The 224,519-nt window shown below is 71.9% G+C and carries 216 protein-coding genes and 1 pseudogene (2 of these 217 cut by a window edge); 88 read left to right on the top strand and 129 right to left on the bottom strand.

The genetic code is table 11. From position 1 onward, the window contains the following. The 4 genes from ACLJPY_RS14495 to ACLJPY_RS14480 all read left to right on the top strand — a co-directional run. Positions 1–1,600, top strand: the 3' portion of a protein-coding gene (locus tag ACLJPY_RS14495; protein ID WP_410588840.1) for an ATP-binding cassette domain-containing protein. It extends 782 nt beyond the left edge of the window; only the last 1,600 of its 2,382 coding nucleotides appear in the window; the start codon falls outside the window, past its left edge; it ends in the stop codon at positions 1,598–1,600. 100 nt (positions 1,601–1,700) lie between these two features. Then, positions 1,701–2,717 (top strand): fatty acid desaturase family protein, encoded by a 1,017-nt coding sequence (locus tag ACLJPY_RS14490; protein ID WP_410588839.1) that lies wholly within the window; start codon positions 1,701–1,703, stop codon positions 2,715–2,717. Positions 2,718–2,726: 9 nt separating this feature from the next. Beyond that, entirely contained in the window at positions 2,727–3,788 is a 1,062-nt protein-coding gene (locus ACLJPY_RS14485; protein WP_410588838.1) for an MBL fold metallo-hydrolase, read from the top strand. Beyond that, positions 3,785–4,039 carry a Smr/MutS family protein gene (locus tag ACLJPY_RS14480; RefSeq protein ID WP_003092780.1) on the top strand — a complete coding sequence of 85 codons (255 nt, stop codon included), beginning with the start codon at positions 3,785–3,787 and terminating at the stop codon, positions 4,037–4,039. Before ACLJPY_RS14485 ends, ACLJPY_RS14480 begins: the two co-directional genes overlap by 4 nt. Before the next feature lies 1 nt (position 4,040). On the opposite strand, the gene ACLJPY_RS14475 is transcribed toward ACLJPY_RS14480, so the two are convergent. From ACLJPY_RS14475 to ACLJPY_RS14445, 7 genes are all read right to left on the bottom strand, one after another. After that, positions 4,041–4,739: a hypothetical protein gene (locus ACLJPY_RS14475; RefSeq protein WP_410588836.1), complete on the bottom strand. Its 699-nt coding sequence runs from the start codon at positions 4,737–4,739 to the stop codon at positions 4,041–4,043. A 121-nt stretch (positions 4,740–4,860) separates the two neighbouring features. Further along, the gene (locus ACLJPY_RS14470; RefSeq protein WP_410588835.1) at positions 4,861–5,451 is read right to left on the bottom strand and encodes a hypothetical protein; all 591 of its coding nucleotides are present in this window, start codon (positions 5,449–5,451) and stop codon (positions 4,861–4,863) included. Positions 5,452–5,580: 129 nt separating this feature from the next. Then, on the bottom strand, positions 5,581–6,120 hold the full coding sequence (gene hsaB, locus ACLJPY_RS14465) for a 3-hydroxy-9,10-secoandrosta-1,3,5(10)-triene-9,17-dione monooxygenase reductase subunit (protein ID WP_410588834.1): 540 nt from the start codon (positions 6,118–6,120) through the stop codon (positions 5,581–5,583). Continuing rightward, complete coding sequence (gene hsaC, locus ACLJPY_RS14460) at positions 6,117–7,031, bottom strand: iron-dependent extradiol dioxygenase HsaC (RefSeq protein ID WP_410588832.1); 915 nt, start codon at positions 7,029–7,031, stop codon at positions 6,117–6,119. The genes hsaB and hsaC overlap by 4 nt, the downstream gene beginning before the upstream one ends. Next, positions 7,031–7,876, bottom strand: coding sequence for a 4,5:9,10-diseco-3-hydroxy-5,9,17-trioxoandrosta-1(10),2-diene-4-oate hydrolase (gene hsaD / locus ACLJPY_RS14455; protein ID WP_410588831.1), 846 nt, complete (start codon positions 7,874–7,876; stop codon positions 7,031–7,033). The genes hsaC and hsaD overlap by 1 nt, the downstream gene beginning before the upstream one ends. Next, positions 7,876–9,039, bottom strand: a complete 1,164-nt coding sequence (gene hsaA / locus ACLJPY_RS14450; protein WP_410588830.1) for a 3-hydroxy-9,10-secoandrosta-1,3,5(10)-triene-9,17-dione monooxygenase oxygenase subunit — start codon at positions 9,037–9,039, stop codon at positions 7,876–7,878. The genes hsaD and hsaA overlap by 1 nt, the downstream gene beginning before the upstream one ends. A 28-nt stretch (positions 9,040–9,067) precedes the next feature. Beyond that, on the bottom strand, positions 9,068–10,669 hold the full coding sequence (locus ACLJPY_RS14445) for an FAD-binding protein (RefSeq protein ID WP_410588829.1): 1,602 nt from the start codon (positions 10,667–10,669) through the stop codon (positions 9,068–9,070). 100 nt (positions 10,670–10,769) lie between these two features. Between ACLJPY_RS14445 and kstD the strand changes: the two genes are divergently transcribed. Genes kstD through ACLJPY_RS14415 form a run of 6 tightly spaced genes read left to right on the top strand, consistent with a single transcriptional unit; the run spans position 10,770 to position 16,227 of the window. Next, complete coding sequence (gene kstD, locus ACLJPY_RS14440) at positions 10,770–12,434, top strand: 3-oxosteroid 1-dehydrogenase (protein WP_410588827.1); 1,665 nt, start codon at positions 10,770–10,772, stop codon at positions 12,432–12,434. Further along, positions 12,431–13,567, top strand: coding sequence for a Rieske 2Fe-2S domain-containing protein (locus ACLJPY_RS14435; RefSeq protein ID WP_410588826.1), 1,137 nt, complete (start codon positions 12,431–12,433; stop codon positions 13,565–13,567). The genes kstD and ACLJPY_RS14435 overlap by 4 nt, the downstream gene beginning before the upstream one ends. Continuing rightward, a complete protein-coding gene (locus tag ACLJPY_RS14430) occupies positions 13,564–13,839 on the top strand; it encodes a hypothetical protein (RefSeq protein WP_410588825.1) in 276 nt (91 codons plus the stop codon). Before ACLJPY_RS14435 ends, ACLJPY_RS14430 begins: the two co-directional genes overlap by 4 nt. After that, on the top strand, positions 13,832–14,863 hold the full coding sequence (locus ACLJPY_RS14425) for a 2Fe-2S iron-sulfur cluster-binding protein (protein ID WP_410588823.1): 1,032 nt from the start codon (positions 13,832–13,834) through the stop codon (positions 14,861–14,863). Before ACLJPY_RS14430 ends, ACLJPY_RS14425 begins: the two co-directional genes overlap by 8 nt. Positions 14,864–14,873: 10 nt before the next feature. Continuing rightward, on the top strand, positions 14,874–15,725 hold the full coding sequence (locus ACLJPY_RS14420; protein ID WP_410588821.1) for a MaoC/PaaZ C-terminal domain-containing protein: 852 nt from the start codon (positions 14,874–14,876) through the stop codon (positions 15,723–15,725). A gap of 49 nt (positions 15,726–15,774) precedes the next feature. Then, positions 15,775–16,227, top strand: a complete 453-nt coding sequence (locus ACLJPY_RS14415; RefSeq protein ID WP_410588820.1) for a riboflavin kinase — start codon at positions 15,775–15,777, stop codon at positions 16,225–16,227. A gap of 48 nt (positions 16,228–16,275) precedes the next feature. Here ACLJPY_RS14415 and ACLJPY_RS14410 read toward each other — a convergent pair whose 3' ends face one another. Next, positions 16,276–16,683: a MerR family transcriptional regulator gene (locus ACLJPY_RS14410; protein ID WP_410588819.1), complete on the bottom strand. Its 408-nt coding sequence runs from the start codon at positions 16,681–16,683 to the stop codon at positions 16,276–16,278. 86 nt (positions 16,684–16,769) lie between these two features. Between ACLJPY_RS14410 and ACLJPY_RS14405 the strand changes: the two genes are divergently transcribed. Then, entirely contained in the window at positions 16,770–17,498 is a 729-nt protein-coding gene (locus ACLJPY_RS14405) for an SDR family oxidoreductase (protein ID WP_410588818.1), read from the top strand. An 89-nt stretch (positions 17,499–17,587) separates the two neighbouring features. Here ACLJPY_RS14405 and ACLJPY_RS14400 read toward each other — a convergent pair whose 3' ends face one another. The 6 genes from ACLJPY_RS14400 to ACLJPY_RS14375 all read right to left on the bottom strand — a co-directional run bounded on the left by ACLJPY_RS14400 (position 17,588) and on the right by ACLJPY_RS14375 (position 22,880). Then, on the bottom strand, positions 17,588–18,136 hold the full coding sequence (locus tag ACLJPY_RS14400) for a DUF5134 domain-containing protein (RefSeq protein WP_410588817.1): 549 nt from the start codon (positions 18,134–18,136) through the stop codon (positions 17,588–17,590). A gap of 81 nt (positions 18,137–18,217) precedes the next feature. Further along, complete coding sequence (locus tag ACLJPY_RS14395) at positions 18,218–19,387, bottom strand: lipid-transfer protein (RefSeq protein WP_410588815.1); 1,170 nt, start codon at positions 19,385–19,387, stop codon at positions 18,218–18,220. Continuing rightward, positions 19,384–19,770 carry a MaoC family dehydratase gene (locus tag ACLJPY_RS14390; protein ID WP_410588814.1) on the bottom strand — a complete coding sequence of 129 codons (387 nt, stop codon included), beginning with the start codon at positions 19,768–19,770 and terminating at the stop codon, positions 19,384–19,386. The genes ACLJPY_RS14395 and ACLJPY_RS14390 overlap by 4 nt, the downstream gene beginning before the upstream one ends. After that, the gene (locus ACLJPY_RS14385) at positions 19,767–20,675 is read right to left on the bottom strand and encodes a bifunctional MaoC family dehydratase N-terminal/OB-fold nucleic acid binding domain-containing protein (RefSeq protein WP_410588812.1); all 909 of its coding nucleotides are present in this window, start codon (positions 20,673–20,675) and stop codon (positions 19,767–19,769) included. The genes ACLJPY_RS14390 and ACLJPY_RS14385 overlap by 4 nt, the downstream gene beginning before the upstream one ends. Continuing rightward, a complete protein-coding gene (locus tag ACLJPY_RS14380; RefSeq protein ID WP_410588810.1) occupies positions 20,672–21,826 on the bottom strand; it encodes an acyl-CoA dehydrogenase family protein in 1,155 nt (384 codons plus the stop codon). The genes ACLJPY_RS14385 and ACLJPY_RS14380 overlap by 4 nt, the downstream gene beginning before the upstream one ends. 4 nt (positions 21,827–21,830) lie before the next feature. Continuing rightward, positions 21,831–22,880: an acyl-CoA dehydrogenase family protein gene (locus ACLJPY_RS14375; protein WP_410588808.1), complete on the bottom strand. Its 1,050-nt coding sequence runs from the start codon at positions 22,878–22,880 to the stop codon at positions 21,831–21,833. Positions 22,881–22,967: 87 nt separating this feature from the next. Here ACLJPY_RS14375 and ACLJPY_RS14370 point away from each other — a divergent pair, with 87 nt between their 5' ends. Together ACLJPY_RS14370 and ACLJPY_RS14365 are read left to right on the top strand one after the other, a co-directional pair. Beyond that, on the top strand, positions 22,968–23,822 hold the full coding sequence (locus ACLJPY_RS14370; protein ID WP_410588806.1) for an alpha/beta fold hydrolase: 855 nt from the start codon (positions 22,968–22,970) through the stop codon (positions 23,820–23,822). Continuing rightward, on the top strand, positions 23,822–24,325 hold the full coding sequence (locus ACLJPY_RS14365) for a nitroreductase family deazaflavin-dependent oxidoreductase (protein WP_410588805.1): 504 nt from the start codon (positions 23,822–23,824) through the stop codon (positions 24,323–24,325). Before ACLJPY_RS14370 ends, ACLJPY_RS14365 begins: the two co-directional genes overlap by 1 nt. Here ACLJPY_RS14365 and ACLJPY_RS14360 read toward each other — a convergent pair. Next, a complete protein-coding gene (locus ACLJPY_RS14360) occupies positions 24,300–25,694 on the bottom strand; it encodes a WS/DGAT/MGAT family O-acyltransferase (RefSeq protein WP_410588804.1) in 1,395 nt (464 codons plus the stop codon). The two genes, ACLJPY_RS14365 and ACLJPY_RS14360, sit on opposite strands and share 26 nt — an antisense overlap. A 65-nt stretch (positions 25,695–25,759) precedes the next feature. Between ACLJPY_RS14360 and ACLJPY_RS14355 the strand changes: the two genes are divergently transcribed. Then, complete coding sequence (locus ACLJPY_RS14355; protein ID WP_410588802.1) at positions 25,760–26,995, top strand: alpha/beta hydrolase; 1,236 nt, start codon at positions 25,760–25,762, stop codon at positions 26,993–26,995. A 12-nt stretch (positions 26,996–27,007) separates the two neighbouring features. Here ACLJPY_RS14355 and ACLJPY_RS14350 read toward each other — a convergent pair whose 3' ends face one another. The 4 genes from ACLJPY_RS14350 to ACLJPY_RS14335 form a co-directional block, all read right to left on the bottom strand. After that, on the bottom strand, positions 27,008–27,868 hold the full coding sequence (locus ACLJPY_RS14350) for a PhzF family phenazine biosynthesis protein (protein WP_410588800.1): 861 nt from the start codon (positions 27,866–27,868) through the stop codon (positions 27,008–27,010). Beyond that, positions 27,868–29,028 (bottom strand): SWIM zinc finger family protein, encoded by a 1,161-nt coding sequence (locus tag ACLJPY_RS14345; RefSeq protein WP_410588799.1) that lies wholly within the window; start codon positions 29,026–29,028, stop codon positions 27,868–27,870. The genes ACLJPY_RS14350 and ACLJPY_RS14345 overlap by 1 nt, the downstream gene beginning before the upstream one ends. Next, positions 29,028–32,033 carry a DEAD/DEAH box helicase gene (locus tag ACLJPY_RS14340; RefSeq protein ID WP_410588797.1) on the bottom strand — a complete coding sequence of 1,002 codons (3,006 nt, stop codon included), beginning with the start codon at positions 32,031–32,033 and terminating at the stop codon, positions 29,028–29,030. The genes ACLJPY_RS14345 and ACLJPY_RS14340 overlap by 1 nt, the downstream gene beginning before the upstream one ends. Before the next feature lie 164 nt (positions 32,034–32,197). Beyond that, the gene (locus ACLJPY_RS14335) at positions 32,198–34,258 is read right to left on the bottom strand and encodes an acyl-CoA dehydrogenase family protein (RefSeq protein ID WP_410588795.1); all 2,061 of its coding nucleotides are present in this window, start codon (positions 34,256–34,258) and stop codon (positions 32,198–32,200) included. Positions 34,259–34,397: 139 nt separating this feature from the next. On the opposite strand from ACLJPY_RS14335, the gene kstR reads away from it, so the two are divergent. Then, complete coding sequence (gene kstR / locus ACLJPY_RS14330) at positions 34,398–35,024, top strand: cholesterol catabolism transcriptional regulator KstR (protein ID WP_084093608.1); 627 nt, start codon at positions 34,398–34,400, stop codon at positions 35,022–35,024. A gap of 8 nt (positions 35,025–35,032) precedes the next feature. Here kstR and ACLJPY_RS14325 read toward each other — a convergent pair whose 3' ends face one another. Further along, entirely contained in the window at positions 35,033–35,863 is an 831-nt protein-coding gene (locus ACLJPY_RS14325) for an LLM class F420-dependent oxidoreductase (protein ID WP_410588792.1), read from the bottom strand. 77 nt (positions 35,864–35,940) lie between these two features. Between ACLJPY_RS14325 and ACLJPY_RS14320 the strand changes: the two genes are divergently transcribed. Then, positions 35,941–36,636 (top strand): class I SAM-dependent methyltransferase, encoded by a 696-nt coding sequence (locus tag ACLJPY_RS14320; RefSeq protein WP_410588790.1) that lies wholly within the window; start codon positions 35,941–35,943, stop codon positions 36,634–36,636. Here the strand turns inward: ACLJPY_RS14320 and icmF are convergent. Then, on the bottom strand, positions 36,633–39,866 hold the full coding sequence (gene icmF / locus ACLJPY_RS14315; protein ID WP_410588788.1) for a fused isobutyryl-CoA mutase/GTPase IcmF: 3,234 nt from the start codon (positions 39,864–39,866) through the stop codon (positions 36,633–36,635). The genes ACLJPY_RS14320 and icmF overlap by 4 nt on opposite strands. A gap of 138 nt (positions 39,867–40,004) precedes the next feature. Here icmF and ACLJPY_RS14310 point away from each other — a divergent pair, with 138 nt between their 5' ends. Genes ACLJPY_RS14310 through ACLJPY_RS14300 form a run of 3 tightly spaced genes read left to right on the top strand, consistent with a single transcriptional unit; the run spans position 40,005 to position 41,411 of the window. Then, on the top strand, positions 40,005–40,331 hold the full coding sequence (locus ACLJPY_RS14310) for an ArsR/SmtB family transcription factor (RefSeq protein ID WP_410588787.1): 327 nt from the start codon (positions 40,005–40,007) through the stop codon (positions 40,329–40,331). After that, on the top strand, positions 40,324–40,764 hold the full coding sequence (locus tag ACLJPY_RS14305; RefSeq protein ID WP_410588786.1) for an SRPBCC family protein: 441 nt from the start codon (positions 40,324–40,326) through the stop codon (positions 40,762–40,764). The genes ACLJPY_RS14310 and ACLJPY_RS14305 overlap by 8 nt, the downstream gene beginning before the upstream one ends. Then, on the top strand, positions 40,761–41,411 hold the full coding sequence (locus ACLJPY_RS14300; RefSeq protein WP_410588784.1) for a DUF899 domain-containing protein: 651 nt from the start codon (positions 40,761–40,763) through the stop codon (positions 41,409–41,411). The genes ACLJPY_RS14305 and ACLJPY_RS14300 overlap by 4 nt, the downstream gene beginning before the upstream one ends. 51 nt (positions 41,412–41,462) lie before the next feature. On the opposite strand, the gene ACLJPY_RS14295 is transcribed toward ACLJPY_RS14300, so the two are convergent. The 4 genes from ACLJPY_RS14295 to ACLJPY_RS14280 are packed head-to-tail and all read right to left on the bottom strand — an operon-like array spanning position 41,463 to position 47,496. Next, the gene (locus ACLJPY_RS14295) at positions 41,463–42,026 is read right to left on the bottom strand and encodes a GTP-binding protein (RefSeq protein ID WP_004561255.1); all 564 of its coding nucleotides are present in this window, start codon (positions 42,024–42,026) and stop codon (positions 41,463–41,465) included. Between the two features lie 28 nt (positions 42,027–42,054). Continuing rightward, positions 42,055–42,771, bottom strand: coding sequence for a DUF742 domain-containing protein (locus tag ACLJPY_RS14290; protein ID WP_410588782.1), 717 nt, complete (start codon positions 42,769–42,771; stop codon positions 42,055–42,057). 7 nt (positions 42,772–42,778) lie between these two features. Then, positions 42,779–43,231 (bottom strand): roadblock/LC7 domain-containing protein, encoded by a 453-nt coding sequence (locus tag ACLJPY_RS14285; RefSeq protein WP_004561253.1) that lies wholly within the window; start codon positions 43,229–43,231, stop codon positions 42,779–42,781. Next, positions 43,228–47,496, bottom strand: coding sequence for a nitrate- and nitrite sensing domain-containing protein (locus ACLJPY_RS14280; protein WP_410589208.1), 4,269 nt, complete (start codon positions 47,494–47,496; stop codon positions 43,228–43,230). Before ACLJPY_RS14280 ends, ACLJPY_RS14285 begins: the two co-directional genes overlap by 4 nt. A 1,008-nt stretch (positions 47,497–48,504) precedes the next feature. On the opposite strand from ACLJPY_RS14280, the gene ACLJPY_RS14275 reads away from it, so the two are divergent. Both ACLJPY_RS14275 and ACLJPY_RS14270 read left to right on the top strand, forming a co-directional pair. Then, positions 48,505–48,933, top strand: coding sequence for a DUF485 domain-containing protein (locus ACLJPY_RS14275; protein WP_410588781.1), 429 nt, complete (start codon positions 48,505–48,507; stop codon positions 48,931–48,933). Continuing rightward, positions 48,930–50,522 carry a cation acetate symporter gene (locus tag ACLJPY_RS14270; RefSeq protein ID WP_410588780.1) on the top strand — a complete coding sequence of 531 codons (1,593 nt, stop codon included), beginning with the start codon at positions 48,930–48,932 and terminating at the stop codon, positions 50,520–50,522. Before ACLJPY_RS14275 ends, ACLJPY_RS14270 begins: the two co-directional genes overlap by 4 nt. Positions 50,523–50,541: 19 nt before the next feature. Here ACLJPY_RS14270 and ACLJPY_RS14265 read toward each other — a convergent pair whose 3' ends face one another. Next, positions 50,542–51,102, bottom strand: a complete 561-nt coding sequence (locus tag ACLJPY_RS14265; protein ID WP_410588779.1) for a TetR/AcrR family transcriptional regulator — start codon at positions 51,100–51,102, stop codon at positions 50,542–50,544. 133 nt (positions 51,103–51,235) lie between these two features. Here ACLJPY_RS14265 and ACLJPY_RS14260 point away from each other — a divergent pair, with 133 nt between their 5' ends. Further along, positions 51,236–52,660: an MFS transporter gene (locus tag ACLJPY_RS14260; RefSeq protein WP_410588778.1), complete on the top strand. Its 1,425-nt coding sequence runs from the start codon at positions 51,236–51,238 to the stop codon at positions 52,658–52,660. Here ACLJPY_RS14260 and ACLJPY_RS14255 read toward each other — a convergent pair. From ACLJPY_RS14255 to ACLJPY_RS14235, 5 genes are all read right to left on the bottom strand, one after another. Beyond that, complete coding sequence (locus ACLJPY_RS14255; RefSeq protein WP_410568490.1) at positions 52,638–52,979, bottom strand: DUF3817 domain-containing protein; 342 nt, start codon at positions 52,977–52,979, stop codon at positions 52,638–52,640. The genes ACLJPY_RS14260 and ACLJPY_RS14255 overlap by 23 nt on opposite strands. A 13-nt stretch (positions 52,980–52,992) precedes the next feature. After that, positions 52,993–53,406 (bottom strand): hypothetical protein, encoded by a 414-nt coding sequence (locus tag ACLJPY_RS14250; RefSeq protein WP_410588776.1) that lies wholly within the window; start codon positions 53,404–53,406, stop codon positions 52,993–52,995. Positions 53,407–53,471: 65 nt separating this feature from the next. Continuing rightward, complete coding sequence (locus ACLJPY_RS14245) at positions 53,472–54,386, bottom strand: lytic transglycosylase domain-containing protein (RefSeq protein ID WP_410588775.1); 915 nt, start codon at positions 54,384–54,386, stop codon at positions 53,472–53,474. A gap of 123 nt (positions 54,387–54,509) precedes the next feature. Then, complete coding sequence (locus ACLJPY_RS14240) at positions 54,510–54,992, bottom strand: helix-turn-helix transcriptional regulator (protein ID WP_410588773.1); 483 nt, start codon at positions 54,990–54,992, stop codon at positions 54,510–54,512. A 364-nt stretch (positions 54,993–55,356) separates the two neighbouring features. Further along, on the bottom strand, positions 55,357–55,524 hold the full coding sequence (locus tag ACLJPY_RS14235; protein ID WP_410588771.1) for a hypothetical protein: 168 nt from the start codon (positions 55,522–55,524) through the stop codon (positions 55,357–55,359). Positions 55,525–55,633: 109 nt separating this feature from the next. On the opposite strand from ACLJPY_RS14235, the gene ACLJPY_RS14230 reads away from it, so the two are divergent. After that, the gene (locus tag ACLJPY_RS14230; protein WP_410588770.1) at positions 55,634–56,407 is read left to right on the top strand and encodes a crotonase/enoyl-CoA hydratase family protein; all 774 of its coding nucleotides are present in this window, start codon (positions 55,634–55,636) and stop codon (positions 56,405–56,407) included. A gap of 129 nt (positions 56,408–56,536) precedes the next feature. After that, on the top strand, positions 56,537–57,079 hold the full coding sequence (locus ACLJPY_RS14225) for a GNAT family N-acetyltransferase (protein ID WP_410588768.1): 543 nt from the start codon (positions 56,537–56,539) through the stop codon (positions 57,077–57,079). Here ACLJPY_RS14225 and ACLJPY_RS14220 read toward each other — a convergent pair. Further along, positions 57,076–58,212, bottom strand: coding sequence for a CaiB/BaiF CoA transferase family protein (locus ACLJPY_RS14220; protein WP_410588766.1), 1,137 nt, complete (start codon positions 58,210–58,212; stop codon positions 57,076–57,078). The two genes, ACLJPY_RS14225 and ACLJPY_RS14220, sit on opposite strands and share 4 nt — an antisense overlap. A gap of 13 nt (positions 58,213–58,225) precedes the next feature. Further along, positions 58,226–59,377 (bottom strand): acyl-CoA dehydrogenase family protein, encoded by a 1,152-nt coding sequence (locus tag ACLJPY_RS14215; RefSeq protein WP_410588764.1) that lies wholly within the window; start codon positions 59,375–59,377, stop codon positions 58,226–58,228. A 94-nt stretch (positions 59,378–59,471) separates the two neighbouring features. Here ACLJPY_RS14215 and ACLJPY_RS14210 point away from each other — a divergent pair, with 94 nt between their 5' ends. The 3 genes from ACLJPY_RS14210 (at position 59,472) to ACLJPY_RS14200 (ending at position 62,794) form a co-directional block, all read left to right on the top strand. Then, positions 59,472–60,089 carry a TetR/AcrR family transcriptional regulator gene (locus ACLJPY_RS14210; protein WP_410588763.1) on the top strand — a complete coding sequence of 206 codons (618 nt, stop codon included), beginning with the start codon at positions 59,472–59,474 and terminating at the stop codon, positions 60,087–60,089. A gap of 85 nt (positions 60,090–60,174) precedes the next feature. After that, positions 60,175–61,080 (top strand): hypothetical protein, encoded by a 906-nt coding sequence (locus ACLJPY_RS14205; protein ID WP_410588761.1) that lies wholly within the window; start codon positions 60,175–60,177, stop codon positions 61,078–61,080. Between the two features lie 103 nt (positions 61,081–61,183). Further along, the gene (locus tag ACLJPY_RS14200) at positions 61,184–62,794 is read left to right on the top strand and encodes a succinic semialdehyde dehydrogenase (RefSeq protein WP_410588759.1); all 1,611 of its coding nucleotides are present in this window, start codon (positions 61,184–61,186) and stop codon (positions 62,792–62,794) included. 131 nt (positions 62,795–62,925) lie between these two features. Here ACLJPY_RS14200 and ACLJPY_RS14195 read toward each other — a convergent pair whose 3' ends face one another. The 7 genes from ACLJPY_RS14195 to ACLJPY_RS14165 all read right to left on the bottom strand — a co-directional run bounded on the left by ACLJPY_RS14195 (position 62,926) and on the right by ACLJPY_RS14165 (position 70,613). Next, entirely contained in the window at positions 62,926–65,940 is a 3,015-nt protein-coding gene (locus ACLJPY_RS14195) for a helix-turn-helix transcriptional regulator (RefSeq protein WP_410588757.1), read from the bottom strand. Positions 65,941–66,001: 61 nt separating this feature from the next. Then, positions 66,002–66,211 (bottom strand): hypothetical protein, encoded by a 210-nt coding sequence (locus ACLJPY_RS14190; protein ID WP_410588756.1) that lies wholly within the window; start codon positions 66,209–66,211, stop codon positions 66,002–66,004. Between the two features lie 153 nt (positions 66,212–66,364). Further along, the gene (locus ACLJPY_RS14185) at positions 66,365–66,568 is read right to left on the bottom strand and encodes a DUF397 domain-containing protein (protein ID WP_410568514.1); all 204 of its coding nucleotides are present in this window, start codon (positions 66,566–66,568) and stop codon (positions 66,365–66,367) included. A gap of 28 nt (positions 66,569–66,596) precedes the next feature. After that, positions 66,597–67,499, bottom strand: a complete 903-nt coding sequence (locus ACLJPY_RS14180) for a helix-turn-helix domain-containing protein (RefSeq protein WP_410588754.1) — start codon at positions 67,497–67,499, stop codon at positions 66,597–66,599. 345 nt (positions 67,500–67,844) lie between these two features. Beyond that, positions 67,845–68,741, bottom strand: coding sequence for an acyl-CoA thioesterase II (gene tesB, locus ACLJPY_RS14175; protein ID WP_410588753.1), 897 nt, complete (start codon positions 68,739–68,741; stop codon positions 67,845–67,847). A 36-nt stretch (positions 68,742–68,777) separates the two neighbouring features. Beyond that, entirely contained in the window at positions 68,778–70,202 is a 1,425-nt protein-coding gene (pyk, locus tag ACLJPY_RS14170) for a pyruvate kinase (protein ID WP_410568518.1), read from the bottom strand. A gap of 81 nt (positions 70,203–70,283) precedes the next feature. Further along, entirely contained in the window at positions 70,284–70,613 is a 330-nt protein-coding gene (locus ACLJPY_RS14165) for an ArsR/SmtB family transcription factor (protein WP_410588751.1), read from the bottom strand. Between the two features lie 83 nt (positions 70,614–70,696). Here ACLJPY_RS14165 and ACLJPY_RS14160 point away from each other — a divergent pair, with 83 nt between their 5' ends. Next, on the top strand, positions 70,697–72,109 hold the full coding sequence (locus ACLJPY_RS14160; protein ID WP_410588749.1) for a DHA2 family efflux MFS transporter permease subunit: 1,413 nt from the start codon (positions 70,697–70,699) through the stop codon (positions 72,107–72,109). On the opposite strand, the gene ACLJPY_RS14155 is transcribed toward ACLJPY_RS14160, so the two are convergent. Together ACLJPY_RS14155 and ACLJPY_RS14150 are read right to left on the bottom strand one after the other, a co-directional pair. Further along, complete coding sequence (locus ACLJPY_RS14155; RefSeq protein ID WP_410588747.1) at positions 72,057–72,719, bottom strand: DUF2461 domain-containing protein; 663 nt, start codon at positions 72,717–72,719, stop codon at positions 72,057–72,059. The two genes, ACLJPY_RS14160 and ACLJPY_RS14155, sit on opposite strands and share 53 nt — an antisense overlap. Before the next feature lie 54 nt (positions 72,720–72,773). Further along, entirely contained in the window at positions 72,774–73,997 is a 1,224-nt protein-coding gene (locus ACLJPY_RS14150) for a glycoside hydrolase family 18 protein (RefSeq protein ID WP_410588746.1), read from the bottom strand. Positions 73,998–74,154: 157 nt separating this feature from the next. Here ACLJPY_RS14150 and ACLJPY_RS14145 point away from each other — a divergent pair, with 157 nt between their 5' ends. Then, on the top strand, positions 74,155–74,454 hold the full coding sequence (locus tag ACLJPY_RS14145) for an ArsR/SmtB family transcription factor (protein ID WP_200876484.1): 300 nt from the start codon (positions 74,155–74,157) through the stop codon (positions 74,452–74,454). A 107-nt stretch (positions 74,455–74,561) separates the two neighbouring features. Here the strand turns inward: ACLJPY_RS14145 and ACLJPY_RS14140 are convergent, their stop codons facing one another. Continuing rightward, positions 74,562–74,894 carry a winged helix-turn-helix transcriptional regulator gene (locus ACLJPY_RS14140; RefSeq protein WP_410588744.1) on the bottom strand — a complete coding sequence of 111 codons (333 nt, stop codon included), beginning with the start codon at positions 74,892–74,894 and terminating at the stop codon, positions 74,562–74,564. Between the two features lie 68 nt (positions 74,895–74,962). Between ACLJPY_RS14140 and ACLJPY_RS14135 the strand changes: the two genes are divergently transcribed. Both ACLJPY_RS14135 and ACLJPY_RS14130 read left to right on the top strand, forming a co-directional pair. After that, entirely contained in the window at positions 74,963–75,439 is a 477-nt protein-coding gene (locus tag ACLJPY_RS14135) for a group II truncated hemoglobin (protein ID WP_410588743.1), read from the top strand. Positions 75,440–75,474: 35 nt separating this feature from the next. Then, positions 75,475–76,911, top strand: coding sequence for an aromatic amino acid ammonia-lyase (locus ACLJPY_RS14130; RefSeq protein ID WP_410588742.1), 1,437 nt, complete (start codon positions 75,475–75,477; stop codon positions 76,909–76,911). Positions 76,912–76,982: 71 nt separating this feature from the next. Here the strand turns inward: ACLJPY_RS14130 and ACLJPY_RS14125 are convergent, their stop codons facing one another. Then, a complete protein-coding gene (locus ACLJPY_RS14125) occupies positions 76,983–77,114 on the bottom strand; it encodes a hypothetical protein (protein WP_410589235.1) in 132 nt (43 codons plus the stop codon). Here ACLJPY_RS14125 and ACLJPY_RS14120 point away from each other — a divergent pair. Beyond that, a pseudogene (locus tag ACLJPY_RS14120) lies at positions 77,052–77,553 on the top strand (RNA polymerase sigma factor). The gene ACLJPY_RS14125 and the pseudogene ACLJPY_RS14120 sit on opposite strands and share 63 nt — an antisense overlap. A gap of 1 nt (position 77,554) precedes the next feature. Next, entirely contained in the window at positions 77,555–78,403 is an 849-nt protein-coding gene (locus tag ACLJPY_RS14115) for a CU044_5270 family protein (protein ID WP_410589207.1), read from the top strand. 51 nt (positions 78,404–78,454) lie between these two features. On the opposite strand, the gene ACLJPY_RS14110 is transcribed toward ACLJPY_RS14115, so the two are convergent. Beyond that, positions 78,455–79,480, bottom strand: coding sequence for a 6-phosphofructokinase (locus ACLJPY_RS14110; protein WP_410588740.1), 1,026 nt, complete (start codon positions 79,478–79,480; stop codon positions 78,455–78,457). Between the two features lie 282 nt (positions 79,481–79,762). On the opposite strand from ACLJPY_RS14110, the gene ACLJPY_RS14105 reads away from it, so the two are divergent. After that, positions 79,763–80,845 (top strand): 3-deoxy-7-phosphoheptulonate synthase, encoded by a 1,083-nt coding sequence (locus ACLJPY_RS14105; RefSeq protein ID WP_410588739.1) that lies wholly within the window; start codon positions 79,763–79,765, stop codon positions 80,843–80,845. Between the two features lie 286 nt (positions 80,846–81,131). Here ACLJPY_RS14105 and ACLJPY_RS14100 read toward each other — a convergent pair whose 3' ends face one another. Together ACLJPY_RS14100 and ACLJPY_RS14095 are read right to left on the bottom strand one after the other, a co-directional pair. Next, the gene (locus tag ACLJPY_RS14100; protein WP_410588737.1) at positions 81,132–81,620 is read right to left on the bottom strand and encodes a polyadenylate-specific 3'-exoribonuclease AS; all 489 of its coding nucleotides are present in this window, start codon (positions 81,618–81,620) and stop codon (positions 81,132–81,134) included. 20 nt (positions 81,621–81,640) lie between these two features. Further along, complete coding sequence (locus tag ACLJPY_RS14095; RefSeq protein WP_410588736.1) at positions 81,641–82,402, bottom strand: lysophospholipid acyltransferase family protein; 762 nt, start codon at positions 82,400–82,402, stop codon at positions 81,641–81,643. Between the two features lie 304 nt (positions 82,403–82,706). Between ACLJPY_RS14095 and ACLJPY_RS14090 the strand changes: the two genes are divergently transcribed. Genes ACLJPY_RS14090 through ACLJPY_RS14080 form a run of 3 tightly spaced genes read left to right on the top strand, consistent with a single transcriptional unit; the run spans position 82,707 to position 85,150 of the window. Continuing rightward, positions 82,707–83,474, top strand: a complete 768-nt coding sequence (locus ACLJPY_RS14090; RefSeq protein WP_410588735.1) for an alpha/beta hydrolase — start codon at positions 82,707–82,709, stop codon at positions 83,472–83,474. Further along, positions 83,471–84,001, top strand: a complete 531-nt coding sequence (locus ACLJPY_RS14085) for a hypothetical protein (RefSeq protein WP_410588734.1) — start codon at positions 83,471–83,473, stop codon at positions 83,999–84,001. The genes ACLJPY_RS14090 and ACLJPY_RS14085 overlap by 4 nt, the downstream gene beginning before the upstream one ends. A gap of 9 nt (positions 84,002–84,010) precedes the next feature. Continuing rightward, the gene (locus tag ACLJPY_RS14080) at positions 84,011–85,150 is read left to right on the top strand and encodes a glutamate--cysteine ligase (RefSeq protein WP_410588732.1); all 1,140 of its coding nucleotides are present in this window, start codon (positions 84,011–84,013) and stop codon (positions 85,148–85,150) included. On the opposite strand, the gene ACLJPY_RS14075 is transcribed toward ACLJPY_RS14080, so the two are convergent. Then, positions 85,147–85,989, bottom strand: a complete 843-nt coding sequence (locus ACLJPY_RS14075; RefSeq protein WP_410588731.1) for an NUDIX hydrolase — start codon at positions 85,987–85,989, stop codon at positions 85,147–85,149. The two genes, ACLJPY_RS14080 and ACLJPY_RS14075, sit on opposite strands and share 4 nt — an antisense overlap. A 26-nt stretch (positions 85,990–86,015) precedes the next feature. Between ACLJPY_RS14075 and ACLJPY_RS14070 the strand changes: the two genes are divergently transcribed. Then, positions 86,016–86,492: an SMI1/KNR4 family protein gene (locus ACLJPY_RS14070; RefSeq protein WP_410588729.1), complete on the top strand. Its 477-nt coding sequence runs from the start codon at positions 86,016–86,018 to the stop codon at positions 86,490–86,492. Next, the gene (locus ACLJPY_RS14065; protein WP_410588728.1) at positions 86,489–86,725 is read left to right on the top strand and encodes a hypothetical protein; all 237 of its coding nucleotides are present in this window, start codon (positions 86,489–86,491) and stop codon (positions 86,723–86,725) included. The genes ACLJPY_RS14070 and ACLJPY_RS14065 overlap by 4 nt, the downstream gene beginning before the upstream one ends. Positions 86,726–87,036: 311 nt before the next feature. On the opposite strand, the gene ACLJPY_RS14060 is transcribed toward ACLJPY_RS14065, so the two are convergent. From ACLJPY_RS14060 to ACLJPY_RS14035, 6 genes are read right to left on the bottom strand one after another with little or no spacing between them, the layout of a single operon-like run. Then, the gene (locus ACLJPY_RS14060) at positions 87,037–87,975 is read right to left on the bottom strand and encodes an ROK family protein (RefSeq protein WP_410589206.1); all 939 of its coding nucleotides are present in this window, start codon (positions 87,973–87,975) and stop codon (positions 87,037–87,039) included. A gap of 15 nt (positions 87,976–87,990) precedes the next feature. Continuing rightward, entirely contained in the window at positions 87,991–88,389 is a 399-nt protein-coding gene (locus tag ACLJPY_RS14055) for a hypothetical protein (RefSeq protein ID WP_410588727.1), read from the bottom strand. Then, positions 88,386–89,519: an ArsA family ATPase gene (locus tag ACLJPY_RS14050; RefSeq protein ID WP_410588726.1), complete on the bottom strand. Its 1,134-nt coding sequence runs from the start codon at positions 89,517–89,519 to the stop codon at positions 88,386–88,388. Before ACLJPY_RS14050 ends, ACLJPY_RS14055 begins: the two co-directional genes overlap by 4 nt. Positions 89,520–89,522: 3 nt before the next feature. Further along, entirely contained in the window at positions 89,523–89,957 is a 435-nt protein-coding gene (locus ACLJPY_RS14045; RefSeq protein ID WP_410588725.1) for an SRPBCC family protein, read from the bottom strand. 27 nt (positions 89,958–89,984) lie between these two features. Continuing rightward, a complete protein-coding gene (locus ACLJPY_RS14040) occupies positions 89,985–90,779 on the bottom strand; it encodes a metallophosphoesterase family protein (protein WP_410588724.1) in 795 nt (264 codons plus the stop codon). Positions 90,780–90,800: 21 nt separating this feature from the next. Then, positions 90,801–91,211: a polyketide cyclase / dehydrase and lipid transport gene (locus ACLJPY_RS14035; RefSeq protein WP_410588723.1), complete on the bottom strand. Its 411-nt coding sequence runs from the start codon at positions 91,209–91,211 to the stop codon at positions 90,801–90,803. 127 nt (positions 91,212–91,338) lie between these two features. Between ACLJPY_RS14035 and ACLJPY_RS14030 the strand changes: the two genes are divergently transcribed. Beyond that, positions 91,339–93,135, top strand: a complete 1,797-nt coding sequence (locus tag ACLJPY_RS14030) for an AMP-dependent synthetase/ligase (protein WP_410588722.1) — start codon at positions 91,339–91,341, stop codon at positions 93,133–93,135. Between the two features lie 63 nt (positions 93,136–93,198). Here ACLJPY_RS14030 and ACLJPY_RS14025 read toward each other — a convergent pair whose 3' ends face one another. Genes ACLJPY_RS14025 through ACLJPY_RS14010 form a run of 4 tightly spaced genes read right to left on the bottom strand, consistent with a single transcriptional unit; the run spans position 93,199 to position 97,679 of the window. Further along, positions 93,199–94,557: a GH1 family beta-glucosidase gene (locus ACLJPY_RS14025; protein ID WP_410588720.1), complete on the bottom strand. Its 1,359-nt coding sequence runs from the start codon at positions 94,555–94,557 to the stop codon at positions 93,199–93,201. Between the two features lie 16 nt (positions 94,558–94,573). After that, a complete protein-coding gene (locus ACLJPY_RS14020; RefSeq protein WP_410588719.1) occupies positions 94,574–95,461 on the bottom strand; it encodes a carbohydrate ABC transporter permease in 888 nt (295 codons plus the stop codon). Between the two features lie 8 nt (positions 95,462–95,469). After that, a complete protein-coding gene (locus ACLJPY_RS14015; protein WP_410588718.1) occupies positions 95,470–96,399 on the bottom strand; it encodes a carbohydrate ABC transporter permease in 930 nt (309 codons plus the stop codon). Further along, the gene (locus ACLJPY_RS14010) at positions 96,399–97,679 is read right to left on the bottom strand and encodes an extracellular solute-binding protein (protein ID WP_410588716.1); all 1,281 of its coding nucleotides are present in this window, start codon (positions 97,677–97,679) and stop codon (positions 96,399–96,401) included. The genes ACLJPY_RS14015 and ACLJPY_RS14010 overlap by 1 nt, the downstream gene beginning before the upstream one ends. Before the next feature lie 161 nt (positions 97,680–97,840). Here ACLJPY_RS14010 and ACLJPY_RS14005 point away from each other — a divergent pair, with 161 nt between their 5' ends. Then, complete coding sequence (locus ACLJPY_RS14005; protein WP_410588714.1) at positions 97,841–98,890, top strand: LacI family DNA-binding transcriptional regulator; 1,050 nt, start codon at positions 97,841–97,843, stop codon at positions 98,888–98,890. 165 nt (positions 98,891–99,055) lie between these two features. Here ACLJPY_RS14005 and ACLJPY_RS14000 read toward each other — a convergent pair whose 3' ends face one another. The 3 genes from ACLJPY_RS14000 to ACLJPY_RS13990 all read right to left on the bottom strand — a co-directional run bounded on the left by ACLJPY_RS14000 (position 99,056) and on the right by ACLJPY_RS13990 (position 102,560). Beyond that, positions 99,056–100,162, bottom strand: coding sequence for an FAD-dependent oxidoreductase (locus tag ACLJPY_RS14000; RefSeq protein ID WP_410588713.1), 1,107 nt, complete (start codon positions 100,160–100,162; stop codon positions 99,056–99,058). Positions 100,163–100,227: 65 nt separating this feature from the next. Next, positions 100,228–101,202: a ferritin-like domain-containing protein gene (locus ACLJPY_RS13995; protein ID WP_410588712.1), complete on the bottom strand. Its 975-nt coding sequence runs from the start codon at positions 101,200–101,202 to the stop codon at positions 100,228–100,230. 116 nt (positions 101,203–101,318) lie between these two features. Further along, the gene (locus ACLJPY_RS13990) at positions 101,319–102,560 is read right to left on the bottom strand and encodes an aminotransferase class I/II-fold pyridoxal phosphate-dependent enzyme (RefSeq protein WP_410588710.1); all 1,242 of its coding nucleotides are present in this window, start codon (positions 102,558–102,560) and stop codon (positions 101,319–101,321) included. 63 nt (positions 102,561–102,623) lie between these two features. On the opposite strand from ACLJPY_RS13990, the gene ACLJPY_RS13985 reads away from it, so the two are divergent. Then, the gene (locus ACLJPY_RS13985; protein ID WP_410588709.1) at positions 102,624–103,103 is read left to right on the top strand and encodes a hypothetical protein; all 480 of its coding nucleotides are present in this window, start codon (positions 102,624–102,626) and stop codon (positions 103,101–103,103) included. A 6-nt stretch (positions 103,104–103,109) separates the two neighbouring features. Here ACLJPY_RS13985 and ACLJPY_RS13980 read toward each other — a convergent pair whose 3' ends face one another. From ACLJPY_RS13980 to ACLJPY_RS13915, 14 genes are all read right to left on the bottom strand, one after another. Beyond that, positions 103,110–103,904, bottom strand: coding sequence for a hypothetical protein (locus tag ACLJPY_RS13980; protein WP_410588708.1), 795 nt, complete (start codon positions 103,902–103,904; stop codon positions 103,110–103,112). A gap of 38 nt (positions 103,905–103,942) precedes the next feature. Then, on the bottom strand, positions 103,943–104,425 hold the full coding sequence (locus tag ACLJPY_RS13975; protein WP_410588706.1) for a hypothetical protein: 483 nt from the start codon (positions 104,423–104,425) through the stop codon (positions 103,943–103,945). Next, positions 104,422–104,904, bottom strand: a complete 483-nt coding sequence (locus tag ACLJPY_RS13970) for a hypothetical protein (protein ID WP_410588705.1) — start codon at positions 104,902–104,904, stop codon at positions 104,422–104,424. The genes ACLJPY_RS13975 and ACLJPY_RS13970 overlap by 4 nt, the downstream gene beginning before the upstream one ends. Then, positions 104,901–106,130 carry an MCE family protein gene (locus ACLJPY_RS13965; RefSeq protein WP_410588703.1) on the bottom strand — a complete coding sequence of 410 codons (1,230 nt, stop codon included), beginning with the start codon at positions 106,128–106,130 and terminating at the stop codon, positions 104,901–104,903. Before ACLJPY_RS13965 ends, ACLJPY_RS13970 begins: the two co-directional genes overlap by 4 nt. Beyond that, the gene (locus tag ACLJPY_RS13960) at positions 106,127–107,272 is read right to left on the bottom strand and encodes an MCE family protein (protein ID WP_410588701.1); all 1,146 of its coding nucleotides are present in this window, start codon (positions 107,270–107,272) and stop codon (positions 106,127–106,129) included. Before ACLJPY_RS13960 ends, ACLJPY_RS13965 begins: the two co-directional genes overlap by 4 nt. Then, positions 107,269–108,462, bottom strand: a complete 1,194-nt coding sequence (locus ACLJPY_RS13955; RefSeq protein WP_410588699.1) for an MCE family protein — start codon at positions 108,460–108,462, stop codon at positions 107,269–107,271. Before ACLJPY_RS13955 ends, ACLJPY_RS13960 begins: the two co-directional genes overlap by 4 nt. Beyond that, positions 108,459–109,490, bottom strand: coding sequence for an MlaD family protein (locus tag ACLJPY_RS13950; protein ID WP_410588697.1), 1,032 nt, complete (start codon positions 109,488–109,490; stop codon positions 108,459–108,461). Before ACLJPY_RS13950 ends, ACLJPY_RS13955 begins: the two co-directional genes overlap by 4 nt. Further along, complete coding sequence (locus ACLJPY_RS13945; RefSeq protein ID WP_410588695.1) at positions 109,487–110,524, bottom strand: MCE family protein; 1,038 nt, start codon at positions 110,522–110,524, stop codon at positions 109,487–109,489. Before ACLJPY_RS13945 ends, ACLJPY_RS13950 begins: the two co-directional genes overlap by 4 nt. Further along, a complete protein-coding gene (locus ACLJPY_RS13940; protein ID WP_410588693.1) occupies positions 110,521–111,843 on the bottom strand; it encodes an MCE family protein in 1,323 nt (440 codons plus the stop codon). Before ACLJPY_RS13940 ends, ACLJPY_RS13945 begins: the two co-directional genes overlap by 4 nt. Then, positions 111,840–112,688, bottom strand: a complete 849-nt coding sequence (locus ACLJPY_RS13935; protein ID WP_410588691.1) for an MlaE family ABC transporter permease — start codon at positions 112,686–112,688, stop codon at positions 111,840–111,842. Before ACLJPY_RS13935 ends, ACLJPY_RS13940 begins: the two co-directional genes overlap by 4 nt. Beyond that, the gene (locus tag ACLJPY_RS13930) at positions 112,688–113,476 is read right to left on the bottom strand and encodes an MlaE family ABC transporter permease (protein ID WP_410588689.1); all 789 of its coding nucleotides are present in this window, start codon (positions 113,474–113,476) and stop codon (positions 112,688–112,690) included. The genes ACLJPY_RS13935 and ACLJPY_RS13930 overlap by 1 nt, the downstream gene beginning before the upstream one ends. Before the next feature lie 95 nt (positions 113,477–113,571). After that, a complete protein-coding gene (locus ACLJPY_RS13925; RefSeq protein ID WP_410588687.1) occupies positions 113,572–114,330 on the bottom strand; it encodes a glucose 1-dehydrogenase in 759 nt (252 codons plus the stop codon). Next, the gene (locus ACLJPY_RS13920) at positions 114,327–115,184 is read right to left on the bottom strand and encodes a 3-oxoacyl-ACP reductase (protein WP_410588686.1); all 858 of its coding nucleotides are present in this window, start codon (positions 115,182–115,184) and stop codon (positions 114,327–114,329) included. Before ACLJPY_RS13920 ends, ACLJPY_RS13925 begins: the two co-directional genes overlap by 4 nt. An 82-nt stretch (positions 115,185–115,266) precedes the next feature. After that, on the bottom strand, positions 115,267–115,458 hold the full coding sequence (locus tag ACLJPY_RS13915) for a ferredoxin (protein WP_410588684.1): 192 nt from the start codon (positions 115,456–115,458) through the stop codon (positions 115,267–115,269). 103 nt (positions 115,459–115,561) lie between these two features. On the opposite strand from ACLJPY_RS13915, the gene ACLJPY_RS13910 reads away from it, so the two are divergent. After that, the gene (locus ACLJPY_RS13910; RefSeq protein WP_410588682.1) at positions 115,562–116,725 is read left to right on the top strand and encodes an acyl-CoA dehydrogenase family protein; all 1,164 of its coding nucleotides are present in this window, start codon (positions 115,562–115,564) and stop codon (positions 116,723–116,725) included. Between the two features lie 11 nt (positions 116,726–116,736). After that, on the top strand, positions 116,737–117,759 hold the full coding sequence (locus ACLJPY_RS13905; RefSeq protein ID WP_410588681.1) for an acyl-CoA dehydrogenase family protein: 1,023 nt from the start codon (positions 116,737–116,739) through the stop codon (positions 117,757–117,759). 162 nt (positions 117,760–117,921) lie between these two features. Here ACLJPY_RS13905 and ACLJPY_RS13900 read toward each other — a convergent pair whose 3' ends face one another. From ACLJPY_RS13900 to ACLJPY_RS13885, 4 genes are all read right to left on the bottom strand, one after another. Continuing rightward, complete coding sequence (locus tag ACLJPY_RS13900) at positions 117,922–119,055, bottom strand: serine hydrolase domain-containing protein (protein ID WP_410588679.1); 1,134 nt, start codon at positions 119,053–119,055, stop codon at positions 117,922–117,924. A gap of 2 nt (positions 119,056–119,057) precedes the next feature. Then, a complete protein-coding gene (locus tag ACLJPY_RS13895) occupies positions 119,058–121,739 on the bottom strand; it encodes a GNAT family N-acetyltransferase (protein ID WP_410588677.1) in 2,682 nt (893 codons plus the stop codon). A 2-nt stretch (positions 121,740–121,741) separates the two neighbouring features. After that, positions 121,742–122,911: an acetoin utilization protein AcuC gene (locus ACLJPY_RS13890; protein ID WP_410588675.1), complete on the bottom strand. Its 1,170-nt coding sequence runs from the start codon at positions 122,909–122,911 to the stop codon at positions 121,742–121,744. 117 nt (positions 122,912–123,028) lie between these two features. Next, positions 123,029–123,874: a sulfurtransferase gene (locus ACLJPY_RS13885; protein ID WP_410588674.1), complete on the bottom strand. Its 846-nt coding sequence runs from the start codon at positions 123,872–123,874 to the stop codon at positions 123,029–123,031. A gap of 214 nt (positions 123,875–124,088) precedes the next feature. Here ACLJPY_RS13885 and ACLJPY_RS13880 point away from each other — a divergent pair, with 214 nt between their 5' ends. The 3 genes from ACLJPY_RS13880 (at position 124,089) to galE (ending at position 127,066) form a co-directional block, all read left to right on the top strand. Then, on the top strand, positions 124,089–124,805 hold the full coding sequence (locus tag ACLJPY_RS13880) for an iron dependent repressor, metal binding and dimerization domain protein (protein WP_410568618.1): 717 nt from the start codon (positions 124,089–124,091) through the stop codon (positions 124,803–124,805). Next, the gene (gene galK, locus ACLJPY_RS13875) at positions 124,802–125,986 is read left to right on the top strand and encodes a galactokinase (protein ID WP_410588672.1); all 1,185 of its coding nucleotides are present in this window, start codon (positions 124,802–124,804) and stop codon (positions 125,984–125,986) included. Before ACLJPY_RS13880 ends, galK begins: the two co-directional genes overlap by 4 nt. Positions 125,987–126,085: 99 nt before the next feature. After that, entirely contained in the window at positions 126,086–127,066 is a 981-nt protein-coding gene (gene galE / locus ACLJPY_RS13870) for a UDP-glucose 4-epimerase GalE (protein ID WP_410588670.1), read from the top strand. Between the two features lie 489 nt (positions 127,067–127,555). Here the strand turns inward: galE and ACLJPY_RS13865 are convergent, their stop codons facing one another. Continuing rightward, on the bottom strand, positions 127,556–128,830 hold the full coding sequence (locus ACLJPY_RS13865) for a DUF4192 domain-containing protein (protein ID WP_410588668.1): 1,275 nt from the start codon (positions 128,828–128,830) through the stop codon (positions 127,556–127,558). Between the two features lie 239 nt (positions 128,831–129,069). After that, positions 129,070–129,924, bottom strand: coding sequence for a M23 family metallopeptidase (locus ACLJPY_RS13860; protein WP_410588666.1), 855 nt, complete (start codon positions 129,922–129,924; stop codon positions 129,070–129,072). A 94-nt stretch (positions 129,925–130,018) separates the two neighbouring features. Here ACLJPY_RS13860 and ACLJPY_RS13855 point away from each other — a divergent pair, with 94 nt between their 5' ends. Together ACLJPY_RS13855 and ACLJPY_RS13850 are read left to right on the top strand one after the other, a co-directional pair. Continuing rightward, positions 130,019–131,122 carry a sensor histidine kinase gene (locus tag ACLJPY_RS13855; RefSeq protein WP_410588665.1) on the top strand — a complete coding sequence of 368 codons (1,104 nt, stop codon included), beginning with the start codon at positions 130,019–130,021 and terminating at the stop codon, positions 131,120–131,122. Then, positions 131,119–131,760 (top strand): response regulator, encoded by a 642-nt coding sequence (locus tag ACLJPY_RS13850; RefSeq protein ID WP_410589205.1) that lies wholly within the window; start codon positions 131,119–131,121, stop codon positions 131,758–131,760. The genes ACLJPY_RS13855 and ACLJPY_RS13850 overlap by 4 nt, the downstream gene beginning before the upstream one ends. 4 nt (positions 131,761–131,764) lie before the next feature. Here the strand turns inward: ACLJPY_RS13850 and ACLJPY_RS13845 are convergent, their stop codons facing one another. After that, positions 131,765–132,442 (bottom strand): YdcF family protein, encoded by a 678-nt coding sequence (locus tag ACLJPY_RS13845; protein WP_410588663.1) that lies wholly within the window; start codon positions 132,440–132,442, stop codon positions 131,765–131,767. Further along, positions 132,442–134,238 carry a Xaa-Pro dipeptidyl-peptidase gene (locus tag ACLJPY_RS13840; RefSeq protein WP_410588662.1) on the bottom strand — a complete coding sequence of 599 codons (1,797 nt, stop codon included), beginning with the start codon at positions 134,236–134,238 and terminating at the stop codon, positions 132,442–132,444. The genes ACLJPY_RS13845 and ACLJPY_RS13840 overlap by 1 nt, the downstream gene beginning before the upstream one ends. Before the next feature lie 84 nt (positions 134,239–134,322). On the opposite strand from ACLJPY_RS13840, the gene ACLJPY_RS13835 reads away from it, so the two are divergent. Further along, entirely contained in the window at positions 134,323–135,876 is a 1,554-nt protein-coding gene (locus tag ACLJPY_RS13835; RefSeq protein WP_410588661.1) for a DUF4139 domain-containing protein, read from the top strand. A gap of 34 nt (positions 135,877–135,910) precedes the next feature. Here the strand turns inward: ACLJPY_RS13835 and ACLJPY_RS13830 are convergent, their stop codons facing one another. The 3 genes from ACLJPY_RS13830 to ACLJPY_RS13820 all read right to left on the bottom strand — a co-directional run bounded on the left by ACLJPY_RS13830 (position 135,911) and on the right by ACLJPY_RS13820 (position 138,303). Next, entirely contained in the window at positions 135,911–136,342 is a 432-nt protein-coding gene (locus ACLJPY_RS13830; protein ID WP_410588659.1) for a CBS domain-containing protein, read from the bottom strand. A gap of 102 nt (positions 136,343–136,444) precedes the next feature. Then, on the bottom strand, positions 136,445–136,891 hold the full coding sequence (locus ACLJPY_RS13825) for a hypothetical protein (RefSeq protein WP_410588657.1): 447 nt from the start codon (positions 136,889–136,891) through the stop codon (positions 136,445–136,447). Further along, on the bottom strand, positions 136,888–138,303 hold the full coding sequence (locus ACLJPY_RS13820) for a PLP-dependent aminotransferase family protein (RefSeq protein WP_410588655.1): 1,416 nt from the start codon (positions 138,301–138,303) through the stop codon (positions 136,888–136,890). The genes ACLJPY_RS13825 and ACLJPY_RS13820 overlap by 4 nt, the downstream gene beginning before the upstream one ends. 77 nt (positions 138,304–138,380) lie before the next feature. Between ACLJPY_RS13820 and ACLJPY_RS13815 the strand changes: the two genes are divergently transcribed. Next, positions 138,381–138,953: a TIGR03086 family metal-binding protein gene (locus tag ACLJPY_RS13815; protein ID WP_410588654.1), complete on the top strand. Its 573-nt coding sequence runs from the start codon at positions 138,381–138,383 to the stop codon at positions 138,951–138,953. Here the strand turns inward: ACLJPY_RS13815 and ACLJPY_RS13810 are convergent. Beyond that, on the bottom strand, positions 138,946–139,923 hold the full coding sequence (locus ACLJPY_RS13810; RefSeq protein WP_410588653.1) for a neutral zinc metallopeptidase: 978 nt from the start codon (positions 139,921–139,923) through the stop codon (positions 138,946–138,948). The genes ACLJPY_RS13815 and ACLJPY_RS13810 overlap by 8 nt on opposite strands. Before the next feature lie 113 nt (positions 139,924–140,036). On the opposite strand from ACLJPY_RS13810, the gene ACLJPY_RS13805 reads away from it, so the two are divergent. Next, positions 140,037–142,049, top strand: coding sequence for a prolyl oligopeptidase family serine peptidase (locus ACLJPY_RS13805; protein WP_410588651.1), 2,013 nt, complete (start codon positions 140,037–140,039; stop codon positions 142,047–142,049). On the opposite strand, the gene ACLJPY_RS13800 is transcribed toward ACLJPY_RS13805, so the two are convergent. Both ACLJPY_RS13800 and ACLJPY_RS13795 read right to left on the bottom strand, forming a co-directional pair. Next, positions 142,039–142,353: a DMT family transporter gene (locus tag ACLJPY_RS13800; RefSeq protein ID WP_410588649.1), complete on the bottom strand. Its 315-nt coding sequence runs from the start codon at positions 142,351–142,353 to the stop codon at positions 142,039–142,041. The two genes, ACLJPY_RS13805 and ACLJPY_RS13800, sit on opposite strands and share 11 nt — an antisense overlap. Continuing rightward, the gene (locus ACLJPY_RS13795) at positions 142,341–142,487 is read right to left on the bottom strand and encodes a hypothetical protein (protein WP_410588647.1); all 147 of its coding nucleotides are present in this window, start codon (positions 142,485–142,487) and stop codon (positions 142,341–142,343) included. The genes ACLJPY_RS13800 and ACLJPY_RS13795 overlap by 13 nt, the downstream gene beginning before the upstream one ends. Before the next feature lie 77 nt (positions 142,488–142,564). On the opposite strand from ACLJPY_RS13795, the gene ACLJPY_RS13790 reads away from it, so the two are divergent. After that, the gene (locus ACLJPY_RS13790; RefSeq protein ID WP_410588646.1) at positions 142,565–143,110 is read left to right on the top strand and encodes a TetR/AcrR family transcriptional regulator; all 546 of its coding nucleotides are present in this window, start codon (positions 142,565–142,567) and stop codon (positions 143,108–143,110) included. On the opposite strand, the gene ACLJPY_RS13785 is transcribed toward ACLJPY_RS13790, so the two are convergent. The 5 genes from ACLJPY_RS13785 to ACLJPY_RS13765 all read right to left on the bottom strand — a co-directional run bounded on the left by ACLJPY_RS13785 (position 143,107) and on the right by ACLJPY_RS13765 (position 149,844). Then, positions 143,107–143,847, bottom strand: a complete 741-nt coding sequence (locus ACLJPY_RS13785; protein ID WP_410588644.1) for a ferritin-like domain-containing protein — start codon at positions 143,845–143,847, stop codon at positions 143,107–143,109. The two genes, ACLJPY_RS13790 and ACLJPY_RS13785, sit on opposite strands and share 4 nt — an antisense overlap. Before the next feature lie 64 nt (positions 143,848–143,911). After that, the gene (locus ACLJPY_RS13780) at positions 143,912–144,571 is read right to left on the bottom strand and encodes a hypothetical protein (protein WP_410588642.1); all 660 of its coding nucleotides are present in this window, start codon (positions 144,569–144,571) and stop codon (positions 143,912–143,914) included. A 108-nt stretch (positions 144,572–144,679) separates the two neighbouring features. Next, positions 144,680–148,567: a vitamin B12-dependent ribonucleotide reductase gene (locus ACLJPY_RS13775; protein ID WP_410588640.1), complete on the bottom strand. Its 3,888-nt coding sequence runs from the start codon at positions 148,565–148,567 to the stop codon at positions 144,680–144,682. A 30-nt stretch (positions 148,568–148,597) separates the two neighbouring features. Then, complete coding sequence (gene nrdR, locus ACLJPY_RS13770; protein ID WP_103351568.1) at positions 148,598–149,092, bottom strand: transcriptional regulator NrdR; 495 nt, start codon at positions 149,090–149,092, stop codon at positions 148,598–148,600. Between the two features lie 278 nt (positions 149,093–149,370). Beyond that, complete coding sequence (locus tag ACLJPY_RS13765; protein ID WP_410588639.1) at positions 149,371–149,844, bottom strand: LysM peptidoglycan-binding domain-containing protein; 474 nt, start codon at positions 149,842–149,844, stop codon at positions 149,371–149,373. Positions 149,845–150,204: 360 nt separating this feature from the next. Here ACLJPY_RS13765 and lexA point away from each other — a divergent pair, with 360 nt between their 5' ends. After that, complete coding sequence (gene lexA / locus ACLJPY_RS13760; RefSeq protein WP_410589203.1) at positions 150,205–150,864, top strand: transcriptional repressor LexA; 660 nt, start codon at positions 150,205–150,207, stop codon at positions 150,862–150,864. A gap of 73 nt (positions 150,865–150,937) precedes the next feature. Here the strand turns inward: lexA and ACLJPY_RS13755 are convergent, their stop codons facing one another. From ACLJPY_RS13755 to ACLJPY_RS13745, 3 genes are read right to left on the bottom strand one after another with little or no spacing between them, the layout of a single operon-like run. Next, positions 150,938–151,957, bottom strand: a complete 1,020-nt coding sequence (locus ACLJPY_RS13755; protein WP_410588638.1) for a hypothetical protein — start codon at positions 151,955–151,957, stop codon at positions 150,938–150,940. Positions 151,958–152,009: 52 nt separating this feature from the next. Then, on the bottom strand, positions 152,010–153,452 hold the full coding sequence (gene hflX / locus ACLJPY_RS13750) for a GTPase HflX (RefSeq protein WP_410588636.1): 1,443 nt from the start codon (positions 153,450–153,452) through the stop codon (positions 152,010–152,012). Between the two features lie 42 nt (positions 153,453–153,494). Next, positions 153,495–153,998, bottom strand: coding sequence for an ArsR/SmtB family transcription factor (locus ACLJPY_RS13745; protein ID WP_410588635.1), 504 nt, complete (start codon positions 153,996–153,998; stop codon positions 153,495–153,497). Positions 153,999–154,061: 63 nt separating this feature from the next. Between ACLJPY_RS13745 and ACLJPY_RS13740 the strand changes: the two genes are divergently transcribed. Next, positions 154,062–155,315, top strand: a complete 1,254-nt coding sequence (locus tag ACLJPY_RS13740; protein WP_410588633.1) for an MFS transporter — start codon at positions 154,062–154,064, stop codon at positions 155,313–155,315. Positions 155,316–155,324: 9 nt separating this feature from the next. Further along, the gene (valS, locus tag ACLJPY_RS13735; RefSeq protein ID WP_410588632.1) at positions 155,325–157,838 is read left to right on the top strand and encodes a valine--tRNA ligase; all 2,514 of its coding nucleotides are present in this window, start codon (positions 155,325–155,327) and stop codon (positions 157,836–157,838) included. Positions 157,839–157,860: 22 nt separating this feature from the next. Here valS and dapF read toward each other — a convergent pair whose 3' ends face one another. Continuing rightward, positions 157,861–158,688: a diaminopimelate epimerase gene (gene dapF, locus ACLJPY_RS13730; protein WP_410588630.1), complete on the bottom strand. Its 828-nt coding sequence runs from the start codon at positions 158,686–158,688 to the stop codon at positions 157,861–157,863. A 9-nt stretch (positions 158,689–158,697) separates the two neighbouring features. Continuing rightward, a complete protein-coding gene (gene miaA / locus ACLJPY_RS13725) occupies positions 158,698–159,609 on the bottom strand; it encodes a tRNA (adenosine(37)-N6)-dimethylallyltransferase MiaA (RefSeq protein WP_410588628.1) in 912 nt (303 codons plus the stop codon). Between the two features lie 218 nt (positions 159,610–159,827). Here miaA and ACLJPY_RS13720 point away from each other — a divergent pair, with 218 nt between their 5' ends. After that, positions 159,828–161,141, top strand: coding sequence for a DUF349 domain-containing protein (locus ACLJPY_RS13720; protein WP_410588626.1), 1,314 nt, complete (start codon positions 159,828–159,830; stop codon positions 161,139–161,141). 596 nt (positions 161,142–161,737) lie between these two features. Further along, positions 161,738–162,178 carry a hypothetical protein gene (locus tag ACLJPY_RS13715; RefSeq protein ID WP_410588625.1) on the top strand — a complete coding sequence of 147 codons (441 nt, stop codon included), beginning with the start codon at positions 161,738–161,740 and terminating at the stop codon, positions 162,176–162,178. A gap of 18 nt (positions 162,179–162,196) precedes the next feature. Here ACLJPY_RS13715 and ACLJPY_RS13710 read toward each other — a convergent pair whose 3' ends face one another. Together ACLJPY_RS13710 and miaB are read right to left on the bottom strand one after the other, a co-directional pair. Continuing rightward, a complete protein-coding gene (locus tag ACLJPY_RS13710) occupies positions 162,197–162,670 on the bottom strand; it encodes a hypothetical protein (protein ID WP_410588623.1) in 474 nt (157 codons plus the stop codon). Further along, entirely contained in the window at positions 162,667–164,160 is a 1,494-nt protein-coding gene (gene miaB / locus ACLJPY_RS13705) for a tRNA (N6-isopentenyl adenosine(37)-C2)-methylthiotransferase MiaB (RefSeq protein WP_410588622.1), read from the bottom strand. The genes ACLJPY_RS13710 and miaB overlap by 4 nt, the downstream gene beginning before the upstream one ends. Before the next feature lie 529 nt (positions 164,161–164,689). Here miaB and ACLJPY_RS13700 point away from each other — a divergent pair. After that, the gene (locus ACLJPY_RS13700; protein ID WP_410588621.1) at positions 164,690–164,980 is read left to right on the top strand and encodes a hypothetical protein; all 291 of its coding nucleotides are present in this window, start codon (positions 164,690–164,692) and stop codon (positions 164,978–164,980) included. 310 nt (positions 164,981–165,290) lie between these two features. Here ACLJPY_RS13700 and ACLJPY_RS13695 read toward each other — a convergent pair whose 3' ends face one another. Continuing rightward, positions 165,291–165,716 (bottom strand): hypothetical protein, encoded by a 426-nt coding sequence (locus tag ACLJPY_RS13695; protein ID WP_410588619.1) that lies wholly within the window; start codon positions 165,714–165,716, stop codon positions 165,291–165,293. Positions 165,717–165,726: 10 nt separating this feature from the next. After that, positions 165,727–166,836: an FAD-dependent oxidoreductase gene (locus tag ACLJPY_RS13690; RefSeq protein WP_410588617.1), complete on the bottom strand. Its 1,110-nt coding sequence runs from the start codon at positions 166,834–166,836 to the stop codon at positions 165,727–165,729. Between the two features lie 68 nt (positions 166,837–166,904). Between ACLJPY_RS13690 and ACLJPY_RS13685 the strand changes: the two genes are divergently transcribed. Further along, on the top strand, positions 166,905–167,582 hold the full coding sequence (locus ACLJPY_RS13685) for a TetR/AcrR family transcriptional regulator (protein WP_410588615.1): 678 nt from the start codon (positions 166,905–166,907) through the stop codon (positions 167,580–167,582). Here ACLJPY_RS13685 and ACLJPY_RS13680 read toward each other — a convergent pair whose 3' ends face one another. Further along, on the bottom strand, positions 167,583–168,692 hold the full coding sequence (locus tag ACLJPY_RS13680) for an FAD-dependent oxidoreductase (RefSeq protein ID WP_410588613.1): 1,110 nt from the start codon (positions 168,690–168,692) through the stop codon (positions 167,583–167,585). Between the two features lie 83 nt (positions 168,693–168,775). On the opposite strand from ACLJPY_RS13680, the gene ACLJPY_RS13675 reads away from it, so the two are divergent. Continuing rightward, positions 168,776–169,432: a TetR/AcrR family transcriptional regulator gene (locus ACLJPY_RS13675; RefSeq protein WP_410588612.1), complete on the top strand. Its 657-nt coding sequence runs from the start codon at positions 168,776–168,778 to the stop codon at positions 169,430–169,432. Here the strand turns inward: ACLJPY_RS13675 and ACLJPY_RS13670 are convergent. Then, positions 169,429–171,180 carry a cellulase family glycosylhydrolase gene (locus tag ACLJPY_RS13670; RefSeq protein WP_410588610.1) on the bottom strand — a complete coding sequence of 584 codons (1,752 nt, stop codon included), beginning with the start codon at positions 171,178–171,180 and terminating at the stop codon, positions 169,429–169,431. The genes ACLJPY_RS13675 and ACLJPY_RS13670 overlap by 4 nt on opposite strands. Positions 171,181–171,260: 80 nt before the next feature. Continuing rightward, positions 171,261–172,697, bottom strand: coding sequence for an RICIN domain-containing protein (locus ACLJPY_RS13665; RefSeq protein ID WP_410588609.1), 1,437 nt, complete (start codon positions 172,695–172,697; stop codon positions 171,261–171,263). 200 nt (positions 172,698–172,897) lie between these two features. Between ACLJPY_RS13665 and ACLJPY_RS13660 the strand changes: the two genes are divergently transcribed. Continuing rightward, on the top strand, positions 172,898–173,581 hold the full coding sequence (locus tag ACLJPY_RS13660) for a serine/threonine protein kinase (RefSeq protein WP_410588608.1): 684 nt from the start codon (positions 172,898–172,900) through the stop codon (positions 173,579–173,581). Here ACLJPY_RS13660 and ACLJPY_RS13655 read toward each other — a convergent pair. Together ACLJPY_RS13655 and ACLJPY_RS13650 are read right to left on the bottom strand one after the other, a co-directional pair. Next, complete coding sequence (locus ACLJPY_RS13655; RefSeq protein WP_410588607.1) at positions 173,566–174,888, bottom strand: jacalin-like lectin; 1,323 nt, start codon at positions 174,886–174,888, stop codon at positions 173,566–173,568. The genes ACLJPY_RS13660 and ACLJPY_RS13655 overlap by 16 nt on opposite strands. Then, positions 174,885–176,717, bottom strand: a complete 1,833-nt coding sequence (locus ACLJPY_RS13650; RefSeq protein WP_410588605.1) for a phosphatase PAP2 family protein — start codon at positions 176,715–176,717, stop codon at positions 174,885–174,887. Before ACLJPY_RS13650 ends, ACLJPY_RS13655 begins: the two co-directional genes overlap by 4 nt. Before the next feature lie 546 nt (positions 176,718–177,263). Here ACLJPY_RS13650 and ACLJPY_RS13645 point away from each other — a divergent pair. Further along, positions 177,264–177,416: a hypothetical protein gene (locus tag ACLJPY_RS13645; protein WP_410588603.1), complete on the top strand. Its 153-nt coding sequence runs from the start codon at positions 177,264–177,266 to the stop codon at positions 177,414–177,416. 1 nt (position 177,417) lies between these two features. Here ACLJPY_RS13645 and ACLJPY_RS13640 read toward each other — a convergent pair whose 3' ends face one another. Beyond that, on the bottom strand, positions 177,418–177,981 hold the full coding sequence (locus tag ACLJPY_RS13640; RefSeq protein WP_410588602.1) for a CGNR zinc finger domain-containing protein: 564 nt from the start codon (positions 177,979–177,981) through the stop codon (positions 177,418–177,420). A gap of 46 nt (positions 177,982–178,027) precedes the next feature. Here ACLJPY_RS13640 and ACLJPY_RS13635 point away from each other — a divergent pair, with 46 nt between their 5' ends. The 5 genes from ACLJPY_RS13635 (at position 178,028) to ACLJPY_RS13615 (ending at position 181,679) form a co-directional block, all read left to right on the top strand. Further along, on the top strand, positions 178,028–178,933 hold the full coding sequence (locus ACLJPY_RS13635) for a 2-dehydropantoate 2-reductase (protein WP_410588600.1): 906 nt from the start codon (positions 178,028–178,030) through the stop codon (positions 178,931–178,933). A gap of 45 nt (positions 178,934–178,978) precedes the next feature. Continuing rightward, a complete protein-coding gene (locus ACLJPY_RS13630; protein ID WP_410588599.1) occupies positions 178,979–179,905 on the top strand; it encodes a TAXI family TRAP transporter solute-binding subunit in 927 nt (308 codons plus the stop codon). A 3-nt stretch (positions 179,906–179,908) separates the two neighbouring features. Further along, positions 179,909–180,160: a hypothetical protein gene (locus tag ACLJPY_RS13625; protein ID WP_410588598.1), complete on the top strand. Its 252-nt coding sequence runs from the start codon at positions 179,909–179,911 to the stop codon at positions 180,158–180,160. Between the two features lie 18 nt (positions 180,161–180,178). Further along, entirely contained in the window at positions 180,179–180,655 is a 477-nt protein-coding gene (locus tag ACLJPY_RS13620; protein WP_410589201.1) for a hypothetical protein, read from the top strand. 146 nt (positions 180,656–180,801) lie between these two features. Beyond that, a protein-coding gene (locus ACLJPY_RS13615) for an IS5 family transposase (RefSeq protein WP_410589200.1) occupies positions 180,802–181,679 on the top strand; the annotation gives its coding sequence in 2 pieces (ribosomal slippage) (positions 180,802–181,195 and positions 181,195–181,679; 879 coding nt in all). Between the two features lie 507 nt (positions 181,680–182,186). Here ACLJPY_RS13615 and ACLJPY_RS13610 read toward each other — a convergent pair. Next, on the bottom strand, positions 182,187–183,584 hold the full coding sequence (locus tag ACLJPY_RS13610) for a sensor histidine kinase (protein WP_410588596.1): 1,398 nt from the start codon (positions 183,582–183,584) through the stop codon (positions 182,187–182,189). Positions 183,585–183,588: 4 nt separating this feature from the next. Continuing rightward, on the bottom strand, positions 183,589–184,263 hold the full coding sequence (locus ACLJPY_RS13605) for a response regulator transcription factor (RefSeq protein WP_410589198.1): 675 nt from the start codon (positions 184,261–184,263) through the stop codon (positions 183,589–183,591). A 278-nt stretch (positions 184,264–184,541) separates the two neighbouring features. Between ACLJPY_RS13605 and ACLJPY_RS13600 the strand changes: the two genes are divergently transcribed. The 6 genes from ACLJPY_RS13600 (at position 184,542) to ACLJPY_RS13575 (ending at position 189,051) form a co-directional block, all read left to right on the top strand. Next, positions 184,542–185,270 (top strand): amino acid ABC transporter ATP-binding protein, encoded by a 729-nt coding sequence (locus ACLJPY_RS13600; RefSeq protein WP_410589197.1) that lies wholly within the window; start codon positions 184,542–184,544, stop codon positions 185,268–185,270. A gap of 56 nt (positions 185,271–185,326) precedes the next feature. Next, positions 185,327–186,253, top strand: coding sequence for a glutamate ABC transporter substrate-binding protein (locus ACLJPY_RS13595; RefSeq protein WP_410588594.1), 927 nt, complete (start codon positions 185,327–185,329; stop codon positions 186,251–186,253). 92 nt (positions 186,254–186,345) lie between these two features. After that, on the top strand, positions 186,346–186,993 hold the full coding sequence (locus ACLJPY_RS13590) for an amino acid ABC transporter permease (protein ID WP_410588592.1): 648 nt from the start codon (positions 186,346–186,348) through the stop codon (positions 186,991–186,993). Then, the gene (locus ACLJPY_RS13585) at positions 186,990–187,850 is read left to right on the top strand and encodes an amino acid ABC transporter permease (protein ID WP_410588590.1); all 861 of its coding nucleotides are present in this window, start codon (positions 186,990–186,992) and stop codon (positions 187,848–187,850) included. Before ACLJPY_RS13590 ends, ACLJPY_RS13585 begins: the two co-directional genes overlap by 4 nt. A 75-nt stretch (positions 187,851–187,925) precedes the next feature. Next, the gene (locus tag ACLJPY_RS13580; RefSeq protein ID WP_410588589.1) at positions 187,926–188,663 is read left to right on the top strand and encodes an SDR family NAD(P)-dependent oxidoreductase; all 738 of its coding nucleotides are present in this window, start codon (positions 187,926–187,928) and stop codon (positions 188,661–188,663) included. 64 nt (positions 188,664–188,727) lie between these two features. Further along, on the top strand, positions 188,728–189,051 hold the full coding sequence (locus ACLJPY_RS13575; RefSeq protein WP_410588588.1) for a DUF6204 family protein: 324 nt from the start codon (positions 188,728–188,730) through the stop codon (positions 189,049–189,051). On the opposite strand, the gene ACLJPY_RS13570 is transcribed toward ACLJPY_RS13575, so the two are convergent. Further along, positions 189,032–189,712, bottom strand: coding sequence for a YoaK family protein (locus ACLJPY_RS13570; RefSeq protein ID WP_410588586.1), 681 nt, complete (start codon positions 189,710–189,712; stop codon positions 189,032–189,034). The two genes, ACLJPY_RS13575 and ACLJPY_RS13570, sit on opposite strands and share 20 nt — an antisense overlap. Before the next feature lie 211 nt (positions 189,713–189,923). Here ACLJPY_RS13570 and ACLJPY_RS13565 point away from each other — a divergent pair, with 211 nt between their 5' ends. Together ACLJPY_RS13565 and ACLJPY_RS13560 are read left to right on the top strand one after the other, a co-directional pair. Next, the gene (locus ACLJPY_RS13565; protein WP_410588585.1) at positions 189,924–190,775 is read left to right on the top strand and encodes a helix-turn-helix domain-containing protein; all 852 of its coding nucleotides are present in this window, start codon (positions 189,924–189,926) and stop codon (positions 190,773–190,775) included. Between the two features lie 69 nt (positions 190,776–190,844). Further along, positions 190,845–190,961: a DUF397 domain-containing protein gene (locus tag ACLJPY_RS13560; protein ID WP_410588584.1), complete on the top strand. Its 117-nt coding sequence runs from the start codon at positions 190,845–190,847 to the stop codon at positions 190,959–190,961. Here the strand turns inward: ACLJPY_RS13560 and ACLJPY_RS13555 are convergent. The 6 genes from ACLJPY_RS13555 to ACLJPY_RS13530 all read right to left on the bottom strand — a co-directional run bounded on the left by ACLJPY_RS13555 (position 190,945) and on the right by ACLJPY_RS13530 (position 196,479). Next, a complete protein-coding gene (locus ACLJPY_RS13555) occupies positions 190,945–192,060 on the bottom strand; it encodes an amidohydrolase family protein (RefSeq protein ID WP_410588583.1) in 1,116 nt (371 codons plus the stop codon). The two genes, ACLJPY_RS13560 and ACLJPY_RS13555, sit on opposite strands and share 17 nt — an antisense overlap. Then, entirely contained in the window at positions 192,057–192,581 is a 525-nt protein-coding gene (locus ACLJPY_RS13550; RefSeq protein ID WP_410588582.1) for a GNAT family N-acetyltransferase, read from the bottom strand. The genes ACLJPY_RS13555 and ACLJPY_RS13550 overlap by 4 nt, the downstream gene beginning before the upstream one ends. Positions 192,582–192,658: 77 nt before the next feature. Next, positions 192,659–193,411 (bottom strand): succinate dehydrogenase/fumarate reductase iron-sulfur subunit, encoded by a 753-nt coding sequence (locus tag ACLJPY_RS13545; protein ID WP_043783250.1) that lies wholly within the window; start codon positions 193,409–193,411, stop codon positions 192,659–192,661. Continuing rightward, positions 193,408–195,324: a fumarate reductase/succinate dehydrogenase flavoprotein subunit gene (locus ACLJPY_RS13540; RefSeq protein ID WP_410588581.1), complete on the bottom strand. Its 1,917-nt coding sequence runs from the start codon at positions 195,322–195,324 to the stop codon at positions 193,408–193,410. The genes ACLJPY_RS13545 and ACLJPY_RS13540 overlap by 4 nt, the downstream gene beginning before the upstream one ends. A gap of 46 nt (positions 195,325–195,370) precedes the next feature. Further along, complete coding sequence (locus tag ACLJPY_RS13535) at positions 195,371–196,195, bottom strand: hypothetical protein (protein ID WP_410588579.1); 825 nt, start codon at positions 196,193–196,195, stop codon at positions 195,371–195,373. Continuing rightward, positions 196,192–196,479 (bottom strand): hypothetical protein, encoded by a 288-nt coding sequence (locus ACLJPY_RS13530; RefSeq protein WP_043783673.1) that lies wholly within the window; start codon positions 196,477–196,479, stop codon positions 196,192–196,194. Before ACLJPY_RS13530 ends, ACLJPY_RS13535 begins: the two co-directional genes overlap by 4 nt. A 246-nt stretch (positions 196,480–196,725) precedes the next feature. Between ACLJPY_RS13530 and edd the strand changes: the two genes are divergently transcribed. Together edd and eda are read left to right on the top strand one after the other, a co-directional pair. Beyond that, positions 196,726–198,615 carry a phosphogluconate dehydratase gene (gene edd, locus ACLJPY_RS13525; protein WP_410588577.1) on the top strand — a complete coding sequence of 630 codons (1,890 nt, stop codon included), beginning with the start codon at positions 196,726–196,728 and terminating at the stop codon, positions 198,613–198,615. Next, a complete protein-coding gene (gene eda / locus ACLJPY_RS13520; RefSeq protein WP_410588575.1) occupies positions 198,612–199,217 on the top strand; it encodes a bifunctional 4-hydroxy-2-oxoglutarate aldolase/2-dehydro-3-deoxy-phosphogluconate aldolase in 606 nt (201 codons plus the stop codon). Before edd ends, eda begins: the two co-directional genes overlap by 4 nt. A gap of 155 nt (positions 199,218–199,372) precedes the next feature. Here the strand turns inward: eda and ACLJPY_RS13515 are convergent, their stop codons facing one another. From ACLJPY_RS13515 to ACLJPY_RS13500, 4 genes are all read right to left on the bottom strand, one after another. After that, positions 199,373–199,900: a regulatory protein RecX gene (locus ACLJPY_RS13515; protein ID WP_410589195.1), complete on the bottom strand. Its 528-nt coding sequence runs from the start codon at positions 199,898–199,900 to the stop codon at positions 199,373–199,375. Positions 199,901–200,168: 268 nt separating this feature from the next. After that, on the bottom strand, positions 200,169–201,215 hold the full coding sequence (recA, locus tag ACLJPY_RS13510; RefSeq protein ID WP_410588573.1) for a recombinase RecA: 1,047 nt from the start codon (positions 201,213–201,215) through the stop codon (positions 200,169–200,171). A gap of 238 nt (positions 201,216–201,453) precedes the next feature. Further along, positions 201,454–201,648 carry a DUF3046 domain-containing protein gene (locus tag ACLJPY_RS13505; protein WP_103351528.1) on the bottom strand — a complete coding sequence of 65 codons (195 nt, stop codon included), beginning with the start codon at positions 201,646–201,648 and terminating at the stop codon, positions 201,454–201,456. A gap of 69 nt (positions 201,649–201,717) precedes the next feature. Next, positions 201,718–203,547, bottom strand: coding sequence for an Hsp70 family protein (locus ACLJPY_RS13500; protein ID WP_410588571.1), 1,830 nt, complete (start codon positions 203,545–203,547; stop codon positions 201,718–201,720). A gap of 333 nt (positions 203,548–203,880) precedes the next feature. Here ACLJPY_RS13500 and pdxA point away from each other — a divergent pair, with 333 nt between their 5' ends. From pdxA to def, 5 genes are all read left to right on the top strand, one after another. Beyond that, positions 203,881–204,909 carry a 4-hydroxythreonine-4-phosphate dehydrogenase PdxA gene (gene pdxA / locus ACLJPY_RS13495; RefSeq protein ID WP_410588570.1) on the top strand — a complete coding sequence of 343 codons (1,029 nt, stop codon included), beginning with the start codon at positions 203,881–203,883 and terminating at the stop codon, positions 204,907–204,909. Then, positions 204,906–206,183, top strand: a complete 1,278-nt coding sequence (locus ACLJPY_RS13490) for an MFS transporter (protein ID WP_410588569.1) — start codon at positions 204,906–204,908, stop codon at positions 206,181–206,183. Before pdxA ends, ACLJPY_RS13490 begins: the two co-directional genes overlap by 4 nt. Beyond that, positions 206,155–206,943, top strand: coding sequence for a DeoR/GlpR family DNA-binding transcription regulator (locus ACLJPY_RS13485; protein WP_410588568.1), 789 nt, complete (start codon positions 206,155–206,157; stop codon positions 206,941–206,943). Before ACLJPY_RS13490 ends, ACLJPY_RS13485 begins: the two co-directional genes overlap by 29 nt. Beyond that, positions 206,936–211,633 (top strand): DEAD/DEAH box helicase, encoded by a 4,698-nt coding sequence (locus ACLJPY_RS13480; RefSeq protein ID WP_410588566.1) that lies wholly within the window; start codon positions 206,936–206,938, stop codon positions 211,631–211,633. Before ACLJPY_RS13485 ends, ACLJPY_RS13480 begins: the two co-directional genes overlap by 8 nt. A gap of 391 nt (positions 211,634–212,024) precedes the next feature. Further along, positions 212,025–212,525 carry a peptide deformylase gene (gene def / locus ACLJPY_RS13475; protein WP_410588565.1) on the top strand — a complete coding sequence of 167 codons (501 nt, stop codon included), beginning with the start codon at positions 212,025–212,027 and terminating at the stop codon, positions 212,523–212,525. A 3-nt stretch (positions 212,526–212,528) separates the two neighbouring features. Here def and ACLJPY_RS13470 read toward each other — a convergent pair whose 3' ends face one another. From ACLJPY_RS13470 to ACLJPY_RS13455, 4 genes are all read right to left on the bottom strand, one after another. Further along, positions 212,529–213,590: a GNAT family N-acetyltransferase gene (locus ACLJPY_RS13470; RefSeq protein WP_410589193.1), complete on the bottom strand. Its 1,062-nt coding sequence runs from the start codon at positions 213,588–213,590 to the stop codon at positions 212,529–212,531. Between the two features lie 148 nt (positions 213,591–213,738). Continuing rightward, complete coding sequence (locus ACLJPY_RS13465; RefSeq protein WP_410588564.1) at positions 213,739–214,470, bottom strand: VOC family protein; 732 nt, start codon at positions 214,468–214,470, stop codon at positions 213,739–213,741. Between the two features lie 58 nt (positions 214,471–214,528). Further along, complete coding sequence (locus ACLJPY_RS13460; protein ID WP_410588562.1) at positions 214,529–215,296, bottom strand: maleylpyruvate isomerase family mycothiol-dependent enzyme; 768 nt, start codon at positions 215,294–215,296, stop codon at positions 214,529–214,531. Then, positions 215,286–216,329 carry an SAV_6107 family HEPN domain-containing protein gene (locus ACLJPY_RS13455; protein WP_410588561.1) on the bottom strand — a complete coding sequence of 348 codons (1,044 nt, stop codon included), beginning with the start codon at positions 216,327–216,329 and terminating at the stop codon, positions 215,286–215,288. The genes ACLJPY_RS13460 and ACLJPY_RS13455 overlap by 11 nt, the downstream gene beginning before the upstream one ends. A gap of 214 nt (positions 216,330–216,543) precedes the next feature. Here ACLJPY_RS13455 and ACLJPY_RS13450 point away from each other — a divergent pair, with 214 nt between their 5' ends. Further along, the gene (locus ACLJPY_RS13450; protein WP_410588559.1) at positions 216,544–217,056 is read left to right on the top strand and encodes a YbaK/EbsC family protein; all 513 of its coding nucleotides are present in this window, start codon (positions 216,544–216,546) and stop codon (positions 217,054–217,056) included. Then, a complete protein-coding gene (locus tag ACLJPY_RS13445; RefSeq protein ID WP_410588557.1) occupies positions 217,053–217,625 on the top strand; it encodes a GNAT family N-acetyltransferase in 573 nt (190 codons plus the stop codon). Before ACLJPY_RS13450 ends, ACLJPY_RS13445 begins: the two co-directional genes overlap by 4 nt. A gap of 18 nt (positions 217,626–217,643) precedes the next feature. Here ACLJPY_RS13445 and ACLJPY_RS13440 read toward each other — a convergent pair whose 3' ends face one another. The 3 genes from ACLJPY_RS13440 to ACLJPY_RS13430 form a co-directional block, all read right to left on the bottom strand. Continuing rightward, the gene (locus ACLJPY_RS13440) at positions 217,644–218,507 is read right to left on the bottom strand and encodes a DMT family transporter (protein ID WP_410588555.1); all 864 of its coding nucleotides are present in this window, start codon (positions 218,505–218,507) and stop codon (positions 217,644–217,646) included. Positions 218,508–218,724: 217 nt separating this feature from the next. After that, positions 218,725–220,407 carry a DUF885 domain-containing protein gene (locus ACLJPY_RS13435; RefSeq protein ID WP_410588554.1) on the bottom strand — a complete coding sequence of 561 codons (1,683 nt, stop codon included), beginning with the start codon at positions 220,405–220,407 and terminating at the stop codon, positions 218,725–218,727. Between the two features lie 42 nt (positions 220,408–220,449). Further along, a complete protein-coding gene (locus tag ACLJPY_RS13430) occupies positions 220,450–221,334 on the bottom strand; it encodes a methylenetetrahydrofolate reductase (protein ID WP_410588552.1) in 885 nt (294 codons plus the stop codon). Positions 221,335–221,383: 49 nt separating this feature from the next. Here ACLJPY_RS13430 and merB point away from each other — a divergent pair, with 49 nt between their 5' ends. The 3 genes in view from merB to crtI are tightly spaced (at most 60 nt apart) and all read left to right on the top strand, a layout consistent with a single transcriptional unit that may run on beyond the window. Then, a complete protein-coding gene (gene merB / locus ACLJPY_RS13425; RefSeq protein WP_410588550.1) occupies positions 221,384–222,073 on the top strand; it encodes an organomercurial lyase in 690 nt (229 codons plus the stop codon). Positions 222,074–222,133: 60 nt separating this feature from the next. After that, positions 222,134–223,225 (top strand): polyprenyl synthetase family protein, encoded by a 1,092-nt coding sequence (locus ACLJPY_RS13420; RefSeq protein WP_410588549.1) that lies wholly within the window; start codon positions 222,134–222,136, stop codon positions 223,223–223,225. Between the two features lies 1 nt (position 223,226). After that, positions 223,227–224,519, top strand: the 5' portion of a protein-coding gene (gene crtI, locus ACLJPY_RS13415; protein WP_410588547.1) for a phytoene desaturase family protein. It continues 180 nt past the right edge of the window; 1,293 of the gene's 1,473 nt are visible here — the first part of the coding sequence; the start codon lies at positions 223,227–223,229; its stop codon lies off the right edge, out of view.

The following is a 224,519-nucleotide window of genomic DNA, read 5'->3' as shown; positions in this document are numbered from 1 at the left end:
GGGGCTGGTGCCGGCAATCCAGAAGTCGTTCCTGTCCAAGGACGTCGACGCGATGCAGCCGCACATCCGCGCGTTCGTCGAGCGGGCGGTGACGTTCCAGACGTGCCCGGACTGCGACGGCACGCGGCTGTCGGCGGAAGCGCGGTCGTCGAAGATCGGCGGGATCAGCATCGCCGACGCGTGCGCGATGCAGATCAGCGACCTCGCCGCGTGGGTCGGGAAGCTGTCCGAGCCGTCAGTGGCGCCGCTGCTGGACGCGCTGAAGCACACGCTCGACTCGTTCGTCGAGATCGGGCTCGGCTACCTCTCGCTCGACCGTCCCTCCGGGACGCTCTCGGGCGGGGAAGCCCAGCGCACCAAGATGATCCGGCACCTCGGGTCGTCGCTCACCGACGTCACGTACGTCTTCGACGAGCCGACGATCGGCCTGCACCCGCACGACATCCGGCGCATGAACGAGCTGCTGCTGCAGCTGCGCGACAAGGGCAACACGGTGCTGGTCGTGGAGCACAAGCCGGAGGCGATCGCGATCGCCGACCACGTCGTCGACCTCGGCCCGCGCGCCGGCACCGACGGCGGCGAGATCGTCTTCGAGGGCACTGTGGACGGTCTCAGGAAGAGCAAGACGCTGACCGGGCGGCACCTGGACGACCGGGCGTCGCTGAAGCCGTCGGTGCGTGAGCCGTCGGGGTTCCTCGAGGTGCGCGGCGCGTCGACGCACAACCTGCAGGACGTCGACGTCGACATCCCGCTCGGGGTGCTGGTGGTGGTGACCGGGGTGGCGGGTTCGGGCAAGAGCTCGCTGATCCACGGTTCGGTGTCCGGCGGCGAGGGCGTGGTGACGGTCGACCAGACCGGCATCCGCGGCTCGCGCCGGAGCAACCCGGCGACGTACACGGGCCTGCTGGAGCCGATCCGTAAGGCGTTCGCCAAGGCCAACGGCGTGAAGCCGGCGCTGTTCAGCGCGAATTCCGAAGGCGCGTGCCCGAACTGCAACGGCGCCGGAGTCGTGTACACGGACCTGGGGATCATGGCGGGCACCGCGACGCCGTGCGAGGTGTGCGAGGGCAAGCGGTTCAACGCCGACGTGCTGGAGTACACCTTCGGCGGGAAGGACATCAGCGAGGTACTCGCGATGCCGGTGTCTTCGGCATTGGAATTCTTCTCGTCCGGTGACGCGGCACTGCCGGCGGCGCACAAGATCCTGACCCACCTGTCCGACGTCGGCCTCGGTTACCTGACGCTGGGCCAGCCGTTGACGACGCTGTCCGGCGGCGAGCGGCAGCGGATCAAGCTGGCGACGCACATGGCGGAGCAGGGCGGGGTGTACGTGCTGGACGAGCCGACGGCGGGCCTGCACCTGGCGGACGTCGAGCAGCTGCTCGGCCTGCTGGACCGGCTGGTCGACGCGGGCAAGTCGGTGATCGTGATCGAGCACCACCAGGCGGTGATGGCGCACGCGGACTGGATCGTCGACCTGGGACCGGGCGCGGGCCACGACGGCGGGCGGGTCGTGTTCGAGGGGACGCCGGCGCAGCTGGTGAAGGCGCGGAAGAAGACGTTGACGGGGAAGCACCTCGCGGAGTACATCGCGTCCTGACCGAGCGCTGTATACCAGCGCGGCCGGTAGGGCTGGCCCCCGGAAAGTCCGTCGAGCGCACCGGATTCCCGCCGACGCCCGACCCGCGAAGACTCGGGGTGTGACCACCACAGAGCACCACGTCGGCAGCGACTTCGCCCGGCTGAGCCACCGCATCGCCGCCGCCGGCCTCATGGCCCGGCGGCCCGGGTACTACACCCTCCGGATCGCCGTCGTCGCCGGGTTGTTCGCCGCGGGCTGGGTGGCCTTCGGCCTCCTCGGGAACTCCTGGTGGCAGCTCGCCGTCGCGGGGTTCATGGCCGTCATGTTCGGGCAGATCGCGTTGCTCTCGCACGATCTCGCGCACAAGCAGGTCTTCCGGCGACGGCGGCCCGCCGAAATCGCCGGGATGGCCGCCGGGAACCTCGGGATCGGGATGAGCTACGGCTGGTGGATGGACAAGCACACCCGCCACCACGCCAACCCCAACCACGAGGAACTCGACCCCGACGTCGATCCGGACATCCTCGTCTGGTCGAAGGACCAGGCGCGCGCCAGCCGCGGGGTGCCGCGGTTCATCGGGCGGTACCAGGCGTTCCTCTTCTTCCCGCTGCTCACCCTCGAAGGCCTGAACCTGCACTGGTCGGGCCTGCGCGCGGTCCGCAGGCCGGGGCTGCGGTACCGGAAGACCGAAGCCGCGCTGCTCGCCGCGCACTTCGTCCTCTACTCCGGTGCGCTGTTCACCGTGCTCTCCCCCGGCATGGCCCTGCTGTTCTTCGCCGTCCACCAAGGACTGTGGGGTGTCTACATGGGATCGATCTTCGCGCCCAACCACAAGGGCATGCCGACGCTCACCGGGCGCCCCGAGCTCGACTTCCTCCGCAAGCAGGTGCTCACCTCGCGCAACGTCCGCGGCGGCCTCGTCACCGACGTCGCCCTCGGCGGGCTCAACTACCAGATCGAACACCACCTGTTCCCGAGCATGCCGTCGCCGCACCTGCGGCGGGCGCAGCCGATCGTCCAGGCCTACTGCGCCGAGCTGGGCGTCCCGTACCTGCAGACGAGCCTCGTCGAGTCCTACCGGCAGGCGCTCACCCACCTGCATGAAGCTGGGGCGCCTCTCAGGAACCGTTCGTAGACTCGGGGCATGAGGAAGACGATCGCGGCCCTGCGCGACCTGCCGGCGGCGTTCGGCGCGAAGGCCACCGGCGCGCGGGCCGAGCGGGTGCGCTCCTCGCCGCAGTTCGACGGCAAGGTGTTCCGCAACGCGGCGCCGCGGCTCCCGATGACAGCGGCGTCGATGCGGACCATCTTCCGCGAGATGTTCTTCGGCGAGCACCGTGAGCTGCGCAAACCGGCCGGCGCGGTGCCGCTGGTCGCGGCCGCGCCCGCCGAGTCGGCGGACGGCCTGCACCTGACCTGGTACGGCCACGCGTCGGTGCTGGTGGAGCTGGACGGCGCCCGCGTGCTGCTCGACCCGGTGTGGAGCGACCGCGTCTCCCCCGCGGCGTTCGCCGGCCCGCGGCGGCTGCACGAGCCGCCGGTGCCGCTGTCGGCGCTGGGCCGGATCGACGCGGTGGTGATCTCGCACGACCACTACGACCACCTGGACCTGGCCACGGTCCGCGCGCTCGTCAGCTCCTCCGATGCGCCGTTCCTCGTCCCGCTCGGGGTGGGCGCGCACCTCGAACGCTGGCACGTCCCGGCGGGCCGGATCATCGAGCTCGACTGGCACGAGGAGGCAACGGTGGCCGGCGTCCGGTTCGTCGCGACGCCCGCCCAGCACTTCTCCGGCCGCGGCATCACGAACGACGACACGCTGTGGACGTCGTGGGCGCTGCTGGGGCCGGAGCACCGGGTGTTCTACAGCGGCGACACGGGCTACTTCGACGGGTTCGCGGCGATCGGCGCGGCGCACGGCCCGTTCGACGCGGCCCTGATCCAGATCGGCGCGTACGCCCCGCACTGGCCGGACATCCACATGACGCCGGAGGAGGGCGTCGCGGCGGGTCTGGACGTCCGGGCGAAGCTGCTGGTCCCGGTGCACTGGGCGACGTTCCAGCTGGCGATGCACCCGTGGGGCGAGCCGGCCGACCGGGTGTGGAGCGAGGCGAAGGAGGCGGACCTCCCGCTGGCGATCCCGCGCCCCGGCGAGCGCATCGACGTCGCCGAGCCCCCGGCGGTGGACGGCTGGTGGCAGGCGCTGTGAAGCTGAAACTGGACCTGCACGACATCTACAACCGCGGCGGCGAGATCGACCGGGCCCTGCGCGCGATCATCGACGAGGCCGTCGCCAAGAAGGCGCCGCTCGTCGAGATCATCCCCGGCAAGGGCTCGGGCCAGCTCAAGAAGCACGTGCTGCGGTTCCTCGAGCGCAAGGACGTCAAGGCGCTGTACCACCGGGTGGAGAAGGACAAGGACAACTTCGGCCGGGTGTTCGTGCACTTCCGCTGGAAGTGAGTCAGCCCGGTTCGGGTGGCTGAGCCGTGCTTTCCAGGCACTTCTGGATCGGCGTCGCGTTCGACCACAGGTGGTCGTAGTAGTGCTCGAAGCAGTCACGAACGACCTCGCGACTGCGGATGCCGAGGCCGACGATCCGGTCGCGGCCGCTGGCGTAGGAGATGAAGACCTGCTCGTCGTCGTAGATCCCGAGGCTGATGGCGCCCACGTCTTGAGCCACGTCGTTCAGAACGCTGATGTTGTAATGCCGTTTGATCGCCTGCGCTCGAGTGACAGCCACGAGTTCCTGGCGGAGGTGATCGATCATCGACGGATTGTCGGAATTCAGCAGCACACGCCGGAAGACGTGGTTCGGCGAGCTTCGTGCCCATCTCCGGCACGCCTCGAAGTGCTGCTCGACCGCGGCATCCAGTTCGGTCGGGCTGGTCGACCGGAAGTAGGTCACGTAGATCCGCCTGCGGGCGTTCTCGGTGGCCTTGCGAGTGGCCTGGTAGAAGAGTATCCGGTCGGAGTACACCTTCACCGTCGCGCCGGCTCGCTCCGCGAGCAGCCGCTCGATCCGGGCGAGGATGGTCAGGATGAACAGCAGCGCCGTGAGGATCAGGGGGCGTTCGAGTTTCTCGACGAACCCCAGCTCCCGGTTCACGAAGATCGCGACGACGTAGAAGACGGTCAGCCCGCTGAGTGCCGCCTGCAGCAACCGCAGGATTCCTCGTCTGGCGCGGTGCTCGACTTCGGTGGCCAGCCTCGACACAACCGCGCCCTCCCCGACGAATCGACTCGACACACGAAGTCGTCCGGGGTGGTGGCGACGTTACGGGTCAGTACCGGCTGTCGTGGCGGGCCTGCGCCCACGCGCGGTCCCAGGCCGCCGCGTGCAAGCGTGACAGGACGAACCGCACCGCCGCGTACAACCCCACCAAACCGCCCGTGACCGCCGCCCACAGCAGGATGGCCGCGAATACCCCGTCCGCGGCCGACGTCGAGGCGGTCAGGGGCTCGGTCGTCAGCTCGCCGTGCTGGTCCAGCCAGACCGGCACCCGGGTGCCGGCCGGGCTGCCCGCGTCCGTGAGGACGTCGCCGGTGTGGCGGGTGCCGCGGGCGTCGAACCAGGCCGCCGGGACCGTGGTCTGGTCGACCGGGGCGCCCGCGCCGTCCGTGCCGTAGGACTGGCCGGACGCCGCCGCGAGCGAGACGGCCGTGGCCGGGTGGCGGGTCGTGCGCTCCTGCGACGCGCGGGCCGTCTGGGCCGCGTACGTCTCGGAGCCGACCGCCGCCGCGAACGGGATCGCGAGGATCGCGCCCGCGATGGCCAGGAGCAGCAGGAGGGCTTCGACGCGGTCGCCCACCCGGGCCAGCGGGTTGCGGCCCGGCAGCAACCGGCGCCGGAAGCGGGCGATCCGTCCGCGCATGCGCGACTCACTCCTCCCGGGAAGGTGTCTTCTCGGTAACAGTGTGCGCGCCGGGGGTCGACTTTCTCTTGGGAATGGGATGCGGCCCACCTGTGAACCGGTGCACAACCACCCGCTCGTGGGAGCCGGTCACAGCCAGTCGTCGGGGCGGGGCCAGGGCAGCATGGCCGAGAACGCGTCCCGGACCGGTTCGGTGACCGAGTAGCGGCCGCGGTGGAACAGCAGCGGGCGCGCGTCCGACGGCGCGCCGAGCGCGGTGACCCGGCCGATGACGACGTAGTGGTCACCGGCTTCGTGCACGGCTTCCAAAGAACAGTCGATCCAGGTCAGGGCGCCGTCGAGCAGAGGTGCGCCGGACGGCGCGGGCGTCCAGCCGAACCGGGCGAACTTGTCCTCGCCGCGGGCGCCGAAGACCGCGCTGACCTCCTGCTGGTCCTCGGCCAGCACGTTCACCGCGAACCGGCCCGCCGCGGCCAGCACCGGCCACGTCCGCGAGGTGCGGGCCGGGCAGAACAGCACCAGCGGCGGGTCGAGCGACAGCGCCGCGAACGACTGGCAGGCGAACCCGGCGAGCGTGTCGCCGTCCCGGCCGGTGACGACCGTGACGCCGGTGCAGAAGTGCCCGAGCACGCTGCGGAACTCGGTCCGGTCGACCGCCACGGAGGTCATGCGCGGCCTTGACCCAGTGCGCCGACCGAGAAGTCGTGGCCCCACAGCGACACCGCGGTGCTCTCGCGGGCGATCCAGTTGTCGTCGTCGACCTGACGGCCTTCGCAGCCGAACTCGACGTCGAAGCCGCCCGGGGTCTTCATGTAGAACGACAGCATCAGGTCGTTGACGTGCCGGCCGAGCGTGGCCGACATCGGCACCTTGCGCCGGATCGCGCGGTCGAGGCACAGCCCGACGTCGTCGGTGTTCTCCACCTCGACCATCAGGTGCACGATCCCCGACGGCGTCGGCATCGGCAGGAACGCCAGGCTGTGGTGGCGCGGGTTGCAGCCGAAGAACCGCAGCCACGCGGGCGGGCCGTCGGCGGGCCGCCCGACCAGCTGCGGCGGCAGGCGCATCGAGTCGCGCAGCCGGAAGCCGAGGACGTCCCGGTAGAACCGCAGCGACGCCTCGTCGTCCGTTGTGGACAGAACGACGTGGCCGAGCCCCTGTTCACCGGTGACGAACTTGTGGCCGTACGGGCTCACCACCCGCCGGTGCTGCAGCGCGACGCCGTGGAACACCTCCTGGGTGTTGCCGGACGGGTCGTCGAAGCTGATCAGCTCGTCGACGCGGCGGTCGGCCAGCTCGTCCGGCGTGCCCTCCTTGTACGGCACCGACGCACTGTCCAACCGCGACCGCAGCTCGGCCAGCTCGGCGGCGTGCGCGACCTCCCAGCCGGTGATCGCGAGGCGGTCCGCGGAGCCGGGCGAGATGACCAGCCGCGCCGGGAAGTCGTCCATCCGCAGGTAGAGCGCGTCCGGGTTCGTGCCGCTGCCTTCCACCATGCCGAGCACCTTGAGCCCGTACTCGCGCCACGCGGCCATGTCGGTGGCTTCGATGCGGAGGTAGCCCAGTGACCGGATGCCCATCAGGAACTCCCGAGGAAATCGAGGGCCAGCCGGTTGAACTCGTCGAACTTCTCCAGCTGGGCCCAGTGCCCGCAGCCGCCGAACACGTGCAGCTGCGCGCGCGGAATCGTCTTCAACGCCACCAGAGCGCCGTCCAAGGGGTTGACGCGGTCTTCGCGGCCCCAGATCAGCAGCACGCGCTGGCGGAGGCGGTGTGCTTCGCGCCAGAGCATCCCTTCTTCGTAGGTGTCCGGCTGCGCGAACGACTTCCCCATCGCGCGCATCGCGGCCAGCGACTCCGGGGTGTTCGCGGCGGCGAAGCGTTCGTCGATCAGCTCGTCGGTGACCAGGCTCTGGTCGTGGACCATGATCCGCAGGAAGGCTTCCATCCGCTCGCGCGACGGCTTCCCGGCGAACCGGCCGAGGTTCTTGACGCCCTCGGTCGGGTCCGGCGCGAACAGGTTGACGCTCAGCCCGCCCGGCCCCATCAGCACCAGCCGCCCGGCCCGCTTCCCGTGGTTCAACGCCAGCCTGACCGCCGCTCCGCCGCCCAGCGAGTTGCCGACGAAGTGAGCGCGTTCGATCCCGAGAGCGTCCATCAGGCCAGCGACGGCGTCCGCGCTGTGCCGGAAGTACTGCGGGTGCTCGGTCGGCTTGTCCGACCGCCCGAAGCCGGGCTGGTCGACGGCGATCGTCCGGTAGTGCTTGGCGAACTCCGGCAGGTTGCGGCCGAAGTTGCTCCACGCCGACGCGCCGGGGCCGCCGCCATGCAGCAGGATCACCGTCTCGGCGTGCTCGGCGCCGGCCTCGTGGTAGTGCAGCTTCAGCGGACCGGCCTGGACGTACTTGCCTTCGGGAGCCGCCATCAGTACATCGCGTTTTCGACGGGGAGCCCGAAGGCGCCGGTGCCGTACATGACGTACGCGCGTTCGGCGTCGTTGGCCGCGTGGACCCGGCCCGCGTGCGCGTCTCGCCAGAAGCGCTGGATCGGCGTCCCGCGCTGGATCGCGCGGCCGCCGGAGTTCTCGAAGAGCCGGTCGATCGCCGCGATCGCGCGTTCCGTGCCGCGCACCTGGTCGCGGCGGACGCGCAGCCGCAGGTCCGCGGGCAGCCGCTGCTCGCGCTTGGCGAGTTCGTACAGCTCCTCGATGTTGCGGGTCAGCTGCAGCCACGCCGCGTCGATCTCGCTGGCCGCCTCGGCGATCCGCACCTTGGCGAACGGGTCCTCTTTGGACTGCTCACCGGCGTACGCGGCCCGGACGCGCTTGCGCTGGTGCTCGACGTGCGCGTCGTACGCGCCCTGGGCCATGCCGATGATCGGCGCGGTGATCGTGGTCGGGTGCACCGAACCGTACGGCAGGCGGTACAGCGGGCCGGGGTTGACGGCCTGGCCCGGCACCTTGCACTTCGACGTCGCGATGAAGCTCAGCGCCCGGTGCTGCGGCACGAAGACGTCTTCGACGACGATGTCGTTCGAGCCGGTGCCGCGCAGGCCGATCGTGTCCCAGACGTCCACAATGGAGTAGTCGGCGATGGGCAGCAGATAAGTGCAGAAGTCGACGGGCTTGCCATCGGAGAACGCGGGTCCCCCGAGGAGCACCCACGTGCAGTGGTCGCTGCCGGACGAGAAGCTCCACCGGCCTGAAAGCCGGTAGCCGCCCTCGACGACCTCGGCCTTGCCCATCGGCGCGTACGACGAGGAGATCCGCACGTCCTGGTCCTCGCCCCAGACCTCCTGCTGCGCCTGCGCGTCGAACAGCGCCACGTGCCACGGGTGGACGCCGAGGATGGAGGCGACCCAGCCGGTGGACCCGCACGCGCTCGCGATCAGCTTGACCGCGGTGTAGAAGCTCACCGGGTCGGCCTCGAAGCCGCCGTGGAGCTTCGGCTGCAGCAGCTTGAAGAACCCGGTCTCCTGCAGGGCCTTGACGGACTCCTCGGGAACGCGGCGCGCGTCCTCGGTGTCCTGGGCCCGTTCCCGCAGGACCGGCAGGAGGTCCCGGACCCCGGCGATCACCTGCTCGCTCATGCGTACTCCTTCTCTCGCTGCCGCAAGACTAGAACACGTTCTCGTTTTTGTCGAGAACGCCCTGCGCCAGCGCACTGTTGATCCCCGCTCTGCGGCCGGAAAACACGCAGTCGGCCAGCGAGAGGCCGCTCACGTAGGACCTGGAACAGATTCCCACGGCGGTGCGGCCGGCGGCGTACAGCCCGGGGATCGGCGCTCCCGCCGCGCTCCGCACCGCGCCGGTGTCCTCGTCGACGAGAAGGCCGCCGAGGGTCAGCATCGGCGTCGGGTACCCGAGGTTCGGCCGCACCGAGATGTCGATGAGCGAGTACGGCGGGTTGTCCAGGCGCCGGGCGAACTCGGCGGGCTTGCCGACCGGGTCCCGGTCGCCGTGGTAGGCCTCGACGCTCGCCCGCAACCCCCGCGGGTCGACGCCGGCCCTGCGGGCCACCTCTTCCACGGTCGTCCCGGTGACGCGGCCGCGCCGCAGCAGGTACCGCAGCTGCAGCCCCTGGAACCACTGGCTCTGCGCCTTCGTGTCCCGCCGCGCCTCGGCGACGATCGGCGCGTCGACGAGCAGCCAGCCCTTGCCCCTGTGCTCCTCGATGAGCTTCTCGCCGACCGCGGCGCCGTACCGGGATTCGTCGATGACCCGCCGGCCCGCGGCGTCGACGATGATCCCGCCGAGGAACGCGCTCGGCGGCGTGATGAACCGCCACGCCGAGATCCGGCCGAGCTCGCCGGTCGCGCCGCCGGCCTCGACGCCCAGGCGGATGCCCGAACCGTCGTCGGCGGACGTGCCGAGCGGGAGGCCGCCGCGGTAGGCCGGGGCGTGCTCCCGGACCATCTCGCGGTTAGCGATGAACCCGCCCGCGGCCAGCACCACCCCGCACCGGGCGGAAATCCGCAGCTCACGGCCGTGTGCGCGTTCGAACCGCTCGACCCGCCGGTGCAGCGACTTGCGCAGCGAAGGCACGTAGATCCCGGGCTTCGCGGCGTACTGCGCGAAGCGCTGGTGCCGTGCCTTGATCGACGCCGGGGCCTCACTGAGGGTGTCGGCGACGAGCCCGGTGACGCGGCCTTCGTCGTCGCGGATCAGGCTGCGGGCGGTCGTCTGCGTCAGCACCCGGATGCCGCGGGCGCGCACGGCCGCCTTGAGCCGGGCCATCAGCGTCTTCCCCGACGTACCGGGCCCTTTGACGCGGTGGCCGCGCGGCGCCGGTTTCGCCGCGTCGCGGAAGCCCCCGGCGGCCTCGCTGCCGGAGTAGTACAGGTAGTGGGCGTCGCTCGGGTACGACGTCTTGTACGGGCACAGGCTGCCTTCGAACGGCACGCCGTTGCCCTCGAGCCAGGTGATCATCTCGCGACTGCCCTCGCAGAACCGCCGCAGCGTCCGTTCCGAGACGACGTCCCCGGTCTCCATCCGCAGGTAGGCGTACATCGCGTCGACGGAGTCGTCGACACCCGCGTCGAGCTGCTGGCCGGTCCCGCCGCCGGCGTAGACCACCCCACCGCTGACCGCGCTGGCCCCTCCCCCGGCGAAGCGCTCGACGATGACGACGTCGGCGCCCGCGTCGGCCGCTTCGAGGGCGGCGCAGGCGCCGGCCGCCCCGAACCCCACGATGACCACGTCCGCGACGAGTGCGTCCATGGGCGCTACCCTAGAACTGAAACACGTTCTCGTCTATGGTGGCCGAAAGCGGCCCTCAACTGGATACTCTTTCCATGGAACACGTTACAGGCGAGGTGACATGACGGAGCAGTTCGACGTCGTCGTGGTCGGCAGCGGCGCCGCCGGGATGACCGCCGCGCTGGCTGCGGCCCACCGCGGCCTGAGCGTCGTCGTCCTGGAGAAGGCCGCCTGCTTCGGCGGCTCGACCGCCCGCTCCGGCGGCGGCGTCTGGCTGCCCGGCAACCACGCCCTGCGCGCCGCCGGGATCGAGGAACCACCCGAACGGGCACGCGAATACCTGGCGGCGATCGTCGGCGACGTCGTCCCGGCCGTCCGGCGCGACACGTTCCTCGCGCACGGCCCCGAAGTGCTGCGGTTCGTCTGCGACCACACGCCGCTGGAGTTCCGCTGGGTCCGCGACTACAGCGACTACCACCCCGAAGCCCCCGGCGGACGGCCCGGCGGCCGGTCGGTCGAGCCGGTCGCCCTCGACGGCAAGCTGCTCGGGCCCGAGCTGGCCCACCTCGAACCGCCGTACAGCGCGCCCCCGCTCGGCGTCCCGATCACCCAGGCCGACTACCGCTGGCTGAGCCTCCTGGCCCGGCACCCGCGCGGCGCCGTCCGGTTGCTGTCGCTCGGCCGCCAGTGGCTCGTCGGGAAGCTCCGCGGGCAGCAGCTGCTGAGCATGGGCCAAGCGCTTGCGGCCGGGCTGCGGGTGGGCCTGGCCCGGGCCGGGGTCGACGTCCGGCTGAACACGCCCCTGCTCGACCTGCAGGTCGAAGGGGATCGCGTCACCGGCGTCGTCACGTCGCAAGGTGTCATCGGCGCGCGGCGAGGCGTGATCCTCGCCAGCGGCGGCTTCGAACGGAACCTCGAGATGCGCGAGAAGTACCAGCGCGCGCCGATCGGCGTCGACTGGACCGTCGGCGCGGCCGCCAACACCGGCGACGGCATCACCGCCGGCCTCAAGCTCGGCGCGGCACTCGACCTGATGGACGACGCCTGGTGGGGGCCGTCGCTGCCGCTCACCGGCGGCCCGTGGTTCGCCCTGGCCGAGCGGTCGCGGCCGCGGAGCATCATGGTCGACGCGCGCGGGCAGCGGTTCGTCAACGAATCGGCGCCGTACGTCGAGGCCGTGCACGCGATGTACGGCGACGGGGACGGGCCGGGTGAGCACATCCCGACCTGGCTGCTGTTCGACCAGCGCTACAAGGACCGGTACATGTTCACCGGCATCGGGCCGCGCCAGCCGCTGCCCGGCCGCTGGTTCAAGGCCGGGATCGCGGCGAAGTCGTCGACGCTGGCCGGGCTGGCTTCGAAGATCGACGTCCCGGTTTCCGCGTTGGAAGCCACCGTCCAGCGCTTCAATGGCTTCGCGCGCAACGGCGTCGACGAGGACTTCCACCGCGGGGTCAGCAAGTACGACCACTACTACGGCGACCCGCGCAACAAACCGAACCCCAGCCTCGGCCCGCTGGACAAGGCGCCGTACTACGCGGTGAAGATCGTGCCAGGCGACCTGGGCACCAAGGGCGGCCTGCGCACCGACGAGCACGCGCAGGTCCTGCGCGAAGACGGCTCGGCCGTGCCGGGTCTGTTCGCCGCGGGCAACGCCGGTGCCGCCGTGATGGGCCGGACGTACGCCGGGCCCGGCGCGACCATCGGCCCCGCCATGGTGTTCGGCTACCTTGCGGCGACGCGGCTGGCGAACGAAGATCAGGGGACCACGGGAGGGCAGCGATGACGCAGGAATCGGTACGCACCATCTACGCCGGCGAGCCGCCGACCCGGTTCGCCCGCGGCTGGCACTGCCTGGGCCTGGCGGAGAACTTCCGCGACGGGAAACCCCATTCCGTCACGGCGTTCGGCACGAAGCTCGTGGTGTGGGCGGACTCGGCCGGGCAGCTGCACGTGCTCGACGGCTACTGCCGCCACATGGGCGGCGACCTCACCCAGGGCAGCGTCAAGGGCGACGAGGTGGCCTGCCCGTTCCACGACTGGCGCTGGAACGGCACGGGCAAGTGCGTCTCGATCCCCTACGCCAAGAGGGTTCCGCTGCGCGCGCGGACGCGGTCGTGGACGTCGGAGGAGCAGAACGGGCAGCTGCTGGTGTGGCACGACCCCGAGGGCAACCCGCCGCCCGAAGAGCTGGCCATCCCGCGGATCGAAGCCGCCCACAGCGCCGAGTGGAGCCACTGGACCTGGGACGAGATCTTCATCGACGGCTCCAACTGCCGGGAGATCATCGACAACGTCGTGGACATGGCGCACTTCTTCTACATCCACTACGCCTACCCGACGTACTTCAAGAACGTCTTCGAAGGCCACATCGCCACGCAGTACCTCAACACGAAGGGCCGCCCGGACATGGGCATGGCGTCCAACTACGGCGGCGAGGACAACCTGCTGCGGTCGGAGGCGTCCTACTTCGGCCCGTCCTACATGATCAACAAACTGGTGAACTCGTTCCAGGGCTACGAAATCGAGAGCGTCCTCATCAACTGCCACTACCCGGTGACGCCGACGTCGTTCGTGCTGCAGTACGGCATGAAGGTCAAGAAGCTGCCGGGGATCTCCGACGAGCACGCGGACAAGATCGCCGCGAAGCTGGCCCGCGGGATCGGCGCCGGCTTTCTGCAGGACGTCGAAATCTGGAAGCACAAGACTCAGATCGACAACCCGCTGCTGTGCGAAGAGGACGGTCCGGTCTACCAGCTCCGCCGCTGGTACCAGCAGTTCTACGTCGACGCGGCCGACGTCACCGAGGACATGACCCGGCGGTTCGAGTTCGAAGTGGACACGACGAAGGCGAACGAGGCGTGGGCGGCGGAGGTCGCGGAGAACCTGGCGCGGCAGAAGACCGAGGCGGAAGTGTGACCACCGCCGAGCAGGCTGCGTTCTCGGATGCGGCGGAGTTCCTGTCGGGCGGACTGCGGCCGCACGAGTGCCGCAGCTGCGGCACGTGCGTGCTGGTGAAGAAGAACAGCATCCAGCACACGAGCATCCAGTGGACTTCCCGGCCCGCCGACACCTGCCCGGTCTTCGCGGACGCCGACGGTCCGTCGGCGTTGCTCGACACGTGCCCGAAGCTGGCCGACAGCATCGGCGACGCCGTGCGCGAAGGCACGCTGGCGGTGGCCGATGGCTGAGCGGGTCTACACGCTGACCGTCGCCGACGTCGTCGTCGAGACGCCGGACGCGCGGTCGGTGGTCTTCGAGGTCCCGCCCGAGCACGCCGAAGCGTTCCGCTATTCCGCCGGGCAGTTCCTGACCTTGAAGATCCCCAGCGAGCGGACCGGTTCGGTGGCGCGGTGCTACTCGCTGTCGAGCGCACCGCACGAGAACCGCGTCCAGGTCACGGTCAAGCGCACCGACGGCGGCTACGGGTCCGGCTGGATCTGCTCGTCGTTGCGGCCGGGCATGCAGCTCGACGTGCTGGCGCCGGCCGGGGTGTTCTGCCCGGCGTCGGCGGACGAGGACTTCCTGCTGTTCGCCGCCGGCAGCGGCATCACGCCGGTGATGGCCATCCTGAAGACGGCCCTGGAGACCGGGTCCGGGCGGGTCGTGCTGGTCTACGCGAACCGCGACGAGCGTTCGGTGATCTTCGCGGGCGAACTGGCGTCACTGGCGAAGCGGTACGGCGACCGGCTGGTGGTCGTGCACTGGCTGGAGAGCGTCCAGGGCCTGCCGGACGTCCCGCAGCTGCGCGGGCTGGCGTCGGCGTACCCCTCGCACGAGGCGTTCCTGTGCGGTCCGGCGCCGTTCATGGCGGCCGTGCGGGAAGCGCTCGGACAGCTCGGCCTGCCGCGGGAGCGGGTGCACGTCGAGAAGTTCACGTCACTGACCGGGAACCCGTTCGAAGAGGCCGTCTCCGAGGAAGCCCCGGCTTCGGACGAAGCACCGGCGTCGCTGACGGTGACCCTCGACGGACAGACGCGGTCGATGGCGTGGCCGCGGCAGCGGAAGCTGCTGGACCGGCTCCTGGACGACGGCATGGACGCGCCGTACTCGTGCCGCGAAGGGCAGTGCAGCGCCTGCGCTTGCCGGGTCGTGTCCGGTGAGGTGAAGATGCTGCACAACGAGGTCCTCGACGCCGAAGACCTGGCGGACGGCATCGTGCTGGCCTGCCAGTCGCTGCCGGTCACCGACGAGGTCTCGATCAGCTACGAATAGGAGTCCCCGCGTGCCCATCGATCCCGCGGCTGCCATCGGTGCCGAGATCGGCGAGGTGAGCTTCGCCTGGACGTCGTCGGACGTGCTGCTGTACCACCTGGCGCTCGGCGCGGGCCCGGACGAGCTGCACTACACCTACGAGCAGGATCTGGTGGTGCTGCCGACGTTCGCCACGGTCGCGGCCAACCTGCGCGTGTTCGACCCGCCGGCGGTGTCGTTCCCCGGGATCGAGATCGACCTGGCGAAGGTGCTGCACGGCAAGCAGGAGATCACGCTGCACCAGCCGATTCCGGCCTCGGGGAAGGCGGTGGCGCGGTCGCGGGTCGCCGACGTGTACGACAAGGGCAAGGCGGCGGTCGTGGTCCAGGAGGTCGCGGTCACGTCGTCGACCGGCGATCCACTGTGGACGGCCCGGTCGAGCATCTTCGCCCGCGGCGAGGGCGGGTTCGGCGGCTCACGCGGTCCTTCGGACCGGATCGAGTGGCCGACGCGGTCGCCGGATCTCGTGGTCAAGACGCCGACGCTGCCACAGCAAGCGCTGCTGTACCGGCTCTGCGGCGACCGGAACCCGCTGCACGCGGACCCGGCGTTCGCCCGGGCGGCGGGCTTCGACCGGCCGATCCTGCACGGGCTGTGCACGTACGGGATCGTCGCGCGGGTCCTGGTGAACGCGTTCCTGGACGGCGACCCGGCCCGGGTGGCGTCGTTCGCGGCGAAGTTCGCCGGCGTCGTGTTCCCGGGCGAGACGCTGCGGATCCGGGCGTGGCGCACCGGCGACGACCGCGTGCTGGTGACGACGTCGGCGGTCGAGCGCGACGACGCGCCGGTGCTGGCGGACACGGTGCTCGTGTCCACTCCGTGAGCGCCGCTCGTCCGCCCGCTACCGTGGAAGGGGAACCTCGGGAGGACGAATGCCGGAATACTTCGTGGTGCGGGGAACGGTCGAACCGGGCGACCAGCGCGGCCGCGAGCTGGGCTTCCCCACGGCCAACATCGCGCTGCGCGACCAGGACGGCTCCTTGGGCGACGGCGTGTGGGCGGGCTGGATCGGCCGCCCGGACGGCACGCGCCTGCCGGCGGCGATCTCGGTCGGCCGCCGCCCGACGTACTACGGCGCGGACGGCTACCGCCTGCTGGAGGCCCACGTCCTGGACTTCAGCGGTGACCTCTACGGCGAGACGCTGGTGGTGTGGCTCGGGTCCCACCTGCGCGCGCAGGAGAAGTACAACTCGGCGGAAGACCTGATCACGGCGCTGAAGAACGACATCGCCGCGGCCGGCCAGTGGACGTCGGAACACCCGGCGGCTTCGCTCCCGGAGCCGGGCGAAAGCGGGCTCGGCGAGGTGCGGCGAGTCGCGGGGTGAGTTCGACCGCGTCGCGGGTCGAGGCTCGTCGCGTCGCGGGGTGCTCGCTCAGGCCGTGGGGACGAGTGCGTCGTCACGCTGGCGGGCGAGGTGGGCCGCCGCCCCGGCCATCAGTGCGTCGAGGTGGTCGCGAGTGGTGAGCAGGGCGGCGATCTGCGCGTCGATCCGCTTGCGCTCACGCCGCATCACTTCCAGCGTCCGCACGGTGATGTCGCCCGAGGGGGTGTCGACGCACGGCAGCAGCGCGGCGATCGTCTCGCTCGACAGGCCGCCGTCGAACAGCCGGCGCAGCAGGTGCACGCGGTCCACCGCGTCTTCCGGGTAAAGCCGCTGCGCTCCCGTCGTCCGGGTGGCGGTAAGCAGACCGCGCTGCTCGTAGTAGCGGAGCGAGCGAACGCTGACGCCCGTGCGGGCGGACAGCTCGCCGATGCGCATCCGCCGACCTTCTTCGCCCACTGTAACCTCCGCCACTCTTCGTGGAACCTGACATCCGTGTCAGATTTTACCCTGCGATCGGAACCGCAACGGGAAAGGACACCATCGTGGAGATCGCGGGATCGGTCGCTTTGGTCACCGGGGCCAATCGCGGCCTCGGCCGGGAGTTCGTCGAGCAACTGAAGGAGCGGGGCGCCGAGAAGGTGTACGCCGCCGCGCGCGACACCAGCACCATCACGACGCCGGGCGTCGTGCCCGTGGCACTGGACGTGCTCGACCCGGAGAGCGTCGAGCGGGCCGCCCGGCAGGCGGGGGACGTGACCCTGCTCGTCAACAACGCCGGGATCGCGACCGGCCAGAACCTCATCCGCGGCGACCTGGCGCAGGTCCGCCGGGAGATGGAGGTCCACTTCTTCGGCACGCTGGCGGTCACCCGCGCCTTCGCCGACATCCTCGGCGGCAACGGTGGCGGGGCCATCATCAACGTCTTGTCGGTGCTGTCCTGGTTTTCCTGGGACGGAGCCACGTCGTACTCGGCCGCGAAGGCGGCGGAGTGGAGCCTGACCGCCGGCACGCGCGTCGAACTCGCCGGACAGGGCACGCAGGTGCTGGGCGTGCACCTCGGGTCCGCCGCCACCGACATGACGAGCGGCTACGACGGGCCCAAGCTCAAGCCGAGCGAGGTCATCGGGGCCACGCTGGACGGCCTGGCCGGCGGCGCCGTCGAGGTCCTCGCCGACGAGTGGAGCCGGACCACGAAGGCCGGCCTCGCCCAGGACCCGGCGGAGTTCTACGCCGCGGCCGCCCGCCCGATCCGGCGGCGCACGGCCGGGTGACCGGCCGGGTCGGTCACCGCGCGGGGTAGCCGCGGCTTCGCCCGACGCGGCGGGTCACTACCCGGAGCCCGCGCTCACCCACCCGACGCTCACAACGCCGAGGCCAGCAGCATGTAACCCATCCCGGCGCCCATCACCGCCCGGCACACCGCGCGCGACGCCTGGCCCGCGTCCGCCCGCACGACCGCCGCGCCGCGGGCCACCAGCACTCCCGACCACGCCGCGTCGACCACGAAATACCCCGCCGCCACCACCGCGATCAGCGGCAACGCCAGCCGGGAATCCATTGTGGACATCGTCAGCCACGGGCCGTGGTCCATGCCGGCGTGCGGCATCGCCGTCACCATGTACAGCATCGCCGCCGCCGAAAGGGCGTGGTGGGCGCAGGTCCGGTTCCGCCACCAGGCCGCCGCGAACCAGCCCGTCGTCAGCACGAGCACGGCCTGCCAGCCCGCCGTCGGGATCGGGCCGCCGACCGGCGAAAACATCGCCACCATCGCCACCACCAGGAGCAGCTCCGCCAGGTCTCCGTGGCGGACGCCGTGGCCCAGCCGCGCGTAGTCGAGGCGGGTCAGGCGCAGCACGCACGGCAGCACCAGCGCCGCGAACACCGCCGTGAGCGCCCAGTCGACCGCCATCGGTCTCACTCTCCGTCGTGGGATGGTGTCTCCACCGTGACACCCACGCCGGTCGCGCACCAGCCGTCATTGAGGTGACACTCAGTCACCCGTCAGGATGAGCCCGCTCGTCGGCACGCCGGTACCCGCTGTGACCAGCACCCGGGCCGCGCCGGCGACCTGGTTGACCGCCGTGCCGCGGATCTGGCGGACGCCCTCGGCGATGCCGTTCATGCCGTGGATGTAGGCCTCGCCGAGCTGGCCGCCGTGCGGGTTGAGCGGCAACGCCCCGTCGAGTTCCAGCGCCCCGTCGGCGATGAAGTCCTTCGCCTCGCCGCGGCCGCAGAACCCGAGCTCCTCCAGCTGCATCAGCACGTACGGCGTGAAGTGGTCGTACAGCACGGCGACGTCCACATCGGATGGTCCCAGCCCGGACTGGCCCCACAGCTGCCTGCCGACGACGCCCATTTCCGGCAGCGCGGCCAGGTCGTCGCGGTAGTAGCTGGTCATCACGTACTGGTCCGGCCCGCTGCCCTGCGCCGCCGCGGCGATCACCGCCGGCGGCCGCGCCAGATCGCGGGCCCGCGAAACGCTCGTGACGACCAGCGCGACCCCGCCGTCACTTTCCTGGCAGCAGTCGAGCAGGTGCAGCGGCTCCGCCACCCAGCGCGACGCCTGGTGCTCTGCCAGGGTGATGGGCCGCCCGTGGAACCACGCGTCCGGGTTCGTCGCCGCGTGCTTGCGGTCGATCACGGCGACCCGGCCGAAGTCCTCGCTCGTCGCGCCGTAGTCGTGCAGGTAGCGCTGCGCCACCATGGCCACCGTCGCCGCCGGGGTCGCGATGCCCATCGGGTAGTGGAACGCGTTGTCCACCCCCGAGGAGTTGACCTGCCCGGCCGCCGCGGCCGACACCTGGCCGAAGCGGTGCCCGGACCGCTCGTTGAACGCCCGGTAGGCGACGACGACGTCCGCGACGCCGGTCGCCACCGCCATCGCGGCCTGCTGCACGGTCGCCGCCGCGGCCCCGCCGCCGTAGTGGATCCGGCTGAAGAACTTCAGTTCGGGGATCCCGAGTTCCCGTGCGACCGCGATCTCCGCGTTGCCGTCCATCGTGAACGACACGAGGCCGTCCACATCGGACGGCTTCAGGCCCGCGTCCGCCAGCGCGTGGGAGATGCATTCGGCCGCCAGCCGCAGTTCGCTGCGGCCGGAGTCCTTGGAGAACTCCGTCGCGCCGATCCCCGCGATCGCCGCCTTCCCGGAAAGCGTCACGGCAGGGTCACCTCCACGGTGCCGGCGACGTGCTCGCCGAGACTGTCCACACCGGACACCGACACGACGACGTCGTTGCCCGCAGCCGAGACCACCCGCCCGGTGAACGTCAGCGTGTCGTAGGCGTAGCAGGGCACGCCGAGCCGGATCTTGATCGACCGGATCAGCGCCTCGGGCCCGGCCCACTCCGAGACGAACCGCTGGACCAGGCCGGTGTCGGTGAGGATGTTGAGGAAGATGTCCTTCGAGCCGCGGGCCACGGCCGAATCGCGGTCGTGGTGGACGTCCTGGAAGTCCCGGGTGGCCAGCGCGGTGCTGACGACGAACGTCGGGGTCGCCTCGATGGTCAGCGGCGGCAGCTCGGTCCCCTCGGCGACGGTCATCGCGCCACCTTCCACGCGGGCAGGGTCAGGTCTTCGTCGACGCGGATGAACGCCGCGACCACCGGCAGTCCGATGTGGACCTCGTCCGGAGCCGCGTCCAGCAGCTCGCCCAGCACGCGGACCCCTTCTTCCAGTTCCACCAGGGCCACCACGAACGGGAGGTCCTTGCCCGGCACCGGCGGGTGGTGGTGCACGACGTAGGAGAACACCGTCCCGCGCCCACTGGCGACGACGTGGTCGGGCTTGGTGTCGAGCGAGCCGTCGGGCGGCATCGGCCCCGGCGGGTGCCGCAGCGTTTCGCCCCAGCGCTGGATCCGCAACTCGCCCTCGCGAAGGCCCTCCCAGAAGAACTCCGTGTCCCGGCTGAGCACCGGCCGCAGCACCGGCGACGGCGGCGGGTCCGGGGCCGGCGGGCGGAACTTCAGGACCCGGAACACCATCTCGGCGACGGACTCGTCGCCGACGGACCACGTCGTCCGCGTCGTCACGAACCAGCCTTCGCCCAAGGCGGTCTTCTTCGGCCCGGAGACGTTCTCCAGCCGGGTGGCCGCGGAGACGTGCTCGCCCGGGCGGAGGTAGCGGTGGTAGGTCTGCTCCGAGTTCGTGGCCACCACGGAGGTGAACCCGGCTTCGTCGAGCACCGCCATCATCGCGCCGAGCGGGTCGTCCTCGGCCCGCGCGCCGTGCAGGCCCTTCATCGTCCACACCTGCGCCATCGCCGGTGGCGCGACCAGTCCCTTGTGGACGCTCGCGGCGGCGAACTCCGGATCGGTGTAGACCGGGTTGGCGTCCCCGATCGCCTCGACCCAGTTGTTGACCATGGCCTGGTTGACGGGGTCCCGCGCCGGGCCCGGCGCGCATTCCCCGCGTGCGGCGATCTCCGCGGCGGCCTCTTCGACGTTCATCGCGGCACCCTCGGCAGGCCCAGGCCGATCGAGGCGATCAGCTCCCGTTGGATTTCGCTGACGCCTCCGCCGAAGGTCAGCACGATGTTGCGCTTCGCCGTGAGGTCCAGCCATTCGGCGAGCTCCGCGGTGTCCGGATCGGCGAGGTCACCGTGGCGGGCGACGACTTCCTCGAGGTTGCGGCCGATCCGCTGGATGGCCTCGGAGCTGAACACCTTGGTCGCCGACGCGTCGGCCACGCCCACCGGCGCACTGGCCGAGGACACCGCGACCTGCCAGTTCAGCAGCTCGTTCACCCGCGTCACGGCCAGCGCCTCGGCGAGCACGGCCCGCACGTCGGCGAGGTCGAGCAGGCCGTGGGCGCTCGCCCAGGCGCGCACGCGGTCGTACAGCCCGCCGATCCGCCCGGCCGGCCCGAGCATGACGCGCTCGTGGTTGAGCTGCGTCGTGATCAGGCGCCACCCCGCGTTTTCCTGCCCCACCAAGCGGTCCACCGGTACGCGGACGTCCGAGTAGTACGTCGCGTTGACGTGGTGGGCGCCGTCGCAGGTGATGATCGGTGTCCAGGAGTAGCCGGGGTCGCCCGTGTCGACGATCAGGATCGAGATGCCCTTGTGCTTCGGCGCGTCCGGCGCGGTCCGCACGGCGAGCCAGACGTAGTCGGCGTCGTGCCCGCCGGTGGTGAAGATCTTCTGGCCGTTGACGACGTATTCGTCGCCGTCGCGCACCGCCGTCGTCCGCAGCGCCGCGAGGTCGGTACCCGCTTCCGGTTCGCTGTACCCGATCGCGAAGTGGATCTCGCCGGCCAGGATCTTCGGCAGGAAGAAGGACTTCTGCTCGTCGGTGCCGAATTCCTGCAGGGTCGGCCCGACCGTCTGCAGCGTCACCGACGGCAGCTGGACGTCGGCACGCGCGGCCTCGTCGACGAACAGGTGCTGTTCGATCCCGCCGAAGCCCTGGCCGCCGTATTCGGCCGGCCAGCCGACGCCGAGCCGGCCGTCGCGGCCCATCCGGCGGACGATCTCGCGGAACACCGGCCCGTGCCGCTCGCGCCGCATGGCCCGGCGCTCCTCGGGGCTGATCAGCCCGGCGAAGTATTCGCGCAGTTCGGCGCGCAGCCGGCGTTGCGCGCTGGTCAGTTCGACGTGCATCCGCTCACCCCGCCACTCGTTCGCCGAGCCGGCCGAGCCGGTGCGCGGCCCCGCCGAGCGCCCGGCCGAGATCCTTCACCGCCGACGAATACCGGTGCAGCGGATAGGTTTCGTCGACGCCGACGCCGCCGTGCAGGTGGTGGCAGGTGGCCAGCGCGGCCGGGGCCTGCGAGGCGAACCAGTACGCGGCGACGTCCAGTTCGGCGTCCGCGTCGAGGCCCGAAGCCAGCCGCCACACCGCCGACGACACGGCCAGGTGCACGGTCCGCGCGGCCACGTAGACGTCGGCGATCTGACCCGCCACCGCCTGGAAGGCGGCCAGCGGCCGGCCGAACTGGGTGCGCTCGCCGACGTGCTTCACGGTGAGCGCCAGTGCTCCGGCCAGGAGGCCGTCGCCGAGGGACAGGGCACCGGCCAGCGCGAACCGGTGCAGCGCCGCGACCGCGCCCCGGTCGAACAGCAGATCGCTCTCCTCGACGGCGACGTCGTCGAGCCGGACGGTGTACTCCGGCGCCCCGGCGGAGGTCGGTGCCGGGACGAGCGTGACGCCCTCGGCGTGCGGGTCGACGAGGTAGACGGCGCTCCCGTGCCCGGTGCTGACCGGCGTGAGGATCCGGGTGGCTTCGGCGGCGTACGGGACCGCCGTCTTCACGCCGCTGATCAGCCACTTCCCGTCGCCGGCCCGCGCGGTCGCGGCGGGCTCGGCGGCCAGTGGCGCGGACGGTTCGTTCAGGGCCGCGGTGAGCAGCGCGTCCCCGGCCGCGACCGGCGGCAGGAACTGCGCGCGCTGGGCCGGGGTGCCGAGCGCCTCGATCGGCAGGACTCCCAGGGCGAGCGCGGCATACGCGGGCACAGGGGCCGCGGCCCGGCCGACCTCGGTCAGGACCTGGGCCACCTCCGCGACGCCCAGGCCGTCGCCTTCCAGCTCCGGGGGCAGCGCCAGGGCGAGCAGGCCCGCCGAGGCGAGCGCGCGCCAGGGATCGTCGGTCGAGCCGAGCACTTTCGCGGCGAGGGCGGCGATCTCGGTCTGCGTATCGTCAAGGGCGAAGTCCACGCCTGTCCTCCGGATCGGGCGCAATAGTGAAACCTGTTCTAGTCTTAACCGGAAAGGGTGGGCACGGCAACCCCCGGGGGTGGCGGAATGGCGCGGACGCGGCGGCTGCTGCTCACCGTGCCGCCGACCGCCGGCGTGCCCGAGCCGGTCCCGGTGGAGCTGCCGGGGCGCGGGCACACGGTGGTGACCGACGTCGGCCCCCGTGACGCACCCGCCGTCCTCCTGCTGCATTCGGTGGCCTGCACCGGCCTGCTGACCTGGTACCCGGCGCTGACGCGGCTGGCGCGGCACCACCGCGTCGTCGTGTTCGACCAGCGCTGGCACGGCCGGGGCATCCGCTCGCCGGAGTTCCGCCTCGCCGACTGCGCCGCCGACGTCACCGCCGTCGCGGACGCCCTCGGCGTCGGCCGGTTCGCCGTCGCCGGGTACTCCATGGGCGGGCTCGTCGCGCAGCTCGTCGCCCGCGCGGAACCAGAACGTGTTACCGGAATCGTGCTGTGTTCGACCGCGGCCTCCTTCGGCCGCGGGCTGCGCCGGCGCGCCGCCCTCGAGGTCTTCGGCCGGACGCTGCGGCGGCTGCGCGAGCACGTGCCACCACCGGTCCTGCCCGCCGCGCTCCCCCGCGAACGCCTCGCGGACCACCGGTGGGGGCTGCGGGAGTTCCGCTCGACCACGCCGTGGGCGATCGCGGTCGCCGTCGACGAGATCGGGCGGTTCGACTCGACGCCGTGGCTCGGGTCCCTCCGCCTGCCCGCGGCCGTCGTCGTCACCGCGAAAGACCGGTTCATCGCCCCCGCCCACCAGCGCTCGCTGGCCCGCCGGATCCCGGGCGCGGCCACCTACGAGGTCGCCGCCGGGCACGCCGCCTGCGTGCTGGCCGCCGACCGCTGGGTGCCCGCCCTGCTCGCCGCGGTCTGCTCCCTCCGAGGAAGGAAACCATGATGGGACGCTTCAGCCTGCCCGATGCCAAGCCCGGAGGCCTCGACTCGCCGGTGACGGCGAAGGTCATGAAGTACGCGGCGAAGGCGCAGGTGGCGGTCTTCCGGTGGACCGGCGGCCGCCTCGGCAGCACGTGGCGGATCGGCGCCGGGTTCCGCAAGCCGGTGCCGACGCTGCTGGAGCACCGCGGCCGCCGGTCCGGGCGGCTGTTCACCACCCCGCTGCTCTACCTGCGCTCGGGCGGCGACTTCGTCGTCGCCGCGTCGCAGGGCGGGCTGCCGCGGCACCCGCAGTGGCACTTCAACCTGCAGGCGAACCCCGAAACCCGCGTGCACCTCAAGGGCCGTCGCGGTGTCCCGGTCACTGCCCGGGTCGCCGGGCCCGAGGAACGCGCGGAACTGTGGCCACGGCTGGTCGAGCTCTACGCGGACTTCGCGAAGTACCAGGCCTGGACCGACCGGGAGATCCCGGTCGTGGTGCTCAGCCCGCGTTCGGCGCGGCCTTGAGCAGCTCGGCGAGCGCGTCCGGCAGCGCGTCGGCCAGCGGCCACAGGTCCTTGACCAGCTCCCGCGCGCCGAGCAGGCCGACGTGCACCTTCCCGGCGTTGGACAGGACCGTGACGTTCAGCCCGGCGCCGTGGAAGACCGGCCCGAGCGGGTAGAAGCCGGTGATCCGCGCGCCCAGGAAGTACAGCGGCATCGGCGGCCCGGGCACGTTCGAGACGACCAGGTTGTGCACCACCGGGTGCTTCTCGGCCAGGCGCAGCGCCGAGTACGCGCGCACGGCGAGCCCGAACGCCGACGCGACCGAAAACTGCGCCCAGTCCTGCAGCATGTCGGCGTCGATGTCGTGGTGGTGGTCCTTCGAGCGCCGGTTGGCCTCGGCGAGGAAGAACACCCGGGCGGCCGGATCGGCCAGGTGCGTCGGCAGGGAGGCGAAGAACGCCGAAACCTTGTTGCTGCCCTGCTCGCGTTCGGTCCGGTCGTGCACCGAGACCGGGACCGTGGCCACCAGGGGGTCCTCGGGCAGCTCACCGCGGCCGGAGAGGAACTCCCGCAGCGCGCCGGCGACGAGCGCGAGCACGACGTCGTTCACCGTGACCCCGAAGGCGTTCTTGACGTCCTTGACGTCGGCGAGGTCGAGCTGGGCGAAGGCGACGCTGCGGTGGCCGGTGATCGTGCCGTTCAGCGACGTCCTCGGCGCGGTGAACGGGATCGGCATCCCTTTGCCGCGCAACGCCCGCCCGACCCACCGCGGCATCAGGCCGAGCAGGTCGGGCAGCAGCCGCGCGACCTCGGCGGGCCGCCGCACGACGCTTTCGACCCCGGAGCGGACCAGGTCCAGCGGCGACGGCATCCCGGCGTTCCGGCGCTCCTCGACCTCGGGCATCGGCCCGTCCGGCTCGAGCGCGGCCAGGTAGGTGATCAGGCTGGCGCCGCTCACGCCGTCGACGCTGGCGTGGTGCATCTTCAGCAGCACGGCGAGCCGGCCGTCGGCCAGGCCTTCGATGACGTAGAGCTGCCACAGCGGGTGCGCGCGGTCGAGCTGCTGCCCGGCGATGTGCGCGCACAGCCCGGCCAGCTCGGTGCGGTCGCCGGGGGCCGGCACGCCGATGCGGTGCACGTGGTGGTCGAGGTCGAACTCCTCGTCCTCCACCCACACGGGGTGGCTGAGGTTCCAGAGCGGGTTGTGCAGTTTGCGGCGGAACGCCGGGATCAGCCGGACGCGTTCCTCGAGCTTTTCGTGCAGCTTCGCGAACGTGTAGCCGCCGGGGACGGTCGAGCCGTCGAGGATGAGCAGCCCGCAGACGTGCAGGACCTGCGACGACGTCTCGAGGTAGAGGAAGCTCGCGTCGAGGCCGCTCAATCTCTGCATGGCGCCCAGGGTAGGACACATCCGGTGAGCGGCGCGTCACCCTACTCGCCGGTATCATCGCGGTGGTGCAGCCGAATTTCCTGATCCGCCGTGCGGTCCAGCTCGGTCTCACCGCCAACGCGCTCCGCCCGCTGCGGGCCCGCTCGACGACGATCCCGGTGTTCTTCGCCGGGTGGCTGACCGGCGAGCTGGCCCCGCAGCTGCTGGCCCTGACCGCGGCGGACGCCCTGGTCCACGTGGCCCGCCACGGCACCGGCGACCGGTCGACGAAGGCGGGGCTGGCGATGGCGGCCGCGTCCGCCGCCGGCCTGGCCGCGCTGGTCCGGACCGGCCACGGCGCCCGCGAGGAGATCGAGAAGGCGCTGACCGAGGCGCTGGGCGAGGACTACGCGCAGGAGCTGGGCCGGTCGGACCTGGGCCTGCCGTGGGGCGAGCTGGCGCTGCCGTTCCGGATGGGCGCCCCCGACGTGCGCGTCGACCGCAACATCGCCTACGCCCCGGGCGGCAAGCGCTTCCTGCTGGACGTCTACCGCCCGTCGACGCCGGTTTCGGGCGCCCCGGTGCTGCTGCAGGTCCACGGCGGCGCGTGGGTGATCGGCAACAAGGAGGAGCAGGGCCGGCCGCTGATGCGCTACCTGGCCCGCCGCGGCTGGGTGTGCGTCGCGATCAACTACCCGCTGGCCCCGGCCCACCGCTGGCCGGCGCACATCATCGCGGCCAAGCAGGCCCTGGCCTGGATCCGCTCGTCGATCGCCGAGTACGGCGGCGACCCCCGGTTCGTGGCGGTGACGGGCGGATCGGCGGGCGGCCACCTGTCGGCGTTGCTGGCGTTGTCCCAGAACGACCCGGCGCTGCAACCGGGCTTCGAGGACGCGGACACGAGCATCCAGGCCTGCGCCCCCCACTACGGCGTGTACGACTTCGCGGCGACGTCCGGCGCCCCGGCGAGCAAGTACCGCCTGGAGACCCTGCTCGCCCGCCGCGTGTTCGCCCCGGACCGCGACCCGCTGTCCCATTTGGACGACTACATCGCGGCATCGCCACTGGACCGGATCACCTCGGAAGCCCCGCCGTTCTTCGTGATCCACGGCCGGGACGATTCGCTGGTCCCGGTCCGGGAGGCCCGCGAGTTCGTCGCCCGCCTGCGGGAGAAGTCCCGCCGGCCGGTGGCGTACGCGGAACTGGCGGGGGCACAGCACGCGTTCGACGTGTTCACGTCGGTGCGCTCGGCCCACGTGGTCCGCGGCGTGGCGCGGTTCCTGGACTTCACCTACCACGCCTGGAAAGCCGAGCACCGCTGAGGCGCCGCGCGTTCAGAGCGGGACTGCGGTACCGGTGACGGAAATCCCGCTGTCCGGCTCGGCCGGAACCGAGACCAGGATGCGCCCCGGCCTCCCCATGTCACTTCCTTGCAGCACGGTGAACGCGCGGCCCGGCGGAATCCGGTCCAGTTCGCGCAGGTAGCCGCCCAGCGCGGCGGCTGCGGCTCCGGTGGCGGGATCTTCGACGATCCCGCCCGGCGGGAACGGGTTCCTGGCGTGGTAGACCGTCGGCGACTCGCGCCAGATCAGGTCGACGGTGGTCCAGTCGTTGCGCCGCATGAGGGCGGCGAGCCGCGGGAAGTCGTAGTCGAGCCGGGCCAGCCGTTCCCGGGACGACGCCGCAACCACCGGGTGCCACGCGCCCGCGAAAGCGGCACGCAACGGCAGCTCCGGGTCGAGGTCGTCGGCGGACCAGCCCAGCGCGCCCAGCAGCTCGGCGGCGTCGTCCGGGGAAACGTCGGCGGTTCGCGGCCGCACGCTGACCAGGGTCGCGACGATCGAACCGTCCGCCGACCTGTTGGTGGTGACCGGCACCTCCCCCGCCTTCGTGCGGAACCGCAGCAACCCGGTCCCGTGCCGGTGGGCGTACGCGACCGCCGTCGCGATCGTCGCGTGTCCGCAGAACGGCACCTCCGCGCCGGGACTGAAGTACCGCACCGCGACGAAGCCGTCCGGCTGGGGCACCGCGAACGCGGTCTCGGAGAACCCCACCTCGGCGGCGGTTTTCAGCATCACGGCGTCGTCGAGCCCCGCAGCGTCCAGCACGACACCGGCGGGATTGCCGCCGGACTGCTCCGAACTGAACGCCGTGTAGCGCAGGATTTCCATGCTGTCCTCCGTGTTGTTGGGCATCAGTAGACGAGGTCCACCGGACTCGCCGACGGCGGGCCGTCGAGGCGCCACTCGGGCCCTTCGCGGACGAAGCGGTACCAGCGTCCGTCGCGGCCGTAGCGCAGTTGGAGCTCGCCCTGGGTTATGCGGTTGCGCCAGGTTTTGGGCGGGCCGGGGATGCCGGCCTCGGCCAGGACTGCCTGGGCTTCGGCGAGCGGACCCGGGCCCGGCTGCCAGCTTTCCCGCAGCGCCGACAGGCCGCTGCGACCTGCTTCACGCCAGGCCTCGGCCCAGCGGGTCAGGTCGCGGGGCGGAACCTGCGCCGCGGCGGCCAAAGTCGTGATCTCCGGGGCCGCACGGCCGGCCGCGCGGCGGGCGAGGTCTTCCTCGAACGTCAGCTCCGCCGCGGCCGGGCCGCTGGTCAGCAGGTCGCGGGCGAGGGCGGCGGCGTCCGCGGCGAGGGCCGAGAGCGCCGCCGCCGTCCAGCCGGTGCCGGGAGGTGGGTCGAGGTCGAGGACCGCCGGGGGCCCCGGCACCCGCGGGGGTGGCGGCAGGGCGGGGAGCGCGCCCGGCCGCCGGGCGTAGGCGGCCCGTGGGGTCAGGCCCTCGTCGGCGGGCTTCGGCAGCTTCGGTTTCTCGCTGCGGGCCGGGGACCGGCGGGCGCGGAGCTCGGCCAGCACGTCCGCGCGCGGGCGGCCGCGCAGCAGGAAGAGCGTGAACGGGTCGCGGTCCACCTCGTCGGCGACCAGGTAGTACACCGCGGCGACGTGCTTGCACGGGTTCGCCGAGTCCGGGCACGAGCACCGCGGCCGCAGGTCGCCCGGGCCCGGCAGCAGGTCGACCCCCGCCTCGCGGGCCTGTTCGGTGAGCGCGCCCGGGAGCTCGCCGTCGAGCAGGGCGGCCGCGTGGCCGAGCCGGGTGCCGACCACGCCGAGCAACGTGTCCCATTCGCCGTCGGTGAAGGTGCGCATGGTGATGGTCACCCGGTAGGGCTCCGGCCGGCTGCCACGCACCCGGGCGCTGACCACGCCCGCGCCGACGTCCAGCCCGCTGACCGTGCCTTTGCGCGCGTACGTCCGCCCGCGGGGCAGCCGGTTCGGGTCGAGTTTCGCGCGCTGCTCCAGCGCCTCGACCCAGGCCCGGCCCCACCACGTCGTGCCGAAGGTCCGCCGCGGTGGCATCACCCGCCCCCGAGCCGGACGAGGTCGGCGAGCTCGTCGTCGGACAGTTCGGTGATCCAGTCCTCCCCGGCCCCGACGATCGACTCGGCGAGACCGCGTTTCTTTTCCAGCACCTGCGCAATCCGCTCTTCCAGGGTGCCCTCGGCGATCAGCCGGTGCACCTGGACGGGCCTGTCCTGCCCGATCCGGTAGGCGCGGTCGGTGGCCTGGTCTTCGACCGCGGGGTTCCACCAGCGGTCGTAGTGGATGACGTGGGTGGCCCGGGTCAGGTTGAGACCGACGCCACCCGCCTTGAGGGAGAGCAGGAACACCGGGATCTCGCCGGCCTGGAAGCGGTCGACCATGTCCTGCCGCTTCGACGGCGAACTTTCGCCCGAAAGCAGTTCGGTGGGCAGGCCCCGCTCGGTGAGGCGCCGCTGGAGCAGGCGGCAGAGCTGGACGTACTGGCTGAACACCAGGACGCTTTCGCCTTCGTCGAGGATGACGTCGAGGAGTTCTTCGAAGGCCGCGAGCTTGCCGGAGCGCCCGGTGAGCGCGCCGTGCGGTTCTTTGAGGAACTGGGCGGGGTGGTTGCAGATCTGCTTGAGTTCGGTGAGCAGCTGCAGCACCTGCCCGCGCCGCTTGATGCCCTGCGTTTCCCGGATCTCCGCGAGGTTTTCGCGCACGACGGCCTCGTAGAGCGTGGTCTGCTCGGCGGTGAGCGGGACGAACCGGTCGGTCTCGGTCTTGCGCGGCAGCTCCGGCGCGATGTCGGGGTCGGACTTGCGGCGCCGCAGCAGGAACGGCCGCACGGTGGCGGCCAGCCGTTCGGTGACCTCCTGGTCGCGGTCGCGTTCGATCGGCTTCGCCACGGTGCGGCGGAAGCGGTCGAGCGGCCCGAGCAGCCCGGGCGTGGTCCAGTCCACAATGGACCACAGCTCGGTGAGCCGGTTTTCGACCGGGGTGCCGGTGAGCGCGACCTTGGCTTGCGCGGGCACCTTGCGCAGTTCCTTGGCCGTGGCGGAGAGCGGGTTCTTGACGTGCTGGGCCTCGTCGGCCGCGACGAGCCCCCAGTCCACTTCGGACAGCGTCTCGCGGTCCCGCCGGAGGACGCCGTAGGTGGCGAGGACGACCTCGTCGGAGGCGAGGTCGTCGAGGTGGCGGCCGCCGCCGTGGAACCGCCGGACGGGGATTTCGGGGGCGAAGCGGGCGAACTCGCGCTCCCAGTTGCCGAGGAGGGAGGTGGGGCAGAGGACAAGGGTCGGGCCACCGGCTCGCGGGGGCTCGGTGCCGCCCGGGAAAACCGCAGCGGACGACACCTCGGCATCAGCCTCACCGACGGCAGGCACTCCCGAGCCGCGTGCCACCGAGTGCGCATCGGCCGACAGCGGCTCGGCTCCCGAACTCCCGGCCTCACCGAGCGGGCCTGACAGTGGCTCGGCGGCCACCCCACTAACCTCGCCCGGCGCCGATGGCACCTCGGCCGCCACCTCATCCACCTCGGCGCCCTGCACCGGGCCGGGAAGCGCCCCGCTCCTCGCCAGCTCGCGCCGGTGCAGGTGGAGGGCGATCAACTGGATCGTCTTGCCGAGCCCCATGTCGTCCGCCAGGCACGCGCCCAGCCCCAAGCCCGTCATCGTCGCCAGCCAGGACAGCCCCGCCTGCTGGTACGGCCGCAGCGTCGCCCGCAACCCCGGGGGCGGTGCCACCGTCGCCTCCGCCCGGTCGCGGATGCGCGAAGCCAACCCGCCCAGGGCCGGGGGTGCCGCGAACTCGACGCGTTCGCCGTCCACCTCCAGTTCACCCGTCAACGCCGCCGCCAGTGCCTCGCCCGCGTCCAGCTTGCGGGTCCGGCTCCGCACGCGGGCCAGCAGCTGCGGGTCGACCCGGACCCACTGGCCGCGCAGGCGGACCAGCGGGCGCTTGGCTTCGGCCAGCGCCGCCACCTCCGCCTCGGTCAACTGCTCGCCGCCCAGGCTGAGCTGCCAGCGGAACTCCAGCAGGCTCCGCAGGGCGAACTCCGCGTCCGTCACGCTCGCCGGCGCCTGGGTCGCGCTCGCATTCGCCTTCACCTCGGCGGCGAACAAGCCCTTCGACCACAGCACCTCGATGCCGGCACCGCCGAGTTCGCGGGCACCGTCGGTGAGCAGGTCGACGACCTCGTCGTCGGACAGCGCCAGCGAAGCGGGGGTCGCCTGGCTCAGCACCCGGCCCAGCGGCGCCCAGGCCCGCGCACCGCGGCGCAGGCCCAGCAGCAGCTGGGTCTCGACCTGGTCGCCGAGGCGGTTCAGCACCGCGTCCGGCGCGTCCCACAGCGTCGCCGCCTCCACCACCAGGCTCGGCTCCGCCATGCTGCGGACCGCCAGCACCCCGGCGAACGAATCGTCCTCCCGGCCCTCGACCCGCAGGAGCACCTGCACCCCGCGGGGTTCGCGGGCCTCCAGCTCCGCGAGCCACGCGGCGCCGTCCGGGCCCAGCAACGCCGGTTCGCGCGCCGCGAACGCCGGATCGCCCGCGCCGACGGGCGCCGCCGGGCTGCGCACCAGCAGGTCGGCTGTCGCGTCCCAGAGCGCGCGGACCAGGGAATCCGGCGAGTGCAGGCGGATGCGTTTCAGCCCGGTCAGCGGCAGCGCGTACGCCTCCGGTGGCAGGGCGCCGGCCAGCCCCCGCAGCAGCTCTTCGTCGGCGGCGTCCAGCGGGCCGATCCGCCACGCCGCCGCCCCGCCCGGCGAGGCGGCCGGCCGCAGCCGCCCCCGCGCGACGAGGTTCACCCCCGCGTTGACCGCCGCCGACCACGCCGCGACGGCCGGGCTGGCCTCCTCCCCCACCGTCAGGAGCCGGGGCAGCGCCCGCTCCAGGGACACCAGCTCCGCCGCCACCTTCGTCCGCGCGAACTTGGCGCCCCGGGGCAGCACGAGCTCGATCGTGGTCCCGCCGGCCACGTCTTCGCCCCACAGGGCCAGCACCCCGTCCCGCGGGGGATCCGCGGGGAGGTACGTGGCCTGGGTGTCTGCGCTGAACTCCACGACCGCCACGCTAGAACACGACCCCGACAGTTTTGCCCTCGGCGGCGCGAACGGTCCGTTCGCACCGTTGCACAACGCAACCCACCGTGCGCCGAGAGGCATCACGCGTGACCCGAGAGGCATCGCGCGTGATCAGCGGGGCATCACGCGTGATGGGAGGGGCATCAGCGGGGCAGGCCCAGGAGGCGCTCGGCCGTGAGGGACCGCAGGACCTGCGTCGTGCCGCCCGCGATGGACAGGCACCGCGTCAGGAGGAATTCGTGCTGGGCCGGGCCGTCGGCGCGCAACGCGGCCGAGCCGGCCAGCTCCAGCGCGAACTCCGCCACGTCCTGGCGGTGCTGGACGCCGAGCAGCTTCCGGACGCCCGACTCCGCGCCCGGGTCCTGCCCCTCCAGCCGGCGCAGGGCCGCCCGCAGGTCCAGGACGGACCCGGCCACCCCGTCGGCCACCAGCGAGCCGAGCCGCTCCAGCGCGACGTCGTCCAGCGCTGACGCGTCCACTGTGGACACCAGTGACTGCACGCTCTCCCCGACCGCCGAGCCGCTCCCGATGGCGACCCGCTCGTTGGCCAGCGTCGTGCGCGCCAGCCGCCAGCCGCCGCCCGGCGGGCCGACGACGTCGGCGTCCGGCACGAACACGTCGTCGAGGAACACCTCGTTGAACACCGCCTCGCCGGTGATCTCGCGCAACGGCCGCGTCGTGATGCCGGGAGCGCGCATGTCGACCAGGAAGTACGTGATGCCCTTGTGCTTCGGGACGGCCGGGTCGGTGCGGGCCAGGCAGATGCCCCAGTCGGCTTCACGAGCCAGCGACGTCCAGACTTTCTGCCCGGACAGCCGCCAGCCGCCGTCGACCCGCCGGGCCGCCGTCCGCAGCGCCGCCAGGTCGGACCCCGCGCCGGGCTCGCTGAACAGCTGGCACCACGTGATCTCGCCCCGCAGGGTGGGCCGGGCGAACCGGGCGCGCTGCTCCTCGCTGCCGTGCTCGAGGATCGTCGGCACCGCCCACGCCCCGATCACCAGGTCCGGGCGGCGGACTCCGGCAGCGCTCAACGCGGCGTCGATCCGCAGCTGCTCGGCGGCATCGGCGCCCCGGCCGTACGGCGCCGGCCAGTGCGGCGTCAGCAACCCCGCGTCGGCCAGGGCGGCCCGCTGGCCGGCCACGGGCAGTTCGGCGATCCGCGCGACCTCGTCCCGCAGCGAAGGATCGTCTCCGACGTCGACGCCCAGGGTCCGTTCGGTCCCGGACAGCGCCAGCGAGGCCGCCCGCCGCCGCCACGAGCCGCCCAGCCACTGCCGCAGGGCCACGGCCCGGCGCAGGTACAGGTGCGCGTCGTGCTCCCAGGTGAAGCCGATCCCGCCGAGGACCTGGACGCAGTCCTTGGCGTTGGCGACGGCGGCGTCGAGGGCGACGACGGCCGCGCTCGCCACCGAAAGCGGGTGCTGCCCGGAGGCCGCGTCCCAGGCCAGCGCTTCGGCGGCTTCGGCGCGGCACAGCATCTCGGCGCACAGGTGCTTGACCGCCTGGAAGGCCCCGATCGGACGGCCGAACTGCTCCCGGACCTTGGCGTGCTCGACAGCGATGGTCAGGCACCGCCGGGCCACGCCCGCCGCTTCGGCCGCGGCCAGCGTCGCCGCCAATGGGGTCACGGGCGGCAAGGTGAGCAGGTCGCCACGGGCTCCCGCGAACCGGACGCGCGCCAGCGGGCGCGAGAAGTCGAACGCCTCCAGTGGTTCGACGGTCACCCCGGGCGCGCCGGGCGCGAGCAGGACGTGGCCGCCTTCGACCGGCACGAGCAGCCAGGCGTCCGGGTGCGCCCCGGGCACGGGCCCGCTGAGACCGTCCTCGAGGGACACGGCGTCCAGCAGGACCGCGACCGTGGCCTGTCCCTCGGCCAGGCTCGGAAGCAGTTCCTTGACTTCGGGGACTTCGGCGACTTCGGCGAGCAGGAGCCCGGCGAGCGCAGTGCCGAGCACCGGGCCGGGAACGAGTTCTTCCGCCGCCGCGGCGAGGCCGGCGGCGAGGTCGGCGACGCTGCCGTCGGCCCCGCCCGCCGCCGCGGGCAGTGCGACACCGAACAGGCCGAGCGCGGCGAAGCCGGCGGGAATTCCCGCGGCGGTCCCGGCTTCCGCCGCGCGCACCGCCGCCCGCGGGTGGTGCGCGGCGGACCAGGCGTGGATCGCCTCGGCCAGCGCGGCCTGTTCCTCGGTGAGCGCGACCGGCATGGGGCCTCCTCGCAGGCGTGACACTACTCGCAAGTGTAGAACGTGTTACAGTTTTTCGGCCAGTGGGTCAATTGTCGCGAGGTTCGCCAGGCCAGGTAATCTACGTCGTGAACTGGAACAAGTTCCGAAGGACGGGGGAATGCCGATGCCAGGCAAGACCAAGGCCCGCGGCAACGGCCTGGGCGCGATCGGCGCGGACGAGCTCGGCTCGGCCGCCCAGCGCGACCGCCGCCGCCGGATCATCGACGCCACCCTCGCGCTGGCCTCGAAGGGCGGCTACGACGCCGTCCAGATGCGCGCGGTCGCCGAGAAGGCCGACGTCGCCCTCGGCACGCTGTACCGGTACTTCCCCTCGAAGATTCACCTGCTCGTGTCCGGGCTGGCCCGCGAGTTCGAGCGCGCGCAGGAGAAGCTGGAACGCCAGGCCATCCCGGGCGACACACCCGCCGAGCGGCTGATGTTCGTGCTCGGCCGCAACACGCGCCTGATGCAGCGCGACCCGCACCTGACCGAGGCGATGGTGCGCGCGTTCATGTTCGCCGACACCTCCGCCGCGGCCGAGGTCGAGCAGGTCGGGCGGCTGATGGAGAACATGTTCGCCAAGGCGATGGGCATCGCCGAGCCGACCGAGGCCGACCGCGACATCTTCCACGTCGTCGCGGACGTCTGGATGGCGAACCTGGTCGCCTGGGTGACCCGCCGGGCCTCCGCCGCCGACGTCGCCAACCGCCTCGAACTGTCGGTGCACCTGCTGCTGGACAAGTAGCAAGCGGGTCAGCGGTGCGCGGCGGCGACCTCCGCCAGCTCGTCGAGGGCCTTGAGCGTCTCCGCTTCCGGCAGCGTGTCCAGCAGGAACGTGTACCGCTCGACGCCGGCCTCGCGGAAGCCGTCGATCACCTTCGGCGCCGTCGGGCCGCCGAAGACCGCGAACTGCACGTCTTCGCGCCCCTGGTCGGCCAGCCAGCGGCGGACCCGCTGAGCCTCCTGGTACTTCGTGTAGCCGCGAAGAAGCCAGCCGTCGCCGTACTTGGCCAGCCGGTTCAGGGCGGCCTCGCTCTCGCCGCCGATGTAGATCGGGACGTGCGGCTTCTGCACCGGCTTCGGCCAGCTGAAGATCGGGTCCAGGTCGATGTGCTCGCCGTGGAACTCCGCCTGCTCGGAAGTCCAGATCTCCTTGAGCGCGGCCAGCTGCTCATCCATCAGCGCGCCGCGCGTCTTCGGGTCCGTGCCGTGGTTGCGCATCTCCTCCCGGTTCCAGCCGACGCCCACGCCGAACAGCGCCCGCCCGTCGGAGATCAGGTCCAGTGACGCGACCTCCTTGGCCGTGTGGATGAGGTCGCGCTGGATCAGCAGCGCGATGCCGGTGCCGAGCCGCAGCTCCGAGGTCGCGGTGGCCGCCGCGGTGAGCGCCACGAACGGGTCGAGCGTGCGGTAGTAGACGCGTGGCAGCTCTCCCCCGCCCGGGTAGGGCGTTTCCCGGCTCACCGGGATGTGCGAGTGCTCGGCCAGCCACAGCGACTCGAAGCCGCGTTCTTCCAGGGCCGCGCCCAGCACGTCCGGGCGGATGCCCTCGTCGGTCACGAACGTCGAAATCCCGAATTCCATGCCTCCAGGACTACCACCGGGTCAGCAACGGGTGCAGGATGGAGTCATCTCATCATACGTTGAATAAAGGGGTGGTCATGGACGTGCAGGACGTCGACTTCGAGGAGCTCTACCGAGGCGCCGCGCCGATGGGCCGCAAGATGCCGTGGGACCTCGGGGCCCCGCAACCCGCGGTCGTCGCGCTGGCCGACGCCGGCGAGTTCGGCGGCGACGTCCTCGACATCGGCTGCGGCCTCGGGGACAACTCCGCGTTCCTCGCCTCCCGCGGCCTGCGCGTCACCGGCTTGGACGGCGCGCCCTCGGCGATCGAGCAGGCGCGCGCCCGCGCCGCGGAGAAGGGCCTCGACATCGAGTTCGCCGTCGCCGACGCGACGAAGCTGACGGGCTACGAAGGCCGCTTCGACACGGTCCTCGACAGCGCGCTCTACCACTGCCTGAACGAGGATGAGCGCCGCGCGTACGTGGCGGCACTGACCCGCGCGACGCGGCCGGGCGCGCGGCTGCACCTGTTCGCCTTCTCCCCGGCGGTACCGGCGGGTTTCCCGGCCCCGTACCTGATCAGCGAGGCCAACCTGCGGGAGACGGTCGGCGAGGACTGGACGATCGAGCGCCTCGAGCCGACGGTGTACACGACGTCGATGACACCGGAGGAGCTGCGGCACAGCGTCCGGGTGGTGCTCGGCGAGGAGCCCGCCGCCCTGACCGGGATGGACACCGACTCCGACGGCCGTGTCCTGGTCCCGGTCTGGCAGCTGAAAGCCGTCCGCCGTTAGACGTTGCGGCGGTACTGCCCACCCACCTCGAAGAACGCCTCCGTGATCTGGCCCAGTGAGCACACCCGCGCGGCGTCCACCAGCACCCCGAACAGGTTGCCGCCGCGGGTGGCCGCTTCGCGCAGGGCCTTCAGCGCCTGCTGGGCCTCCTCGTGGTGGCGGCGCTGGAAGTCGGCGAGGCGGTCCAGCTGGGACTTCTTCTCGTCCTCGGTCGCGCGGGCCAGCTCGACCTCGACCTCGTCCTCGCCCGACCGCGGGTTGCGGAAGGTGTTGACGCCGATGATCGGCAGCGAGCCGTCGTGCTTCTTGCGCTCGTACAGGATCGATTCGTCCTGGATCTTGCCGCGCTGGTAGCCGGTCTCCATCGCGCCGAGGACGCCGCCGCGCTCGCTGATCCGGTCGAACTCGGCCAGCACGGCCTCCTCGACCAGGTCGGTCAGCTCGTCGATGACGAACGAGCCCTGCAGCGGGTTCTCGTTCTTCGACAGGCCCCACTCCTTGTTGATGATCATCTGGATGGCCATCGCGCGGCGCACCGACGACTCCGACGGCGTCGTGATCGCTTCGTCGAACGCGTTGGTGTGCAAGGAGTTCGCGTTGTCGTACAGCGCGCACAGCGCCTGCAGGGTCGTGCGGATGTCGTTGAAGCTCATCTCCTGCGCGTGCAGCGACCGCCCGGACGTCTGCACGTGGTACTTGAGCTTCTGCGACCGCTCGTTCGCGCCGTACCGCTCGCGCATCGCCACGGCCCAGATCCGGCGCGCCACCCGGCCGAGCACGGAGTACTCGGCGTCCATGCCGTTGGAGAAGAAGAACGACAGGTTCGGCGCGAAGTCGTCGATGTCCATGCCGCGCGCGAGGTACGACTCGACGTAGGTGAACCCGTTGGACAGCGTGAACGCCAGCTGCGAGATCGGGTTCGCCCCCGCCTCGGCGATGTGGTAGCCGGAAATGGACACGGAGTAGAAGTTCCGGACGCCGTGCTCGATGAACCACTCCTGGATGTCGGCCATCATCCGGAGGCTGAACTCGGTCGAGAAGATGCAGGTGTTCTGGCCCTGGTCCTCCTTGAGGATGTCGGCCTGCACCGTGCCGCGGACCGTGCGCAGCACCCACTCGCGCAGCTCGGCGGCCTCGGCGTCGGACGGCTCGCGGCCGTGCTCGTCGCGGAACGCCGTCAGCTTCTGGTCGATCGCCGTGTTGAGGAAGAACGCGAGGATCGTCGGCGCCGGGCCGTTGATCGTCATCGACACCGACGTGTTCGGCGCGGTGAGGTCGAAGCCGTCGTAGAGCGCCTTCATGTCGTCGAGCGTCGCGATGGACACGCCCGACGTGCCGACCTTGCCGTAGATGTCGGGACGCGTGTCGGGGTCGTGGCCGTAGAGCGTCACCGAGTCGAACGCGGTGGAGAGCCGCTTGGCTTCGGAGTCGGCCGACAGCAGCTTGAACCGCCGGTTGGTGCGGAACGCGTCGCCCTCGCCGGCGAACATCCGCGCCGGGTCCTCCCCGTCACGCTTGAACGGGAATACGCCGGCGGTGTACGGGAAGTAGCCCGGCAGGTTCTCGCGCCGCAGGAACGACAGCAGCTCGCCGGATTCGGCGTACCGTGGCAGGGCCACCCGCGGGATCCGGTTGCCGGACAGCGTGTCGCGCCACAGTTGCGTGCGCAGTTCCTTGTCGCGGATCTTCACGACGAGCTCGTCCTGGCGGTACTCCTCGGCCAGCGACCGGAACCGCTCCAGCAGCTTCGTGGATTCACCGTCTACATCGGACTCAGCCGCCGCGAGCAGCCCGTCCAGCGCGTCGGTCGAGGCGTCCACCTTGGCCAGCTCTTCGCGCGCGACGGCCAGCGCGTCACGCTTGCGGATCGCGGCGACCTGCGCTTGCGTCTTCGCGTGGTAGCCGCGCACGGTCTCGGAGATCTCGGCCAGGTACCGGGACCGGGTGCCCGGGATGATCGTCGACGCGTCCGTCGAGACCTTGACCTCGACCTGCGGCAGCGTGCCCGCGGAGACGCCGAGGCCCCGCTCGGCGAGCAGCCCGCGCAGGTGCTGGTACAGCGCGGTGACGCCGTCGTCGTTGAACTTCGCCGCGCTCGTGCCGTACACCGGCATGTCGTCCGGCGCCGACGAGAAGGCCTCGCGGTTGCGCACCAGCTGCCGCGCGACGTCGCGGCGGGCGTCCTCGGCGCCGCGGCGCTCGAACTTGTTGATCGCGACGACGTCGGCGAAGTCGAGCATGTCGATCTTCTCCAGCTGCGACGCGGCGCCGAACTCCGGCGTCATCACGTACAGCGAGTTGTCGACGAAGTCGACGATGCCGGCGTCACCCTGGCCGATGCCCGGGGTTTCGACGATCACCAGGTCGAACCCGGCCGCCTTGCAGGCGAGGATCGATTCGCTGAGCCCGGCCGGGATCTCGCCCGACGTCGTGCGGGTGGCCAGCGAGCGGAAGTACACCGGCGAGCCGTCGAGGCAGTTCATCCGGATGCGGTCGCCGAGCAGCGCGCCGCCGCCCTTGCGCCGCGACGGGTCGACGGCGAGCACCGCGATCCGCAGCTTGTCCTCCTGGTCGAGGCGGAAGCGGCGGATCAGCTCGTCGGTGAGCGAGGACTTGCCCGAGCCACCGGTGCCGGTGATGCCGAGCACCGGCACCTCCCGCTTGCCGGCGGCTTCGGTGAGGCCGCCCAGCAGGTCGCCGGGCAGCTTCCCGGCCTGCAGCTGGGTGATGACGCGCGAGAGCGCGGCGACGTCGCCGGAGAGCACCTTGTCGAGCGAGGGAGCTTCGGCCGTGAGGTCGACGTCGCAGGCCTTGATCATCAGGTTGATCATGCCCGGGAGGCCCATTTCGTAGCCGTCCTCGGGCGAGAAGATGCGGGCGACGCCGCGCGAGTGCAGCAGCTCGATCTCCTCGCGCACGATCACCCCGCCTCCGCCGCCGAAGACCTTGATGTGGCCGGCGCCGCGCTCGCGCAGCAGCTCGACCAGGTAGGAGAAGTACTCGACGTGCCCGCCCTGGTAGGCGGAGATGGCGACCCCCTGGACGTCCTCGGCGATGGCCGCGGTGGCCACCTCGTCGACCGACCGGTTGTGGCCGAGGTGGACGACCTCGGCGCCCTGCGACTGCAGGATCCGCCGCATGATGTTGATCGACGCGTCGTGGCCGTCGAACAGACTCGACGCCGTGACGAAGCGGACCGGGTGCACGGGACGGTACAGCTCGCTGCTCATCCTTCCAAAATACTTTGGCTTCCTACTATTGGAAACCCGAGGACCAGTGACGCGGCTCTCAGCGCAACCGGGGAGAGTCTTGACAACGGCCAGCTCGGACCTATATTTAACGAGTACGTTAATTAACAGGGTGGTGAAATGACCGACACGCTGAGCCGGACGTTTTCCGCCCTCGCCGACCCGACGCGGCGCGCCATCCTCGCGCGCCTCTCGACCGGCGAGGCGACGGTGAACGAGCTCGCCGAGCCGCTCCCGATGAGCCTGCCCGCGGTGTCCCGGCACCTGAAGGTCCTCGAGGAGGCCGGGCTGATCACCCGGGGCCGGACGCGCCAGTGGCGGCCGTGCCGGCTCGAGGCGAAACCCCTGGAGGACGTCGCGGACTGGGTGGCCACCTACCGCCGGTTCTGGGACGACGGGTTCGACCGTCTCGAGGACCACCTGCGGAGGCTGACCGGCGATGCCTGACCTCACCACCACCCGCGTGTTCGACGCCCGGCGCGAGCTGGTCTTCGCCGCGTGGACCGACCCCGACCAGCTGGCGAGCTGGCTCGGCCCGCACGGCTACACCGGCTCGGCCGTCACCCTCGCCACCCGCCCCGGGGGCGCCTGGCGGGCGTGCATCCGGTCTCCCGAGGGCGACGAGCACTGGATGCACGGCGTCTACCGGGAGATCACCGCCCCCGAACGGCTCGTGTTCACCTTCGCCTGGGACACCGAAGGCGACCTGCGCACCGAGACGCTGGTGACGATCGGCTTCGCCGACCTCGGCGGCAAGACCGAGATGACCTTCGTCCAGACCGGCTTCCCGACCGCCGCCGACCGCGACGGCCACGGCGAGGGCTGGGCCTCCACCTTCGAGGACCTGACCGGCTTCATCCGAGGAAAGGACGTCCGATGACCGCCACCCTGCCCGAGATCGTCTCGCCGGAGGAATGGCAGGCCGCCCGCGACGCGCTGCTCGTCAAGGAGAAGGAGCTGATGAAGGCGGCCGACCACCTCGCCGCCGAACGCCGCCGGCTCCCGATGGTGCCCTTCACCAAGGCCTACGAGTTCGAGTCGGCCGAGGGGAAGCAGAGCCTGCTCGACCTGTTCGACGGCCGCCGCCAGCTGATCGTCTACCACTTCATGCTGCACCCGGGCGACGAGGCGGGCTGCCCCGGCTGCTCACTGGTCGTGGACAACCTGCCGCACCTGGCGCACCTGCACGCCCGCGACGTCACGCTCACGGTCGTCGCGCCGGCGACCCTGCCCGAGATCGAGCGGTACAAGACCCGCATGGGCTGGGACGTGCCGTGGGTGTCCGCGCACGGCACCACCTTCCCCGACGACTGCGGGGTCGGCAGGGGCTTCGGCGTCAGCGTGTTCCTGCGCGACGGCGACGCCGTCTACCGGACCTACTTCACCTCCGGCCGGGGCGGCGAGGCGTTCCTGTCGTCGCACCGGTACCTCGACATCACACCGCTGGGGCGGCAGGAGGCGTGGGAGGAGGAGAGCCGCGGCGACGACGCGCCCAGCTCGTGGTGGCGCCGGCACGACGAGTACTGACCGTCCCGCGAACGGCGCCCGGGCCCGGGGCATCCCCCGGGCCCGCCGGCGTCAGCGGGCGTTGGCCGCCCGCAGGGCGATCCACTGCCGCATGGCGTACTCGACCAGCGTGATCAGCGTCTGCTTCGTCGACTCGCGGTCCCGGGCGTCGCAGCGGACGATCGGGATGTTCGGGTCGATCGACAGCGCCTCGCGGACGTCGTTGATGTCGTGCTCCAGCACGCCGTCGAACGTGTTGATGCCGACGATGTACGGCAGCCCGCGGTCCTCGAAGAAGTCGATCGGCGCGAACGAGTCGGCCAGCCGGCGCGTGTCGGCCAGCACCACCGCGCCGATGGCGCCGCGGACCAGGTCGTCCCACATGAACCAGAACCGCTGCTGCCCGGGCGTGCCGAACAGGTACAGGATCAGGTCCGCGTCCAGCGAGACGCGGCCGAAGTCCATCGCCACCGTGGTCGTCGACTTGCCCGGCGTGTGGTCGAGGTTGTCCACCCCGACGCTGGCGTCGGTCATCATCGCCTCGGTGGTCAGCGGCACGATCTCCGACACCGACCCGACGAAGGTCGTCTTCCCCGCACCGAAGCCGCCGGCCACCACGATCTTGGCGGATGTCATGGTCGGGGGCGCGGTGTCCCGCGGTGCCTTAAAGCCGACGGAGTCCACTCAAAACCCTTTCCATCAACACCAGATGTGCCTCGGCGCCGTCATTGCCCGTAATCGTCTTGTGCACCGTGACCAGCCCCGCGTCGGCCGCGTCGCTGATCAGCACCCGGGCCACGCCCAGTGGCACCCGCAGCGCCGAAACGATCTCGGCGACCGAACGGGGGGTCCGGCACTCTTCCATGATCGAGATGCACTCGATCTGCTCCGCGGCCACCTCGGGGAAGCCACCGGTGGCAGCGTAGTCCTTCGCGGAGATCAGTGTCTCCAGCTCCAGGGCATAATTGGCCCGGGTGCGGCCGCCGGTCAGCGCGTACGGCCGGACGATCGCCGTCAGCTCCTCGGGCGCGGGCGGCTGCTCGAACACCGCGGGCATGACGAACTCGCCGCTGGGCGGGCCCGGGTCGAACAAACCGCCTGGTCTGGGGCTGTCCCCGTCGGTACTGCCGGGTGGAGAGACTAAAGAGGTCACATGATCTCCTTGGTCGGCCGACGGCGCGGGGGCCGTCGGATCCGCGGCCGCGTGCGCACCGGCGGCCGGCGGTTGCGGGGACTCCTTGCTCTTCTTGCGCTTCCGGCGGGCACGGCCGGAATCCAGCGTGAACCCGTTGAGGACGTCGGCGAACGTGCCGTCGTCCCCACGCCCGCCGGGGTTGCGCCCCGCGGGTGGTTCGCCGTCGAATCCGGACCCCGTGCTCATCGCGCCATCATCCCACCGGTTCGCCGATCAGCGACCCCCCGGAGCCCTGAAGCTGAGCGCGCAGCTCCGGGGTGAGGATCTGGCCGACGCGGTCGACGAGCATCGTCATCTCGTAGGCGACCTGGCCGATGTCGCAGTTGGGGGCGGCCAGCACGGCCAGGCACGAGCCGTCGCTGATCGACATCAGCACCATGATCCCGAGCTCCATCTCGACGACGGTCTCGTTCACGGCACCGGCTTCGAAGCAGCGGGCGGCCCCCTGGGTCAGGCTGACCAGGCCCGATGCGACGGCGGCGAGCTGGTCGGCCCGGTCGAGCGGGAGCCGGTTCGACGCGGTCAGCAGCAAGCCGTCCGCCGAGACGACCACGGCGTGCGCCACGCCGGGCACCCGTTCCGCGAAGTCGTTCACCAGCCAGCCGAACTGGTTCTGCGTCGGCTGAGCGCTACTCGGCGAGGTCATTCACCCTCCAAGGTCTCGTGGTTGGTCTCGGCCGCCTGTGCGGTGCGGTGGCGTCCGCGCTCGATGCCCTGCTGGAAGCTCCGCAGGCGGCCCCGCACGTCGTGTGCGTCCCGTTGTGGTCGGGGGGCCGTGGCCCCGGTGGACGGTCCGGCGCTGCCGGGGAGCAGCTGCTCCCCGCGACGGCGCCGGGGCAATCCTGCCGAAGTGAACGTGGAGGGTGCCGACTGGGACACCGCTTGCACGGCGCGCCAGCCGTCGTCCGTGCCGAAGTCCCACTCGGTGGTGACCTCCACCGCGAACTCTTCCCGGCTCTCGGTGGACATCCGCCCGTCGGCGACGGGCAGCCGGCCGGAGTCCTGGTGCCGCCCGTTGAGCGGCGGAAGAATACCCGAGGTGGACCCGCCGGCCGCCGGACGGCGGCTCGGCAGCGCGCCACCGGCGGGGGGCCGCTGGGGGTCTTGGTCTGCGTGCGGGGCGGCTGCGGGTGCTGAGGAGGCCGCCGCCGACTGAGGGGCTGCGGGCTGCGGTGCGGCCGCGCCGGGCTGCGGTGCGGTGGTGGGGGCGTGCGGCTCCGCGCCCGGGTGGGGGGTGGCTTGCCCAGCGGTGCCCGGGTGGGCAGCTTGTCCAGCGGTGCCGAGGTGGAGGGTGGCTTGCCCGGCAGTGCCCGAGTGAGCGGGTTGTCCAGCGGTGCCCGAGTCTGCGAGTTGTCCGGCAGCGACCGAGTGGGCGGCGGCTTGCCCAGCGACGCCCGGCTGGGGCCCGGCGGTGCCCGGGAGCGCGACGGCTTGCTCGGCAGCGCCCGAGTGGCGGGCGGATTGCCCGGCGGCCGCCGGCTGCGCGAGCGCGGCCGCCTCGTGCTGCGCCGATGAGGGTTCCTGCCCGGCCGCGGGCACCTGCCCGTCGGGGGCCGAGCTCGCCGCGGCAGCCTGCTGCCCCGCCTGCCCCGAGCCCTCCGGCGTGGCATGCGCCGCACCGGTCGGCTCCTGCACCGGCTCCACCGAACCCGCGGTCTGCGACACCGGCTCCTGCCCCGGCGCAAACGCTTCCGGCACGGCCCGCGCCGCACCCGCCGCCGGCTCCTGGCCTTCTGCCTGTCCCGCGGATCGCTTCGGCTGCTGCCCGAACGCCTGCGGCTCAACCTGCGCCGAACCCGCGGCTTGGCCGGCCGCCCGCTCCTGGCCCGGCTCCCCCGAACCCGCGGTCGGCACCACCGGCTCCTGCCCCGGCGCAAGCGCTTCCGCGATGCCCCGCGCCGAACCCTCCGCGTGCCCAGCCGTCGGCTCCTGACCGGGCACGAACGCCTGCGCCGAACCCTGCGTGGCCGCGGCGCCCTCCGGCGCCACCCCCGCCTGCGGTCCCGTCCCTACACCCTGCTCGCCGGCCGATCGGCCCGCCGACTGGGCCGTTCCCAGTCCCGGTCCCGTCGGCGTGCCCGGCTGGGAAGCCGGCCGGGAACGCTGGGCCGCGGCCTGGCGGGCCTGGCGGCGGCCGCGGGTCACGCCCTGCTGGAAGCTGCTCAAGCGGCCGCGGACGTCCGCCGGGTCGCGGACCGGGAGGTCCGGGCGGGGCGGAGCCGGCTGGGGGAGCTGGGCCGCGGCCGGGGTGGCGCTGCCCGGCAGGAGCTGCTCGCCGCGGCGGCGGCGCGGGAGGCCCGCCTCCGTGAACGCCGTCGGCTCGGCCTTCGTGCGCTCCTGGACCGTGCGGAAGTTCTCGTCGCTCGCGAAGTCCCAGCTGCGGCGCTCCTCCGGCGAGACCTGCTCGGCGGCCGCCGGCTCTTCCTCCGAACCGGCGGGCGAACCGGCAGGCGAACCGGCCGGCTTGTCCTCGCGGAACCACGCCGACAGCATCTCGTCGAAGATCGGTGTCGTCTCCGAACGGTCCGCCGCCGGGGCCGGCGGGGGCGGTTCCGACCCCGCCGTCGCCTCCTGCCACCAGTCGCTCAGCGTCGTCTCGTTGGCCGTGAACAGGTCCCGGCCCGCCGGCAGGTCGTCCGCGCGCGGCGGCTGCGGCACCGGCAGCACCGCCGGCAGCGTCGGCCGCGGCGGGACGTCCTCGTCCTTCTCGATCGGGGCGAACAGCGCCGTCCCGGAAATCTCCAGGTCCGAGGGCGGGCGGCCGCCCGACAGCCCGGCGAGATCGCTCGCCGACGGCCAGCGCTCTTCGCCCATCGCCGGCTGCTGCGGCACCACCGGCCGCGGGCGGGTCGTGCCGTTGACCGGGCGCCGCGGCAGCCGGTTTCCCGCCGCCGGGCTCGCCGGGTGCGGCTGCAGGGCGCCGATCGGGCCGGTCGCCGGGCCGTCGGTCAGCGGCATCACCAGCTCCGCCGGGACCACGACCGTGGCGCGGACGCCGACGATGTCCTTGCCGCCGTGCAGCGACACCCCGATCCGGTGCCTGCTGGCGAGCCGGCCGACGACGAACAGGCCCATCCGGCGGGACGTCACCAGGTCGACCGACCCGGCCTCGGTCAGCCGGGTGTTCGCCTCGGCGACCTCGGCCTCGTTCATGCCGATGCCCTTGTCGAGGATGTCGATCTCGAGCGAGCCGTGCTCCCCCAGCCGCGAAGCCACGGTCACCGTGGTCTCCGGCGCGGAGAACGCCGTGGCGTTGTCCAGCAGCTCGGCGACCAGGCGCATCAGGTCGCTCGCGGCGTAGCCGACGATCCGGGCGGGCGGCGGCGGCTGCACCTGGACCCGCTGGTACTGCTCGATTTCCGACACCGCGGCGCGCAGCATGTCGGTGGTGCCGACCGGCTTGCCGGACCGGCGGCCCGGTTCGGCGCCCGAGAGCACCATCAGGTTCTCGTTGTTGCGCCGCATCCGGGTGGCGAGGTGGTCGAGCTGGAACAGCGTCGCCAGCTGGTCGGCGTCCTCTTCGTCCCGCTCCAGCTGCTCGATCAGCTGCAGCTGCCGCTGCACGAGGCTCTGGCTGCGCCGCGACAGGTTGACGAAGACGCTGCCGTAGCCGGTGCGCATCGCGGCCTGCTCGGTCGCCAGCCGCAGCGCCTGGTGGTGCACCTTGTCGAACGCCCGCGCCACCTCGCCGACCTCGTCGTCGGTGTGCACCGGGACCGGCCGGACGTCGGTGCCCTGCGCGCGGCCCTCCTGGATGTTGCGGACGGCTTCCGGCAACGCGGTTTCGGCGACGTCGAGGGCGCTGCGGCGCAGCACCTTCAGCGAGCGCAGCAGCTGGCGGGTGATGAGGAAGACCACCGCGACGGCCAGCACCATCGCGGCGAACAGCAGCACCGCGAGCAGGCCGGCGCCGCTGCTGGAGTCGTCGACGAGCTCCGCCGCCGTCTGCGACGCCGACGCGCCGAGCCGGTCGGCGATCCGGCCGATCTGCGTGCGCATCGCCGCCGAGGCGTTGTTCCACTCCGCGGCGGGCAGCGCGCGGAACGCGTCGTCCACCGCGCTGCTCTGGGCGTTCAGCACCGTCTCGACCATCCGGGCCCGGCTCTGCGCCTCGGTGCCCTCGGCGATCGCGGCGAAGTCGCGCTGCAGCGTGTCGCCCGACGCCGAGCGGAAGTCCACCAGCCGGTCGGCGAGGCGCAGCTCGGCGGCCCGCAGGATGGCCAGCTCGCTGGGGGTCAGCCCCGCCCGCCCGATGCCGTAGGAGACGAGGGCCTGGCTCAGCGACACCTGCTCGCCCGCGACCAGCAGTTCGTGCAGGCCCGCGGGCATGCCGCCGAGGGTGCCGTCGCCGGCGCCCGCGGTGGCCGCGGTGTCGAGGCTGATCAGCGACCCGGTGAGCGCGGAGTACGCCGTGATGGCCTGCGCGGGGTCGAGCTGGCCGCCGTCGACCTGGCGACGCAGGAACGCGAGGTTGCCGACCTGCGCCGACGCCGCGCCCGCGGCACCGGACACGCCGGGCTCGGCTTCGGCGGCGCGGGTCTGCTCCGCGGTGAACGGGCCGATCGCGGCGTCGGTGGCCTTGCGCGCCGCGGCCAGGTCGGGGGTGCCGCCGACGGTGCCCGCGGTCAGCATCGCCGACGTGACCGTGCGCTCCTGCTGGAGGACGGCGGTCAGCGTGCGGATGCCGCCGCCGAGGGCGACGAGCCGGTCGAGCCGCTGGTACTCGTCCGAGCGGCCGACCTGCGCGGCGATCGTGGCCACGCCCAGCACCAGCGCGAGGACGATCGGCACGACCGTGACGGCCGAGAGCTTGACGGGCAGGCTCCAGTCGCGCCACTGCACGAGCGCGCGCCACCGGATCTTCCCCTTCGGCGGCCGGGGCGCTCGGCCGAGCAGTTCCCCGACGGGCACCTGGCCTTCTCCTGCAACGGTCACGTGAGTGACTCCCTGTCCGGCGTCATGGATCCGCGTCGGCGGCGCGGCGCTCCGGCTCGCAGCGGGCCGCCGGACGGCCGTGCCGTCCCCGCCCTGCCGCTCGCCCGGCGCCCTCGCTCGGCCCCGGCTGCCCCGCCGTCCGCGCGCCCGTCGGGCAGGCACCGTCCCGCCGTCCCGTGCCCGGGACTCTGCACGTGCATGTCGCAAGTTGCGTTGTGCACGGTGATCGAGATCAACTTTATCGGTGCCAATCGATCGCTGCGGTCAGCTGGGCCAAGAAATCGTACCCCCGATGCCGTGCCGGTCAATTGTGTTCCCCGTTCGGGCGCTGACCTGCGAAAAGTGCTTTCGGGACCGGATGCGGGCCACACCATTCCGCGACACCGCCCCCGAAAGCGGGAATTCCGGTTACCGGACTGCGGGCCGGTCGCATCCGGCGGTCACCCGATTAGCCCATGCAGGGTAGCAGTATCCCTCGGTCGATCTACACTCCGTACCACCAACGGGTGGGTCAAGGCCCAAGGTGTGCCCGATGTTGTGGCGTTCCGCGTTCTCCCGCCCCGACCTGGTGATTTCTGACAGAACCCTACCCTGACCAGTGGATCTTCGCCCTACGCCCGGCCGCCGACGCCACCCGCGGGCAGGATCAAGTCCGCTTTTTGCTTACTGACGGTGACCAGCGCCGCGAAGGACGCTCGCTCGTTAGCCCGTTCGCCGCAACCGTCTTCGACCGCGACAACGTGCCGTCACAATTCTTTTCGGCATTGCGGACGTTCTCCACGCCCCTTGCCGGGCGCCACCCATTCGACACCACCGCGCGCAATACGAATACCGCCACGCGGACCGGCCGGAGCATCCGGCCGCCTTCGGCCGCCGCCGGACGGCGTAGTTACGATGTGCCCTCGCAGTCCGCAAGGGCGGCCCGGTGCCCTCCCGCAGGGCGCCCGGGGCCCGCCGCCACGGAGGCACTCTGCCGGAGGCACCATGTACGACGTAGCGCGACCCTCGCCGGGCAACGCCCTCGAGGAGACGAGCCGGATGCCGGTCCTGCCCGCCGGGCCCGGCCCGGCCGTCGGGCCGCCGCAGCGCCCGGCCGCCCCCGACTACCTCGCGATCCAGGCCAGTCCCGGGTTCCGCTCGCTGCGCCGCCGGTTCCGCGGGTTCGTCTTCCCGCTGAGCTTCGCGTTCTTCGCCTGGTACATGACCTACGTGCTGCTGGCCGCGTACGCGCACGACTTCATGAGCCGCAAGGTGTTCGGCCAGGTCAACGTGGCCATCCTGCTCGGGCTGGGCCAGTTCGCCAGCACCGCGCTCGTCACCTGGCTCTACCTGCGCTACGCCCGCCGCCGGCTCGACCCGCAGGTCGCCGAGCTGCGGGCGGCCGCGGGCCTCACGGAAGAGAAGCACCGATGACCGCACTCGCCGCGGGCGGCTCCGCCACCAGCGATCCCGTCGTCAACACCGTCGTGTTCGCCCTCTTCGTGGCGATCACCCTGTACGTCGTCTACCGGGCCGGCAGCCGGACCTCCTCGACGTCGGACTACTACGCCGCGGGCAGCGCCTTCACCGGCCGCCAGAACGGCATCGCGCTTTCGGGCGACTTCCTGTCGGCGGCGTCCTTCCTCGGCATCGCGGGCGCGATCGCCGTCCACGGTTACGACGGCTTCCTGTACTCGATCGGCTTCCTCGTCGCCTGGCTGGTCGACCTGCTGCTGATCGCCGAGCTGCTGCGCAACACCGGCCGGTTCACGATGGGCGACGTCATCAGCTTCCGGATGAAGCAGCGCCCGGTCCGGGCCGCGGCGGCGACGTCGACCCTGGTGATCTCGCTGTTCTACATGCTGGCGCAGATGGCGGGCGCCGGCGGCCTGGTCGCCCTGCTGCTCGACATCCACACCCGGCTCGGGCAGGCGCTGGTGATCGGCGTGGTCGGCCTGGTCATGGTCGTGTACGTGCTGGTCGGCGGGATGAAGGGCACCACGTGGGTGCAGATCATCAAGGCCGGCGTGCTGATGCTGGCCGTGGTGCTGATGGCGGTGTTCCTGTTCGGCAAGTACGGCTTCAGCTTCTCCAACCTGCTCTCAGCCGCGACCGAGAAGAGCCCGCTGGGCGAGCACCTGCTCGAACCGGGCGGGTCCTACGGCACGAACGGCACCACCAAGCTCGACTTCGTGTCACTCGCACTGGCCCTGGTGCTCGGCCTGTCCTCGCTACCCCACCTGCTGATGCGCTTCTACACGGTGCCGAACTCCTTCGAAGCGCGCCGCTCGGTCGTCTGGGCGACGGTGTGCATGCTCATCTTCTACGTCTGCACGCTGGTGATCGGCTTCGGCGCGGCCGCGCTGGTCGGCTCGGACGAGATCAAGAACGCCCCGGGCGGGGAGAACTCGGCGGCGCCACTGCTGGCGCTGCACATCGGCGGCACGCTGCTGCTGGGCGTCATCGCCGCGGTGGCGTTCGCGACGATCCTCGCGGTCGTCGCCGGGCTGACGATCACCGCGTCGGCGTCCTTCGCCCACGACGTGTACGCGAACATCTTCAAGCGCGGCAAGGCCGAGCCGGCGGACGAGGTCCGGGTCGCGCGGCTGACCGCGATCGTGGTCGGTGTCCTCGCGATCGTCGGCGGGGTGCTGGCCAACGGGCAGAACGTCGCGTTCCTGGTGGCGCTGGCGTTCGCGGTGGCGGCGTCGGCCAACCTGTCGACGCTGCTGTATTCGTTGTTCTGGAAGCGGTTCAACACCACCGGCACCCTGTGGGGCATGTACGGCGGCCTGATCGCGTGCCTGCTCCTGGTGCTCTTCTCACCGGTCGTCTCCGGCGCCCCGGACTCGATCCTCAAGAGCATCGACTTCGCCTGGTTCCCGCTGAAGAACCCGGGCCTGGTGTCGATCCCGTTCTCGTTCCTGTGCGGGTTCGCCGGCACCCTCGTGGGCCGCTCGAAGGCGGACGCGGAGAAGCAGGCGGAAATGGAAGTCCGCGCGATGACGGGCATCGGCAGCTGACCGCGCCGGACGGCCTGCGTCAGGCGCGCAGGCCGTCCAGGATCACGGTCAGCACGCGCTTGCCGTCCTCCGGGCTGCAGTTGCGCACGGCCATCCCGGCGCCGTGCCCGAGCCGGAGGAGGTCCACACCGACGACGTCCGGCCGGACGAGCCCGGCTTCCTGCGCCGCCTCGACGAGCACGCCGGTGGCCTCGCGAAGCCGCTTCTGGCAGTACAAGAAGGTCTCCGAGCCGGAGTCGATCGACTCCTTGAGGACCGTCGCCAGCTTGTGCCGCTCGACGACCCAGGTGACCTGCGCGAGCAGCCACGCTTCCAGGGCTTCCCACGGCGGCAGCTCGTCGTGCAGGACGAACGCGCGGTCGGCGAGCACCGTGATCTCGTCGCGGTAGACCGCTTCGAACAGCTTCTCCCGCGTCGGGAAGTGCCGGTACAGGGTGCCCGCGCCGACGCCCGCCTTCTTCGCGATGTCGTCCAGCGGCACGTCGGCGCCGTGGGCGGTGAAGAGGTCCTTCGCCGTCGCGACGATGCGCTCGTAGTTGCGCCGCGCGTCCGCGCGCATCGGACGCTCGGTCTCGGGCATCCCGGCCTCCTCGCCATCAACCGGAGAGATTCTCCGAATTCACTTGCGCATCCGGAGACACTCTCCATATTATCGGATCATCGTCAAGTGGAGAACGTCTCCGCTTCTCTCTTGCTCCTTGGGGGAGTATCCCTTGCCGCACCAAACGCTCGACCGCGCGCCCGCACCGGCGCGTCCCCACCGCAGCGGGCTGGTCCTCGCGATCATCCTGACCTGCCAGCTCATGCTCGTGCTCGACGCGACCGTCATGAACGTCGCCCTCCCGCGCATCCAGGCCGACCTGGGGTTCTCCCCGACCGGGCTGTCGTGGGTGATGACGGCCTACAGCCTGGTCTTCGGCGGCCTGCTGCTGCTCGGCGGCCGCGCGGGCGACCTGTTCGGCCGACGGCGGATGTTCGTCGCGGGCACCACCCTGTTCACGCTCGCGTCGCTGGCCGGCGGGCTCGCCGGCTCCGCCGCGCTGCTCATCGCCGCCCGTGTCCTGCAGGGCGTCGGCGCCGCCATGGCGGGTCCGAGCACGCTGGCGCTGGTCACGACGACGTTCACCGAAGCCAAGGCCCGTGTCCGCGCGCTGGCGCTGTTCTCCGCGATGTCCAGCGGCGGCTTCGCGATCGGCCTGATCGTAGGCGGCCTGCTCACCGAATGGATCTCCTGGCGTGCCGCCTTGTTCATCAACGTTCCGTTCGGGCTGGCGATCGCCCTGCTCGCGCCGCGGTTCGTGGCCGAACCCGAACGCCGCCGCGCGCACCTGGACCTGCCCGGCGCGGTCACCGGCACCCTCGGCGTCGGCGCGCTCGTGTTCGCCTTCACCCACGCCGCGTCCGACGGCTGGGGCAACCCGGTGACGCTCGGCTCGCTCGCCGCCGGCCTGGCGCTGCTCGCCGGGTTCGTCGCCGTCGAAGCCCGCACGGCGCTGCCGCTGGTGCCGCTGCGGCTGTTCGCCGACCGCAACCGCAGCGCGGCCTACGTCAACTTCTTCCTCGGGCCGATGGCGATGATGTCGATGTTCTTCTTCCTCACCCAGTTCATGCAGGACATCCGGCACTTCGCCGCGCTCGCGACCGGGTTCGCGTTCCTCCCGATGGCGGCGCTGATCTTCACCATGAGCCGGCTCGTGCCGCGGCTGCTCCCCCGCTACGGGCCGAAGCCGCTGGCGCTCACCGGTTCGGTGCTGATGGTCACCGGCGTCGGCTGGCTCACGATGCTGACCACCGGCAGCACCTACTTCCCGGCGCTGCTGGGGCCGCTGCTGCTGATGGGCCTCGGCGGCGGGCTGGCGTTCGCCCCGCTCAACGTGATCGTGATGGCCACCGTGCCGAGCGAGGATGCGGGCGCCGCGGGCGGCGTGCTGCAGACGATGCAGCAGGTCGGCAGCACGCTCGGGCTGGCCGTCCTGGTCACGGTGTTCGGCTCGGTGACGCGTTCGGCGGGCACGACGGGCGCGCAGCGGACGGTCGACGGCATGACGGCGGCGTTTTCGACGGCCGCGGTGTTCGCCGCGTGCACGGTGCTGGTGGCGCTGACGTTCCGCCGCGTTACAGCTTCTGGCCGGCCTTGACCCGGTGCGTCACCCGGCGCTCGACGAGGAAGGAGACGAACGGGACGCAGCCGGCCAGCAGCACGAGCACGGTGCCCTTGATCGACCAGCGGGCCTTGATCGCCAGGTCGATGGTGAGCACCAGGTAGATCATGTAGAGGACGCCGTGGATCGGCGAGTAGACCGCCGACGGCGTCGGGTTGCCGAAGGCGTACCGCAGCACCATCACGAAGCACAGGCCGAGCAGCCCGACGCCGGTGACGTAGGCGGCGGTGCGGAACCGGACCAGGGGGCCGTCGAGCGGCACGGCCGTCCGGGCGCCTTCGGTGCTGGTGGTCATCGGGTCGTCGTCCTCACTCTGCGGCCTGCTGGTCGCGGGCGTTGAGCTCGCGCAGGTAACGGTTGTAGGCGGCCAGCTCGTCGTCCTCGTCCGCGGCCCCGGTGCTCGGGAGGGGCGTGTCCGGGCGGGGACGGGGGGCGGGCACCTCCGGCTTCCGGGCCGCGGGCGCTTCCGGCTCGGCTGCGGACTCCGCTTCGGCCTTCTCCCGGAGCTTGCGGATCCGCCAGAACATGAAGGCCGGGAACAGCCCGAACAGCGGCCACTGCAGGACGTAGCCGAGGTTCTGGAAGGTGCCGTTGGCGGAGGTGAAGCGGTCCCACTGCCACCAGGCGAGCCCGCAGCAGACGAGCAGGCTCACCACGCAGGTCGCGACGATCGCGATCCGCCGTCCCCACGGGGAGGCGGCCGGTGGCGGGGAAGCTGGCACGCTTCGACGCTAGCACTGGCCGGCTGAGAACCGGCGGCCGACTTGGGGTCCGGGTGGCCCGGCTCTCAGCCCTGCTTGCGCGCCGCCTGCGCCGCCTTCGCGTAGCCGTCCGCCAGGCCGAAGACCTTCTGCGCGTACTCCGTCGAGTTGTTGTACGACAGGATCCCGGCCCACCAGCCGCTCGGGCTCGCCATGTCGCGGCCGCCCGCGCAGAGGTACCGCGCCGCCGCCAGGGCCGCGTCGTCGATCTGCTGGGGGTCGCCGAGGCCGTCGCCGTTGCCGTCCGAGGCCCACTTGCGCCACGTGCCCGGGATGAACTGCATCGGGCCCACCGCGCGGTCCACGGCCGGATCGCCGTCGTAGCGGCCGCCGTCGGTGTCGCCGATCGCCTGGACGCCGGCCGATCCGTCGAGCGGGACGCCGATGATCGGCTTGGACGGGCGGCCGTCGGCGCCGAGCACCGCGCCCGCGTACTGGCCGTGGTTGGACTCGATGCGGCCGATGCCGGCCAGCGTGGCCCACGAGATCTTGCAGCCCGGCTGGTCCGCGCGCATCGCCAGCTCGGCGTTGCCGTAGGCCTGCAGGGCTCGCGCCGGCACACCGGTGGCCGCCGCGACCTGGGCCGCCCACTGCGAAAGCGTGGCCGGACCGGTCTCGCGCGAGCGGGCCTGCTGCGGGCTCGTCTGCTGCTCGGCCCCGCCCGCCGCCACCCCACCGGCCGGCGCGACCGAACCCGGGCGGACGTCGGCCGCCTTGACCTGCAGGGCGGGGATTTCGGTGGTGGTCGGGCTCGCCTCCGGCGTCGCCGCGCGGGTGACGAGCCAGATCCCGCCGCCGGCCACAGCCAGCACGGCGAGGACCACGATCAGCCGGGTGAGCACGGCCACGCCCGGAGCGCGCGGTGCCGGTGCGGCGGGGGCGGCTTCCTCGGCACTCGGGCCGATCGGGTCGTCCTCGGTCTTTCCGGTCCTGGTGCGCACGAAACTCCGGTCCTCCAGCGTGATGTCGACGAAGTGTCAACGAGCCCGCGCACAGTGGCGTTACGCGGGTCGTCCCGATCGTCTCATCCCACCGGGTCACCCGGTCGGGTGGAAACCGGCTCGTCAGGCGGATTTCTGCTGCCGCGCGAGCCGGGCCACGCACCAGGCCGGGGCGCTGCCGCGGCGCAGGTGCTGCAGGACGGTCATCGGCCCGAGCCGCCTGCTCAGGTCGGACGGCGCCAGTCCGGCCGCCCGGTAGTCGAGGGCGCGCTGGTCGAGCGGGCTGATGCCGGCGTCCCACCACTCCTCGGCTTCGGCGACGCCGCCGACCATCTGCCACCAGCCCGCGGCGGCGGTGAGGAGCTCTTCGGGCACTTCCGGCAGCCGGCTGCGCATCGCGGCGAGGTAGCCGGGGTCGGCCGACTCCACCGGGACGAACCGAGACTGCCCGGTCCGGGCGCGCTGGCCGGGAATGCCCGGGGCCTGCGCGGGAGCGTCGGCCAGCCACGCGGACGCGATGCGGTCGACCTCCTGCTCCTCCGGGGTCTGCTCGCGCTCCGCGGCCCACTGCCGGATCAGCGCGTCCACTCCGGGATCTCCGGTCATCCCTGCCTCCTTGTAGGTCCCCGACGGACAGGACCTGACGCCTGCCCCACGCGGTGGTGCCGCACGCACCAACCTGCACCTTGCTGAGTGGAAACTGCCTGCGTACCGGGGTTCTCCGGGGGGATGGTCAACCACCCGATCACGCAATGTGAGCACCGTAGGGCCGGGGTGGTCCCCTTCGCCAGACCCCGGGTGGTGCGAATTCGACGACCTGCGCGTTTTCGGCCGCAATCCACCCGGATGGTCGAGTGGCGGGGTCCGAAATCCGAGATCGGTGACGCACGGTGATTTACCGTCCGTTAACACGCACAGTAGTCACCGGTACGGCCCGTGAGGCGGTACCGCGTCCCCCGCGAAGGGGAGGTCAGGAGAAGAGCGTCCGGAAGAACGTCACGATCGCTTCGGCGCCGTCCTTGAGCCAGCCGAGCACGCGGTGCACGAAGTCGGCGGACTGGGTGGGCTGGGTGATCAGCAGGAAGAGCACGAGCGCCACCACGCCCACGATGAGAATCTTCTTCACGCCGCCCGACATGCGCTTCCTCCCCGGCTCGCCGTCCCCGTCCTGGGAGTGGCCATCCCAATACTGTAGGGAAGGCGTGCGCGGAAGACACCTCGGACACACCAACCAACCAGGAGCGGCGATGACCCGGAACGTGCTGGTGCAGCGCGACGGCGTGGTGACGACCATCACCATCGACCGGCCCTCCGCCCGCAACGCCGTCGACGGGCCGACGGCCGCGGAACTGGCCGACGCCTTCCGCGCGTTCGACGCCGACCCGGACGCGGCCGTCGCGGTGCTGACCGGGTCGGGCGGCGCGTTCTGCGCGGGCGCCGACCTGAAGGCGATCGGCACCGACCGGGTGAACCGCACCCACCCGGACGGGGACGGCCCGATGGGACCGACGCGGATGGCCCTCGGCAAGCCGGTGATCGCGGCGGTCCACGGGCCGGCCGTCGCGGGCGGCCTCGAGCTGGCGCTGTGGTGCGACCTGCGGGTCGCGGACGCGACGGCGGTGTTCGGCGTGTTCTGCCGCCGCTGGGGCGTCCCGCTGATCGACGGCGGGACGGTGCGGCTGCCGCGCCTGATCGGCCAGTCGCGCGCGATGGACCTGATCCTCACCGGACGGCCCGTCGACGCCGAGGAGGCCTTCGCCATCGGCTTGGCGAACCGGCTGGTCCCGGCGGGCGAAGCCGTTTCCGCGGCGCAGGAACTGGCCCGGCAGCTGGCGGCCTTCCCCCAGGAGTGCCTGCGCGGCGACCGCCGGTCGGCACTGGCCCAGTGGGGCCTGTCCGAACCGGACGCGCTGACGGCGGAGTTCACCGCGGCCATGGGCACCGGAGTCCTGGCGGCGGAGGCGGTCGAAGGCGCGGCCCGCTTCGCCGGCGGCGAAGGCCGCCACGGCACCTTCACGTGATGCCCCTCCGAACACGCGTGATGCCCTCCAATCACGCGTGGTGCCCGCTCAGTCACGCGTGATGCCTCTAGCGAGCTATCTTGCGCGAAGGCGTCCCGGTGCCGGTCAAGCGGCCGATAAGGTCTGCCGATGGACGACGACGGTGTCAGAGTGCAGCTCCGGCCGGTGGCCGAAAGCGACCTCGACCTGCTGGAACGGCTGACCAACGATCCCGTCGCCGCCGGCGTGCACCAGTGGTTCGGCTGGCACGATCCCGGCTACCTGCGCCGCCGGTGGCTGGAGACCGGGATGCTCACCGCCGAGACCGGCATGCTCGTGCCGACGCTCGGCGGCCGCGTCCTCGGGCTCGTCTCCTGGCACCGCAGCCGGACCGGCCCGATGTCCTACTGCTGGAACATGGGCCTCGTCCTGGCGCCGGAAGCCCGCGGGCACGGCTACGGCACCGAGGCCCAGCGCCTGCTCGTCGGCTACCTCTTCGCCCACACCCAGCTCAACCGGGTCGAAGCGACGACCGAGGTCGGCAACCGCGCCGAACAGCGCTCGCTCGAGAAAGCCGGCTTCACGCGCGAAGGCGTCCTCCGCGGCTACGACTTCCGGGACGGCGAGTGGCGCGACCACGTCATCTACTCGGTCGTGCGCTCCGACTTCACGAAGAACTCCGGTGACACCTAGGCGATCGCCCCCACCGCACGCAGCTGGTCCAAGTCCGTGATGCCCAGCTCGGCGAGCACAGCCTCGGTGTCGGACCCCTTGGCCCGCGGGGCCTCCGGCGTCGCCGCCGGGGTCCGGTCGAACCGCGGTGCCGGCGCCGGCTGGACCATGCCGCCGATCTCGACGAACGTGCCGCGCGCCGCGTTGTGAGGGTGCGAAGCCGCTTCTTCCGGTGACAGCACCGGTGTCAGGCACGCGTCGGTGCCTTCGGCGCGCGCGACGAGCTCGTCGCGCGTGTGCTTGGCGATCGCGCCGGCCACGATCTCCCGCAGCCGGGGCCACTGCGTCTTGTCGATGTGCAGCGGCAGCTCCGCCGGGTCCAGCTCGAGCACCTGCACGAGCGCACCCCAGAACCGCATCTCGATCGCGCCGACGGCGACGTACTTGCCGTCGGCGGTTTCGTAGGTGTCGTAGAACGGCGCACCGCCGTCGAGCATGTTCTCGCCGCGCTCGGCCGACCAGAGGCCGGCCGCCTTGATGCCGTGCAGGCTGGTGGTGAGCAGCGCGGCGCCGTCGACCATCGACGCGTCGACGACCTGCCCGCGCCCGGACGTGGTCCGCTCGTACAGCGCGGCCAGGACGCCCATCGCCAGCAGCAGCCCGCCGCCGCCGAAGTCGCCGACGAGGTTCAGCGGCGGCACCGGCCGTTCGCCCGCGCGCCCGATCGGTTCGAGCGCGCCGGCGATGCCGATGTAGTTGATGTCGTGCCCGGCCGCCTTGGCCAGCGGGCCGTCCTGGCCCCAGCCGGTCATCCGGCCGTAGACCAGCCGCGGGTTCCGGGCGTGCACGACGTCGGGGCCGAGGCCGATCCGTTCGGCGACACCGGGCCGGAAGCCCTCGATCAGCACGTCGGCGTCGTCGCACAGCTTCAGCACGAGCTCGACGCCTTCGGGCGTCTTGGTGTTGATGCCGACCGACCGGCGGCCGCGGGCGAGCGGGTCGGTCTGGATGCCGAGGACGTCCTCCCCCGGCTGCGCCCGGTCGACGCGGACGACGTCGGCGCCGAGGTCGGCGAGGACCATGGTGGCGAACGGCCCCGGGGCGAGACCCGCGAGCTCCACCACCTTCAGGCCGGCGAGCGGACCTGCCTTCATGAGCGAAAACCTTTCAGAGCGAGCGGGAGATGATTTCCTTCATGATTTCGCTGGTGCCGCCGAAGATCCGGGAGATGCGGACGTCGGCCCACGCGCGCGCGATCGGGTACTCGGTCATGTAGCCGTAGCCGCCGAAGAGCTGCACGCAGTCGTCGACCACCTTGTTGACGCGCTCGGTCGTCCACAGCTTCGCCATCGCCGCGCCCTGCACGTCGAGCTCGCCCTTGAGGTGGCGTTCGATGCACTGGTCGAGGAACGCGCGCGCCACCGCGGCTTCGGTCGCCGCCTCGGCGAGGGTGAACTTGGTGTTCTGGAAGGAGAAGATCGGCCGGCCGAACGCCGTGCGCTCCTTGGTGTATTCGAGCGTGAGGTCGACCGCGGCCTCCAGCCCGGCCACCGCGGTGACGGCGATGATCAGCCGTTCCTGCGGCAGCTGCAGCATCAGCTGGATGAAGCCCTGGCCCTCGGCGTCGCCGAGGAGGTTGGCGGCGGGCACGCGGACGTCGTCGAAGAACAGCTCGGCGGTGTCCTGGCCCTTGAGGCCGACCTTGTCGAGGACGCGGCCGCGGCGGAAGCCCGGGGTGTCGGTCTCGACCACGATCAGCGAGACGCCCTGCGCGCCCGCGTCCGGGTCCGTCTTCACCGCGACGACGACCAGGTCGGCGTGCAACCCGTTGGTGATGAAGGTCTTGGCGCCGTTGATGACGTAGTGGTCACCGTCCCGCACCGCGCGGGTCTTGATGCCCTGCAGGTCGGAGCCGGTGCCGGGCTCGGTCATCGCGATCGCGCCGACGAACTCGCCGCTGGCCAGCTTCGGCAGCCACTCGCGCTTCTTCTCTTCGGCGGCGTAGGCCAGCAGGTAGTGCGCGACGATTCCATTGTGGACAGTGACGCCCCACGCGCTGTCGCCGGAGCGCGCCTGCTCTTCGTAGAGCACGGCCTCGTGGGCGAACGTGCCGCCGCCTCCGCCGTACTCCTCGGGGATGGACAGGCAGAGCAGGCCGACGTCGCCGGCCTTGTTCCACAGCTCGCGGTCGACCTTCTTCTCCGCCGCCCAGCGCTCCTGGTGCGGGACGGCTTCCTTCTGCAGGAAGGACCGGGCGAGTTCGCGGAGGTCGTCGAGCTCTGTGGTGCTCCACGAGCTCTTCGGCAGTTGCAGTGGCACGGGACCCTCCTGCTGGAAAACATGACGATCAGCATGTAAGTTCTGTTCGGAATGTACATCCCTACCGGCCCGTAGGTAAAGCAGGGAGGCCGCGGTGACCGAGACGACGCACCGCACCCAGGCGCAGCGGCGGGAGCAGACCCGCACCGCGCTGCTCGACGCGACCATCGCCTGCCTGGTCGACGTCGGCTACGCGCGCACGTCGGTGCAGGAGATCTGCGCCCGCGCGGGCGTGTCGAAGGGCGCGGTGCAGCACCACTTCACGGCGAAGGCCGAGCTGATGGCGGCCGCGGTCGAGCACCTGACGACGAAGCTGCGCCGTCAGCTCGCGGCCTCGCTCGAGGACCTGCCGGGCGGCGGCAACGGCGTCGCCGCGGCGATCGACCTGCTGTGGGCGGGCTACTCCGGCACGCTCTCGACCGCCGTCACCGAGCTGTGGGTCGCCGCCCGCACCGATCCCGAGCTGCGCGCGGCCATCCGCCCGGTCGACCGCGCGCTCGGCCGCGCCACCCTCGAGCACGTCACCCAGGTCGCCGGCGAACTCCCGCCGGAACGCGCGGAAATGCTGTTCTGGCTCACCGTGAACCTCACCCGCGGGCTGGCGCTGGACGCCGAGCTCGGCGGTGACCCGAACCGGCGCCGCCAGCTCCTCGACGAGTGGAAGCGCATCGCCGTCCTGCTCTACCAGGACGCCACGACTGCGCCGAGCTGACCAGCGCGGCCCCGCAAGGGTGCTTTGCCCCTTATCCCGCAGGCGGATTTCGTGGTCCAATCCCCTCCGAACGAGGGGAGTTCCCATGACCGCCGCCCCGTACCCCTACGGCCCGCCGCCCACTCCGCCACCCACCCCGCCGGCGCCGGCCGATCCCGGCGCCGTGTTCCGGCTGCTGGCGGGAATCTTCGGCATCCTCGCCGCGGCACTGGTGATCACCGGGTCGTTCCTGCCGCAGACCTCGTTCGACCAAGTCGTGGACGGCAAGACCGAGAGCAGCCAGACGATCAGCGCCTGGGCGCGCTCGTTCCCCGTCGAGCCCGGCCCGGACGAGAAGAAGTTCTACGACCGGACCCACGTCGCCCGGTACGGCATCCCGCTCACCGCCGGCGCGGTGGTGCTGCTGGCGGGGGCCGTGCTGACGTTCGCCGGCCGGCGCCGCTCGGCGAGCCCCGGCGTGCGCTCGGGCGCCCGGACGGTCCTGGTGGCGGGCGGCGCCGGGGTGGCCGCGGCGGTGTGGATGCTCGGCATGGACGTCTCGGCGACCTTGAGCTACGAGACCGACGACGCGGCGGTCAAAACGCACTACGCGACCGGACCGGGGTTCTGGCTGCTGCTCGGCGGCGGGATCGTCGCCCTGCTGGCGCTGGCCGCCGCGGTACTGACCGGGCGGCGCGCCCGTGTCGCGGCGCCGGCCGGACCGCCACCCGGGCCGTACCAGCAGCCGTCGCGGCCGTACCCCGTGCCACCCCAGCAGTACGGGCAGCCACACCCGGGTTTTCCGCCGTCGCAGCCGTTCCCGGCCCAGGCCCCGCCGGCGCAGACCGGGCCGCAGCCCCCGGCGTACGGCGGTCCGCCGTCGCAGCCGTTCCCGGCGCAGCAGCCGGGCGACCCCTTCGGCGGCGTGACGCAGGCGCAGCCGCACCCGGGCCGTCAGGAACCGACCGAACCCAACTACCAGCTGCCGCCGCCGCACCCGCCCAATACGTGAATCTTATTCACATCAGGCTGGACATCTGACGTTCCGACGGTATGGTGTACTCGTCGGTAACCCCTGCGCGACGTCGCGCGGACTCCGCCGGAACGGAGACGTCATGACCAGCACGACCCCCGCGAACGCAGTCGAAGACACCACGTTGCCGCCCACTGTCGGCGGCGTCGCCGGGGCGCCCGGCGCGGCGCGGGCGGCCCAGCTCGTCGCCCGGGTGCAGGGCGGCGCGGACTCGGCGCCCACCCGGATGAACGCGCCCTTCACCGGGCTGCCGATCGCGACCCTGCCGCAGGCCACCGACGCCGACGTCCGCGCGGTGTTCGCCGGTGCGCGCACCGCCCAGCGGGCGTGGGCCGAGCACTCCCCCACCGAGCGCGCCCGCGTCCTCACCCGCCTGCACGACCTGGTGCTCGCCCGCCAGGAGGAGGCGCTCGACCTGGTCCAGGTCGAGGCGGGCAAGGCGCGGCTCGACGCGTTCGACGAGGTCAGCGCGACCGCGCTGGTGGCCGCCCACTACGGCAAGCACGCCCCGAAGCTCCTCGCGCCCCGCCGCGTCGCCGGCGTCATCCCCGGCCTGACCCGCGCGGGCGAGATCCGGCACCCCAAGGGCGTCGTCGGGATCATCTCGCCGTGGAACTACCCGCTGGCCCTGACCGCGATGGACGTCCTGCCGGCGCTGGCCGCGGGGAACGCCGTGGTGCAGAAGCCGGACAACCAGACCGCGCTTTCGGCGCTGTGGCTGCACGAACTCGCCGAGGAGGCCGGCCTGCCCACCGGGACGTGGCAGATCGTGCTCGGCCGCGGGTCGAAGATCGGCACCGCGCTGGTCGAGGAGTCGGACTACCTGTGCTTCACCGGCTCCACGCCGACCGGCAAGGAACTGGCCGGCCAGGTGGCGAAGCGGCTGACGTCGTACTCGCTGGAGCTCGGCGGCAAGAACCCGATGGTCGTCCTGCCCGACGCCGACGTCGCGAAGGCCGCGACGGGCGCGGTGACGGCGTGCTTCTCCTCGGCCGGGCAGCTGTGCGTGTCGGTCGAGCGGATCTACGTCCACGAGGACATCCGCGACGAGTTCACCCGCGCGTTCGTCGCCCGGACCGCGGCGCTGCGGCTCGGCGGGGCGCTGGACTACCAGGCGCAGATGGGCTCGCTGACGTCGGAAGAGCAGCTCGCGGCGGTGTCCGCGCACGTCGAGGACGCCCGCGCGAAGGGCGCGTCGGTCCTCACCGGCGGTCGCGCGCGGCCCGACCTCGGCCCGCTGTTCTACGAGCCGACGGTGCTTTCCGGGGTCACGCCGGACATGCTGCCGTTCGCGGAGGAGACGTTCGGGCCGGTCGTGTCGATCTACGGCTACACCGACGTCACCGACGCGATCGAGCGGGCCAACGACACGCCGTTCGGGCTCAACGCCAGCGTCTGGAGCCGCAACGGCCGCGCGGGCTGGGAGGTCGCGGCCCGGCTGAAGGCCGGAACGGTCAACGTGAACGAGGGCTACGCGGCGACGTTCGGCAGCGTCGGCGTCCCGATGGGCGGGATGAAGGACTCCGGCGTCGGCCGCCGCAACGGCGCCGAAGGCCTGCTGAAGTACACGGAGTCCCAGTCGATCGCGCTCCAGCGCGGTCTGGCCCTGCGCCCGCCCCGCGCGATCCCGGGCTCCCTGTGGTCGCGCGGCATGACGATCGGCCTCAAAGCCCTCCGCCGCCTCCCCCGCTGACGTACCCGGACGGTCGGTTCGCGTACCTGGACAGTCGGCTTGCGTACCTGGAGGGTCGGTTCACCATCCGACCCTCTGGGTACGCAAGCCGACCCTCTGGGTACGCGAGCCGACCGTTTCGTTACGCGTGATCACGCGGTGGGGGCCGTCAACAGGCCGCGGTCGTAGGCGATGGCGACGGCTTCCGCTCGGCGGCTGGCGCCCAGTTTGGCCATCACGCGGGACAGGTGGACGCTCACTGTTTTTTCGCTGATGTAGAGCTCTTCGCCGACCTGGCGGTTCGTGCGGCCCAGGGCGACCCGCTCCAAGACGTCGCGCTCGCGGTCGGTCAGCGGGTCGGTGACCGTGCGGGCCGGGGCCGCCGGTTCGACGCCGGCCAGCTCGACGCGGGCGCGGTGCGCCAGGTCGCGGGCGGCGTCGCGCAGCGGGATCGCGCCGAGGCGGACCGCCACCGCGTGCGCCGCCTCCAGGGCCGCGCCCGCTTCGGCGTCGGCGGCCAGCAGGGCTTCGGCTTCGTGCCAGCGGCAGACCGCCTGCTCGTACACCGCGCCGTAGCCGAACGCCGCCGCCGCGGCCGCCCACTTCTCCGCGTCGCCGCGGCCGGACAGGCACGTCGCCGCCGCCTCCAGGCGGGCCACCCACGCGCGGCCCTCGGGGCCGAGCGTTCCCGAACGCGGCTGGCCGACGACCGAGCACATCCGGCCGTGCGCCAGGAACCGCTCGCCGGTCGCCACCGCCGCTTCCGCGGCGGCCTGGTCCCCGTGGACGCGGGCGTCGGCGGCCAGCCTGGCCGCGGCGGACACGCCGACCGCGGCCACCCGGATCCCGGCCAGCAGCCCGGGTTCGATCCGCTCCAGCCAGCCGATCAGCTCTTCGGCCTGGCGCACCGCGCCGGCGTGGTCGCCGCGCCAGTACGCCAGCTCGATCCCGGCGCCCCCGGCCGACAGCGGGATCTGCATGTCCGCCGTCCAGTGCTGCCGCAGCCCGGTCAGCAGCTTCGCGGCCTCGTCGAACCGGCCGCGGGCGACGACGAACAACGACCAGATGGCCAGGATCCGCGCCGCGACCGCGCTGGACACCCCGCGCCCGGCGCGCCCGGCGCTCTCCTCCGGCCAGTCGCCCATCAGGTAGCGCAGCTTCAGCTGCCCCGCCCGCAGTTCCAGCCCGTAGGCGCTCCAGCTCAGCCCGGTCTCTTCGGCCCGGGCGACGCCGTGCGAGGCGTTTTCCAGCGCTTCGGTGAACTCGCCGTGGTCGTCGTGGCTCAACGCCAGGAAGTAGGTCGCCCGGAGTTCGGTGTTGTACGCGCCCACGTCACGCGCCTTGCGCTGGGCTTGGCGCAGCCGCTCCCGGGCCTCGGCGGCGTCGCCGCGGGAATCGGCGAGCGTGCCCAGGGTGACCAGCGCCGACGCCTCCGCGCCGGTCGCGCCCACGGCCTGCGCGTCGGCGACCGCGGTGAGCGCGCTGTCGAGCGCCGCCTCGGGCTGGTCGAGGATCCGCAGGAACCCGGCCCGGCTGGCCAGCACCCAGGCGCGCGCCGCGCTCGGGCCGGTGTCCTTCACCAGGTCCCAGGCCCGGTCGATGGCGGCGACGGCGTCGTCGAGGGTGCCCTCCAGTGCGAGCAGCGCGTCCGCCAGCCGCCGCCACACCTTCGCGGCCCGGTCGTTCGGGATCTCGGGGGTCAGCGCCTGGGTGGCGGAGCGCGCGAAGGCGGCGGCCCGCTCGGGCTCGCCGGACGTCCCCGCGAAGTACGACGCTTCGTACAGCAGCTGCAGCTCGTCGACCCCTTCGGGCCGGTCGGCCGGGCTGACGGCGTCCCAGATGGACAGTGCCTGTTCGACGTGCTGCAGCGCCGACCCGGGCGCGCCGAGCTTCTCGGCTTCGTCCATCGCACGCAGCAACGCCGGCAGCGCGGTGGTCAGATCGCTGCTCTGCATCGAGTGGTAGGCCAGCTTGGCGTCGTGGCCGCGGCCCTGCGCCCGCGCCTTGATCCGCGCCGCGTACGCCGCGTGCGTGCGCGACCGCTCGCCCGGCAGCAAGTCGCCGTACACCGCCTCCTGCAGCAACGCGTGCCGGAACGTGTACGAGCCGTCCGAGAGCACCACGAGCACGTGGTGCTGGACGGCTTCCCGCAGCGCCTCGTCGAGCTCCAGCTCCCCCAGCCCGGAGACCTCGGCGAGGGCGGCGTGCATGACCGGCTCGTTGGCCACCGAGATCACCCGTGCGACGCGGCGGGCGTCCGGCGACAGCCGCTCGAGCCGGGACAGCAGCACCTCGGCCAGCCCGGCGGGCAGGTCGTTGCACTCGGTCTTGGTGGCGAGCAGCTCTTCGGCGAAGAACGGATTGCCCTCGGAGCGGCTGACGATGTCGGCCACGACACCGGACGGCAGCGGCTCGTCGGCCAGCGCCTCGACGAACTTGCGGGCGTCGGCCGCGCCGAAGGGCTGCAGGTCGACGCGCTCGACCGTGGCGAGCCGGAAGAGCTCGGCGAGCACGCCGCGCAGCGGGTGACGCCGGTGGACGTCTTCTTCCCGGAAGGAGCCCACGACGAGCAGCCGCTGCGCCCGCAGCCGGGTGAGCAGGAAGGACAGCAGGTTGCGGGTCGAAGCGTCGGCCCAGTGGAGGTCCTCGAGGAGGACCACCACCGGGCGCGACTCCGCGATCTCGGTCAGCACCCCCAGTACCGCGTCGAACAACTGCAGCTGACCGAGGTCCTGCTCCGGCCGGGGACGCACCATGGTTTCCCGGTCGTTGGAGGTCATCGGCGGGTGTTCGGCCGTGCGGGGCTCCTCGAAGCCCGGGCCCTGCGGCAGCAGCCGCCCGAGCGCGGGCCGGGCGCGCACCGCGGCGGCGACCGCCGGGTCCGTCGCGCTGCCCAGCGGGGCGAGCGCTTCGGCGAACGGAAGATAAGGAAGACCGCCCTCGCGGACGTCGATGCAGCGGCCGGTGAGCACCAGCGCACCGCACGCCGCGACGTGCTCGCCGAGCGCGGTCAGCAGCCGGGTCTTGCCGACCCCGGCGTCCCCCGAGAGCAGCACCGCGCCGGCTTCGCCACGTTCGGCCCTGGCGAAGGCGGCGCGGAGCCGCCGCATCTCGTGGGTACGGGCGACGAGCGGGATTCCGGAGCCGAGTCGGGGCACGAGAAGCATTGTCGCTCACACCCCCGACAGTTTCCGACCGCTTATCGCCTTCGACACCATCTCGCCGCCCTCACCGGGCGGTCTTGCCGGCGCCCGCGGTTTCCCGCGTGGCCTCGCGGCGCTCCTGCTTCGGTACCTCGACGTCGCTGTGCGCGGCCCGCAGGTGGCGGACGGCGCGGCGAGCGCGGGCGGCCCAGGCGCTGCGCCCGGCCTTCCGCAGTTCCTCGGCCCGGTAGGCCGCTTCGGCTCGGACCGCGTCGAGCATGAGATCGCTGTGCATGGTGTTCCCCTGTCATCTCCGGTTGGTGACACTCAGATTCGTCCTGAGGGGACACCCCGGGCATCGGGTGATCACCCAAGCCTCGCCGCAAAAAGACCCCTTACTCCCGTCCGAGCCCAGCTCGGCGGGGGTAAGGGGTCTTCTCCAAGCGCCTCAGTCGTGCGCTGGGCCGCCGGTCCGCACCGCGGCCAGCAGCCCCCGCCAACCCGACGCGGGCAGGCGGAACGCACCCCCTTCGGGGTCCTTCGAGTCGCGCACGGCGGCGCCGCCGTCGACGAACGCGACCTCGACGCAGTCGTTGCCGCCGCCGCTGTGGCTGCTCTTGCGCCACCGCGCCCCGGAGAGTTCTGCTTCCATGGTCCCCACTCCTTACTGTGTCCTCGCCCTAACGGGTCCTCGGATCCGGATGGTGCACCGGAGCCGGTACGGCCGCCTGTTCGGCGAACCGTCCGGCGGCCTCGGCGATCAGCTCGACCGAGTCGTCCGGTTTCAGTGCGGCCGCGCGCAGATGGTCGAACATCAGCCCGTAGCGCCGGACGTCTGTGGGTTCCTCCAGGTAGAGGCCGCTGGACGTGCTGTCGTCGACGTAGACGACGTCCGGGTCGGCCTGTTCGGGGAAGCCCATGATGAGGAAGGGGCCTTCCATGCCGGGGTGCGCGCCGGCCCCGAACGGCACGACCTGGATGGTCACGTTCGGCTTCTCGGCGAGGGCGACCATCCGGTAGAGCTGCTCGGCCATCACTTCGGGACCGTCGACGACGCGGCGCAGCACGGCCTCGTCCATCACCGCCCAGTACTCCGTCGGCGGGCTCTCGGTCAGCAGCTCCTGGCGGGCCATCCGGGCGGCGACGCGACGGCGGATCTCGGCCTCTTCGGCGTCGGGACGCAGGGCGCGGATCACCGCGCGGGCGTACCGCTCGGTCTGCAGCAGCCCGGGTACCAGCAGCGCCTGGAACGCACGCAGGGAGCTGGTTTCGGCTTCGAGGCCGACGAAGGTGCCGGTGAAGACCTCGTTGTACGCGTGCCACCAGCCGCGCTTGCGCGCTTCCCTGGCCAGCTGGACGAGCGCCTCCTGCTCGTCGCCGGTGATCCCGTAGAGGGCCAGCATGTCCCGGGCGTCACGCGGGGTGACGCCGACGTGCCCGGTCTCGATGCGGCTGATCTTCGAGGCCGAGCATTCGAGCTTCTCGCCCACCTCGTCGATCGTCAGGTCCGCCGCCTCGCGGAGCCGGCGCAGCTCGCCCGCCAGCCGCCGGCGGCGAACCGTGGGGCTCTGTCCCCTTGCCATCGCGGCACCTCCGGAAGTCGAGTGGTCCGTGTATCCAACCATCCGGGCGCGGAGCCGGTGGATTAACGCGAGTCGATTCCGGCGCCGGATCTGCAATTTGCAGAATGCTCTTGTACTCTCGCACCCTGCACTGCTCCGGGCGCCTGACGGTCGGCCGGCCGTGGCTTCGACCGGCCTCTGAGCAGGGTAGACGATGATCGGGCGGCGTGCTGCGCGATCATCGGGCGAAGGGGTCCGGGGCCGTCCCCCGATCGGTCCCGGCCCCCTCGCGCCAGCCGAATGCCCTTTTCCGGCGACGGGTATTCGGGCAATTCGTCGCCCGTGAGGGTGATTTCCCGGCGAACTTCACAGGACGCGCAGGAGTCCTTCTTGGACGACCGTCGCGATCAGCGTGCCGTCCTGCGCGAAGAACCGGCCCGTGGCCAGACCGCGGGCGCCGGACGCCGTCGGCGAGGCGCTGTCGTAGAGGAACCACTCGTCCGCGCGGAACGGCCGGTGGAACCACAGTGCGTGGTCGAGGCTCGCCCCGAGCACCTTGTCGGTGTCCCAGTAGACGCCGTGGCGGGCCAGCACCGAGTCCAGCAGCGTCATGTCCGAGGCGTAGGTCAGCACGCAGACGTGCAGCAGCTGCTGGTCGGGCAGCTTCCCGTCGGCGCGCATCCACACCTGGTTGCGCGCGGGCCGCTCGCCGGTCTGCCGGGTGACCCACGGCGGTTCGTTGACGTACCGCAGGTCGATCGGCCGCGGCCGGGCGTGCGCCCCGATCGCGTAACCCTCCGCGCGTTCCATCAGCGTCGGCAGGGTCTCCGGCGCCGGAACGCCCTCGGGCATGGCTTCGGCGTGCTCGATGCCCGGCTCGTCGGTCTGGAACGACGCCGAGAGCGAAAAGATCGCCTTGCCGTGCTGGATCGCCACGACCCGGCGGGTGGTGAACGACCGGCCGTCGCGGATCCGGTCGACCTCGTAGACGATCGGGACGCTGGGGTCGCCGCCGCGGATGAAGTACGCGTGCAGCGAGTGGACCCGGCGTTCTTCGGGGACCGTGCGCCCGGCCGCGACCAGCGCCTGGCCGGCGACCTGCCCGCCGAACACCCGCACCGGCGAGTGGGCGGGCGAGACGCCGCGGAAGATGTTCTCTTCGATCTTCTCCAGGTCGAGCAGCGCGACCAGTCGATCGAGCACCGGCTGGCCGCCACCCGGGATCTCCAGTTCGGTGGCGGCCGTCCTGGCCATTTCAGTCATGGCCAGACCATATGTGCTGGACGGGTGACGCGTCCCTTATGCGTGGTCGTCTTCACCGAGGCGGTGCACGCGGATCAGGTTCGTCGACCCGACGGTGCCCGGCGGGGAGCCGGCCACGATGACGACCAGGTCGCCCTTCTGGTACTTGCCCATCTCCAGCATCGCGTGGTCGACCTGCTGGATCATCTGGTCGGTCGAGCTGACCTGCGGCACGATGTGGGTGTTGGTGCCCCAGGTCATCGACAGCTGGCTGCGCACGCACTCCTCGGGCGTGAACGCCAGCAGCGGCAGCCGCGTGTGCAGGCGCGCCAGGCGGCGCACGGTGTCACCGGACTGCGTGAACGCGACCAGCGCCTTCGCGTTGAGCCGCTCGCCGATGTCGCGGGCGGCGTAGGAGATCACGCCGCGCTTGGTGCGCGGGACGTGCGAGAGCGGCGGCACGATCGGCGAGTCGGTCTCGACCGCCTCGATGATCCGGCCCATCGTCTCCACGACCTCGATGGCGTACCGGCCGACCGAGGTCTCGCCGGACAGCATCAGCGCGTCCGCGCCGTCGAGCACCGCGTTGGCGACGTCGGAGGCCTCGGCGCGGGTCGGCCGGGAGTTGTTGATCATCGACTCGAGCATCTGCGTCGCCACGATGACCGGCTTCGCGTTCTCGCGGCAGATCTGGATGGCGCGCTTCTGCACCAGCGGGACCTGCTCCAGCGGCAGCTCGACGCCGAGGTCGCCGCGGGCGACCATCACCGCGTCGAAGGCCAGCACGATGGCTTCGAGGTTGTAGACGGCTTCGGGCTTCTCGATCTTGGCGACGACCGGGAGCCTGCCCTTGCCGACGCGATCCATCACCTGGTGGACCAGGTCGATGTCGGCCGGCGAGCGGACGAAGGACAGGGCGATGAAGTCGACGCCCAGCTCGAGCGCGAACTCGAGGTCCTCGATGTCCTTCTCGGACAGCGCCGGCACGGAGACGTCCATGCCGGGCAGCGAGACGCCCTTGTTGTTGCTGACCGGGCCGCCCTCGGTGACCTCGCACACCACGTCCGGGCCCTCGACCTTGCGGACCACCAGGCCGACCTTGCCGTCGTCGACGAGCAGCCGGTCGCCGGGCTTGGCGTCCCGCGCCAGGCCCTTGTAGGTGGTGGAGACCCGGTCGTGGGTGCCGGCGACGTCCTCGACGGTGATCCGGACGATGTCGCCGTTGTGCCACTCGACCGGACCGCCGGCGAACGTGCCCAGGCGGATCTTCGGGCCCTGCAGGTCGGCGAGGATGCCGACCGCCCGGCCGCTGTCGGCGGCCGCGGCCCGGATCAGGTCGTAGACCTGCTTGTGGTCGCTGTGGCTGCCGTGGCTGAAGTTCATTCTGGCCACGTCCATGCCCGCGTCCACCAGCGCCCGCATCTTTTCCGGCGTGGCGGTGGCAGGTCCCAGGGTACAAACGATCTTCGCGCGTCGGCTCACGTCTGCACAGGGTAGTCCCTCTTCGCGCGTTCGTCTGTACCGATCCCGAATGTTCAAGAAGATGTTCAGAAACCTGTCCGCTCAGGTTCTCGCGGACGGCTCCTCCTCGGCCCCGCGGAGGATCGGTTCGAGCAGGCCGGGGAAGCGCGCTCGCAGGTCGTCGGCGCGCACGCGGACCCGCCGGTGCCTGCCGTCGGCGGTCATGCCGATCACCCCGGCCTCGCGCAGGATCCGGAAGTGGTTCGACGCGGTCGAGAGCGGCACGTCCAGGCCGTCGGCGAGCACCGCGCACGTCGACTCCGGCCGGGCGTGGGCCCGCCGCACCAGTTCGAGGCGCACCGGGTCGCCGAGGGCGTGCAGCACGGCCGGGAGCGCGAAGGCGTCGCGAGCGGGCTGCGGAAGCGGTCGCATGCCTCGATCATACCCAACCCTTCGACATTTCGGGATTATCGAACTATGGTGGCGGCGAACCGTTACTCCTTGGGGGATCGAAAGTGAAGACTGACGTGCGCACCGGCCGGGTGGCCCTGCTCGCGGTGACCGGCCTCGGCCAGTTCATGGTGCTGCTCGACAGCACGATCGTCGGCGCGGCCTTGCCCGACGTGCAGCGGCGGCTCGGCACGGGGCTGAGCGGCCTGCAGTGGATCGTCGACGCCTACGTCCTGGTGGTCGCGATGCTGCTGCTCTCCGGCGGCGTCTTCGCCGACCGCTTCGGCCGCAAACGGGTGTTCCTCGCCGGGGTCGCGGGGTTCACCGCCGCCTCGGCCGTGTGCTGGGCCGCGCCGTCGCTCGGCTGGCTGGTGGCCGGGCGCGTCCTGCAGGGCATCGGGGCCGCGGCGTTGAGCCCCGCCTCGCTGGCCCTCCTCGCCGCTGCCCACCCGGTGCCGGCCGATCGGGTGCGGGCGATCGGGCTGTGGGCGGGGTTCAGCGGCATCGGCCTCGCCGCCGGCCCGGTGGCCGGCGGGGTGCTCGCCCAGGCGGCGGGCTGGCCGGCGATCTTCCTCGTCAACGTGCCCGTCGGCGCGGCCCTGCTGCTGGCCGGGGTCCGGGTCCTCGGCGAGTCCCGCGCGCCCGGCGGCCCGTCGATCGACGTCCCGGGCACCGCGTTGTCCGTCCTCGGCGTCGGCGCGCTGACCTACGCGCTGATCGAGGGCGGCTCCCGCGGCTGGACGTCGCCGGCGGTCCTGGGCGCGTTCGCCGCCTCGGCGGTGCTGCTCGGGTGCTTCGTGGCCGTCGAGCGGCGGAGCGCGGCGCCGATGCTGCCGCCGGGGTTGTTCCGGCAGCCCGGGTTCGCGGTGCCGGTCATGGCGATGCTCGCGGTCGGCTTCGCGCTCATGGGCTCGTCGTTCTTCTTCTCCCAGTTCTTCGTCCAGGTCCAGGGCAGCTCGATCCTGCGCGCCGGCCTGCAGACGCTGCCCACGCCGGTCGCGATGGTCGTGGTGAGCCCGTTCGCGGGACGGCTCGCCGCCCGCCACGGCTTCCGGGTCGTCGTCACTGCCGGCCTGACGCTGGCCGGGCTCGGGCTGGTGACGCTCGGCGGGGTACACGCCGGCACCGGCTACGGAGCCGTGTGGTGGCGGCTGGCTATCGCCGGGATCGGGTTCGCACTGGCCATGTCCCCGCTGACCGCGGCGGCCATCCAGGCGGTGGATCCGCGCGACGGCGGGCTCGCGTCCGGGATCAGCAGCACCGCCCGGCAGATCGGCGCGGTGCTCGGCGTGGCGGTGCTCGGCGCCGTCGCCGGCGGTGCGGCCGACCTGGGCAGCGCCTTCGTCACGGCGGGCGCGGTGACGCTGGCCTGCGCCGCGTTCACCGGGTTCGCCCTGCCACGCCGCGCCGCCCGCGCAACCCCGCCTAGCGCCGAGGCCGTTCGCTCGGGCCGACCCGGTCGCGGGCCCACTCGTTGAACTCCCGGAGCTGGCGCCAGGCCTTCCGGACGCGGTCGAGGGCGCCCCGCTCGTGCAGGACGTCGTCGGGCTCCCAGCCGCGGACCGCGTACACCGAGCGGTGGCGCAGCAGGTCGATCCGCGGGTGGCCGGCGTCGAACCCGCGGGGCTTCGACTTCAGCCGGTCGCCCTTGACCTCCCAGCCGGCCCGCTCCAGCTTCGCGAGGACGTTCCGGAGGGCTTCGCCGTGCAGCTCGGTGTCGACCGCCGTGCGGAACCGGGCGAGCTGGTCGGGCGCCAGGTGGAAGCAGCCGCCGCCGACGCGCAGGCCGTCCGGCCCGACCTCGACGTAGTAGGCGCCGCCGCCGCGGCCCTGCTCGATGACCGCGCCGCAGTGGGTCTTGTACGGCGTCTTGTCCTTGGCGAACCGGACGTCCCGGTAAGGCCGGAAGACCTTGGGCTCGCCGCCGTCGGAGAACTCGGGGGCGAGCTCGGCCAGCAGCGCTTCCATCGGGGCGCGGACGTCGGTCTTGTAGGTCTCGACGTGGTCGTCCCAGTAGGGCTTGGAGTTGTCCTCCACGAGGCCGTCGTAGAAGTCGACGGCGTACTCGCCGAATCCGCTGAACGTCACGACGGGCACAGTAAACGGGGGCACCGACAACTTCCGCCGGTGCCCCCGTTCGCGCTACTTCGCGACGGCGGTGATCAGCTCGCCGTTCGTGGTGTCACCCGAGAGCTCCCAGAACATCGCGCCGCCCAGGCCCTGCTGCTTGGCGTAGGAAACCTTGCCGGCGATGGTCGAGGGCGTGTCGTAGCTCCACCAGTTGCTGCCGCACTTGGCGTAGGCCGTGCCGGCGATCGTCCCGGTCGCCGGGCAGGACGTCTTGAGGATCTTGTAGTCCTCGATGCCCTGCTCGTACTTGCCGGGCGCCGGGCCGGTCGCCGTGCCGCCCGGGGCGCTCTGCGCGACGCCGGTCCAGCCGCGGCCGTAGAAGCCGATGCCCAGCAGCAGCTTGCCCGCCGGGACACCCTTGCTCTTGAGCTTCTGGATCGCCGCGTCGGAGTAGAAGCCCGGCGTCGGGATGCCGCTGTAGCTGGTGAGCGGCGAGTGCGGAGCCGTCGGGCCCTGCGCCGCCCAAGCGCCGAAGTAGTCGTAGGTCATCACGTTGTACCAGTCGACGTACTGCGAAGCGCCGCCGTAGTCGGCCGCGTCGATCTTGCCGCCGCTGGTGCCGTCGGCGGTGATCGCGGCGGTGACCAGCTTCGAGCCGAACTTCGCCCGCAGCGCCTGGAGCAGGTTCTTGAACGCCGCCGCGCCGCTGGTGTCACAGCTCAGGCCGCAGGCGTTCGGGTACTCCCAGTCGATGTCGATGCCGTCGAAGACCCCGGCCCAGCGCGGGTCGTTGACCAGGTTGTAGCAGGAGTTCGCGAACGCCGCGGGGTTCTTCGCCGCCTGGCCGAAGCCGCCGGACCAGGTCCAGCCGCCGAAGGACCAGATGACCTTCAGGCCGGGGTGCTTGGCCTTGAGCTTCTTGAGCTGGTTGAAGCTGCCGGCCAGCGGCTGGTCCCACGTGTCGGCGACGCCGTCCACGCTGCCCGCGGCGTCGTAGGTCTTCTGGTAGTCGGCGTAGGCGTCGCCGATCGCGCAGCCGCCGTTGGTCACGTTGCCGAAGGCGTAGTTGATGTGGGTCAGCTTGCTCGCCGAGCCGGACGTCTCGATGTTCTTGACGTGGTAGTTGCGGTCGTAGACACCCCATTCGGTGAAGTAGCCGACCACCTTGCCGACGGAGGCCTGCGCGGTCTCGGTCGCGGCGGTGGCCGCCGGGGCCGTCGCGCCACCCGCGACGAGGCCCGCGGCGGCGGCCACGGCCAGCAGGGCCGAGAAGCTCTTCCTGCGGAATCGGGACATGCGTTCTTCCTCCCGGGAATTACTCACGGCAACGCTGCCGGAGTGGTGGGGACCCCACTCACCGTAAGTGGACTAGACCACTAGGTCAATGGTCCAGACCAGCGTTGGTCCACATTCCTTGACAGGAATATGCCCGGCGGAGCACATTTCGGGGGTGATGCAGACTTTCGACGTCCTCGCCGAGCCCCGGCGCCGGACCATCCTCGACCTGCTGCGCGACGGCGAGCGCTCGGTCGGCGAGCTGGTCGAGCAGCTGGAGCTGAGCCAGCCCGCGGTGTCCAAGCACCTGCGGGTGCTGCGCGAGGCCGGGCTGGTGACGGTCCGGGTCGCGGCGCAGCGCCGGTGCTACGCGCTGCGCCCCGAGCCCCTGGCCGAGGTCGACGCCTGGCTCGCGCCCTACCGCCGCTTCTGGTCCGACCGCCTGGACGCCCTGGAACGCCGTCTCGACGAAACCTGAGCCGCCTCGGTTCCGAGCGCCCCAATGTGGCCTTCGGTGCGTCACACGCACCCAAGGCGGCCTTCGGTGCGTCTGACGCAACCAAGGCCGCCTTGGGGCGCTTGGGTTCAGGCCGGGTCGAAGGTGATGCCTCGCTCGGCCGCGCGGCGCTCGCCCCACTCGTACAACGCCGTCAGCGCGGGCCGCAGCTCCTCCCCCGCCTCCGTCAGGTGGTACTCGACGTGCGGCACCCGGCCCGCGAACTCCTCGCGGCGGACGACGCCGTCCGCCGCGAGCTCGCGCAGCTGCTGGGTCAGCATCTTCTCGCTCACCCCCGGCATCCGGCGCCGCAGCTCGCCGTAGCGGTGGGCGCCTTCCTTGAGGTGGGCCAGGATCACCGGCTTCCACTTGCCGCCGATGAGGTCGACCGCCAGTTCCGTCGCGCAGTGGTACCGCTTCATCCCGCTCTCCCCTACGCACCGGAAAGTACGTGGTTGCCCGGCCGGGGCACCACTGGTTGCCTGGTCCGGTGATCGTCCCAAAAACCACGCCGACCCTCTACGACTGGGCCGGTGGCCACGAAGCCCTCGTGAAGCTGCTCACGATCTTCTACGGCCACGTCCTCGAAGACCCGCTGCTCGAACCCGTGTTCCGCGGCATGGACCCGGACCACCCGAAGCACGTCGCGGTGTGGCTCGGCGAGGTCTTCGGCGGCCCGGCCGAGTACTCCGCGAGCCACGGCGGGCACGCCCACATGGTCGGGCGCCACCTCGGGCGCGGCATCACCGAGCAGCAGCGCCGCCGGTGGGTGAGCCTGCTGCTCGACGCCGCCGACGAGGCCGGCCTCCCGGCCGACCCGGAGTTCCGGGCCGCGTTCGCCGGCTACCTCGAGTGGGGCAGCCGCCTGGCGGTGATCTTCTCCGCGCCCGGCGCCGAACCGGATCCGCACGAACCCGTGCCGCACTGGGACTGGCCGATGCCGCCCTGGCAGCCACCGGCGTCCTAGCCGCATAGTGAGGGCAGCCGGAAGGAGGGCTGCCGTTGATCCGGGTGGACGGCCGGACGCTGCGGTGCGCGGACGTCGTGGCCGCGGCGCGCACCGAGGGCCCGTTGGGCATCGACGTCTCGATCGCCGCGTTGCGAGCGGCCGAAAACGCGTGGAAGCTCGCCGAAGAACTGAGCACGCGGCGGGTGGTCTACGGCCGGACGACCGGTGTCGGGGCCAACAAGGACGACTCCGTCGAAAGCTCCGTGGCGCACGGCCTGCGGCTGCTGCGCAGCCACGCCGGCGGCAGCGGGGACGAGATGCCGCCCGGGCAGGTGCGCGCGATGCTGCTGATCCGGCTCAACCAGCTGCTGGCCGGGCGGTCCGGGATCAGCCCCGAGCTGATCGGCGCGCTCGCCGAAGCGGTCCGCACCGGCGCGCGGCCGCTGGTGCACCGGCTCGGCGCGATCGGCACCGGCGACCTGGCACCGCTGGCCGAGGCGGCGCTGGCGCTCACCGGCGAACGGCCGTGGCTCACCGGGCACGTGCCCCCGGTGCCGGTGCGGGCGGGCGACGCGCTGGCGTTCATGAGCAGCAACGCCGCGACCCTCGCCGAAGCGACCCTCGCGGCGATGCGGCTGGACACCCTGACCCGCGCCAGCCACGCCGTCGCCGCACTCACGTACGTCGCGCTCGACGGCAACCCCGAGGCGTACGCGACGCCGGTGCACGAAGCACGTCCGCACGCGGGGCAGGTGGCCTGCGCGGCCGAGATGCGGCGGCTGCTGGGCATGCACCAGACGCCGAAGCCGGGACGGCGGCTGCAGGACCCGTTCGGGCTGCGGGCGTTCCCGCAGGTGCAGGGCCCGGCGCTGGACGCGATCCACTACCTGCGGGACGTGCTCGCCGTCGAGATCAACGCCAGCACCGAGAACCCGATGATTTCGACGGTCCACAACGACGCCTACCACCACGCGCACTTCCACACCGCGTACGTGTCGACGGCGCTGGACCAGGCCCGGGCGACCGTGCACCAGGTGGCGGAGCTGTCGGTGGTGCGGCTGGGCGACCTGGTGGAGCCGGAGTTCACCGGCCTGCGGCCGTTCCTGGCGGCGGGCCCGCCGGGCAGCTCGGGCGTGATGATCCTGGAGTACGTGGCCCACGACGCGCTGACGGAGCTGCGCCAGGCGGCGCTCCCGGCCACGCTCGGCACGGCGGTCGTTTCCCGCGGCATCGAAGACCACGCGAGTTTCTCCACCCAGGCGGCCCGCGCGGCCACGGCGGCGTGCGCGGCCTACCAGCAGGTGCTGGCGTGCGAGCTGGTGGCGGCGGTCCGGGCGTTGCGGATGCGGGAGGCGGACCTGGTGGAGCTGCCGGTGCGCGACGCCTTCGACGCGGCATCGGCGGTGCTGGACGCGAGTCTCGACGACCGGCCGCTCACCGAGGACATCGCCGCCGCCGTCGGCGTGCTGGAGGAGCTGGCCCGCATCTAGCGTGAACCCGATCCGCTCGTGCCGCCAACAACGGGGCAGATGGCCTCACGACAGGCAGGCGGTTCATGAGCTCAGCAGGTGAAGCCGGGGACGACGCGGAAGTCATCACCGCGTCGCTGCGGCACCCCGAGCGGTTCGCGGTGGTCTTCGACCGCCACGCGCCGCACATCCATCGCTACCTCGCCCGGCGGCTCGGCCGCCATGCGGCCGACGACCTGGTGGGCGAGACGTTCCTCATCGCGTTCGGCGGGCGCGGCCGCTACAACCCGGCGTTCGGCGAGCGCGCGGCCGTGGCTCTACGGCATCGCGACCAACCTCGTCGGGCAGCGCCGTCGCGAGGAGGCGCGCGAATACCGGCTGCGGGCCACCCTCGGGCCGCCCGCCGAGCAGGACGGGCACGCGGACCGCGTCGCGGACCGGGTGACGGCCCAGGCGGTGACCGGCCGGCTGGCCGCCGCGCTGGCCGGGCTCGCGCGCGGCGACCGCGACGTCCTGCTGCTGATCGCCTGGGAAGGGCTGGCCTACCAGGAAGTGGCCGTCGCGCTGGACATCCCGGTCGGCACCGTGCGGTCGCGCCTGAACCGGGCCCGCCGGAAGGTCCGCGCCGAACTGGCTCCCGAGGAGGTCTCGAACCGTGGATGACATGCAGCTGCTGCGCGACTTCGCCGGGCCCGCCGGGCTCCCGCCCGCCGGTGAGCTGGCCCGGAAGCGGGCCGAGCTGCTCGCCGCCGCGGCTCGCCCGCGGCCGCGGCGCGCGGTGTGGGGCGGGGTCACCGCGGCCGGGCTGGCCGCGGCCGCCGCCGCGGTCGTCGTGCTCACACCCGCCGCCCCGGTGTCCCGGCCGGCCGAGCCCGAACCGGTGCGGATCCTGCACGCCGCGGCCGCGAAGGCGCGTGCTCTACCGGACCTCGTCCCGCGGCCGGACCAGTTCGTCTACACGAAGACGCGGCTCGCGGACGGCCGGGAAAACGAAATGTGGGCGTCGGTCGACGGCACCCACGACGGGCTGGCGTTCCTCTACGGGCACGAAACCGAGGTGGCGGGCTGCCGCGACGGCGAACGCGTGCAGCACGAAAGCCACGGCCGGACGGTCACGAACCGGTGCGTGCCGCACCCGGCCGCCCCCGCGGACCTGCCCACCGACGCCGACGCCATGCTCGCCTACCTGCACCGGAGCACCTACGGCGAAGGCGACACCCTCCACGACCTCGGCAACGAGGTCGTGGACCTGGCCGGGGGTTACTTGCGCCCGGCGGTGCGCGCCGCGCTCTACGAGGCCCTGGCGAAGGTGCCCGGCCTGGTCGTCCGCGCCGACGCGAAGGACGCCACCGGCCGGAGCGTCCTCGGCATCACCTGGGACAGCACGACCGAGCAGGGGATCGGCAACCAGGAGGAGTTCCGGTTCGACCCGGTCACCTTCGCCTACCTCGGCACCGGGACCGATGCGGTGGTTAGCCAGGGCATCGTCGACGCCGTGCGGCAGCGCCCCTGAACGCGCGAAGGGCCGCTCCGGGGCTTCCCGGAGCGGCCCTTCGCAAGGAACTCAGCCGAAGAAGACTTCGGCTTCCTGGTAGCGCTCGACCGGGACCGTCTTCAGCTCCGCCGTCGCCTCGGACAGCTTCACGCGGACGATCTCCGTGCCCTTGAGGGCCACCATCACGCCGAAATCGCCGTCGGCCACCGCGTCGACCGCGTGGAGGCCGAAGCGGGTCGCCAGGACGCGGTCGTAGGCGGTCGGGGTGCCGCCGCGCTGGACGTGGCCCAAAACCACCGCGCGGGACTCCTTGCCGGTGCGGTGGGCGATCTCGTCGGCCAGCCAGGTGCCGATACCGCCGAGGCGGACGTGCCCGAACGCGTCCTTCTCGCCGGTCAGCAGCTTCTCCTCGCCGCCCTCGGGCAGCGCGCCCTCGGCGACGACGATGATCGGCGCGAACTCCTTCTCGAAGCGGCGCTCGACCCAGGAGACGACCTGGTCGACGTTGAAGTGCTTCTCCGGCACCAGGATGACGCTCGCGCCGCCGGCCAGGCCGGAGTGCAGCGCGATCCAGCCGGCGTGGCGGCCCATGACCTCGACGACGAGCGCCCGGTGGTGCGACTCGGCCGTGGTGTGCAGCCGGTCGATCGCCTCGGTCGCGATGGAGACCGCGGTGTCGAAGCCGAAGGTGTAGTCGGTGGCGCCGAGGTCGTTGTCGATCGTCTTGGGGACGCCGACGACGCCGATGCCGTCGTCGGTCAGCCGCTTCGCGACACCCAGGGTGTCCTCGCCGCCGATCGCGATCAGCGCGTCCACGCCCTGCTCGGCGAGGACCTGCCTGATCTTGTCGACGCCGCCGTCGACCTTGTACGGGTTGGTGCGCGAGGACCGCAGGATGGTGCCGCCGCGGGTGAGGATGTCCTCGACGTCGTTCAGGCCCAGCGGGCGGCTGTCGCCGGTGAGCGGGCCGTTCCAGCCGTTGCGGAAGCCCACGAAGTCCCAGCCGTGCACCTCGACGCCCTTGCGCACCACCGCGCGGATCACCGCGTTGAGCCCCGGGCAGTCGCCGCCGCCGGTCAGCACACCGACACGCATGAGAAGCCTCCGTCTGTTCTCGGGAGATGACAGTCACATTTCGTCGGGTGCCAGCGTAGCGGCTCTCGTCTTGATCGGTGCAGGGCGTACCACCTGCCGGATCCGGTCCGCGTGACGCTGTGCTACGTTGACGCCGTGCAGCGCTATTTCTGGTTTACGAAGCCGGCCCCGGGTGGGCGCGGCGGCGTGAACCTGCGCTGACTCCCACCCCGAGCCGGATTTCGAAACCGGCTCGGCGAGTCCCCCGCGGGTCGGTGTCCACCAGGAAGGAACACCCCCGCCATGACGCTCTCCGCCGGACCGGCCGCCATCGGTGACCTCGACGCCGCGCGCACCACGTCGATCAGTCCGCTCATTTCGCCCGCGCTGCTGCGCGAAGACCATCCGGTCGACGCCGCCGTCGCCAAGGTGGTGCGCCACGGCCGCGCCGAGACGGTCGACATCCTCGAGGGCCGCGACGACCGGCTGCTCGTCGTGGTCGGCCCGTGCTCGGTCCACGACCCCGAAGCGGCCCTCGACTACGCCCGCCGGCTGGCCGCGAAGGCCGACGAACTGCGCGACGACCTGCACGTCGTGATGCGCGTGTACTTCGAGAAGCCGCGCACGACGCTGGGCTGGAAGGGCCTGATCAACGACCCGGACCTGGACGGCACGTTCGCCGTCAACAAGGGCCTGCGGATGGCGCGCAAGCTGCTGCTCGACGTCTCCGAGCTGGGGCTGCCGGTGGGGTGTGAGTTCCTGGACCCGATCACGCCGCAGTTCATCTCCGACATCGTCACGTGGGGCTCGATCGGCGCCCGCACGGCGGCGAGCCAGGTCCACCGCCAGCTGTGCAGCGCGCTGTCGATGCCGGTGGGCATCAAGAACTCGACCGAGGGCGACGTCCAGGTGGCGATCGACGCCACCCGGGCGGCGGCGGCGAGCCACGTGTTCCCGGGCATCAACACCGACGGCCTGGCGGCCCTGCTGACGACGTCGGGCAACCCGGACTGCCACGTGATCCTGCGCGGCCACAACGCGGGCCCGAACTACGACGCTGCTTCCGTGGCCGAGACGCTGGCCGGGCTGGCGAAGGCGGGGCTGCCGGAGCGGGTGGTCATCGACGCTTCCCACGGCAACAGCGGCAAGGACCACGTGCGGCAGGGCGCGGTGGTTTCCGAGCTGGCGGCGCGTCTCGCCGCGGGCGAGCGCGGGATCGCCGGGCTGATGATGGAGAGCTTCCTGGCGGGCGGGCGGCAGGAGCTTTCGCTGGGCCACGCAGCGGAGCTGACGTACGGGCAGTCGATCACGGACGCGTGCATGGCTTGGGACGACACCGCGCCGCTGCTGGACGAGCTGGCCGCGGCGGTGCGGGCGCGCCGCTGAGAGGTCCCCGGCCTGGGGGTCCCCCGGTTTTTACGTTACCGGGGACCCCCGACAGTTTCGGGGTCCGCGGGGGCGCGAACGGACCGTTCGCGCCCTGCCGCGGCGTGACCTGGGGTTTCCGGGGTGCGGGGGCGACGCGAAAGGGCCGTTCGCGCCAGCCCGAGCGCCCCAATGTGGCCTTCGGTGCGTTGAATCGGCACTGCGGCGCGAAGCGCCTCCGTTGAGGGTGGTGGCGGGGGCATGGATGGAGCAACCAAGGCCGCCTTGGGGCGCTCGGAACCGGGAGTCAGCGGCGCCGGAAGTACTCCTCGATGACTTCCCACCGGGCCAGATTGTGCTTCGCATCCGCGAGAGCGTCGTGCTGATCGGTCGGCGCGGCCGGGAGCTTCGGCTTGCCCGCGTCCTCCCACCGCTGCCGCAGGTCCCTCGTGAACCTCGGCAGCTGCCGGGGCAACGCCGGCATCGGGCCCCACAGCTGCGCCAGCGCCACGTGGTCGTACGCGGCGAACCACGCCCACAGCTCGATGCCGCCCGGGGGCTTGCCGAAGAACTCCAGCAGGTCGGTGCGGATCTTCTCCCTGCTCCGCCACGCCCGGTCGGCCGGGGACGGGAGCTTGTCCAGGACGTTGTCCCGGACCCACGGCCCCGCCTTCGAAGGGTCGAACTCCGTCGAGACCGCGTAGAACTCGCGGCCCCGCTCGTCCACCACCCCGATCGACACCAAATCGATCGTCACGCCGTCTTCGATGAACTCGGTGTCGTAGAAAAAACGCACTGGTGAACAGTAGTGGGGTCTCAGCCGACCTTGGAATCGGGCACCCGGGCCGCGTCACGCGCGCCGGGCTGGGTGGGCACCGCGGGCTTGACCCCGGCCGCCTCGGCGGCCAGCAGTTCCTTGGCCTTCGCCGCGTAGATGTCCACGTACTCCTGGCCCGACAGCTCCATCAACGCGTACATGATCTCGTCCGTGATCGACCGCTCGATGAACCGGTCGCCCGCGAGGCCCTCGTAGCGCGAGAAGTCCAGCGGCTTGCCGAAGCGGACCTCGAGGCGCCGCGGCCACCACATCTTCGAACCGATCGGGTTGACCTTGTCGGTGCCGACCATCGCCACCGGGACCACCACGCCGCCGGATTCGAGGGCGATGCGGGCCACACCCGTCTTGCCCTTGTACAGCCGCCCGTCCGGGGAGCGGGTGCCCTCCGGGTAGATGCCGAGCAGGTGTCCCTCGCGCACCAGGCGGATCGCCGTGTCGAGCGCGGCCTGGGCGGCGTTGCCGCCGGACCGGTCGATCGGGAACTGGCCGACGCCGGTGAAGAACCACTTCTTGAGCGTGCCCTTGAAGCCGGGCTCGGTGAAGTACTCGGACTTGGCCGGGAAGGTCACCTTGCGCTTGACGCGCAGCGGCATGAAGAACGAGTCGGCGACCGCGAGGTGGTTGCCGGCCAGGATCGCGCCACCCGTCTCGGGGATGTTCTCCGCGCCGACGACCTTGGTCGGCCAGAGCGTCTTGAGCAGCGGTCCGAGGAACACCCACTTCATGAGCCAGTACAGCACCGGTGCCTCAGTCCTCCATCGCAGCCGCAGCCCATGAACCTTGTTCAGCCGTCGGCCGGCGCGAAAGTCACCGCATGCCAGCAGCCTGCGGTCCGTGGCGCCGACCTGACCAGAACAAGGTTCCCTGTCCACCCGAGACGAACAGCCTACGAACACCGGCGGCCGCCGCACAACGCGGACCACCCGGTTACCGCTTCCGCAGCGATCGATCTCACAGCGAACTCGGGGCACGGGCGGACCCCCACAACGTCCGCCGGGCGTGAGAGCATGGACGGACTGCCCCGCTCACACGGAAGGCGATCGCATGGGCGTGCTCGCCGGCGCGGAACCGTTCGGCCACACCGGTTCGGCCGATACCGGGTTCCTGCTCTGCCACGGGTTCACCGGTACCCCGGCGAGCATGCGGGCCTGGGGTGACCACCTGGCCGGGGCCGGGTTCACGGTGCGCTGCCCGCTGCTGCCGGGGCACGGCACCCGCTGGCCGGACCTCAACCGCACGACGTGGGAGGACTGGTACGGCGCCGTCCGCGAAGCCCTGCTCGCGCTGCTGGCGACGTGCCGGACCGTCTTCGTCGGCGGCCTGTCGATGGGCGGGACGCTCACCCTGCGCCTGGCCGAGGAGTTCGGCGACCGGATCGCCGGCATCGTCCTGGTCAACCCGTCGGTGACGCGGCTGAAGTGGGACACGAAGCTGCTGCCGGTGCTGGGCCGGATCGTGCCGTCGGTGCCGGCGATCGCGAACGACATCAAGAAGCCGGGCGAGACCGAGCTGGCCTACCCGCGCACGCCGGTGCGGGCCGCGGCGAGCCTGGCGAAGCTGTGGGCGGTCGTGCGCGCCGACCTGGCCAAGGTGACGCAGCCGGTGCTGCTCCTGCACTCGTCGGTCGATCACGTCGTCGAGCCGGTGAACGCGCAGCTGGTGCTGCGGGGCGTCTCGAGCACCGACGTCACCGAGGTCGTGCTGGAGAACAGCTACCACGTGGCGACGCAGGACAACGACGCCGAAGTCATCTTCACGCGCAGCGTGGAGTTCGCGAAGGCGCACGCCGCCCAGCCGGAGGAGACCGCATGAGCCGGGGGAAGGACGGGCCGGAGGACGTCGACGCGACGTTCGCCGAAATCGTCGCCGACCTGCGCGCGGGCGGGTTCGGGCTTCCCGAAGACGACACAGACGACGCCGAGGACAGCGACGACAAGGCCGGCACCAGGGACGCCACCGGCACCGCGGGCGCGGACCCCCAGTCGCGCAAGACGCCCGAGCCGCCGGCCGTGGAAGCGCCGCCGGAACCCGGCTGGCGGTCCGGGGGCACGTCGTGGGACACCACGATGTTCTCCGACGACCCGGCCGACGACGACGAGCACTTCGTCCCGCCGGAGCCGCCGCCGCTGCCCCGGCCGCGGATGGGGGCGTTCCTCATCCTGCTGCTGTTCCTGGCCGGGCTGTTCCTGCTGATCCTGCCCGGCGCGATCGGCGTCGGCCCGACGGTGGCGACGCCGCTGGGCATCCTCGCGCTCGCGACGGCGATCGCGCTGCTGCTGCTCCGCGTCCGGCAGGGCCCGCCACCCGGCGCGGACCCCAGCAACGGCGCCCAGGTCTGATTCGCGGCGATGCACATCGAGTTCAGTCCTTCACGTCGATCGACCGTCGGCGCGGAATGGGAGCTCGGCCTGGTCGACCGGCGCAGCGGCGAGCTGTCGTCGGTGGCCGAGCAGATCCTCGAAGCCGTCCGGCCCGACGGGCAGGCCGAGCACCCGAAGATCAAGCAGGAGCTGCTGCTCAACACGATCGAGATCATCACCGGCGTCTGCGACACGATCGCCGAGGCCAAGGCCGATCTGAACGACTCGCTCGACGTCGTCCACGGCATCGCCGACCCGCTCGGGGTCGAGATGTTCTCGGCGGGCACGCACCCGTTCTCGAACTGGTACCAGCAGAAGGTCACCGACAAGGAGCGGTACGCCAAGCTGATCGACCGGACCCAGTGGTGGGGACGCCAGATGCTGATCTACGGCGTCCACATCCACGTCGGGGTCGACCACCGCGAGAAGGTGCTGCCGATCCTCGACGCCCTGCTCAACTACGCGCCGCACCTGCAGGCGCTGTCGGCGTCTTCGCCGTACTGGGGCGCCGAGGACACCGGGTACGCGTCGAACCGGGCGCTGATGTTCCAGCAGCTGCCGACGGCCGGGCTGCCGTTCCAGTTCCGGAAGTGGGCGGAGCTGGAGAGCTACGCCGAGGACATGTTCACCACCGGCGTGATCGACAGCTTCTCGGAGATCCGCTGGGACATCCGGCCGTCGCCGAAGCTGGGCACGATCGAGATGCGCGTCTGCGACGGCCTGCCGACGCTGGAGGAGGTCGGCGCGATCGCGGCGCTGACGCAGTGCCTGGTGGACGACTTCTGCGAGCGCCTGGAGGACGGCGAGGTCCTCCCGACCCTGCCGCCGTGGCACGTCCAGGAGAACAAGTGGCGCGCGGCCCGCTACGGCACGGACGCGATCGTCATCCTGGACGCGGCCGGTCGCGAGCGGCTGGTCACCGACGACGTGGCCGACCTGCTGGACCGGCTCGAGCCGGTGGCGCGGCGCCTGGACTGCGTCGCGGAGCTGCGGGACGTCGAGACGATCCTGAAGTACGGGCCGAGCTACCGGCGGCAGCGCGCGGTGGCGGAGCGGCACAAGGGCAGCCTGAAGGCCGTCGTCGCCTCGCTGGTCGCGGAGATGCGGGACGGGATCGCGAAGGACTAGAGCGCGTCCAGCTGCGTGCGGAGGGTGCCGGGGCCGATGACCGACGCGCCGAGGGCCCCGACGCGGCCCTTGAGTTCCCGGTCGGCCGTCGCGACCAGGACCTTGGCCTGCTGCTGCGCGACGACCTCGACGATCTTCGAGTCACCGTCGGTGTCCGCGGCGACGACGTCCACGCCCGCTGTTCCGGTGACGTGCTTGGCCTTGCCCTCGACGACCAGGATGATCCGGGGCCACCAGGTCACCGCGGAATCGTCCGGGTCCGGCACGCCGGCGTCGGCGAGCTTGGCGAGCTGGTCGCGGAGGCGCTCGGCGGCACCGTGCCGGTCGCGCCACCAGCCGTCCGGGCGCGAGCCGACGACGTTGGCGCCGTCGACGACCAGGACGAGCTCCTGCCCGACGCGGCCGCGCAGGTCCGGCCAGGCCGCGGCGAAGTCGCGGTGGAGGGGGTAACCGGGGACGTCGTCGGGGTCCACCCAGCGCACCTCCGCACTTTCGGTGTTGGCGACGCGCGCCTCGGCGCCGTCGGCGAGGGCCAGGACGGTGGTGTAGCTCCAGTTCCCGTGGTCCACCACCGAGGCCGAAACCGCGCGGAAGGCCTCGGCGGGAACGGAGGTCTCCTCGAAGGCTTCGCGGGCGGCGGCTCCCCGGGCGGTCTCGCCGGCTTCGATGGCGCCGCCGGGCAGCGCCCAGGTGCGGCCGTGGTGCACCCACCAGGCGCGGCGCTGCAGGAGGACACCGCGGGCGGGATCGACCAGCAGCAGGCCGGCGGCGCCGTAGCGGCCCCAGTGCAGGTGCCCGCAGGAGCAGCGGACGAAGACGCTCGCGGACGGGGCACTCACCCGTCCACCCTGTCACACTCTCCGGCGTGACCCGGTTCGATCAGCTCAAGCCCACCTTCTGGGACGCCGGCCCCGGGGAGCCGCTGGACACCCGCACGTTCGCCCACGCCGGCCGCGAGCTGGGCGTCCGGCTGCCGCTGGAGCTGGGCGAACTGCTCGGCGTGCGCAACGGCGGCACGGTGGCGGCCGCGTTCGACGCCTTCCCGACGAGCGTGCCGACGTCGTACCGCGGGACGCACGTGCCGTTCGACCACCTGCTGGGCGTGGGCGGCCGGTTGTCGCTGCTGGACTCGCCCTCCCTGAGTGCCGAGTGGGACCTGCCGAAGCGGGTGGTGGTGCTGTCCGGGGACGGCCACACGTGGATCGCGCTGGACTACCGGCGTTCGGCCGAGCCGTCGGTGACGTGGTTCGACGTGGAGCTGGAGTCGGAGCTGCCGTTGGCCCCGACGTTCCGGGCGTTCGCCGAGGGTTTGGTGCCGTCGGCGAGCTTCCTGGAGGAGTGAGCGCCGATGATCGCGGTCAGGAAGATGCCGAGGGCGCTGCCGCCCAGGAGGAGGCCGGCCAGAACCGGAGCCGGCACGAGCGGCTTGATCAGGAAGTGCGCGACGAGCGTCCAGCCCGCGAGGACGAGACCGCTCGCGGCCACCTGCGCCCACTTCCGGTTCGCCTTCCGCCGGGCGAAGGCCGCGGCGGCGATCAGGACCGCTCCGCCGATACCGATCCACGCGTCCGGTGACATGCCCGCTCCCTCCCTCGGGTAGTGCGGGAGTACCCGACCGGGGGACAGGTGACACGGCCGCCGCAGCGCTCGCCCCGGAGCCGCACGCCACCGTCCTGAAAGGCCGGCCACCCGCGTCGACCCTCTCCGGGCACTACGGCCGGTGGGGCCCGCCCCCCGATCTCCACGCTACCGGGAGGCACCGACAGTTCCGGCCGCGCGAACCCGGCGCAGCCCGAGCCATCCACAACCCCCGGGCCATCCACAACGGACCGGCCTCGAACCGGGGTCGTCGCCGCCTGTCAAAGCCAACGCCGCACGGACCGGCATCAGACCGGGGTCTTCGCCGCCTCCAAGGCCAACGCCGCCGCGCCCACGATGGCCGTGTCGTCGCCCAGGTGGGCCGTCCTGATCCGCGCCAGCGGGCGGTGGCGGGCGCCGGTGATCGCGCCCGCGTAGTGCTCGCGGGCCTCGTCCAGGAACAGCGGCGCCGACTCGGACACGCCGCCGCCGATCACGATGATCTCCGGGTCGAACACGTCCGCCACCAGGGCCAGGCCCTCGCCGAGCCACTTGGCCAGCTCCGCCATCGCCAGCTGGGCGATCGGGTCGCCGTCGCGGGCCGCGCCCGCCACGCGGCGGCCCGTCACCGAACCCGGGTCGCCCGCCACCTGGGGTGCCAGCACCGTCGAGCGGCCCGGGTGGCGGGCCAGCAGCTCCACCGCCGTCGCCGCCAACGCCGTTCCGCTGCAGTAGCGCTCCCAGCAGCCGTACTTGCCGCACGGACACGGCCGCCCGCCGCGGACCACCGTCAGGTGGCCCAGCTCGGGCGCCACGCCGTACGCGCCGCGGTACAGCTTGCCGTCCAGCAGCAAGCCCGCGCCGATGCCCGTGCCCAGCGCCACCAGGGCCGCCACCTGGGCGCCGCGGGCGGCGCCGAAGCGGTGCTCGCCCACGATCGCCGAATTGACGTCGTGCTCCAGCAGCACCGGCAGGCCGACGCGCTTTTCGATCCGGTCGGCGACCGGCGCGCCGCGCCACGCCAGGTGCGGGGCGAACATCACCGACCGGCGGTCGCGCGCCACGAACCCCGCCACCGCCAGGCCGACCCCGGCCACGTCGTGGCGGTTGCGCAGGTCCTCGACCACGCCGGCGATGGCGTCCTCGAGCGCGCCTTCCTCGGTCGGCGTCGCGACTCTGGCCGTGTCGAGCAGGGAGCCGCGTTCGTCCACCACGCCGGCCCGGACGCTCGTCCCGCCGACGTCCACCCCTATCGTCCGCACTCAGCTCTCCCACTCGTCGCGCCGGCGGACGGCGATGTGCTGCACCCTGGTCGCCGTGGTGGCGTCCGCGGCGGCCCGCGGGGCGGGTTTGAACCCGGGCATGTGCACGCCCTCCTCCGGCTCCCAGCGGTCCGCGAGCACCGCGCGCAGCAGGGCGACCAGCTGCGCGAGCTGCTCGGCCAGCCGCGCGACCAGCTCCGGCCGTTCACCCCGCACCACCGCGACGATCGCACAGAGCGGACACCAGCCGCACGCCGAACCGTCCGGTTTCGCCTCGTCAGGCGGCCCGTGCCCGGCCGCGAGCACCCCGTCGAGCCACGGTGCCGCCTTCTCGGCGACCAGCTCGGCGAGCAGGCGGATCTCCTCCGCCAGCCGCGGCCCGTGTTCCGCTTCGCTCACCCGCGTCCCCGGTTCCCGGCCAGGTGCACGACCAGGCCGTCGGCGTCGGATTCCGCGCCGGTGATCCGGCACGGCCGCAGCGGCTCCGGCAGGGCGATGAGCCTGCGGAAGCCGTCCACGGTGATCGCCAGGTCGTCGTCGACGCGGGCGAGGTCGACCTCGGCGTCCCGCGAGAGCGGGAGCGCGACGCGCAGGCAGTACCCGTCGTCGGCGGGCCGCACGCGCAGCAGCGGGGTGACCGGGGTGCCGTGGCCCGCCAGGGGGTCTTCGCCGCGGTACAGCTCGGCGGCGATCTCCAGCAGCGCGGGCAGGCCGACCGGTTCGACGGCCCGGTGCTCCACCCGGGCGACCGGCGCGATCCCGGCCGCGGCCAGTTCGGCGAGCACGGCGTCCTGCTGCGTCCGGCGCGTGCGCAGCCAGGACGCGGCGCCGCCGCGCCAGATGCCGGGCGCGGGCATCAGCCGGTTGGCGATCACGCCGTCGACGGCGATGCCGCGCAGGGCCAGGGAGCTGAGCGTGCGCCGCGCCTCGGCGACCACCACCCGCTCCGGGGTCAGCACCAGCCGGACCGTCGTCACCGCCGGGTCGGTGAGCAGGGCGCGCAGGCCGTCGAGGTGGGTACCGAGGCGGCGCACCGAGTCCGTGACGCGTCCGCGCGGGCCGAACACGCGGGTCAGGTAGCCGGAGACGGCCTCGGGCAGGGCGAGCAGCCGGAGCGTCTCGGCCGTCGGGCCGCAGTCGACGACGACGGTCTCCCACGGGCCGTCCTCGGCCAGCCGCCGGACTTCGGTGAGGGCGAGCAGTTCGTCGACGCCGGGCAGCACGGTGAGCTCTTCGGCGTCGAGGGTGTCCAGGCCCGCGCCGGCCAGCACGGTCCGCAGCTCGCCGCGCAGCCGCACCCAGGTGGCGTCCACCAGGGTCCGCGAATCGACCTGCACCGCCGAAAGCAGGGCGTCCACTTCGGACGGTTCGGTCCCGAGGGGACGGGCGAACGCGTCACCGAGGGAGTGCGCCGGGTCCGTGGACACGACGAGGGTCTTCCTGCCGCGGGCGGCGAGGGCGGCGCCGGTGGCCGCGGCCAGCGTGGTCTTCCCGACACCCCCCTTGCCGGTGCAGAGCAGGATCCGCACGTGCTAGCCCTCGGCCCGCTTCTTGAGCTCCTTCAGCGCGGTGTCCATGACCATCTTCTCGGCCTTGCGGCGCAGCAGGCCGATCATCGGCAGCGCCAGCTCGACCGACAGCGTGTAGGTGACCCGCGTCCGGCCGCCGAGGTCGGCCAGCGCGTAGCGGCCGTTCTGCGCCTTCTGCATCTGCCCCTTGACCAGGTGCCAGCTGACGCCGAGGCCGTCTTCGTCCCAGTCGTAGGCGAGGGTGTAGACGTCCTTGATCGGGCCCGCGTCCAAGGTCAGCTTGACCTGCTTGGCCCGGCCCTCGGCGTCGGTGTCGAGGACCTCGGTCTGCCGGACGGCCTTGGCCCATTCCGGGTACGCGGGGAAGTCGGCGATCACGGCCATCACCCGGCTGGGCTCGGCGTCGACCTCGATGGACTGTGTGGACTGCTCGGCCATGGGTCGAAGCGTAGCCGCCGCGCTTGGTCACCAGCGCAGCACGTACGGCTGCCCGGTCTCCTTGAAGTGACCCACGTTGCGGCACTCGGTGAGGCCGACGCGGGCGCGCGCGGCCAGGGGCTGGTGCACGTGCCCGAACACCGACCAGCGCGGCCGCTGCGCCCGGATCAGCTCCAGCAGCGCCGTCGAGCCGATCTCGCTGCGGCGCGCCACGACGTCGTAGGTCAGCTCCGGCAGCGCCGGCGGGCCGTGGGTGCAGAGGACGTCCACGTCGGTGAGCGCGGCCACGCTGCGGTCGTAGTCCGCGCGATCCCGCAGGTAGGGGCGCCAGGCGGCGCCCTTGCGGGGCCGCGGGACGACCCCGTCGGGCAGCAGCGCGCCGCCGACGAACCCGAACCGCAGGCCGCCGATCTCGGCCACCTCGCCGTCGAGCACCTGCACGCCTTCGCCGGTGAACTCCGGCCACAGCGCCGGGGTGTCGACGTTGCCAGGGGTGGCGTAGGTGGGCGCGGTCATCGCCGCGAACAGCGTCGCGTACTGGGCGCGGATGGCCTCGTCGACCGCGGACGCCGGGTCGTCGAGGGTCGCCCAGAGCGTGCGGGAGAAGGCAACGGTTTCGTCACGGGTGCCCTCGCGGCGCAGGCGGGCGAACTCGCCGACCTTCTCCGCGCCGAACAGGGCGCCCATGATGCCCTTGTCGTGGTCGTGGTAGTCGACGAAGTCGATCAGGTCACCGAGCACGACCAGGGCGTCCGCCCCGTCACCCGCCCGCTTCAACGCGTCCGCGTTGCCGTGCACGTCCGAGACGACGTGTACCCGCACCCCTGGCCCCCTAGCCTTCGTTCAGCCTTCGGTTCGCGGAGGGACGCCGGGCTCGCGCCCGTCCTCCAGGACCTCCTTGAGCCCGAGCGCGACCGCCTTCGCCGCGCGGGCGCGCCGGTCGAACTCCCGGCGCAGGTCGCGTGGCGCCAGTTCCCGGGGCGCCCCGGCCGCGTCAGCGGGCGTCGCCCGCAGGAAGTAGTGCAGCAGGGTGCCGTCGAGCACCGGCTCGAGCCAGACCTCCATCGTACCGACCAGCGCGCCCCGGACGGTCCAGCGCAGGCCCTTGTCCCCCCGGTCGGTGTAGACCTCGAGGACCAGGTCGGGCCAGTACCGGGTCCACGATCCGGGATCGGCGAAGACGGCGGCCACGGTGGACGGCGGGACCGCGAGGAACGTCTCGTCGACGACGTCGATGGCGGGCGGTGCGTTCACGTGCGAAGAATGTCACGCCCTCGCCGCGCGACGCCGATCAGCATGGTCTTAAGGTGCTCACCACGCTAAGTTGACTGGCGGGTAACAGCGGTGTCACCTGCCGCACGCGTTGAACACGGAGGTCCACGTGCGCGAATACAGCGCTCCCGCCGGCAAGCCGGTGGCCGACGACGAAAACATGTCCGACGTCGTCTGGGCGAACGCCGAGCGGTTCTCCGACGTGGTGAGCTTCCGCCGCCAGGTCGAGGGCAGCTGGCTGGACGTGACCGCCAAGGAGTTCGCGGCCGAGGTGCTGGCCGTGGCCAAGGGGATGGCCCAGGCCGGGATCGGCCGCGGCGACCGCGTCGCGATCATGTCGAAGACCCGCTACGAGTGGACCTTGATCGACTTCGCCATCTGGGCGGCCGGCGCGGTCACCGTGCCGATCTACGACACGTCCTCCCCCGAACAGGTGTATTGGATCCTGTCCGACTCGGCCGCGAAGGGCGTGTTCGTCGAGACGAACGCCCACGCCGCGGCGGTCGGGGAGATCCGCGACCGGCTCACCGAGCTGGCGAACACGTGGCAGATCGAGGGCGACTCCCCCGCCGTCGAAGAGCTCTCGGCGCTGGGCACTTCGCTGTCCGACGACGAGCTGCACGACCGGCGCCGCGAAGTGACCGCGGACGAGCTCGCCACCATCGTCTACACCTCGGGCACCACCGGCCGCCCCAAGGGCGTCGAGCTGACCCACCGGAACCTGCTGTCCGAGATCCGCGCCGACATCGAGGCGTTCCCGCAGCTGATGGAGCAGGGCAACTCGCTGCTGGTGTTCCTGCCGCTGGCGCACGTGCTGGCCCGGGCGATCGCCGTCACCGCGCTCAGCGCCCGCGTCACCCTCGGGCACACCCCCGACGTCAAGAACCTGGTCGCCGACCTGGGCACCTTCCGGCCGACGTTCGTCGTCGCCGTGCCGCGCGTGTTCGAGAAGGTCTACAACTCGGCGAAGCAGAAGGCCCACAGCGAGGGCAAGGGCAAGATCTTCGACGCCGCCGAGGCGGTGGCCGTCGCCTACAGCGAAGCGCAGGACCACGGCGGCGCCGGGCTCGGGCTGAAGCTCAAGCACCTGGCGTTCGACAAGCTGGTCTACGGCAAGCTGCGCGCGGCCCTCGGCGGCCGCTGCGTGGCGGCGGTGTCCGGCGGCGCGCCGCTGGGCGCCCGGCTGGCGCACTTCTTCCGCGGCATCGGCGTCCCGGTGTTCGAGGGCTACGGCCTCACCGAGACGTCCGCGGCAGCGAACGTCAACACCCAGACGGCGTTCCGCGTGGGCACGGTGGGCAAGCCGGTCAACGGCACGTCGGTCCGCATCGCCGACGACGGCGAGGTGCTCCTCAAGGGCGACGTCGTGTTCCGGGCGTACTACAACAACCCGCAGGCCACTGCGGAGGCCCTCACGGACGGCTGGTTCCACACGGGCGACCTGGGCGAGCTGGACGCCGACGGCTTCCTGAAGATCACCGGCCGCAAGAAGGAGATCATCGTGACGGCGGGCGGCAAGAACGTCGCCCCGTCCGGTCTCGAGGACACGATCAAGGCGTCCCCGCTGGTCAGCCAGGCGATGGTGGTCGGCGACCAGCGCCCGTTCATCGCGGCGCTGGTGACGGTGGACGAGGAGTACTTCCCGTCCTGGAAGACCCAGCACGGCAAGCCCGCCTCGGCCACGGTCGCGGACCTGGCCGCGGACCCGGACCTGCTCGCGGAGATCCAGGCCGCGGTGGACGAGGCGAACAGGTCGGTGTCCAAGGCCGAGGCGATCAAGAAGTTCACCGTGCTGGCCAACGACTTCACCGAGGCCGGCGGGGAGATCACGCCGAGCCTGAAGCTGAAGCGGAACGTGGTTTCGAAGAACTACGCCCTCGACATCGAGGCCCTGTACACGAAGTAAGCGCCCCAAGGCGGCCTTCGGTGCGTCTCACGCAACGAAGGCCACATTGGGGCGCTTGGGCGCCTACCCGCGCTGGGCTTCGATGAAGTCGCGGTACCAGCGGTAGCTCGCCCTCGGCGTGCGAGCTTGGGTCTCGTAGTCCACGTGGATCAGCCCGAAGCGGTGCTTGTACCCGTGCGCCCACTCGAAGTTGTCCAGCAACGACCAGCAGAAGTACCCACGCAGGTCGACCCCGGCCGCCGCGGCCGTGCGGACCGCCTCGATGTGCTCGCTCAAGAAGCTGATGCGCTCGTAGTCCGCGAAGTCGCTCCGATCGGCATACACGCACCCGTTCTCCGTGAGGTACACCGGCGGCAACCCCGGGTAGCGGTTGTGCAGGCCGACCAGGGCTTCCGTCAGGCCCTCCGGCTCCACCGGCCAGCCCATGCCCGTGCGGGGGACGTCCGGCAGCCGCGAAGTGTCCACCCCGATGTCCGCCACCGTGCGCCGGGCCGGGTCCGGCTCACGGTGGGGGGCGTCGGCGACGTGCAGGCGGTAGTAGTAGTTGACGCCCAGGTAGTCGAGCGGCTCGCCGATGACCGACAGGTCCTCGTCGTGGCGGAAGGAGAAGTCCGACACCCCGTCGAACATCGCCGCCAGCCCGGGGGCGTACCGGCCGCCGAACAGCGGGTCGGTGAACTGGCGGCGCAGCAGCGTGTCCTGGCGCGCGGCCGCCGCGGTGTCGGCGGCCGAGTCCGACACCGGGACCGCCGGGGACTGGTTGAGGACGATGCCGAACTGGTGCGGCAGCGCCGCCCGCTCCCGCATCGCGCGCACCGCCAGGCCGTGGCCGAGCAGCAGGTGGTGGGCGGCCGCCAGCGCGCCGTGTCCCTCCCTGGCGCCCGGCGCGTGGCGGCCTTCGCCGTACCCCGCGACCGCGCAGGGGTACGGCTCGTTCAGCGTCGTCCAGTGGTCGACGACGTCGCCGAGCTCCTCGTGCACCATGGCGGCGTACTCGGCGAAGCGGAACGCCGTGTCGCGGGAGCGCCAGCCGCCCGCGTCCTCCAGCGCCTGGGGCAGGTCCCAGTGGTACAGCGTCAGGAACGGCTCGATCCCCCGCTCCCGCAGGCCCTCCACCAGCCGCCGGTAGAAATCGAGGCCACGCCGCTCCGGGCGGCGCCCGTCCGGCTGGATCCGCGGCCAGGACACGGAAAACCGGTAGGCGTCGACGCCGAGCCCGGTGAGCAGGTCGAGGTCGGTGCGCCAGCGGTGGTAGTGGTCGGCCGCCGGTTCCCCGGTGTGGCCGCCCGCCACCGCGCCGGGGACCGCGGCGAACGTGTCCCAGATGGACGGTCCGCGGCCGTCGGCCGTGGTGGCACCCTCGATCTGGAACGCCGAGGTCGCGACGCCCCAGCGGAAGCCGGGCGGGAAGCTGGTGGTCACAGTGAGCTCCGGGAGGTCAGCCCTTGAGCGCGCCCTGCATGATGCCGCCGACGATCTGGCGGCCGAACAGCAGGAACACGAGCAGGACGGGGACGGTGCCGATGGTGGCGGCGGTGAGCACGAGCGTGTAGTCGGTGGTGTAGCCACTGGCCAGAGTGGACAGTGCGGTTTGGACGGTCGGGTTCTCCGGCACCAGCACGACCAGCGGCCAGAAGAAGTCGTTCCAGGCCTGCATGAAGGTGAACAGCCCGAGCACCGCCGCGGCCGGGCGGGCGGCGGGCAGGGCCACGTGCCAGAACAGCCGCAGCGAGCCGCAGCCGTCCATCCGGCCCGCTTCCAGCAGCTCCAGCGGCAGCGCCCGCTCGAAGTACTGGCGCATGAAGAACACGCCGAACGCGGTGACCAGGCCGGGCACGATCACCGCCTGCAGCTGCCCGGCCCACCCGAAGTCGGCCATCATCATGTACAGCGGGACGACACCCAGCTCGGTCGGGATCGCCTGGGTGGCGACCACGACCAGCAGCAGGACCGTCCGCCCGCGGAAGCGCATCTTGGCGAAGGCGAACCCGGCCAGCGTCGAGAACAGCACCACCGAGACGGTGATCGTGCCCGAGACGATGAGCGAGTTGCCCAGCGCCAGCGCGAAGTCCGTCTGGTCGAAGACCCGGGCGATGTTCTCGAACAGGTGCCCGCCCGGCACCAGGACCGGCGGCACGCTCCCGACGGCCTCCGTCGTCTGCGAGGAGACGACGAACGACCAGTACACCGGGAACGCCGAGCCGGCCAGGATCGCGATCAGCGCGGCGTAGGTCCACAGGCTCGCGACCCGCTTGCCGAGGCGCCGGATCCGCCCGGGCGCGGCGGACGGCGGCGCGGGCGCGGCCGGGGTCAGCACGGAAGTCATGTCGCTCCTCAGTCCGTTTGGATCCGCCGGGTCACCAGGTACGACAGGCCCGCGACGAGCATCGTGGCCACGGCCAGGATCAGCGCGATCGCCGAGCTGTAGCCGAAGTCGTACTTGGAGAAGCCCTGCTCGTAGAGGTAGAGCGCGGCCGTCTGGAACTGCCGGTCCGACCCGCCGGTGGCCGCCGCGGTGCCCGGGTTGAACAGCAGCGGCTCGGCGAGCAGCCGCATGTTGCCGGTCGTCGCGATCACCGTGGAGAAGATGATCTGCGGCCGCAGCAGCGGCACGGTGATCCGCCAGAACTGCTGCCACCCCTTGGCGCCGTCGAGCGTGGCGGCCTCGTACATGCTCGACGGGATCGCCTGCATCGACGCCAGGAAGATCAGCGCGTGGTAGCCGGTCCAGCGCCACACGACCATCGCCGCGATGGCGGTGTGCGAGCTGGCCGTGCCGGCCTGCCAGTCGACGTGGCCGGCCCCGAACCAGCTCAGCACCCAGTTGACCAGGCCGAAGTCCCGGCCGAACAGCTGCGCGAAGATGATCGTCACCGCCGCCACCGAGGTGATGTTCGGCAGGATCATCCCCATCCGGAACAGCGTCCGCCCGCGCAGCCGCCGGTTGAGCAGGTGCGCGATGCCGAGCGCGAACAGGATCTGCGGGATCGTGGTCAGCAGCCACAGGCTGACCGTGTTCCCCATCGCGTTCCAGAAGTACGGGTCGTGGAACAGCAGCTGCTCGTAGTTGCCGAAGCCGATGAACTGCGCGCCTTCGGCGTCGATGAGGTTCCGCTTCTGCAGCGACACGAACGCCGTGTACAGCAGCGGGAACAGCCCGAAGACGCCGAAGATCAGGAAGTACGGGCTGATGAAGCCGAACGGCGACAGCTTGACGTCCCACTTCTGCCGCCGCTCGGCGAAGGTCAGCGTTTTGACCGCCATCACTTGATCTTCGAGACGTCACCGACCAGCTGCTGCCACGCCGCTGCGCCGTCCTGCTTGCCCTGCTCGACGCGCTGCATCGCGTTGCCGAACTCGGTCTGCACGTCGCCGGCCTTCGGGCCCTGGTACTGCGGGTTCAGCTTCTTCGCCGCGTCCGTGAAGAGCTTGCCGACCGGCGCGCCCGAGAAGAAGGGGTTGGTGTACCCGGTGATCTTCGGGTCGCTGTAGAGCGACGGCGCCGAGGGCAGGAGCCCCTTGCTGGTGAAGACCTTCGCCTGCTGCTCGGGCGCGGTGAGCCACGCGGCGAGCTCGGCGGCTTCCTTCGTGTGCTTGCCCTGCTTCGGCACGGTCAGGTACGAGCCGCCCCAGTTGCCGCCCCCGCCGGGCACGGTCGCGACGTCCCACTTGCCGGCGGTGTCCGGCGCCTGGTCCTTGATCTTGGTCATCATCCACGCCGGGCAGGTCACGGTGGCGAACTGGCCCTGGGTGAAGCCGGTGTTCCACTGCGGCGTGCTGTAGAGCAGGCCGGCGCTCAGGTTCGCCTTGACCGCGTCGACCACGAGGTCCCAGCCCTGGCGCAGCGCCGGGTTGCTGCCCACGACGAGCTGGTCGTTCTGGTCGTAGTAGCCCTGCGGGGCCTGGCCGACGATCGCGTTGAGCACCGTCGGGCCGCCGTCCATGAACTTGACGCCGTTCGGCGCCTTGGCCTGGAAGCGCTTGCCGGTCTCGAAGAAGGCCTGCCAGGTCGGCCAGAGCGCGGAGACGGCGTCGCGGTCTTCGGGCAGTCCGGCGGTCTTGAACATGTCGCGGCGGTAGCAGATGGCCAGGCCGCCGACGTCGGTGCCGTAGCCGATCTGCTGCCCGCCCTTGCCCAGCGACGCGGCCCACTTCCAGGGCAGCCAGCGGTCCTTGAGCTTGTCGCCGCCGACGGTGTTCAGGTCGACGAACTTGTCCGGCGTCGCCTTGAACTGGGCGACGTACCCGGTGTCGATCGCTTCGATGTCCGCGGCGCCGCCGCCGGTGGCCAGGTGCGCGGCGAGGTTCTTGTGGTGGTCGGAGTAGGACGCGGTCCGCTCGGTGATCTCGATGTCCGGGTGCGCGGCCTGGTACTCCTTGATCAGGTCGGTGTAGCCGAAGTTGCCGAACAGGCCGAGGCTCAGCTTGACCTTGCCACCGGCGGCGCCGCTGTCCCCGCAGGCGCTCAGCGCGGTGAGCGCGACCAGGGTGGCACCCACCCCGGCGAGCAGGCGGATCCGGCGGTTCCTCGTTTTCGGGCGCATGAGATCTCCGTTGTTCTACGGGCCGGTCGGGAAAACGTGGGACCCATGAGAGCGCTCCCAGCCCGTTGCCGTCAAGTAACGAAATAGTAACGCGCTCCGGCGTTTACGCACTCCGAAGTCGTGTGCTAGAGATGTAACCGGTTACAAGAACGGAGGCGCACATGGTCACTGCCCGCGAGGTTGCGCAGCTCTGCGGGGTTTCCGTCGCCACCGTGTCGCGCGTGTTCAACCGCCCGGCCACGGTCAGCGCGACGACCCGCGAACGCGTCGAACGCGTCGCGCGGGACCTCGACTTCTCGCCGAACGAGTCGGCGCGCGCGCTGTCGCGGCAGCAGTCGGCGATGGTCGGGCTGGTCTGGGACACCGACCACCGACGGCCCGGCTGGCGGCACCCGTTCCTGCAGGACCTGTTGCTGGGCCTCAAATCCGCCTTGAGTTCGCACGGCTACCACCTGCTCATGCTCGCGACGAGCGACCACGCCCGCGAGCGCCACCCGGGCGTGTCACTGGCCGACCCGATCGGCTACGTGAGCATGACCCGGCGCCACCACCTGGCCGGGCTGGTGCTCATCGACAGCGGGACGGACGCCGACGCGTTCACCGCGTTCGCCCAGTCCGGGCTGCCGTGCGTCGCGCTGGACGTCGCCCTGTCCGGCCCGCGGGCCACCCACGTGACCTCGGACAACGCCGGGGGCGCGGCGGAAGCCGTCCGGCACCTGGCCGCCCTCGGCCACCGCCGGATCGCGACGATCACCGGCCCCCGCGGCAACGCGCCGGCGGCCGCCCGCACCGAGGGCTACCGCCGCGGGCTGGCCGAAGCCGGGCTGCCGGTGACCGAGGACCTCGTGGTCGGCGGCGACTTCTACCGCGAAAGCGGGTTCGTCGGCATGCGGCGGCTCCTGGCCCGCAAGGACCCGCCGACGGCGGTGTTCGCGGCCAGCGACGAGATGGCGGTCGGCGCCCTGCTGGCGGCCCGCGCGGCCGGGCTGCGGGTGCCGGCGGACCTGGCCGTGGTGGGGTTCGACGACATCGAGGTGGCGTCCCTGGTGGACCCGGCGCTGACGACGGTGGCCCAGGACAAACCGGGCTTCGGCACGGCGGCGGCGGGCGCGCTGCTGGCGATGCTCGAGAACGCGGCGGCCCCGGAACCGGTGCTGCTGCCGACGAAACTGGTGATCCGCGACTCCTGCGGCGGTCGTTCGGCCCGCTGAGGGACCTGCACTGAAGCGCCCCAATGTGGCCTTCGGTGCGTGAGACGCAACGAAGGCGGCCTTCGGTGCTCCATCCATGCCCCCACCGCCACCCTCAACGGAGGCGCTTCGCGCCGCAGTGCTGACTCAACGCAACCAAGGCCGCCTTGGGGCGCTTGGGCGGGGCTAGGCGGTGATCTTCGCGTCCCAGTCGATGTGGTGCGCGTACAGCCAGCCGCTCTCCTCGCCGACGTCCTGGCCGGCGCTCGCCGCGACCAGCTTCTCCACCCGCTCGCGCCGCAGCCCCTCGTACGCCGCGAACGCCGAGGCGGGGTCCGGTAGGTCGCGCAGGCACTGCGCGAGGACCACGCTGTCCTCCACGGCCATCGAGGCGCCCTGGGCGGCCGCCGGGGAGGCCGCGTGGGCCGCGTCGCCGACCAGGACCATCTGCGGTGTCGACCACACCCGTGTCTCCGGGACGTCGTAGGAGTGGCCGCCGAAGACCTCGTCGCCGGTCGCCGCGATGATTTCCGCGCAGGGCAACGGATCGCCGTCGAACGCCGCGTGCGCGAACTCGCGCCAGCCCGCCGGTGTGACCGCCGCGATCTCCTCGCGGGACCGTTCGGCGTCCGGGATGCGGGCGAACCAGAACGTGGCGCCGTCCGGGTCCGTGGTGAACCCGAAGGCCGCCCGGCTGCCGCGGACCATCCGGTAGATCCCGGGCGCGGCGGGCAGCCCGCCCGCCCGCGTGTAGCCGTACACGACGGTCAGCCCGGTGTAGCGAGGCTCGTCCGCCGCCGGGTCGATCAGCCGCCGGACCACTGAGCGCAACCCGTCCGCGCCGACCAACACGTCACCCGTTCCGGTGGTGCCGTCGGCGAACTCCGCCGTGATCCCGTCCGGGCCGGGCTGCGCGCCCACCAGCCGTTTGCCGCGCTCCAGCGGGACACCGCGCCGCGCCGCCTCGTCCTGCAGGACGCGGTAGAGCGTCGCGCGGGTCAGGGTGCGCGGGGCGTCGAGGCCTTCGGTGTCGAACTCGCGCCGCCCGACGGTCTCCCCCGTCGACGCAACGAGCTCGACACCGTGCGCGGCGAAGGAGGCGTCGATCACCGGCCCGTCGGCGCCGATCGCGCGCAGGGCGTCCATGCCGTTGTGCATGATCGTGAGGAACGCGCCGGCGTCGTCGCCGCCCGCGGGATGGGCCTCGTACACGACGGGGTCGTGGCCGGCGAGCTTGAGCGCCATCGCCGTGACCGTGCCCGAAATCCCGCCGCCCGCCACCACTACCCGCACTTCGCGCCCCCTCGACTCCCGCGTGCCGCCGTCGTCGACGTTACCGTGACGGCGGCACGCGGTGCCTACTTCTCCTTCGCACCGCTGGTGGCGATGTCGCCGTTCAAGCCGCGCGGGTAGAACCCACCCGAGGACACCTTGTCCGGGTTGAGGTAGGCGATGTTGAGCACGCGCTCGGCGGACCGCCCGAAGGCGATGCCGTTGGCGTCGGCCGGCACGAGGTTCGCCTTGCCGTCCTTGAGGACGCCTTCGTCGTCGTCGGCCTTGCCGTCGAGGCTGTCGCGGGCGTCGGACATCTTGTTCGTGATGTCCCCGAGGCCGCGCTCGAACAGCGCCGACCGCACGATCCCGGCGTGGTAGGCCTCGACGGCCATGATGCCCGCGGCCGCGTCGAGGAACGTCTTGTTGTTGACCAGCGGGGCGGCGCCCTTGTAGGCGGACACGCCGACGTCCTCGAACAGGTAGGCGGCGAGGAGGAAGTTGTTCTCGCTGCCGAACGGGTCGAACGTCTGGCCCTGCTTGATCACGCCCGCGGCCTGCATCGCCGCGGTGAAGCTGTTCTGGAAGTCGATCTCCGGCTGCGCGACGGCGGCCTTGCCCAGCGCCTTGCGGAGGAAGTTGACGTGGGCGACCTCGTCGCCGGCGATCTCCTGGACGATCTGCTTGGTGTGCTCGCTCTTGAACTTCACCGCGTGGCCGCCGTTGGCCTTGCCCAGGTTGCCGATGCCGTTGACGTACTTCTCGTTCAGCCCGTAGCCGTAGACCGCGAACGAGTACAGGTTCGCCTCGAGGTACTCGAGGTTCAGCGCGAAGTTGAGCACGGCGGCGTCGCTCGCCGCCTCCTTCGCCGCGTCACCTCCCTGCCCGTACTGCGACGTGGCACCGGCCGAGCCGAGGCCCAGCGACAGCGCCGTGCCGAGCGCGCCGGCACCCGCGACGCCGAGTCCCGCCGCTCCCGCAGCCTTGAGGAAGCGGCGGCGGTCGGTCGCGTTCTCCGCGCTGCGCTCGATCAGCTGCTCTGTGTAGCGTTTTCCGAACACCGGGGGACGTCCTCTCGTGACGAGTTCGTCCACCTCACCCACCGGTCATACGTACCTGGGCGTCCCCCGGCTCGGTCAAAACGGGAAAATTTTTGATCGAGTTCGGTTTGCCCTGGTCAGCCGCGCTGCGCGACGGCGAGCCGGACGCACACGGCCAGCGCGCGGACGGCCTCTTCGACCTCGGCCAGCTTCGGGAAGGTCGGCGCGATCCGGATGACGGCGTCGGCCGGGTCGTTGCCCTGCGGGTGCGTCGCCCCAGCGGGGGTCAGCGCGACCCCGGCCTCCTTGGCCAGCCGCACGACCTCCTTCGCGGTGCCCTGCGGGACGGTCAGCGTGATGAAGTACCCGCCGGTCGGCTTGGTCCAGGACGCCAGGTCCGCCAGCTCCTCGGTGAGGATGCGGTCGACGGCCGCGAACTTCGGGCCGATGATCTCGGCGTGCTTGCGCATGTGGGCGCGGACGCCGGCTTCGTCGGTGAGGAAGTGCGCGTGGCGCAGCTGGTTGACCTTGTCCGGGCCGATCGTGCGCTTGCCGGTGTTCGCGGTCCACCAGGCGAGGTTGGCCTCGGACGCGCCGAAGAAGCCGACGCCGGCCCCGGCGAGGGTGATCTTCGAGGTGGAGCCGAAGACGAAGACGCGGTCGGCGTTGCCGGCCTCGGTGGCCAGGGCCAGGACGTCGGCCAGCTCCGGCTCGGCTTCGGTGAGGTGGTGCACGGCGTAGGCGTTGTCCCAGAAGATCCGGAAGTCCGGCGCCGCGGTGCGCATGGTGGCGAGCCGCCGGACGACGTCGTCACTGAACGTGATCCCGGTGGGGTTGCTGTACTTGGGGACGCACCAGATGCCCTTGACGGCCGGGTCCTCGGCGACCAGCGTCTCGACGACGTCCATGTCCGGGCCCTCGTCGGTCATCGCGACCGGCACGAGCTCGATGCCGAAGCGCTCGGTGAGCGCGAAGTGGCGGTCGTAGCCCGGGACCGGGGCGAGGAACTTCACCTGCGGCTCGTCGGCCCACCGGCGCTCGGCACCGGGCAGCTTGCTCAGCAGCGCCTGGACGACGGCGTCGTGCATCAGCTCGAGGCTCGAGTTCCCGGCGGCGAGCAGCTGCCCGGCGGGCACCTGCAGCGCGGGCGCGAAGATGCGGCGCAGCTCGGGCAGGCCGTTGAGGCCGCCGTAGTTGCGGACGTCGGTGCCGTCCTCGGCCTTGAAGGTGCCGTCGCCCGGGAGGGAGAGCAGCGCGTTCGAGAGGTCGAGCTGCTCGGGGGACGGCTTGCCGCGGGTGATGTCCAGGGAGAGGCCTCGGCCGACCAGGGCCGCGTAGTCGCTGCGGGCCGTGTCGACGTCGACGGAAGCAGTGGTCATGCCGTCAACGCTAAACCCGGTGTCGATACCATTTCGGGCCGGGTCCTGGCTAGGGTGCTTGGTGTGCACCTCGTCGTCCACGCCGACCAGCGGCAGTTCACCATCCGTGATTCGGGGGTGCGGCTGACGGGCAGCGGGTGGACGCCGGCCGCGGTGGAGTTTCACCGGATCGGGGCGGAATCCGGCGGGATCGCGATCGCGACGGCCCGGTCGGACGTGGTCGAGTCTTCGGTTTCGGTGGTTGCTTCCCCGCCTGAGTTGCCGCCTTCCGCCGAGCACGTGGTGGAGGCGGATCTGGCGGTTCCGAGCGGGCGGTTGGTGATCTCCGGGCCTGCGGATTATCCGTCGCAGGAGCGGGACTTTTCGGTGCCGCCCGGGTTGTACCGGGCTCGGGTTTCGTATGTGCCGGCTGGTCCGCCTGCGGTGACGTGGAACGAGCACGAGTTCGGGGAGCACTACCGGTACGTGGTGGAGCTGTGGCCGGTGGCGGCGCCGTCCGGGGTCGAGGTGCTGCGCCAGGGCGCGGGAGTCTGGGACGGCTGACGGCTCTCAGCTTCCGCCGCGGAACACCGCGTGGCGATGCCAGGCGAAGTACGGCTCGGAAGCCGCCGAGTGAGCGCCGCACGGCCGACCCGCCAGGTCCGTTAACCGGCCCCGGAGCCCGCCGGCCGGGAGATCGTCCGGCACGTGGGCGCGAACGGTTCCGCTCGCGTCGACGGTGACCCACCCTGATTCGTAGAGGGCATCACACCCCAGGCTGCACGCGAGCATCGCGATGTTGCGGAAGTCGCGGCGTTCGGTGTCACTGCTGACCGCTCGCTTCTTGATGTGCGCGGCGACGAGGAATTCGACGGGATAAGCGATGCCGCACAAGGCGCATTCCGCGAGCGGCTGTCCGCCGGTGAGGAGACGGCGCAGTCTCGCCTGCTCGGTGCGGACCTTGACCTGGGCGAGCGTGTCCAGCTCGCCGAACTGCGGGTCGTCCGCGACTTCCTCGTCCGGCGGTTCGTGCAGGGTGACGACCGGCGGCCTCGAAGTCGTGCTCGTCCCGGGCAGCGTGGCCAGCACCGCGCCGATGAACGAGCTGCGGTGCCCCAGCTCTTCGACCGACACCCGGACCGAACCGCGGGCGGCGAGCAGGTCCAGGCCGTTCTGCACGTCGGCGACTTCGACCGGCTGCCCGGCCGGAGAGCGCCCGGTCAGCACTCTCACGACTCCGCCGCTGATCTTGGCCACGGTGTTCGGCCGCCCTTGGGCGACCGTGCGGATCTCCCTCCCGAACAGGGCCCGGAGCAGTTCGTCGGCAGCGGGCAGCGCACGCGTCTCGTCGTTCTTCACCGGCACGACACGACGGTCGCGGAGTACCGGCGATCACGGGACGGTCAAAGCGCCGTCAGGTTGGCCAGCTTCCAGCGGCCGTCCACCCGCTTCGCCGTCACCGCCAGCTGCGCCACCGAGGACGTCGGCGCTCCCCCGCTCGCCGTCACCGTTTGCTGGTCCAAAAACAGCAGCAGGTCCGCCGTGTCCCCCCGCAACGACCGGACACCGATCGCCCGGACCGTTGTCGTCCGGGTCAGCTTCTCCGCCGTGGCCCGCGTCCGGGCCGCAGCGAACTGGGTCTGGTACTGCCTGACCGCGTCTCCCGTCAAGACGTCCGCAGCCGCCCTCTCCGTGCGCGCGAGATTCGCGTAGTCGTACGAAAACACCGCCTTCACTGCGTCACTCACCGACGACGAGACCTCGGAAGTGGCCGACTGGTCCACCAAAGCGAGATTGTCCCCCGGGGACAGCGAAGCCGCTTCGATGCCGAACCAAACGGTGCAACCCAAGGCCAGCGCCACCACCACGACCAGCACCCGGGTCATGACCCCGCCGCCTGGACCCCGGCGATCTTCCACCCCGACGGAGACCGCGACACGTCCACCGTCAACCGGTTCATGCGGGGCGATGCCGGTGAACCTGCCGTCGACACGCGGACGTCCAGCACCGCCAGCAGACGCGCCGACCCGCGTGCGGGATCGATCTCCGTCACCGCCGCCTGGACCAGGGAGGCCGAGGACACCGTCCGAGACGCACCAGCGCGGTCGATCTGCAGCTGGCGATCGCCCGAGAGGTCCTTGGCGTACTGGCCCGTCGCCGCCGCCAGCCAGCGGTCCACGTCCGCCGCTGCTGTTCGGTAGTCGATCGTGTTCAACGTGACCAGCTCCGGGCCCGCTGCCGCCAGGACCTCGTCGCGGGAACGGCCGCGCGCGGACGAGTCGTCCGACGCCGCCCGCCACCAGGACCAGCCCGCGAACGCCGCCGCCAGTACCGACAGCACCGCGGCTACGGCCAGCACCTTCACGGCGCGCCCAGCAACCGGCCCAGCCCACCGGACGACGGTCCCGTGAGCAAACTCAGCATCCCCGGCAACTGCTGCGGCGCCGAAGAAGCCTGCTGCTGGGGCGCCGCGGGAATCGCGGGCGGTTTCCCCGCATAAGGCGCGTTCTGCGCCCCGCGCACCCCCGTCGGGCTCCCGGGCGGCTCGGCGCAGTAGGCGTTCAGGTTGACCGGGGCTTCCGAGACGTCGTTGGCCGGACGCTGCTTCGTCCCCTCGTACCCCTTCGTGCACGAAGCCGGGTCGAAGAAGTTGAACACCACGCCCAGGTGGCCCGTGCCGTCCGGGGACGTCGACGGCGAGAACGCCGAGATGATCGGGTACGCGACCAGCAGCTCCTCGATCGAGTCCTTCCGGGACGTCGTGATCTGCGCCGTGGTCAGCAGGTTCGCGAACAGCACCCCCAGGTCGGTGCCGGACGCCGCCAGCACGTCGCTGATCTGCCTGCTCAGCTGCGGGGCCTGCGCGATCACCCGCCGCAGGTCCGGATCGGACTTCTTCAGCTGCCCGGCGATCGTGCGAAGACCGGAAGCGAAGTCGGTGATGTTCGCCGCCTGGCGCTCCTGGGTGCCGAGCACGATCCGCGAATTGGCGAGCAACCCCTGCGTCTGCGGCACGTACTGCGCGGCCACCGCCGTCAGCGAACCCGTGCTGTCCAGCAGCTGCTGCAGCTGCGGCCCCGCACCCGCGAACGCGTTGTACGTCTCGTCGACGACCGTCCGCAGCGACTCCGGGTGCACGCTCGCGACGAGGTCGTCGAGGTGGGTGAGCACCGTGTCCGGCGACGGCGGCAGCGATGTCCGGTCCGCGGTGATCACGGACCCGTCCTGCAGGAACGGTCCGCCGTTATGCAGGGGCAGCAGGTCGACGAACTGCTCGCCCACCGCCGAGCGGTTCGCCACCTGCGCGTGCGCGTCGGCCGGGATGTCGGGTGCGCCCGCGTCGATGTCGAGGGCGACGTCGACGCCGTGTTCGGTGAGCGTCATCGACGTCACCCGGCCGACCGTGACCCCGCGGTAGGCGACTTCGGAGTTGACGAAGATGCCGCCGGAGTCGGTCAGCTGCGCGGTGACGACGTAGCCGCGGTGGCCGAAGAGCCGGTCCAGCCCGGCGTACCGGCCGCCGGCGTAGACGACCGAAACCACCGCGATGACGACGAACGCGAACAGCTGGATCCGGATCCTGCGGGTCACCGGCCACCGCCGATCAGGCCGAGCAGCCCGCCCAGCAGGTTCGGGCCGGCGGCCGGCGGGACCGTTCCCAGGTCGGGCAGCGGCAGTGGCGGCGCGACGGTCGACGGCGGCCCGGACGGCAGGGCGATCGGCGGCTGGGACGAGTTCGTGAAGTTCGAGATCAGCGTGTCCAGGTCGAGGTTCACGTTCGCCTCGACGTTCGCGTAGTCGCCCTTGATGACGTTGCCCGCGTAGTCCGGGAACGGGTACGTCAGCAGGATCTGCAGCGCGTTCGGCAGGTTCGCCCCGGCTTCGCCGAGCTTGGTCAACGTCGGCTGCAGCGCCCGCAGGTTCGCGACCAGCTGGTCGCGGCTCTTCGACACGGTGTCCACCGCGACCCCGGACAGCGTGTTCAGCGCGTTCAGCATGCCCACGAGCTGGTCGCGCTGGTCGGTGACGACCTTCAGCCCCGGCGCCAGATTGTCCAGCGCGTTCGTCAGGTTCTGCGTCTGGCCGGTCAACGTCTTCGAGAGCTTCGCGAGGCCGTCGATCGCGCGGAGGATCTCGGTCTTGTGCCCGTCGAGCTGGGTGGCGAGTTCGTCCACCCGGGACAGCAGGGCCCGGATTTCCGGCTCGTTACCGGACAGTGCGTCGTTGAGCTCGTGGCTGATCTTCTGGATCTGCTCGACGCCGCCGCCGTTGAGCAGCAGGGAAAGCGCGCCGAGCACCTCCTCGACCTCGGGGTTGCGGTTGGTGCGCCCGAGCGGGATCCGGCCGCCTTCGCCGAGGCGGCCGGCGGCCGGCTCGGCCGTCGGCACGCTCAGCTCGACGAACTTCTCGCCCAGCAGCGAAGACTGCTTCAGCTCGGCGTGGGCGTTCGCGGGCAACGCGATGTCGCCGTTGACCGTCATCGCCACCAGCGCCGAGCGCGTGTCCGGCGTCAGGCTGATCTTGTCGACGCGCCCGACCGCGACGTCGTTGACCTTGACGCTCGACTGCGGCACCAGGTCGAGGACGTCGGTGAACAACGCGGTGACGTGGTACGGGTGGTCGCCGACGTCGGCGCCGCCCGGCAGCGGCGTGCCGTAGAGGCCGTTGAACCCGCCGTCGCTGCAGCCCGCCAGCACGAGCAGCCCGGCGAGCACCCCCGCGAACCGCTTCACTTCGCACCCCCCGAAAGCTGCTCCATCACGTCGACCAGCGGGAGCGGCAACGGCGGCAGGGTCCCGTTCTGCAGCGAGTTCAGCACCTGCGGGACGGTCGGCAGTTTCAGAACGCCGTCCAGGACCGGGGCCAGCTGCTTGCAGATGTTCCCCAGCGCGTCCGGCACCTCCTTCGGCGTGAACGAGCTGATCAGGCGGCACACCGTGAGGATCGGCGGGTTGGTCAGCTCGTTCAGGTTGTCGCGGACGGCGATGGTGCCGGACGCCGCGTCGTAGGAGTTGATGAAGTTCGTGGCGCCGGTCGGCGCGATGTCGAGCACCTCGGCGAGCGCGGCGCGCTGGTCGACCAGGACCTTCGACAGCGAGGCCAGTTTGTCCACATTGGACTCCAACACTGTCTTGTTGTCGTTGACGAACTGCTGGACGTCCCCGAGCGCCCCGCCGAGGGACTGCAGTGCGGCGCCGACGTCGGAAGAATCCGCGGCGAGGAACTGGCTGACGTCGGCGACGCGGCCGTAGAACTCGTTGAGCTGCTGGTCGCTCTGGGCCAGGGCACCGGTGAAGGAGTTCAGGTTCTGCACGGTCGAGAACAGGTCGTCCTTCGAGCCGTCCAGGGTTTTCGCCAGCTCGGCGAGCTGCCCGACGGTCGAGTTCAGCGAAGCGCCGTTGCCCTTCAGCGTGTTCGCGGCGGTGTCCAGGACGCCGGACAGCGCACCGTTTTTGTTGGCACCGTTCGGGCCCAGGGCCGTGGACAGCTTGTCCAGGCTCGAATACAGGTCGTCCAGCTCGACCGGCGTCGCCGTGCGGTCACGCGGCAGGACCGTGCCCGACGCGAGGACCGGGCCGCTGTCGTAGGCCGGGGTCAGCTGGACGTACCGGTCGCTGACCAGGCTCGGCGCGACGACGACCGCCCCGACGCCCGCCGGCAGCTGCACGTCGTCGACCTGCATGTCCACGCGCACGGCGTCGCCCTCGGGCGTGACGTCGGTGACCTGGCCGACCGGCACGCCGAGCACCCGCACCGACGAACCGGCGTACAGGCCGACGGTCTTGCCGAAGTAGGCGGAAAGCTTCGTGCCGTTCGACGACCGGAACACCAGGTACAGCCCGGCGGTGACGATCAGCGCGAGGACGCACGCGAAAGCCAGCCAGGTCACCAGGCTGCGGCCGCGGGCGGTGTGGATGGTCATCGGCGGCCCACCCCCTGGTTCGGCGCCGCGATCGGCGGGGTGCAGCCTTCGGGGTTGATGTGCAGCCCGGCCGCGGTGATCGTCGGCGGCAGCAGCCCGCACAGGTAGCCTTCGAACCAGCGGCCGTTGCCGGTGGCGTTCGCGCCGACGCGGGCGAACGGCGCCATCAGCCGCAGGCTCTGGTCGAGGTTGCCCTGGTTGCGCTGCAGGATGTCGGTGACCTTGCCCAGCTTGTCCAGCGTGGGTTTCAGCTGCGCGCGGTTGTCCTGCACGAGCCCGGTGAGCTGCTGCGAAAGCTGCTGGGTGCCGGTGAGCAGCGCGGTGATGGCCGCCTTGCGGTTCTGCAGCTCGGTGAGCAGCAGGTTGCCGTCGCTGATCACGCGCTGGAGCTGGGCGTTGCGGTCGGACAGCGTCTTCGAGACCTGGCTCGTGTTGGCCAGCAGCGTGTGGAGGTCGGCGTCGCGGGACGAGACCGTGCGAGCCAGCGACGACAGCCCGGAGAGCGTGTCCTTCAGGTACTGCGGGCTGTCCTTGAGGCTGTCGGAGAGGGCGTTGAAGCTGTCCGCGAGCTGCTTCGTGTCGATGTCGCCGACCGTCGTCGACAGCTGGTCGAAGGCGTCCTGCAGCTGGAACGGCGTGCGCGTGCGGGCCTGCGGGATCGTCTGGTCCGGCTCCTGCGCGCCGCCGCCCTTCGGGTCGAGCGCGAGGTACTTCTCCCCCAGCAGCGTCTTGATCTCGATGGACGCCGTCGTCGCGTCACCGACCCGGACGTCCTTGACGCGGAACCGGACGAGCACCTGCTTGCCTGCCAGCTGCACCGACGACACCGTGCCGACCTTGACGCCGGCGACCTCGACCTCGTTGTCCGGCGCGAGCCCGGCGGACTCGCCGAAGTACGCCGAGTACGTCGTGCCGTTGCCGAAGAACGGGAGCTGGTCGGAGAAGTACGTCGTGGCCGTGACGAGCACGATCAGCACGAGCGCGACCGCGCCCACCGCGGCCTGGTTGCGTTCCTTCAGCGGCTTCACGGACCACACCTCTCCGCGCGCTGGGTGCCGGGAATGGGGATGATCGGCAGCGTGATGTCCAGCGAGGAAATGCCGATGGTGCCGGTGATCCCGCACAGGTAGTAGTTGAACCAGCTGCCGTAGCTCAGCGTCCGGGTGAACTTCTGCAGGTTGCCCGGCAGCACCTCGAGCAGGTGGTTGAGCAGCACCCCCGAGTCGCCGAGGTGCTGCGAGAGCACGCCGAGCTGGACCACGTCGTCCTTGAGCGCCGGGCGCGCGTCGGCCAAGAGGCCCGTGGTCGACACGGCGAGGTCGCCGAGCGCGCTGACCGCGTCCCCGATCGGCTTGCGCTGCTCGGCCAGCCCGCTGACCAGCTTCTGGGTCTGCTCGACGAGGTCGCCGAGCTGGGCGCCGTGGGCGTTGACCGTGCCGAGGACGGTGTTCAGGTTGGCGATCACCTGGCCGATCACCCGGTCCTTGCTCGCGATCGCGCTCGTCAGGGACGCGGTGTGCTGCAGCAGGCTGGTGATCGTGCCGCCCTCGCCCTGGAAGACGCTGATGATCTCGGCCGAGAGCTGGTTGACGTCCTTCGGGCTCAGCGCCTTGAACAGCGGCTTGAACCCGTTGAAGAGCACGGTCAGGTTGAGCGCGGGTTTCGTGCGCTCGGGCGGGATCGTGCCGCCGTCGGGCAACGGGCGATCGCCGGGGACGTCGGTGCCGAGCGCGAGGTAGCGCTGGCCGACGAGGTTGCGGTACTTGATCGTCGCGGTCACCGTCTCCGGCAGCCGGTAGGTCCGCTCGACGTCGAACCGGACCTGGGCGAGGTTCCGCTCGCCTTCGACGACCTCGATCGCGTCGACCTGGCCCACCTTGACCCCGGCGATCCGGACGTCGTCGCCTTCCTTCAGTCCCGACGCGTCGGTGAACTTCGCCAGGTACCCGGATGTCTCGCCGAAGTTCGTGTTCGCGATCGTGGCCGCCAGGACGCCGGTGAGCAGCACGGTGACGACCGCGAAGATCCCGAGTTTGAGCAGGGACGGAACGAAAGTCCTCACTTCAGCTCCACCTCCGCCCCGCGGTAGAGCGGCCCGACGAGCAGGCCGGCCCAGCCGGGCACGGCACCCGGCGCGGTGCCGAGCGCGGGCGAGGCGAGCAGGTCGATCAGGTCGTTCTCGTAGGCCGACCCGACGATCGTGCCGTCGCCACCGACCGCCCCACCGCCGGCGGGCAGCGTCTCGGGCGGGTACTTCGGCGGTGCGGGTTTGCTGGAGCCGTCCCTGATCGCGCCGTCCGGCGGGTACTGCGGCCACACGCCCGGCTTCGGCACCTGCGGGTAGCAGCGCGGGCCGCGCTTGTCCTCGTACTTCGGCTCGTCGACGCCGGGGAGGTACTTGCCGCGGCTGGCGGCGAACTCGATGGTGACCCGGCTGACCTCCGGGTGCGCGGTGCCCTTGCCGAACGCCAGTTCCGCCCGCGGCACCGACTCGGCGAGCTGGCGCAGCAGGCACGGGTATTCGGGCGCGTACTTCGCGAGGACGTCCAGCGTCGGCTGGACGGCGGTGGTGAGCCGGATCAGGTTGTCCTCGTTGACCTGCAGGAAGCTCGTGAGGTCCACCGAAGCCGCGGTGACCGTGGCGTAGAGGTCGCTCAGCTTCGCGCGCTGGTCGACGATCGTCCGGCTCGTCGTCGTCAGGTCCGACAGGGCCTGCAGCAGGTCCGGGGCCGCCTTGTCGTAGGTGCCGGCGACGTTCGCGAGGCCGGTGATGTCGGCCTTGACGTCCGGCAGCGACGGGTTGAGCTTGCCGAGGTAGTCCGACAGCCCGGCCAGGGTTTCGCCGAGCTGCTTGCCGCGGCCGTCGAGCGCGGTCGCCACCGCCGTCAGCGTGCTCGACAGCTTCTCCGGCTGAACCGCCTGCAGCAGCGGCAGCACGTCGTCGAGGACCTTCTGCAGCTCGATGGCCGCGCTGCTGCGGTCCTGCGGGATGACGTCACCGGCGCCGATCGGGCCGGCCGGCTTCTCGGGCAGCTGCAGGGCGACGTACCGCTCGCCGAACAGCGTCTTCGGCAGCAGCCGGGCGGAGACGTTCTTCGGGATGACGTGGGTCTTGTCCGGGTCCAGCGCGAGCTCCAGCTCGGCGTGGTCGCCCTTGGCCAGCACCGAGCGGACCTCGCCGACGAGCATGCCGCGGACCTTGACGTCGCCGCCGGTGCGCAGCTGGCTGCCGACGCGGTCGGTTTCGAGCTTCACGAGCGTCACCGGGGTGAACGCCTTGTGGTAGACGGCGAGCGTGAGCGCGATGAACAACGCGGCGACGAGCAGGAAGACCAGCCCCAGCACCTGGTACCGGAGCCGCTGCCGGAGCTCGCGCCTCATCCGGAAATCCTCACCGTGGTGTTCGCGCCCCAGATCGCCAGGCTGAGGAAGAAGTCGAGCACCGAGATCAGCACGATCGACGTCCGCACCGCACGACCGACCGCGACGCCTACACCGGCCGGGCCACCACTCGCGTTGAAGCCGTAGTAACAATGCGAAAGGATCACGAGCACGCTGAACACGATCACCTTCCCGAACGACCAGAGGACGTCGCCCGGTGGCAGGAAGAGCGTGAAGTAGTGGTCGTAGGTGCCCGCGGACTGGCCGTAGAGCCAGATGGTGATCTGCCGGGACGCCAAGTAGCTCGACAGCAGGCCGACCGCGTACAGCGGGATCACCGCCGCGACGCCGGCGAGCACCCGGGTGGTCACCAAGTACGGCATGCTCGGCACGCCCATGACTTCCAGCGCGTCGATCTCCTCGGAGATGCGCATGGCGCCGAGCTGGGCGGTGAAGCCGCAGCCGACGGTCGCGCTCAGGGCGAGTCCCGCCGAAAGCGGCGCGACTTCGCGGGTGTTGAAGTAGGCGGAGATGAACCCGGTGAGCGCCGCCGTGCCGAGCTGGTTGAGCGCGGAATAGCCCTGGAGACCGACGATCAGGCCGGTGAACAGCGTCATCCCGATCATCACGCCGAGCGTGCCGCCGATGACCGCGAGGCCGCCGGTGCCGAAGCAGACTTCGGTGAGCAGCCGCAGCGTTTCCCGGCGGTAGCGGCGGATCGTGCGCGGCGACCACGCGAGCGCCTTCGCCGCGAACGCCAGCTGCTTGCCGAGGCCTTCCAGGCTCTGGCCCGGGCGCGCGAGGTACTCGAGCGTCCGGTCGGCGTCCAGCGGTTCGGCGGTCATCACATCGCCTTCGGCGGGACGATCCGCAGGTAGATCGCGGTGAGCACGACGTTGATCAGGAACAGCAGCAGGAACGTGATCACGACGGCCTGGTTGACCGCGTCGCCGACGCCCTTCGGCCCGCCCGCCGGGTTCAGCCCGCGGAAGGCGGCGACGACCCCGGCGACGAACCCGTACAGCAGCGCCTTGATCTCGCTGATCCAGAGGTCCGGCACCTGGGCCAGCGCGTTGAAGCTGGCCAGGTACGCACCCGGCGTGCCGCCCTGCAGGACGACGTTGAAGAAGTAGCCGCCGAGCACGCCGACCACGCTGACCAAGCCGTTCAGGAGCACCGAAACGACCATCGCGGCGAGCACCCGCGGCACGATCAGCCGCTGGATCGGGTTGACGCCGAGGACCTCCATGGCGTCGATCTCTTCGCGGATCTTGCGGGCGCCGATGTCGGCGCAGACCGCGCTGCCGCCGGCGCCGGCGACCAGCAGCGCGGTGATCAGCGGGCTGGCCTGCTGCACGATGGCCAGCGCGCTGGCCGCGCCGGTGAACGACTGGGCGCCGATCTGCGCGGTCAGCGAGCCGAGCTGCAGGGCGATCACCGCGCCGAACGGAATGGCGACCAGTGCCGTCGGGAGGATCGTGACGCTGGCGAAGAACCAGCACTGCTGGATCCACTCGCGGGCCTGGAAGGGCCGTTTGAAGATCGCGCGCAGGACTCCCCAGGAAAGCGTCGCCAGGCGGCCGACCTGGGTCAGGGCCGCGGTTCCCGGAAGCGTGCCGGTGCTCTCGCTCACCCAGACCTCCCCGTGTCACTCACCCCCGAGTCTTCTCCACACCCGGTGCCCGCTTTTCGTTAGCGGTGTTCACTACGCTCTTCGGCCGGTTCCGGCTAGAAGTTGAGGGCGTGGGTCGCCGTCGCCCCGCCGTCCGCGACGAACTCCGCACCCGTGCAGTACGCGCTCTCGTCGCTGGCCAGGAACAACACCAGCTTGGCGATGTCCTCCGGCTGCCCGACCCGCTTGAGCGCGACCTTCTTCCCGACGTACGACATGTCGACTTTCTGCCCGCCCGCCGCGGTCTCGACCATCTTGGTGTCGATCGCACCGGGGTGCACCGAATTGACGCGGATGCGCTTCTTGCCCAGCTCCATCGCGGCGACCTTGGTCATCCCGCGGATGGCGAACTTGCTCGCGGTGTAGGCGATCAGGTAGGGCATCCCGGCCAGTCCCTCCACAGAGGACACGTTGACGATGGAGCCACCGCCGGCGGCGGTCATCGGTTCAACGACCGAGCGCATGCCGAGAAACGCCCCGATCTGGTTCACCCGGATCACGCGTTCGTAATCGGCCAGCGTCGTCTGCGCCAGTTCCGAGAAATGGAGGATGCCGGCGTTGTTGACCAGCACGTTCGGCTGGCCGAACTCCGTGGTCGCCCGCTCGACGGCGGCGGCCCAGCCGGCTTCGTCACCGACGTCGAGGTGCTGGTAGACGGCCCGCTCGCCGAGCTCGGCGGCCAGCTGCTTGCCCTCGTCGTCGAGGATGTCGGCGATGACCACCTTCGCGCCTTCGGCGACGAACGCGCGGGCGGCGGCCTCGCCCTGCCCGCGCGCGGCGCCGGTGATCAGGGCGATCTTCCCGTCCAGCCTCATGACTCTCCCAGGATTTCGGTGGCGGCGAACAGCCGGCCGGGGTCGCGGTCGGCGAAGAAGGTGGTGAAGGACGTCTCGAGCTCGTCGAGCCGCCAGCGCTGCTCGATCCGCGGGGCCTCGACCAGCGAGACCGTGCCGCCGTGGACGACGAACACCTGGCCGTTGACGTGCTCGGCCGCGGGCGAGGCGAGGTAGGCGACGAAGGGGGCGACGTGCTCGACCGAGAGCGGATCGGCACCCTCGGCGGGAGGAGCACCGAACACGCCCTCGGTCATCGCCGTCCGTGCGCGCGGGCAGATCGCGTTGGCGCGGACGCCGTACTTGGCCAGGCCGCGGGCGGCCGACATGGTGAGCGCGGTGATGCCCGCCTTCGCCGCGGCGTAGTTGGGCTGGCCGGGCGAGCCGATGAGGAACGCCTCGGAGGCGGTGTTGACCAGCCGCCCGTACACCGGTTTTCCGTCCGCTTTGGACTTCTCGCGCCAGTGCTTGGCGGCGTTGCGGGACAACAGGAAGTGGCCGCGCAGGTGCACGCGCAGGACGGTGTCCCAGTCGTCGTCGGACATCGAGAACAGCATCTTGTCGCGCAGCACGCCCGCGTTGTTCACCACGATGTCGAGACCGCCGAGGTCGAGCGCGGCTTCGGTGAGCGCGTCGGCCGTGGCCCGGTCGCCCACGTCGCCGGCGACCGCGACGGCCTTGCCGCCGGCCGCCTCGATCTCGGCGACGACGTCCTTCGGCTCGCCGATGTCGTTGACGACCACCGTGGCCCCGCCGGCGGCGAGCGCGAGCGCCTCGGCCCGGCCCAGCCCCGCGGCGGCGCCCGTGACGATCGCCGTCCTGCCGGTCAAGCTCACCGCGGACCTCCTCGTCGAGTCCTGGATCTCGCGCCTACAGTAGAATCTGTTCTCGTTCTAGGCAAGCCTCCGAGTAACGGCGCTAACTGGTTATGAACAGGGCGTTCTTGGGACAGCCTTTGACGGCGACGGTAACGCGTTCTACCTGGTCGACGGGCACCGGACCCGGCTGGATCACCAGTTCTTCCTCGTCGTCGAGGTCGAAGACGGCCGGGGCGAGCCCCACGCACACCGCGTTCGCCTCGCACAGCAGCCGGTCGACGCCGATCTCCATGCTTCCTCCGCCGCTCGAGCCCTGGTACAACTAGAACAGGTTCTACTGTAACGCCGGGAGCCGGTACGGCACCACAACGAGCCGGACCGGGTGGAGGTGACGGGTGCGGATCGACTACACGCCGGAGCAGCTCGCGCTGGCCGCGGAGCTTCGTGAGTACTTCGCCGAGCTGATGACGCCCGACCGGCGGGCGGCCCTCCGGTCGGGCGGCGGCGAATACGGCGATGGCCTGGCGTACAAGGAGATCGTCCGGCAGCTGGGCAAGGACGGCTGGCTCGCGCTGGGCTGGCCGAAGGAGTACGGCGGGCAGGACCGCTCGATGCTCGACCAGCTGATCTTCACCGACGAAGCGGCCGTCGCCGGGGTGCCGGTGCCCTTCCTCACGGTGAACACCGTGGGCCCGACGATCATGCGCTACGGCACCGAAGACCAGAAGGCGTTCTACCTGCCGAAGATCGCCGCCGGCGAGCTGCACTTCTCGATCGGCTACTCCGAGCCGGAGGCCGGCACCGACCTCGCGTCGCTGCGGACGCGCGCCGAGCGCGACGGCGACGAGTACGTCGTCAGCGGGCAGAAGATGTGGACCAGCCTGATCGAGTACGCCGACTACGTCTGGCTCGCGGTCCGGACCGACCCGGACGCGAAGAAGCACCGCGGGCTGTCGATCCTCATCGTGCCGACCTCCGCCGACGGCTTTTCGTGGACCAAGGTGCACACGGTCGCGGGCGCCGGGACCAGCGCGACCTACTACGACGGCGTGCGCGTGCCGGTGTCGGCGCGCGTCGCCGAGGAGAACGCGGGCTGGCCGCTGATCACCAACCAGCTCAACCACGAGCGCGTCGCGCTGACGTCGTCGGCCCCGATCCGCAAAGCCCTCAACGACGTGCTGGAGTGGGCGAAGGAAACCGGCGCCATCGAGCAGGAGTGGGTGCGGCTGCACCTGGCGCGGGTGCACGCCGGCGCGGAGTACCTGAAGCTGCGCAACTGGCGGATCGCCTGGGCGGCCGCGGCGAGCGAGCTCGGCCCGGCCGAGGCGTCGGCGACGAAGGTGTTCGGCACGGAGTTCGCGATCGAGGCGTACCGGCTGCTGATGGAGGTGCTCGGCTCGGCCGCCGTCGTCCGCGAAGGCTCGCCGGGAGCGCTGCTGGCCGGGCGGATCGAGCGGCTGCACCGGTCGGCGCTGATCCTCACCTTCGGCGGCGGCACCAACGAGATCCAGCGGGACATGATCGCCGCCACCGCCCTCGGCCTGCCCGTCACGCGCTAGGAGCACCCCACATGGACTTCACCCCTTCCGAAGCGGCGGCCGACCTCGCGACGCTGACCCGGCGGCTGTTGGCCGACAAGGCCACCCACGACCCGCACGGCACCGGCGGCTTCGACGCGGCCGCGTGGACGGCCCTCGGCCAGGCGGGCGTGCTGGACGCGGCGCTGCCGTCGTCGCTCGGCGGCGGCGGGTTCGGGCTGCTCGAACAGTGCGCGGTGCTGACCGAGGTCGGCCGCGCGGTGGCCGCGGTCCCGTACCTGACGTCCATCACGATGGCCGCGTCGGCGCTGGCGGAGTTCGGCACGCCCGAACTGGTGGACCGCTGGGTGCTGCCGGTACTGCGCGGCGAACGCGTCTTGGCCGTGGCGCTGTCCGGGTTCACGGCCTCCGACGGCCGGGTGTCCGGTTCGCGGACGGCGGTGCCGTTCGCCGCGTTCGCGCACGGGTTCCTGGTCGCCACGCCCGGCGAGGTGTTCCTGGTCGACGCTTCCGCGGCCGGGGTGGCGGTGCAGCCGCAGCAGACGGTCGACCACGCCGACGCCGCGCTGCTGTCGCTGTCCGAAGTGCCGGGAGTTCCGCTGGGCGACATCGGCGAGTGGCTGCGCCTGCGCGGGACGGCCGGGGTGTGCGCGCAGCAGCTCGGTGTGGTCGAGCGGGCGCTGGAGCTGACCGCGGCCTACGCGGCCGAGCGCCGGCAGTTCGGCCACGTCATCGGCGGATTCCAGGCGGTCCGCCAGCGGCTGGCGGACGCCTACCTCGACGTCGAAGCGGTCCGGCTGACGACGCTGCAGGCGGCCTGGCAGCTTTCGTCGGGCGTCCCGGCGGCGGAGGCGGTGGCCACGGCGAAGTTCTGGGCGGCGGAAGCGGGCCACCGGGTGGCGCACACGGCGGTGCACGTCCACGGCGGGGTGGGCATCGACGTCAACCACGTCGTGCACCGCTACTTCGCGGCGGCGAAGCGCCTGGAGTTCCAGCTCGGCGCGGCCACCCACCAGCTCCTGACCCTTGGCAACTCCCTCGCCCGCGAACCCTGACAACCGGCTCGCGTACCTGGGCGGTCGGTTCGCGTACCTGGGCGGTCGGCTCGCGTACCTGGGCAGTCGGCTCGCGTACCTGGGCAGTCGGTTCGCGTACCTGGGCAGTCGGCTCGCGGGCCGACCCTCCAGGTGCGTGAACCGACCCTCCAGGTACGCCGGCTAGCTCGCCGCGTGGGTCCAGAGCTCCGTCATCAGCGAGGTGGGCTCGGGGCTGGTCAGCTCGACTTGGGTGAGCAGCACCGAGATCGTGCCGGTCGACGGGACCAGGTGCAGGGCCGTGCCCGCGCCGCCGACCCAGCCGTAGCGGCCCGGCGTCTCCCAGGGTTCCGCCGGGTCGACGTCGACCGAACCGCCGTACCCCCAGCCCTGTCCGTGCAGGAACAGCCGGGCGGCCTGGCGCTGGGCCGGGGTCAGGTGGTCGGTCGTCATGCGGTGCACCGACTCGCGCGTCAGCAGGCGGTGACCGCCCGCCGTGCCCTCGTCGCGCAGGAACTTCGCGTACGCCAGCAGGTCGTCCGCCGTCGAGACGAGCCCCGCGGCCCCGGACGGGAACGGCGGCGGCGCGCTCCAGCGGCCCTCCGGCGAGTCGATCAGCCGCAGCCCCTCCTCGCCGCGGCGGTAGGCGCTGGTGAACCGGCCGAGCGCCGCGGTCGGCACGGTGAACCCGGTGTCGGCCATGCCGAGCGGCTCGAACAGCCGCTCGGCCAGGAACTGCGGCAGCGGACGGCCGCAGACGCGGGAAATCAGCACGCCCTGCAGGTCCGAGCCGGTGTTGTACAGCCACGCCTCGCCGGGTTGGCGCAGCATCGGCACCTGCGCCAGCGCCGCCAGCCACTCGTCCGGCGACAGCGCCCGCGGGGACGCCGCCGGGTGGCCGAGGACCTGGAGCAGCAGGTCGACCGCCGGGAGCGTCATGTCGGCGGCGAGGCCGTACCCGCAGCGGAAGGTGAGCAGGTCGGCCACGGTGATCGGGCGGACGGCGGGCACGACGTCGTCGACCGGACCGGAGGGCGTGCGGACGACCACCGGCGAGGCCAGCTCCGGCAGCCACCGCGCGATCGGGTCGTCGAGGGCCAGCTCGCCGTCGTCGACGAGCAGCAGGACGGCCGCGGCGGTGATCGGCTTGGTGAGCGACGCGATGCGGAACAGCGAGTCCCGCGCCATCGGCACGGTGCCCTCGGCGTCGGCCGAGCCGACGGCCGCGGCTTCGACCTGCTCGCCGCGGGCCACCAGCGCCACCGCACCGGGCAGGTCGCCGGTGTGCCGGGTCAGCAGCTCGGTCAGCGCGGTCATGCTCAATCCTGGGGGTTGATGGCGCGCAGGCGGCGCGGGCCGGTGTCGGGACGGGACGGCGGCGCCCCCAGCACCAGGCGGGCGTTGGCGACGAAGGCACCGTCCGGCGAGGCCAGGATCGGGTCCAGCACCAGCGACCGCACCTCCGGGTTGTCCTCGGCCAGCGCGGCCACCCGCAGCACCATGTCCTGCAGGGCGGCGAGGTCGGCCGGCTCGTCGCCGCGGTAGCCGGTGAGCAGCGGTGCCGTCCGCGGCTCGCGCAGCAGCGTCGCGGCGTCGACGTCGGTGAGCGGCACGGCCCGGTACGCGCGGTCGCCCAGCAGCGTGCTGACCAGCCCGGACAGCCCGAACGACACGAGCGTGCCGAACGACGGGTCGTCCTGCAGCCCGATCACGCAGGACAGGCCCTTCGGCGCCATCCGCTGGACGTACACCTCGTCGTCGCCGGACACCTCGCGCAGCGTCTCGTAGGCGGTGCGCACGGAGTCTTCGGAGGCCAGGTCGAGCCGGACCCCGGCGAGGTCGGGACGGCCGCGCAGCCGTTCGTCGACGGCCTTGAGCGTCACCGGGTAGCCGAGCTCGCCCGCCGCCGTGACCGCTTCGTCCACAGTGGACACGATGCGGAACGGGACGACGTCGACGCCGTAGCACGCCAGCAGCCGCACGACTTCGGTGTCCGAGAGCAACGTCGTCCGGCCGCCGGCGGTTTCGAGGAGCTCGCGCACGATGCCCTGCGCCTGCTCGGTGTGGATGCCGGACGGCCGCACCAGGGTGCCCTGCGGGCGTTGCCGCCACGCCGCGTACCGCACGACCCGGGCCAGGGAGTTCACCGCGCGTTCCGGGCTCGGGTACGACGGGATCGACCCGCGCGTCGGCACGCCGTCGGCGGACAGCACGGCGAGCTCGTCCGGGACGCCTTCGGCGGCGAGGAACGTCGAGACGATCGGCTTGCGCTGCCCCAGTTCGACGACGGTTTCCCGCAGGGCGCGCGCGTACGCCGTGCCCGGGATCGCCACCGGTGGCGCGAACACGACGACGAGCGCGTCGGTCTCCGGCGAGGTGAGGGCCTCGCGGACCGCCTTGGCGAACTCCTCCGGCGCGGCCTGCGGGCCGACGTCCACCGGGTCCGTGGCGAGCCGCAGGCCCTGCATCCGGGCGGTGTCGGCGGCCAGCAGCCCGATCGCGCTGGAGTTGCCGACGATGCCGACCCGCGGCCCGGCGGGCAGCGGCTGGTGGGCGAACACGAGCGCGGTGTCGAACAGCTGCGCCAGCGACTCCACCCGGACGACCCCGGCCTGCTCGAACAGCGTCTGCACGCTGGCCTCGTCGATCTCCGTCGACGTCGCCGCCAGCTGCGGCCGGACCGCGTGCCGCCCGGATTTGACGGCGACGATCGGTTTGGTCCGGGCGAGGCGGCGGGCCAGCCGCGCGAACTTGCGCGGGTTGCCGAAGGACTCGAGGTACAGCAGGACGAGGTCGGTGTCCGGGTCGGTTTCCCAGTACTGGAGCAGGTCGTTGCCGGAGACGTCGGCGCGGTTGCCCGCCGAGACGAAGGTCGACAGGCCGAGCCCGCGCGCCTCGGCGTCGGCGAGGATCGCCGTGCCCAGCGCGCCGGACTGGCAGAAGAACCCGGTGCGCCCGCGGCCGGGCAGGCGCGGGGCGAGCGTGGCGTTCAGCCGGATCCCGGGCGCGGTGTTGAGGACGCCGAGCGCGTTCGGGCCGACCACGCGCATGCCGTGCGCCCGGGCCTCCCCGACCAGCCGCAGCTCGGCGTGCAGGCCGTGCGGGCCGGCTTCGGCGAAGCCGCTGGACAGGATCAGCAGCGTCTTCACGCCCTTGGCCAGGCAGGCGTCCAGGACGGACTCGACGGCCTCGGCGGGCACCGCGACGACGGCCAGGTCGACCGGGTCCGGGATGTCGAGCACCGACGGGTACGCGCGCACGCCGCGGATCGCGCGGTGCTCCGGGTTGACCGGGTAGACCGTGCCGGTGAACGCGGCGGCCAGGAGGTTCACGAAGGCGACGTGGCCGACCTTGCCCGGCTCGGCGGACGCGCCGATCACCGCGATCGAGGACGGGTGCAGCAGGTTGTGCACGCTGCGCGCCTCGGCCGCCTGCTCGCGCGAACGCGCGACGGCGAGGGACTCCTCGGTCGGGTCGATGTCGAACTCCAGGTGCAGCACGCCTTCCTCGATCTCGCGGCTGACCTGGTAGCCGGCGTCGCGGAAGACGCGCACCATGGCGGCGTTCTCGGCGAGCACCTCGGCGACGAACCGGCGCAGCCCGCATTCGGAGGCGGCCGCGGCGAGGTGCTCGAGCAGGATCGAGCCGAGCCCGCGGCCCTGGTGGGCGTCGCTGACGACGAACGCGACCTCCGCCGACGGCCCGTGGTCGAGCCGTTCGTACCGGCCGACGGCCACGATGTCGTCGCCCAGGAACGCGGCGAACGCGACCCGGTCGTGGTGGTCGACCGTGGAGAAGCGCTTGAGGTCCCGTTCGGGGATGCGCGGGTAGGCGCCGAAGTAGCGGAAGTATCGGGTGCGCTCGGAGAGCTTCGCGTGGAAGGCGACCAGGCCGTCGGCGTCGGTCGGGACGACCGGGCGCAGGTGGACGGTGCCGCCGTCGGACAGCACGACGTCGGCCTCCCAGTCGCGGGGGTAGTCGAAGGGGTCCCGTCCGGCCATCGTCAGTCCCTGGGGTCGTCCGGGTCGAGGCCGTGCAGCGGGAAGACGGCGCGGCGGGTGTCCCGGACGGCGATGTCGACCGGGTCGTCTTCGGCGTCCCCCCACGGCTTGAACTCCGTGTCGCGGTCGTCGGTCATGGCCCGCGGGAGCTCGGCCTGCGGCGCGGCCTTGGTGACGGTGGTGACCCACCCGGGCGGCAGCGGCGTCGCCGGGTCGACGTCCCGGTCGAGGACGGTGGCGATGAGGTGCGTCCAGGACCGTGGGACGACCCGGATCAGCTGGTAGCCCCCGCCCCCGACGGCGATCCACTTGCCGCCGGCGTAGGTCTCGGCGAGGTCGCGCAGGGTGGCGTAGATGGTGCGGTGCCCGTCGACGGACAGGGAGAGGTCGGCGAGGGGGTCTTCCTCGTGGGAGTCGACGCCGCACTGGGTGAACAGCAGCTGCGGTTCGAAGTCGGCGAGCAGCGAAGGCACGACGGCGTGGAAGGCGCGCAGCCACCCCGGGTCTTTGGTGCGCGGCGGCAGCGGGACGTTGACGGAGGTGCCGTCCGCTTTTCCGCGGCCGGTCTCGGCGGAGTAGCCGGTGCCGGGCCAGAGCGTGAAGGGGTGCTGGTGCATCGAGATGGTGAGGACGCGGGGGTCGTCGTAGAAGGCGGCCTGGACGCCGTCGCCGTGGTGGACGTCGGTGTCGATGTAGGCGATGCGCTCGAAGCCGTGGTCGAGCAGCCACGAGATGGCGACGGCGCAGTCGTTGTAGACGCAGAAGCCCGCGGCCCGGTCCCGCATGGCGTGGTGCAGCCCACCGGCGATGTTGACGGCCCGTTTCGCCTCCCCTTCGGCAACCTTCCGGGCGGCGAGCAGCGTGGAGCCGACGACGAGCGCGGAGGCGTCGTGCATGTCGGAGAAGACGGGGTTGTCGGAGGTCCCGAGCCCATGCCCGACATCCCACCCGACGAGCGGCGCCTCCCGCACGGCGGCGAGGTACTCGGGGGCGTGGATCCGGAGGAGTTCCTCGTCGCCGGCTCCGGTGGGGACGAGCAGTTCGACGTCGTCGAGCACGCCGAGCTCGGTGGCCAGCCGGACGGTGAGCTCCAGCCGCACGGGGTTGAAGGGGTGATCGGTCCCCAGGTCATAACCGAGCAGCCCACGATCCCAAACAACGGCCGGCGACATGCGATCGACTCTAGTGCCGATCGGGCGAATCCGTGGATCAGCCCGGCAGGGTGACGGTGACCGCCGCGTGCTGCGGGTCGCGGGACCACGTTTCCGGCAACGCGCGCCGGGCGGGGGTCAGCCTGGCAGGGTGCCCGTTGCTGCTGGGCGGTTCGGGTCACGGGACCAGTGGGACCACGAGCCCGCGTACAGACCCGCACCCGGATGGCCCGCCAGCTCCAGGGCCAGGACCACCGAACTCGCCGTCACCCCCGAACCGCAGTACGCGCCCACCGGCTCGCCCGGGCGCAGGCCCAGGTCGGCGAACCTCGCCGCCAGCTCGGCCGGGGCTCGCCAGCGGCCGTTGTCGCCCACGTGGGCCGAGAACGGGGCGTTCACCGCTCCCGGGATGTGGCCTGCGCGCGGGTCGACCGGCTCCGTCTCGCCCGCGTAGCGCGGGGTTGCACGGGCGTCGAGGAGCAGACCGTCGCGGGCCAGGGCGGCCGCTTCGTCCGCGTTCAGGACCGGCATCGCTCCCGGGCGGACCGTGATGTCGCCCGGCTCCGGGTGCGGCTCCTCCGTGGTCACCGGGTGACCTTCGGCCGTCCACGCTGCGTAACCGCCGTCGAGGACCGCCACCTCCGGGTGACCCGCCCAGCGGAGCAGCCACCACGCGCGGGCCGCCACCGAGCCGTCCGCGTCGTCGTAGGCCACCACCGACGTGCCCTCCCGCACCCCCGCCGCGCGCAGGTCGCGCTGCAGGTCGGCCGGGTCGGGCAGGGGGTGCCGGCCGCCTTCGCCCGGCTCTGCGGCGAGTACGCGGTCGAGGTCGGTGAACACCGCGCCGGGGACGTGACCCTTCCGGTAGGACTCGGCGCCGGGCGGGCCGGCGAGCCGCCAGCGGACGTCGAGGACCACCGGCCGGTCCTGCTCCGGGCCGGCCAGCGCGGCGGCGAGGTCGGTGGTGCTGATCAGCGGACGCATACCCCCATCTTCCAGCGGCCGCCCGCCCCGCCGCACCGGGGTGCGGACACATCCCCCGACCGGCCGGCTACCGATCCGGCCGAGGCCGGCCGTCCCCCGCTCGGCACCTGACCGTTGCTGCGAAGTCATGCGGCCGTGGCCGCCGCGGGATCGGCAACCGTCGGCGCTGCGTTACCCCCGAGGGCCGCCGCCGGTGCCGGGGTCAACGACTACGATGAGCAACGCGGACGAAGGGGACAGCGTGAACGATCTCATCGACACCACCGAGATGTACTTGCGTACCATCTACGAACTCGAAGAAGAAGGTGTCGTTCCGCTGCGCGCCCGCATCGCCGAGCGCCTGCAGCAGAGCGGCCCGACCGTGAGCCAGACCGTCGCCCGGATGGAGCGTGACGGCCTGGTCGTCGTCGCCGACGACCGGCACCTCCAGCTGACCGACCACGGCCGCGAACTGGCCATCGCCGTGATGCGCAAGCACCGCCTGGCCGAACGCCTCCTCGTCGACGTCATCGGGCTCGAGTGGGAGCACGTGCACAACGAAGCGTGCCGGTGGGAGCACGTGATGAGCGAGGCCGTCGAGCGCAAGCTGGTCAAGCTGCTCGACCACCCGACCACCTCCCCGTACGGCAACCCGATCCCCGGCCTCGACAAGCTGGGCGACGGCGACCCCGCGCCGCCCGCGGAGGCCGACCTGGTCCGGCTCGACGAGTTCGCCCGCACCGGCGGCGGCCGCGTCGAGATCCGGCGCATCGCCGAGCACGTCCAGCTGGACGAGTCGCTGATGACCGAGCTCAAGTCCGTCGGCATCGTGCCGGGGGGCACGGTCACCGTCGGCAAGGCCACCGGCGGCACCATCGAGGTCACCGGCGGGGACACCACCGCCCAGGTCTCCAGCTCCGCCCTGCACGCCGTCCTGGCGCAGGCCCGATGAGCCCCGCTTCGGACGCCGTGGCGGCGTTCCGCACGGTCCACGGCACCGCGCCGGCCGGCGTCTGGTCGGCACCCGGCCGCGTCAACCTGATCGGCGAGCACACCGACTACAACGACGGCTTCGTGCTGCCCTTCGCCCTGCCGCACCGCCTGGCCGCGGCGGCGTCGCCCCGCGAAGACGGCGTGCTGTCCGTGGCCACCTTGGGTGACGACGGCCAGCTCCAGCGCTCCGGCGAGCTCAAGATCGCCGACCTGGCGCCGGGCAGCGTCGACGGGTGGGCCGCGTACCCGGCGGGCGTCGCCTGGGTGCTGCGCGACCAGGGCTTCGCGAACGGCGCCGACCTGGTCATCGCCGGGGACGTGCCGTCCGGGGCGGGTCTGTCCTCCTCCCACGCGCTCGAGTGCGCGGTGTCGCTGGCGCTGCTGGGGCTGGCCGGCCTGGAGCTGGACGGCAGCCGCGACGACGTCCCGACGCGGCCCCAGGTCGCCCGGTGGGTGCAGCGTTCGGAGAACGACTTCGTCGGCGCCCCCACCGGCCTGCTCGACCAGACGGCGTCCCTGTGCTGCACCGAAGCCCACGTGCTGTTCCTCGACGTGCGCTCGGGCGAGCAGGAGCAGGTGCCCTTCGGCCTGGCCGAGGCCGGGCTGCAGGTGCTGATCATCGACACCCGCACCAAGCACTCCCACGCCGAAGGCGGGTACGGCGAGCGCCGCCGCGGCACCGAGCGGGCGGCCGAGCTGCTCGGGGTGAAGGCGCTGCGCGACATCGACGTCGAAGGCCTTTCCGCCGCTCTCGACCGGCTGCCCGAAGACCTCGTGCCGCTGGTCCGGCACGTCGTCACCGAGAACCAGCGGGTGCTCGAGACGGTCGAGCTGCTGCGCGCCGGGCGGCTGGCCGACATCGGGCCGCACCTGGACGCCTCGCACGTCAGCATGCGCGACGACTACCGGATCTCCACGGCCGAACTGGACCTCGCGGTCGACTCGGCGCGCGAAGCCGGCGCGCTCGGCTCCCGGATGACCGGCGGCGGCTTCGGCGGCTCGGCCATCGCACTGGTCCGCGACGCCGACCTCGAGCGGGTCAAGGAAGCGGTCGAGGCGGCGTACGAGAAGGCCGGCTACCGGCGGCCGCGGATGTTCACGGCGGTGCCTTCGCGCGGCGCCGGCCGCGACGAAGTCTGAGGCCGCGCGGGTCCGCCCGGGGCAACCCCCGCGCGGACCCGCGCGTCGCCGAGGGGGAAGACTGTGGGGCACAGTCACCCTCGGCAGGAAGGCCTGGATGTGTCGGAGCAGAGCAACGCCCTGAAGCTGGTCGTGACGGGCGGAGCCGGGTACGTCGGAAGTGTCTGCGCGGCCCGGCTGGTCGAAGCCGGGCACCAGGTCACCGTCGTCGACGACCTGTCCACCGGGCACGCCGACGCCGTCCACCCGGACGCGCGGTTCATCGAAGGCGACGCCGCGGAGGTGGCGGGCAGCCTGCTGCGCGAGGGCTTCGACGGCGTGCTGCACTTCGCGGCCAAGTCGCTGGTCGGCGAGTCGATGGCGGAGCCGGCGAAGTACTGGGAAGGCAACGTCGTCACCTCGCTGCGGCTGCTGGAGGCCATGCACGAGCACGGCACGCCCCGGCTGGTGTTCTCTTCGACCGCGGCGACCTACGGCGAGCCGGAGCAGTCGCCGATCCGCGAGACGGCGCCGACCCGGCCGACCAACACCTACGGCGCCACGAAGCTCGCCATCGACGCGGCGATCACCAGCTTCGCCGGCGCGCACGGCCTGGCGGCGGTGAGCCTGCGCTACTTCAACGTCGCGGGCGCGTACGGCGCCTTCGGCGAGCGTCACACCACGGAAACCCATCTCATCCCTCTCGTCCTCCAGGTCGCCACGGGCGACCGCGAGCGCATCCAAGTCTTCGGCGACGACTACCCGACGCCGGACCACACGGCGGTGCGCGACTACATCCACGTCGTGGACCTCGCGGACGCGCACCTGCTGGCGCTGAAGCACGCCACCGCGGGCGAGCACCGCATCTACAACCTGGGCAATGGCACCGGGTTCTCCGTTCTCGAGGTGATCGAGGCCTGTCGCGAGGTCACCGGCCACCCGATCCCGGCCGCGGTGGCCCCGCGGCGGGCGGGTGACCCTTCGGTGCTGGTGGCGGCCAGTGACCGGGCGCGTGAGGACCTGGGTTGGAAGCCGGAGCGGACCGAGCTGACGGGGATCGTGCGGGACGCCTGGGAGTTCACCCAGTCGCGGCGGGGCTGAGCCGGGTCCTGACGGGCGGTGGGGTTTCGCCTGCCGCACCCCGGAGGCTTTCGGCGGCGAGCTGCAGCCGACGACGGGTTCGCGCCTGCTGGACAGCGGGCCTTCCGGTCGCGAGCTGCAGCCGGCGGCGGGTTCCCGCCTTCCGCCCGCCCTGCGGACCTTCAGCGGAAACCGCAACCGGCGACGGATCTGCACCTGCCGAACCGCGGACCTTCCGGCGGCAACTGCAGCCAGCGACGGGTTCGCGCCTTCCGCACCTGCAGGCCTTCCAACGGCAAACTGCAACCGCCGGAAGGTTCCGCCTGCCGCCCGGCGGGCTTTCGGCGGGAAGCTACAGCCGACGACGGGTTCGCACCCGCCCAACCGCTGGCCGGGAAGCCCATGCGGGAGTCGCGGCCGGAGTCCATTCCGGACCCCGGCCGCAAGCGCCCGCCGGACTTCCGCTGTCCACACTGGACGCTGACCCGAGCCGGACCGCCGCCAAGGGCCTCACACCGCCTGGTCCGCGTCGAACTCTGCCGGGGCCAAGCCGAAGTTCGACAAGGGGCCGGCCGCTGCTGCGGCCAGGCCGCGGATGACCTGCGGGGGCGTTCCCCGGTCCAGGACCCTCCTCAACAGCGACGCCAGCAGGTGGCCCGGGGCCGCCTTCAGGGCGTTGTCCAAGGCCATGCCAGCGAACGTGCCGTCGCCGCGGAGGTAGGCCGTGAACGCCAGGAGTGTGGCCGGCTCGGCCCGCTCCGGCGGAGGGAGCTCGCGGACCAGCGTCAGCCACAGGCGCTCCGCTTCCCGCGCCGGCGTGGTGCCCGCGGGTACCGCCATCGCGAGGCACAGGTCGCGGATCTCCGGCAGCTTCAGCGCGCTCGCCAGCATCACCGCCTCCTCGTCCGTCGGTGGGCCTTCGCCGCGGCGCTGGCGGTCGAACGCCGACCGGACCACCGATGCCGCGTCGGCAACCGTCATCGGCTCGGACTCCTTGGCGGCGCCCGTAGGCGGCCCTTCACCCCGACGCCGGCGGTCGAACGTCGATGCCACGTCGGGAATCGCCGTTGCTTCGGACGCGGATTGCTTGGCAGACAACAGGTCCGTGCGGCGGGCCATCACCTCCTCGCCCGTCGGTGGCCCCTCACCCCGACGTCGGCGATCGAACGCCGATGCCGCATCGGCAACCGTCGTTGCTTCGAGCGAGGATCGCCTGGCGGACAACAGGTCCGCGCGGCGGGCCACCGCCTCCGGGGAGCGGGGGGCCAGCAGGGCTTCGAGCTCCTCGCGGCTGTCGAACGCCACCGTGCCGCGCTCGGTCGCGGCCGCCGCCGCGACCGTCGAGCGGGGGTCCGGGAGCTCGCCGCCGCACTCCTCGACGCGGTAGCACGCCCAGGGTGCGCCCTCCGTGATCGCGGGCGTCCACAGGGCGTGCACCACCGGGAGGCCGAACTCGCCCACCGCGTTCGCCACGTCACCGATGAAACCCGCGTGCGGTGGGGGCTTCCCGGGTCTTCGGCGCCCGCCGACGAGGACCACCGTCACGCCGGTGTGCCGGCCTTCGGCGAACTTCGCGGCCAGCGCCCGCGCCTGGTGGACGCGGTGTTCGCGGCGGGGCAGGTCGCCGCGCAGGACCAGGCCCGGGCGGTGGCCCGGTGGGAGGTGGCCGAGCAGGACGACGGACTTCGCGGGCCGGAACCCGATCAGGTACGGGAGCGCGGCCAGCAGCTGCGCGGGATCTCGGAGGTCGACCGGCGACCGGTCGGCCGGGGTGGCTGTGGTCATGCCATCCACGATGGGGCAGGACGGGGGCGGGTGGGGCGGTGGCGGGAAATCTGTGGATGGGCGGGGCCGATGTGGACGGAATCCGCCCGGTGGCGGCCGGGTGGGGCGTTCCTGTCGGTGGGGCGGGCTATAGTGCCCGGCCCCACCGGCCGGACGATGATCACCTCGCGAAGTCCCGGAGGCGCGAGGGATGCCGTCCCGAAGCCGACGCGTACGCCGGGACCCCGGGTGCCGCCGGCTCAGCCGCAGTGCTCGAACCCGCTCTCGTAGGTGTTGCCGCCCACCGAACCGCCCCACTTCACGCAGGTGGCGCCGGCGGTCTTCTTCACCGGTCCGGCGTAGTAGGTGAAGCTGCCGGAGTCGGTCACCCGCGCCGAACCCTGGACCTCGAGGAACGCCGAGACCGCGCTGGCCGTGCCGAGCGACGTGGCCTTCAGCGTGGTCACGCAGTTCGCCTTGGTGGAAGCGTTGTACAGCAGGTACGCCGTGCCCGAAGAGCCGGCCAGCGCCTGCTGGTCGACGACGGAGAAGCCGTCGCCGCACACCTCTTCGGCGGAGTACGGGTTGCCGCCGCAGTTGTTCTTGCTCGTGAAGTTCGTGTGCCCGTAGTACGCCACCGCGACCCCGTTCAGCTTCGCCTTCTGCACCACGCCGTCCAGGCGCTCTTCGAAGTGCAGGTGCGGCCCGGTGACGCCGCCGGTCGAGCCCGCCTTGCCGATCTGCTTGCCGAGGCCGACCGACTGCCCGACCGAGACCTCCTGGGCCGACAGGTGCGCGTACCGGGTGCGCCAGCCGCCGCCGTGGTCCAGCTCGATCCACTTGCCGTAGCTCGTGCTGCCCTCGTCGGCCACCCGGGTCACCGTGCCGGAGGCCGCCGCGAGCACCGGCATGCCGGTGATGCCGTCCTTCTGGAAGTCGACCGAGTACGCCGGGCTGTGGCCGCTGAACGTCGCCGCGGTCACCGTGACCCCGCACTTGAACGGCACCTGGAAGTTGGGCGCGGCCGAGGCGGTCGCCTGGCCGGCGAGGGTGAGGCCGAGCGCGGGCAGTGCCGCGGCGGCGGGGAGCAGGGCGAGCCGGCGCAACTTGGACATGGGGGAACCTCCTTGACAAACGGGACGACTTGACCCCCCGAAGGGAAGTCCCCGCCGGTACATTTTCCGTACAACCACCCGCGGAGGACTGCCGATGACGACCCGCCGACCCCAGGCGCAGGACTGGCTGCGCTGGGGGCTCGTCGCGGGACCGATGTTCGCCGCGATGCCCCGCGCGAACGCTCTCGCCTGGGTCCTGATCGGGGTCACCCTGGCCTTGTCGGTCCCCCTCCTGTGGCTCCACGACCCCGCCGGGCACCGGTGGGCGCCGGTCGTGGCGATCGCCGTGATCGCCACCGCGGGCACGCTGCTGGCGGTCGCGCCGAACAGCTGGGCGTCGGTGACGATGTTCGGCACCACCTTCTTCGTCGTCCTCAAGCAGCGGACCGGCCCGATCGTGGTGGCCATCGTGCTGGACGTGGCCACGATCACCTGCTGGGCCGTCCTGCACCACACCTGGCAGAGCGCCGTGCCCACGTACGCGGTCGTCGTCGTGATCCTGCTGCTCGGGCTGAACCGGCGCGCCCGGCTGGCCCGCATCGAACAGACCGAACTGGCGCTGGCCCGCGCGCAGACCGCCAACGAGGAGCACGCCCGCGCGGCCGCACTGGCCGAACGCGCCCGCATCGCCCGTGAGCTGCACGACGTCCTGGCGCATTCGCTCGCCGGGCTTTCGCTCAACCTGCAGGGCGCGCGGCTGATGCTGGTGCGCGACGGGGCGAGCCCCGACGCCGTCGCGCAGATCGAACGGGCCCAGAAGCTGGCGTCGGACGGCCTCGCCGAAGCCCGGGAGGCCGTGGCCGCGCTGCGCGAAGACGCCGTCGGCACCGAACGCGCGATCGCGGACCTCCTCGCCGCGTACCGGCTCGACAGCGGTGCCCGCGCGGACCTGGCGATCGAAGGCGAGTTCCGCGAGCTCGACCCGGCGGTGAGCACGGCTTTGGTCCGCGCTGTGCAGGAGGCGCTGGCCAACACCCGCAAGCACGCGGCGCACGCCGATGTGGACGTCACGCTGCACTACGGCGCCGGTTCGGTGGAGCTGACCGTGGCCGACCGGCAGGGCAGGCGGCCACCGGACGCGCCGGCGGCAGGCTACGGTTTGCGCGGGATGGGCGAACGGGTCGCGCTGCTGGACGGGCGCCTGGAGAGCGGGCCGGCGGAGGACGGATGGCGGATTCACCTGACGGTGCCGGCGTGACGCTGCGCGTCGTACTGGCCGACGACCAGGCGGTGGTCCGGGAAGGCCTGGTCACGCTGCTCGGGCTGCTGCCCGGGATCGAGGTGGTCGGTGCGGCCGCCGACGGGCTGGCCGCGCTGGAGCTCGTCGCCGAGCACCGCCCCGACGTCGTGCTGGTGGACCTGCGGATGCCGCGCTGCGACGGCGTCGAGACCACCGAACGGATCCGCGCCGGGCACCCGGGCACCGAGGTCGTCGTGCTGACGACCTACGCCGACGACGACTCGCTGCTGGCCGCGCTGCGCGCCGGCGCCCGCGGGTTCCTCACCAAGGACGCCGACGCCGAGTCCATCGCCCGGGCGCTGCGTTCGGCCGCGGCCGGCCAGTCCACAGTGGACGGCGAGCTGCAGCGGCGGCTGGTCGAGGCCGCCGCCCGCAGCACGCCGGCGCGCGTCCAGGAGGTCGACGGCCTGACCGCCCGCGAGGTCGAGGTGCTGCGGCTGATCGCCGCGGGCCTGTCCAACACCGAGATCGCCCGCACGCTGGTGGTGAGCGAGGCGACCGTGAAGACCCACGTGAACCACCTGTTCGCCAAGGCCGGGCTGCGCGACCGCGCGCAGGCGGTCGCCTTCGCCTACCGGACGGGCATCGCCGGCTGACCGCTCACGGTGCGGCCGGGATGTCGTCGGCGCGGACCGTGACCAGCCGCTGCGTGAACCCGGCCTCGACCAGCCTGCCGAACGCCCGCTCGACGCCGGGCGGGACGCGCTGCGGGATCGCGAAGCCCCGCTCGGCGTACTCGGTGATCCGCTGCGTCTCGCCGACGAGCATGCCGATCACCCGCTCGGCCTCCTCGCTCCCGGCGAGGTAGTCCTCCAGCGAGACGCCTTTCGCCGCGCAGACCAGGTCCGTCTCGGGCCACAGCCGCTTGGCCGTCGCGTATGCCCGGCGCTGCTGGTAGGGCCGCGAGACCAGCGTCACGGTCCGGACGGCGATCCCCCGCCGCGCGAGCAGCCGCCGGGTGAACGCGATGTTCTCGCCGGTGTTGCGGGCCTCGGGCTCGACCAGGATCGCCGCTTCGGGAACCCCGAGGTCCAGGGCGATCTCGCGGTAGTGGACCGCTTCCCCGCGCGGGAAGCGCTCCACCGTCGTCGGGGCGTTGGCGCCGGTGAAGACGATCAGCGGGAAGCAGCCGGCGTGGAACAGTTCGGCCGCGTGGACGGCCACGCCGGGATCCCGGCTGCCGAGCCCGATGCCGACGTCCGAGCGCCGCGGTGCGTGCCGCAGGTCGTGGTAGTCCCACAACGTGCGGACGTCGGCCCGCAGGTGTGCCGGCAGCATCAGCCGAACGCGGCCCGCAGCGCCGGCTTGCCGCCCGTGACCGGCAGCGTGACCGACGTCCTCGTCAGGTCGAGCGCGAGTCCCGCGCCCGGCTTCGGCCGCAGCGTGTAGTCGTGGTCACTGGAAGCCACCAGGACCTCCAGCCGGTGCCCCGCCGCGAGGATGTAGTCCTTCGGCATCAGGTCGACGCCGATCCGGTAGGTCCGCCCGGGCGTGATCGGTTCGGTGCGGGCCGGGGACGTGCGGTTCTGCGGGTCGGTCCAGCCGCGGCTGATGATGTGGGACGTGCCGTCGGGGGCGCGGTCGAGCAGGATCGCCGAGACGTTCGCCGCGGGCCGGTCGAACGCCAGGGCCAGGTCCGCGCGGGCCGTCCCGGAGAGGCGTACGGCCTGCTTCGCCGCCGAAGTCGCGTACAGCAGGCGGTTCCCGGAAGAAGCGAGGCCGGCCAGCTGCTCGATCGTCTTCGACGAGTCGTCGGCGAGGGTTTCGGCGGCGGCCGTGCCCGGCACCGGGTGACGGGTGTCGATCGTGCCCTTCGAGCGGCCGCCCGGCCACGGGTACACGCGGACGTCCGAGGTGCCCGGCGCCGGCCAGTCGGCCTCGTCGGTCCAGGACAGGTCCTCGCGCTGGATCGTCGCCTTCGGCTCGTTCTGGATGCCGTTGTCGACGCCGTAGAGGTAGTGGGACAGCCACTTGTTCAGCGTCGCGAGCCAGACGTCGCGCCGCAGCGTGTACGGGTCGGCGTGGCCGGACTGGTGCAGCCAGATCTTGTGCTCGACGCCGTGCGCCTTCAGCGCTTCGTACCACTCGGCGACCTGGTCGGTCTTGACGTTCCAGTCGTTGAGGCCGTGCACCGCGAGCACCGACGCGTGCACCTTGCCGACGTCGTTGCGGTAGTTGCGGACGTCCCAGAACGGCATGTAGTCGCCGGTCACGCGGTCCTGGTCGCGGGTCAGCCCGTCGATCACCGGGCGGCAGACCTGCCGGTCCGCGCGGGTGTAGACGTACTCGGCGAGCACGTCGGCGTCCTCGCCCTGGTAGCCGCCGGCGGCGACGACGGCGCCGTCGTTGCGGTAGTACTGGTACCAGCTGGAGATGGCCGCGATCGGCACGATCGTCTCGAGGCCCTCGACACCGGTGCTGGCGACGGCGTTCGGCAGCGTCCCGTTGTAGGAGACGCCCATCATGCCGGTCTTGCCGGTGCTCCAGTCCGCCTTCGCCGCGTCGCCGTTCGCGTCCTTCGCCGAGGTGCGGCCGTTGAGCCAGTCGACGACCGAGCGGGCACCGATCGTCTCGTTGACGTCACCGGTGGTCGGGCACCCGGTGGAGAGCCCGGTGCCGAGCGATTCGCCGTAGACGACGGCGAACCCGCGCGCGGTGAAGTAGTCCTGGTAGCGCCAGGTGATCGGGGTGGCCGGGCCGACGCCGTGCGCGGCGACGCGCGGGCCTTCCGGGCCGCGGGCGTACCCGGGCGCGTACAGCTCGACGTCGACGTCGTGGTTGGCGACGTCGTTGCCGCCGGCGTAGTACGGGCTGGCCTGGTAGACGACCGGCACCTTCAGGCCCTGCTGGGTCGCGCGCGGGCGCACGACCTGGGCGTGCACGAGGTCGTCGGCGCCGTCGTGGTCGCTGTCGACCGGCGCGGTGACCCAGACGTCTTCGCGGACGACGTCGGCCGGGTCGAACACCGGTTGCGCCTGGCCGCCGGTGAACACCGGGGCCGGTGGCGCGGCCTGGGCGACGCCCGCGGTCAGCGGCAGCGCGAGGACAGCGGCGAGCAGGACTGCGGCTTTCACTCAAACCCCCAAGCCGGGCGAAGCGGACGACTGAAGACACTTCCGCTCCGCCCGCGGGGGTGTCAAGCGACTAACGTCGGAGGCATGCCCACCGTCGAAGCGCCGATCGCCGCCGTCACCGTCTACCCGCAGCAGGCGCGGATCACCCGCCGGGGCCGGGCCCCGCTCGACGGCGGGCCGCGGTTCACCTTCGCCGGGCTCCCGCCCGCGCTCGACCCCGCTTCGGTGCGCGTCACCGGCACCGGACCCGCGCTGATCACCGGCGTCGACGTCCGCACCGAGTGGCACGCCGCCCCCGCCGACGCGGCCTTGGAGGCGCTCGTCGAGCAACGACGTGCCGACCAGGCCACGCTCGACGGCGTCGTGGACGACGAAGCCGCCGAGACGATGAAGGTGGATCTGCTGACTTCGCTCGCGAAGCGCAGCGGCGGCAGCTTCGCGAAGGCTCTCGCCGCGGGCACCGCCGAGCCTTCGCGCGTCGCGGAAGTGACGGACGCGCTGAGCGCGCGGCTGGCCGCCGCGTTGAAGGCGCGGCGGGTGCTGAGCGAGCGGGTCGCGCGGCTGCGCGAGGACCTCGCCGCGCTCGACCGGCGGATCGAAGCGCACGGCGCGCAGGCCGGGCGCGACAGCACGTCGGTGGTCGTGGAGCTGGAGGTTTCGGACGCCACCGCGGAAGCCGAGCTGGAACTGTCCTATGTGGTCGCCGGGGCGAGCTGGGAGCCGGGCTACGACGTCCGCGTGCGCGGCACCGAGGTCACCGTGGTGTCGTACGGACTGGTCAGCCAGTACACGGGCGAGGACTGGCCGGAGTGCGAGCTGGCGCTGTCGACGGCCCGGTCGGCGGTGTCGGTGGTGGTGCCGGAACTTTCGCCCTGGTACCTGGACCGCGTCCACCCGGTCCCGGCGGCTCCGGGCGCGGCGTACGGCGCGGCGGCCGGCGGGATCCCCGAAGCCGCGCGCATGGTCCGGCTGTCCGCGGCACCGGCGATGGCACCGAAGGTGGCGTCGGTCGAGCAGGGCACGACGGCGGTCACCTACCGGCCTTCGCGCCCGGTCGCGGTGCCGTCGGGCGCTCAGGGGCACCGGACGACGCTGGCACAGCTTTCGCTCACGGCTTCGCTCGGGTACGTCACCGCGCCGGTGCTGGCGGAGGAGGCGTACTTGCGCGCCAAGGTGGAAAACACGTCGGAGCAGGCCCTGCGGCCGGGCCGGGCGTCGGTGTTCCACGACGCGGAGTTCGTCGGGACGACGATGCTCGAACCGTGGGCGCCCGGGGAGGAACTGGAGCTGGCGCTGGGGGTGGACGACCGGATCCGGGTGGAGCGGGAACTGGTCCGCCGCACGGCTTCGAAGGCGACGCTGTCCGGGCAGAAGCGGCGTGAGGCGGAGTACCGCGTTTCGGTCGGGAACCACGGACCGCGTCCGGCGGAGGTGACGGTGCTGGACCAGGCGCCGGTTTCGCGGGACGACGCGATCACGGTGAAGGACGTGAAGACTTCGCCGGAGCCGGCGGAGACCTCGGAACTGGGCGAGTACACGTGGAAGCTGGCCTTGGCGCCCGGGGAAACCAAGACCGTGACGCTGTCCTACCGGGTGGATGTCGCCAAGGGCGTGGAGCTGTCGGGCTGGCGGGAGTAGCGGCTCGCCCGGAGGCGGGCGAGCCGCCCGGCCACTACCCCTGGGAGATGTAGGCCTGCAGCTGTTCCTGGCTGTGCTCCAGCTCTTCCATCCGGTTCTTCACGACGTCCCCGATGGACACGATCCCGGCCAGCCGCCCGTCGGCGAGGACCGGGACGTGGCGGATGCGGCGTTCGGTCATCAGGATCGACAGCTGGTCCACCGAGTCGTCCGGGCTGCAGCTCGCCACCAGTTTCGTCATGATCTCCGACACCGGGCCGTCCAGCAGCGCCGGGCCGTGTTCGTTCAGGCGCCGAACGACGTCGCGTTCGGAGACGATTCCGGCGATCGAACCGTCCGGGGCGACGACCACCATCGCGCCCACGTTGTGGTCGGCCAGTCCGGTCAGCAGCGTGGTCACCGTCGTCTCGGGGGTGACCGTCGCGACCGCCGACCCCTTCTTGCGCAGCAGATCCGCAATCCGCATGGCGATCCTTCCCGTCGGTGAGCTGGATCACCACAGGTTAGGGCTCCCCGGCGCCCCGCGAAAGTCCGGCAAACGGGGCGTCTTGGTGGTATGGGAACCGGTTCAGCCCAGGCGTTCGGCCAAGCCGTCCAGCGCCAGCCGGATTCCGGCCGCGTAGTCGTCGTCGCCCAGGGCGGCCAGGCGCGCGCGGGCCAGCGCCAGCTGTTCGCGGGCCGCCGTCAGGTCGCCGAGCTTGCGGTAGTCCTCGCCGAGGTTCAGGTGCAGCGACGGGTAGAACCCGCGCACGGCCAGGGACGAGTGGTGCTGCCGGGCCCGCGAGTCGGTCAGCGAGTCGGCCGCGGCCAACGCCCGCAGGTCCCACTCGAGTTCCTCGGCCGGGTCGTCGCAGACGTCGGCCATGTGGTGGGCCAGTGCGACGCGGTGCAGCGGGTCGCCGTCGTCGCCGATCGAGGCCCACAGCGTCGCGAAGGTGGCGTACGCGCCGGCGCGGTCGCCGCCGATGTGCTGCCGCAGACCGGCGTCGATCGCCACCATCACGTCGTCGGTCATGCCGCTCCTCCGTCCGCCAGCGCCCGCAGCCGGGCCAGCCCGGGCTCGATCCGCCCGGCCGCGACCGCACCGTAACCGAAGACGAGACCGTGCCGCCGCTCCCCCGCCCCGAAGTCCCCCAGCGAGTACAGCCGCACCCCGCGACGGCGGGCGGCGCGGACGAGCGGGCCGAGGTCGGCGGCCGAAGTCGCGCTCAGGTGCAGGCCCGCCGTCGACGGCAACGGCGTCAGGAAGTCCGCGAAGTCGCGGGCGAGCACCGCGGACAGCGTCTCGTGCCGGGAGCGGTAGATCTTCCGCATCCGCCGGACGTGCCGGGCGAAGCCGCCTTCGGCCATGAACGCCGCCAGCGCCGCCTGCTCGACGTTCGGCGCGTGCCAGTCGGTGAGGTAGCGGGCCTTGACCAGTGCGGGCACCAGCGACGGCGGCGCGATGAGGAAACCCAGCCGCAAGGCGGGCAAAAGCACCTTCGAGAACGAGCCGACGTACACCACGCGGCCCCGGGAATCCAGGCTGTGCAAGGGTTCCAGCGGCCGCCCGGTGTAGCGGAACTCGGTGTCGTAGTCGTCCTCGACGAGCACGGCGTCGGTGCGCTCGGCCCAGTCGAGCAGCTCGAGACGGCGCTCCAGCGACATCGCCAGGCCGAGCGGGTACTGGTGCGACGGCGTCACGTACACCAGCCGCGTCCCCGCCGGGATGGCGTCGACGACGATCCCGGCCGCGTCCACCGGCACCGGCGCGACCCGGACCCCGCGCGCGCCGAGCACCAGCCGCGGCGGCGGGTACCCGGGGTCCTCGACGGCGGCGAGATCGCCGGTTCGCAGCAGCACGCGGGCGACGAGGTCGGTGGTCTGCTGGGCGCCCGCGGTGACGACGACCTGGGCCGCATTCGCCCGGACATCGCGGGACACGCCGACGTGCCGCGCGATCTCCTCCCGCAGCGCCGCCAGTCCCTGCGGGTCGCCGTAGGTCATCAGGTCGGCCTGGCCGGCCCGCAGCCGCTGCGTGACCAGCCGCCGCCAAGTGTCGAAGGGGAACAGCGAAAGGTCGGGGACACCCGGCCGGAAGTCGAACTCCGGCGCCGGGGCGAAGGGCGCGGGTGGCGGCGGGACGGCGGCCCACTCCGGGAGCGGCTGCACGCCCGGGCCGTCCGGAACCGCCGGTGGGCGGTCCGCCGGGGAAGGGGTGACGAACGTGCCCGCGCCGATGCGGCCGGTGAGGAACCCCTCGGCGGTGAGCCGGTCGTAGGCCGCGCTGACCGTCGTCCGGGAGACCGCCAGCCGCTGCGCGAGCTCGCGGGTGGGCGGCAGGGCCTCGCCGGGCCGGATCCGGCCGGCCAGGATCGCCGCGCGCAGCTGCCGGTAGATCGCGTCGCGGTGACCGCGCGTCCCGGTCAGGTCGATGTGGACGTCCACGGATCCAGATTGGCACACCGGAAGAGGGCCGGCTTTGGCACTTCTCGTGGTCCGCTCCGCCGCCTAGCGTGCCCGGTATGGATCTCCGCGAACTCGACCGCCGCACCCTGCTCGTCCTCGACAAGCTCGTCGCCGGGGTGACCCCCGCCGACCTCGCCCGTCCGACCCCGTGCGACGGCTGGACGCTCGCCGATCTGCTGCGCCACCAGGTCAGCGAGAACCACGCCTTCGCGACGGCGGCCCGTGAAGGCTCGGCGCCGGACTGGGACGCCGGCGTGCTGGGCGACGACGCCTACGCCGCGTACCGGGCGTCCGTCGACGACTTCCTCGACGCCTTCGCCGACGACGCCGTGCTCGAACGGCAGCTCACGATCAACCACTTCGGCACGTTCCCCGGCCCGATCGCCGCGCACATGCACCTGGTCGACACGGTCGCGCACGGCTGGGACCTGGCCCGCGCGCTCGGCCTGCCCTACGAGCCGGACGCCGAAGCCGTGCACGTCGCCCTGCAGCTCGCCGAGCGGATCCCGGACGAGGGCCGGGAGCAGAACGGCTCGTTCGCCCACCGCGTCCCGGTGCGCGCCGGCGCCGGCGAGCTCGACCGGTTCCTCGCGCTCCTCGGCCGCGATCCCGCCTGGACCCTCAGCTGACCTCAGCCGCCGGCACGCTCCACGTGTCGCACGCCTTCGTGGCCTTGCCGTCGTAGCCGGCCTTCGCCCAGGACAGCTGGTGCTCGCGGGAGCCGTGGGTGTCGCTGTCGTTGGCGCGGCCGTAGTCGGCGACCGCGGCGTTGGCCAGCGACCGGCTGATCGCACCCGTGCCGGCGACGGCGGTCAGGAACAGCGCGCCGAAGCAGTTCGCCTGCAGCTCGATCCGGCGCACGAGCTCCTTGTCGGCCGCGCTGTCCTCGTCCGGCGAGGTCATCTTGTCCGCCGCCGCGGACAGGATGCCGCTCTCGCGCTGCACGTGGTGGCCGTATTCGTGGGCGATCGTGGCGATGTGGCGGGCCTTGTTGAGCCCGGCGTCCGACAGCATCCAGTCGGTCGGGGCGTAGATCGTCGTGTCGCCGCCGCAGTAGTAGGCGACCGCTTCGTTCTCCGTCGGCGCCGCGCCGCACGAGCTGTGCTCCGGCAGCGTCACCGACACGGTGGCGGTCAGCGTCGGCTCGTTCGCCTTCGCCAGCGCCGGGCGCCACGACTGCTCCAGGCAGCTGACGAGCGCGCCGTAGTAGGCCTTGAGCTGTTCGGGCGCCCGGCCGAGGTCGGGCAGGGTGCAGGTGGCCGGGCCGGGGCTGATGCCGGAGCCGAGCAGCGGGTTGCGCGCCAGTTCGGGCACGGCCTTGGGGGTCTTGCCGGTGCCGCCGTACGCCCGGCCGGTGCCGGCGCCCTGGGCGGCGAGCGCGCGGCCGTCGACCCGGTGCGGGATGGTGGCGGCGATCAGGGAAAAGGCCACCACGACGATCAGGACCCCGCTGACCGCACCCCAGAACCGCGTGCGCGGCGGCGCGATCGGCACGGGCGGGGCGGCGGCCCAGCCGGGCGCCCACGGGTTCGGCTCCGGCGCCCACGCGGGTTCCGGTGGCCGGGCCGGACCCGGCCACGGCGGTTCGGCGTCGTTCACGGTCTCCCCCTGCTGTGTGGCACCAGCATACGGACCACCCGCAGGGCAGGGATCACGAAACGAAAACGCCACCGGGTGGCCGCGGAGGCGCCGTCCGGGCGAGACTGAACGGCATGAGTGTCGAGGACCCTTACCTGTGGCTGGAAGACGTGACCGGCGACGACGCGCTCGGCTGGGTGCGCGCCCGCAACGACGAGACGCTGGCCGAGCTGACCACCGGGGCGCGATTCGCCGAACTGCGCGACGAGCTGCGCGAGGTGCTCGACGCCGACGACCGGATCCCGTACGTGCGCCGCCGCGGCGAGTTCTACTACAACTTCTGGCAGGACGCGAGCCACCCGCGCGGCCTGTGGCGGCGGACGACGCCGGAGTCCTACCGGCAGGCCGAGCCCGAGTGGGAGCTGCTGCTCGACGTCGACGCGCTGGCCGAGGCCGAGGGCGAGAACTGGGTCTGGCAAGGCGCGGCCGTGCTCAAGCCGGACTACCGGCGCGGGCTGGTCGAGCTGTCCCGCGGCGGCGCGGACGCCACGGTCGTGCGCGAGTTCGACCTCGACGCGCACGCATTCGTCGAAGACGGCTTCACGGTCGGCGAAGCGAAGACGCGGATCGGCTGGATCGACGAGGACCGCGTCTACATCGGAACGGACTTCGGCCCGGGTTCGCTGACCAGCTCCGGGTACCCGCGGCTGGCCAAGGAGTGGCGCCGCGGCACGCCGCTGTCGGAAGCCGTCACGGTCTTCGAGGGCAAGCCCGACGACGTCTCGATCGGCGCGTCCCACGACCCGACCGAAGGCTTCGAACGCGACTTCGTCCGGCGCTCGATCGACTTCTACCGCTCGGAACTGCACCTGAGGACGTCCGAAGGGCTGGTCAAGATCGACGTCCCGGACGACGCGAGCGCGTCCCTGCGCCGCGAATGGCTGCTGGTGCGGCCGCGCACGGCGTGGACCGTCGGCGGCACCGAACACCCGGCGGGCTCGCTGATCGCCATCCGCTTCGACGCCTTCCTGGCCGGCGACCGGGACTTCACCACGCTCTTCACGCCCGACGAGCACACCTCGCTCGAGTACTGGGCCTGGACGCGCCACCACCTGCTCCTCGGCACGCTGCGCGACGTCCGCAGCGAGCTGCGCACCCTCACGCCCGGCCCGGACGGCTGGACCGAAGAGCCACTGGCGGGCGGCCCGGAGTTCGGCAGCGCGGACATCTTCGACACCGACCCCGACGTCAGCGACGAGTACCTGATCGACTCCAGTGGCTTTCTGCAGCCGTCGACGTTGAGCTTCGGCCGTGTCGGCGAAGAGGTCGAAGTGCTGAAGCAGGCTCCGGCGTTCTTCGACGCTTCGGGCATGAGCGTGGCGCAGTACTTCGCGACGTCGGAGGACGGCACGAAGATCCCGTACTTCGTCGTCCGGCCCTCCGGCGCCGAGGGCGGCCCGGCGCTGCTGACCGGCTACGGCGGCTTCGAGGTTTCCCTGACGCCGTCCTACAGCGGCATGATCGGCCGCGGCTGGCTGGCCCGCGGCGGCACGTACGTCGTCGCGAACATCCGCGGCGGCGGCGAGTACGGGCCCGGCTGGCACACCCAGGCCATCAAGGCCGAGCGCCGCCGCGTGTACGAGGACTTCGCCGCGGTGGCCGCGGACCTGGTGGAACGCGGCATCACGACGCCGGAAAGGCTCGGGATCCAGGGCGGCAGCAACGGCGGTCTGCTGATGGGCGTCATGCTGACGCGCTACCCGGAGCGGTTCGGCGCGATCGTCAGCCAGGTGCCGCTGCTGGACATGCGCCGCTACCACCTGCTGCTGGCCGGCGCGTCCTGGATGGCCGAGTACGGCGACCCCGACGACGCCGCGGAGTGGGAGTTCATCTCGGAGTACTCCCCGTACCAGAACGTCTACAGTGGACGCAGCTATCCGCCGTCGCTGTTCGTGACCTCGACGCGCGACGACCGCGTGCACCCCGCCCACGCCCGCAAGATGGTGGCGCGGATGCGTGAGCAGGGGCACGACGTCCGGTATCACGAGAACATCGAAGGCGGCCACGGCGCCGCGGCGGACAACGAGCAGCTGGCGTTCAAGTGGGCGCTGGTCTTCGAGTTCCTGTGGGAGCAGCTCACGAAGTGACCCGCGCGAGCACGACGCCGCCGACGATCAGGGCCAGCGCGGCCACCCGGCCGACGCTCAGCGGGTCCTTGTTGACGACGACGCCGAGCACGATCGCGCCGACGGCACCGATCCCGGTGAACACCGCGTAGGCGGTGCCCACCGGGACGGTGTTCATGGCGCGCGACAGCAGGTAGACCGCGGCGGCGCCGAGCACGAAGCAGAGCAGCGTCGGCCACGGCCGGGTGAAGTTCTCCGTCGGCTTGATGCTCTGCGACCAGGCGATCTCGACGAGCCCGGCGAAGACGAGCGTCACCCAGCCCATCGGATCGCCTTGAGGGCGGCCGGGATCGAGAAGTAGATCCGGGTGCCCGGCCAGCCGGCGGCGTACCGGGCGGAGAGCTCACGGGAGAACGACGAGCGGCGGGCACTGGAGTCGAGGTGCAGCAGGTGGGGCACGATTTCCTCCTCAAGTGGACGCGTTGTCCACTTGAGCTAACTGGACGTCTCGTCCGGTTATTCCCTAGGCTGGCACCATGCCCGAACGCGCCGACGCGGCCCGCAACCGCGCGAAGATCCTCGCGGCGGCCGAGGAGCTGTTCACCGCCCGCGGCGCGGCGGACGTGACGATGGAGGACATCGCCCGCGCGGCCGGCGTCGGCCGCGGAACGCTGTACCGCCGCTACCCGGACCGGGCCTCGATCGCCGTGGCGTTGCTGGACGAGCACGAGCGCCGCCTGCAGGAGACGCTGCTGCGCGGCGACCCGCCGCTGGGCCCGGGCGCGCCGCCGTCCGCCCGGCTCGCGGCGTTCTACGAGGCGATGGTGGCCCTGCTGGAGCGGCACGCGCCCCTGGTGCTGGGCACCGAGGTGGGCCATTCCCGGTTCACGACGGGCGCGTACGGGTTCTGGCGCACGCACGTCCGCGTCCTGGCGGAGGCGGCGGGCGCGCCGGACCCGGACGTTCTGGCCGACGTGCTGCTGGCCCCGCTGGCGCCGGAGCTGTTCCTGCACCAGCAGTCCCGCGGTGTGCCGGCGGAGCGGATCACCGCGGCCCTGCGGCAGCTGGCCGGCCTGCTTTAGAAGAGCCCGCGCGGCCGAGCGCGCTTCGGGACGTACGGCGCCTTCGGCTGCTCGCCGCGCGTGCGCGCGAGCGCGGCCTCGAAGGCGGTGAGCACGTCGGCGACGAAGACGAGCCGGCCGACGCCGAGGCGTCTCAAGGCGGCCCCGTGGTCCACGGCGACGGTGATCGCGACGCCGAGCAGCAGCACCCGCCAGGCGCCGAACACCGCCGCCCGTTTCGGGCGGTCCATGGCGCGGAAGGCGAGCTCCAGCCGGTGGCAGTGGAACGGCACGTGCCGCTCCTCGTCGGCGAGGATCCGCGCGGCGACCTGGGCGGCGAGCGGATCGGCGGCCCCGTCCCGCAGGGCCCGGTAGTACCGCAGCGCGACGACCTCGGCGATGAGCAGCACCATGAGCTCCAGCCGCAGCCCGAGCGCCCGCCGCAGCTTGACGAACACGGTGTCCGACCAGTGCCGCCCGAGGGTGCCCACCCCGCCGGCAGCCAGCAGCTCGGCCAGCATCCGGGCGTGGTTCTGCTCTTCGGCGACGAAGAGCTTCACGGCGGCGAGGTAAGTGTCGTTCCCGGCGGCCTTGGCGATGAGGTTGGCGCCGTCGCCGGCTTCGCCGACCTGGAACCGTTGAATGCTCTTCGCGACGTCGGGGTGGAGGTTCGCGCCCCGTTCCCACGGCGGGTCCGCGCGCTGCCTTCGGCGTTCGGCCTCGGTTTCGAAGTCGTGGAGCCAGTGTGCGTACGTCATCGGGTCGATGATGCCGTGGAGTTGTGGACCCGGTGGGCGGTTCCCGTGGAGATCCGGTGAAGGCTCACCAGTGCCGGGTGCAGCACTCGACGTGCAGCAGCGCCATCGGGTTCCGGCGCGGGTACGGGCTCCAGGGCCCGATGGCGATCTCCGCGCAGCAGTGCGCACCGGGCTCTTCGGCCAGGTGCGCGGGGCTGTCTTCGGCCAGGGACCGCACCGCCTCGCCCTCGAATCCGTACGCGGGCCGGCTGCCGGTGAGGAACAACGTGTCGGCGGCGATCCGCCAGTGGAGGTGGTCGCGGAACTCGCGGTGCCGGCGCGGGGTGTGGTCCACCGCCGGGAAAGCCCGCGGCGGCAGCGTCACCTTGTGCGGTGCGGGCGGGGACAGCCGCGCGCGCAGCCGCTTCCAGCGGGACACCGGGAAGCCGAGGCTGTGGTGCAACAGCACCAGATCGAGCGGCCGGCCCTCGGACTCGTCAGCGCAGCCCGGTGTGCTCGCGCGCAGCGGCAGGTGGACGATGCTGTGCGGCGATCTCGCCGCCAGCCACCACGCGCACGCGAGTTCCGCCGCCGCGGCCCGGTCGACCGACAGCTGAGCCCCGTAGCGCCGCTCGTGCAACGCGGCATGGGCGATCGGGCGCGCCGGACGGATGACCCGGTGGTCGCGGCCGTCCAGGCGGGCGGTGCTCACCAGCGTCCGCCACTCCCGGCCCGTCAGCTGCATCCGATGCCCCTCCCCCTCGGCGGCACGATAAGCGCCGAGGGGCCGGAAAGACCATCGAATTTCGCCGGCCGGACCGGACGGAAACCCGTCCGGCCCGGCCGGGAACCGTCAGCTGCAGCCGGAGGTCGCGCCGCAGCCTTCGCAGGCGTAGCACGAACCGGCCGGGCGCATCTTCGTTCCGCACGTCATGCAGAGCGGGGCGTCCGCTGCCTTGCCGAGGCGGAGCTCCATCAGCTCCGTTGTCGTCTGGGCTTCCCGGTGGGGGTGCTCCGGCTCCGCCACGTGCGGCTCCGGTGACGAGTCCACAGTGGACTGCAGCGCCTCGAGGTCGACCTTCGGGGTGCCGTAGGTGGCCTCGACCTCGGCCGACCGCTCGTCCGCCGAGAGGATGCCCAGCTGCGAGCGCTTTTCGTACGGCAGGTAGTCCAGGGCCAGCCTGCGGAACAGGTAGTCCATCACGCTCGTCGCGATGCGGATGTCCGGGTCGTCCGTCATGCCGGCCGGCTCGAAGCGCAGGTTGGAGAACTTCGAGACGTAGAACTCGAGCGGGATGCCGTGCTGCAGGCCGACCGAAATGGACATCGAGAACGCGTCCATCACGCCCGCCAGCGTCGAGCCCTGCTTCCCCAGCTTGACGAAGATCTCGCCGAGGCCGTCGTCCGGGTACGAACCCGCCGTCAGGTAGCCCTCCGCGCCGCCGACCGTGAACGAGACCGTCTGGCTCGGGCGCTTCTTCGGCAGGCGCTTGCGGACCGGCCGGTACTCGACGACCTTCTCCGGCTCGGCGGAGGCGACCTCCGAGGACTTCTTCGCCGTCGACAGCGGCTGGCCGACCTTGCAGTTGTCGCGGTAGATGGCCAGCGCCTTCAGGCCGAGCTTCCAGCCCTGGAAGTAGATCTCCTCGACCTCTTCGACCGTGGCCGACTCCGGCATGTTGACCGTCTTCGAGATCGCGCCCGAGAGGAACGGCTGCACCGCGGCCATCATCCGGACGTGCCCCATCGGCGCGATCGACCGCTCGCCGACCGCGCAGTCGAACACCTCGTAGTGCTCGGGCCGCAGCCCCGGCGCGTCGACGACGTGGCCGTGCTGGGCCACGTACTCGACGATCGCCTCGACCTGCTCGGTCGGGTAGCCCAGCGCCTCCAGCGCGCGCGGCACCGTCTGGTTGACGATCTGCATCGAGCCGCCGCCGACGAGCTTCTTGAACTTGACCAGCGAGAAGTCCGGCTCGATACCGGTCGTGTCGCAGTCCATCATGAAGCCGATGGTGCCGGTGGGGGCGAGCACCGACGCCTGCGCGTTGCGCCAGCCGTGCTTCGTGCCGATTTCGATGCCCCGCTGCCACTCCTGCGTCGCCAGCGCGCGGACCGCGGCGTCGTTCGAGTGGTAGGTGCGGACCAGTTCGTTCGCCGCCGCGTGCTTGCGCATCACGCGCTGGTGCGCTTCGGCGTTGCGCGCGTAGCCCTCGTACGCGCCGACGACCTGGGCCAGCTCCGCCGAACGCCGGTACGAAACGCCCGTCATCAGCGACGTGATCGCCGCCGCGAGCGCGCGGCCGCCGTCGGAGTCGTACGCGTGGCCGAGCGCCATCAGCAGCGCGCCGAGGTTGGCGTAGCCGATGCCGAGCTGGCGGAACTTCCGCGTGGTGTCGGCGATCGGTTCGGTCGGGAAGTCGGCGAAGCAGATGGAGACGTCCATCGCCGTGATGACGAACTCGACCGCGCGGGCGAACAGCGGCGCGTCGAACGTGCCCTCGCGCGTGACGAACTTGAGCAGGTTCAGCGACGCGAGGTTGCAGCTGGAGTTGTCCAGGTGCATGTACTCGCTGCACGGGTTCGACGCGGTGATCCGGCCCGACTCCGGGCAGGTGTGCCAGTCGTTGATCGTGCCGTCGTACTGGATGCCGGGGTCGGCGCACTCCCAGGCGGCCTGGGCCATCGTGCGGAACAGCTTCTTCGCGTCGGTGCGGTCGATGACCTCGCCGGTGAGCCGCGCGCGCAGGCCGAAGTCGGTGCCGTTCTCGACCGCCTGCATGAACTCGTCGGTCACGCGGACCGAGTTGTTCGCGTTCTGGTACTGCACCGAGGAGATGTCGGCGCCGGAGAGGTCCATGTCGAACCCGGCGTCGCGGAGGACCTTGATCTTCTCCTCTTCGCGGGCCTTGGTCTGGATGAACTCTTCGATGTCGGGGTGGTCGACGTCGAGCACGACCATCTTCGCCGCGCGCCGGGTGGCGCCGCCGGACTTGATGGTGCCCGCGGACGCGTCGGCGCCGCGCATGAACGAGACCGGCCCGGACGCGGTGCCGCCCGAGGTGAGCAGCTCCTTCGAAGAGCGGATGCGGGAGAGGTTGAGACCGGCGCCGGAGCCGCCCTTGAAGATCAGGCCCTCTTCGCGGTACCAGTTGAGGATCGACTCCATCGTGTCGTCGACGGCGAGGATGAAGCAGTTGTGAACCCGGAGGTTTCCGGAAAGGTACTCGCCGGATTCCGTCTGGATGTCGTAGACCGGCATTTCGCCCCGGCTCTCGATCCCGGCGATCTCCAGCCGCTTCCGCTCGTGAGCAGGCCGGCCGGGCTTTTCGAAGGACGCCTCGAGCTTCGCGGTCTTCACCGGATCGATGAAGCCGATTTCGTCCGCGAAGATCCGCCGATCACCGGCGTTCTGGATACGGATGCCCCAGAGGTCGTGCCGGTCCGGCCGCTTTTCCTCCTTGCGGCCCACCCGGGCGAAGATGCCGAACCGGGCCAGCAGCTGCTGGAGACCACGGACCAGGTTCTCGCCGATCATGTCCAGCGCGACCAAAGTGGACCGCTCCCGCGCGGAGACATAGCCCTCGGCCTGGAAGATGCTCCGCAGGTACGCGGCCACCACCGGAAGCGGAGCTGTGTACAGGAACTCCGGTACCTCCATGTCGACGCCGCGCGCACGCAAGCCCCAGGCGTTGACGAAGTTCTCCAGCACGTTGCCGTAGAGCCGGGTTCGGCGGCAGTCGAGGGTCTCGTCCTGGGTTTCGACGGCACGTTCGTGGCGGTGGACGTCCGGGAAGACGCGATCGAGCGCTGTCCGCACCCAGGCCAGCTCGGCGTCGTTCACGGTCATCGCTTCGATGGTGAGCGAACGGTTCGTCCCGTCGTACTGACCGACGAAGCCGTCCGACTGCAGCCAGCCCGCCAGCGCGGCTTCGGCGATGTCGGCTTCCCGGATCTCTTCCTCGCCGAACGCGCTGCGACGGTGCCATTCGAGCTGGTCTCCCACCCGCAGCTCGCCGGCGGGCACGAACTTCCCGCCACCCGCACTGGCCCGCCACACGAGGTGATCGGCCGTGACGTCGAGGACGTGACCCGACTTCGTCGTGACCCGCAGGACCTCCTTGATCCCGTTCGCCTTGGTGGCGACGACCTTGGTCAGCCCGTTCGCGTCGTAGACCTTGGCACCCACGGCGTCCAGCTCGACGAAACGGCCGATCGGGACGGCACCGCCGGGGGTGCTCACCAGTGCGTCGTACGGCTGGCACGCCGAGACCTGCTGCTTCGACGGCGTGCCGACGTTGAACCAGACCGGCGAGTTGAAGCTGAAGACCTGGTGCAGCAGCATCCAGGTGAGTTCGTGCTCGAAGATCTCGAGGTCCTGCGGCGTGGCGAAGTAGCCGTGGTCGCGCGCGGCCCGGACGTAGGTGTGCACGACCCGGTCGATGAGCTGCTTGAGGCTGCGCTCGCGCTGCGGGCTCCCGACGGCGCCGCGGAAGTACTTGCTGGTGACGATGTTGGTGGCGTTGACCGACCAGAAGCCGGGGAACTCGACGCCACGCTGCTCGAAGTTGACCGAGCCGTCGCGCCAGTTCGTCATGACGACGTCCCGCTGCTCCCAGGTGACCTGGTCGTACGGGTGCTGCCCCTCGGTCGTGAAGACGCGCTGGACGCTCAGCCCGCCGGCGGCCTTGCCTTTTTTGCCGGCGGCCGCGCGGGCCCCCGTTCCCACGGTTTCGGTCATCGGTTGAACCCTCTCCCGCAGCGGGACGGCTCAGTCGCCGTCTTCGCGCTGATCGCTCTCCTCCTGGGCAGCAGCCCCCGCCATGGCCTCACGCAGGTCGGCGATCTCCTTCTCGAAGTCTTCGACCGAGGAGAAGGAGCGGTAGACGCTGGCGAACCGGAGGTAGGCGACCCCGTCGAGCTCACGCAGCGGGCCCAGGATGGCCAGGCCGACCTCGTGGCTCGGGATCTCCGCCAGCCCGGCGGAGCGGATCGACTCCTCCACGCGCTGCGCGAGCTGCTGCAGCGCGTCGTCGTCGACCGGCCTGCCCTGGCAGGCGCGGCGGACGCCGCTCACCACCTTGTCCCGGCTGAACTGTTCGGTGACCCCGGACCGCTTGACGACGGCGAGCACCATCGTCTCCGACGTCGTGAACCGCCGTCCGCACGACGCGCACGAGCGCCGCCTGCGGATCGCCTGGCCTTCATCCACCTCTCGGGAGTCGACGACCCGAGAGTCCGCATGCCGGCAGAACGGGCACCTCATCCGCCGATCACCTTCCCCTCCGCGCCGGCCGCCCCGGTCGACGTCCCCGCGGCCACCACGCACCCCTGCGCATCTGGTGATCGTTTTGTGGACATCCGGTGGGTAAGAGCCGACCAGCTGTGGACAACTACTGTCCAGCCTACCCCAACCTGTGGACCAACTACAGCGGTGTAACTACTACATATAGCGGCGAAGGGTAGAACTCGAGCGGTGCGGGCGCAAGCGGCACGCCGGGCGCGATCCACGCCCGGGTGAGTGCGGTTGACGGCCCGCCCGGATCAGGGTGCGGAGGCGGCGATCGAGTCGGCGACCGGGACCGTGAGCGGCAGCCCCGGCACCAGCACGGCCTGGTCCAGGCGATTCAGCTCCTTGATGCGCGCGACAACCGCGCCAGGTTCACTGTCCGGCGCGAACCGAGCGGCCAGCGAAGAGAGCGTGTCGCCCTGGCCGACGGACACCGTCGCGGTCCGCGCCGGCACCGGGGCACCGGCGGACCCGCCGCCCAGAAAACCCAAACCGGTGATCATCAGGCAGCTCGCGACGGCCAGCCCGGCGAGCCACGGCCACCGCACCGGCACCCGCCGCGGCGCCGCACAGGGTGCGCCGGCCGGGCGGCGGCCCGCCACGACCCGCGCGCGCGTCGGCGGGCGGGGCACCTCGCCGCGGCGCCCGCGCAGGACGCGGACGGGACGGAGGGGCGCCGGGACCGGGGTCGCCGGGCGAACGTGTCCGCGTTCGGCCAGAATGGACATCCGAACCTCCTCGAAACCCTGTGTCCGCCCGTTTCCGGGGCCGGGAGCGGCCCGTGGATCAAGGTCGAACAGGCGTTCTATCGAACGCCCGTGCGAAGGTCTACCACCTGCCACCGACAAAATCGAGCGGACACGGCGTGTCGATCGAACAGATGTTTGAAATCGTCGTGCCCGGGGGCTAACGTCGGTGACCAGGGCATCTGCCGGGCAGATGCCGCCGGCGAGCGTGCCCGCAACCCCGCGGGCGGCGGCCGGCGCGCAGATACGTGCAGCGAACGTCTGGGAGGCGACGCAGTGGCGAAGGAGAACAAGGCGGGCAGGACCAGCGGGTCCCCCGGCGGCTCGGGCAAGGTGCACGCCATGCCCGAGGTGTACGACGTGGACGAGACCCTCACCGTCCGCCAGCAGCAGGTCCTCGACGTGATCCGCTCGTGGGTGAGCCGGTTCGGCTACCCGCCGAGCGTCCGGGAGATCGGCGAGGCGGTCGGGCTGACGTCGACGTCGTCGGTCTCGCACCAGCTGCGCGCGCTGCAGCGCAAGGGCTACCTGCGCCGGGACGCGAACCGGCCGCGCGCGGTCGGCGTCCTCTCGGCGACCGACGACAACCCCATGGGCATCGAGATGGACCAGCAGCCGGTCATGCCGAAGGCGGCGTACGTGCCGCTGGTCGGCCGGATCGCCGCCGGTAGCCCGGTGCTGGCCGAGCAGGCCATCGAGGACGTCTTCCCGCTGCCGCGGGAGATCGTCGGCGAGGGCGAGCTGTTCCTGCTGAAGGTCACCGGCGATTCGATGGTCGACGCGGCCATCACCGACGGCGACTGGGTGGTGGTCCGCCAGCAGCCGGACGCGGACAACGGCGAGATCGTCGCGGCGATGATCGACGGCGAGGCCACGGTCAAGACGTTCAAGCGCAAGGACGGCCACATCTGGCTGATGCCGCACAACGAGGCGTACGACCCGATCCCGGGCGACGACGCGACGGTGCTCGGCAAGGTCGTCGCTGTTCTGCGACGCCTCTAGGAGATCCCGGGCTTTCGCACGGCCCGGAAATCTTCACCGGATCGGATGATCTTCGGCCGTGGGGGAGCCGAGATCAGCGGCGGGTTCGGCGGCGCAGCTTGCGGAAGCCGAACCAGCCGAGACCGACCACCGCGAGCGTGATCCCGGCGGCAGGCAGGACGGGGAGCCCGGCCCCGTCCCCCGCCGAGCCGGAGGACGCGCTCGTGCCGGTCGAGGTCGTTCCCTCCGCCGGTGCGCCGGACTGCGCGGCCGATGCCGCCGCGCCCCGCACCGCGCGGAGGGGCTGGCCCACGCCCTCGCTGCCGGAAAGCAGCGTCCCGTCGGGGTCGAACGCGATCGCCTCGCCCTGCTTCTCGCCCGGCAGCGGGATCCGGACCGGATTTCGCTGCAGTGCAGCGAGGACGTCGCCGTCGGGAGCGGCGTACAGGTAAGCGTCGGTGTACGTGCGCAGCGCCACCACCGTGCCGTCGGCCGTCGAAGCTCCGCCCGTCACCAGGACCGAGCCGATCGAGCCCACCGGGCCGCCCTGGGTGTCCGTCGTGGCGATCTTCACCGTGCCGACCTTCTCCAGCGGCGTCGGTCCAGGGCTGGCCAGCGGCCCCGAAGGCCGGTACACGCGGGCCTCGCCGAGGATGTCCTTGGTGATCAGGTACGGCGTGCCCGCCTTGTCCATGATCAACGCTTCGGTGTCGTGCTGGCCGTCCGGGTACGTGAGCCGGTGCAGCGTCACCTTGCCCTGCGGGTTCAGCTCCAGCAGGGCGACCGTCAGCCGCCCCTTCTTGTTGTCGCCGGTGTCGGACAGCCACAACGTCCCGTCGGACGTGCGGGCCAGGTCCTCGACGTCGAACGGGTCGGTCTTCTCGGTGAGGACCTTCTGCACCTTGCAGTCCCGGCCGAGCACGAACACCTGGACCTTGCTGCCGCCGTCGTTGATCGCGTACAGCTGCGAGCCGTCGGAGACCAGGCCGGACAGCTCGCCGATCCGGGGGTCCTTCACCGTGCACAACGGCTCCGGAACCGGAGCCGCCGAAGCAGGCACAGGGGTGGCGAGCACCCCCACGAACACCGCCGCGACCGCGACCACCCAGCGCACCCAGCCACCTCCGTAGTGTGCGACCTCTGCGGCCGCACACTACGGAGACGTCTCAGGCCCCGGTCGAGTTGGTCTCGTACTCGCGCAACGCCGCCGCGAGGTCCGGGCGGACCCGCACCAGCAGGCGCGTGCCCTCCTCGGCGTGCTCCTCCTCGAGCACTTCGCCGTCCGCGTGCGCCCGCGCGACGAGCTCGCCGCGCGAATAGGGCACGAGGACGTCGACCGTGACCTCCGGGCGCGGCAGGCGCTCGGCGATCACCTCGACGAGCTCCGCGATGCCGGCGCCGGTCCGGGCCGAAACCTGGACCGAACCGGCCAGCGCGTGCCGCAGCCGGGCCAGGCTGACCTCGTCGGACGCGTCGGTCTTGTTGATCACCAGCAGCTCCGGCGGCAGCGGCTCCTTGCGCTTGCGCGTGATCTCGCCGAGCACCTCGCGCACCGCGCTGACCTGCTCTTCGGGCGCCGGGTCGGACCCGTCCACCACGTGCACGAGCAGGTCCGCGTCCGCGGCCTCCTCCAGCGTCGAGCGGAACGCGTCCACCAGCTGGTGCGGCAGGTGCCGCACGAACCCGACGGTGTCGGTCAGCGTGTAGCCGCGGCCGTCCGGCGTCTGCGCGCGCCGGGTGGTCGGGTCGAGGGTGGCGAACAGCGCGTCCTCCACCAGCACCCCGGCCCCGGTCAGCGCGTTGAGCAGGCTCGACTTGCCGGCGTTGGTGTAGCCGACGATCGCCACGCTGGGCACCTCGTTGGCCAGCCGCCGCCCGCGCTTGGTCTCGCGGATGGTGTCCATGGCCGCGATCTCCCGGCGCAGCTTCGCCACGCGCTTGTTGATCCGCCGCCGGTCGGTCTCGAGCTTGGTCTCACCGGGACCACGCAAGCCCACGCCGCCGTTCGCGCCGCCGGCGCGGCCACCGGCCTGCCGGGACAGCGACGTACCCCACCCGCGCAGCCGCGGGATCAGGTACTGCAGCTGGGCCAGCTCGACCTGCGCCTTGCCCTCCTTGGACCAAGCGTGCTGGGCGAAGATGTCGAGGATCAGGGCGGTCCGGTCGATCACCTTGACCTTGACCTTCTCCTCGAGCTGCCGCAGCTGGCCCGGCGAGAGCTCGCCGTCGCAGATCACGGTGTCGGCGCCGGTGGAGCCGACGATGTCCCGCAGCTCCCGCACCTTGCCCGAGCCGATGTAGGTGGCCGGGTCCGGCTTGGTCCGCCGCTGGATGAGGCCTTCGAGGACCTCCGAGCCCGCCGTCTCGGCCAGGCGCGCCAGCTCGGCCAGCGACGCCTCGGACTGCAGGGCCGTGCCCTCGGTCCACACGCCGACCAGCACGACGCGCTCGAGCCGCAGTTGCCGGTACTCGACCTCGGTGACGTCGTCCAGCTCCGTGGACAGTCCCCTGACCCGGCGCAGCGACGCGCGGTCCTCGAGTTCCATCTCGCCGGTCGACGGGTCGTACAGGTCGTCGTCGTGGTCTTCGGTGTGTGTCAGTTCTGTCATCGTGCCTCCATGTTCCCACGATTCGCCGCGGGAACCGAACTTTTACGTGCTGGGATAGGTGGCGAGGTAGATCGCGGTGCGCTCGGCGCCGGGACGGCGTGGGCGCGCGCGGAACTCCTCGAACAGGGCGTTGAGCCGGTTTTCCAGCTCCGCCTGCTCCTCGGGGGCCACCTGGACGACGAGGCGCGTCTGGTGCACGCCTTCGAATCCGGTCTCGGCGATCTCGGCCAGATACGCCTCGAGCATCGCCTGGTCCAAGCCCTTGTCACCGCATGAGTCGAGTGTCCACGAAAGCCCCGTCGAAAGATACGGAATTTCCCGGGCGCCCCGGGCTCCGCGGCGCGGGGGCTGCGCGGCGAGGAAGCCGGTCTCGACGAGCTTGCGCACGTGGTGCAGGGTCGTCGCGGGGTCCCGGCCCAGCCGCCTCGCCAGCTCCTTGTTCGTCAGCGCCTCCGAGAAGGTCAACCGGATGATGCGCAGCCGTATTCCGGAGGCCAGCGCGGCGGCCTCGGCTTCGGTCGCGGGGCGTCGTTTCCCATCGGGCACGCGCACAGCCTAGAACGAACAGTGATTGACACTTTCCAATCACTCGGGCCACACTCGGGGACCATGCACAGGGGGTCACTCTTCCGCCACGCGGACTTCAGACGGCTGTGGGCCGGTGACACGGCCAGCCAGTTCGGCACGTTCGTCGGCAACACCGCCATCCCGCTGCTCGCGGCCGTGACGCTGGCCGCGACGCCGTTCGAGATGGGCCTGCTGACCGCGGCCGAGACGGCCGCGTTCCTGCTGATCGGGCTGCCCGCCGGGGTCTGGGTCGACCGGCTGAGCCGCCGCCGCGTCATGCTCACCGCCGACTTCACCCGCTTCGGGCTGCTGCTGACCGTACCGCTGGCCTGGTGGGCCGGGGTGCTGACGTTCGTCCAGCTGCTGGTGGTCGTGCTGGTCACCGGCATGGCGACGGTGTTCTTCGACATCGCCTACCAGTCGTACCTGCCTTCGCTCGTCGGCCGGGAACACCTCCTGGAGGGCAACACGAAGCTGCAGGCCGTCCAGTCGACCGCGCAGATCGCCGGGCCGAGCGCCGCCGGCGTGCTGGTGCAGCTGGTGACCGCGGCCAACACCGTGCTCGTCACCAGCCTCGGCTTCCTCACCTCGGCGCTGTGCCTGCTGCGCATCCGGACGCGGGAACCCGAGCCGGACCGCGGGAGCCGGCCCCGGCTGCTCCCGCAGATCGCCGAAGGACTGCAGTTCGTCTTCTCCGACAGCCCGTTGCGCGCCATCGTCGGCACGACCGCGACCGCGAACTTCTTCAACGCGGCGCTCGCCGCCGTGCAGGTGCTGTTCCTGACGCGGGTCGCGGGCCTCCCGCCGGCCGCGATCGGCGTGCTGCTGGCGGCCGGCGGCGCGGGCGGGATCCTCGGCGCGCTGAGTTCGGGCGTGCTGACCCGCCGCATCGGGCAGGCGCGAGCGATCTGGCTGGTGCCGCTGTTCACGCTGCCCGGGCACCTGCTGCTCCCGCTCACCGCGCCGGACTGGCGGTTCGGGCTCGCTCTGCTGGGCGAAGCCGCCGCCGGCTTCGGGATCATCGTCTACAACGTCGCGCAGGTGTCGTACCGGCAGGCGATCTGCCCGGACCGGCTGCTCGGCCGGATGAACGCGAGCGTGCGGTGCGTCGTCTGGGGCACGATGCCGCTCGGTGGCCTGCTGGGCGGCGGCCTCGGCGAGTGGCTCGGCCTGACCGGCGCGATCTGGGTGGCGGTGGCCGGCGAGACCGCCGCGGTGGTCTGGGTGCTCTGGTCGCCGCTGCGGCGCATGCGCGACCTGCCGACCGAGGCGAAAAGCGATTCCGCCGCCGCCTAGAGTTGCTTCATGAATACTCCATACGAGCGCCCGCGAGTCCCGGACAAGGTCGGTGTCGACGGTCTGGAGGCCAAGTGGGTACCCGTATGGGAATCCACCGGTGCCTACCGCTTCGACCGGACGAAGACCCGGGACGAGGTCTATTCGATCGACACTCCCCCGCCGACGGTCAGCGGGTCGCTGCACATCGGGCACGTCTTCTCCTTCACCCAGACCGATGTCGTCGCGCGGTTCAAGCGGATGCGCGGGTTCGAGGTCTTCTACCCGATGGGCTGGGACGACAACGGCCTGCCGACCGAACGCCGGGTGCAGAACCACTTCGGCGTCCGCTGTGAGCCCTCGCTGCCCTACGACCCGGAGTTCCGGCCGCCGGAAAAGCCGGGCAAGGACGTCGTCGCGATTTCGCGGCGCAACTTCGTCGAGCTGTGCGAATCCCTGACCGTGACCGACGAAAAGGCGTTCGAACAGCTGTGGCGGCAGCTCGGGCTCTCGGTCGACTGGACGATGACCTACCAGACGATCGGCCACGACTCACGGCTGATCTCCCAGCGCGCGTTCCTGCGCAACCTCGACCGCGGCGAGGCCTACCAGGCCGAAGCCCCGACGCTGTGGGACGTCAGCTTCCGCACCGCCGTCGCCCAGGCCGAGCTGGAGGACCGCGAACGCCCGGGCGCGTTCCACGACCTCGCGTTCACCGGACCGGACGGCGCCGACGTCGTGATCGCGACGACCCGGCCGGAGCTGCTGCCCGCGTGCGTCGCGCTGGTGGCGCACCCCGACGACGAGCGCTTCGAGCCGCTGTTCGGCAAGACCGTGCGGACGCCGCTGTTCGGCGTCGAGGTGCCCGTCGTGGCGCACCACCTGGCCGACCCGGAAAAGGGCCGCGGGATCGCGATGGTGTGCACGTTCGGCGACACCACCGACGTCACCTGGTGGCGCGAGCTGCGGCTGGCCACCCGGGTGGTGCTGGGCCGCGACGGCCGGTTCCTGCCCGACGCGCCGCCCGGGGTGCCGTCGGACGCCTACGCGCCGCTGGTGGGCAAGACCGTCCACACGGGACGCGAGATCATGGTGCGCCTGCTGCGCGAAGCCGGCGCCCTGCAGGGTGAACCGCAGCCGATCACGCACTCGGTGAAGTTCTACGAAAAAGGCGACAAGCCGCTGGAGATCGTCGCCAGCCGGCAGTGGTACCTGCGCAACGGCGGGAACGACTCCGCGTTCCGCGAGAAGATGCTGGCTCGCGGCGAAGAGCTGGACTGGGTGCCGAAGCACATGCGCGTCCGGTACTCGTCGTGGGTGGAGAACCTGGCCGGCGACTGGCTGATCAGCCGTCAGCGGTTCTTCGGCGTGCCGATCCCGCTCTGGTACCGCCTCGACGCCGGCGGCGAGCCGGACTACGACGCCCGCCTGCTGCCGGCCACGCTTCCGGTCGACCCGAGCAGCGACGTCCCGCCCGGGTTCACCGAGCAGCAGCGCGGCGTGCCGGGCGGGTTCGCCGCCGACCCCGACGTGATGGACACGTGGGCGACGTCGTCGCTCACGCCGCAGATCGTCGGCCGGTGGAGCCTCGACGACGACCTGTTCTCGCGCGTCTTCCCGATGGACCTGCGGCCGCAGGCGCACGAGATCATTCGCACCTGGTTGTTCTCGACGGCGGTGCGCGCGGAACTGGAGCACGGCGTGCTGCCGTGGCGGGCGGCGGCGATCGCGGGCTGGGTGCTCGACCCGGACCGCAAGAAGATGTCGAAGTCGATCGGCAACGTGATCACCCCGCTGGACCTGCTCGAGCGCTTCGGCTCGGACGCCGTCCGGTACTGGGCGGCGAGCGCGCGCCCGGGCGTCGACACGGCGGTGGACGAAGGCCAGATGAAGGTCGGCCGCCGGCTGGCGACGAAGCTGCTCAACGCGAGCCGCTTCGTGCTGGGCCTGGGCGTGCCGGCCCCGGACGCGGTGGCCACCGAACCGCTGGACCGGGCGCTGCTCGCGTCGCTCGCCGTCGTCACCGAGCAGGCGACAGCGGCGCTGGAAGCGCTGGACTACGCGCGGGCGCTGCAGGTGACCGAGACGTTCTTCTGGACGTTCTGCGACGACTACGTCGAGCTGGTGAAGGGCCGCGCGTACGGCGACCGGGGTCCGGAAGCGGCCCGGTCCGCGCAGGCGGCGCTGGTGACGGCGCTCTCGGCGCTGCTGCGGCTGTTCGCGCCGTTCCTGCCGTTCGCGACCGAGGAAGTCTGGTCGTGGTGGCGGCCCGGGTCCGTGCACCGGGCCGGCTGGCCGCCGGTCGCGGAGTCCGGCGGTGATCCGGAGCTGCTGGCGCTCGCGAGCCAGGTGATCGCGGCGGTGCGCCGCGCGAAGACCGACGCGAAGGTGTCGATGCGCACAGCGGTGGCGAGCCTCACCGTGACCGGCCCGGCGGACGTGCTGGCGCGGTTCCGGGAGATCGAGCCGGACGTCCGCACCGCGGGGACGATCTCGGACGTCACGACCCGCGAAGGCGGCTTCGCCCTCGACGCGAAGGTCTGAGGACGGTGGACCGCCGCCCCGGTCAGGAACCGGCGGCGGTCCACCAGGCTTCGTCGAGCTCGCCGCGGGCGACGATCTCGGCGGGCCCGGACAGCGTGGACGCGCCCCGGGAGACCGTCACCTCGACGCGGCCACCCGGGACGTCGACCGCGGACGCGCCCGTGTCGGTGCCGGCCAGGTGGAACGCGGCCGCCACCGCGGCGACCGTGCCGGTGCCGCAGGCGCGGGTCTCGCCCACCCCGCGCTCGTGCACGCGCATCCGCAGCGCGTCCTCGCCGAGGCGGTTGACGAACTCGAGGTTGACCCCGTGCGGGAAGACGTCGTGGTCGAAGTCGGGCTGCTCGCGCAGGTCGAGCTCCGCCACGTCGTCGTCGAGCAGCGACACCAGGTGCGGGTTGCCGACGTCGACCGCCACGCCGGAGAACGGGCGGCCGGCCACCACCGTGACCGACGTCCCGGTGATCGTCGCCGGTCCCATGTGGACGGTGACGGAGCGGTCGGGGTGCACCACCACCGGGCGGTCGCCCGCGCGGGTGCCGACGACGAACTCGCCCTCGGCGGCCAGGCCCGCGTCGACCAGGTACCGGGCGAACACGCGCACGCCGTTGCCGCACATCTCCGCGATCGACCCGTCGGCGTTGCGGTAGTCCATGAACCACTCGCCCGCGGACGGCTGGTCGAGCGCGGCGGCGCGGACGACGCGCAGCACGCCGTCGGCCCCGAGGCCGCGCCGGCGGTCGCACAACGCGGCGACCCTCGCCCCGGTCAGCTCGAGGCGGCCCGCCGGATCGGGGAGCAGCACGAAGTCGTTCTGCGTGCCGTGCCCCTTGAGGAACTCGATTCCGCCCATGGGTCGAGATTACCGGCCCAGGGTATCCAGGACGCGCGCGGCCAGCCCCGGATCGGCGCCGTCGAACCAGTGGATCCGCTGGTCGCGCCGGAACCAGGCGCGCTGTTTGCGGACGAAGCGCCGGGTGGCCTGCGCGGTTGCCGCGGCAGCCGCCTCGAAGTCGCCTTCGCCGTCCAGCTCGGCGAGCACCTGCTGGTACCCGAGCGCGCGCGACGCCGTCTTCCCTTCGCGAAGGCCGCGCTTTTCCAGTTCGCGCACTTCGTCGACCAGCCCGGCCTCGAACATGCGCCCGACGCGCTCGTTCACGCGCTCGTCGAGCTCTTCGGGTGCGCGGTCGACGCCGATGACGACCGTGCCGTAGCGCGCCGGGCCGGGCTTCGGCAGGTTCGCCGAGAAGGGCTCACCGGTGATCTCGATGACTTCGAGGGCGCGCACGATCCGGCGGGTGTTGGTCGGCAGGATCTTGGCGGCGGCGACGGGATCGCGGTCACCCAGCCGGGTGTACAACGCGGGCGTGCCGAGCTCCTCGGCTTCCGCGTCGAGCCGGGCCCGGACGGCCGGGTCGGTGCCGGGGAACCGCAGGTCGTCGAGCACGGCCTGGACGTAGAGACCGGACCCGCCGGCCAGCACCGGCACCTTGCCGTCGGCCAGCAACCGCTCGATCTCGGCCCGCGCGTGCCGCTGGTAGGCCGCGACGGACGCCGTCTCGGTCACGTCGAGGACGTCGAGCAGGTGGTGCGGGACGCCCCGGCGCTCGGCCTCGGTGGCCTTGGCGGTGCCGATGTCCATGCCCCGGTAGAGCTGCATCGCGTCGGCGTTGACGACTTCGCCGCCGAGTTCGCGGGCCAGGTCCACGGCCAGCGCGGTCTTGCCGGTGGCCGTCGGGCCGACCACCGCGACTCCGGCGACGGGGCTGTTCACGGCGGCTGACGATACCTGCGGACCGACACAGAGCGTCCACCGGAAGTAGGATCACGAGCTTCGAGTGGCCCATCCAGTACCACGGTGCGCGCTGAGCTGCTTGAATGCCGCGTGAGGCCGTAGCATCCGAGCACGGCCCGTGACGACCGCATTACCCGGCCCCGCCCGAACGGCGGGGCGCCCGCGCGAGCGGGCGTACAGGCGATAAGGAGCCTGCGATGGCCCAGGAGAACACTTCCACCGGTACCCCGGCCCCGCACCCGGTGCCGCACGCGCTGCACGCCGGGCACGCCGCCCCGCCCGTGCCGCCCGCCGAACCCACCCCGTCGACCTGGGGCCGGATCGACGAGGAGGGCACCGTCTACGTCGTCACCGCCGAGGGCGAGCGCGCCGTCGGCATCTGGCAGGCGGGCAGCCCCGACGAGGGCCTCGTGCACTACGCACGCCGGTTCGACGACCTGCGCACCGAGGTCGAGCTGCTGGAGACCCGGCTGATCTCCGGGGCGGGCGACCCGAAGCACGCGCTGTCGAGCGCCGGCCAGATCCGGGACGGGCTGCCCGAGGCCGCGGTGGTCGGCGACCTGGCCGCGCTCGCCGCGCGGCTGGAGTACGTCATCGCGCACGCCGAGAAGGCCCTGGCCAGCGCGAAGGCCGAGCGCGAGGAAGCCCGCGCGGCGGCCGTCGCCCGCAAGCAGGAGCTCGCCGAGGAGGCCGAGAAGATCGCGGCCGACTCGACCCAGTGGAAGGCGGCGGGCGACCGCCTGCGCGCGATCCTGGACGAGTGGAAGACGGTCAAGGGCGTCGACCGCAAGACCGACGACGAGCTGTGGAAGCGGTTCTCGAAGGCCCGCGAGGCGTTCAACCGCCGGCGCGGGTCCCACTTCGCCGAGCTGGACAAGCAGCGCGCGTCGGCCAAGCAGCGCAAGGAAGAGCTCATCGCCGAGGCGGAGGCCATCAGCGAGTCCGAGGACTGGGGCGAGACGGCGGGCCGCTACAAGGACCTGATGACCGAGTGGAAGGCGGCCGGCCGCGCGCCGAAGGACAGCGACGAGGCCCTGTGGCAGCGCTTCCGGGCGGCGCAGGACCGGTTCTTCGCCCGCCGGTCGGCGGTGTTCTCCGAGCGTGACGCGGAGTTCACGGCCAACGCCGCGCGCAAGGAAGAGCTGCTGATCGAGGCGGAGAAGATCGACGCGTCGGCCAACCTGGAGGCGGCGAAGAGCGCTTTGCGGCGCATCCAGGAGCAGTGGGACGAGATCGGCAAGGTCCCCCGCGAGCGCATCCGCGAGCTGGACGGAAGGCTGAAGGCGGTCCAGGACGCGGTCAAGTCGGCCGAGGACAGCCGCTGGCGCCGGACGGACCCGGAGGCCCAGGCCAGGGCGGCCCAGTTCCGCGAGCGGGTGGAGCAGTACGAGTCCCAGGCGGCGAAGGCGCGGGCGGCCGGGGATGAGCGGCGGGCGAAGAAGGCGGACGAGCAGGCGGCCCAGTGGCGGGAGTGGCTGCAGGCCGCCGAGGCGGCTGTTGCGGACCGCTGAGGTGTTGGTCGCTTAGGTGTTGTCGCTGAGGTCTTGGTGACTTAGGTGTTGGTCGCGGCCCGCTGGAGTGTTCGTCGCTGAGGTTTCGTTGTTGTGGTGTGGTCGCGACCGCGGAAGCGTTCGTCGCTGAGGTGTTTGCCGCGGCCCGCTGAAGTGTTTGTCGCTGCGGCGTTCGTCGCGGCCCGCTGAGATTGCGGGCGTGCCCTCTTCACCGGCTTCGGCTGGTGGAGAGGGCTTTGCCATGTTGTCCACAGGGGCGTCGTGATGTGGATGGGTGAGGCGGTCCGCTGCGGTTTCGGCGGGGTTCTGTCGGTGGCCACCGATAGGCTGAAAGCGGGGGCAGCCCCCAGGGAGGGCGGGCTCTGCGGGCCGGCTGCGCGGGCAGGCAGGCAAGCAGAGCGGCAAGCATCGCGCGCCGCCCCTGCAGGCGCGCTCTGCGCGGGAACCCTGCAGGCGTGCCCCGCGTGCGAACCCTGCGAGCGGGCTCTGCGCGCACCCGAGGCGTTCGCAAGCCAGCCCACTCGAAGGGGTTCGGTCAGCGCCCCGACCGGGGGTTACCGCGCGCTTCGTGCCGGCCGCGGTGCTGCACTCTGCTCATGATCAGGACACCTCACGGCGCCCGCAGGATCCTCTCCGCGCTCGTCGTCGGCCTCTTCCTCGCCGGGCTCGCTCCCGCGGTTGCCGGGGCCGCTCCGCTCTCCTCCGCCGCCGTTGAAGCCGGCAAGAAGAAGGTGGCCGTCGAGGGGAAGCTCGGGAAGGACCACGTCAAGGTCAACGAAAGGGTCGACCTCAAGGGCAACCTCAAGGTGCTCGGCGCGGCTCGCAGCGAAGGGTCCGTCGAGACCGTCGTCGTGCAGCAGCTGAAGGCCGGTGCCTGGGTGAACATCGCCGACACCAACTGCCGGCCGAACGGTGGGTTCTCCGTCAACCTCAGCTTCAGCGTGAGCGCCACCGTCTCGCTGCGGCTCTACCACCCCGAGACCACGCTCTACGCCGCCGCGTACTCGGCAGGCACCCTCACCCTGCACGTCGGCTGAACCCGGTCCCCGCCGGCCTCAAGAACGCGAGAACGCCGTCCGCATCCACTGGACCGCGAGGCAGATCATCGCGATCCAGGCGATCACCATGCCGAACCCGGGACCGCCGCCCGCGGAACCCGGCGCGTGGGATGACTGCTGCGACCAGATCGACAGCAGGCCGTCCACCGAGGCGAACCAGCCGCCCGCCGCGCAGACCCAGGCCAGCCACCAGCGGCGCGTTACCAGGGCCAGCGCCGAGGCGAAGATGCCCACGCCGGTCGACGTCGCCGCGAACAGCTGGGGGATGCCGCCGCCCTCGCCGGCCAGGACCTGCCAGCCCGCCTTGTCTCCGACCCACGGGAGGATCAGGCAGATCAGCAGCACGAACGTGAACACCGCGATGGTGAACCCGCGGCGGCCCAGCTCCACCGTGCGGGACGCCCGCGTGCCCGCTTCGTCGATCTCGGCCGCCAGCTCGTCGAGCTCGCCGTTGCCTCGGGACTCCGTCACAGCGCACACCCACTCACCGGTTCGGGCCGGACAGCCGGAGCTCCGAAGCCCGGCAGGCCCAGCGTGACGCCGCTCGTCTTCGGCCGCAGGCCGGCCTCCGCGTTGTCGCCCGCCCGCGTCCGCCGGTGGGACAGCAGGTCGCCGTCGGCCACCAGGTGGTGCGGGGCGCCGTAGGTGACGACCGTCTCGACGACGTCGCCGGGCCGCACCGCGCGGTCGACGTGCGCGCCGGTCGGCGTGAAGTGCACCAGGCGCCCGTCGCGGGCGCGGCCGCTCATCCGCTGCGTCTCGGCGTCCTTGCGGCCTTCGCCCGCGGCGACGAGCAGCTCGACGCGGCGGCCGACGACCTTCTTGTTCTCCTCCCAGGAGATCGCGTTCTGCAGCTCGACCAGGCGGTCGTAGCGCTCCTGCACGACCTCCTTCGGCAGCTGGCCGTCCATCGTCGCGGCCGGCGTGCCGGGGCGCTTCGAGTACTGGAACGTGAACGCGCTGGAGAAGCGGGCCTGCGCCACGACGTCCAGGGTCGCCTGGAAGTCCGCTTCGGTCTCGCCGGGGAAGCCGACGATGATGTCGGTCGTGATCGCCGCGTCCGGCATGGCCGCGCGGACCTCGTCGAGGATGTTCAGAAAGCGCGCCGAGCGGTAGGACCGCTTCATCTCGCGCAGCACGCGGTCGGACCCGGACTGCAGCGGCATGTGCAGCTGGTGGCAGACGTTCGGGGTCGCGGCCATGGCGTCGATGACGTCGGAGGTGAACGCCGCCGGGTGCGGCGAGGTGAACCGGACGCGCTCGAGGCCGTCGATCGTGCCGCACGCGCGCAGCAGCTTGCCGAACGCCAGCCGGTCGCCGAATTCGACGCCGTAGGAGTTGACGTTCTGGCCGAGCAGGGTGACTTCGAGCACGCCCTCGGCGACGAGCGCCTCGACCTCGGCGAGGATTTCGCCGGGCCGCCGGTCGCGTTCCTTGCCGCGCAGCGCGGGGACGATGCAGAAGGTGCAGGTGTTGTTGCAGCCGACCGAGACGGACACCCAGCTCGCGTAGGACGATTCGCGGCGCGCGGGCAGGGTCGAGGGGAAGGTCTCGAGCGATTCGAGGATCTCGACCTCGGCCTCGGCGTTGTGCCGGGCGCGCTCGAGCAGCGTCGGCAGCGCCCCGATGTTGTGGGTGCCGAACACGACGTCGACCCACGGCGCCCGCTTGACGATCTCGCCGCGGTCCTTCTGCGCGAGACACCCGCCGACGGCGATCTGCAGGTCGGGGTTCGCGACCTTGTCGGGGCGCAGGTGCCCGAGGGTGCCGTACAGCTTGTTGTCCGCGTTCTCCCGGACGGCGCAGGTGTTGAACACGATCAGGTCGGGCTTGGCCCCGGCGGTGGCCGGAACGTAGCCGGCGTCCTCGAGCTGCCCGGCGAGCCGCTCGGAGTCGTGCACGTTCATCTGGCAGCCGAAGGTGCGGATCTGGTACGCCCTGGGTGCCTTGTTCTCGGTCATCGGCTTCCAGGGTAGCCCCGGGCCCACCTGCGCCTTGGCGTCCCCTCCCGGCGAGGATCCAGGGCGTAGGCGCCGGCCCAGTGCGCGGCCCGCTGGCCGCCGAACTCCCACCGATCTTGTACCGGGCCCATCCCGACCAGTGGCCGGTCGTGGTCCGGTGCCACTACTGGAGCATGTCTGGGGACCGCCACCTGGAAGTTCAGCGCGTTCCGAAACACACCTAGCGGCTCGCCGAAAGGGAAGACCGTGGCCAGAAGCGCCGGGCCGCGTATACTGAAGGCCTGTAGGCACGAGGAGGCCAAGGCCCCGCCCGGCGCGAAACGTCGCCCATGTGTGGTGTGGAGTTGAAGCCCCCGTGGACTACGTGCTTCAACGCTCCGTCTGGCCATCTGGTTTGCCGTGGCCACCCGAGGCCGGAGCGGCCTAGGTCGTTGGGCACGATGGCAGTCGTCATCGTGGAGTGCATGGACACCTGCCCTAGACCTGCCTTCACGTACGCCTCGGGGCGCGCTGGCGGTAGGGGTTGCGCGTGTCTCTTTCGGGCCTGTTTTCCGGCTTCTCCGGGATCTCTGTCGCCGCGTTCCTGTGCGGCCTCGCCGTCTTGGGACTCGTCTACCTCACCGGCTGCATCATCTACAGCCTCTTCCTCTGGAAGCGGCGCGACGGCGAGCCCTTCGAATTACGGATGCCATTCCTCAAGATCAAGACCGGCTACCGAGCCGAGGCAAAGCCGGCTCCGCCGCAGCTCCCTGAGCAACCGCCCTCCACAGGAGAGCGCCTCCCAAAGTCGGTCGGCCCCGACTCCGAAACGGCTACGTAAGAACGCACAATATCGGCTGCGGAGAGTCGCAAATCCGGTATAACCCTCACTGACTAACACGAGCACTCCGCAGGGCTGGCTCCCCATGGTTCCTATCTTCATTCGCCTCGCGCGGAGTCGGCTTATTGCACAATACAAAAGACGCCTTCCCCGGTCCGGAGACCAGAAGAGAGGCTTTCTGCCTACTGGGTGTATCGGGGGCTGTCTTCCTCTTGAACGTCGACCGCCAGATCAGCAGTGGAGCACCACCGGCCGAAGCCGCCGCCCGGCTGGTCGTTCGGGCTGGCTGCGGACTCGCTCGTCGAGGACTTCACCGATCCGCTGTCACCTCGAAAGCGACCACGCGCGCCCAGGCGTCGTCCAGAGCGTCGAGTGGTCCTGCCGAGTCGCCTTTGATGAGCCGGGCTTCGGTGCGCGTCGCCGTGACCACGGAAGTCGAAAACACGACCGGGAAGAACTCCGAAGTGACGCCGTTCGGCGAACCCGGCTTGAGCGGCGCGAATCCGCGGAAAGCTTCCGCCTCGATCCCCTGCAGCCAATCGACGTCGGCGCAGACGCGGATCCATCCTTCGAGCACGCTGATGCGCACGTCCTCGGCGCCTGCGAGCATCGCCTCCAAAGCGATCATGGATGTGACCTCGTGGGGGTCGTAGGACCCACCTCGAAAGAAGCGTCCCTGTTCCCGACGGGCGTACTCACGCACGTCACCCAACTGGATGTCCTCAGGTCGGTACACGATCCCCCCGTCAATGCGCCGTGAAGAACTCGAGCAGCCGGCGGCTCGCGTCCGGGGACATCAGCAGCTCCTGCATGCCCACCGACATCCGCGCTGCCGTGGCCGTTCGCTCGAACATCTCCTTCTCGTACTCCGCCACCGCCGTCGCGAAATCGTTCTTGTGCGCCGCCAGCGCCTGTCCCAGGGCGGCGCCGTCCAGCAACGCCATGTTCGCACCCTCGCCCACCGGGGGCATCAGGTGCGCCGCGTCGCCGACCAGGGTCACCGAGGGGTTCGACGGCCAGGTCAAGCCGACCGGGAGGGCCGCCAGGGGGCGGGGGGCGACCGTGTCGTCGGCCGCCGCTATCAGGGCCGTGATCTCCGGGCTCCAGCCCGCCAGGAGCTCGGTCAGGCGGGCGCGGACCGCCGGCGGGTCGTCGAACCGGAACCCGTTCTCGGTGAACCAGTTCTCGCCCGTGTTGTAGAAGCTGACGCCGATGCGGACGCTGCCGTCGCCGTTGCGCTGGGCCGACAGGGACTTGCCCTCGCCGAACACCCAGTAGTTGCCGCGGCCGACCATGGCCGCGAGGCCGGGGTACCTGCGGTCGATGTCCGGGATCGCGAGCTCGACGGCGTTCTGGCCGAGGTGCCGCGGGCGCGCGTCGGTGAGCAGGGCGCGGACCCGGGAGTTCGCGCCGTCGGCGCCCACCAGCAGGTCGTACCGCGCGCTGCTGCCGTCGGCGAACCGCAGGACGCCGTCCTCGGCGTGGTCGAACGCGTGCCCCCAGCGGACCGTTCCCGGCGGCAGCGAGTCCAGCAGCAGGGCCCGCAGGTCCGCGCGGTCGATCTCCGGCCGCGCCATCGGGGCGTCCTCGGGCGTGTCCTCCTGGAGCAGCAGGGTGCCGTCCGGTTCCAGGAGGCGCATGTCCTGCCCTTCACGCCGGGCGATCGCCAGGAACTGCTCGAGCAACCCGGCCTCGCGCAACGCCGGCTGCCCGGAATGGATGTCGAGCATGCCGCCCTGGCGGCGGGCGCCGCGGGTCGCTTCGCGCTCGTACACGACCGCCTCGATGCCGAGCACGTGCAGCACGCGGGCGAGCGCCAGCCCGCCCATGCCGGCTCCCACGATGGCGATGGTCATGGTTCCCCCTCCGATACGCCGTACGTCTCGATACACTGTATCGCGACAGCCGATGTACTGTCACCCCCATGTTGGTGTGGGAACGGCCGGAGCCGGCGAACCGACCGGCGCCGGCGCCGCTGAGCCGGGACCTGATCGTCCGGACCGCCGTCGAACTGGCCGACGAAACCGGCCTCGAAGCGGTGTCGCTGCGGAAGCTCGCCGCCGTGCTGGACGTCGGGCCGATGCGGCTCTACGGCTACATCGACACCAAGGACGAGCTGCTCGACCTGATGGTCGACGCCGTGCACGCCGAGGTCCGGCCGGCCGGCAACGACTGGCGGGAAGTGCTGACGTCGATGGCCGAGGCCACGCGGCAGGCCGCCCACCGGCACGAGTGGTTCGCCGACCTGATCGGCGGCCGCCCCCAGCTCGGCCCGAACGCGCTGGCCAGGGGCGAGGCCGTGCTGGCCGCGCTGGACGGCGTCGACGTGGACGTCGTCATGCCGATGGTCACCGCCGTCGACGCCTACGTGATCGGCGCGGTCCGCCGCGAGATCGCCGAGCGGCGGGCCGAACGCGCCAGCGGGCTCGACCAGCGGCAGTGGCAGGCCGAACTGGGGCCCTACCTGGTGCGGATGTTCGCCACCGGCCGGTTCCCCGCGCTGGAGAAGGTCGTCCGCGACGCCGCCCACCACGACGCCGGCGAGACCTTCCGCATCGGCCTCGGCTTCCTGCTCGACGGCATCGGGGCGAGCATCGGGTAGCTACTCCCCCGCGCCGGTGAGCAGCGCGACCATGCTCTGCGGGGAGTCCTCGCCGAACATGATCGCGTAGATGTCCTCGTCCGCCGCTTCGGCGGCCGCGCGCGCGAACATCGCCTGTTCGTACTCGGCCAGCGCCGTCTCGACGTCACCGGGGTGGGCGGCGAGGGCCTGGCCGAGTTCGGCGCCGTCCAGCATGGCCAGGTTGGCCCCCTCGCCGTTCGGGGGCATGAGGTGCGCGGCGTCGCCGAGCAGGGTCACCCCCGGCACGCGGTCCCAGCGGTGCCCGGCCGGCAGCGTGGCGAGGCGGCGCAGCACCGGCGGGGTGTCGCTTCCGGTGATCAGGGCGGTCAGCTCGGGAGCCCAGCCGTCGAACTCCGCGGCGGCTTCGGCCGTCACGGTGGCCGCGTCCGCACCGGCGAGCCAGTCGTGGGGCTTGAACAGCTGCGCGTACGTGTGCAGGGTCCCGCCGCTCTCGCGGTGCGCGATGATCCCCTTGCCCGGCGCCAGCGCGTAGAGCGCTCCGGCGCCGACCAGCTTCGCGGCGGCGGGATGACGGTCGTCGCCGTCGAAGAGGAACGTCTCGACGACCGACACGCCGACGTACTCCGGGGTGGCGGCCGAGACCAGCGGCCGCACCTTCGACCACGCGCCGTCCGCACCGACCAGCAAACTCGTCGCGAAGGTGGCACCGGAGGCCAAGGTCACCTCGTGACCGCCGTCACCCGAGGCCCGCACCGCGGCGACCTTGTGTCCCCAGTGGACGGTCCCGGGCGGCAGCGAGTCCAGCAGCAGCTGCCGCAGTTCGCCGCGTTGCACTTCGGGACGTTCGCCGGTGCCGTCGTCGGGCTGGTCGAGCAGCACCGTGCCGTCGCGGTCGACGACGCGGGTCGACTCGCGGCCCGGCAGGACGAGCTCCCGGAACCCGTCCAGCAGCCCGGCCGCGGCCAACGCCGGCTGACCGTTCCAGGGGTGGATGTCGAGCATGCCGCCCTGGCGGCGCGCGGCGGGCGACGCCTCGGCTTCGTAGACCTCGACGGGGATGCCGTTCAGGTGCAGGACGCGGGCCAGGACGAGGCCGCCGAGGCCGGCTCCGATGATCGTGACAGTCATGATTACCTCCGGTTGGATCGTCGTTCCAATCACCACGCTAGCACGAGTTTGGATCGACGCTCCAATCGTGCGATGATCGCCCCATGGCGAAACGGCGCGCGGACGGGCTGTCCAAGGAGGTGATCGTCCGGGCGGCGGCCGCGATCCTGGACGACGGCGGCGAGGCCGCGCTCACGTTCCGCGCGCTCACCGCGCGCCTGTCCACCGGCTACGGCGCGATCTACCACCACGTCGCGAACAAGAGCGACCTGCTCGCGGCGGCGACCGACGACGTCATCGCGCGCGTCGTGCGCGGCGCGGTTGCCGACGCCGAGCCGCGGGAGGCGCTGCGCACGGTGGCACTGGCCCTGTTCGACGCGATCGACGAGCACCCGTGGGTCGGCGCGCAGCTGTCCCGGGAGCCGTGGCGGCCCGCGCTGCTGGAGGTCTACGAGCGCATCGGCAGCCTGCTCGACGCGCTCGGCGTGCCCGAGCGGGCGCTGTTCGACGCGGCGGGCGCACTGGTGAACTACGTCCTCGGGGTGGCCGGGCAGAACGCCGCGAACGCCCGGCTGCTCACCGCCGAAGAGGCGGACCGCTCGGCGTTCCTGGCCTCCGTTTCGGCTCGCTGGGAGGCGCTCGACCCGGACGAGTACCCGTTCGTCCACAAGGCCGCGGCGCACTTGCGCGAGCACGACGACCGGGCCCAGTTCCTCGCCGGCGTCGACCTCTTCCTGGCCGGGATCGCGACCCTGCGCTAGCGAACCGCCGCCGGCGCCCACGCCGCGAGTTCGGCGCGGACCGCCGCCAGCTGGGCCGCGGTCGGCGCCGCCGCCGGTTCCGCGATCAGCGCGTAGTGCAAGCCCGGCGTGGCCGGCAGGCGCAGGCGGTCGCCCGCCCGGGTCGCCGAGGCCAGGTCCGTGACCACCGTCGGCGTCATCCCCGCCGGGACGTGCAGCTCGGTCGGCGCGCCCGCGTCGCTCCCCTGCCACACCAGGACGCCGTAGCGCCCGGTGCCGGTCAGCGCCGCCGTCGCCGGCATCGTCGCCGGGATCCGGTTCCAGCTCAGCGTCTGGCTGCCGTCGCGCGAGCGGTCTTCGTAGGTGAACGCCAGCGCGTGGCCCGCGACCGCGGCCGGGTAGAGGCGGTCGAGCAGCCGGGCGTCCTGGCGGAGCTGGACCGTCCCGTCGTCCGCCGTGCGGGCCGCGGAGAAGTCTTCGCCGTTCCAGGCGTCGCCGTCCGTCTTGACCTGGTCCGGGTTGTCGTTCATCAGCTCGTGGTGGCGGCCGCTGTAGACGTCCCACTGCCACTGCGTGGCCGACAGCACCGGGCCCGACTGCGCCGGACGGCCCCACCAGTTCGCCCCGGACACGCGGGAATCCAGGGCCTGGTACATCGCCTTGTCCACGGTCGGCGTCTTGTCCGAGGTGTAGCCCGTCATCGGGTGCCCGAACTCGGTGACGATCGCCGTAGTGCCCAAGGCCGTCGCGCGGTCCCGGACCGTGCCGAAGTCCGCGCTGTACTGGCCGTCGCCCGCCTTGCCCGGCATGAACACGCCGGACTGGGCCAGCTGGTCGTAGAAGTGCGTGTTGAACACGTACCGCGGGCCCACGACGCCGGTGTCCTGGAAGCCGCCGGGGTGCAGCTGGAAGGAGATGTTGGCGTTCCAGAACATGTTCGGCTCGACGAACGCGGGCTTGTCCTGCCAGCCGGCCGCGTCCATCGCGTCGCGGAACCGCCGGAAGAACGGCCACAGCACGTTCTGCTCCCAGGCTTTGCTGTCCTGGCCCGAGTCGTACCGCCCGGCGAACGGCTCGTTGTACGGGTCCATCCCCGCGATGCCCGCGAACTGGGCGGCGCTCAGGTTCGTCCGCAGGTAGGTCATCGTCTGCCCGGCCTGGCCGACGAACTCGTCCTGGACGCCGCGGGCGTTGTGCCAGAAGTCCTTCGTGGCGTCCTGGACCGCGCCGTTCTGGGTGATGTTCTGGCCCCAGTGAGCGCAGATCCCGCAGCTCTCCGCGGGGTAGCCGCCGAGTTCGACGACCCATTTCGGGGCGCCGTCGCCGGTGTACCAGCTGCCGCGGTTGAACAGGTACCGGGAGAAGAGGTCCTGGTGGAAGTCGGGCAGGACGGTGAACCCCTCGTCCAGGAACGCCTTCAGCTGGTCGGTGAGCGCGGCCAGGTACACCGTGTTCACCGGCCCGCGCACCGGCTGCGTCCCGGCCCACGCGATCGGGAACCGCACGGCGTTCGCGCCGGTGAGCGCCCGCATCGCCTGGGCCGACCGGCGCGCGTCGGCCGCGTTCGCGAACGGCAGGAAACCGTTTTCCGCCAGCTTCGTCTCCCCCGAAACGTTGAACCCGCGCAACACCACTTCGCGGCCGTACTCGTCGACGAACGCCGAGCCGCGCACCGTCAACCGGTGCGGGGGAACAGTTTCCGCGACGGCGGACGCGACGACGCCGGAAGTCAGCGCCACGGCGGTGAGCAAAGCCACGAGCATGCGCATGATGGCGGCCCCAAACATGAAGGAGTTTCGCAAAAGCTAGCGATCCCCGCCCGGGCCCGTCAAGGGCCGAACGGAGCCGTTCAGGCCGCCCGCCTGAGCCATTGCTGGTTCGTCACGCCGGTGCACGCGTACTGCTTGACGGCGGCCCCGTCGGCCGTCGACGCGGAGACGACGTCGAGGCACTTTCCGCTGTGGCGGGCCACGATCCGGACGTACCCGCTGTCGGCCGCCGTCAGCTGCCACTGCTGGTTCGTGCCGCCGTTGCACGTCCACTGCACCGCCGCGGCGCCGTCGGCGGTGGAAGCACCCGAGACGTCGAGGCACTTGCCGCTGTGGCGCGCGATCAGGTTGGCGTACCCGTTGCCGAGGTCGAGCACGCTCCACTGCTGGTTCCCGCCGCCGTTGCAGGAATACTGCGTCACCGCCGTGCCGTCGTCGCGGGCGGAACCCGGGACGTCCGCGCACTTCCCGCTGTGGCGCGCGACGAGCGATTCGTACGCGCTGCCGGTGCCGACGCCCGCGACCACGCCGGTCGCCGCGTCGACGCTCACCTTCGGGTACCAGCTCATCGACAGCGTGGTGGCACCGGGGAAAGCCAGCGGCAGCCACACGTACCGGGACTCGTTCACCGGCCGGCTCCAGGCGCCCGCCCAGCGGTCGCCCAGGTACAGGTACGAGGTCGCCTGCGAACCCTGCACGGGAAGCACATACGCGGTCTGGCTGCCGTACCCGGTGGCGTCCCCGACGTTCGCCAGCCCGCTCCACGCCCCCGTGACGCTCGTGGCCGTGGCGTACTTCTGCTGGTTCGGCTGCCAGCCGGTGGCCGCCGAGGTAAGCAGGAAGTAGACGCCGTTGCGCTTGAACATCGCCGGCGCCTCGCGGTACGAGCCGGGCCACAGCGTCCGCACCAGCGCCGAGACGCCGGTGTAGTCGGCGGTGAGCCGGTAGACGTTGAGATCGGCGTTGTCGCGGGCCGCCGACGCCAGGTACGCGGTTCCGTCGTCGTCCTCGAACACCGTCAGGTCGCGCGACATGTGGACGCCGAGCGGGCGGAAGCTGCCGCGGTACGTGTACGCACCATCCACAGTGGACGAGGTTGCCACGGCTGCGCGCGCTTCGCTGTAGTCGTCGCCGTTCTCCTTGTGCATCCACAGCACGTACTGCCCGGTCGAGCTGTTGTAGAGGACCTTCGGCCGTTCGATCTTCGCCCGGCCCAGTTCGGCCGCCGACGACTGCGTCAGCACGTCATTGCGGTACTCCCACGTCTTCAGGTCGGTGGAGCGGTAGACCGAGACCGCGCGGAAGGTGTCGTCGGCGTTGCGGTTCTCGCCGAACCAGTAGTAGTACGCCCCCACCTTGAGCATCCCGCCGCCGTGGGCGTGCACCAGCGCGCCGGACGCATCCGTGAACTGACTGCCGTTGGTCACCGTCACCGGCGCGGCGTGCGCGGCGGGGGTGACGGCCAACGCGAGGACGAGCACCAGCAGAGCCAGGGTGAAGCCACGTCGTTGCGGCATCGCGATTCTCCTCGCGGCGGCGGGGACCGTTTGTTAGCGCTAACACACTCAGTGTAAGTGACCTGCGCCACACCCTGTCAAGGTCCGATCGTCGGGGTGGCCGTCCACCCGGCCGGGGGAAACCGGGGCGATCGAGCGAACCGGATCCGCGTTCCGGCCGTATCCCCGGCAGACGGTGGACGACGCGGAGGGACGACGACGTGACGCGCGAAGGCACACTGATCGGTGACCGGTACCGGCTGCTCGGCCCCGCGGGGCCGGACGCGGCCGTCTGGCACGCCCAGGACGAACGGCTCGACCGGATCGTCGCCGTCAAGCCCCTGTTCGACGAGCCCGCGCCCGCCATCCCCGCGCCGCGGGCGGCCATCTGCGACGTCGTCGACGACGACCGCACCACCTACCTCGTGCTCGAATACCCCGGGGCGCGGACGCTCGCCGAGCTGCTCGGCGAACACGGCGCGCTCGCGCCCGGGCTCGTCGCGCGGTTCGGCACCCAGCTGGCCGCGGCCCTGGCGGCCGCGCACGACGAAGGTGTCCTGCACGCCGCCGTCGACCCGGGACACGTCGTCATCTCCGCCGACGGGCACGCCCGGATCGCAGGCGGCGGCCGCACCGCGCCCGCCTGCCTCGCGCCCGAGGTGCTCGACGGCGGCTTCCCCGACTTCCCGGCGGAGGTGTACTCCCTCGGCGCCACCCTCCACGCCGCGCTCGGGCAGCAGCGCCACCCGCTCACCGAGGCCGTGCTGCGGCTGCGGCACCCCGATCCCGCGGCCCGGCCCACCATGGCCGCCGCCGAAGCACTCCTGAACGGCCTGACGCCCCGCCGTCCGGGACCGGACCGCGGGGCGCCTCGGGGGCTCGCCGCCGATTACCGCTGCGTGTAGACGAAACCCAGCTTGTCGACCTCGGCGCCGCTCCGCCCGTGGAAGCCGGCGAGCTGCCAGCCGTCCGGGGCCGTGCGGGTCACGCAGTCGCCGGTCGCCGAGCCGGCGGCCAGCACGCGGCCGAGGTTGCTGGTGAAGCGGGCCGAGAAGATCCGGGTGGTGCCGCTGTACTTGCCCTGGCACAGGGTCGCCGTCGTGACGTACTCGCCGGTGCCGAGGGTGAGCGAAGCCGCCGTGCCACCCGCGCCGCCGTGGGTCAGCGTCGTGCCGTTTTCCAGCGTCACCCCGACCTGGTCGACGCGGTCGCCGCCGCGCAGCGACCACGTCCGCACCCGGGCGCCCGCCGGCACCGCGGGGACGTCGGTGAAGTAGTCGCCGTGCGGGCCGCCGAACTGGTCCGACAGCCGCAGCGCCGGGTTGCGCGTCCAGGTGAAGCGCACGGTGATCGGGTCGTGGTCGGACAGCATCCTGCCCGAGTCGTCGAGGAACTCGGCGTGCTCGTTGTTGTACAGCGTCGCGTCGAGCGAGACGAACTTGCTGCTGCGGTAGAGCACCTTGTCGACGACTTCGCAGTCGTTGGTGACCGCCTGCGGGTCGCACACCAGCGCCGGGCTGCCCGGCGCCGGCGCGACCCCGCCGCGCACGAGCTTCACCCACGCGTCGGTCAGGCCGTTGTCGGAGGCGAACCCGGCGATCGTGTCGGCCGCGCGGGTGTAGCGCGTGTTCGTGTCGCCCATGACGACCACCGCGTTGCCGGCTGAGTGCGTCCGGATGAACGCGGTCAGCTGCGCCAGGTTCGAAGCACGCGAAGCCTCGTCGCCGTCGTTCGTGCCGGCGTTGGTGTGGGCGTTGTAGAAGTCGACGTAGACGCCCTCGGCCAGCCGCACCCGCATGAAGGTGAAGCCCTTCGGGGTCAGGCAGTCGCCCGAGTCGAGCTGGCAGGACGTCCAGTGGACGCGCTCGAAGTCGTCGGTGTCGTACGGCAGCGAAGACAGCGTGTTGAGCCCGCTGCCGATCCCCGCGCCGCCGCTGGTCGGCGTGCGGTACGGGTGGGTGTCGGCGGCGTAGAGCTTCGCGTGGTAGTTGAAGTCCTCCTCGACGTGCACGACGTCGTACGGGCCGAGCCGCTGCCCGATCGCCGTCGTCGCGGGGTCACGCGGCGTCGGCGCGCTCGAGATGCCTTCGGGCAGGCCGGCGACGTTGTAGCTCAGGACCGAGAAGCTGCCGCCGTCGGCGGCGTGCGCGGCCGGGGTGACCACTGTGGACACCGCGACGGCGAGCGCCAGCACGGCCAAGGGTTTCTTCACGAGACCTCCCGCAGGATTCGGACGGACAAACCGGTGGACGTGTACCGCGGAACCACCCGGTACCCCGGGCGGTCGGTTCGGACAGCGGAGAACCGGCCGCGCAGCCGCCGCGCGCACAGCACGTCGACCTCGTGCGCCGGGCAGACGCCGGTCAGCCGGAGTTCCAGGACGCTGCCGCCCTCGAGCGTGGCCTCGCCGCGCACCAGCAGCGCCGGTCCGGCCGCGACCGACAGCGTGCCGCCGGTCTGGTGGTAGCCACCGGTCCGCAGGCCGGACGCGCGCAGCACGCCGCCGGCGAGCTCGACGTCGCCGGTGCCCAGCGCCCCCGGCGTCGCCGCCACCAGCGTGCCCGCCTCGACGCGGGTCCCGCCGCGGTAGCTGTTGGCGCCGGCGAGCGTCAGCGTGCCGGTGCCGGTCTTGGCCAGGCCACCGTCCCCGCCGATGTCGTTGCGCCAGCTGTCGTTCGCGCCGAAGCCGCCGCGGGTGGCGTCCATCGTGACGCGGACGCTCGTGTCGAACGCGCCGTAGCCGTCGGCCGCGGCGAAGAGGTTGAGCCGTCCCCACTGTTCCGGGCCGTCGAGCAGCGGGTGCCCGGCCGGGAACGCCGTCGTGCGCAGGACTTCCCGCCGCTGGGCCGCGTCGAGGTAGGGCAAGCGCGTCTCCAGGAGGACCTCGGCGCCCTTCGGGACGCGCATCTCGGCGCGCGCGGCCCGGTGCGGCAGGCCGTAGGTCGCGCGGTGGGCGACCATCGCGGCGTTGGCGCGGCGGTCGCCGTATTCGTCGGCGCCGGTGTGCGCCCGGGCGAAGAGCGTGTCCGCCGTCGTGCCGGTCCGCTCGGTGAAGTACTTCAGCGCTTGGTCGCGCGCGGCCGCCTTGAGGGCCGCGTTCTCCGGGTCGGCGAGCGTCGCGGCGGTGAGCGCGGCGGCCATGATGCGGCCGCCGATCACGTCCACCGGCGAGTGCATCCCGGCGACGATCCGCGTGTCGGCCAGGTCGTGGGCCCGGGCCACCAGTTCCTGGAACCGCTCGGGGACCGCGTAGGCCAGCGCGAGGCAGGCCAGGTGGAAGGCGTTGGTGTGGCCGCTGGGGAACCCGGCGTCGTCGACCGGGTTGGTGCTGCGCTGCCGCAGCAGCTGCGGCGCGACGACCACGTCCGAGCGGTAGACCGGGAACCCGAGCGCGTCGGTGCCGCCGGTCGGGACGACCCGGCTGTCGGCGGTCAGCCGCCACGGCCGCGGGTACTGGTAGGCGTACTTGCTCGGGTTGCCCGAGGCGAAGTCGCCGCGGACGGTGTCCACGAGCCGGGCCACCAGGCCGAGGGCGGAGTCGTGGGCACCAGCGCCGAGGGCCGAGCCCGCCGGTGCGTCCGCCGGGATCGTGTCGTCGATCTTCGCCGGCGGGGTGCCGTCGGGCGCGGAGGTGATGCTCGTGACGGCCCCGGCGCCGCTGCGGTAGAGATCGGCGAGCGGGCCCAGGCCGCCGATGGCCGCGTAGGACTGGTGCTGGCGGTCGAAGACGAAGGCACGCTCGGCTTCGGCGTCGGTCCGGGCCCGGGTGACGGCGACGCAGTGCCGGACGTTCGCCCGCAGCACCGCCGCGTCGAGCACGGTGGCACTGTCCCATGTGGACCCGGTGCGCCAGAGCCGCTGCATGCCGCTGAGGATCCGGACGACGGCGTTGGTCTCCGGGGTGCGGTTCGCCGGGACGTTCGTGCGGTAGGCGTCGACGAACGCCACCTCTTCCGCCCAGGCGGGCCCGCCGAGCGCGGCGGGCCCGGCGGCGACGGCGGGGACGAGCGCGGACCAGCGCAGGAAGGTCCGCCGGTCCAAGGGCGCAAGAGTCAACTCGGTCTCCAGGGAAAGCGCGCGCGTGGCGACGCCGGGAAAAGCGCGCGGAGGAATTCGCTGCGGGAATGATCAGCGCCCCACCGAGCGTGGTCAAGGCGCGTCCGGAGTAATTCGCCGGGCAGTAACCCGATCTTTTTCGGGGGTATTGTGAATTCGTCGAATTCACTCGATCCGGGCTTCGGCGGCGGGGCGGCCCCGGCGCTTCGGGGAAGGAGCGCTCGATGGGGGACGCACCGGAACCCGCGCCGTCCGGGACGGCGAACGCCTCGGGTCCGGGCAGCATCGCCGTCGGTGCCGTCGGACGGGACGTGCACATCGGGTCCGCACCCGGAGTTCCCGTGCCACCGCACGCTTCCGGCGCCCCGGTGGCCGCCGGCGTCGTGCTCGGCGACCTGATCGTCCACCAGGCCGTGCCGGGGCCGGCCGCCGTCGTGACCCGGGTTTCCCCGGATCCGTCCGGGCTCTTCGTCGGCCGCGGCGAGCAGAGCCATCGCGCACTTCCGGCGGCCGGCCTCCCGCTCGGAGGGGATGGCCTGGTTCAACCCGGCTTTCACACTGGGCTTCAGCGGGTCGGTCGCCGAGGCGAAGCCGGCGTGGGAGTCAGCCGCGGAACTGTTCCGTGAGGCGGGTGACGACGAACTGCTCGCCGAAACGCTGCGGTGGCTGGAAGATCCCGCGTGAGCTACCGGTCGCCGGACCGGTAGCGCTGCATCTTGTCGCGGCTGCCGCACGCCCCCATCGAGCACCAGCGGCGCGCGCCCGCCCGTGACGTGTCGAGGAACAGCAGCGAGCATTCGGGGTTGGCGCACTCGCGCAACCGGGCAGCGTCTTCGCCGCCGAGCACGGCGACGGCGTCCGCGGCGATCAGGCCGAGCAAGGACGGCACGGTCGCCGCGACTCGCTGCGCCCGCAGGCCGGCCGAGGTGGCGTGCAGGGCGGTGACGGGCGGCGGGTGCGCCGCCCACCGGTTCACCGTGGCGAGGTCCTCCTCCGCAGCGGCGACGTCGGACAGCCGGCCGAGCATCAGCCGGTAGACGGCTTCGCGCAGCTCACGCGCGGCCACGAGGTCGGCCGCCGTGCAGGCCGGATCGGCCGTCGTCAGTCCTGCTTCGGTGAACCAGCGGCCGAGCGCCGCGGGATCGGGCAGGCGCTCGAACCCGCCGTCGCGCCACCGTTCGCCCACGGTGGCCGTGAAGTTCACCGAAGGCCGCCCGCCGTGGAAGCGGAATCCCTGCTTGTCTCCCACTCCGGAAGACTACCCGGTTACCGCTTGAACAGGTAACGTGGGCCGGGTGAAATTCGCGATCATCGGCGCGGGCGGCCTGGGCGGGTTCTTCGGAGCCCGGCTCGCCGCCGCCGGACACGACGTCTCCTTCCTGGCCCGCGGCGAGCACCTGACGGCGTTGCGCGAACGCGGCCTGACCGTGCTGGGTCCGGACGGGGAAGCCACGACCCGGCCCGTCCACGCCACCGGCGACCCGGCGGAGCTCGGCACGCCCGACGCCGCCCTGCTGGCGGTCAAGACCTGGCAGCTCGACGCCGCCGTGGCCGCGCTCCCGGCCGGGACGGACGCGGTGCTCACCCTGCAGAACGGCGTCGACGCCCCCGCGCAGGTGGCCCGGACGCTGGGCAAGGACGCCGTCCTGCCGGGTGTGGCGAAGGTGATCGCCGCGCTCGCCGGGCCGGGCACGATCCGGCACGTCGGCGGCGCGGGTTCACTCGACTTCGCCGAGTGGGACAACCGGCCGAGCGAACGGGCCGAGCGGATCCGCGCCGCGTTCGCCACCGCCGGCATCCCCACCACGCCCCCGGCGGACATCTGGACCGAGCTGTGGGCGAAGTTCCTGTTCATCACCCCGATCGGCGGCCTCGGCGCGGTCACCGGCGCCACGTTCGGCGAGTTGCGCGGGCACCCGGAGACCCGGCGGACGCTGCAGGCCGCCATGACGGAGATCGAACGCCTGGCCCGCGCCTCCGGCGTCGACCTGCCCGCCGACGTCGTCGCCGCCACCCTGGCGTTCGTCGACCGGCAGCCCGCCGAGGGCACGACGTCGCTGCAGCGCGACATCGCGGCGGCCCGTCCGTCCGAACTGGACGCCTGGACCGGCTCCGCGGTGCGGCTCGGGCGGGAGGCCGGCGTCCCGACGCCGGTCAACGACGTCCTCCACGCGATCCTGCGGCTGCGCGAAGACCGCTGAACGGCTGAGCTGCCCACGAGCGGCGAAGTCTGGCACGATCAGCCCGTGACCAGGAGCCGTCGGACGCGCGCACTCGCGCTGGCGGCCGCCCTGCTGCTGGTGCTCAGCGCCTGCACGGCCGGTTTCGGCGACCTCAAGCTGCGGATCGCCGCGGGCAACGCCGGCGGCGTGTACGACACGCTCGCCCAGACCCTCGCCTCCGCCTGGCAGGCCGGACTGGGCATCGAGCGGCCGCAGGTGCTGCAGACCCAGGGCTCGCCCGACAACGTCGACCGGGTCCTGGCCGGCCAGGCCGACGTCGCGTTCGTCGCCGCCGACGTCGCCGCGGACCGGTACAAGGGCCGCCCCGGCCTGGCGGCGCTCGCCCGGATCCACGACGACTACCTGCACATCGTGGTCCGCGCCGACTCCGACATCCGGTCGGTGTCCCAGCTGGCCGGCCACCGGATCGCGATCGGCTCGCCGGCGTCGGGGGTGGAGTACATCGCCGACCAGCTGCTCAAGGTGGCCGGCCTGACCGGGCAGGTCCAAACGGTCACCCGCGGCCTCGACCCCTCGGTGACGTCCCTGCTGAACGGCGAAGTCGACGCGTTCTTCTGGTCCGGCGGGCTGCCGACGCCGAAGCTGGCGGCCTTCAACGACAGGGGCTCGCTGCGCCTGCTCGACGTCGCCGACCTGATGCCGAAGATGCAGGCGCTGAGCCAGGTGTACGGAACGGCGAGCATCCCGGTGAGCACGTACAACCAGCCCGCGCCGGTGACGACGCTGGTGGTGCCGAACTTCTTGGTGGTCCCGAAGTCGATGCCCGACGACGTGGCGGAGGCCCTGGTCCGCGGCCTGTTCGACGCCCACCACCAGCTCGCGGCGGCCAACCCGGCCGCGCTGTCGATCGACGTCCACCCGGGCATCGAGACCCAGCCGATCCCGCTGCACCCCGGCGCGCTGCGGTACTACCGCGCCCAGAAGACTTGAGGCATGTCCGAAGACACCGAAGAAGCGGCGCGCTCGCAGGCGCTCCGGTTCATCGAAGGGGGAAACCACGCAGCCGCTCGTGACGTCCTGGTCGAAGCCGTGCACGAACGCGGTCAGGTCCGCCTGGCGAGCTTGCTCGGCGACGTCGCCGACGACCTCGACGAGCCGGAACTCGCCGAATCGGCCTACCGCACGGCGATGGCGGCCGGGGACGAGCAAGCGCGCAACGACTACGGAGTGTTCCTCCGCGGCTAGGAGCGGTTCCCCAAAGCGATCGAAGTCCTCGAGCGCGCGATCACCCAAGGCGACGACCTGGCCGCGGCCAACCTCGTTTCGCTGTACTTCGACGACCTGGGTGACCTCGACACAGCCGAGCGGCTGGCACTGCGCCACCTGAACGAAGACCACCCCAGCACATACGTGGCCTTGGCGAACGTCCACGCCGAGCAAGACCGGCTCGACGAGGCGGAGGCGGGCTTCCGGGCAGCGGTCCGGCTGGACGCCCGGAAGGTCCACCAGAACTACGCGCTCTTCCTGTGGCACAAGCGGAACGACCCGGTCGGCGCCGAGCGCGAGTTCCGTCTCGCGCAGGACGAAGACGAGCCGGGCTGGGGCTACGAACTCGGATCCTTCCTGGTCGAGCAGGACCGCCGCGAGGAAGCGCTGGACGTCCTGGCCTGGGCGGCGTCCTGGGGCGACGTCGAAGCCGGGAAGCTCCTCGCGGACATCGATCCCGAAGCGGCCCCCTAGGGCCTGTATCGAAGTCGTCTCCGACAGGTTGACCTGGAGTTGACCGTGATGGGCGTGTTGGTGTCCGGGAATGGGTGAGGTCTCCGGTAGGTGGTTCGTCGACCAAGAAGAACCTGAACACCGGAGACCTCGTGGACACCTTAGCGGTGGCGGGGCGGTTCGACCTGACTGACGAGCAGTGGGCGGTGCTGGAGCCACTGTTGCCCGTGTCGTCGCGGCCGGGTCGGCCGTCGTTGTGGAGCAGACGGCAGTTGATCGACGGAATCCGGTGGCGGGTGCGCACCGGTGCGCCGTGGCGTGATCTGCCCGCAGAGTATGGGTCCTGGGCAGCGGTTTATGGGCTGTTCCGGCGGTGGCAACGCGCGGGTGTCTGGCATCGGATCCTGACCGCGCTGCAGGCTCTGGCCGAGGCGGCTGGGCGGATCACGTGGGACGTGAGCGTCGATTCCACGATCGCGCGGGCGCATCAGCATGCGGCGGGTGCGCGGAAAAGGGGGATCTGCAGGCCGAGCCGCCGGGTGGGGTCACCGTCGAGCCGGAGGCTCATGCGTTGGGCCGGTCCCGCGGTGGGTTGACCACGAAGCTCCATTTGGGGTGTGAGCAGGGGCAGAAGCCGCTGTCGATCGTGCTGACCGCGGGGCAGCGCGGCGATAGCCCGCAGTTCGTTCCGGTTCTGGCCGGGATCCGGGTGCCCCGACCGGGCGTCGGCCGGCCGCGGACGCGTCCTGATCGGGTCCTTGCCGACAAGGCTTACACCTCGAAAGCCAACCGGGCTCACCTGCGCGGTCGCGGGATCAAGGCGACTATCCCGAGCAAGGCCGATCAGGATGCGCATCGCAGGGCCAGGGGGTCGAAGGGCGGACGGCCACCGTCCTTCGATCCCGAGATCTACAAGCAGCGGCACGCGGTCCAGTGCGACATCAACCGGCTCAAACGGCACCGTGGGGTCGCCACTCGCTACGACAAGCTCGCTGTCCGCTACGAAGCCTCCGTCCACGTCGCCGCGATCAACGAATGGCTCTGACCGACATCGATACAGGCCCTAGGGCCTGTATCGATGTCGTAGCCACTCGTTGATCGCCGCGATGTGCACGGTCGCCTCGCAGCGAACGGCGAGTGTGTCGAACCGTGTGGCCACGCCCCGGTTGCGTTCGAGCCGGTTGATGTCGCACTGGACCGCGTGCCGTTGCTTGTCGACCTGCGAGTCGGATGCCGGTGGCCGCCCACCGGCCCGGCCGCGGTTGCGGCGATGCCGGACCTGATCAGACGGCTGGGGAATCGTGCACGCGATCCCGCGCCGCCGCAGGTAGGCCCGGTGGCGCGGGAACTGCTGCCAGCGCCGGAACAAGCCACGGCGAACCGACACGAATCCGCCAGCGAACACCGTCCAGGAGCTGGCGTTTACTCAACAGTGGCGGGGGCCGGGCTTCTTGCCGACGGGCCGCAACGGTTCCGGGATCGCCCACCGCGCGTCGGTCGGATCGGCTCGCCCCGCCAGAAAGCTCCGCCGCCCAGCACACCGAAACAGGCTTCAGGCCACCGGGAACACCATCGAGATCCGCAGCCCGCCACCCTCGGGCAGGTCCAGCTCCAGCTCCCCGTCGGAATGCGCGACGAGCTCGCTCACGATCGCCAGCCCCAGCCCCGACCCGGGCACGTTCTGGTGCGCGGGACTGCGCCAGAACCGGTCCAGCGCGCGGTCGAGCTCGTCCGGCCGCAGCCCCGGCCCGTGGTCGCGCACCGATAACCGCACGCGGTCGTCCTCACGCGTCACCGCGATCCGGATCTCCGTGCCCGCCGCGGTGAACTTCAGCGCGTTGTCCAGCAGGGCGTCCATGATCGTCTCCGCGCCGCGCGGGGGCATGCACACGCGCAACCCCTCCCCGGCCGTCTCCACGATCAACCGCACGTCTCGGGCTTCGCCGACCACCGACCAGTCCTCGACCCGCTCCGCCACGACCTCGTCCAGCACCACCGGGTCCAGCTCTCCGCCCGACGCCTCGGCGCGGGCCATCGTCAGCAGCCCGTCCAGGATCTGGTGCAGCCGTCCCGCGTCGACGCGCGCCGCCTCCAGGTCGGCGGCCGCCGGGTCGTCGTCGACGTGGCCTTCGAGGTTGCCGAGGCGGATCTTCAACGCGGTCAGCGGATTGCGCAGCTGGTGGGAGGCGTCGGCGACGAACGCGCGCTGCGCTGCCAGCGCGGCCGAGACGCTCGAGGCCATCCGGTCGAAGGACCGGCCGAGCTGCCGCAGCTCCGGCGGCCCGCCGCTCTCCCCCACGGGTTCGGCCTCCCGGCCGCTGAGCACCGACGCCACCAGCGCGCCGGTCGCGTCGTCGAGCCGGTGCACCGGCCGCAGGATCCACCGGACCACCGGGATCGCCACGGCCAGCGCGAGCGTGAAGGCGAGGATCCCGCCCGCGGCGAGCAGCAGCCACCACCACAGCACGTTCGCGCGCTCGGCACCGGTGTCGGACACGGTGAGCACCGCGCCGTGCACCTCGCCGTCGGCGAGCACCGGTTCGGCGAGCACCAGCGGCGTCGAATCCCACGGCATCAGCACCCCCGCGGGCTGGGAGCGGCGGCCGGCGAGCGCTTCGCGGATCGGCCCGCTGATCCGGTCGGCCTTGAGGTCGATCCGCGCGCCGGCTCCCCCGAGCGCGGAGGCGAACAGCTTGCCGTCCTGGTCGATGACCGCGACCTGGACGCCGTACACCTCGTTGTAGCGACGCAGGTCGGGCTCGATCAGCGACTGCTTGTTGTCCAGCAGCGGGCGCTGGGCCAGCGACGCGAACCGCGCGGTGTCGGTCAGCCGGTCGAGGAACAGGTCCTGCTGCGCGCCGGCGGCGATGCTCCTGGCCAGCGGGATGCCCAGGCCGAACACCAGCAACGCGACCAGCGTCAGCACGATGCCCTGCAGCCGGACGCGCACGCCCTCAGCTCCGGCCGGCCTGGCCGCCGAGCCGGTACCCGACCCCGCGGACGGTCTCGATCAGCGCCGGGCGGCCCAGCTTCGTCCGCAACGTGGCGACGTGGACGTCCAGCGAACGGCTCTCCGCCGGGCCGCGGTGGCCCCACACCTCGGTGAGCACGTGCTCGCGCGAGCAGACCGCGCCGCGCGCGCCCGCCACCAGCGCCAGCACCTGGAACTCCTTGCGGGACAGCGCGACCGCCCTGCCGTCGACCAGCACCTCGTGCCGGGACAGGTCGACGGTGACGTCCCCGACCCGGATCACCACCGGTTCGGTCGTGGTGTGCTCGCCGCGGCGGCGGCGCACGGCCTCGACCCGCGCGAGCAGCTCCTCGACGTCGTACGGCTTGACGAGGTAGTCGTCGGCGCCCGCACGCAGGCCCTGGATCCGGTCGTCGACCTCGCCGCGGGCCGAGACGACGATGATCGCGACGTCGCTGACCGCGCGGATCTGGCGGCACAGCGTCACGCCGTCGATGTCGGGCAGGCCGAGGTCGAGCAGGATGACGTCGACCTCGTGCACCCGGTCGAGCACCCCGGCGCCGGTGGCGAGCCGGGCGATCGCCAGGCCGCGGCGGGTCAGCGCCGGGATCAGCGCGCCCGCGACCCGGTCGTCGTCCTCCACCAGCAGCACCCGCACCCGTCCGCCTCCCATGGTGACCTGCCCCACCGGCCGGTGACGCGAACTCTAGGACCTCCGGGCGGCACCCGCACCGGCCACCCGGACGGTCACCCACCGTGACCTCGGGTGGACACCCGCCGAAATGGACATCGATACTCAGTTGAAACCCTAAGTATTGCTCAAGCGGCCTTGCGAGCCGGTTCAGCAACGGTAGGTTCTCGCCATCGCGTGGTGACCCATGCCCGATTTGCACGAACGACCCGGGAGGCCAGATGACCGCGGAGGTGGCGGCGCCGATGATCAAGGCGTCCGCCGTGAACAAGTACTTCGGCGACCTGCACGTGCTCAGGGAGATCACGCTCGAGGTGCCTCGCGGCCAGGTCGTCGTGGTGCTGGGCCCGTCGGGTTCGGGCAAGTCGACGCTGTGCCGGGCGATCAACCGGCTCGAGCCGATCAACTCGGGTGAGATCGCCGTAGACGGCGTCCCGCTGCCCGCCGAGGGCAAGGCGCTGGCCGCGCTGCGGGCCGACGTCGGCATGGTGTTCCAGTCGTTCAACCTCTTCGCGCACAAGACCATCGTCGAGAACGTGATGCTCGCGCCGGTGAAGGTCCGCAAGACCCCGCAGGCCGAAGCGCGCAAGACGGCGATGGAGCTGCTGGAGCGCGTCGGCATCGCCAACCAGGCCGACAAGTACCCGGCGCAGCTGTCCGGCGGCCAGCAGCAGCGCGTCGCCATCGCGCGGGCGCTGGCCATGCGGCCCAAGGTCATGCTGTTCGACGAGCCGACCTCGGCGCTGGACCCGGAAATGGTCCAGGAGGTCCTCGACGTCATGACCGGGCTGGCCAAGGACGGCATGACGATGCTCGTCGTCACCCACGAGATGGGCTTCGCCCGGCGGGCAGCCGATCGGGTGATCTTCATGGCCGACGGCGAGATCGTCGAGGACACGACGCCGGAAGCGTTCTTCACCGCGCCGAAGAGCGAGCGCGCGAAGGACTTCCTCGGCAAGATCCTGACCCACTGAGAACAACGTTCCGCGACGCCGTCGGCGTCCGGGTGACGACTACAGGAGAGATTCACATGAGGATCCGCACCCTCGCGGTGGGACTGCTCGCCGGTGGGCTGGCGCTGACCACGCTGACCGCCTGCGGCAAGGAAGGCACGCCGGCCTCGCCGGGCTCGGGCGACCAGAGCGGCTCGAACGCTCCCGCGGCGCTGAGCTACCCGGTCGCGTCCGGCGTCGACCTGCAGGGTTCGCCGGTGTTCGCCAAGATGAAGGCGGCGGGCGCGCTGACCGTCGGCGCCAAGGACGACCAGCCGGGCCTGGGCCAGAAGGACCCGACGACCGGCAAGTTCGGCGGCTTCGACATCGAGATCGCGAAGCTCGTCTCGGCCGGCCTCGGCTTCGACCCGGAGAAGATCACCTTCCGCACGGTCGACTCGGGTGCCCGTGAGCAGACGATCGCCAACGGCGACGTGAACTACTACGTCGGCACGTACTCGATCACCGACAAGCGCAAAGCGCTGGTCTCCTTCGCCGGCCCGTACTTCCTGGCCGGCCAGGACCTCCTGGTGCGCAAGGACGACAGCTCGATCACCGGTCCGGAGACCCTCAAGGGCAAGAAGGTCTGCTCGGTCACCGGCTCGACCCCGATCCAGAAGGTCCGGCAGCAGAACCTGACCGAGCCGGGCAACATCGTCGAGTTCCAGAAGTACTCGCAGTGCGTCGAGAAGCTCCTGTCGAAGGACGTCGACGCGGTCACGACCGACGACGCGATCCTGAAGGGCTACGCCTCCCAGGACCCGGACAACCTCAAGGTCGTCGGCAAGACGTTCTCGACGGAGAAGTACGGCATCGGCCTGAACAAGGACGACAAGGTGCTGCGCGACAAGGTCAACGACATCCTGCAGAAGGCGCTGGACGACGGCACCTGGCAGAAGATCTACGACGCGACGCTCGGCAAGTCCGGCTCGACCGCCAAGAAGCCGACCCTCGAGCGGTACTGATGTGACACGGGGCCGGTGGATCGGGTACGCCCGGTCCACCGGCCCCGTTCATCCACTGACCCCCTTTGGCAAACGGACGCGGGGAAGGCTCCATGGACGTCCTGCTCAACAACCTGGACCTGTTCGGTCCGTTCTTCCTCCGCACGATCGAACTGTTCGTGCTCTCCGCCGTCGGCAGCCTGGTCTGGGGCACGGTCCTGGCCATGCTGCGGGTGAGCCCGGTCCCCGTCTTCCGCGCCGTCGGCACGGCGTACGTGACGATCGCCCGGAACACGCCGCTCACCCTGGTGTTCGCGTTCTTCGTGTTCGCCTACCCGCTGCTGGACATCGTCAAGCTCGACTACTTCCCGGCCGCCGTGACCGCCCTGATCGTGTACACCTCGGCGTTCATCTGCGAGGTCGTGCGCTCGGGCATCAACACCGTGCCGGTCGGCCAGGCCGAGGCGGGCCGCGCGCTGGGGCTGACGTTCGGCCAGATCCTCGGCCAGATCGTGCTGCCGCAGGCGCTGCGCTCGGTCGTGCCGCCGCTGATCAGCACCCTGATCGCGCTGCTGAAGAACACCACGATCGCGGCCGGTTTCTCCGTCGCGGAGGCCGGCGCGATCCGCTCGTACCTGTCCGAACGCGGCGAGAACCAGCTGGTCGGCCTGCTGTGGGTCGCCCTCGGCTTCATCATCCTGGTCGCCGTGCTGTCGTTCGTCCAACGCAGCCTGGAGAAGCGCTGGAGCGTGGCGCGATGAGCAACGTCCTGTTCGACGTCCCGGGGCCGAAGGCTCGACTGCGGTACCGCACGTACGCCGTGATCGGCACGCTCGTGGTCGCCGGCTTCATCGCCTACATCGGGTGGCGCTTCTACGACAGCGGCCAGTTCACCGCCCGCAAGTGGGAGTGGCTGCAGTACGCCCAGGTCCAGCGCGACCTGGGCAACGCGGTGCTGTCGACGCTCGAAGCGTTCGCCGCCGCGGCGGTGCTCGCGCTGGTCTTCGGCGCGGTCTTCGCGGCCGGGCGGCTGTCCGACCACGTGTGGATCCGCCGGATCGCCGGCTTCGTCGTCGAGTTCTTCCGCGCCATCCCCGCGCTGATCCTGATGTTCCTGTTCTACTTCGGCCTGCCGACCGCCGGCGTGCCGACGACGCCGTTCCTCGGCGTGGTTCTCGGCCTGACGCTGTACAACGGCTCGGTGCTGGCGGAGGTGTTCCGGGCGGGCATCCAGTCGCTGCCGAAGGGGCAGAGCGAAGCCGCGTACGCGCTGGGCATGCGCAAGACGCAGGTGATGTTCCTGGTGCTGCTGCCGCAGGCGATCCGGGCGATGCTGCCGACGATCATCAGCCAGCTGGTCGTGCTGCTGAAGGACACCGCGCTCGGCTTCATCATCACCTACCAGGAGCTGCTCTACTACGCGCGCTACATCGGTTCGCAGGGCACGTTCGGGCGGCCGATCGTGCCGTCGACGATCGTGGCGACCGCCATCTACGTCGTGATGTGCCTGCTGCTGACGGCGCTGGCGACGTACCTGGAGCGGCGCAACCGCCGCAACAAGAAGGTCGTGACGGCCGGGCCCGTCGTGACCGACGACCTCGCGGCCGCGGCCGCCTGAGTCACCCGTTCGAGGCCCCCGGGACGCGTCCCGGGGGCCTTGTCGCGTCCCGCGGCGTCCCCTAGCGTCGGGCGCATGGGTGTCGCACTGGTGACGGGCAGTTCCCTCGGTCTCGGTCGCGTGATCGCTCGCCGGCTGGCCAGGGACGGGTTCGCCGTCGCGGTCAACGGCCGCCACGACGACGCCGACCTGAAGACGGCCGCGGAGAGCATCGTCGCCGAGGGCGGCCGCGCGGCGGCGTTCGCGGCGGACGTGACGGACCGGCGCCAAGTCGGCGAGCTGGTCGACGCGGCGACGGCGGTGCTCGGCCCGATCACGGTGCTGGTGCTCAACGCGACGGGCCCGCAGCCGGAGGCGCCGCTGGCCGCGGTGGACTGGGCGGATCACCTGGCTCAGCTGGACTTCTTCGTGCGCTCCCCGGTCCTGCTGGGCCACGCGGTGCTGCCGGGCATGCGCGCCCGCGGCCACGGCCGCATCGTGCACGTCGACTCGGAGGTGGCGGAGCGTCCGCCACCCGGGAGGTCGGCGTACGCGACGGCCAAGAGCGCCCAGGTCGGCCTGGCCCGCGCCTGGGCGCGCGAGCTGGCCTCGGACGGCATCACGGTCAACACGGTGGCCCCGGGGTTCATCCCGGTGGAGCGGCACGCCTCGGTGCCGGCGGCCGAGCGCTCGGCGTACCAGGCCTCGGTCCCGGCGGGCCGCTTGGGCACCCCGGAAGACGTGGCGGCGGCGGTGAGCTTCTTCGCCTCGGAGGAGGCGGGGTTCATCACGGGACAGCGCCTCCTGGTGGACGGCGGCCGCTCACTCGGTTAGGTCCGCGGTCGAGGCGCGGAAAATGCGTTCCGCGGCCGGCCGCGGCCTCGCTACCCTCGCCCCCATGCCGACCTACCGCGTCATCGTCCGGGGCAAGTTCGACCGGCCGGCGGAAGCCGTCCGCGAAAAGCTGCGGGCCAACGCGAGCGACGAGGGCCTCGACGGCTTCTTGTTCAGCGAGCGCGGAGCACTCACCTACAGCAAGCACCTCGGTGGCTTCAGCTTCCGCGTCGCCGTCGATGTCGCCGCGGGCGACGACGCCACGGCGCGGGCGCACGACCACGCCGAGCTGATGGCGATGGAGCTGCTGGACCGCGAGGGCTACCCGTACCGCGACCTCACGGTCAGCTCGACCTGCATGGACGACGTCAAGGTGCACCGCCGCTGACGGCGGTCCGCCGGCCGAGCTGCAGCACCGTCAGCACCCCCAGGACGAGCACGAGAGCCAGGCCGAGCGCGACCCACATCGCGACGTGCAACTGCAGCAGCCCGCCCACGAAGGCGCCGGCGAGCATCGCCCCCACCGCGGCGACCTTCCGCAGCGGGTGCGCACCCGGCCCGCCGGCCGCCTTCGAATCCGCCGCGAACCCGGTGAGCGTCATCGTCAGCACGGTCGTCGTCAGGTCCGGCGCGCCGATCCGCCGGACCGCGGCGTTCTGCAGGCCCATCGCCAGCCCGAGCGCGACGATCAGCAGTTCGCTGCCCAGCCGCGTGCCACTGCCCAAGGTCGCCGACAGCACGACGGCGACGGCGATCAGCGCCGCCTGAGCCGCGGTTGCCAGCCGGAGGGCGTCGTAGTCGTCTTCGCGACGGGCCAGCCGCCCACCGGCGAGCGCACCGCCGAGGAACGCGAGGACGGCGGTCAGCGAGGCGAGCACCGACAGCGTCGTCTCCCCCGCCGCCGCGAACCCGAGGAACACGACGTTCCCGGTCATGTTGGCCACGAACACCCGCCCCAGCCCGAGGAAGCTGACGGCGTCGACGACCCCGGTGACGACGGTCAGCGTCAGCAGCAGCGCGGCCAGGTCCCGCGGTTTCGGTTCAGCCATGACTGCATTCAACACCGGCCGCCGGGAATTTCCAAATTGGCATTTCAGATACCGTTTAAGAAAGCGCGAAGCAGCGTAACCACGCGAAGCACCTTCGCGGCGCTTCGCGGACCGAATCTCCCTGTCACATAGGCGAAACACCGACCTCCTTGCGGTGAATCCGCGCGCGGCGCACGCCGTTTTGTCGGAGGTCCCCTCTACCGTCCCTGCCATGACCGAAAAGAGCACGGTGCGCAGCCGGGAAATGGCCTACGAACTCAAGAGCCAGCGCGAGCTGAAACGGATGACCCTGCGCGAGCTGGCCCGCCGCGCGGACTGGTCGGCGTCGAAGGTGTCGGCCTGGGAGAACGGCCGTCGGATCTCGCCGATCGACGCCGCGATCTACCTCGCCCACTGCGGGACCAAGGCCGCCGAACGCGCGCGGCTCCTCGAGCTGGCCGAGCCGCCCAGCGACCTCTACTGGGTGCGGCCCTACTTCGACAAGCTCGTCGACCCGATGAAATCGCTGATCATCCAGGAAAACCTGGCCCGATCGATCATCTACTACAGCCCGGCCGCCATCCCCGGGATGCTGCAGACCGAGGAGTACGTCCGCACCTGTTTCGAGCTCACCGGGCGCTACACCACAGACCGCCTCGACGTGCTCACGCGCGCCCGCGTGGACCGGCAGCACTTGCTGCAGCGCCCCCACCCGCCGATCTCCACCTTCTTCGTGCACGAGCGCGCCTTGCGCTCGGTCGTGGGCGATCCGGCGCTCATGCACGAACAGCTGCAGAACCTCGTGCTGGCCACCAACCTCCCGCACTGCGTCATCCGGGTGGTGCCGGAGTCCGACCCCACGTTCCGCGTGTTGAGCACGACCTTCACGATCATGGATTTCCCCGAACACTCACCGGTGGTCTACGAGGAGACCTTCACCGCCGGGTTGTTCGTGGACGAGCGCGTCGCGGTGGAAGCGTTCTACCTTCTCGTCACACGCCTGGAACAAGTGGCCCTTCCCGAGGGACAATCGCGTGAGTGGCTCGTCCGGTTCGCGGACGAGTACGAACGCCTGAGGGAGTGATCGAGGGTGGGCCGACAGCGGACTTGGTTCAAGAGCAGCCACAGTGAAGGCCAAGAACACCAAACCTGCGTGGAAGTGGCCCTGACCCCGAAGGGCACCGCGGTCCGCGACTCGAAGGCGCCCACCGCCGGGCACCTGACCGTCGCCCACCCCGCGTGGAACGCGCTGCTCAGCTCACTGCGCTGACGGCTTTCCCGTCGTGCCACACCGCCCGGGTCCGCCCGGGCAGGTCGGTCACGTCGAGATCCGTGCCGTCCAGCAGTACCAGGTCGGCGCGCAACCCCGGCTCGATGCGGCCGCGGTCGTCGTCGAGGCGGAGCAACCGGGCCGCCTCGGAGGTGGCCGCCTTCAAGGCGGTCGCCTCGCCGAGCACGGCGGCCAGCAGCCACAGCTCGGTCGTCAAGTCGATATGGGGACGCGGAGCGAGGTCCGAGCCCGCGGCGATGCGCACGCCGGCTTCGGCCGCGAGGCGAAGCGAATGGCGGTGCGTTCCGGCGAACTCACTGTCGCTGATCGGCGAGAGCGTCGGTACGTACCAAGCGCCCGCCATCGCGGCGACAGCGGCGTCGTCGAGGAACGTGCCGTGCTCGATGCTGCGCGCCCCGGCGCGGGCCGCCGACACGACAGCTTCGGACGTGTGCGCGTGGGCCAAGACGTCCCGGCCACCGCGGCGGGCCTCGTCGACCAGCGCGGCGAGCTCGTCGTCGGTCGGGCGCACATCCGCGCCCGAGCGCACGGCCCGCATCGCCCCGCTCGCACCGACTTTGATCCAGTCCGCCCCGGCCCGCACCATCCGGCGGACGGCCGCGCGCGCCGCGTCCGGACCGTCGAACAGCGGGTCGGGCAGCGACGGGTCACCGAAGTGGTCCACACCGCCCGCGGGCGGCTCCCAGCTGTCACCGAGCCCGCCGGTCGGACTCAGCTGACGCAGGCTGATCAGCAGATCGGGCCGGGCGATCCACCCGGCGCGCAGGGCGTGCTTGAACCCGGCATCGGCACCCCAGGCGTCCCGGACGGTGGTGATCCCGCGCGACAACAGCCTCCGCAGCACCGGCACGGCTTCGAGGATCCGCGCGCTGCGCGGCAACGGCTCGGGCCGCGGAAAGGCCACGTGCACGTGGCAGTCGATGAGCCCGGGGATCAACAGCCCGCCCGAGCAGTCGACTCGCTCACCTTCGAGCCCCAAGCCGACCTCGGCGATGCGCGAGCCGTCCAGCCGCACGTCCGCGCGGGTGCTCTCCCCGGTCTCCGGATCGAACACCCGCGCCCCGGCGAGCACCGTCACGCGAGGTCCTTGCGGTAGATCAAGAAGTCGCACGGCGTGGCCAGTGAAGGCGCGAGGTGCGGGTAGTCCTCGGCGAGATCGGCGCGGTGCGTCACGCGGTAACCGAGCCGGCCGTACCACTCGGCCAGGAACTGCTTCGACGGATGCGTCCACTCCCGCGGCACCAGCAGTTCGAGCTGCATCTCCCGGCACCCGGCGTCCCGGCTCGTCCGCTCGGCGAACCGCACGAGCTCCCGCCCGACACCGAGCCCTCGCCGCGCCGGATCGGCGGCGAGCATGCCGAACTCGCCGGTCACGTCGTCGAGCCGCCGCACCCGCACCGACCCGGCGAGATCGCCATCGACCGAAGCCACCGCGATCTCCCCGTCCCGCACGAAGCCCGCCACCTCGGCGGAAGACGTCCGATCGGTGCTCCCCCGCCAGAGCCCCTTCTCGGACTCGGCGTAGACCTGGTTGACCAACGCCGTGACCCGTTCGACCACCGCGGGCTCAGCGGACGGCGGCAGCACCTCGATCTGCATGCCCCCACCTTGCCACGCCGGAAAAAGACGCTCGCGAACCGGCTCGAGGCCGGTTCGCGAGCGTCGGGAAGAAAGCCCTACTTGTCCCGGCGGAAGAGCTTGTTGCCCAGCCACACGATCGGGTCGTACTTCCGGTCCGCGACGCGCTCCTTCATCGGGATCAGCGCGTTGTCCGTGATGTGGATGCCCTCCGGGCACACCTCCGAACAGCACTTCGTGATGTTGCAGTACCCGAGCCCGTGCTCGTCCTGGGCCGCATCCCGGCGGTCCGCCACGTCCAGAGGGTGCATCTCCAGCTCGGCGATGCGCATCAGGTACCGCGGCCCGGCGAAGGCTTCCTTGTTCTCCTCGTGGTCACGCACCACGTGGCAGGTGTTCTGGCACAGGAAGCACTCGATGCACTTGCGGAACTCCTGCGACCGCTCGACGTCGACCTGCTGCATCCGGTACTCGCCCGGCTTCAGGTCCGCCGGCGGGGTGAACGACGGGATCTCGCGCGCCTTCGTGTAGTTGAACGACACGTCGGTGACGAGGTCGCGGATCACCGGGAACGTCCGCATCGGCGTCACCGTGATCACCTCGTCCTCGGTGAACGTCGACATCCGCGTCATGCACAGCAGGCGCGGACGGCCGTTGATCTCCGCCGAGCACGAGCCGCACTTGCCCGCCTTGCAGTTCCAGCGCACGGCGAGGTCCGCGGCCTGGGTCGCCTGCAGCCGGTGGATGATGTCGAGGACGACCTCGCCCTCGTTCACCTCCACCGTGAAGTCCTGCAGCCCGCCGCCGTCGGCGTCACCGCGCCAGACCCGGAAACTCGCCTTGTAGCTCATACCTTGCTCCCGGGGTGCGTCTCGAGCTCCGCGTCGGTGTAGTACTTCCCGAGTTCACCGAATTCGAACAGCTCCAGCAGGTCCTGCCGCAGCGGCTCCTGCGCCTTCACCTCGACGTCGATGTCCGGCACCACCGGGTTCTCGCCCGGGGTGGCCGAGCACACGAGGAGCTTGTTGCGCCAGTCGGCTTCCATGCTCGGGAAGTCGTCGCGCGTGTGCCCGCCGCGGCTTTCGGTCCGCGTCAGCGCCGCCTTCGCGACGCACTCGCTGACCATCAGCATGTTGCGCAGGTCGATCGCCAGGTGCCAGCCGGGGTTGAACTGCCGGTGCCCCTCGACGGTGACGCGCAGGATCCGCTGCCGCAGCTCGTCGAGCTTCACCAGCGCCTGCTCGATCTCACCCGCCTTGCGGATGATGCCGACCAGGTCGTTCATCGACTGCTGCAGCTCGGTGTGCAGGGTGTACGGGTTCTCGGCCGACGCTCCGGACGGCGGGTCGAACGGCGCGAGCGCCATCTTCGCCGCGGCGTCCACATCGGACTCGCTGACCGCGGGCCTGCCTTCGAGACCGGACACGTACTCCGCCGCGCCCAACCCGGCGCGCCGGCCGAACACCAGCAGGTCGGACAGCGAGTTGCCGCCGAGCCGGTTGGAGCCGTGCATGCCGCCCGAGCACTCGCCGGCCGCGAACAGGCCCGGCACGCTCGCCGCGGCCGTGTCCGGGTCGACCTCGATGCCGCCCATGACGTAGTGGCAGGTCGGGCCGACCTCCATCGGCTCGGCGGTGATGTCGACGTCCGCCAGCTCCTTGAACTGGTGGTACATCGACGGCAGCCGCTTGCGGATCTCCTCGGCCGGCAGCCGGCTGGCGATGTCGAGGAAGACGCCGCCGTGCGGGGAGCCGCGCCCCTCCTTGACCTCGGAGTTGATCGCGCGGGCCACCTCGTCGCGGGGCAGCAGGTCCGGCGTGCGCCGGTTGTTGTCCGCGTCGGCGTACCAGCGGTCGGCTTCTTCTTCGCTTTCGGCGTACTGGCCCTTGAACACGTCGGGCACGTACTCGAACATGAACCGCTTGCCGTCGGAGTTCTTCAGCACGCCGCCGTCGCCGCGCACGCCCTCGGTGACGAGGATGCCCTTGACGCTCGGCGGCCAGACCATCCCGGTCGGGTGGAACTGGACGAACTCCATGTTGATCAGTTTCGCGCCCGCCCGCAGGGCCAGCGCGTGGCCGTCACCGGTGTACTCCCACGAGTTCGACGTCACCTTGAACGACTTGCCGATGCCGCCGGTGGCGAGCACGACCGCGGGCGCCTCGAAGAGGATGAACCGCCCGCTCTCGCGCCAGTAGCCGAACGCGCCGGCGATCCGGCCTTCGGTGGTGAGCAGCTCGGTGACCGTGCACTCGGCGAAGACCTTGATCTTCGCCTCGTAGTCCCCGGTCTCGGCGAAGTCTTCCTGCTGCAGCGAAACGATCTTCTGCTGCATCGTGCGGATCAGCTCGAGCCCGGTGCGGTCACCGACGTGCGCCAGCCGCGGGTACGTGTGCCCGCCGAAGTTGCGCTGGCTGATCCGGCCGTCGGCGGTGCGGTCGAACAGCGCGCCGTACGTCTCGAGCTCCCAGACGCGGTCCGGTGCCTCTTTGGCGTGCAGCTCGGCCATCCGCCAGTTGTTGAGGAACTTGCCGCCGCGCATGGTGTCGCGGAAGTGGACCTGCCAGTTGTCGTTCGAGTTCGCGTTGCCCATCGACGCGGCGCACCCGCCCTCGGCCATCACCGTGTGCGCCTTGCCGAACAGGGACTTGCACACGACCGCGACGCGGAAACCGCGTTCGCGGGCTTCGATCACGGCGCGCAGACCGGCGCCACCGGCACCGATCACCACCACGTCGTAGCTGTGCCGTTCGACCTCGGTCATGAAGAGATTCCACCTCGGAACTGGGGACGTCTGGTATGGGGAAGAACTAGTTCACGAACCGCAGGTCCGCAAGCGCGCCGCTGGCCACGAGCATGACGTAGAAGTCGGTCAGCACCAGCGTGCCGAGCGTCGTCCAGGCCAGCGTCATGTGGCGGGTGTTGAGTTTCGTGACCTGCGTCCACATCCAGTAGCGCACCGGGTGCTTGGAGAAGTGCTTCAGCCGGCCGCCGGTCACGTGCCGGCACGAGTGGCAGGACAGCGTGTACGCCCAGAGCAGGACCACGTTGGCGAGCAGGATGACGTTGCCCAGCCCGAAGCCGAAGCCGCCGGTTTTGCCGTGGAACGCGGTGATCGCGTCGTAGGTGTTGATCAGCGAGACGATCAGCGCCACGTAGAAGAAGTAGCGGTGGACGTTCTGGATGATCAGCGGCAGCCGCGTTTCGCCGGTGTACTTGGCGTGCGGTTCCGCGACGGCGCAGGCGGGCGGGGAGAACCACACCGACCGGTAGTACGCCTTGCGGTAGTAGTAGCAGGTCAGGCGGAACCCGAGCAGGAACGGCAGCACGACGAAGCCGAGCGGGATGAACCCGGGCAGGTCGCCGAACCAGTGGCCGAAGTGGCTCGAGCCGTCGACGCAGGAAGTGGACAGGCACGGCGAGTAGAACGGCGTCAGGTAGTGGTAGTCGGGCACCCAGTAGGCGGTGCGCACGAACGACCGGACCGTCGCGTAGATGATGAACGCCGACAGTCCGAGCACGGTCAGCAGCGGCTGCAGCCACCACCGGTCCGTGCGGAGGGTGCGCTCGGCGATCCGGGCCCGCTTCGGGGCCCGGACGCCGGTGCCGACGCCGTTGTCAGCGGGTGCGCTCACCGCTGGTCGCGCTTGTAGCCGCCGACGCCTTCGTCATCGGCGCCGTGCCACAGCGCCGGGTCGTAGGGGGTGTCGGGGACCGGGACGCGTTCGGCGGCCTTCGCCTGGGCGGGCACCGCGAGCGGCACGCCGTCGAGGTCCGCGATGTCGATGTCGAGGCGCTCGACGTCGTTGGCGAGCCGGCGGACCGCCGACGCGTCGCCGTAGCGAGAGCGCAGTGCGCCGACGCACTGCCGGAGCTGGCCGATGGTTCGCCGCAGCTCGGCGATCTCGGAGGTGGACATCATGCCTCCCGTTGGTGGGGCTGGCAGGGAACCCGCGAAGGCAACCTTCGAAGGCACTGCCACGCGTCGTGCAGTGTGACAACTAGCACACTAACGGTTCCGAAGGTGATCGGGGTCACGCAAATCGATCTTCTGAATCGATTTTGATTCGGTGTTTTCCCGAGGTAGTGTGGCCAGTGTCACGACCCAGAGGCGTCAGCGCTGCCGTCCCGCGGACCACCCCACCCCAGTGATCCGGAGCCGGACATGAGCCCCACCCCCACCACACCGCTGCACCCGGTCGTCGCCGAAGTCACCGCGCGGATCGCCGCGCGCAGCGCCGCGACCCGAACCGCTTACCTCGACCGCACGGCCGCAGCGTATGCCGAAGGCCCGGTGCGCCGCGGTCTCGCCTGCAGCAACCTCGCGCACGGCTTCGCCGCGATGGACGGCGTCGACAAGGAGGCGCTGCGAGCCGCGCGCGCTCCCGGCGTCGCGATCGTGTCTTCCTACAACGACCTGCTTTCGGCGCACCAGCCGATGCAGGAGTACCCGGCGTGGCTGAAGAAGGCCGTGCGCTCCGCCGGGGGTGTCGCCCAGTTCGCCGGCGGCGTGCCCGCGATGTGCGACGGCATCACGCAGGGCCGCGCGGGCATGGAGCTGTCGCTGTTCAGCCGCGAGGTCATCGCGATGTCGACGGCGATCGCGCTCTCCCACGACATGTTCGACGCGTCGCTGCTGCTGGGCGTCTGCGACAAGATCGTGCCCGGCCTGCTGATCGGCGCCCTTTCCTTCGGGCACCTGCCCGCGATCCTGGTTCCGGCCGGCCCGATGAACTCCGGGCTGCCGAACAAGGAGAAGGCGCGCGTCCGGCAGCGCTACGCCGAGGGCCTGGCCACCCGCGAAGACCTCCTCGACGCCGAAGCGGCGTCCTACCACTCGGCCGGCACCTGCACCTTCTACGGCACGGCCAACTCGAACCAGATGGTCGTCGAGGTGATGGGCCTGCACCTGCCGGGCGCCAGCTTCGTCCAGCCGGGTTCGTCGCTGCGGCAGGCGCTGACCGAGGAGGCCGGGCGACGGGTCGTGGCGATCTCGCGCGGCGAGGAGTACACGCCGGTCTCGCGGATCCTCGACGAGAAGGCGTTCGTCAACGGCGTCATCGCGCTGCTCGCCACCGGCGGGTCGACCAACCACACGATGCACCTGGTCGCCATCGCCGCGGCCGCGGGCATCCAGCTGACCTGGGACGACTTCTCCGACCTGTCCGCGGTCGTGCCGCTGCTGGCGCGGGTGTACCCGAACGGCAGCGCCGACATCAACCACTTCCACGCCGCCGGCGGCATCCAGTTCCTGGTCGGGACGCTGCTCGACGCCGGGTTGCTGCACGAAGACGTCCACACGGTGGCCGGGTTCGGGCTGCACCGCTACCGCGCCGAGCCGATCCTGTCCGACGGCGAGCTGGTCTGGCGGGACGTGCCCACCCGCAGCCTCGACGAAGAGGTCCTGCGCCCGGCCTGGCGGCCCTTCGCCGCGGACGGCGGGCTGCGGATGGTCGAGGGCAACCTCGGCCGCGCGGTGGTCAAGGTCTCCGCGGTGGCCCCCGAGCACCGCGTCGTCCAGGCGCCGGCGCGGGTGTTCACCTCCCAGGAGGACTTCACGGCCGCGTTCCAGGCCGGCGAGCTGGACCGGGACGTCGTCGTGGTGCTTCGGCAGCAGGGCCCGCGGGCCAACGGGATGCCGGAGCTGCACGGCCTGACCCCGGCTCTCGGTGTGCTGATGGACCGCGGGCACGCCGTGGCGTTGCTCACCGACGGCCGCATGTCGGGGGCGTCGGGCAAGATCCCGGCCGCGATCCAGGTGACGCCGGAAGCCGCGGCGGGCGGCCCGATCGCGCGCATCGCGGACGGCGACGTCATCCGCCTCGACGCTTCCACGGGCTCGCTCGACGTGCTGGTCGGTGACGAAGAACTCGCCCGGCGTGAACTTGTGGACGCACCGCCGTCCGAAGCATCCTGGACCGGCACCGGCCGAGAGCTGTTCGCCGCGTTGCGCCGTGCCGTCGGCCCCGCCGACCAGGGCGCTTCGGTTTTCGGCGGCTTGACGCCGGAACACTTCGGAACGCCCGCTTTCACAACCCAGGAGGTCGGTCAGTGACCACCGGTCAGGACCTGCTCGAGCTGTCCCCCGTGATGCCCGTCGTGGTGATCGACGACGCCGCCGACGCGGTCCCCACGGCCCGGGCCCTGCTCGCCGGCGGGATCGGGGTCATCGAGCTGACCCTGCGCACCCCCGCAGCGCTGGCGGCCATCGAGCGCGTCGCGGCCGAGGTGCCGGACATCGTCATCGGCGCCGGCACGGTCACCTCGCCGGACCAGGCGAAGCAGGCCGCCGACGCGGGTGCGAAGTTCCTCGTGACGCCGGGCAGCACGGACGCGGTCGTCGACGCGTGCTTCGAGACCGGCCTGCCGTTCCTGCCCGGCGCGAGCACGGTGTCGGAGGCGATGCGGCTGGCCGAACGCGGGTTGACGGCGTTGAAGTTCTTCCCGGCGGAGGCTTCCGGCGGCGTCGCGTTCCTGAAGTCGATCGCGGGACCGTTGCCTTCCCTGCGGTTCTGCCCCACGGGCGGGATCACGGTGGCCTCGGCACCGTCGTACCTGGCCCTGCCGAACGTCGGCTGCATCGGCGGCTCGTGGCTGACGGCGTCGCTCGACCCCGCCACGATCGAGAAGCTGGCCGCGGAGGCCGCCGCGCTGTAGCGGAGACGACTCCGCGTCGGCATCCCGGGAGCACCGTTCCAGATCACCGGAACGGTGCTCCGAGCCGCTACCACCCCGCCGTCCCTCAAGTCCATTGTGGACCGTGCGGTGTGCGCGACGGGCGCGTACCCGGCGACCGGACCGCCCGAGGGCGGTCAGTCGATGACGGCGTCGTCGAGCAGGGTGGACTCCGCGCCATACGCGCGGAGTTCCTCCCTGATCACGGTGTAGGCCAGGCCTTGCGGATAGCCCTTGCGCGCGAGGAAGCCGAGCAGCCGCCGCAGGGCGGTCTGCTCGTCGACGTTGCCGAGCGAGCCGAGGCGTTTGCGGACCAGTTCCCTGGCCATCTGCTCTTCGGACTCGCGGTCGACTTCGCCGGCTGCCTGCGCGGCAACATCGCCGTCGACGCCCTTGCGCCGCAGTTCGGCCACCAGCGCGGTGCGGGACAGGCCCTGGTTCGCGTGCCGGGATTTCACCCACAGTTCCGCGAACTCCGCGTCGTTGACCAGCCCCGCCCGGTCGAGCTTGCCGAGCAGGGCCTCGCTGGTCTCCTCGTCGAACCCCTTGCGGTGCAGCGCCTGCCGCAGTTCTTCCTGGGTCCGCGGCCGAGCGGCCAGGAGGTCGAAGCAGATCTCCTTGGCCTTCTTGTACCGCTCCTCAGGAGGAAGCTCGGCCGGCGGCACCTTCGGCGCCCTGGCCACCTGAGTCACTCCTCGTTAGTCACAACCGAACTGCACACACGACGCACGTCACCGATGCCATACACCGCCAGACCGCAGGTCACGACCGATGCCGCCGCCAGATCGCAGGATCAACACCCCACGCAACCCCACCGGGGGTCCAGTGGGCTTGCCCCCTGGCGGGGGTCCGGGGTTCGACCCCCGGAAACACGGCGAAGGGATAGGGCGAGCGCACTCCGCGAGCACACCTCACCCAATCCCGCGCCCTCGATCAGAAGTCGACCGGCGCCGGGACCGCCTCGACGGCATCCGCGTCGAGCTGCGGACCGATGCCGAGCTTTTCCTTGATCCGCTTCTCGATCTCGTTGGCGATGTCCGGGTTGTCGCGCAGGAACCGGCGCGCGTTCTCCTTGCCCTGGCCGAGCTGGTCGCCCTCGTAGGTGTACCAGGCACCGGACTTGCGCAGGATCGCCTGGTCGACACCCATGTCGATGAGCGAGCCCTCGCGGGAGATGCCCTGGCCGTACAGGATGTCGAACTCGGCCTGCTTGAAGGGCGGGGCCACCTTGTTCTTGACGACCTTGACGCGGGTCCGGTTGCCGACCGCTTCGCCGCCGTCCTTCATCGTCTCGATGCGACGGACGTCCAGGCGGACCGACGCGTAGAACTTCAGCGCCTTACCACCGGTGGTGGTCTCCGGGGAGCCGAACATGACGCCGACCTTCTCGCGGAGCTGGTTGATGAAGATCGCCGTGGTGCCCGAGTTGGACAGCGCACCGGTGATCTTCCGCAGCGCCTGGCTCATCAGGCGGGCCTGGAGACCGACGTGCGAGTCACCCATCTCGCCTTCGATTTCGGCGCGCGGCACGAGCGCGGCCACGGAGTCGATGACGAGGATGTCGAGCGCGCCGGAGCGGATCAGCATGTCCGCGATCTCCAGCGCCTGCTCACCGGTGTCCGGCTGGGAGACGAGCAGCGCGTCGGTGTCGACGCCGAGGTTCTTCGCGTACTCCGGGTCGAGGGCGTGCTCCGCGTCGATGAACGCCGCGATGCCGCCGGCGCGCTGCGCGTTCGCCACCGCGTGCAGGGCGACCGTCGTCTTACCGGAGGATTCCGGGCCGTAGATCTCGACGACCCGGCCGCGGGGCAGCCCGCCGATGCCGAGCGCGACGTCGAGGGCGATCGACCCGGTGGGGATCACGGCGATGGGCGGCCGGGTGTCCTCGCCCAGGCGCATGACCGAGCCCTTGCCGTACTGCTTGTCGATCTGCGCGAGCGCGAGCTCGAGCGCCTTGTCCTTGTCGGGTGCTGCAGGCATGGAAGTCCACCTCGCTGGTCGGAGCCCCCGTCGAGGGCTCTCTGTGTCGGTTCTTCAGCTGTCCGGTCCGACGCTAGCGGCGGGGACCGACAATTCCAGGCGCGGCGCCCAATCTGTGGATCGCTGGACCCGATGTGGACAACACCTTAGACGAACACCTGTTCGAGGTCGGCAGCGACACACCCTTGCGGTAGGATTTTCGCCCGCCCGGGTCAGAACCCGTGCGTATCCGCCCAGGTCAGCGCCGTTCGGCGGGGACGTCGAAGGCGTCGCAGACCTCGCGCCAGATCTCCTTGGCCGGGATTCCCGCGGTCAGCGCCTGGTCGACCGTGCGCCCGCCGAGCCCGCTCAGGACGTGGTCCCTGGCCAGTACCTGGGCCCGCCCGGAGCCGAACTCGTCGGCCATCAGCCGCCGGAAAACCGTGATCCGCATCGGACCCACTTTAACCGCAGGGCGCGAACGGCCCGTTCGCGCCCGGCGCCCGGCCGTCCACGACCCGTCTCACTGCCCCGGCTGCACACTCGCCTCGAAGTAGTCGGCCAGCGTGCCGGGCGTGGTCGCCGCCGCCTGCTCGCTGGTGTTCAGCTGGTAGATGAACCCCGCCAGCGGCCGGTCCGACACGGTGAACACGAGCACCGCCGACGTCTTCCCGGCGGCCGACGAGTAGTGCCCCTTGAGCCCGTTGCCACCCCAGTCGGCCTCGGTGCGGTCGCCGCCCGCCGAGGCGAGCAGGCCGTCGGTGTACTGCTTGAGCGCCTCGGCGCTGTCGCCGTGGACGTACGTCACCTGCGTGCCCGCCCGGCCCGGCGCGGAACACGTCGACGCGGCTCCCAGGCTCTGCGCGGGCGCGGCCGGGCCGTTGCCCATGCCGGGCTTGCAGTCGCCGGTGTCGGCGATCTTCCCGGCGAGCTGGCGCAGGCAGCCGGTGAAGCCCTTGTCGTCGGCCTGCCCCGGCGTCTTGCACTGGTCCGCCGTGTAGGTCGCCACGGAGGACGACGACGTGAGGAAGAAGGTCAGCCCCGCGGCGAGCACCACGACGACCGCGACCGCGATCCCGATGAGCAGTTTCTTCTTGCCGCCGGGCTTCGGCTCGGTCTGCTCCGGCGTATACGCGGGGAAGTTCGACGGCGCCGGCTGCGGGCCGCTCGGCGGGAAGTTCCCGTAGTACTGCGGCGGCGGAGGCGGCGGTGCGTACTGCGGCCGGTGCGGCGGCGCACCCGCGGCCACCGCCCCCTCGACGTTCTGCGTGCGCACGGCCAGCCCGTCGCGGGCCACGTGCTGCGCGCCCAGCGCGACGGCCGTCTCCGGCTGGTCGAGGCTGCCCGGCACGACGCCGAGCTTCTCCGCGATCATCGTCCCGACCAGCGGCAGCCTGCTCGACCCGCCGACGAGGTAGATGCCGGCCAGCCGGTCCGGGGTCAGCCCCGACGACCGCAGCGTCCGCGCCAGCAGTTCGACGCTGCGCAGCATCGCCGGCCGGACCAGACCCTCCAGCTCGCCGCGGGTGACGAGGACGTCCTTGAACGGCTCGGGCATCGGCACCTCGGTCTGCGGGTGCCGCGACAACGCCTCCTTGGCCGCCTTGACGTCCTCCTGCAGCGCCCGCCGGGTGCGCCGGTCGGCCGTGGACTCCGGCCGCAGCAACCGCTGCCAGCGCTGCGGGTCGGAGTGCGAGACCTCGCGCCCGACGTGCACCATCAGCGCCTGGTCGACGTCGAGGCCGCCGAGGTCGGGCAGGCCGTCCTCGGCGAGCACGGTGAAGCCGTTCTGCGTGGCGCCGACGACCGCGACGTCGAAGGTGCCCGCGCCGAGGTCGTAGACGGCGAGCGCCTGCCCGGGGGCGAGCGACTTGCCGGGGAAGGACGCGAAGTGTGCGGCGGCGGCGACCGGCTCGGGCACCAGCAGGATGTTCGGTCCCATCCCGGCGAGCCGGGCGGCGGCCATCAGCACGTTCCGGCGTGTCTGCCCCCACTGCGCGGGGTGGGTCAGCCGGACCTCGTCGGGCTGCTCGCCGCCGAGCTGGCGGGAGGTCTCCTCGAGCACGCGGCGCAGGATGGCGGCCAGCGCGTCGGTGACCGGGACGACGTCGGTGCCCAGCAACAGGGTCTGCTCGTCGATGCGGCGCTTGGGGTTCGGTTCGAAGCGCGTCGGGTCGAGCCGGGCGCGGCGCTCGGCGTCGCGGCCGACCAGGAGCGTGCCCTCTTCGGTGGCGAACACCGCCGACGGCATGTTGGCCGAGCCGTCCACCTCGACGACCCGGGGCGGCCTGCCGTGCGCCGAAAGCACGGCGACGGTGTTGGACGTCCCGAGGTCCACCGACAGGATCCGCACAGCACTCCCCTTCGCGAAACACGCCCGACGGCGCCGGGGTGATGCTGCCATGCGCGCGGTCACCGTGCGTGCGGACCCGGGAAAGTCACTGGTCCTTGACGCGGACGGCGATCAAGGTGCACGATAGTTGCACAGTTCGATCATTGAAGTTGACCGGAATGCGCAGGATTGGAGGTCGGCGGTGAAGACAGGTACCCGGCTCGGCTCGCCGCCACACACTTCTGCGGCGGGCGAACTTCCGGCAGGTGAGCGCCGTGTTCGGGGCAGGCGAGCACCGCCGCTCGCGTGCCCGGAATCCCCGAACCAGGCCCCGGCCACCGGAAGGAACACCCCATGAGCGACCTCCCCGTCCTCGCCGTCACCCTCGGCGACCCCGTGGGCATCGGCCCGGAGATCACCCTGAAGACCCTCGCCGAGCCCGAAGCCCTCCAGCTGGCGCGCGGGGTGGCGGTGGGCGACGCGATCGTGCTGGAACGCCTGGTCCGGCACCTCGGCCTGCACCTGGAGATCAACCCGATCGCCACAGTCGCCGACGCGCGCTTCACCACCGGCGTGATCGACGTGCTGAACCTCGGCGTGGTCACCGAAGACCTGCCGTGGGGCGAGGTGAACGCGACCGCGGGTGCGGCGGCGGTCGGGGCGATCGAGGTCGCCACCCGGCTCGCGCTGGCCGGCGAGGTCGACGCGGTCGTGACCGCGCCGATCAACAAGGAGGCCATCTGGGCGGCGGGCTCGCAGCACCTCGGGCACACCGAGATGCTCGGCGAGCTGACCGGGTCCACCCGGTTCAACACGATGTTCTGGGTCTCCGGGCTGAAGATCTTCTTCGCCACGCGCCACCTTTCGCTGCGCGAAGCGATCAACCGGATCACCCGGGAGAACATCGAACACGCGATCCGCGAGGCCTACACGGCACTGCAGGTCTTCGGCACGGAGAAGCCGAGACTGGCGGTGGCGGCGCTGAACCCCCACGGCGGGGAGAACGGCAAGTTCGGCGACGAAGAGATCATCGCGATCGCCCCCGCGGTCGCCGCCGCGCGGGTGGCCGGGCTCGACGTGGTCGGCCCGATCCCCGCGGATTCCGTGTTCCACATGGGGATCCAGGGCCAGTTCGACGGCGTGCTGTCGCTCTACCACGACCAGGGGCACATCGCGTCGAAGACGTACGACTTCGACGGCACGGTGTCGGTGACGGTCGGCCTGCCGATCCTGCGCACCTCGGTCGACCACGGCACGGCCTTCGACATCGCCGGCACCGGCCGGGCGTCGCACGGCACCATGCGCGCGGCGTTCAAGGCCGCGGCGACCCTGGCGCCGTACGCCCGGAAACTGCCCGCCCTCTACCCGCCGAGCCTCCGGTGATCCCCCGCAAGCGCTGGGCGTACGTCATCCCGGTCGCGGTGGTGATGTACATGCTGGCCTACCTCGACCGCACGAACGTCGCGGTGATCCTGCCCTACATCGGGGCCGACTTCCCGTTGTCCGCCAGCGCGAAGGGGCTGGCGAGCGGCATCTTCTTCGTCGGCTACCTCGTGCTGCAGATCCCCGCGGCGGTGCTGGCGGCGAAGTGGAGCGCCCGCAAGACCGTGCTGCTGCTGATGATCGCCTGGGCGGTGGCGGCGGTGCTGTGCGGGCTCGTGCGGAACGAGACCCAGCTGTACCTGGCCCGGCTCCTGCTCGGGCTGTTCGAGGGCGGCGTGTGGCCCGCCGTGCTGATCCTGCTCGCGTCCTGGTTCCCGCAGGCCGAACGGGCACGGGCGAACGCACTGTGGATGACGTGCCTGCCCATCTCGGCGATCCTGATGTCGCCGCTGTCCGGGTACATGCTCGACCACATGTCCTGGCGCTGGGTGTTCGTCCTGCAGGGCCTGCCGCCGCTGGTGTGGGCGGTCGTCTGGTGGTTCGCGGTGGCCGACCGGCCGGCGCGGGCCCGGTGGATCTCCCCGGCGGAACGCGAACACCTCGAAACCACCCTGCAGGCCGAAGAAGACGCGAAGCCGGCGTTCGCGAAGCAGGGGTACCGGCAAGCGCTGGCGAACCGTCAGGTGCTGCTGCTGGTCGGGATCTACTTCTTCTGGATCACCGGCTTCTACGGCTTCTCCCTGTGGCTGCCGTCGGTGGTGAAGACGATGACCGGCGGCTCGGCCACCACCGTCGGCTTCCTGTCGGCGGTGCCGTACGTGCTGGCGCTGGCCGGGATGGTCGCCTGCGCGCACTGGTCCGACCGCACCGGCAACCGGCGGCTCGCGGTCACCGTGCCGCTGCTCGTCGCGATCGCCGGGCTGCTGCTCGGCAACCTCGTGCACTGGCCGGCGGCCGTCCAGCTGGTGCTGCTGTGCGTCGTGGCCACCGGCGTCTACATGCCGTACGGGCCGTTCTGGGCCGTCCCCAGCCGCGTCCTCGGCATCGAGGTGGTCGCCGTGGCGATGGGCTTGATCAACGCGCTCGGCAACCTCGGCGGGTTCGCCGGCCCCTACCTGGTCGGCTGGCTCACCGACGTCACCGGCACCGCGACCACCGGGTTCGTCGTGCTGGCCGCGTCCCTCGCCGTGGCCGCCGGGCTGGCGTTCTTCGGGCTGAAACCGACGACTGTGGAAGGGTCGGCGCATGTCCCAGCCGCGACCAGGCACCCGTGACCGGCGCGCGATGCTGCTCGAGGCCGTTCGTGACGGCTCGGGCGGCATCACGGAGCTGGCCCGGGAGTTCGGCGTCTCCGAGTCGACGATCCGCCGCGACCTCGCCTCGCTCGCCGGCGCCGGGCACGTCGTCCGCACCTACGGCGGCGCGCTCGACACCGAGCGCAGTCCCCGCGAAAGGGACCGGGAGCACAAGGCGGCCAAGGACGCCATCGCCCGGCAGGCCGCCGCGCTCGTCCGAGACGGCGAGGTCGTGCTGCTGGACGCGGGCACGACCACCGGCAGGCTCGCCCGCCACCTCGCCCACCGCGAGGAGCTGACCGTGGTCACCAACGGCGTGGAGGCGATCCGCGAGCTCGCGGGCTTCACCGGGATCGAGCTGATCGTCCTCGGCGGCCGTCTGCGGCACGCCGGCGAAGCGATCCTCGGCGAGAGCGTGCTGGCGCAACTGAGGCACGTCTCACCCGACCGGGTGTTCTTGGGCGCGGACGGCGTGGTCGCCGGCCGAGGGCTGTGCTGCCCGTCACTGGAGCAGTCGGTGGTCAAGCACGCGATGCTGCACGCGGGCGGCGAGGCTTACGTGCTGGCCGACCGCTCCAAGCTGGCCCAGGCCCCTTTTTCCTACTGGACGCCACTCGACCGCGAGTACCGGCTGATCACCGACGAGCCGCGGGTGGACATCGCGTTCCCGCAGTTCGCCCAGAGCGTGATCGTCGCCGGCGCGCCGGAAATTGTCGGTGGTGCCGCGCATCATGAATGACGTGGCAGCTGACGTTCTCGACCTCTTCTCCCCCGCGACCCGGGACTGGTTCGCGGGGGCCTTCGCCGCGCCGACCGCGGCGCAGGAAGGGGCCTGGCGGGCCGCGCACGCGGGTGAGCACGCCCTCGTCGTCGCGCCCACCGGGTCCGGAAAGACGCTGTCGGCGTTCCTCTGGGCGCTGGACAGGCTTTCGGTGGAGCCCCCACCGGCGGAAGCGACGAAGCGCTGCCGGATCCTCTACGTCTCGCCGCTGAAGGCGCTGGCGGTCGACGTCCAGCGGAACCTGCGGGCCCCGCTCGCCGGCATCTCGCAGGCCAGCCGCCGGCTCGGGCTGCCGGTGCCGGCGATCGAGGTCGGCATGCGCACCGGCGACACGACCGCGGCCGAGCGCCGCACGTTCGCCAAGACACCGCCGGACGTGCTGGTGACCACGCCGGAGTCGCTGTTCCTCATCCTCACGTCGTCGGCGCGGGAGTCGCTGCGCGGCGTCGAGACCGTGATCGTCGACGAGGTGCACGCGGTCGCCGGCGGCAAGCGCGGGGCGCACCTCGCGCTGTCGCTGGAGCGGCTCGACGCCCTGCTGCCCAAGCCGGCGCAGCGGATCGGCCTGTCGGCGACGGTCCGCCCGATCGACGAGGTGAGCGCGTTCCTGGCCGGCGGCCGTCCGGTGCGCGTGGTCCAGCCGAAGCTGGCGAAGACCATCGAGGTCCGCGTCGAGGTCCCGGTCGAGGACATGGGCAACCTCGACGCGCCGCGCAGCGGGCCGTCGCCGAGCCCGCTCGATGCGCTGGAGTCACTGGGGTCGCCGGGGGCCCTGGAATCCTTGGAGTCGCTGACCGAGGCGTTCCCGCCCGGGGACATCGCGCCGGGTGGCCTGGGCACGATGGAGGAGATGGCCGGCAACCCCGTGCAGCGGCCGTCGATCTGGCCGGCGGTCGAGGAGCGGGTGCTGAGCCTGATCCGCGCGCACCGCTCGACCATCGTCTTCGCCAACTCGCGCCGGCTCACCGAGCGGCTCACCGCCCGGCTGAACGAGCTGGCCGCCGAGCAAACCGAGCTGACCCCGGCCGACGCGTTCCCGGCCGAGGCCGTCGGGCAGTCCGGGGTCACCACCGGCGCGCCTCCCGTGATCGCCCGGGCCCACCACGGGTCGATGTCGCGGGAGCAGCGCACGCACGTCGAAGAGGCGCTGAAGTCCGGGCAGCTGCCGTGCGTGGTGGCGACGTCTTCGCTGGAACTGGGCATCGACATGGGCGCGGTCGACCTGGTGGTGCAGATCGAGGCGCCGCCGACGGTGGCGTCCGGGCTGCAGCGCGTCGGCCGGGCGGGGCACCAGGTCGGCGCGGTGTCGTCCGGGGTGATGTTCCCGAAGTTCCGCGGCGACCTCGTCTCCTGCGCGGTCGTCGCGGAGCGGATGGCGAGCGGCGCGATCGAGGCCGTCCGCTACCCGCGCAACCCCCTGGACGTCCTGGCGCAGCACGTCGTCGCCATGGTGGCGCTGGAACCGTGGACGGTGCCGGACCTGGCGTCACTGGTCCGGCGGGCCGCGCCCTTCGCCGCGCTGCCGGACGACGCCCTGCACGCGGTGCTCGACATGCTCGCCGGCCGCTACCCGAGCGAGGAGTTCGGCGAGCTGCGGGCGCGGATCACCTGGGACCGCATCGGCGGCGAGCTGCGCGGGCGGCCCGGCGCGCAGCGGCTGGCCGTCACCTCGGGCGGCACGATCCCCGACCGCGGCCTGTTCACCGTCATGACGCCGGGCGGGGACGACAAGCCGGGGTCGCGCGTCGGCGAGTTCGACGAGGAGATGGTGTACGAGTCGCGCGTCGGCGACACCATCCTGCTGGGCACGTCCTCGTGGCGGATCACCGACATCACGCACGACCGCGTCATCGTGGTGCCGGCGCCGGGCGAACCGGCCCGGATGCCGTTCTGGAAGGGTGACGCCCCGGGCCGTCCGCTGGAACTCGGCCGGGCACTGGGCAAGTTCGTCCGCGAACTGTCCACTTCGGACGAGACGAAGGCGCGCGAGCGCGCCGAGGCGGCGGGGCTCGACGAGCGGGCGTGCGACAACCTCCTCGCCTACCTGACCGAGCAGAAGGCGGCCACCCGGCACGTCCCGAACGACCGGACGATCCTGCTGGAGCGCTACCGCGACGAGCTCGGCGACTGGCGGATCGTCGTGCACTCGCCGTTCGGTGCCCAGGTGAACGCGCCGTGGGCGCTGGCGATCGCCGCGCGGCTGCGGGAGAACCGCGGGGTGGACGCGCAGGTGGCGCACTCCGACGACGGCATCGTCCTGCGGCTGCCGGACGCCCTGGACGCCGACGGCGGCGAGGTCACCATCGGCGCGGACGACGTGCTGCTCGACCCCGAGGAGGTCGAGCAGCTGATCGTCGCCGAGGTCGGTGGCTCGGCCGTCTTCGCGGCCCGGTTCCGGGAGTGCGCGGCGCGGTCGTTGCTGCTGCCCCGCCGGGACCCGCGGCGCCGGACTCCGCTGTGGCAGCAGCGGCAGCGCGCGTCGCAGTTGCTTTCGGTCGCGGCGAAGTACGAGCGGTTCCCGGTCGTGCTCGAGGCGATGCGAGAGGTGCTGCAGGACGTCTACGACGTCAGCGGCCTGCGCGAGCTGATGGCCGACGTCCGGTCTCGCAAGGTCCGGCTGGTGGAGGTCGAAACGCCGTCCGCGTCACCGTTCGCGCGCAGCCTGCTCTTCGGTTACATCGGGATGTTCCTGTACGAGACCGACGCACCGCTGGCCGAGCGGCGGGCGGCGGCGCTGTCCCTGGACTCGGCGCTGCTGGCCGAGCTGCTGGGCACCGAAGCGATCCGGGAACTGCTGGATCCCGAAGCCGTCGCCGAGGTGGAACGGTCGCTGCAGCGGCTCGAACCGGAGAGGCACGCGCGCTCGGCGGAGGACGCCGCCGACCTGCTGCGGTTCCTCGGCGATCTGACCGTCGAGGAGGCCGCGGAACGCGGGATCCAAGCCGGTTGGCTCACCGAGCTGGAATCCGCTCGGCGGGCGATCCGGGTGCGGATCGGCGGTTCGGAACGGTTCCTGGCCATCGAGGACGCCGGCCGGGTGCGTGACGCGCTGGGCACCGCCCTGCCGGTGGGGGTACCCGAAGCGTTCACCGAACCGGTGGCCGACCCGCTCGGTGACCTGCTGTCGCGCTACGCCCGGAGTCGCGGCCCGTTCGCCGCGGCGGACGCGGCCGCGCGGTTCGGTCTCGGCACGGCGGTCGTGACCGGCGTGCTCGACCGGATGACCGGCGAAGGCCGCCTGGTGCGGGGCGAACTGAGTCCGGTCGGGCATCCGGAAAGCCACGGGGTCGGCGTCGAGTACTGCGATGCGGCGGTGCTGCGGCGGCTGCGTCGGGCGTCGCTGGCGAAGCTGCGAGCCGAGGTCGAGCCGGTCGAACCGGCCGCGCTGGGCCGGTTCCTGCCGGCGTGGCACGGGTTCGGCGGCCGCGTCCGGGCGGCCCCGACGGCGGACGACGTGCTGTCGGTGGTGGAGCAGCTCGCCGGGGCGCCGTTGCCGGCGAGCGCGGTGGAGTCGCTGATCCTGCCCGGCCGGCTGCCGGGCTACTCCCCGGCGCTGCTGGACGAGCTGACGACGGCCGGCGAAGTCACGTGGGCGGGCTGCGGCGCGCTCTCCGGCGGGGACGGCTGGATTGCGCTGGCCCCCACGGACGTCGCCGACCTGCTGCTGCCGGAGGTCGGCGAGGACATCCCGACCGGCCCGCTGCACGACGCGATCGTGTCCACTTTGGAGGGTGGCGCGCTGTTCTTCCGCCAGCTGGTGGACCGCGCGACCGTCCTGGTGGATAAGGCCCCGAGCGACGCCGAAGTCGTGGCGGCGCTGTGGGACCTGGTCTGGGCAGGGCTGGTCACGGGCGACACGCTGGGGCCGTTGCGCGCGCAGGTCGCCGGGCACGGCGCCCACAAGCCCCGCCGCCAAGCGCCCCGCGGCCGGTACGCGCGGCTGCGGGCGGGGCGGCCGCAGATGCCGTCGCGGTCCGGGCCGCCGACGGTCGCGGGCCGCTGGGCCCTGACCCCGCCCCGCGAAACCGACGCGACCCGCCGCGCACACGCGCGGACGGAGGCGTTCCTGGAGCGCCACGGCGTCCTGACCCGCGGCGCGCTGGACACCGAACGAGTCACGGGCGGGTTCTCCGGGATCTACAAGGTGCTCCGCGGCATGGAGGACACGGGCCAGGTGATCCGCGGCTACGTGGTGGAGGGCTTGGGCGCGGCCCAGTTCGCAGCCAAGGGCGCAGTGGACCGCCTGCGCGCGCTCTCGGGCCCGGGCCGTCCGGCACCGGGCCGCCCGGTGGTCCTGGCGGCAGCGGACCCGGCCCAGCCGTACGGCGCGGCCCTCCCTTGGCCGGCGGCCACGGGCGACACGAAGCACCGCCCCGCCCGCAAGGCGGGCGCGCTGGCGGTACTGGTCGACGGAGTCCCGGCGCTGTACGTGGAGAGAGGAGGCCGCTCCCTGCTGAGCTTCACCGAGGAGCGCCAGCCATTGTCGGAGGCGGCCCAGGCCCTGTCGGCAGCGGTCCGCGAGGGCTGGCTGGGCCAGCTGTCGGTCCAACGCGCAGACGGCGAGCAGGCCCTGACCTCGGAGCTGGCGGAGGTGTTGCAAGAGGCAGGCTTCCGCGCCACCCCGTCCGGCCTGCGTTTGCGGGCCTGAGGAACCCCCGCCCGGGCCGGAGGCCAGGGCCCGAGGGCGAGGCCGGGGCCCGAAGGCGAGGCCGGGGCCCGAAGGCCGAGAGGCCGGGGCGGGGCCGGGGCTTGAGTGTCCAGCGGCCGGAGCCCGAGGCCGAGCGGTCGGGCCGTGGACCGAGGGCCAGCGAGGGGCCGGGGCTTGACGGTCGAGCGGCCGGAGCCGGAGGTCGGAGCCCGCCGTCCCGTCGGCGGCGGTCTGCCGCGGCGGCGACCTACCCCAAGTCCCGCCGGCCCATCCACCAGCGCCGATCCGGCGCCGCGGTGGCTCGGCCGGTGGCCGGTTGGTGATTCCTGCGCGGGCGGCTTCGTTGCTGGCCTAAGCTGCCAGTCCGACACGCACGAAGGATGTTCTGCTCATGGCGATGCGCGAACTGCGCTATTTCGGCGATCCGATCCTCAAGTCCGTCTGCGATCCGGTCACCGTGTTCGACGAGAAGCTCGAGGCGCTCGTGCGGGATCTGGTCGACTCCGTCAAGCCCGCCGGGCGGGCCGGGCTGGCTGCGCCGCAGATCGGGGTCGGGCTTCGGGTTTTCAGCTATGACGTTGCCGGGCTGACCGGGTATGTCGTCAATCCCGAGATCGTCGAACTGTCCGAAGAGACGCACGAAATCAACGAAGGCTGCCTGTCCGTGCCGGAGCTGTGGTTCCCGACCAAGCGGGCGAAGCACGCCAAGGTCCGCGGTGTCGACGTCCACAACGAGCCGATCGAGGTCGAAGGGGAAGACGTGCTGGCGCAATGCCTGCAGCACGAGACCGATCACCTCGACGGCGTTCTCTACCTCGACCGGCTCACCGCCGAGCGCAAGAAGACCGCTCTGCGCGAAGCGCGCGAAAAAGACTGGTTCTGGAAGCGCTGACGCTCAGGCCGGCAGGAACAGCCTGAGCCGGGCGCCGTCCTCGATGCTGCGTTCCGTGCGCAGGCCGGCGCGGGCGGCCGTGCGGGGCATTACGTCATCCCCTGCCAGGCAGTCCGCCGACAGCTCCGTGATGCCCTGGGCTTCCGCCAGCACCGCCAGCCTCGCCAGCAGGGCCGTGCCGATGCCCTGCCGCTGCCAGTCGTCCTCCACCAGCAGGGAAATCTCGGCGCCACCGGACATCAGGGGGATCAGCTGGGCCAGGCCGATCACCTCGCGGCCGAAGACCGCGAGCACGCTCGTGCCGCGCGGAGGCACCAGCAGCCGGTGCAGGCGGCGGCGCGGGACCGTCCGGACTCCCGTGTGGTAGCGCCGGAACAGCGTCGCCATCGAGCAGCGGCGGTGCAGTTCGGCCACCGCGTCGGCGTCGCCGGGGACGCCCTTGCGCAGGACGATCGCCGCGCCGTCCGGGCGGTCGAGGACCACCGGGCCCGCCGCGTTCCGGGCCGCCGCCGCGAGCAGCGTCACCAGCGCTTCGGCTCGGGTCAGCTCCAGCTGCACGAACGGCGCCCACCGGCGGCGCGCCACCAGCGCGCTGCCGCCGGCCAGTGCGAACACCGCCCGGTGCCCGCTCTCGGTGCGCGCCGGGTTCGCTTCGGCGGCGGGGACGAGCGTGACGACGTCCGCGGCCAGCACGTCCTTCAGCACTTCGGCGAGACGGTCCGGGTCGTCGACCGCGCGGCGGGCCGCGAGCAGCGTCGACGCCGACGGGTCGACCAGCTCGTGGACGTCGGCGTCGATGACCGCCGTGCACTCGCAGCCCTCGGCGCGGATCGCGTCGATCAGGTGCCGCCGGGGCAGGCCGGTCGCGGGGCGCAGCACGATCTCGTCGAGCACGCCGCCGGGCACCGGCAGCACGGACAGGCCGAGGATGTTGCACTCGAGGTCGGCGAGCCGGATGGCGATGCGGGCGAGGGTGCCCGGGTGGTCGTGCATCCGGATCCGCACCCGCCACGCCGACGGCGCCGCCGGCTCTTCGACGGTGGCCGTCCGGCCCGGCTGGGGCAACGCTTCGGAGGTCTCCATGCCCCCACGGTCCCCCGGAGTTGTTGCCGCTCCAGGACGCCTTTGTTTCGCGCAGGTCAGCGTTCGTCGCGCCGCGGCAACGCCGGTGAAACACTCGGCCGGTCAGGTCGCCGACCGGCGGCCGAGCAGCTCAACGCGGGGTGAGCACGCAGAACTCGTTGCCCTCCGGATCGGCCAGCACCCGCCACGGCAGCGCCGGACCACCCAGGTCCGCCGGCGCCGCGCCGGCCGCGATGACCTCCTGCACCGCTGCGGCGTGATCGGCGTCCGCCGGCGGCGCGACGTCCAGGTGGACGCGGTTCTTGACCCGCTTGACGTCATCGTTGCGCAGGAACTCCAGCCACGGTCCCCGGCCGGACGGCGCGCGCAGCCCCACGAGGGTGTCACCTTCGCGGGACCGGACCGGCCAGCCGGTGATCCCCGCCCAGAAGTCCGCCAGCGGCCCGGGGGCGTGCGCGTCGACCACGATCGACGCCACCGCGCCGCTGCCCGCGTACCGCTCGCGGGGTTCGAGGACGCAGAACTCGTTGCCTTCCGGATCCGCGAGCACCACCCACGGCGTGTCGCCCTGCCCCAGGTCGACCCGGCGCCCGCCCAGCTCCAGGGCGTACGCCACCAGCTCGTCCTGGTGGGCCCGGGTGCTGCTCGCCAGGTCCAGGTGGATGCGGTTCTTGACCTCCTTGGGTTCGGGAACCGGCACGAAGACGAGGTCGAGGTCCCAGCCGTCGTTCTCCGGGGCCCGGACGTCGACCTCGCCGGGCTCCTCGACGGCGACGTGCCAACCGAGCAGCGCGGCCCAGAAGCCCGCGAGGACTCCCGGCCGCGCCGCGTCGATCACCAGGTTCACCAAGCGCGTGGTCATGCGCCGCAGGCTAACCGCCACCCCCGACAGTTCCGGTTCGGCTTCCCCACCGGCCGGGTCATCGGGTTGCGAGCCGCAGCAGCGCCCACAGCTGGGCGGCCTGGTCGTGGACGCCCCGCACGGTCACCGCGGTCAGGGACGCCCGGCCCCAGAGCCACAGGTAGAGCTGTGCGGGTTGGGCCGTGACGACGTCGTCCGCGGCCCCGGCCTCTTCGGCCGAACAGCGCCAGGCTTCCGTGGTGACGGGCCCGGCCCGGGCGATCCAGCTGTGCGCGCCGGCCCGGATGCCGACCGATCCCGTCTTCGTGCCGGTCAGGCCGAGCATGGGCAGCTTCTGCCCGAACCACAGGGTCAGGACCTCGTCGATGCCGTCGATGGCGACGTCGTCGGGTATGCCGCGCGGCTCGGTGCCCGCCGCCTGCTCGACGTCCACCCGGTGGATGACCGTTTCGTGCAGCATCCGGCGGCGCCAGAACCCGTACGTCCGGTCGGCGGGCCACCAGGTGTCGGCGCGTTCCTCCGGGTCGTGCGCGGCGAGCTCGTCGAGCAGCTCGGTGAGGCCCGTCTCCAGGAAGCCCTGCAGGCTCTGGCCGGGCTCGGGGTCGCGCGGCCAGTCTTCGGGGCTGCGGCCGTCGGTCAGCCGGCGCCGGACCATCCGGTAGAGGCTCCCGACGTGCCGGGCGACCTCGCCGAGCGACCAGCCGGGGCAGGCGGGCACCGGCGCTTCGGTGGGCGCCGCGTGCACGGCCTCGGCCAGCAGCCTGCCTTCGATCCCCAACGCCGTGAGCACGCGCCCCTGGTCGACCGGGCCGTGCTCACGCGACATGGGCTTCCCCGGTGATGGGCAGGCCGTGCACGAGACGGCGGACGAGTTCGAGGAACGGCGTGGCGGCCCCCACCAGCCCGGCGGCCGACTCGGCGGTGACCTTCCCGGTGATCCCGGCCTGCGCGGCGGCGCGCGTGGCGGAGTTGCTGGCGAAGAAGGCGGACCACTCCCGCAGCTCGGGGGCCACGGAGTCGAGCAGCACCCAGGTGCTGGCGGGCCGGGCGCGCCCCCGGTGCGGCCGCCCCCGCGCGGCGAGCACGGCGGCAGCCCCCCGCAGGGCGGCGAGGTAGGCACCGATGAAGCGTTCGGCGGGCCGGGTTTCCTGGACGGCCTCGGCGAGCCCGCGACGCGCCTGGGCGAGCAGCCCGGCGGCGGCCGGGGAGGCGGGCGGGCGCAGGGACATGGGGAGCTGCTGGTCGGATTCCGCGCCGGTGGGCGGGCGGAGCGACATGGGCAGCTCGGACGCCGGCTCCGCGGGGACCGACGAGCCGGAGTGCTCCGCGGGCCGCGGCTGCTCGGACTCCCCGACGGTGGGCGCGCGAAGTGACATGGGCAGCTCGGACGCCAGCTCCGCGGGGACCGACGAGCCGGAGTGCTCCGCGGGCCGCGGCTGCTCGGACTCCCCGACGGTGGGCGCGCGAAGTGACGTGGGCAGTTCGGGAGCCGACTCCGGCGAGGCGGAGTGCTCTTCCGCAGTCGTCGGCAACGACACCGCCGAGGGCTGCGGCTGCTCAGGCGCCGACAGCTCCAGCTGTCCGGCCTCCACACCGGCAGCCGCGCGCGACGCCATCCGGGGCCTGCCCTGCTCCGGGATCGGCAGCTCGGACTGACCGGAGGCTCCGCGCGGCGAAGCCGCCGTCGACGGGCACAGGGGGATCGGCAGCTGGGGCTGCCGGGAGTCCACCGCCGACGACGGCGACAGGCACTGCCGGGACCGTCCGCGGGACGGGGCCGCCGGCGCCTGCTGCGGGCGCAGCGACATCGGCAGCTCGGGCTGCCCGGGATCCGTGGGGGACACGACCTTGACGGACATGACGACCCTCCTCCTGCGCGGGGTGAGCCCCGATCGAGGGCCCGGTGCCGAGACGCTTCCCCCGTCCCGGTACCGGGCACCCGACCGGTGCGCGCTCACCGAATGTCGAACGCTTGTTCGAACGTTTTCCAGAGTAACCCCGGACCCGGTGCGCGCTCAACCCCGGGTGGGCGTGGTGCGGGACACCAGGTCGGTGGCGTGATCTCATAGGTTCATGAGTTCGCTGGAGCACCCCGCCGTCGCCAAGGTGGCGGCCGCGCTGGCCGAAGCCGGGCAGCGCGGCGCCGCCGAGGGCATCCGTGTCCTGCCCGCCGAGGTCCGGACCGCCGCCCAGGCGGCCGAGGCACTCGGCGTGCCCGTCGGGGCCATCGCCAACAGCCTCATCTTCCGCCTGGGGTCCGACAAAAAAGCGCTCCTCGCCCTGACCTCGGGGGCCCACCGCGCCGATCCGGCCACCCTCGAGCGGCTGGCCGGGGGCGAAATCGGCAAGGCCGACGCCGATTTCGTGCGGGCGCACACCGGGCAGCCGATCGGCGGCGTCGCGCCCACCGGGCACCCGTCGGCGCTGCCGACGCTCGTCGACACCGCGCTGCGCGAGCACGACGTCGTCTGGGCCGCCGCGGGGCACCCGAAGGCCGTCTACCCGACGACGTTCGCCGACCTGGTCGCCTTGACCGGGGGCACCCCGGGCGCGCTCGGCGGCGCGGAGGAGGATGGACAGCCGTGACCGCGATGCCCGCCGGCTGCTCCCGCTACGTCCAGCTCTCCGCGGACGAGTTCCGCGCCCGCCTGCCCGAAGCGCTCGACATCTACGTCCGGGCGATGCGGTACCCGGCGGGCACCGCCGAGCAGCGCGCGCCGATGTGGCTCACCCACGCGCTGCGCGAGGGCTGGCGCTGCATGGCCGCGCTCGACGCCGACGACGTCCTGCTCGGCGTGGCCTACGGCTACCGCGGCCGGGCCGGGCAGTGGTGGCACGAGCAGGTGCGGCACGGCCTGAGCCGCCGGGCCGGGGCCGCCGAGGCCGACCGCTGGCTGTCGGACTACTTCGAGCTGACCGAGATCCACGTCCGGCCGGAGAACCAGGGCCACCAGATCGGCGAGGACCTGCTGCGCAGCCTCCTCGACGGCGTCCCGAGCGCGAACGTGCTGCTGTCGACGCCGGAGGGCACGAGCCGGGCGTGGAAGCTCTACCGCCGCACGGGGTTCGTCGACGTCCTGCGCGACTACCACTTCGCGGGCGACCCGCGGCCGTTCGCGATCCTGGGGCGGGCGCTGCCCCTCGACCCGCGCTGAGCCGAGGGGCAGCGGGCCTCACCGCGGTTCCGGCCGCCAGTACCCGACGGCCAGCGCCCCGACGAGCACGGCGGCGCCGCACCAGGCCGTGACGCTCAGCCGTTCACCCAGCAGCGCGGCCGACAGCACCGCGGCCGTCAGCGGCTCGAGCACCGCCGACAGCGCCCCCAGCACCGGGTGCGCGTCCGCCAGCCCGCGCAGGTACGCCGCGTACGCGACCGCAGTCGGGATCGCGCCGAGGTAGCAGACGACGGCGAGGACGTCCGCGTGCAGCGGGATCGCCATGCCGGACCAGCTCGCCACCGGGAGCAGCAGCAGGCCGCCGGTCAGGCAGCCGAACGCCGTCGTCGCCAGCGGGTCGAGGCCTTCGACGGGCTTGGCGGTGACCAGGGTGAGGGTCGCGAAGCCGGCCGCCGCCAACAGGGCGAAGCCGAGGCCCCCGAACGAGATCGCTTCGCCCGGTGACCACTGGAGCAGCGCCAAGCCCGCGAGGGTGCCGACGACGGACACGAGCGTCCAGCCGCGGGGTTTCCTGGCGCCGAGGAGGGTGACCATGACGGGTGCGGCGCCGATCGTGGTCATTGTGGCGACGCTGACCGAGCTGAGCGCGACGGCGGCGAAGTAGCTGGCCTGGAAGAGGGCGAAGAGGCCGCCGACGACGAGGATCCGCTTGGCGGCTTCGGGTGTACGCGGGAAGGCGCCTTTCGCGAGGACGGTCGCGACGGCACCGCCGACGAGCAGCCGGTAGTCGGCGACGGCGAGCGGGTGGAGGCCGGCCAGGCGGCCGAGCAGCGAGCCGGCGAGGCCACCGGTGCCCCAGAGGACACCGGCGAGGACGAACGCGGCCGAAGAACGGGCGCGCGCGGGTAGGACGAGGGACATGAACGCTCCTGCGTCTGCGTCGAAGGAAGGGGAATTCGACGAACGCGGGGCGGTGCGCACCACGAATCAGCCGCGGGCCTCGAAAACCACGCGGCGAGGGACCACCCCGCTCAGCCGCGGGGCGGTGGGGTGACGAAGAGGAGTCGGCGCACGAGGTCAACCTAGCGGGGCGGGGTGAAGCGGGGCCACCGGTTTTCGTGGCCCCGCCCGTGAGCGCTCAGTCCAGGTGGGACAGCTGCTCCCGCAGGGTGTCCAGCCCCATCCCGCCCATCTTCAACGCCTCCGTGTGGAACCGCTTGATGTCGAACCCAGCCCCCGCTCGGGAGCGGGCCTCCGAGCGGGCCGCCAGCCAGAGGCGCTCGCCGATCTTGTACGCCGGGGCCTGGCCCGGCCAGCCCAGGTAGCGGTCGATCTCGTCGCGGATGTGGGCCTGGTCGGTGATCGTGCGGGTCAGCATGAACTCGAGGCCCAGGTCCGGGGTCCACCGCTCCCCCTCGTGGAAGCCCGTTCCGGCGGGAATCGGAAGCTCCAGGTGCATGCCCAGGTCCACCACCACGCGCGCCGCGCGGAAGAGCTGCTCCGACAGCATGCCCAGCAGGTCTCCGTCGTCGGACAGGTACCCGAGTTCCTCCATCAGGCGCTCCGCGTACAGCGCCCAGCCCTCCGCGTGGCCGGACGTGAACGCCAGCAGCCGCTGGTACTTGTTCAGCCCCGCCGACTGGTCCACCGCCGTCGCGATCTGGAGGTGGTGGCCCGGGGCTCCCTCGTGGTAGACCGTGCTCGTTTCGCGCCACGTGCTGAACTCGTCGCGGCCCGCCGGGAGGGACCACCACATGCGGCCCGGGCGCGCGAAGTCCTCGCTCGGGCCCGTGTAGTACGCGCCGACGCCGCCGCCCGGCGGGGCGATCTTGCACTCGAGCGCCATCACCCGGTCGGAAATCTCGAAGTGCTTGCCGCGCAACGACTTCAGGGCGTCATCGGACAGGCGCTGCATCCACGCCTCGAACTGCGCGCGGCCGTGGATGCGGTACCGCGGGTCCGCGTCCAGGGCCGCCGCCGCCTCGGCGGGCGAAGCGCCCGGCTTGATCCGGTTCGCGACCGCGCGCATCTCGGCCTCGATCCGGGCGAACTCCGCCCAGCCCCACTCGTCGGCCTCCCGCAGGTCCAGCGCCGCGCCGACGAAGTACCGCGACCACAGCCGGTAGACGTCCTCGCCGACGGCGTCCTTGACCGGGGCCTTCGGCGCCAGTTCGGCCCGCAGGAAGCCCGCGAACTCCGCGAACGCCTCCTCCGCGGCCCGCGCGCGGTGCTCCAGGTCCGCCTTCAACGACGGCGACGGCGCGCCGCCCACGAGTTCGGTGAAGAAGCCCGTCTCCTCCTTCAGGCCCGCCCACGTCTCGCACTGCTCCGCCACCTTCGCGACCTGCCGCAGCGCCGAAACGCGGCCCGCGTCGACCGCCGAGAGGAGGCCGGTGCGGACGTTGGCCAGCGCTTGCGGGACCTCGCCGATCCGGGCCGAGACGACCGTCCAGTCCTGCTCGGTTTCCAGGGGCATCAGGTCGAACGCCATCCGCAGCTCCTGCACCGGGCTGGCGATCACGTTCAGGCTCGCCACGTCCAGGCCGGCTTCGTGGATCTCCAGCTCCAGGCCGATGCGCTCGGTGAACACCGCCTTCGCCGCCCGCTCGGCGGCGTCCCGCGGCTCGGCGGCGGTGACGGCGGCGTGCGCCCGCGCGGCGATCCCGGCGCGCTCGGCGTAGCCGTCCGCCGAGTAGTCGGTCAGCCGGTCGTCGTGGCCGGCGACGCCGTGGACGGTCGCCGCGACCGGGTCCGCGGCCACGTAGTCGTCGACGTAGCGGTCACAGATTTCGTGCACGCCTTCGGATGCAGTAGAAGCCATGCGTCGCACGCTACCGGGCCACGCGTACCCGGTGGTACGTACTTAAGCACGGGCGGGGACGAGACCCAGCCGGGCGATCACCTCGCGCGTCGCCTTCGAGCGGTTGAACGTGTAGAAGTGCAGGTTCGGCACGCCCTCGGCGATCAGCTTCTCGCACAGCTCGGTGGTGACGTCGATGCCCGCCGCGCGGAACGCCTTGGGGTCGTCGGCCAGCGGTTCGAGCCGGTCCAGGACCTTGCGCGGAGCCGGCGCGCAGGACAGCTTGATCGTCGTCTGCAGGGTCCGCATGGTCGTCAGCGGCATCACGCCCGGCAGCACGGGGACGTCACAGCCGGTCGCGGCGACCCGGTCGCGCAGCCGCAGGAAGTCCTCGGGGTCGTGGAACAGCTGCGCGATCGCGAAGTCCGCACCCGCCCGCAGCTTGCGGACCAGGTACTTCGTGTCCGACTCCAGGTCGGCCGAGCGCGGGTGGCCGTAGGTGTAGGCCGAGACGCCGACGCAGAAGTCGCCCAGCTCACGGACCAGCTGCACCAGCTCTTCGGCGTAGGTGAGGCCCTCCGGGTGCGGGATCCACTCGCCGTAGACGTCGCCCGGCGGGTCGCCGCGCAGCGCGAGGATGTTGCGGACGCCGACGGAGGCGTACCAGCCGATCACGTTCCGCAGCTCGGCGACGGAGTGGTTGACCGCGGTCAGGTGCGCCATCGGCACCAGCGTCGTCTCGGTGGCGACGCGGGCGATGCTGCGGACTGTGCCGTCGCGGCTGGAGCCGCCGGCGCCGTAGGTGATCGACATGTACGCCGGGTCGTACGGCTCGAGCTCCCGGATCGCCTTCCAGAGGACGGCCTCGTCCGCCGTGTCCCGGGGTGGGAAGAACTCGATGGAGAACTTCGGCCCGTCTCCTCGCAACCGCTCGATCACCGACGTCATGCCTCGAATGTTAAGGGTCACGGCTTTAGACTCGATACAGGAGTGAGCGATGAGGGACGACGACGCGAGCTGGGACGAAGACGTGCGCCTGGCCGTGTACCGGGCCTTCGCCCGGCACGGCCGGGCGCCGAGCGCCCCGGAGCTGGCCGACGCCGCGGGCGGGTCACTGGCCGTCGCGAAGCAGGCCCTGCACCGCCTCGCCGAGGCCCACCACCTGGTGCTCGACGAGTGCGAGCACGTCGTCCTGGCCCACCCCTTCGCCGCGAAGGCGCTCGGCTTCTCGGTGATGGGTGCGCACACGCTGTGGTGGGGTGGCTGCGCGTGGGACTCCTTCGCCATCCCCCACCTGGTGGACGCCGAGCCGGAGGTGCTCGTCGCGACCCGCTGCCCCGGCTGCGGGCAGCCGCACGCGCTGGTGGTGAACCGGACCGCGCCGCCCGAGGGCATCCAGGTGGCGCACTTCCTGGTGCCCGCCGCGCGGATGTGGGACGACGTGCTGCACACCTGCGGCAACCAGCGGCTCTTCTGCTGCGAGTCCTGTGTGGACGCCTGGCTGGCGGAGACCGGGCAGGCCAAGGGGTACGTCATGGACCTGGTCACGCTCTGGCGCCTGGCCCGCGGCTGGTACGCGGGCCGCCTCGAGCGCGGCTACCGGCGGCGGGAACCGCACGACGCCGTCGCCTACTTCGCCGAAGCGGGGCTCAGCGGGCCGTTCTGGGCGGCCACGACCGGAGTCTGATTCGCCACATCCGGGTGCCCCGGCCACCCCTGCCCCCGCGGGTTCGGCGAGGATGGCGGGATGAACGCGCCCGTCGCCGACAGTGACCTGCCCGCCTGCGTCGAGCGTGCGCTGGCCGGCTTCCTCGATCGGGCGAGCAGCGAAATCCTCGGCACCGAGCCCACCGTGGCGGCCGGGATCGACGCGCTGCGCGGGTTCGCGCTCAGCGGCGGCAAGCGGTTGCGCCCGACGTTCGCCTGGTGGGGCTGGCGCGGCGCGGGCGGCGACCCGGGCGGCCCGGACGCCGAGGGCGTGCTGCAGGCGGTGTCCAGCCTGGAGCTGATCCAGGCGTGCGCGCTGATCCACGACGACCTCATCGACTCCTCCGATTCCCGCCGCGGCAACCCGACCGTGCACATCGCGGGCGCGAAGCTGCACGCCGACCGCGGCTGGCTCGGCTCCCCCGCGACGTTCGGACTGGCCACCGCAGTGCTGGTCGGCGACCTGGCGCTGGCCTGGGCCGACGACATGTTCGCCGACGCCGCCCTGCCCGCGGAAACCCTCGCCGCGGCCCGCCCGGCCTGGCGCGCGATGCGCACCGAGGTGCTCGCCGGGCAGTACCTCGACGTCCGCACGCAGGCCACCGGCGACGCCTCCGTCGAGGCCGCGCTCAAGATCGACCGGCTCAAGACGGCCGCCTACACCGTGCAGCGGCCGCTGCACCTGGGCGCCGCGCTCGGTGGCGCGTCCCCGGAGCTGATCGCCACGCTGCTGGAGTTCGGCGGCGAGGTCGGCGTCGCGTTCCAGCTGCGGGACGACCTGCTCGGCGTCTTCGGCGACCCGTCGGTGACCGGCAAGCCCGCCGGCGACGACCTCCGCGAGGGCAAGCGCACCCTGCTCGTCGCGCTCGGCCTGCAGCTCGCGGCGCAAAAGGGCGAGCAGGCGGCGGCCACCGTGATCGCCGACGCGATCGGCGACGCGGACCTGTCCGACGAGGGCGTCGAGACGGTCCGGATGGCGTTGCAGCAGGTCGGCGCGGTCGACGCGGTCGAGCGCCGGATCGACGAGCTGACGACGACGGCGATGGCCGCGCTGGACCGCGCGCAGCTGGCCGAGCCCGCGCCCGCGGCGCTGACCGGGCTGGTCGTCAAGGCCACCCAGCGGGCGTACTGACGTGCGGACGATCGACCGGCCGGCCGACCACGTCGTCGTCATCGGGGCGGGACTGGCCGGGCTTTCGGCGACCCTGCACCTGCTCGGGGCCGGACGGCAGGTCACGCTGCTGGAGCAGGCGGACACCCCCGGCGGCCGCACCGGGCAGCAGAGCTTCGACGGCAACGCCGTGGACACCGGCGCGAGCGTGCTCACCATGCCGGAGCTGCTCGAAGAAGCGTTCGCCGCGGTCGGCGAGACCCTGGCCAAGAACCTGCGCCTGACCCGGCTCGACCCGGCGTACCGGGCGCGGTTCGCCGACGGCAGCACGCTGGCGCTGCGCACGGACGGCGAGGCGATGGAGACCGAGATCCGCGCCTTCGCCGGCGCCCGCGAGGCGGCCGGCTACCGGGCGCTGCGCCGCTGGCTGACCGAGCTGTACACCGTGCAGAAGGAGCACTTCCTCGCGGCGAACTTCGACTCGCCGCTCGACCTCGCCCGTCCCGAGCTGGCGCGGCTCGGCGCGCTGGGCGGGTTCGGCAGGCTCGGCCCCCGCGTCGCCCGCTACCTGCGAGACGAGCGGGTCCGGCGGCTGTTCACGTTCCAGGCGCTCTACGCGGGCCTCGACCCGGCGCGCGCGATCGGCGCGTACGGCGTCATCGCCTACATGGACACCGTCGGCGGCGTCTACTACCCCGAAGGCGGGATGGGCGAAATCGGCCGGGCGATGACCGGGGCGGCCGCGCGGGCGGGCGCGGACGTGCGGTTCGGCACCGAAGCCGCGTGGCTCGAGCGGGTGAATTCGCGGGTGCGCGCGGTCCGGACCCGCTCGGGCGAGCGGATCGCGTGCGACGCCGTCGTGCTGGCCACCGAACTCGGCACCGCCTACCAGCTCATCGGGGCGCGGCCCCGGCGAGTCGTGCCGCTGCGGTATTCGCCGTCCGCCGTGGTGCTGCACGGGCGGACGAGCGAGAAGTGGGACCTCGGCCACCACACGATCTTCTTCGGCGGCGCCTGGGAGCGGACGTTCGCCGAGATCATCCGCGAGGGCAAGCTGATGAGCGACCCGTCGCTGCTGGTCACCCGCCCGACGGCGACCGACCCGGGGCTGGCCGGGCGCGGCGGCGAGATCGTCTCGGTGCTCGCGCCCGCGCCCAACCTGCGTCGCGGGCCGATCGACTGGGACCGCCTCCGCGGGCCGTACCGCGAAGAGCTCTTCCGCACGCTCGAAGCGCGCGGGCTGAGCGGGTTCGGCGGCGAGTTCACCGTCGACGAGACGATCACCCCGGCGGACTGGGCGGCGCGCGGGCTCACG

Origin of the sequence: Amycolatopsis sp. lyj-23 (assembly GCF_046549135.1) — a bacterium.
In the GTDB taxonomy this organism is placed as follows: domain Bacteria; phylum Actinomycetota; class Actinomycetes; order Mycobacteriales; family Pseudonocardiaceae; genus Amycolatopsis.
The sequence above is the reverse complement of the archived record's forward strand: the minus strand, read 5'-3'. Positions and strand labels throughout refer to the sequence as shown.

Coding starts and splice junctions, on each gene's coding strand:
- ACLJPY_RS14090 (WP_410588735.1), top strand. CDS start 82,707: ATGGGCGTGCTCGCCGGCGCGGAACCGTTCGGCCACACCGGTTCGGCC.
- ACLJPY_RS13890 (WP_410588675.1), bottom strand. CDS start 122,911: ATGTCGCCGGCCGTTGTTTGGGATCGTGGGCTGCTCGGTTATGACCTG.
- ACLJPY_RS14345 (WP_410588799.1), bottom strand. CDS start 29,028: ATGCCACCGCGGCGGACCTTCGGCACGACGTGGTGGGGCCGGGCCTGG.
- ACLJPY_RS14325 (WP_410588792.1), bottom strand. CDS start 35,863: ATGGAATTCGGGATTTCGACGTTCGTGACCGACGAGGGCATCCGCCCG.
- ACLJPY_RS14305 (WP_410588786.1), top strand. CDS start 40,324: ATGCCTGACCTCACCACCACCCGCGTGTTCGACGCCCGGCGCGAGCTG.
- ACLJPY_RS14205 (WP_410588761.1), top strand. CDS start 60,175: ATGACCGCCGCCCCGTACCCCTACGGCCCGCCGCCCACTCCGCCACCC.
- ACLJPY_RS14390 (WP_410588814.1), bottom strand. CDS start 19,770: ATGACCGTCGCCGAGGGGACCGAGCTGCCGCCGCTGACCATCGAGGCG.
- ACLJPY_RS13720 (WP_410588626.1), top strand. CDS start 159,828: ATGGCCCAGGAGAACACTTCCACCGGTACCCCGGCCCCGCACCCGGTG.
- ACLJPY_RS14370 (WP_410588806.1), top strand. CDS start 22,968: ATGGCGCGGACGCGGCGGCTGCTGCTCACCGTGCCGCCGACCGCCGGC.
- ACLJPY_RS14255 (WP_410568490.1), bottom strand. CDS start 52,979: ATGACCACCAGCACCGAAGGCGCCCGGACGGCCGTGCCGCTCGACGGC.
- ACLJPY_RS14265 (WP_410588779.1), bottom strand. CDS start 51,102: ATGCCCGAGACCGAGCGTCCGATGCGCGCGGACGCGCGGCGCAACTAC.
- ACLJPY_RS14435 (WP_410588826.1), top strand. CDS start 12,431: ATGACGCAGGAATCGGTACGCACCATCTACGCCGGCGAGCCGCCGACC.
- hflX (WP_410588636.1), bottom strand. CDS start 153,452: ATGACAGAACTGACACACACCGAAGACCACGACGACGACCTGTACGAC.
- ACLJPY_RS14275 (WP_410588781.1), top strand. CDS start 48,505: ATGTACGACGTAGCGCGACCCTCGCCGGGCAACGCCCTCGAGGAGACG.
- lexA (WP_410589203.1), top strand. CDS start 150,205: ATGCCCGAGGTGTACGACGTGGACGAGACCCTCACCGTCCGCCAGCAG.
- ACLJPY_RS13825 (WP_410588657.1), bottom strand. CDS start 136,891: ATGACCGACGACGTGATGGTGGCGATCGACGCCGGTCTGCGGCAGCAC.
- ACLJPY_RS14415 (WP_410588820.1), top strand. CDS start 15,775: ATGCCGGAATACTTCGTGGTGCGGGGAACGGTCGAACCGGGCGACCAG.
- ACLJPY_RS13900 (WP_410588679.1), bottom strand. CDS start 119,055: ATGACCGCGCTGACCGAGCTGCTGACCCGGCACACCGGCGACCTGCCC.
- ACLJPY_RS13440 (WP_410588555.1), bottom strand. CDS start 218,507: ATGTCCCTCGTCCTACCCGCGCGCGCCCGTTCTTCGGCCGCGTTCGTC.
- merB (WP_410588550.1), top strand. CDS start 221,384: ATGAGGGACGACGACGCGAGCTGGGACGAAGACGTGCGCCTGGCCGTG.
- ACLJPY_RS13675 (WP_410588612.1), top strand. CDS start 168,776: ATGGCGAAACGGCGCGCGGACGGGCTGTCCAAGGAGGTGATCGTCCGG.
- valS (WP_410588632.1), top strand. CDS start 155,325: ATGAATACTCCATACGAGCGCCCGCGAGTCCCGGACAAGGTCGGTGTC.
- ACLJPY_RS13680 (WP_410588613.1), bottom strand. CDS start 168,692: ATGACTGTCACGATCATCGGAGCCGGCCTCGGCGGCCTCGTCCTGGCC.
- ACLJPY_RS13670 (WP_410588610.1), bottom strand. CDS start 171,180: ATGCGCATGCTCGTGGCTTTGCTCACCGCCGTGGCGCTGACTTCCGGC.
- ACLJPY_RS14470 (WP_410588835.1), bottom strand. CDS start 5,451: ATGCGCGGACGGATCGCCCGCTTCCGGCGCCGGTTGCTGCCGGGCCGC.
- ACLJPY_RS14350 (WP_410588800.1), bottom strand. CDS start 27,868: ATGCCCAACAACACGGAGGACAGCATGGAAATCCTGCGCTACACGGCG.
- ACLJPY_RS13585 (WP_410588590.1), top strand. CDS start 186,990: ATGAGCAACGTCCTGTTCGACGTCCCGGGGCCGAAGGCTCGACTGCGG.
- edd (WP_410588577.1), top strand. CDS start 196,726: ATGAGCCCCACCCCCACCACACCGCTGCACCCGGTCGTCGCCGAAGTC.
- ACLJPY_RS13625 (WP_410588598.1), top strand. CDS start 179,909: ATGTCCGAAGACACCGAAGAAGCGGCGCGCTCGCAGGCGCTCCGGTTC.
- ACLJPY_RS13465 (WP_410588564.1), bottom strand. CDS start 214,470: ATGACCACGCGCTTGGTGAACCTGGTGATCGACGCGGCGCGGCCGGGA.
- ACLJPY_RS14310 (WP_410588787.1), top strand. CDS start 40,005: ATGACCGACACGCTGAGCCGGACGTTTTCCGCCCTCGCCGACCCGACG.
- ACLJPY_RS13485 (WP_410588568.1), top strand. CDS start 206,155: ATGTCCCAGCCGCGACCAGGCACCCGTGACCGGCGCGCGATGCTGCTC.
- ACLJPY_RS14110 (WP_410588740.1), bottom strand. CDS start 79,480: ATGCGTGTCGGTGTGCTGACCGGCGGCGGCGACTGCCCGGGGCTCAAC.
- ACLJPY_RS13435 (WP_410588554.1), bottom strand. CDS start 220,407: ATGGCTTCTACTGCATCCGAAGGCGTGCACGAAATCTGTGACCGCTAC.
- ACLJPY_RS14270 (WP_410588780.1), top strand. CDS start 48,930: ATGACCGCACTCGCCGCGGGCGGCTCCGCCACCAGCGATCCCGTCGTC.
- ACLJPY_RS14140 (WP_410588744.1), bottom strand. CDS start 74,894: ATGAAGCGGTACCACTGCGCGACGGAACTGGCGGTCGACCTCATCGGC.
- icmF (WP_410588788.1), bottom strand. CDS start 39,866: ATGAGCAGCGAGCTGTACCGTCCCGTGCACCCGGTCCGCTTCGTCACG.
- ACLJPY_RS14150 (WP_410588746.1), bottom strand. CDS start 73,997: ATGTCCCGATTCCGCAGGAAGAGCTTCTCGGCCCTGCTGGCCGTGGCC.
- ACLJPY_RS13895 (WP_410588677.1), bottom strand. CDS start 121,739: ATGGCCGGACGGGACCCCTTCGACTACCCCCGCGACTGGGAGGCCGAC.
- ACLJPY_RS13530 (WP_043783673.1), bottom strand. CDS start 196,479: ATGTCCACCTCCGAGATCGCCGAGCTGCGGCGAACCATCGGCCAGCTC.
- ACLJPY_RS13785 (WP_410588644.1), bottom strand. CDS start 143,847: ATGACGTACGCACACTGGCTCCACGACTTCGAAACCGAGGCCGAACGC.
- def (WP_410588565.1), top strand. CDS start 212,025: ATGGCGATGCGCGAACTGCGCTATTTCGGCGATCCGATCCTCAAGTCC.
- ACLJPY_RS13685 (WP_410588615.1), top strand. CDS start 166,905: ATGTTGGTGTGGGAACGGCCGGAGCCGGCGAACCGACCGGCGCCGGCG.
- ACLJPY_RS13925 (WP_410588687.1), bottom strand. CDS start 114,330: ATGAGGCTGGACGGGAAGATCGCCCTGATCACCGGCGCCGCGCGCGGG.
- ACLJPY_RS14320 (WP_410588790.1), top strand. CDS start 35,941: ATGGACGTGCAGGACGTCGACTTCGAGGAGCTCTACCGAGGCGCCGCG.
- ACLJPY_RS13715 (WP_410588625.1), top strand. CDS start 161,738: ATGATCAGGACACCTCACGGCGCCCGCAGGATCCTCTCCGCGCTCGTC.
- ACLJPY_RS13590 (WP_410588592.1), top strand. CDS start 186,346: ATGGACGTCCTGCTCAACAACCTGGACCTGTTCGGTCCGTTCTTCCTC.
- ACLJPY_RS14125 (WP_410589235.1), bottom strand. CDS start 77,114: ATGGCGGCCGAGCCGCCGGGCGAGGTAGCGATGGATGTGCGGCGCGTG.
- ACLJPY_RS14085 (WP_410588734.1), top strand. CDS start 83,471: ATGAGCCGGGGGAAGGACGGGCCGGAGGACGTCGACGCGACGTTCGCC.
- ACLJPY_RS14360 (WP_410588804.1), bottom strand. CDS start 25,694: ATGCAGAGATTGAGCGGCCTCGACGCGAGCTTCCTCTACCTCGAGACG.
- ACLJPY_RS14285 (WP_004561253.1), bottom strand. CDS start 43,231: ATGACCTCGCCGAGTAGCGCTCAGCCGACGCAGAACCAGTTCGGCTGG.
- ACLJPY_RS13550 (WP_410588582.1), bottom strand. CDS start 192,581: ATGCAGATCGAGGTGCTGCCGCCGTCCGCTGAGCCCGCGGTGGTCGAA.
- hsaC (WP_410588832.1), bottom strand. CDS start 7,031: ATGGGCATCCGGTCACTGGGCTACCTCCGCATCGAAGCCACCGACATG.
- ACLJPY_RS14010 (WP_410588716.1), bottom strand. CDS start 97,679: ATGCGCCCGAAAACGAGGAACCGCCGGATCCGCCTGCTCGCCGGGGTG.
- ACLJPY_RS14380 (WP_410588810.1), bottom strand. CDS start 21,826: ATGCACGTCGAACTGACCAGCGCGCAACGCCGGCTGCGCGCCGAACTG.
- ACLJPY_RS13595 (WP_410588594.1), top strand. CDS start 185,327: ATGAGGATCCGCACCCTCGCGGTGGGACTGCTCGCCGGTGGGCTGGCG.
- ACLJPY_RS14200 (WP_410588759.1), top strand. CDS start 61,184: ATGACCAGCACGACCCCCGCGAACGCAGTCGAAGACACCACGTTGCCG.
- ACLJPY_RS13575 (WP_410588588.1), top strand. CDS start 188,728: ATGCCGACCTACCGCGTCATCGTCCGGGGCAAGTTCGACCGGCCGGCG.
- ACLJPY_RS14335 (WP_410588795.1), bottom strand. CDS start 34,258: ATGCCGGTCGCGCTCACCGAGGAACAGGCCGCGCTGGCCGAGGCGATC.
- ACLJPY_RS13420 (WP_410588549.1), top strand. CDS start 222,134: ATGAACGCGCCCGTCGCCGACAGTGACCTGCCCGCCTGCGTCGAGCGT.
- ACLJPY_RS13880 (WP_410568618.1), top strand. CDS start 124,089: ATGAGCAACGCGGACGAAGGGGACAGCGTGAACGATCTCATCGACACC.
- ACLJPY_RS13845 (WP_410588663.1), bottom strand. CDS start 132,442: ATGCTGCCGGCACACCTGCGGGCCGACGTCCGCACGTTGTGGGACTAC.
- ACLJPY_RS13775 (WP_410588640.1), bottom strand. CDS start 148,567: ATGACCGAAACCGTGGGAACGGGGGCCCGCGCGGCCGCCGGCAAAAAA.
- ACLJPY_RS13460 (WP_410588562.1), bottom strand. CDS start 215,296: ATGTCGCGTGAGCACGGCCCGGTCGACCAGGGGCGCGTGCTCACGGCG.
- ACLJPY_RS13790 (WP_410588646.1), top strand. CDS start 142,565: ATGCCCGAACGCGCCGACGCGGCCCGCAACCGCGCGAAGATCCTCGCG.
- kstR (WP_084093608.1), top strand. CDS start 34,398: ATGCCGATGCCAGGCAAGACCAAGGCCCGCGGCAACGGCCTGGGCGCG.
- ACLJPY_RS13860 (WP_410588666.1), bottom strand. CDS start 129,924: ATGTCCAAGTTGCGCCGGCTCGCCCTGCTCCCCGCCGCCGCGGCACTG.
- ACLJPY_RS13570 (WP_410588586.1), bottom strand. CDS start 189,712: ATGGCTGAACCGAAACCGCGGGACCTGGCCGCGCTGCTGCTGACGCTG.
- ACLJPY_RS14020 (WP_410588719.1), bottom strand. CDS start 95,461: ATGACTTCCGTGCTGACCCCGGCCGCGCCCGCGCCGCCGTCCGCCGCG.
- ACLJPY_RS14190 (WP_410588756.1), bottom strand. CDS start 66,211: ATGCACAGCGATCTCATGCTCGACGCGGTCCGAGCCGAAGCGGCCTAC.
- ACLJPY_RS14195 (WP_410588757.1), bottom strand. CDS start 65,940: ATGCTTCTCGTGCCCCGACTCGGCTCCGGAATCCCGCTCGTCGCCCGT.
- ACLJPY_RS13935 (WP_410588691.1), bottom strand. CDS start 112,688: ATGACCGCCGAACCGCTGGACGCCGACCGGACGCTCGAGTACCTCGCG.
- ACLJPY_RS13690 (WP_410588617.1), bottom strand. CDS start 166,836: ATGACCATCGCCATCGTGGGAGCCGGCATGGGCGGGCTGGCGCTCGCC.
- ACLJPY_RS13855 (WP_410588665.1), top strand. CDS start 130,019: ATGACGACCCGCCGACCCCAGGCGCAGGACTGGCTGCGCTGGGGGCTC.
- ACLJPY_RS14385 (WP_410588812.1), bottom strand. CDS start 20,675: ATGAACGTCGAAGAGGCCGCCGCGGAGATCGCCGCACGCGGGGAATGC.
- ACLJPY_RS14145 (WP_200876484.1), top strand. CDS start 74,155: ATGCAGACTTTCGACGTCCTCGCCGAGCCCCGGCGCCGGACCATCCTC.
- kstD (WP_410588827.1), top strand. CDS start 10,770: ATGACGGAGCAGTTCGACGTCGTCGTGGTCGGCAGCGGCGCCGCCGGG.
- ACLJPY_RS13540 (WP_410588581.1), bottom strand. CDS start 195,324: ATGACCGAGGTCGAACGGCACAGCTACGACGTGGTGGTGATCGGTGCC.
- pdxA (WP_410588570.1), top strand. CDS start 203,881: ATGAGCGACCTCCCCGTCCTCGCCGTCACCCTCGGCGACCCCGTGGGC.
- ACLJPY_RS13955 (WP_410588699.1), bottom strand. CDS start 108,462: ATGACCATCCACACCGCCCGCGGCCGCAGCCTGGTGACCTGGCTGGCT.
- dapF (WP_410588630.1), bottom strand. CDS start 158,688: ATGGGCGGAATCGAGTTCCTCAAGGGGCACGGCACGCAGAACGACTTC.
- ACLJPY_RS14295 (WP_004561255.1), bottom strand. CDS start 42,026: ATGACATCCGCCAAGATCGTGGTGGCCGGCGGCTTCGGTGCGGGGAAG.
- ACLJPY_RS14365 (WP_410588805.1), top strand. CDS start 23,822: ATGGGACGCTTCAGCCTGCCCGATGCCAAGCCCGGAGGCCTCGACTCG.
- ACLJPY_RS13580 (WP_410588589.1), top strand. CDS start 187,926: ATGGGTGTCGCACTGGTGACGGGCAGTTCCCTCGGTCTCGGTCGCGTG.
- ACLJPY_RS14400 (WP_410588817.1), bottom strand. CDS start 18,136: ATGGCGGTCGACTGGGCGCTCACGGCGGTGTTCGCGGCGCTGGTGCTG.
- ACLJPY_RS13835 (WP_410588661.1), top strand. CDS start 134,323: ATGCCCACCGTCGAAGCGCCGATCGCCGCCGTCACCGTCTACCCGCAG.
- ACLJPY_RS13805 (WP_410588651.1), top strand. CDS start 140,037: ATGAGTGTCGAGGACCCTTACCTGTGGCTGGAAGACGTGACCGGCGAC.
- ACLJPY_RS13455 (WP_410588561.1), bottom strand. CDS start 216,329: ATGTCCGTCAAGGTCGTGTCCCCCACGGATCCCGGGCAGCCCGAGCTG.
- miaB (WP_410588622.1), bottom strand. CDS start 164,160: ATGACCGAGAACAAGGCACCCAGGGCGTACCAGATCCGCACCTTCGGC.
- ACLJPY_RS13885 (WP_410588674.1), bottom strand. CDS start 123,874: ATGCGTCCGCTGATCAGCACCACCGACCTCGCCGCCGCGCTGGCCGGC.
- ACLJPY_RS14045 (WP_410588725.1), bottom strand. CDS start 89,957: ATGGCCGAGCAGTCCACACAGTCCATCGAGGTCGACGCCGAGCCCAGC.
- ACLJPY_RS14300 (WP_410588784.1), top strand. CDS start 40,761: ATGACCGCCACCCTGCCCGAGATCGTCTCGCCGGAGGAATGGCAGGCC.
- ACLJPY_RS13815 (WP_410588654.1), top strand. CDS start 138,381: ATGGATCTCCGCGAACTCGACCGCCGCACCCTGCTCGTCCTCGACAAG.
- nrdR (WP_103351568.1), bottom strand. CDS start 149,092: ATGAGGTGCCCGTTCTGCCGGCATGCGGACTCTCGGGTCGTCGACTCC.
- ACLJPY_RS13830 (WP_410588659.1), bottom strand. CDS start 136,342: ATGCGGATTGCGGATCTGCTGCGCAAGAAGGGGTCGGCGGTCGCGACG.
- ACLJPY_RS13780 (WP_410588642.1), bottom strand. CDS start 144,571: ATGCAGCTGACGGGCCGGGAGTGGCGGACGCTGGTGAGCACCGCCCGC.
- ACLJPY_RS14180 (WP_410588754.1), bottom strand. CDS start 67,499: ATGGCAAGGGGACAGAGCCCCACGGTTCGCCGCCGGCGGCTGGCGGGC.
- hsaA (WP_410588830.1), bottom strand. CDS start 9,039: ATGAGCGAGCAGGTGATCGCCGGGGTCCGGGACCTCCTGCCGGTCCTG.
- ACLJPY_RS13645 (WP_410588603.1), top strand. CDS start 177,264: ATGGCCTGGTTCAACCCGGCTTTCACACTGGGCTTCAGCGGGTCGGTC.
- ACLJPY_RS13565 (WP_410588585.1), top strand. CDS start 189,924: ATGACCGAAAAGAGCACGGTGCGCAGCCGGGAAATGGCCTACGAACTC.
- ACLJPY_RS14185 (WP_410568514.1), bottom strand. CDS start 66,568: ATGGAAGCAGAACTCTCCGGGGCGCGGTGGCGCAAGAGCAGCCACAGC.
- tesB (WP_410588753.1), bottom strand. CDS start 68,741: ATGACTGAAATGGCCAGGACGGCCGCCACCGAACTGGAGATCCCGGGT.
- ACLJPY_RS14425 (WP_410588823.1), top strand. CDS start 13,832: ATGGCTGAGCGGGTCTACACGCTGACCGTCGCCGACGTCGTCGTCGAG.
- ACLJPY_RS14105 (WP_410588739.1), top strand. CDS start 79,763: ATGACGCTCTCCGCCGGACCGGCCGCCATCGGTGACCTCGACGCCGCG.
- ACLJPY_RS13765 (WP_410588639.1), bottom strand. CDS start 149,844: ATGTCCATTCTGGCCGAACGCGGACACGTTCGCCCGGCGACCCCGGTC.
- ACLJPY_RS13545 (WP_043783250.1), bottom strand. CDS start 193,411: ATGAGCTACAAGGCGAGTTTCCGGGTCTGGCGCGGTGACGCCGACGGC.
- ACLJPY_RS14165 (WP_410588751.1), bottom strand. CDS start 70,613: ATGCGACCGCTTCCGCAGCCCGCTCGCGACGCCTTCGCGCTCCCGGCC.
- ACLJPY_RS14080 (WP_410588732.1), top strand. CDS start 84,011: ATGCACATCGAGTTCAGTCCTTCACGTCGATCGACCGTCGGCGCGGAA.
- galK (WP_410588672.1), top strand. CDS start 124,802: ATGAGCCCCGCTTCGGACGCCGTGGCGGCGTTCCGCACGGTCCACGGC.
- ACLJPY_RS14485 (WP_410588838.1), top strand. CDS start 2,727: ATGAGGAAGACGATCGCGGCCCTGCGCGACCTGCCGGCGGCGTTCGGC.
- ACLJPY_RS13905 (WP_410588681.1), top strand. CDS start 116,737: ATGGACTTCACCCCTTCCGAAGCGGCGGCCGACCTCGCGACGCTGACC.
- ACLJPY_RS13600 (WP_410589197.1), top strand. CDS start 184,542: ATGATCAAGGCGTCCGCCGTGAACAAGTACTTCGGCGACCTGCACGTG.
- ACLJPY_RS13915 (WP_410588684.1), bottom strand. CDS start 115,458: ATGGAGATCGGCGTCGACCGGCTGCTGTGCGAGGCGAACGCGGTGTGC.
- ACLJPY_RS14005 (WP_410588714.1), top strand. CDS start 97,841: ATGGTCACTGCCCGCGAGGTTGCGCAGCTCTGCGGGGTTTCCGTCGCC.
- ACLJPY_RS14015 (WP_410588718.1), bottom strand. CDS start 96,399: ATGGCGGTCAAAACGCTGACCTTCGCCGAGCGGCGGCAGAAGTGGGAC.
- ACLJPY_RS14240 (WP_410588773.1), bottom strand. CDS start 54,992: ATGACCGGAGATCCCGGAGTGGACGCGCTGATCCGGCAGTGGGCCGCG.
- ACLJPY_RS13940 (WP_410588693.1), bottom strand. CDS start 111,843: ATGAGGCGCGAGCTCCGGCAGCGGCTCCGGTACCAGGTGCTGGGGCTG.
- ACLJPY_RS14230 (WP_410588770.1), top strand. CDS start 55,634: ATGACCCGGAACGTGCTGGTGCAGCGCGACGGCGTGGTGACGACCATC.
- recA (WP_410588573.1), bottom strand. CDS start 201,215: ATGCCTGCAGCACCCGACAAGGACAAGGCGCTCGAGCTCGCGCTCGCG.
- ACLJPY_RS13450 (WP_410588559.1), top strand. CDS start 216,544: ATGAGTTCGCTGGAGCACCCCGCCGTCGCCAAGGTGGCGGCCGCGCTG.
- ACLJPY_RS13865 (WP_410588668.1), bottom strand. CDS start 128,830: ATGACCACAGCCACCCCGGCCGACCGGTCGCCGGTCGACCTCCGAGAT.
- ACLJPY_RS13505 (WP_103351528.1), bottom strand. CDS start 201,648: ATGCGGATCACGGTTTTCCGGCGGCTGATGGCCGACGAGTTCGGCTCC.
- hsaB (WP_410588834.1), bottom strand. CDS start 6,120: ATGACCTCCGTGGCGGTCGACCGGACCGAGTTCCGCAGCGTGCTCGGG.
- ACLJPY_RS13800 (WP_410588649.1), bottom strand. CDS start 142,353: ATGGGCTGGGTGACGCTCGTCTTCGCCGGGCTCGTCGAGATCGCCTGG.
- ACLJPY_RS13430 (WP_410588552.1), bottom strand. CDS start 221,334: ATGACGTCGGTGATCGAGCGGTTGCGAGGAGACGGGCCGAAGTTCTCC.
- ACLJPY_RS14290 (WP_410588782.1), bottom strand. CDS start 42,771: ATGAGCACGGGGTCCGGATTCGACGGCGAACCACCCGCGGGGCGCAAC.
- ACLJPY_RS13480 (WP_410588566.1), top strand. CDS start 206,936: ATGAATGACGTGGCAGCTGACGTTCTCGACCTCTTCTCCCCCGCGACC.
- ACLJPY_RS14115 (WP_410589207.1), top strand. CDS start 77,555: ATGCAGCTGCTGCGCGACTTCGCCGGGCCCGCCGGGCTCCCGCCCGCC.
- ACLJPY_RS13990 (WP_410588710.1), bottom strand. CDS start 102,560: ATGACCACTGCTTCCGTCGACGTCGACACGGCCCGCAGCGACTACGCG.
- ACLJPY_RS13665 (WP_410588609.1), bottom strand. CDS start 172,697: ATGCCGCAACGACGTGGCTTCACCCTGGCTCTGCTGGTGCTCGTCCTC.
- ACLJPY_RS14225 (WP_410588768.1), top strand. CDS start 56,537: ATGGACGACGACGGTGTCAGAGTGCAGCTCCGGCCGGTGGCCGAAAGC.
- hsaD (WP_410588831.1), bottom strand. CDS start 7,876: ATGGCGGCTCCCGAAGGCAAGTACGTCCAGGCCGGTCCGCTGAAGCTG.
- ACLJPY_RS14445 (WP_410588829.1), bottom strand. CDS start 10,669: ATGGACGCACTCGTCGCGGACGTGGTCATCGTGGGGTTCGGGGCGGCC.
- ACLJPY_RS13975 (WP_410588706.1), bottom strand. CDS start 104,425: ATGACCCGGGTGCTGGTCGTGGTGGTGGCGCTGGCCTTGGGTTGCACC.
- ACLJPY_RS14235 (WP_410588771.1), bottom strand. CDS start 55,524: ATGTCGGGCGGCGTGAAGAAGATTCTCATCGTGGGCGTGGTGGCGCTC.
- ACLJPY_RS13740 (WP_410588633.1), top strand. CDS start 154,062: ATGCACAGGGGGTCACTCTTCCGCCACGCGGACTTCAGACGGCTGTGG.
- ACLJPY_RS14220 (WP_410588766.1), bottom strand. CDS start 58,212: ATGAAGGCAGGTCCGCTCGCCGGCCTGAAGGTGGTGGAGCTCGCGGGT.